Source organism: Bradyrhizobium sp. USDA 4454, from assembly GCF_054822705.1.
This window is the reverse complement of the sequence record NZ_JBTRCN010000001.1, coordinates 1,874,920-2,102,057: the sequence shown is the minus strand read 5'-3', so window position 1 is coordinate 2,102,057 and position 227,138 is coordinate 1,874,920. Positions and strand designations below refer to the sequence as shown.

Below are 227,138 nucleotides of genomic sequence, written 5' to 3'. Positions count from 1 at the left end.
CGATCGCGGCCTGCTCGATGCCGGTTGCGACCACCGAGACGCGAATGATGCCGTCGAGCGATTCGTCGAAGGTGGCGCCAACGATGATGTTGGCGTCGGCATCGACCTCCTCGCGGATGCGGGTCGCGGCCTCGTCGACCTCGAACAGGGTCAGGTCCTTGCCGCCGGTGATCGAGATCAACAGGCCGCGGGCGCCCTTCATCGAACTGTCGTCGATCAGCGGGTTGGCGATCGCAGCTTCGGCCGCGGTCAGCGCGCGCTTCTCGCCGGTGGCCTCGCCGGTGCCCATCATCGCCTTGCCCATCTCGCGCATCACGGCGCGCACGTCGGCGAAGTCGAGGTTGATCAGGCCTTCCTTGACCATCAGGTCGGTGATGCAGGCGACGCCCGAGTACAGCACCTGGTCGGCCATCGCGAACGCGTCGGCGAAGGTGGTCTTTTCGTTGGCCACCCGGAACAGGTTCTGGTTCGGGATGATCAGCAGCGTATCGACCACCTTGTGGAGCTCGGAAATGCCGTGCTCGGCGGTGCGCATGCGGCGCTGGCCTTCGAAGTGGAACGGCTTCGTCACCACGCCGACAGTGAGGATCCCCATCTCGCGGGCGGCCTTGGCGATCACGGGCGCGGCGCCGGTGCCGGTGCCGCCGCCCATGCCGGCGGTGACGAACACCATGTTGGCGCCGGTGAGATGATCGCGCAGCTCGTCCATGACTTCCTGCGCGGCTGCAGCGCCGACATCGGGCTGCGAGCCAGCGCCGAGGCCCTGGGTGACCTGGGTGCCCATCTGGATGATGCGCTGCGCCTTCGACATCGTCAGCGCCTGCGCGTCGGTGTTGGCGACGACGAAGTCGACGCCCTGCAACCCGGCGGTGATCATGTTGTTGACGGCATTACCACCCGCGCCGCCGACGCCGAAGACGGTGATCCGCGGTTTCAGCTCGCTGATGTCAGGGGGTGTCAGATTGAGTGCCATGGTTGCCTCTCTCGATTATGCGCGCGTTGGTTCGTCCCGGCCGCTGGCCGCAGGAGCTGGTGAAAATGCAATGAGCCGGGGTGCGGTCATCAGAAGCCCTCGCGAAGCCATCGTCCGACCTTTCCGAAGTAACCGTCTGTCCCTGTCCGGAGCTGCCGCGTGCGCCGCGGTTCGACATGTTCAAGATGAGCGTATTGCGGGTAGACCAAGAGGCCCGTCGGCACCGAGAACGAGGCGCCCTTCGCCTCGTTCGGCAGCCGGCCGAAGCCGAGCGGGCGGCCGATGCGGACCTGACGGTTCAGGAGGCGGGTGGCGAGTTCGACCGTGCCGGTGAGCTGCGACGCGCCGCCGCTCAGCACGACGCGCGCCCTCGGCTCTGCCGCAAAGGGAGAATCCGCGAGCCGGTCACGGATCATTTCGAAAATCTCCTCGGCGCGATGCCGGACAATGTTCGCAATCGTGGCGCGGGACACGATTTGCGGTGTCTCCCGATCGTCGCCCGCAGTGGGGACGGACATCAGCTCGCGGGAGTCCGATCCGCCAGTCAGCACTGTGCCGTATAAAGTCTTGATTCGCTCGGCATCCGCAATGCATGCACCGATGCCGCGCGCAAGATCCATCGTGATGTGTTGCCCACCGAGCGCAAATCCGGATGCATGCACGAGGCGGCCGCCGGAGTAGGTCGCGATCGTGGTCGATCCCGCGCCCATCTCGACGACGGCAGCGCCGAGATCGGCTTCGTCGTCGGTCAGCACCGAGAGGCCCGCGACATAGGGGCTCGACGCCATGGCCTCGACGTTGAGATGGCAGCGCTCGACCACCAGCATCAGGTTCTTGGCGACGGTGGCGTCCGACGTCACCACGTTCATGTCGACGCCGAACTGGCGCGCCACCATGCCCCGGGGATCGCGGATGCCCTTGACGCCGTCGAGCGCGTAGCCGACCGGCAGCGCGTGCAGCACGGTGCGGCCGGCGCCGGCGGCATGCCGCATGCCGGCCGAGGTGACGCGGCTGATATCGTCCGATGTCACCGAGCCGCCGCGGATATCGGCCGCGGCTTCAACCAATTGGCCATGCTGCCGGCCGCCGGAGACCGACAGCAGCACGGATTCGACGCGGACCTTGGCCATGCGCTCGGCCAGTGCCACGGCATGGCGCACCGCCTTCTCGCATTCGGCGAGATCGACCACGGCGCCGGCCTTGACGCCGCGCGACTGAATCTGGCTGTAGCCGATCAATTCGACCGCATGGGTGCGGCCGCGCAGCGCCTCGTTCGGCGGCGACGGCTTGAGCCGCGCGATCATGCAGGCGATCTTGCTGGACCCGATATCGAGCGAAGCCACCATCGCGGTGCGCTTCGGCATCGGGCGGGTCTTCGGGGTCAAATTGCGATCGAGGCCGGTCATGCGCTGTCACCGGCCTTCTTCTTGGACTTCTTGTCCTTGAACAGTTCGTCGCGCGCCTTGCCGGCTTCCTCGGACAATTGCACGATGAGCCGATCGGGCAGCCGCATGTCGACGGCGACAATATCGCGCGAGAACAGCTTCTCGTCCTTGTCGAGCCTGGAGAGTGCGGCCAGCGCGTTGCCGACATCGTTCTCGGGCAGGCGGATGTCGAGGCCGTCCTTCAGACGCAGGTTCCAGCGCCGCTCACCGACGAAGATCGCGGCCTTGGTCACCGAACGCACCTGCGGGTAACGGTCGAGCAGCGCCAGGAAGTCCTGGGCGCGGGTGTCGGCGCCCTTGCCCACCACCAGCGGCAGATTGAGGAAGCGGCGCGTGACGTAGGGCTCCAGCACCGCGCCGTCGGAGGCGATCACCGACAGGCGGCCATTCTGCTGCCACAGCGCGAAGGCGGTGCGCTCGACGATGTCGATCTGCAGCCGGCCCGGATAGAGCTTGAGGATCGTGGCGTCCGCGATCCAGGGATTGGCCTTCAGCTTGGCGCGCACGGTATCGGCGTCGAGGAACAGCAGCGAGGAGCGGCCGTTGACGCCGCCAATCGCAAGCACCTCGTCCTGGCTCAGCTGCTTGCGGCCGTTGATGCCGACGGTGGTGATGCGAAAGCCGGCGGAATTGGCCAGCGCGTTGCGGGTGTCGCTGAGCGCGGTGGTGAATTCCTCGACATGGCCGCCCTTGACGATGCCGAAGCCGAGGCTGCCGAACAGGATCGCAAGCGTCGCGACCAAGCCGATGCGGCGCGGCAGATAGCGCTCGAGCATCTGGATGTAGCGGTTCGGCGGCTCGCGATCGATCAGCTGCGGCCGCTTGGCGGGACGCCGGCGGCGACGCGCCAGATGGGCGCCGACATACTCGCGCAGCAGCACCGCCGCTCCAATAGCGGCCGCTCTCAGGTCAGCTTGGGGCCCCAGCGATCGCAGCGATCGGGTGAGGCGTCCTGCACCATCCATTGCACGAACTCGTCACGTGTTGTGCCCGCAAACCCCGCGGGTCCCGGCACACATCACGTCTCGGCTAGACCGGTGGGATTAGAGTGGCCCCCTGTTCCCTGGTTGCGATCCTCGAAGCGGTAATCCGCGACAGCTCACGCCCCGGCAGCCAAGCGCTACATGCGCCGCCAGCGTTAACCTTCGGGCTTCCTGGTAAACAAACGGTAAATGAGTTCAGCCTGGAGTGTATTTTGATCAACGCTCTGAGTACTTTGCCGCGAACCCGTTAGCATTTTAGCAACAGACCCCGGGTTCCATCCGGCCGAGTCGAGCGCCTTCCCGCCCGATCGGCCTTAACCTCCGGCGCGGCGGCGGGCGAGCGCGATCTGGTCGTTGAGGAAGTCGGCAAACGCGATGCCCTGTGCTTTCAAGGCCTTAGGGTACAGTGATGCCGCGGTCAGCCCGGGCAGCGTGTTGGTCTCGAGGTAGACCGGACCATTGGCCGACACGATGAAATCGCTGCGCGAGTAGCCGGTGCAGGACAATGCACGGTGCGCCCGCAGCGCGTGGTCCATGATCGCGGTGGTCACCTCCGGCGTGAAGCGGCCGGGACAGATCTCCTGGGTCGACTTCAGAAGATATTTGGCTGTGTAGTCGAACGCGCCCTCCCCCGGCACGATCTCGATCGGCGGCAGCGCGAACACTGAGCCGTCAGATTGCTCGAGCACGCCGCAGGTCGCCTCGACGCCCGTGACGAACGGCTCGATCAGATAGTCTTCGTGCTTCGCCGCGTTGCGGACCGCAACGAGATCCTGCTTGGCGTTGACGAAGATCAGCCCGTAGCTCGAACCGTCCTTCGCCGGCTTTGCGATCAGCCTGCCGTATTTCGCGAAGGCGTCGTCGAGCTGTTCGACGGTGATGCCCTGCGGGGCATTCAAGCCTGCGATCGCGGCGAAGCGCTTCGCCGACGGCTTGTCGAACGCCAGATGCGACGACGCCGAGCCGGAGCCGGTGAACGCGACGCCGCGCATCTCGCACATCGCCTGCAATTCGCCATTCTCGGCGCGGCCGCCGTGCAGGCCGAACACCAGCACACGCTGTTCGGCGCGCGCTTTGTCGAGCGCCTGGTCGAGCGCGATGCCGCGACCGTCGGGCTTGAAGTCGACCTCGAAGGGCCGCGTGTGGCCCAGCAGCTTTTCCGACGTCACCGCATGCACGGTGTCGTCGACATCCCAGAACCACAGGTCCGCGTCGGGCAGTGCGCGGTGCAGCGCCTGCGTGCTCGCCACCGAGACCAGCCGCTCCTTGTTGGTGCCGCCGAAAAGAATGGTCACCTGCATGTTCTTTGCCTGTCGTTCGCTACGCCCGTCATTCCGGGGCGCGCGGAGCGCGAGCCCGGAAGCCATTTCACCCCTTGTCCTGCGGCGCGATGGATTCCGGGTTCTCGCTTCGCGAGCCCCGGAATGACGAGTCCGTTGAATTCCCGATCCGCTTGATTTCCCAGTGCAGCTCTATCCCGCTGGTTTGCCTGACCCGCTCGCGCACCGTCTCGCCGAGCGTCTCGATGTCGTGCCCGGTGGCGCTGCCGGTATTGATCAGGAAATTGCAGTGCATCTCCGAGACCTGCGCGCCGCCGACCTTGAGGCCGCGGCAGCCCGCTGCGTCAATCAGCTTCCAGGCGCTGTTGCCGGGCGGATTCTTGAAGGTCGAGCCGCCGGTCTTCTCGCGGATCGGCTGCGCGGTCTCGCGATGTGCCTGCACCTCGTTCATGCGGGCGCGGATCGCTTCAGGTTCGGTGATCGTGCCGCGGAAGCGCGCCGAGGTGAACACGATGGACGGATCGACACCGCTGTTGCGATAGACGAATTTCATGTCGGCATTGCCGAACACATGCTTCGTGCCATCGCGACCGACGCCGGTGGCCTCGATCAGCACGTCCCTGGTCTCGCCGCCATTGGCGCCGGCATTCATGCGCAGCGCGCCGCCGACCGTGCCGGGAATGCCGAAGAAGAATTCCATGCCGCCGATGTTTGCCGCCGCCGCGGTCTCGGCGACGCGCTTGTCGAGCGCCGCGGCGCCGGCAGTGACGACATCGCCGGATGCGCTGATTTCGCCGAATGCACGCGGCGCCAGCCGGATCACGACACCGGGCATGCCACCGTCGCGCACGATGAGATTGGAGCCGACACCGACGACATAGACCGGCAATTCCGCCGGCAGGCGCTTCAGGAAGTAGGCGAGATCGTCTTCATCAGCCGGCGTGAACAGCACCTGCGCCGGACCGCCGACGCGAAACCAAGTCAGCTCGGCCAGCGACTGGTTCGCCAGCAGCCGCCCGCGCAGCTCCGGCATCGCGGCTTTCAGGTCGGGCGTGATGTCGGGGAAGGTCATGACGCGGCAATCGATGTGCGAGCTGGATTGAGAGCGTGTCGCACTGCGTTTTGCGCCAGCGCCCGCGGCTTACCCCTCTCCCCAGCCCTCCCCCGCACGGGGGGAGGGAGCCGGACGAGCGTGCTCACCTCACCGAGCGTCACAACCGCATTCTGACTCGTGGCACGAGTCAGGGAGGCACAGGCGGAGGGGTTCCCTCCCCCCTTGCGGGGGAGGGTTAGGGAGAGGGGTGAGCCGCACCGGCGGTGCTGATCGCAAGCGAACAACATATTTCACCCCAGCGCCTTCAATTCGCCGGGCAGTGCGTAGGCCCATTGCGTGATGTTGCCGGCGCCGAGGCAGACGACGAGGTCGCCGGACTTCGCGAGACCGTGAACGATCCTGGCGAGCTCGCCTGCGTTCGGCAGCGGCACTACGTTGCGATGGCCGTGGGCGCGCAGGCCCGCGGCGAAGTGGTCGCGGTCGATGCCCGCGATCGGCGCCTCGCCGGCCGGATAGACCTCGGCGACCACGACGGCGTCGGCGTCGTTGAAGCAGGTGCAGAATTCCTCGAACAAGGATTGCAGGCGGGTGTAGCGATGCGGCTGCACCACGGCGACGATCTTGCCGTTGGTGGATTCCCGCGCCGCCTTCAAGACGGCGGCGATCTCGACCGGATGATGACCGTAATCGTCGATCACGGTGATGCCGTTGGTCTCGCCGGTCTTGGTGAAGCGCCGCTTGACGCCGCCGAAGCCGGCCATGGCCTGGCGGATGACGTCGTCGGACACGCCGAGCTGGTGCGCGACCGCGATCGCCGCCGTCGCGTTGGACGCGTTATGGCGTCCCGGCATCGGCAGCATGATGTCCTTGATCTCGTGCGTCGTGCCCGACTTGCGATCGCGGATCACGACGGTGAATTTCGAGCCGCCGCCCATCGGCGTGAGATCCAGCAGTTGCGCATCGGCCTGCGGGTTCTGGCCGTACGTGATGATGCGGCGATCCTCGATCTTGCCGACCAGGGTTTGCACCACGGGGTGATCGGTGCACATCACGGCAAAGCCGTAGAACGGAACGTTCTCGACGAAATTGCGGAACGCATCCTGGATCGCCTCGAAGGTCTTGAAGTGATCGAGATGTTCAGGGTCGATATTGGTGACGATGACGATGTCGGACGGCAGCTTCAGGAAGGTGCCGTCGCTCTCGTCGGCTTCGACCACCATCCAGTCGCCGGCCCCTAACCGCGCGTTGGAGCCGTAGGCATTGATGATGCCGCCATTGATCACGGTCGGATCGAGCCCGCCGGCGTCAAGCAAGGTCGCGACCATCGTTGTGGTGGTGGTCTTGCCGTGGGTGCCGGCGATCGCGACGCAGCTCTTCAGCCGCATCAGTTCCGCCAGCATCTCGGCGCGCCGCACCACGGGAATGCGCCGTTCGCGCGCCGCCATCAGCTCGGGATTGTCGCGCTTGATCGCGGTCGAGACCACGACGACATCGGCGCCATCGACATTCTCGGCGGCGTGGCCGACCGAAACCTTGGCGCCCTTCTTGCGCAACCGGTCGAGATTGTAATTGTCCGACGCGTCAGAGCCCTGCACGGTGTAGCCGAGATTGATCAGCACCTCGGCGATGCCGCTCATGCCGATGCCGCCGATCCCGACGAAATGAATGGGTCCGATCTCGCGCGGCAGTCTCATCTTGCTAGCACCTTCATCGTGTCCTGCCTCATCCGGCAATCCTCCGACTTATGGAAGACTGACATGGCCGTAACAAGCCCGGCAGTGGCATTCCATAGGCGAAAATTCCAGGAAAGCGGCCTAAATTCCCGCCACTTTCGCCACCAGATCGGCGAGTCGCTCGGCGGCATCGAGCCGGCCGACGCCGCGCGCGGCCTCCGCCATCGCGGTCAGCCTCAAAGGCTCCGCGGCGAAGGCCGAGATTTCAGCGGCGAGCCGCTCGGGCGTAAAGTCGCTCTGCGCGATGCGCAGCGCACCGTTCGCCTGCGACAGCACGCCGGCATTGGCGAACTGGTCCTGATCGATCGCGCCCGGCAGCGGCACCAGGATCGAGGGCCGGCCGATCGCGGCGAGCTCGGCGACGGTGCCGGCGCCGGACCGCGAGATCACCAGCTGGCTCGAGGCGAGGCGCGCCGGCAGGTCGGCGAAGAACGGCGCCAGTTCGGCATTGATCTTGAGCCGGTCGTAGACCGCACGGACCCGCGCCATGTCCTCTTCGCGGACCTGCTGGGTGACGATCAGGCGGCTCCAGAGCGCGGGCGCAAGCTTCTCGATCGCGGGCGGCACGATATCGCTCATCACCCGCGCGCCCTGGCTGCCGCCGACGACGAGCAGGCGCAACGGCCCGGCCACCTCGGGCGGCGTGTATTTCACCGCCGCTGCGGCAAGGATCGCCGGGCGCATCGGCGTGCCGACAGTAGTCGCCTTGCCGGCAAGCGCCGGATCGCGATCGAGCACGCCGGGCAGCGAGGTCGCGATCGCGTTGACGCGGCCGGAGAGGAAACGGTTGGCGCGGCCGAGCACCGCATTGGCATCGTGGATGATAACGGGGACGCCGAGCATCCGCGCCGCCACCAGCGGCGGCAAGGTCGGGTAGCCGCCGAAGCCAACCACAGCGGCGGGCTTCAGCCGGCGCACCAGACTGGCGGCGACCAGCGTGCCGTAGCCGAGCATCAGCACGGTCTGCACCAACGAGATCGGATTGCGGCTGCGCACGGTGGCGCTCGGCACCAGGTCGATGCTCTCGCGGCCGAACAGGCCGGAGTAGCGCAGCGCACGGCCGTCGGTCGCAAGCCGCACGCGCAGGCCACGCCGGATCAATTCCACGGCGAGCGCTTCGGCCGGGAACAGATGGCCGCCGGTGCCGCCGGCCGCCAGCAGAATCAGGGGCGCGTTGTCCATGGTTTCCAGATAACCGACACAGCCGTCACAGTCACCTACGCGTAGGCGCGCTGGGCGCTGGCGCCTTCCATCGATTCGATCTCGGTGCGCGGCCGCTGCCGCGTCAGCGCCAGCATCATGCCGACGCCATAGGCGAGCGACACGAACGACGAGCCGCCATAGGAGATGAACGGCAGCGTCATGCCCTTGGCCGGGATCAATTGCAGATTGACCGCCATGTTGATCGTCGCCTGCACGCCGAACAGGATCGCAAGCCCCGACGCCGCAAAGCGCGAGAACATGTCCTCGGTGGCATAGGCGCGGGTCAGCGTGCGGATCACGATGAAGCCGAACAGCGCGACCAGCATCAGGCAGAGGATGATGCCGAACTCCTCCGCCGCGACCGCGAACACGAAGTCGGTGTGGCTGTCCGGCAGGCTGCGTTTTGCAATTCCCTCGCCCGGGCCGAGCCCGAACCAGCCGCCGTTCCAGAACGCTTCCATCGCGGTGTCGACCTGGAAGGTGTCGCCGGAAGCGGGATTCATGAAGCGCTTGATGCGGCCGGCGACGTGCGGCACCAAGAGATAGGCGCCGAACAGGCCGGCGCCGGCGGCGCCGGCGAGCCCGAACACCCAGATCATCCGCATGCCCGCGATGAAGAACAGCGCGCCCCAGACCGTAAGGATCAGCATGGTCTGGCCGAAGTCGGGCTCCATCACCAGCAGCGTGACCAGCGTCATCAACAGCACCAGCGCCATCGAGGTCGCCGGCATCTCCGGCCGCCTGGTCGATTCCGCGAACAACCAGGCCGCGACGATCACGAAGGCGGGCTTGGCGGCCTCGGAGGCCTGGATGTTGACGCCGAGCAGCGTGATCCAGCGCCGCGAGCCCTTGACCTCGGGGCCGATCAAAAGCGTCAGCACGATCAGCGCGATCGAGACCGCGAACACGATCAGCGCGGTGCGCCGGATCTGCCGCGGCGTCATGAACGACACGCCGATCAGCACGATCAGCGACGGCACCAGGAACATGACGTGGCGATTGAAGAAGTGGAACGGATCGAGCCCGATCCGGGTCGCCACCGGCGGGCTCGCCGCCAGCGACAGGATGACCCCGGCCAGCATCAACGCGGCGATCGCGACAAGCAGCAGCTTGTCGACGGTCCACCACCAGTCCGAGAACGGGGTGCGTTGGTCACGGGCGAGCATGGGCGTCCCCAGATGGCAGAGAGAACGTCCATTCGTGGCGCAGGATGGTTTCCAAGGGGTTAACGGGTTGGGTAACTTTTGAGGGAGGTGGGATGGGTGCCCACGACGTCTTCAGCGTCATTACCCCGCGTGTGCGGGTGATCGCACGGCTCTCTCCACACGTCGTCCCGGCGAAAGCCGGGACCCATAGCCACAGGGTTGTGTTGTTGAAGTATGCTGTGGCCCCAGCGTCGCACAACAATGCGCATTTGGGGTAATGGGTCCCGGCCTTCGCCGGGACGACGGTGAGTTTGTGGCGCGGCCATTGAGTCATAAGTTAGCATTCTCGCGACATGATTGTCCGAGTCTTGCTCTTTCGTTCCGCCCTCTCCGTTGGTGAGGGCGCAGGGAAAGCCGGGTGCCGATCGCACCCATGGGCCCCGTGCAAATGGGTAGAAAGCACGGGGGTAGGACCACAGGTGTAACCGGAGCAATCCGGCTTTCCCTGCGCGATGGGTTACGGCTTATACGTGCTCTCCCCGGCGAGACTGGGCTTTGTTGTCACCGTCTTCGCGACGCGCATTGCGCAATCCGAAAAGACACCTACCGCTAGGGCGTCAGGCCTGCACGACTTCGCCGTCCGCCTTGCGTGCTCTCGTCAGGCCACGCGCAGCGTCCACCGCATCTCGACCCGCGTTCGTGACGACCGCGAAGCGCCCCTCGATCGGGTGAGACGGATGCGCTTATACACTGAGTTGCTCTTCGGATAAAGCGAAATATTTTCACCGAGGGGGCTTGCGCCGTCGGGCAACTCAGTGGCACGCGCGCGTGAGGCGGGCACCGGTGGCAGGGTTCCCTCTCCCCTTGCGGGAGAGGGCTAGGGAGAGGGGTGCCACACGACGTGCTGTCTCAATATGCGCTTGAATGCCACGCGATCGAAATTGCGAGAGCGACGTTTGCGGGCGTCATCTCGCCCGGGGCCACCCCTCTCCCCAACCCTCCCCCGCAAGGGGGGAGGGAGCCTGAGCGGCGTGCTCACCTGACAGTGAACGCAGCGTGGGTAGAGCGAAACGAAACCAACCATCTCAATCCACCGCACGAAGGTGATGGGTTTCGCTGCGCTACCTACGATAACGTGTCACACCACCGGCTTCACGCCCGGTAGTGCCCGGACGATGTCGCGGAAGGCGGTGCCGCGGATTTCGAAATTGCGGTACTGGTCGAACGAGGCGCAGGCCGGCGACAGCAGCACGACGGCCTCCGCGAGGCCCGACGCCTCGGCATCGCGCGCGGCGCTGGCGATCGCAACGTCGAGCGTGCCGGACATGTCGTGCGGGACGCGGTCGCCGAGCGTGCCGGAGAACTCGGCCGCCGCTTCGCCGATCAGATAGGCCTTGCGGATGCGCGGGAAATATTCGGTCAGGCCGGTAATGCCGCCGGCCTTCGGCTTGCCGCCGGCGATCCAGTAGATGTCGGCGAACGACGACAGCGCATGCGCGGCCGCGTCCGCATTGGTGCCCTTGGAGTCGTTGACGAACAGCACATTGCCGCGGCGGCCGACCTGCTCCATGCGGTGCGCCAAGCCCGGGAAGCTGCGCAGCCCGTTCTGCAGCACGTCGGTGGCGATGCCCATTGCCAGCGCGCAGGCCGAGGCGCAGGCCGCGTTCTGCGCATTGTGCAGGCCGCGCAGCGAGCCGATGCCGCCAAGCCGCGCGATCTCGCTGCGGGCAGCGCCCTGTGCGCGCACGATGGTCTCGTGCTCGACATAGAGGCCGTCGGGCAGCGGGTTCTTCACGGAGATGCGCACCACGCGCTTGCCGGCGCGATCGAGCCGGTCGGCGATGTTGCGGCACCAGATGTCGTCGACACCGGTGATCGCGGTGCCGCCCTGCTGCACGCCGGCAACCAGCCGCTCCTTCACCGCCGCATAGTGCTCCAGCGTGCCGTGGCGATCGATGTGGTCCTCGCTGATGTTGATCAGGATGCCGACCGAGGGATCGAGCGACGGCGCGAGGTCGATCTGGTAGGACGACATCTCGATGACATGGACGCGGCCCATCCGCGGCGGCTCCAGCGACAGGATCGCGGTGCCGATATTGCCGCCCATCTGGGTGTCGTAGCCGGCGACATCAATCAGATGCGCGATCAGCGCCGTGGTGGTCGACTTGCCGTTGGTGCCGGTGATCGCGACGAACGGCGCGTTCGGCGCATGACGGCGCCGCTCGCGGCAGAATAGTTCGACGTCGCCGATCACCTCGCAGCCCGCCTCGCGCGCCTTCAGCACGCTCCAGTGCGGCGCCGGATGGGTCAGCGGCGCGCCGGGGGTCAGGATCAGCGCGGCGAAATTCGCCCACGACACGGTGCGCAGATCGGCGGTGGTGAAGCCGGCCTGCGCCGCCTTGGCGACATTGTCGGCATTGTCGTCGGCCGCGATGACCTCCGCGCCGCCGGCTTTCAGCGCGTGGCAGCTCGCAAGCCCGGAGCCGCCGAGCCCGAACACTGCGACCGTCTTGCCGGAGAAGGAGGTAACGGGGATCATCATGACCTCTCTGTCATTCCGGGGCGTGCGGAGCACGAACCCGGAATCTCGAGATTCCGGGTCTGGTGCTGACGCACCATCCCGGAATGACGGTGGTTGGGATGCATCATCATCATCGCAACTTCAGCGTCGAGAGGCCGGCGAGCGCGAGCATCACCGAGATGATCCAGAACCGGATCACGATCTGCGGCTCGGTCCAGCCCTTCTGCTCGAAATGATGGTGCAGCGGCGCCATCCGGAACACCCGCTTGCCGGTCAGCTTGAACGAGGTGACCTGCACGATGACCGAGACCGCCTCCAGCACGAACAGGCCACCGATCACGGCGAGCACGATCTCGTGCTTCACCGCGACCGCGGTGGCGCCGAGCATGCCGCCGAGCGCGAGCGAGCCGGTGTCGCCCATGAAGATCGAAGCCGGCGGTGCGTTGAACCAGAGGAAGCCGAGACCGGCGCCCAACACCGCGCCGCACAACACCGCCAGTTCGCCGGTGCCGGCGACGTAGTTGATCTGCAGGTAGTCCGAGAACACCGCGTTGCCGGTCAGATACGAGATCATGCCGAAGCTCGCGGCGGCGATCATGACCGGCACGATGGCGAGGCCGTCGAGGCCGTCGGTGAGGTTCACCGCATTGCCGGCACCGACCATCACGAAGGCGCCGAAGATCACGAAGAACCAGCCAAAATTGATCACGAGGTCCTTGAAGAACGGAATCACGAGCGAGGTCGACGAGACGTCGCGGCCGAGCCGGACCAGCGCGTAGCAGGCGGCCAGCCCGATCGCCGCCTCGATCAGCAGCCGCAGCTTGCCGGCGAAGCCGGAGTGTGACTGCTTTGTCACCTTCAAATAATCGTCATAGAAGCCGACGAAGCCGAAGCCGAGCGTCACCGCCAGCACGATCCAGACATAGGGATTGAGCGGATTGGCCCAGAGCAGCGTCGACACCACGAGCCCGGACAGGATCATCAGCCCACCCATGGTGGGCGTGCCCTTCTTGGAGATCAGATGCGACTGCGGACCGTCGCTGCGGATCGGCTGGCCCTTGCCCTGCCGCAACCGCAAATGATCGATGATCCAGGGCCCGAACAGGAACACGAACAGTGCGCCGGTCACCATCGCGCCGCCGGTGCGGAAGGTGATGTAGCGGAACACGTTCAGTGCACTGCGGAATGCCCCAAACCCCGGAACGGTGTTGGACAGTTCGATCAACCAGTAGAACATTCAAGGAGTCCTATACCGCTTCTTCGTGCGCGGCCTTATCGGGGAAGCGTTTCTCCAGCGCGGTGACAATGAGCTTCATCTTCGATCCGAGCGAGCCCTTCACCATGATCACGTCACCGGCACGGACCGCGGCGACCGCCTGCGCTTCGAGCGCCGCCGAACTCTCGGCATAGCCTCCCCGCTTGCCGGTGGAAAGAGCATCCCACAGATTCCGCATCAGCGGACCACAACAATATACGAGGTCGATGCCATTGGCGCTCACGGCCTCGTTCAGGCCGCGGTGCAATTCGGGCCCGGTCGGCCCGAGCTCGAGCATGTCGCCGAGCACCGCGATGCGGCGTCCATGCGGCCCGACCTTGGCCTGGCCGAGCACGTTGAGGGCGGCGCCCATCGAGGCCGGGTTAGCGTTGTAGCTCTCGTCGATCAGCGTCGCCTCGCCATGGCCGACCTCGAGCGTGCGGCGGAGGCCGCGGCCGGTCGGCGCCTCGAGCTGCGACAGCGACAGCGCCGCGCGCGCGCGATATCGGCGCCGAGCAGCGCGGCGCCGGCGAGCACCGCGAGCGAATTCATCGCCATGTGGCGGCCGGGCATCCCGATCTTGTAGGTGATGTCGTGGTCGAGAATATCGGCATGCACCGCCGAGCAGGTCGCGTGCAGCGAGAGGTCGAGCAGCCGCGCCTCGGCGCGTTTGTCGGTACCGAACGAGACGATCCGCGCGATGCCGGCCTTCTCGGCCTGCTGCTGCAGCCGCGCGAACTGGCCGTTGTCGCGGTTGAGCACCACGGCGCCATTGGGCTCGACGCCGGAGAAGATCTCCGCCTTGGCGTCGGCGATCGCCTCGATGCCGGCGAAGAATTCCAGATGCACCGGCTCGACCGTGGTGATCACGGCGACATGCGGCCGCACCATCTTGACCAGCGGCGTGATCTCGCCGGCATGGTTCATGCCGATCTCGAACACCGCAAAGCGCGCACTCGCCGGGCAGCGCGCCAGCGACAGCGGCACGCCCCAATGATTGTTGAACGAGGCGACCGAGGCATGGGTCTCGCCCTGCGCCGACAGCACGCGGCGCAGCGCCTCCTTGGTCGAGGTCTTGCCGACCGAACCGGTCACCGCGATGATCTGCGCCTTGAGCCGCGCGCGCGAGGCGTGGGCGAGCTCGACGAGCCCTGCGAGCACGTCGTCGACCACCATGAGCGGCGCATCAGCGGGAAATTTTGCGCGCTGCGCGGCCTCGACCACGGCGAGCCCGGCGCCGGCTTTCAGCGCCGCCTCGACGAAGGCATGGCCGTCATGGACGTCGCCCTTGATCGCGAAATACGCATCGCCCTTTGCAATGGTGCGGCTGTCGATCGAGAGGCCGGTGACGCCCTCCGGCAGTGCGCCCTGCGTCGCCGCACGCATCGCTGCCGCCATCGCATCCGAGGTCCACAACATCGTGCTCATGTTCTCTCCGCTGCTAGCGCGGCAGCAACCGCCTCGTGATCGCTGAACGGCAGCGTCGTGCCGCCGACGATCTGCCCGACCTCGTGGCCCTTGCCGGCCACAACAAGCGCATCGCCCGGCTCGAGGCCGGCAATGCCGGCGCGGATCGCAGCAGCGCGGTCGCCGATCTCGCGCGCGCCCTTTGCGGTCGCCATGATCGCGGCGCGGATCGCCTCGGGCTTCTCGCTGCGCGGGTTGTCGTCGGTGACGATGATCTGATCGGCGTTCTCGGCGGCGATCGCGCCCATGATCGGACGCTTGCCGGCGTCGCGGTCGCCGCCGGCGCCGAAGATCACGACCAGCCTGCGCTTGGCATAGGGCCGCAGCGCCTGCAGCGCCTTGGCGAGCGCATCGGGCTTGTGCGCGTAGTCGACGAAGATCGGCGCGCCATTGTGCTCGCCGACGAATTCCAGCCGGCCCTTTGCACCCTCGAGGTGTTCGAGGCAGCCGAACACATCTTCCGCCGCGCTGCCGGTACCGATCGCAAGGCCGGCGGCGACCAGCGCGTTCTCGATCTGGAATTCGCCGACCAGCGGCAGCCGGATCGCGTAGTCGCGGCCGCGATGCGCGATGATGAGCTTCTGGGCAAAGCCATCGATCGCGGCGTCGGTGAGCTTGATGCCCTCGCTTGCTTCGGCGTTGCGGCCAACCGTGATGATGCGCAAGGCCCGCGCGCGCGCCGCATCGATCACCTCGGGCGAGCAATCATGATCGGCCGAGACCACGGCAGTGCCGCCATCGGCGACGAGGTCGCGGAACAGCCGGAGTTTGGCATTCAGGTAATGCGCGACATCGGGATGATAATCCATATGGTCGCGCGACAGATTGGTGAAGCCGCCGGCGGCGATGCGCACGCCGTCGAGGCGATACTGGTCGAGGCCGTGCGAGGAGGCCTCGAAGGCGAGGTGCGTGACGCCGTCGCTCGCGATCTCGTCGAGCTGGCGATGCAGCGCGATCGGATCGGGCGTGGTCAGCGAGCCGTAGACGGAGCGCTTGTCCGAGACGAGGCCGATGGTGCCGATGCTCGCGGAGGAATGACCGAGCCGCTGCCAGATCTGGCGCGCGAACGCCGCGACCGAGGTCTTGCCGCTGGTGCCGGTCACCGCCGCGATCGTCGCGGGCTGCCGCGGATAGAATCTGGCGGCGGCGAGCGCCAGCGCGCGGCGCGGATTGGGCGTCGTCACAAACGGCACGCGCAGCGCCGCCGGTGGCGGATGGTCGCCCGCGACCGCGACCGCGCCGGCGGCGATCGCCGCATCGACGAACCGCGCGCCGTCGGTCTTGCTGCCGGCCAGCGCGAAGAACAGGTCGCCCGGCTTCACCGCACGGCTGTCGACCGCAAGCCCTCCGACAATGAGCGAGGAGGCACTCGGATCGATCGTGGCGTCATCGCTGAAGAGGTCGCGAAGTCTCATGATCTTCCAGTCTGGCCGGCGCCGTTCTGGCGCCGCGTGATGTTACGCCTTACTGGGTTGTTCTGGATGCCGCAAGAATAAGGCGGTCGGACGGCGGCAGGTCGAATCGCGGTTCGATGCCCAAAAGCGGCGCAATTCGGGCGATCACGTTGCCGCCGGTCGGCACCGCGTTCCAGCCCGAGGTGATGAACCCATAGGTCTCCTTCAGGGGCTGCGGCTCGTCGAGCATGATCAGAAGCTGGTATTTCGGATTGTCGGCGGGCAGGATCGCGGTGAAGGCGTTCAGCACGCGCTTCTTGGCGTAGTGGCCGTTGATGACCTTTTCCGCGGTGCCGGTCTTGCCGCCGATATAGTAGCCCTTGACGTCGGCCTTCTTGGCGGTGCCGATCTCGGCGTTGAGCCGCATCAGATAGCGCATCTTGTCCGAGGTCTCGGGCTTGATGACGCGCTTGGCCAGCGCCATCGCCTCCTGCTCGGTGCGCTTCAGGAAGGTCGGCGGGATCAGGTAGCCGCCATTGACCAGCGCGTCGATGCCCATCACCGCCTGCAACGGCGCCACCGCGATGCCGTGGCCGAACGAGATCGTGACGGTGTTCAACTCGCCCCACTTCTTCGGCACGATCGGCGAGGCGCTCTCCGGCAATTCGGTGCGCAGCCGCTCGAGCTGCCCCATCTTGCGCAGGAACGCCTTGTGCGCGTCGACGCCCATCGCCAGCGCAATGCGCCCGGCACCGATATTGGAGGAATAGTAGAACACCTCCTTCATGTTGATCATGCGGCCCATGTTGTGATCGTCATGGATCGCGAACTTGCCGTAGTGCAGCGGACCGCGCGCATCCCACATCGAGTTGAGGTCGAACCGGCCCGAGTCCAGCGCCATCGCCAGCGTGAACGCCTTGAAGGTCGAGCCCATCTCGTAGACGCCGGTGGTCAGGCGGTTGATGCGGTCGGGATCGTGCGCCTCCTTCGGATTGTTCGGATCGAAATCCGGCACCGACACCATCGCCACGATCTCGCCGGTGCGCACGTTGGAGACGAGGCCGGAGGCGGCCTTGGCCTTGAACTTCTCCTTCGCCTTGAGCAATTCGTCGCGCAGCGCGTGCTCGACGCGCAAATCGACCGACAGCTCCACCGGCTTCTGCAGCCGGTCGGTGGCGAAGCCCGCGCGATGCAGATCGGCGAGACCGTTATTGTCCAGCCACTTCTCCATGCCGGCGATGCCCTGGTTGTCGATGTTGACCAGGCCGATCAGGTGGGCGACTTCGTTGCCGGTCGGATAGACGCGCTTGTTCTCGCGCAGGAAGCCGACGCCGGGAAGACCGAGGCGATGGATGTCGAGCTGCTGCTTCGGCGTGATCTCGCGCTTCAGCCAGACGAAGCCCTTGCGCGACGACAGGCGGTCGCGCACTTCGCCGGTGTCGAGATCGGGCAGCGCCCCGGTCAAAAGCTCGATCGCCTCGTCCTTGTCGATCAGGCGGCGCGGCTCGGCGAACAGGCTCGGCGCCTTGACGTCGGTCGCGAGAATGGCGCCGTTGCGGTCGGTGATGTCGGGCCGCGCCGTTGCGATCGCATCCTGCGAGGCGGCGCGCCGCGCGCCATGGCTGTCGGCGCCGACGGCAAACAGCACGAGACGTCCGGCCAGTACGCAATAGACCGCCGCAAAGGCGATGATCGCAAGGCCGACGCGCGCGCGCGCCTTGGCGGCGCGGTCGACATTGCTGCCGTACAGCAGCGTGCGGATCAGCCGCTGGCTCCAGGGCTCGGCGGATTTCACGGGTTTGCTGGCGGGTGCCGGATCGGTCATGGCTGGTCCCGTCATTGCTGGTCTCCCCCGCCCTGCTCGGTGTCCTCGGTGGACGCGGGCTGGTCGGCGGCCGGCTGGTCGGTCGCCGGCTTGTCGATCGATCCGGTCGTGCTGTCGGGCGCGGCGGCGGCCTCGATGGTGTCGATCATCGCGCCGATCGGATCGCGCGAACCGGGCCGCGCGAAGCTCGGCGGCCGCTCCGGCAGGTTTTTCAGGGAATCGTACTGGTTGGCGTTGATCGGCTTCAGCGGCAGATGGCGCTCGGCAAGCCCCTGCAGCCGGAGCGGCGCATCGAGCTTGGCCCATTCGGCGCGCAAGGTGGCGATCGCGTTGCGCTGCTCGCGGATCTCGGCGTTGAGCTGCAGCACGCGTTCGACGCGCGCGGTCGATTCCATCTTGATGCGGTAAACATAGGACGCCGCGAAGATCAGCATGCCGATGACGAGGAGATGGAGAAGGCGCATCGTCAGCCTCCCCGCTTCAGGTCGGCGAGACGCGGCCAGGACGGCAGCTCGTCGTCGGCGTGCACCGGCGCCGCGGTGCGCTCGGCCGCGCGCAGTTTTGCGGAACGCGCGCGCGGATTCGCCGCGGTCTCCGCGTCGGATGGCACGACCGGGCGCTTGGTCAGGATCTGAAAGCTCGGCGCGGCCTGGGCAATCTCGGGCAGATGCCGCGAGCCGGCCGCGGCCTTGCCGCGCTCGGCGAGGAAGTTCTTGACGATGCGGTCTTCCAGCGAATGGAACGAGACGACCGCGAGCCGGCCGCCCGGTTTCAGCACGCGCTCGGCGGCGGCGAGCGCCAGATAGAGCTCGTCGAGCTCCTCATTGACGAAGATGCGCAGCGCCTGGAAGGTCCGCGTCGCTGGATGGATCTCGTTCGGCTTGGCGCGCACGACCTTCGCGACGATGGCGGCGAGCGCCTCGGTCGTCGTGATCGGCGCCTCCTTGCGCGCGGCGACGATGGCGCGGGCAACGCTGCGCGAATGGCGCTCCTCGCCGAAGATATAGATGATGTTGGCGAGCTGCTTCTCGGAGGCGGCGGCGACCACATCGGCCGCGGTCAGCCCGCTCTGGGCCATCCGCATGTCGAGCGGGCCGCCGAGGCGAAACGAAAAGCCGCGTTCGGCCTGGTCGAGCTGCATCGAGGAGACGCCGACATCCATCACGACGCCGTCGACCTTGTCGACGCCCTGCGATGCGCAGACCTCAGCAAGATTGGAGAAGCGGTCCTCGACCAGCGTCAGGCGGCCGCCGGCGCCGTCGACCAGATCGAAGCCGCCGGTGATCGCGGTGCGGTCGCGGTCGATGCCGATGACGCGCGTGTCGGCGACGTCGAGGATCATGCGGCTGTAGCCGCCGGCGCCGAAGGTCGCGTCGACATAGATGCCGCCGGCGCGCGGCGCGAGATAGGCGACCGCCTCGCGGCCCAGCACCGAAATGTGACGCAGCGCACGCTCGCTCATGCGCGGTCCCCGGGCAGGGCCGCGTAACTGGCATGCAAGCTGGCTGCGCGCCGACTCATTGTGTCTCGAATCCTCGCGCCAGGAGCCGCCAACTCCCGTCCTCGGCCGCAAATCCTGATATCCGACCGGAATTGGGTGGGTTTCCATGGGATTTCGCGCAACAGCGAGGCTCAGCGTCCGTGGGCCGTCCCCAGAAACCGGTTCGGCACTTCACCTCTCAGTAACGGCACTTAACGTTAAGAAAACGTTGATGAAGGGTTAGCGGAATCGCGCGACTTTGGCCCGCATTCGAGTGATAGCCTCGGCATTCACTGCGGGCTCTTGCAGCCCGTGGAACCGGCGGGGCCGATTGCACGGTCCGCAGGGTAAAGGAATAGTAAACGCCTATTTTGTTTATCCATATGTCAAAATGCGTTCTCCTGGTTCGGTTTGAGTGATTCGTTATGGCTTCTGGTTCGTCTTCATCCGGCAACCCTGATCCGAAGCGTCAGCGCGTCCTTCCTATTCCGAAGGACGTGGCCGACGCGAAGACGTTCACGCCCGATTCCTCGGTTGCCTCCGATGTAATCCCGTCGGCGAATTTCGGCGATCGCGCCAACGGCCGGCAGCCCGACATGATCGTGCTGCACTACACCGGCATGCCTGACGTCGAGGGTGCGATCGCGCAGCTCTGCACCGCCGGCACCGATGTATCGGCGCACTACATCGTGCTCGAGGACGGCCGCATCGTGCAATGCGTGCCGGAGAGCAAGCGCGCCTGGCACGCCGGCGTCTCGGCCTGGGCGGGCGAAGACGACATCAACTCCTGCTCGATCGGCGTCGAGATCGTCAATCGCGGTCACGATTGGGGCTATCCGGATTTTCCGCTGCGCCAGATCGCGGCCGTGATCGCGCTGTGCCGCGGCATCATGCTTCGCCGCAAGGTCGTCGCGCATCGCGTGCTCGGCCATTCCGACGTCGCACCGGGCCGCAAGAAGGATCCCGGCGAGAAATTTCCCTGGCACTCGCTGGCCAATTCCGGCGTCGGGCACTGGGTACAGCCGGCACCGATCGTGCGCGGCGACGCGCTGCAGCTCGGTGCGATCAGCGATGCCGTCTCCAACATGCAGGCCGCGTTCCGCCGTTACGGCTACAACATCCCGACCAACGGCAAGTTCGACGGCCCGACCATGGAGGTCGTCACCGCCTTCCAGCGTCACTTCCGCCCCGAGCGCGTCGACGGGATCGCCGACCGCTCGACCATGGCGACATTATACGCGCTGCTCGAAAGCCTGCCGCCGGATGCGGCGAAGCCGCCCGCGGTCGCATCGAGATAGCACCGCTTTTTCCTGAATCGCGTGCGCAACAGGAACTTTTCACCACCTGCCGCCTTCTTGGTCGGGGCGGTCCGAGTGGAGAATCGACCATGTTCAAAGCACTCATCGCGGGAGCTGCCGCCGTCGGCCTTGTTGTCGCCCCGGCAGCCGCCATGTCGACCCAGGGCAAGACCACGTCGACCATGCACAAGACCCACAAAGTCCATCATGCGCAGAAGAAGATGGCACCCGGCACAACGACCGGCATGTCGAGTGGAACGACGACTGGACAAGCGACCGGCGGCGCCAAGGCAAAGACCGGGTACTGAGCACGTTCAAGGCCGCGGGGCACGCTGACGATCGTTGATCCCGGCTGCGTGCCCTCACCACCTCGCACGAGCTGAGGTGATCTCACCCCAGCTCCGCGATCCTTCGCGCATAGAGCCGCCGCAACGGCTCGAGCTGGGTCGCGGCGGTGGCAGCGAGATACGCCTGCCGCGCTTCGTCCTTGCGGCCGAGGCGGCGCAGCAGATCGGCGCGCGCCGCGGGCAGCTGGTCGTACCCCTTCAAGGTGCCGCGCGCATCCAACGCGTCGATCAGATCGAGCGCACGCGCCGGGCCGTCGACCATCGATACCGCGGCGGCGTGGTTGAGCTCGATCACCGGCGACGGGCTGATGCGCAGCAGCACCTCGTAGAGACCGGCGATCTGCGGCCAGTCCGTATCCTCATAGCTCGGCGCCCGCGCATGCAGCGCGGCGATCGCGGCCTGCACCGCATAGGATTGCGGCCGGCCCGGCATGCACAGCGCCTCCTCGACCAACTGCACGCCTTCGGCGATCTGCCTGACATCCCACAGCGAACGGTCCTGCTCCTCGAGCAGCACGATGTCGCCATCGGCGGTCTGGCGGCCGGCGAGGCGCGCATCATGCAGCAGCATTAGCGCCAGCAAGCCCTTGATCTCGCCGCGCGCCGGGATCAGCGCATCGAGCAGCCGCGCCAGCCGGATCGCCTCGCGCGCGAGATCCGGCCGCATCAGATCGTCGCCCGCGGTCGCGGCATAGCCTTCGGTGAAGACGAGGTAGATCACCGCGAGCACGCCTGACAGCCGCGGCTCCAGCGCCTCGCGCTCCGGCACCTGATAGGGAATGCCGGCGAGCCTGATCTTCTGCTTGGCGCGCAACAGGCGCTGCGCCATGGCGTCCTCGCTGACCAGGAACGCGCGCGCGACCTCGACGGTCGTCAGCCCGCACACCGTGCGCAAGGTCAGCGCGACCTGCACCTCGGGCGCAAAGGACGGATGACAGCAGGTGAAGATCAGCCTCAGCATGTCGTCGTCGAGCGTCGCATCCGCCGGCTCGGGCGAGGCCTCCGCATCGAGCAGCAACTGATGCGTCAGCTCCTGCTGCTTGCCGCGAAAGCTGACGGCGCGACGGACCCGGTCGATCGCCTTGTTGCGGCCGACATTGACCAGCCAGGCCCGCGGATTGGACGGGAATTCGCCGATCGGCCAGCGCTGCAGGGCCACCGCGAAAGCATCCTGCAGCGCATCCTCGGCCAGATCGAAATCGCCGACGAGACGGATCAGCGTCGCGAGCGCCCGGCCCGCCTCGTCGCGAAACACCTTTTCGATCTGGCTCGGGGTCATGGTTTCACCGTCATTCCGGGGCGATGCGAAAGCATCGAACCCTCAGGTGCGCAATTGCGCACCTGCGGGTTCGCTTCGCGCCCCGGAATGACCACCGGTCATCGCGGGTTATCGTAGATCATCACCGGCCGGACCTCGATCGAGCCGGTCTTGGCGCCGGGAATCCGTGCCGCGAGGCCGAGCGCGGTGTCGAGATCCTTGGCCTCGACCAGATAGTAGCCGCCGAGCTGCTCGCGGGTTTCGGCGAACGGACCATCCGTCGTCAGCGTCTTGCCGTCGCGGACCCGCACGGTGGTCGCGGTCGACACCGGCTGCAGCCCGTCGCCAGCCTTGAAGTGGCCGCTCTGGATGATCGACTGGGTGTAGGCCCCGTACTCCGCCGTCACCGCCTTGCGCTCGTCGGCGCTCATACGGCCATATTCCGCGTCGCTCCGGTAGATCAGCAGCAAATATTGCATCTCATCTCTCCTCTTGATCGGCTGGATCGCCGGCACCCAGTCGAACGGGCGACAGGCCAAACGACATCTTCAGGATAATTTATTTTGGCCGGCTTGGCCGGTGTTATCCGCTTGACGGATCGGGCGGAAACGCCCATGCCGTTGATGTCAGTCGGCCGGACGGCCGCTCCCGCAAGCGCCGAAAGGCCGCGGGGGAGGAAAGTCCGGGCTCCATCGACATGCGGTGCCGGATAACATCCGGCGGGGGTGACCCCAGGGAAAGTGCCACAGAGAACGAACCGCTCCCTCTCCGGAGGAAGTAAGGGTGAAAAGGTGCGGTAAGAGCGCACCGCGTTTCCGGCAACGGAGACGGCATGGCAAACCACACCGGGAGCAAGACCGAATAGGGACGGCAACGCGGTTAGTTCGCGCACGCGCGATAACACCGCAGGGCGATGTCAGGCCCGCCGTCCGGGTAGGTTGCCCGAGGCAAGGTGCAAGCCTTGTCCCAGAGGAATGGCCGTCGCGTACCATTCGCGAGAATGGTGCCCTACAGAACCCGGCTTACAGGCCGGCTGATATCTTGGAGTATGAGGGGCGCGGCGCGACACGCCGGGCCCCTCGCCATTTGGCGGTACCACTTCGCACGCGCTGTGACGGAGCCGGCCTGTTTGGTAAGGTGCCTCCACGGCACTGCACCTTTCGGCGACACCAATCCAGCCAAAGCGATCCGCGACACCGGGCAGACGCAGGAGGCAAAAGGCATGACCTATTTTGATCTCGGGCCGTACAGCCGCAAAATCACCACATCATCGCCCGACGCCCAGCTCTGGTTCGACCGTGGGCTCAATTGGGTGTTCGGGTTCAACCATACCGAGGCGATCAAGTGCTTCCGCAAGGCGCTCGCGCACGACGGCGAATGCGCGATGGCGCATTGGGGCATCAGCTACGCCTCGGGGCCGAACTACAATCTGCCCTGGGTTCGCTACGATCCAGAGGGGCGGCAGATGGCGCTGCAGGCCTCCTACGATGCCATGCAGGATGCGCTCGCGCATGCAAACAAGGCAAGCGCGGTCGAGCAGGCGATGATCAAGGCCCTGCCCGCGCGCTATCCGCAGCGCGAGGCAATCGAGGACATGACGCCGTGGGACAAGGCCTACACGCAGGAGATGCGCAAGATCTTCGCGGCCTTTCCCGACGATCTCGAGGTTCGCGCGGTGCTGGCCGAATCGATCATGAACGAGACGCCGTGGAAGATGTGGGACCTGCCGTCCGGAAAACCGGCCGAAGGCGCGGGCACCGAGGAATGCAGGGCGATCCTCGAACAGGCTTTCGAACGCGTGGCGGCGGCGTGGGATCATCCAGGCCTGCTGCATCTCTATGTCCACCTGATGGAGATGTCGCCGTTCCCGCAGCGGGCGCTGCGGGCTGGCGACCGGCTGCGCGAGGTCATGCCCGACAGCGGCCACCTGATCCACATGCCGACGCATCTCGACGTACTGTGCGGGCATTACAACGACGTGCTGCGCTACAATCAGAAGGCACTGGCGACCGACCGCACTTTCCTTCGCTATTCGGACGATCCCGGCGTCTACCTGGTCTACGTCATCCATAATTTCCACTTCGCGATCTACGGCGCGATGTTCCTCGGCCAGTACGCGCCCGCGATCGCAGCCGCCGAGGAGCTGATCGCCACCGTGCCGGAGCCGGTGCTGCGCATTCCGTCCCCGCCGATGGCGGATTTCCTCGAAGGCTATCTGACGATGAAGCAGCACGTGCTGGTGCGCTTCGGCAAATGGCACGAGATCATCGAACAGAAATTGCCCGAGGATCGCGACCTCTACTGCTCGGTGACCGCGATGATCCACTACGCCAAGGCGGTCGCGCATTCAGCGCTCGGCAATGTCGCCGCGGCGGAGGCCGAGAGGGCCTCGTTCGCGGCGGCGAAAGCCCGCGTGCCGGAGAGCCGGCTGGTCCACAACAACAAGGTGGTCAACCTGCTCAACGTCGCCGAGGCGATGCTCGACGGCGAGCTGGAATACCGCAAGGGCAACTACGACATTGCCTTCGCGCATCTGCGCCGATCGGTCGAGCTCTCCGACGCGCTGCCCTATGACGAGCCGTGGGGATGGATGCAGCCGCCGCGCCACGCGCTCGGCGCGCTGCTGCTCGAGCAGGGACGCATCGAGGAAGCCGAGGCGGTATATCGCTCCGATCTCGGCCTCGACGGCAAACTGAGCCGGGCCTGCCAGCATCCCGACAATCTGTGGTCGCTGCACGGCTTGCACGAATGCCTGGTTCGCCGCGGCGAGAAAGCCGAGAGCGCGCTGATCAAGCAACGGCTCGATCTGGCGCAAGCGCGGGCGGAGATCCCGATCAAGGCATCCTGCTTCTGCCGGCGAACGGCGATGGCAGCCTAGGCTGATGTCATCACCTCGGGGGCAGAATCGCGCGGAACGCGCCATTCCTGGCCGCGTGACCGCCGCATCCCTATCTAGCGGAAGCCCGTTCCAGGAGATCGCAGATGGACCTTCAGAAGATCATGGCGAAGGCGCGGGAGATCGCCAAGAGCAGCGGCGCGATCACGACCGAACAACTCAACGGCTTGTGTCCGAAGAGTATGGAGTCCGATGATGTCGCGGCGCTCTTTACAGCTCTGCGCGCCGAGGGGATTCGGCTCAAGGACGACGAGTCGGGATCCTAGAAGAGTTGCATGGGTGCCGAATTGGCACAGCGCCTTTGCCCCAGGCCGGACATTGGACTTGCAGCGCGGCTTCGTGACGCGGAGACGCCCCCCATTGCATTGATGCAAGTCAAGGCCAGTGGAACTTGTCTCGTTATCGCTTCGGATCAGGTCAGGAGGGCTTTCCATGTCTATCACGCGTCGTCAGGCACTTGCGGTGTTGTGCGCTGGGGTTTCACCGCTCGCGATTTCCCGCTCCGCACGGGCCGATTTTGATGGCCCGGTTGTCCGGGCGCTGGAAGGCGGCGAAGAATTCTGGCTCGCCCAGGATGCCTATGTCTACGGATATCCGCTGGTGACGATGGAGATGACCCGCCGGGTCATGACAAATGCTGCGGCGGTGGAAGGCACCCGCGGGCCGATGGGGCAGTTCGTCAAGCTCCGAAAGTACCCCGATGCCAGCTTCAAGGACGTGACGGCGCCCAATGCCGACACTCTCTACACGACGGCCTGGATCGACGTCGGAGACGAGCCCTGGGTCCTGAGCATGCCGGACATGAAGGACCGCTACTTCCTGTTTCCGATGCTGGATGGCTGGACCAATGTCTTCCAGGTGCCAGGCAAGCGCACCACGGGCACCAAGGCGCAGACCTACGCGATTACCGGACCGGGCTGGAAGGGAACGCTTCCCGCGGGAGTCAAGGAGTACAAGTCTCCCACGAGCATCGTCTGGATCCTGGGCCGCATCTACTGCACCGGCACGCCGGAAGACTATGCAGCGGTGCACGCCGCGCAGGACGAGTTCAAGATCGTGCCGCTCAGTGCCTACGGCAAGTCGTATGCGCCTCCGCCCGGCAAGGTCGATGCGTCAATCGACATGAAGACGCCGGTGCGCGACCAAGTCAACCGGATGGATGCAGCCGCCTATTTTACCCTTCTCGCGCAACTGATGAAGCGCAATCCGCCGGCGCCCGCCGACGCGGCCGAAGTCGCCAAGTTCGCGAAGATCGGCCTCGTCCCCGGCAAGGATTTCGATGCGAGCAAGTTCGACGCCGCGTTCGCCAAGCGGGTCCCGCAGGTGGCATTCGACCGGATCATGCTGCAGTTCAAGGTCAACAAGGCGATCCGCAACGAGAACGGCTGGGCGTTCGACAGCGAGGCCGGCATCTACGGCACCAACTATTTCAACCGTGCCCTTGTCACGGCAATCGGTCTTGGCGCCAACCGCATTCAGGACGCGTGCTATCCGACATCGCAGAAGGATGCCGACGGCAGGGACTACCTCGGCAGCAACAAATACGTCATGCGCTTTCCAAAGGGGCAGCTTCCTCCGGTCGGAGGCTTCTGGTCGATCACGATGTATGACGAAAACTTCTTCTTCGTCGCCAATCCGATCAACCGCCAGTCGATCAGCGCTCGCCAGAACCTCAAATCCAATCCGGATGGTTCGGTCGATCTTTACATCCAGAAGGACAATCCGGGTCCCGACAAGGAGAGCAACTGGCTGCCCGCGCCTGCCGGCAAGTTCGTCCTGATGCTGCGCATGTACTGGCCGAACGAGAAGTCGCCGTCGATCATCAACGGGACCTGGAAGCCGCCACCCGTTCGCAACGTGACAAGCAGCTGAAGCATGATCCGGAAAGGTGCGAAGCGGTTTTCCCTCGCGACAAACATCAAAGGCGTTTGCGCGGAGATCATGCTCAAACAAGGAGCTGAAGCGCGATGATGATTCAACCCAATCTCATCGCGCTTTAAGGGTATTTCGAGTTAACCCGGCGTCCGTGGACAGAGGCAGGTCTGATGCAGGTTCCCGACACTCCGTCCGTCGAACAGCTATCGCAGGTGATCGTTCAGGTCACCGCGCCGTCGTTCCTCCTCGGGGCGGTCGCCGGGTTCGTGTCTCTGCTGATCTCTCGCATGAATCGCGTGACCGACCGGCTACAGGCCGCTGAGGCTGTCCCGGACGGCGATCACGCCAGAGCAAGGCTCAAGAGAGACATGCCGCAACTGAGACGCCGTGCCGAATTGCTGAATCGTGCGATCATGTTGTCCACGACAAGCGCAATCCTGACGTGCCTGCTCGTGATCGTCGCGTTCGTCAGCGCGTATTATCAGTTGCGGCACGAATACGGCGTCGCCGTGCTGTTTGTCGTTGCCCTCGGGTTTTTCACCGCGGGGCTCGTGAATCTCGTCCGGGAAACCTGGATTTCCGTGCACGAGTACGAATCCGGATCGTCTGGGCCGTAGACGTTAACCAGAGGGTTTTGAGATTTCGAACCGACGGCTCGTTACGAGACGATCTCCCGCAACAACGCCATCAACGCCTCCGGCGCAGTAACGTTCGGGGAGTGGCTGGCGTCGATCTCCAGATAGCGCCAGCCGGCTTCGTTCCTGGTGCGCTTGGCGAACTGCCCGAACGTATCCGCCGGCGTGATGCGGGTGGCGTAGATGTAGCTGCGCGGCAGGGTGGTCTCGCCGTGCTTCAATCGCAACTTCTGCTCGAAGCATTTGATCGGCATGTCGACGCGGCGCGCGGTCAGCCATTCGACGTCGGCGGGAGACGTATCCGGCGGCGTCGGCATCGGCGGGATGCGCCAGCCGTCGTTGTTGCGCGCAGCCTCGCGCATGTTCGGGATAGCCACCTCGTTGAGATCGAACAGCGCCTGGCCGTCGCGCGGCACGAAGGCGTCGATATAGATCAGCTGCGCGATGCGATCGCGCACCCGATCGGCGACGCCGGTCGCGACCATGCCGCCATAGGAATGGCCGACCAGCACGATGTCGCGCAGATCTTCATACGAAATGACGTTGAGCATGTCCTGGATATGCGCCTCGAGGTCGAGCCCTTGATGGGCGAGATGCGCGCGCTCGCCGAGCCCGGTGTAGCTCGGCGTGATCAGCCGGTGCCCGGCGGCCTGCATCAAGGGGTGCATCTTCTTCCACGCCCACCCCGCCGACCAGGCGCCGTGACAGACCAGAAAGGTTTTGGGCGAATGCGCAGTCATGCTGATGCTTCCATTTCGATTATCGTTGAAGAGCCACGATTTTGAAGTGTACCCACGATGCACGTTGTGTAAACGTGCAGGCACTCCCTCCCTTTGTCATTCCGGGATGGTCCGAAGGACCAGACCGCAGGTGCGCAAAGGCGCATCGGGGAATCTCGAGATTCCGGGTTCGATGCTTCGCATCGCCCCGGAATGACGACTGAAAGGCCACGATGCCCCCGGCAAGCTACGCGGTCCTGTTGTTCGGCGCGCTTGCCGGCGGATTCGTCTCCGGCCTTGCCGGCTTCGGCACCGCGCTGATGGCGCTCGGCATCTGGCTCTATGTGCTGCCGCCGACGCTGGCGGTGCCGCTGGTGCTGGTATGCTCGGTCATCGCGCAGGTCTCGACGCTGCCGTCGATCTGGAAGAGCATCGATTTCCGCCTGGTCCGACCGTTCGTGATCTGCGGCCTCGCCGGCGTGCCGATCGGCATTTTCCTGATCGCCCGCGCCGACCCGGCGGTCTTCAAGCTGACGATCGGCGTCTTCCTCTTGGTGTTTCCGACCCTGCTGTTCCTGCAACGCAAGCCGATGTCGATTTCGCTCGGCGGCAAATGGGCCGACGGCGCGATCGGCTTTGCCGGTGGCATCCTCGGCGGCCTCGCCGGACTGTCCGGCCCGCTGCCGATCCTGTGGGCGAGCGTGCGCGGCTGGGGCAAGCCGCAGCGCCGCGGCGTGTTCCAGATCTTCAACTTCACCATCCTGGCGGCTGCGCTGCTGGTCCAGATCGCAACCGGCCTGGTGACAACGGAGCTGATCTGGCTGACGGCTTGCGCGTTTCCGGGAACGCTGCTCGGCGCCTGGCTCGGCTCACGGCTCTATCACGCGCTGAGCGACCGCAATTTCTCCGATGTCGTGCTGGTGCTGCTGTTCCTGTCCGGCGTCGCGCTGGTGTGGAACGGGCTGGCGCCGAAATGACGCGTCGGCGCGTGGCTGAAGGAATCTCGGTCCATCGGCCACGCGCCATTAAAGCGCGATGAGGTCAGGTTGAATCGTTATCGCGCTTTAATTCTTCTTTAAGCATGATCTTTTCGGAAAACCGCTTCGCACTTTTCCGGATCATGCTCTGCTTACTCCGCCGCCGCCTGACCGAACTCGGTCGCCTGACGCTCGAACAGGCCGCGGTAGATGCCGCCCGGCCGCGCAGCCAGCGCCTCATGCGTGCCCTGCTCGACGATCTCGCCGCGATCGAACACCAGGATGCGATCCATGCTGCGCACGGTCGACAGCCGGTGCGCGATCACGATCGAGGTGCGGCCCTTCATCAGCCGCTCCATCGCCTGCTGGATCAGCGCCTCGGATTCCGAATCCAGGCTCGAGGTCGCCTCGTCGAGGATCAGGATCGGTGCATCGGCCAGGAAGGCGCGCGCCAGCGCCACGCGCTGCCGCTCGCCGCCCGACAGCTTGACGCCGCGCTCGCCCACCAGCGTGCCGTATCCCTTCGGCAGCCGCATGATGAAGTCATGCGCATTGGCAAGCCGCGCCGCCTGCTCGATAGCATCCGCGCTGGCGCCGGGCCGGCCGTAGGCGATGTTCTCCGCCAGCGTGCGGTGAAACAGGATCGGCTCCTGCTGCACGATCGCGATCTGGCTGCGCAGCGATTGCTGCGTCGCCTGGGCGATGTCCTGACCGTCGATCAGGATCCGGCCGCCCGAGACGTCGTAGAGCCGCTGCACCAGCTTGACGAACGTCGTCTTGCCGGAGCCCGAGCGCCCGACCAGACCGACGCGCTCGCCGGCATCGATGTCGACCGACAGCCCGTCATAGAGCGGCCGGCGATGGCCGCCATAGTGGAACGTGACGTCGTCGAACACGATGCGGCCACCCTGGATGTCGATCGTCCCAGCATCGGCAGCATCAACGATGCCGAGCGGTTCGCCGTGGATCTGCACCAGCTCCTCCATGTCGTTCACCGAACGCTGCAGATTGTTGATGTGCATGCCGACATCCCGCAAGTACGCGTGGATGATGTAGTAGCTGGTCAGCACATAGGTGACGTCGCCCGGCGTGGCGCGGCCGGCCGCCCACAGCAGGATGGCGCCGCCGATCACCGAGGCGCGGAAGCACAGCAGCACCACGAGCTGCGCCGTCGAGGTGTGGTTGTAGCGCAGCCAGGTCCGCCGCACCCGCCGGCGCCAGCGGCTGATGACGCCGTCGAGCCTGACATCCTCGCGCGTCTCGGCGCCGAACGACTTCACCACCGCGTTGCAGGTCAAGGCGTCGGCCAGCGTGCCGCCGACCTTGGTGTCCCACGCATTGGAGACCCGCGCGGCCGGCGCGACGTAGCGCACCTGGAACACCATGGTCATCGCGACATAGACCACCGAGCCGACCGCGATCACCGCGCCGAGCTGCGGCCAGTGCACGCCGAGCAGGATCATCGAGCCGAGCAGCACCACGACCGACGGCAACAGCGCCATCAGGATGGTGTCGTTCAGCAAATCCAGCGCCCACATGCCGCGCGTGATCTTGCGCACGGTGGAGCCGGCGAACGAATTGGCGTGCCAGTCGGTCGAGAAGCGCTGCACGCGCATGAAGGCCTGCTGCCCGACATCGGACATCGTCTTCAGCGTGAACGGCACGATGGTCTGGATGCCGACCAGCCGCAGCAGCAGCGACAACGCACCGAGACCGACGATGGCGCCGAACGCCAACATCGCGGCATGGCGCGCGGCGGCGTCGCTCGACCCCGCGGTCAGGGCGTCGACCAGATGGCCGGAGAACACCGGCATGAACAAATCGGCCGCGGTCGCACCGAGGAAGCCGGCGGTGACGGCGGCGGCGCGCAGCGGCTGCTCCAGCCAATGGCGGAATACGAATGGCAGCACGATCCGGATCGCGGCCGGCCGCTTGGTGGTTTGCATGGTCATGGCACATTCCGGCCACGCGAGTGTCGCGCCGGCCGGCTCCGTCTGGGGCGACATGCGGGCGGAATCCGTCCGCTGATGTCGCTGGAAATTGTCGATAAGGTGTTGGGAAGTTTGGGCGATCGGGGATCAGGCCCGATCAGCGCGAGGACCTAGTGCGCGAGCGCGTCCAGCAGCATCGAACGCGGGCGCACGGTCTGCGAAACAAACGCCGTCATGTGCATCTCCCCGGTTCGTGAAACGATGCGCTGCTTATAAATGCATCACGCGCGTATGGCAAGCTGACATCCGCGAGAGTGCGTCAATGTGTCGACCATGCAATGCTGTTCACGCCACCGGGCGCACAGCGCGCAAGGCGAAGCCCTCAATGCGCGTCGCCGCCGCCGGCCGCGGTCATCGACGGCGGCTTGTTGACCAGCAGCACCAGCAGACTGAGCGCCACATAGAACAGCGACAGCATGAAGAAGGCGTCGCCATAGCTCATCACCGCGGCCTGGCGGTGCACGAGCTGCGAGAGCTGCTTCATCGCCATCAGGGTGGAGTCGCCCATGCCCTGCAGGCGCTGGGTGAAGTTGTTGAGGGTCTCGACCGCCGTCGTGTTGCCCCAGGTCACGCGGTCCTGCAGCCGCGAGATGTGCAGATCGGTGCGATCGTTGAGCACCTCGTTGATGACGGCGAGCCCGACCGCGCCGCCGAGATTGCGCATCAGGTTGAACAGGCCGGAAGCGTTCTTGACGCGATCCTGCGCCAGCGTGGCGAGCGCGATATTGTTGGTCGGCACCATCGCGCACATCATGCCGATGCCGCGCAGCACCTGCGGCAGCAGCAGTTCGTAGAAATCGTACTCGCGGGTGATCCAGGTCATCTGCCAGGAGCCGAGCGCGAAGGTGACGAGGCCGAAGGCGATGATGTAGCGCAGATCGACCTTCTGCATCAGCCGGCCCACCACCGGCGCCATCAAGAACATCGTGATGCCGGAGATGAACATGGTCTCGCCGATCATCAGCGCGCTGTAGCCGCGGATCTCGGCGAGGTAGCGCGGATAGACGTAGGTCAGGCCGTAGAGACCGATGCCGATGCAGAACTGCAGCACGCAACCGACCGCGAAGTTGCGGTTGGAAAAGGCGTAGAGATCGACGATCGGCTCCTCGGCGGTCAAGACCCGCCAGAAGAAGGCGATCGCCGAGACCAAGCAGATCGCGGCGCAGACGGCGACCGAGGTGTCCTGCAGCCACTCATATTGCGGGCCTTCCTCCAGCACATATTCGAGCGAGCCGAGGAAGCCGCCCATGAAGATCAGGCCCCACCAGTCGAAGCGCTCGAGCAGCGCGAAGTTCGGCTGGTCGAAATCGACCAGTATCAGCACGCCGGTCGTGATGATGACGCCAGGCACGATGTTGATGAAGAACAGCCAGTGCCACGACATCAGATCGGTGATGTAGCCGCCGACGGTGGGCCCGACGGTCGGCGCCAGCGTCGCGACCAGGCCGATAATCGGCGCCACGATGTGGAACTTGGAGCGCGGGAAGATGGTGTAGGCCGAGGCGAACACGGTCGGGATCATGCCGGCGCCGAGGAAGCCCTGCAGCGCGCGCCACAGGATCATCTGCTCGATCGAGGAGGCGAAGCCGCACAGCAGGCTGGACGCCGTGAAGCCGAACGCCGAGATCGCAAACAGCAGCCTGGTGCCGAGCGCGCGCGACAGGAATCCGGAAAGCGGAATCGCGATCACCTCGGCAATCAGATAGGCGGTCTGCACCCACGACACTTCGGTCGACGATGCCGACAGGCCGGCCTGAATCTCGGTCAGCGAGGCCGAGACGATCTGGATGTCCAGGATCGACATGAACATGCCGAACACCATGATGATGAAGGCAACCACCCGCCTGGGCTGGAGCCGCTCGGACTCGGAGGCGCCGGTCATCATCGAGGGCGAAGCAGTGGTCGTATCAGCCATGGGCTGGCTCGCTGCTTCCTAACACCTCTCCCCGTTGGGGAGAGGTCGCACCGAAGGCGCGGGTGAGGGGCCGCAGATCCCACGAGAGGCCAGAACCCCTCACCCGGATTGCATCTGGCGATGCAACATAGCCGAAGCTTCGCTTCGGCGTTCTTGGGGACGGCCGCCAAAGGCGGCCTATGCCTCTCCCACAAGGGGAGAGGTAGACCGTTGATGCGGCAATTCTCCAATCAGACGTCATACGCCGCCTGCTCTCAAGGCATCACTGCGGATGGATCATCATCGGCGAGTCGAGATCGGTGTCGGCGTCGGCATCGGCCGCCCCCTCGCGGGTATCGACCGTGGTGTAGACCGACATGCCGGCGCGCAGCAGGCCTTGCCTGGCGACGCTGGCGGGCACGCGGATGCGGACCGGCAGGCGCTGCACGATCTTGGTGAAGTTGCCGGTGGCATTGTCGGGCGGCAGCAGCGTGAACACCGAGCCCGCCGCCGGCGAGATGCTGTCGACGATGCCAGTGAACTTGCGGAAGCCGTAGGCGTCGACCTTGATCGTCACCGGCTGGCCGGTTCGGATGCGCTTGAGCTGCGTCTCCTTGTAGTTGGCGTCGATGAAGACCCCGTCGAGCGGCACCACATTGCCGAGCCGCTGGCCGACATTGATGTAGTCGCCGGTATTGACCAGGCGGTTGGAGAAGGTGCCGTCGACCGGTGCGCGCACCTTGGTGAAATCGAGATCGCGCTCGGCCTTGGCGAGCTGGGTCTGCAATTCGGCGAGCTGGGCGCGGGCCTCGGCCTGCTGCGCCTTGGTCACCTCGACATTGTCCTTGGCGGCGTCATAGGCCGCCTGCGCGGACCGCACGCTGGCGGCGCCCTGGTCGCGGCCGGCTTCCGACACTTCGAAGGTGGCACGCGACGCAAAACCCTTGGTGCTCAGCGCCTGCTGGCGCTCGTAATCGAGATCGGCGCGCTTCAGGCCGGCCTGGGCGGAGACCAGCTGGGCGTGCGCCTGCTCGACGGCGCTGACGGCGGCGCCGACCTGGCGGCCGATGCGCTCGATGGTCGCCTGCTGGGTCGCGATCCGGGTCCGCGCGGCGTCGACCGCAATCCGATAGTCGCCGTCATCGATCCGGAAGATCACGTCGCCGGCCCGCACCAGCGCGTTGTCGCCGGGCAGGATCGCAGCGATGTGGCCCGCGACGCGCGCGCCGAGCATGGTGTTGTTGGCGCGGACATAGGCGTCGTCGGTGGAAACGTAGAAGCGGCCGACCATCAGGTAGTAGGCGGCATAGCTTGCGGCGGCGAGCGCAACCAGGCCGACCACGCCCATCATGACGAATCTGCGCTTGCCGGATTTCGGTGCCGCGGCGGCGGACGGAGCTGTCGGCTGTGCCGGCGCAGCTGGTGGCGGCGCCTCGGCGGGACGCTTGACCTCGTCACCGCGGCCCTGCTCGCCGAGATCGGCGGATGCGTCGCGCGCCTTCGCGTCCTCGGCCGTCTCAGGCTCGGAACGAACAATGCGTGCAGCCTGATCCCGTGCTGCGGCCATAACCGAGGCTCCCCACCAAAAACGCCACGCCCGCAATGGCGGAATAAGGGCCGTGCGGCGCATCGTCACCCCTACAGATACCATTGACCGAACGGTTCGGTCAATCTACATTCCGGCCGGATAGATTATAAGGCTTCGATTCTTCCCTTTCCCGGTCTGGGTTGAGTTCTTTGCCGAGAAGCTAAATCAATGGTTGCAGCGCCCCGCCCCTCCCTCCAGCCCATCGGCGAGGAGGAATCCTCGAAACGCCGCCAGATCCTGGACGGCGCCCGCAAGGTATTCCTGGAACTGGGGTTTGACGGCGCCAGCATGGGCGAGATCGCCCGCGCCGCCGCCGTCTCCAAGGGCACGCTCTACGTGTATTTCCCCGACAAGGCCGGGCTGTTCGCGGCGATCGTCGAGGAAGAGAAGCTCGAACAGGGCAAGGTCGCCTTCAACTTCGATCCTGCGCGCGACGTCGACACCACCCTCCCCGAATTCGGCCGCGCCTATGTCGCGCTGCTGTGCCGGCCCGGCGGCGGCTCGGCGATCCGCACCGTGATGGCGATCGCCGAGCGGATGCCCGAGCTCGGCAGCCGGTTCTACACCCATGTGATCGCCCACACCGTCGACCGTTTCGCGGCCTATCTCGAAGCGCGCGCCGCGCTCGGTGAACTCGTGATGGACGACACGCAGCTCGCAGCCTGGCAATTCATGCAGATGTGCCAGGCCACGCTATTCCAGGCTTTCATCTTCCAGGCCAATCCGTCGCCCTCGCCGGAGCGGATCGCAGCCGTGGTCGACAGCGCGACGCGGGTGTTCTTCGCGGCGTATCGGCCCAAGGCTAGCTGATAAGGCTAGCTGATAGGGCTGATTGACAATGCTGGGTGAGAACTCAGCGCAACGGCAAGCCCCTAGCGCACGACGATCGTGACGCGCCCGATTTCACTCAAGACGGCCGGCCGTTGACCGCCATAGGCGCCACCCCTGAGCACCGCCGTATACGATCCGGCCGCACGATAGACGTGTGTGCGGGTAAAGCCGCGGATCGGCGAGATCGTGTCGTCGGTCCGGCCGTCGCCGAAGTCGAGCACAACCACGCCTTCCGACATCCCGGGTCCGGTACCGGTGAAGGTCACCTCGAGCGGCGCCGCGCCTGATATCGGGGAGGCGGCGAGAGCACTGGTCGCATTGACCTGTGTGGTCGCGGTCATGTCCATCACACCAAGCAAGATTGCCGCAACGGCAAACTCCGGAAAACGCCACATCCTTCGAGTGTCCCGATCATCCGCTCGCCGCGACCAAATTGCGGCGAGCGGTCTTGTGAATCAAGCGACAACTTCGTCCCGCTCAGACGAGATGGAAATCATCGATGTGCGCCTGCAGCTGCGCCGCGTGGATTCCGGTGAAGGTGATCGTATCGCCGAACGCGTCGGTGATGACGGCGCCGGCGGCGGTATCCACCGTGTGATTGGCGAGCATGTCGTTCGCGGTGCCGAAGATCGACTTGTCGAGCTGCACCACGTCATTATGCACATCGAAATCGGTAATGACGTTGGTGCCGAAATGCGGGCGGAACAGGAAGGTGTCCGGTCCGTTGCCGCCCGTCATCGTATCGCCGTCACCGCCGATCAGGACATCGGGGCCATTGCCGCCAAACATGATGTCGTGGCCCGCCGAACCGTCGACCACGTCCGGGCCATTGCCGCCATTCAGCGTCGTGTGGCTTCCCGCCTGGTAGTCGACCCCCGGATTGAACACGACGATGCTCAGCGTCGACGACGCCGTTGCACCATGCGGGTCGACGATCGTGTAGTCGAACGTGTCCTGCGCGACGATCTGCGACGGCAGGCCGCCCTTGTTGGCGACATAGACATAGCTGCCGTCGGCATTCAGCGTCAGCGAGCCGTAGGTGCCCGCGATGCTGTGCCCGACATTGCCGGCCGCTCCGTCGACGGCGCTGACTGTCAGGTGGCCCTGATCGTGGATGTCGGGATCGGTATCGTTGGACAGCAATCCGTGCGACGCATCGACCGACAGTGTGGACTTCTTGGCCGTGCCGTTGCTGTCGGCGACCGCGATCGGCGCGTCATTGGCGCCGTTGATGGTCAGGACTACATCCTGGGTGACTGCCCCGCCATGCGCATCGTCGATGATGACGGGCACCGTGACGGTGAGGCTCTCGCCGACCGACAGGAAATCCAGATCCTTGTCGACGATGCTGTAGCTCCAGTCGATCTTGCCCGCATTGGTGTTGCCAGCCTCGGGCGCGATCGTAAACGCCGCCTCGAGTGCGGCGATCTGCGCCGGCGTCAGCTCGGACGTAAAGTCGTGCGTCGCGTCCTGCCACGTCACCGTCTCGCCGGCGGTGTCGATCGTCGCGGTCGGGCGGTCGTTGAGATCGGGATCGCTGAACGCAATCGCGCCGGAGGTCTGGTCCGGCGTCGAACTGCCGGTGACGCCGGGCAATTCGCTGATCGTGCCGTCCAGGGTGGACAGCGCCGGGACCACCGACACGGGATCATTGGTGCCGGTGAAGACGACCGTGACCTGCTGGGTCGAGCTGTCGCTGACGCTGGAGCCGGTGTGATGGTCAGAGACCGTGACGTCGTAGACCACGGTCAGTGTCTCGCCCACCGCCAGGAAGTCCAGGTTCCTGTCCGCCAGGTCGAACTGCCAGTTGAGGGTCCCGCTGGTGCCGTCGGTGCCGATCGAGTCGGTCAACGCGGTAGCGAGGGCCGCCTCAGTCGCGAGCGGAATCGTGGCGCCGCCGGACCAGGTTGCGGAATCGAGCGCGGCACTTGCGGTGTGGGTGTCGCCGGCATTGGCGTCGGTGAACGTCAACGTGCCGAGCAGCTCCTGCAGCACAGCGGAGTTGGTGGTGTCGGCCAACTCAGTCAGCGGATGCGGCGATCCCGGATCGGGCGACAGCACCGGCGGGCGGTTCAAAAGCTCGGTCTCGTTGAACGTGCCGTCGGCGAACTGGAATTTCTGGATGTTGGTGACGGTGTCGGTGCCGTCGGGTGAGCCGCCGCGCTGGTCGGCGATCTGGATCGCGCCGCTGCCGAGCAGAGTCGCGATATATTGCAGGCGGCTTCCGCTATAGACCACCGTGTTGGTCCCGCCTCCGCCATCGATCGTGTCGTTGCCGCCATTGCCGCGCAGCACATTGTCGATGGCGTTGCCGGTAATCGAGTCGTTGCCCGACCCGCCATCGGCGTTCTCGATCAGCGATGCGGTCTCGGTCGGATTGTTCGGATCGATCAGCGCATTGGCGATGTTGCCGCGGGCGAAGTATTCGGCTCCGCCAGCCCCGTCATTGCCGAGATCGGCGCGCTGCGCATGCGCCGCGCTGGTGTCGAGGATGGTCCAGGCGCCGGGATTGAGATCGACCGAGAGGTTGGTGGTGTAGTTGGAGAAGTCGTAGGTATCGGTGCCGCCGCCATCCCACAGCGTCATCAGCACGTAATTGCTTTGCGGCGCGCCCTGCCCGACGCCATCGATGGATTCTTCGCCGGTGCTCGGATTCCAGGTGTAGGTGGTGTTGCCGTTATGTGCCGTGGCCCCATAATTCGCGCCGTACATGTACTGCAACGCGGCGATGTCATCCTGCATGTAGGTAGTCGGATGATCAGGCGCGTTGTCGCCATTGGTCGCGTTGTCGCCAGGAAACTGGCTGTAGGTCATCACCGAATATTCGTAGGAATTGTGATCGGCCGGCAGCGCGGGGAAGGTCACGCCGTGCCCGTCCTGCGTGACGTGGCCGTGCTTCAGTCCGAGGTTATGGCCGGTTTCGTGCATGATGCCGGCGGCGTCCTGGAAGCTGCCGAGCACCGGATTGGTGTAGCCACCGGTGACGAACCATCCGTCGCCTTGTGCGAACGGCGCGGAGAATGGCGGGGTTCCGAGTTCGGGCGGATTGGCCTCTGCGGTGCCGGGCGCATTGCCGGGAACGTGCAACCCGGTGTGTGAGGCAACCGAGCTGTCGTCGGTGTAATCGATCTTGTCGGCGTTGGCGTAGCGCAGTATCGCGCCGGCGGCGGTCGTCTCCGTGAAGGTGAGGTTTGTGAAGCTTGCGATGTTGGCAAGCGCGGTGCGCACCGCCGTCTGCTGTGTGGCGTTGAACGCGCTGAAATTGTCGATTTCCTGATAGCCGTATTCGGCGCTGCTGGTGGGGAACGAAAACGTCAGGTCCTGCGCGCCGCCCGAACCCCACTCCCATCCCCAGAGAATGCCATCGATATCGGGATTGCCGGACAAACTAACTTCTTGAGTCATGGGAAAACTCCGTCTTGGGTGAAATAAAAAACGTCCCCAATTCCGTTCAGTCGTCTTGCCGACGTACGCTGCAATCCTTTCTGCTGAGGGTGATTTCCAACTTCGACATTTGCGACGCGAGGATCACCGGATCCGTCATTCACGTGCGCCGCGAATGACGTCCACGGCCGCGCCGCCGGATTGTTAGGCTTGCGGCAACCACAAGTCAAACGTGTTTCTAATTATGTAAAAACCTTAAATTGTTAGACGAATTCGCCGAAAATTTTCCGTGCGTGAGGTCACACACTCTGTGGGCAGTGGACGTCTCCGAGAGTACGGTCGTCGTCTCAGGCGGGGAGGAACGATCCGTGACTCCATCACACGAGAGCGGCGTCGATGAGCGACCTAAGCATCCGGCATATGCAACCCGACGAGATCGCGCTCGCGATCGACTGGGCCGCGGCGGAGGGATGGAATCCCGGTCTTGCCGATGCGGCCTGCTTTGCCGCCGAAGACCCGCAGGGCTTCTTCATCGGCGAGCTCGACGGTAAGCCGGCCGCGGTGATCTCCTGCGTCAATTACGGCGCGCAGTTTTCCTTCCTCGGCTGCTACATCGTGCGACCGGATCTGCGTGGCCGCGGCCATGGCCTGAAGATCTGGAACGCGGCCATCGCGCATGCGCGTCCGCGCGTGATCGGGCTCGACGGCGTGGTGGCGCAGCAGGCGAACTACCGGAAGTCAGGCTTCACGCTCGCCTACGCCAATGTGCGCTACGGCGGCAGCATCGCCGCACCGTCCGCGCCGAGCGGCAACATCGTCGCGCTGACCGACCTGCCTATGGCGCTAGTCGAGGCCGACGAAGCCACGGTGTTTCCGGCACCGCGCCCGGCCTTCCTGCGCGCCTGGATCAACACCCCGGGACATGTCGGACGCGCGCTGATGCGCGACGGCGCTCTGGCCGGTTGGGGCGTGATCCGCCCGTGCCGGAGCGGCCGCAAGATCGGTCCGCTGGTTGCCGATGATCGCGCCGCCGCCGAGGCCATTCTCTCCGCGTTGCTTGCGAGCGCAGGCGGCGGCGAGGTCTTCCTCGATGTCCCCGCGGTCAACCGCGACGCCGTCGCGCTGGCGCAACACCTCGGGCTGTCACCGGTGTTCGAGACGGCGCGGATGTACACCGGCGCGATCCCGCCCTTGCGGATCGATCGCGTGTTCGGCGTCACGACGTTCGAGCTCGGCTAGCGCCGCGGTTCCGATCGAACCGTAGCGCCGCCAACCCGCCATCTCTAGTTCGCCGCGGCGTTGACCTGCGGCGCCGCGAAATTGTCCTGCTCCAGCTCCTCGGGCAATCCGGCGAAGCGGCGCAGCGCCTTCGCCATCTTCACCCGGCCGGCAACGCCGGTGATGATGACGTCGACCATCACGAACGACGAGTGGAAGTGGCCATTGCCCTTGAGCTGCTCGACCTCGACGCCGGCTTTGGCGAGCGCGTCGCCATAGGCAATGCCCTCGTCGCGTAGCGGATCGAACTCCGCGGTCGCGATGAATGCCGGCGGCAAGCCTTCGAGCTTGCCGCGCAGCGGCGCGACGCGCGGATCGGCGCGGTCGGCCGGCGAGCAGTACAGGTCCCAGAACCAGTACATCAGGCCACGGGTCAGGAAGTAGCCGGCCGCGTTGTCGACATAGGATTGCCGGTCGAAGGAGGAATCGGTGACCGGGCAGACCAGCAGCTGGCCTGCGATCTCCGGCCCGCCGCGATCGCGCGCCAGCTGGCAGGTGACGGCCGCGATGTTGCCGCCGGCGCTCCAGCCCGCCACCAGCACCGGCCCTGCCCTGCCGCCGAGCTCGGCGGTATGGGCTGCGATCCAGCGGGTTGCCGCGTAACCGTCCTCGGCCGCGGCCGGGAAGCGATGTTCGGGCGCGTGGCGATAGCCGACGCTGACGACGATCATGCCGGCGCGCCGGCACAGATCGCGGCAGAACGGATCATCCGACAGCTCGTCGCCGAGCACCCAGCCGCCGCCGTGGAAATACACCACGATCGGATGCGGCCCCGGCGTCGCCGGCCGGTACAGCTTGTAGGGCAGCGGACCGTCCGCGCCCTGCAGCATGCCGCTGCCGACCTCGCCGACCGGCCGACCGAATGGACGGCCCTTGTTGAACTCGGCGAGGAAGTCACGCGCGCCCTGCGCGCCCATCGTCTCGATCGGCGGCAAGTTCATCTCCGCCAGCATGCCGAGTACCAGCCGCACATCCGGCTGCAACCGCACCACCTCGCCGTCATTGCATTGCTCGGCAACGCCGGGACCCGTGAGCCTGAAGCCGAGCATGCCGCGGCCGACCACCTCGTTGCAGATGCTGCGATACGGACCGACGCCTCCGGTATAGGGCATCACGCCCTGCGGCTTGCCGGGCACGTTGGCGCCCGTGTACCAGGTGTTGGCAAGCCGGTGCAGCGTCAGCATCGCGCAATCGGCCATGTGGCGTTGCCAGCCGGCCTGCGCGGTCTCGGTCGCCTCCATCGTGGTGAAGCCGGCGTCGCGCAGCGCCGCGATCCGGTCGACCACCCAGTCGACATGCTGCTCGATCGAGACCGCCATGTTCGACAGCACCGACGGGCTGCCGGGACCGGTGATCATGAACAGGTTGGGGAAACCCGCGACGGTGATGCCGAGATAGGTCTGCGGTCCATGCGCCCAGACATCCGACAGCGACTTGCCGCCGCGGCCGGAGATCGGATGCACTGCCATGATCGCGCCGGTCATCGCGTCGAAGCCGGTGGCGAACACGATGACATCGACATCGAATTTGCGTCCGTTGGTAAAGATGCCCGCGGTGGTGATCCCCTTGATCGGCTCCTGCCGCAGGTTGACCAGCGTGACGTTGGGGCGGTTGTAGGTCGCGTAATAGTTGGTATCCAGGCAGGGACGCTTGGCACCGAACGGATGATCGTGCGGCGCCAGCGCGGCGGCGATCTCCGGATCCTTGACCACGGCGCCGATCTTCTCGCGGATCAGATCGGCCACCAGTCTGTTGCCGTCGACATCGACGGCCTGGTCGGCCCAGAGCTGGGTCAGGATGTGCACAAGATCGCCCGCCGCCCACGCCTTCTCGAACCGCTCGCGGCGCTCGGCATCGCTCAATTGCCAGCTCACCACGGTCTGCTGCGGATACGGCACGCCGGCCATCGACCAGCGCGCCTGCTCGCGATAGGCCGCGCGGTCTGTTTCGAAATAGGTCTTGCGATCCTGCGGCACCGGGCCGTTGCCGGCAGGCAAGGCGAAGTTCGGCGTGCGCTGGAACACGGTGAGTTGCGCGGCCTGCTCGGCGATCAACGGGATCGACTGGATGCCCGACGATCCGGTGCCGATCACGGCGACGCGCTTGCCCTTGAGATCGACGCCCTGATGCGGCCAGCGGCCGGTGAAATAGATCTCGCCCATGAAGTCCTTGACGCCGTCGATCTCCGGCGGCTTCGGCGATGACAGGCAGCCGGTCGCCATGATGTAGTGGCGGCACGAGACGTTGGCGCCGTTATTGGTCAAGATCAGCCAGCGCGACGTCGCATCGTCCCAGGTCGCCTGCGTGACCCTGGTGCCGAAGCGGATATCGCGGCGCAGATCGTAGCGATCGGCGACGAAGCCGAGATAGCGCAGGATTTCCGGCTGGGTCGCGTATTTTTCCGACCAGGTCCAGGCCCGATCGAGCTCGGGATCGAAGGTGTAGCTGTAGTCGATGGTCTGGATGTCGCAGCGCGCGCCCGGATACCGGTTCCAGTACCAGGTGCCGCCGACATCACCGCCCTCTTCAAGGGCCACCGCCGAGAAACCCGCCTTGCGCAACCGATGCAGCAGATAGAGACCGGCGAAACCGGCACCGACCACCGCGACGTCGACCTGCTGCGTGGTTCCGCTCTGCGTCGAATCCGACGCGCGTGCTGCAACTGCTGCGTCTGGCATGCAATCCTCCCGGCTGTTTTGATTTGACGGAAGGCTAGCCCTGCCCTTTCAGTTTGTCATCCCGACAAACGCAATCTGAGGTCGCCGCAATTGTGACGTGCGCGCCCTGGAGCAGGATGCGCAGCGTGTGGACGCAACTGGCGATGCAAGTTGCGGCTGCCGAGATGACAGAAGCCAAGCGCAAAAAGAAAACGCAGACCCGTCATCCTGAGGAGCCTGCGCAGCAGGCGTCTCGAAGGATCGACGGCCACCAGCCGGGCCGTGCATCCTTCGAGACGCGCGCGAGAGCGCGCTCCTCAGGATGACGGGTGACGGGTCTTGCACCCGCCTCAAACCGACCGCATCAGACCGCCATCGACGCGGATGTTCTGGCCGGTGATGTAGCTGCGCCGTTGGACACGACGCGCGATGTCGCACCACCGCGTGCGACAGGCCGAGCGGCGCGGACGTCAGGCCGGCGCGCCGTTCTTGAGCAGCTTCGCCACCGCCGCGACCAGCTCGTCGGGCGAGAACGGCTTGTTCAGGAGCACGCTGTCGGGCACGCCCCTCGTCGGCCACTCGTCGCCGCCACCGCCGGTGATGTAGAGCACCGGGAACGACGGATCGATCTCGCGGGCACCGCGCGCGACGCGCCAGCCGTCGAGCCGGCCGAGCAGGCGGATGTCGGTGACCAGTGCGGAGTATTTGGTGCGGAACGCCTTGAGCAGCGTCAACGCTTCTTCGCCCGAGCCTGCGATCGCCGGCTCATAGCCGCCGTCCTTCAGGGCGTCCTCTACCATCATCTGAAGATCACGATCGTCTTCGATGACGAGAATGATCGGCGCGTCTTGCAAAGCTATCCCCCGGAAATCAGCCGGGAGCGCCCCCGGCTTCGAAGCATATGCAACATAAAAGTGGCCACCGTTTGCACGGTGTCACCCAGTAATAATACGGGTATCAGACGCGTCCCTATTCGTCGGCGAATTCGTCTTCTTCGTTGACCCCCGCTTTACCCCGCGGGGCCGGCTTTCTGCCGCCAAGCGATCCTGTGACATAAGGTTCGCGCGTTGCATAGGGGTTACGGCCGCCGGCGCGGGCCGCGACTTCTTCGCCTGAGACGGCGGCAGGCTGGCAGATCAGGCGCCGGCTGGCCCGGCGCATCAGATCCACATGGATGTGGTCGTAGTGATAGACGTTGGAGCCCGGCGCCAGCACCGTGGTGAATTGCTGGCAGGCGGCGGCCTGGACATCGCGCAGGAAGCCCTGCTCTTCCGGCAACCCCTTCCAGCCATCCTTCACCGTGATGCGGCGGCCATCGGCGAGCGTGAAGGCTGCGATATCGAGTGCATTGCCGAAGGCGTGCTCGGAAATATGCGCGTGCGAATTGCCGTTCATGCCGCGGCAGGAATACGCCGAGATCTGCTTGATCTCGACCACGCGCGCGCCGAACCAGCGCTGCGCCGCCGGCTGCACGGAATCGGCGAGCCAGCGCTCGAGCACCGAGACGATCGGGCACGCCAGCGTGGCCGCCGGCTTCACGGCGACCGGGCCGACCGTCCCGACCGGATTGCCGCCCGGCGGACCGAGTCGCAGCGGCGATGCGTCCTGAGGCTGCTGGGAATAAGGCGCAGGTGAATAAGGCGCGGCCGCGCCGTCGCGCTGGGGATTGCGCGGCAGGCCCGGATAATAAGGTCGCTCGCCGCTCGCTTCGGGTGAGCCATCCGGCGGCAGGTCGATCTCGTCCTGCTGCGGCGGAACGCCGGGCGCGGACAGCGAGACCGGACCGCTGGGCTGGCTGCGATAGTTCGGCTGGCCGACCGCCTGATCGGAATACGGCGCTTGCGCGGGCGGGGGCTGACGATTGATCGGCCAGCGCGGCTGGTTGCCGACCGACGCCGGCGGACGCAGGCTGTCGTCGGCAAATCCGTAAGCCGAACTGGCCTCGCCAAGGGCTGCGACCTTGAGCGGAAACTCGGCACCGCAGACGCCGGGGCCGGTGATCGGATCGATGCGGACGAGATCCGGTCCTTCCTTGACCGCGCCGGATTTCAGGCATGCGGCCTCGGCCTCGGCCCGCCACGGTTCGCGCTCGGCAGTCTGGAACAGACCGCGGCCGCAACCAGCAAGCGACACAAGGACAAGGGAGCCGACGAGATACAAACGAACTCCACGCGTCATGGCGCGGAGGTTCTGCGAATTTGATTAAAGACTCTTCAACGCATTTCGACTGATCGATTTGAGGCGTTCTTAACCATGCGCAGGAACTCGGGCAGGGCAGCGCGCGCTTCCGAGTTGCGTTTGACGTGTCATCGACACGAGCGAGTGCTCCACCGCTCGCAACGGAGCGAGTTGATCCATCATCGCATCGCGCTCATCGTGCTTGTCATCGTGATTGAGAAATGCCCGGCGTTACGACATCTGGCATCCGACCTATCGAATCAACTCCAGATCGTATTGATGAACCGCGCAATCGTATTTGTGGCTGATCGGATCGAGTGCGGGAGCAGCGACGCATCCCCACTCGCGCGCGCCTGCGAATAAATTTTCGCGCCCGTCAACGTCTTGATTCGGCGCCTGTTTCAGCCGCGCATCATCGCTGGGAACCCGGACCCGGACAGCGGCGCTGACTTTTTCCCTCGGGAACCCCTTGCTAGCTTTGGCGTTAATGCGGGCAGCGTTGTGAACCAAGGGAGTTTCGCAATGGATTTCGCGAGTCCTCTGCTGAGCAAGCTGAGCATTGTGGCCGCGTACATCGCATTCGCCTTCGTCGGCGCCATCATTCTCGGCGTGTTCTAGACCAAACGACCAGACCCCGAGTTCAGCGCCCGGCCGTCCCCGCCGGGCGCTTTGTTTTTCTCGACACTGTTGCTCCGTCATCCCCGCTTCGCCTTTGCGCGGGGATGACGGGTTGTGCCGAGCTCAAAACTTCGAGGAGCTCGATCCGACGATCACGCGCGCCCGCGAATGCGATACGCGCAGCCAGTCGGCACCGGTGCCGCTTCATCGAAGCCTCCAGAAAGTCCGGTGAGGCTTAAGGCCGCGATGCTCACGGCGCAGTGATCTCGCTCACCATGGCGGGCCAGCCGCCTCCTGCGCCGTCAACGTGATGCGGGTCACTGAACAGGCTCCCGACGCCGCGTAGCGTCCGGATCCATCGTTGCACCCCGCCCAACGCCAGGGAGACCTCACATGAAGAAGCTCGTTGCGATCGCCGCGCTGCTGATGGCCACCACATCGGCGCATGCCGGCGGCACCGGCATCACCTTCCAGATCGGCGGCCAACGCATCCATGTCGAGGCGCCGCGCAATTGCAGCGCGCTGTCCTGCATCCGCATCTCGGCGCCGGGCTACAGCGGCACGATCGGCGGCATCAGCAAGAACCTCGGCTCGAAGTCCGACGACGATGACGATGTCGCTTCAACGACCGCACCGCCACCGCCGCCACGGCCCGCGCCGGTTCAGGCCGCCGCGCCGCAGCCGGCCGCGCCGGTCGCCGCCACCGTCCCGCCGCTTCCGCCGCCCCCTGCGCCACCGACGAGTGTTGCGACCGCGACCCCCGGACCGCTTGACGCCGCGCCGGTTGCGTCGGCACCGGCTCCGGTCGCCGCACAGGCTGCACTGCCTCCTCAAGCAGCTCCAGTTGCCGCAGCACCGGCAGCGGCGCCGACCGGACCGATCGGCGTCTGGGCCACCGAGGAGAACAAGGGCAATGTCCGCGTCGAAGCCTGTGGCGCCAATCTCTGCGGCTATTCGGAGAAGAGCAACGAGCGCATCCTGATCAACATGAAGCCCGACGGCAGCAAGTGGAGCGGCCGCATTCACGACCCCGATTCCGGCCGCAACTACGACTCGACGATCGCGATGAAGGGCCCGAATGCGATGCGGGTGCAGGGCTGCGCCTTCGGCGGCATGTTCTGCGGCGGCCAGACCTGGAAGCGGGTGAGCTAGGCCTGACATTTCCCAACGGCTCCGACGTCCGCTGCCGCGCAACGGCCGGCGGACATCGGATTTTTGCCCTCCGGCGGTCGCTTCATGCGGATCGCCGGACACGCTATAAGAGTCGCAGGGTTGATTTGAACCTGCAGGCGGCTTTGCGATGGCGATGACGGCTCTTGAACTCGGTCTCCGCGGCGCGGTGGTCGCGCTGTTCCTGGTGGTCTGCGCGGTGCTGCTGCTGCGCTATGCGGCGGTGCATCGCGCCGCGCATCTCGGTGCCGCCATGGGCGTGGCCGGTGCGGCCTACGCGATCTCGACCGCGCCGTTCTTTCCGGCATCATCATTCGGCTGGAGCTCCCCGGTCGTAGTCTTCGCCGTGAGCTCTCCGGTGATCTTCTGGCTGTGGGCGCGCGCGATATTCGACGAACGGTTTGCGCTGCGGCCATGGCATGCGGCGGTCTGGACGCTGCTCGCCGGCCTCGGCCTCGTGAGCTACAATTGCTGGATGATCTGGCCTGATGCGGCACGGACGTGCGGCCGCGTGCTCGCACTGGCGACGATCGTGCTCTCCGTGCTCGGGATCGCGCAAATTGCGAAGGGATGGCGCACCGCCATGACGACGGCACGCGGCCGACTCTTGATCGCCCTGGTGATCGGCATCGGCCTGCAGATGTTGCTTGCCGCCGTGGCTGGGCTTGCCGCAATTCCACCGAGGTCGATCGGCCTCAGCGGCGCACTCGGTCTTGGTGCATTCGGAGTGCTGTCAATCTGGATGATGCTGTTCGATCCACCGGAGAATGAGCCGGCCGTTGCCGAACCAGGCGCCGGCAGCAAGGCCAGCCGGGCGGCCGCGTCCTTGGCCGCCGAGCTGTCGGCGCCGGATCGTGCGTCGCTGCATCGCCTCAGGCATCTGATGGCGACCGAGCGGGCCTATCGCGAGGAAGGGCTGACCATCGGCCTGCTGGCCGTCAGGCTTGGCATGCCGGAATACCGGCTGCGGACGCTGATCAATGACGGGCTCGGCCACCGCAACTTCAACGCCTTCCTCAACCGTTACCGGCTCGACGAGGCCAAGGCGGCGCTCGCCGATCCCGCTCAGGCCGAGGTGCCGGTGCTGACGATCGCGCTCGATGCCGGATTCCAGTCGCTCGCGCCGTTCAACCGCGCCTTCAAGGCCGACACCGGGCTGACCCCGAGCGAGTATCGGCGGCAGGCGATCGCCGGGCAAAACGCGGCCGATCAACCGGAAATCACCCGGCCAGACTGATCATTCGCTCCTCGATTTCAGAAATCGATAGGCCGACGGCAGCTGTATCGCGCTAGCTGAGCGACGACGCTTGGCTTTTCCGGGCATCCCAGATGAACGAGATCATGTCCGACCGCCCACCCATGCCGATCGAATCCACCACCTTCCAAGTCGGTGCGGCCATACCCGGTTGGCGCGAGGGAATTCTTGTTCTCGCAATGGCCCTGGCGCCGGTCGGATTGGCGATCACCCTGACCACTACAGCCGGATTCGCGCTCGCAGGCTGGCAGATCGTCCGTGGCCTGCCTGTTGACATGCCGACACGAGTCGAGTTTCAGCTCCTTGGCATGGCGTTCTACGTCGCCAGCAGTTGGTTTAGCGTGGCAGCCGTGTGGTTCTGGTCGTCGCGCCGGGGATTGCGCCGCAACGTATTCATCTTTCGCGCGCTGACTTGGCCTGCCCTGGCCGCGAGCCTGGCGGGGTTCGTGATCGCGATGTACGGCGCGCCCATTGCGACACACTGGTTGTCGCGTATCACCGGTGGCGATGGTCCGGGGAACGCGCTGCTCGACTTCCATGGTGTGCATGCAACCGCAATTTACATCCTGCTGTTTGTGATGACTGCTCCACTATGCGAGGAGATCCTCTATCGAGGGCTGCTGGTCGCCTGGCTTCGTCGCGCAGGCTTCGGCGATCCGACGATCTGGCTGACAGGCAGCCTGCTGTTCGGAGCCAATCACATCCTCCCGCTCGGTCTCGTCTGGGGCATTGTCATGGTCGCGTTCGGCACGATCCTGTTCGCGATCCGCCTGCGATACCGCTCCCTCACTCCGGCCTGGGTCACCCATTTCCTGTTCAACGCACAGCCAGTCCTGATGCCGCTGATCAAAGAGATCGCACCTGCACTACATCCCGGCATTTTTTCTTGATCCTCATGTGGCAGCGAACGTAAACGGAGCTCAACCAAAGATGAAGCACTTCCTCACCGCGGCCAGGCTGTTGGTCCTCGACCTGGCATCGACGCTTGTGTTTCTTGCTCTGTTCCTGCTGACGCACAACACCGCGCTCGCCGTCGGGCTCGGCATCGCGTTCGGCGTCGTGCAGATCGGCATCCAGATCGTGCGCGGCAAGCGGATCGACACCATGGAATGGCTCAGCCTGTTCCTGGTGGTCGCCGCCGGCACCGCCACCCTGCTCACGCATGACCCGCGCTTCGTGCTGTTCAAGCCGAGCATCATCTACGCGATCGTCGGCGTCGTGATGCTGAAGCCGGGCTGGCTGAACCGCTACCTGCCCGAGATCGCGCGGACGGTGGTGCCCGACGTCGCCATCAAGGTCGGCTATGCCTGGGCGGCTTTGATGTTCATCTCCGCCGCCGTCAACGCCTTCGTCGCGCTGACCTGCGAGATCACGACATGGGCCGTCGTGATGCCGATCTGTGGCATCGTCAGCAAGCTCGTAGTGTTCGTCGGCGGCTTTGCCGCGATGCGCCTCACCGCGAGACGCCGCATCCGCGCCATGCCCGAGACCGAGCGCGCGGCCGTGCTGGCGATGGAGGGCGGTCCGGCGCCATTGGCCGCAGCGCAGGAGTTACCGTCCGCGCGTGGTTCATGAAACAAACCGGCGCGCGACGAAACCATTTTGCCGTTCCGACGAAGAATTGGCGAAACCAGGCCTCCCTAGTGATGATTTCGACACCGCGCTGCTTCGGCGCAATCATCGCAAGGGGGACATCATGGCTTTCACCGCTTCCGCATGTCGTCACGGCAAACTGCTGGCGGCCACCGCGTTCACGCTCGGTCTGTTGACGACAGGCTCCTACGCCTACACCGACGAGCAGCAGCAGATGTGCACCGGCGATGCGATGCGGCTGTGCGGCTCGGAAATCCCCGACGTCGATCGCGTCACCGCCTGCATGGTCCGGCAGCGCGCGCTGCTCAGCGACGGCTGCAAGGCGGTGTTCCATTACGTGCCGCCGGCAACGGCTCCGCAGCCTGCGAGCTATGCGCCCGCGGCCAAGCCGGCGAAACCGCTCAACATCACCCCTCACAAGCGCGGCTGACAAAACCCCGACGGCGACCAAGCACCGCGCTTCCGGCAACGGGGGCGCGGTGCTTGCTTGTGTCAGCCGGCCATGACAACAAGGCAGGACCATTCATTCGGCATTCAGCCTGACGCGGCTCAATTGCCGCTCCCCAATGCCCCCGGGAATCCATGGTAATGCGCCGCAGCTTCCTCTTTGCGCTCCTGCTTGCTGCCGGCGTCACGATGGGGTGGCAGGCAACGGCCAATGCCGCGCCGGATCTGACGCAGCTCGCCCAAGCGCAGACGACGCCCTCACCGGCCCCGGAGCCGAGCGCAACACCGGCCGCGCCTGCAACGTCAGCGCCCGCAACGCCGGCCCCGGCCGCCGCGCCCGAGCCGATCGGCAACGTCGCGACGCTGACCGGAACCGCGACCGTCACGCGCAACAACACCACGACGCCGTTGCAGATCCGCGACGACATCTTCGCCAATGACGACGTCGCGACAGCGGCGACCTCCTCGCTCGGCATCACCTTCAACGACGGCACCACCTTCAACCTGCGCGCCAATGCCAGGATCACGATCGACAATTATGTCTACGAGGATGGCGGCCAGCAGAACAGCGCGCTATTCAACGTCGCCAAGGGAACGGCGGCGTTCGTCGCCGCCGCGGTCGCCAAGACCGGCGACATGAAGATCTCGACGCCGACCGCGACGCTTGGCATTCGCGGCACCACCGGCCTTGTCGAAGTGCCGGAAGGCGCGACCGCGACCAGCAACAATGTCGGCATCAAGCTCTATCCCGACGCCGACGGACATGTCGGCCGCATCGAGGTCAATGATCGCAGCGGCGCCTCGCTCGGCGTGCTGACGCGCGGCGCGAGCGGTTTTGCGATTCGCCCAGGCAGCGGCGGCGCGCGCTTTGCGGCAGTGCCGCTCACGATCTCGCCGCAACAGGTGGCGCGCGACCAGGGTTTTGTGCGCGCGGTGCATTCGGCGCAGACGCTGGGCCGTCAGGTCGTGACCGAGCAGCGCGACTTCCGCCGCGCCAATCCGGATTTCCGCAGGGCCAATCCGACGGCGCCCTATCCAAACCGCGGCCAGCCGGTGCAGCCGAACCCGCAACGCCAGAACGGCCTGCCGGGCCAGAACCGTAACACGCCGCAACAGCCGCGCCAGCAGCAGAACCGCCCGGGCCAGCCGCAGCCCGGTCAGCAAAACCGTCCCGGCCAGCCGCAGCAACCGGGCACGCCCGGCCGGCAGGGCTCGCAACAGCCGGGAACGCAGCAGCAAGGCGCACAGCACGCGCTGCCCGGTCAGCCCGGCGGCACGACCTTGCCGCACGCACCCGGCGTGCAGACGCCGGCCGGACAACAGCCCACGGGACAGCAACAGCCCGCACGACAGGACGGCGCGACGCAGCCCGGCGGACAGCAGCCGGCTGCGCGTCAAGGCGGTCTGCAGCCCGGACGCACGGCGGCGCCAGGCGGCGTGCGCCAGCCAGGACAACCAACGGCTCAACCCGGCGTGCCGCGACAGGGCGCGGCGCAGCCGGCGCCGCAGGCAACCCGTGAGGCGCGGCCCCGCATCCAGCAGGCCGCGCCGGGCGCGCCTCCGGGCATGCAGCGGCCCGCCGTGCCGGCACGCCCCGGCTTCACGCAACGACGCGCACCGCCGCCGCGCGCAGCGAAGCCGCCGCCCAGGGATAAGCGATATTAAGGACAAGCGACATTACTGAGCGATCGCATCAGCAAACGAATGTGGCGCTGGCGAGAACGCCGGCGCCACGCAGGGATCGACGAACAGCGGCAGGTCAGCCTCGCCTGGTGATCACCGCCTCCAGATATTCGCTCGGGATGACCAGCGTGCCATCCTTGGCGACATTGAACTGATCCATCAGGGCGAACATGTCGGTGGCGAGCAATTGCTGCTTGACCGCATCGATCGCGCCGAAGGCCTTCAGCACCGGGCCGTAATAGGTGCGGAAGATTTCGAGGAAATGCTCCCGCGACCTGTAACGGAAGTTGAAGTGCCTGCGCTTGGCATCAACCGCCGCCTGCGGGCCGAACAGCATGCCGAGATGCGCCTCGGTGCCCCACAGCGCGGGAGACTTCACGCCCGGCGCCGGCGGCACGTATTTTCCGATGGTCTTGAACACCTGGCCGATGAAGCCCTCCGGCGTCCAGCTCGCAAGACCGATCTTGCCATTGACGCGGCAGACCCGGCGCAGTTCATTCGCGGCCTGTTGCTGATCGGCGGTGAACATGACGCCGAAGGTCGACAGCACGACGTCGAAGCTTGCATCGGCAAACGGCAGCTTCTCCGCATCGGCTTCCTGGAACGTGACGGGCAGACGCTCCGCGGCTGCCCGCTCGCGGCCGCGCTCGAGCAGCGCGCCGACATAGTCGGTCGAGACCACATCGGCAAAGCGCCGCGCCGCGGCCAGCGTCGCATTGCCGTTGCCGGCGGCGACGTCGAGCACCATTTGATTGCTGCGCAGGTCGACCGCCTCGCAGAGCGTCTCGCCGACGATCTGAAGCGTGGTTCCGACGATCGCGTAATCCCCTGAACTCCAGGTGGCGTGCTGGCGCGCCTTGACCGCAGCGAGATCGACGATGGGCATTTCGGTTTGAACGTTCATCTGCATCTCCTTTGAAAATGTCGTGCGGCTCGCAGCGAGGCCATTGGCTTTGCCGAAAGTCCGCGACTTGCGTTGAAAAGCGTCGTGTCAGTGCAATGACTTCAAGGTGCTGCGAGCTAGGTGCGATAGCCGAGAAGGACCGGGATACTGGATCCGGCGACAATGCTCCAATCCGAGCGGTGCCTGCAGCCATGCTTGCTCCGCTCAGACCAAACGGCCTGCTGTGCCAGGGTCGGACTGTTCTTTCGGACGACAGGTTGCTCCGCTCGTGTGAACACGGGCGAGGACAAACCCGCGATCATCAGCCCGAGCACTGCGCTTCGAATGATCGGCTGGGCGCAGCTTTTGCCTGCGGCCTTCGACCGCCGGCCGCCGGGCTCGCGCGGCATCAAGCGGTCGGCTTGCCGCTCGCGTTGTTCGAGCATGCCTGCGACCGATTGATTGACGAGCCGGCGGATGCGCAAGAGCAGGAAGGAAAAATGCCTTCGCACCGGACTTGAAACGAACTCCATGAATGAAATCGACATCATCGTTTCCTTGATCAAAGTATGATGGCGCTCCGGATCGTGCTTCGGCCGGGATGCACCATGCGACGCCCCCCGCGGGCGTCATTCGGCTGCAATGGGCGGTTGGACCGGATCACCACGCACCACGATGGTTGCCGCGACCTTGTAGAATTCCTCGCCGGGCATGCCGACGCAGCGCGCATGCTCGCGGATCGAGTCGCCGTCGCGCGCCTCGTATATGCAGAATGTGCCAATGCGACCATCTGCCTCATGCACCACATAGCTGCGGATCCAGCGGACGCGGTCCGGCATCTGCTCGTCGCCGACCCTGGCGGACGTTGCGCCGGCGCGCTCGAGCTCGCTCATGTTTGCCCAGGCGCTCGGACGGCGAATGACATAGAGTTCCATCAAAATCTCCTTCGTTGGGACGGTTGAACAGCAGCGGTGATCGCGGCCATGCTCAGCTATAGGCGCCGTCCACGCCAACTGTCCTTACCGCGGGCTGATCATTGTCTGATCTTTGCCTGAACCTTTTCCGGAAACCCCGGACCTATACACATGGCATTCTCATTTGGACTGTTCGAGCTTGATGAAGCTGGACGCGTGCTGCTGTGCGCGCGCCAAGAAGTCGCTTTGCAGCCTCGTGTGTTCGACCTGCTGGTCTATCTCGTTCGACACCGCGACCGCGTCATCTCCAAAGACGAACTCCTCGAAGCCGTGTGGCCGGACGTGACGGTCACCGACAACTCGCTGCAGCGTGCGGTGAGTTCGTTGCGCGCCGCGCTGCGCAGGGGTGGCATGGATGGCGCGATCCGGAACCTGCCAGGCAAGGGCTATCGGTTCTTCCCCGAGTCCGGGATCAGGCCACCGGAACGCCTCGACCACACGCACGCCGATGCCGTCGGTACAATCGGTGCAATCGGCCTTGCCCGCCGCGCAGCCGCCGGACAATTGTGGCTGCAGGCAGCAACCCTGTTCGCGAACGCGGATGAAAACGGCGAGCTGAATGCCGAAGATTTGCACAATTGGGCACTTGCCCTGCAATGCCTCGGCAAGACGACGGCAGCCATTCCGATTCTGGTTCGCGCGGTCGCAGCGCGCAGCGAGGCCGGCGACGCTGCCGGCGCCGCGGTCGACGCGATCGCGCTTTCGGGCCTGCATTTCGAGAGCGGTCAGGCCGCGATCGGAAAAGGCTGGCTTGCGCGCGCCGAAGATTGGGCCTCGCGGATCGACGATCCTGCAACGACGGCTCTGCTGTTATGGATGAAGTCGAAACTGGCTGCGTTCGACGGCGAGCCGGAACAGGCGCTCGCTTTGGCCGACGCGGCCTACACGTGCGTCAAATACAAGGATGCGCTCAACATCGAAGCGCTGAGCTTGGCCTATCGCGGCTTCTATCGGCTGTGCCTCGGCGACACGCATGGCGGATTGGCCGATCAGGATCATGCCGCGGCCGTTGCGCTGTCCAGCACCAATCTGGACCCGATCATGGGCGGCAGCCTGTACTGCAATATTCTCTGGGCAGCCCGGATGTTCGGAGATTGGGCCAGGGCCGACCAATGGACGCGGAGCTACCAGAACTTCTGTTCGGGCAGCGGCATGGAATTGACGGGTTCATGCCAGCTGCATCGTTCCGAGGTGCTCGGCATCCGGGGCTCGCTCGACGAGGCGCTGGCGCGCATCCGGGACGCGCTCGCGCGCCTGACCAGCGATGCGCCATGGTCGATCGGCGACGCCAATCGGGTGCTGGGCGATATCCTGGCTGCGATCGGTGACGATGACGCCGCGCTTGAAGCCTATGACCGGGCCTACACGCTGGGCTGGTGTCCGGAGCCGGGCCGCGCCATGCTGTTGCTCGCAAGAGGCGAAGCGGAAGCCGCCTATGCAAGCCTTGAACGGAGTCTGATCGGCAAGACCTGGTGGACATTGCAACGGCGGGGCATCCTGCTCGCGCATCTGGCGCTGGTTGCCGCACACACCCATCGGAGCGGTCGGGCAAAGGCGTTGATCTGCGAGCTCTCGGGAAACCCCGATCGCTGGCCGATGCCCTCGATCCGCGCGCTCACCAACGAAGCCCAGGCGATCCTTGCCCTTTCCCGGCAGGATCATGAAGCGGCGATGCGGCATCTGCATCTCGCCCGCCAATTGTGGTCCAGCATCGAGGGGCGGGTTCAGATCGTACGGCTGAGGCTGCAGATTTCCAGGCTCCAGCTCGAGCATGGCGACACGCGTGGCGCCATGGCCGAGGTTCACGCGGCACGGCTCCTGGCCGGTGAATTGGGCTCGCCCAAGCGCGTTGCCGACTGCGTGGCCTTGCAGCGTGACATTGACGCCTGGCGGCCAACCGCACGACGTCAGATGTGCGGCTGATCACGCCGCGCGGCGCAGCCAGTCGCGCACGCGCGCGATCAGGTTCTTGCGCGGGATCGGTTTGACGGCGGTGACAGCCGGCGCGATCGCGCGCGCGGATGGTGGCAGCGCTTCGGGTGTCGCCGGCTCCACGACAGGCTCGGCCTCGACTGCCCTGCCGGCCTCGGCAGTGGTGTGCTCGGGCGCCATGTCAGGCTGATCCGGTGCGGCATCTGCCGCCGGCATCTCCACGAGATCGGACGTATCCGCCACGACCGGCAGCTCCGCAGGCGCTGGCGCTTCGGCGTCTACAAGGCGCGCACGCCGTCGCTCCGCGGCCACAAGCCGCAAGCGCGCGCGCCGTTCGCGCTCGGCGTCCGCCGCGGCCTGCAAGGCGATCGGACCGACATTTTCCAGGAACACGCGCTCATAGCCGCGCGACAGGCGATCGAGCGCCGCGTCGAGCGGCAGCCAGTCCACCTCCCTGACGTCGCTCATCAACGCGCGCACCGGCTTGCCGCCGGCAACCATGCGCCAGTAATGCACCACCTTGGAGCGCCCGCCTGAATCATAGACCAGCGTGCCGAGGAATTCATGCACGTCGACGGCGTGACCGGTCTCCTCCAGCACCTCGCGCTCGGCCGCGACGCGCGCGGTTTCTCCATCGTCGAGCTTGCCCTTGGGCAACACCCATTCATTGCGCTTGCGCAGGCGCACGACGGCGAAGCGCGGCGGTGCCTCCCGCCGCAGCACAATGCCTCCCGCCGCCAGAACAGGCGTCCGCGCCATCTCGTGTCCATCAGGTTTGCGATTTAGGATCGTCGCACGACGATCCCGGACATTCTAAAGCATGATCTCGAAAAGTGGAAACCGGTTTTCATGCTCAAACATTGAGCCGATGCTAGTGTGCTGAATGCGAAGTTCGTGCGATCTCGCGGCAGCCACTTTCACGAACTTCGCATTCATAAAGCACACTAGAATCATAAGTTTGCTAGTGTCCTTATCGAATCTGAAGTTCGCTCCGAAGGTGCGGGCAAATGATGCGAACTTCAGATTCGGGACACTAGTGCGCGATCAGATTGCGGGCTTGCGCAACAAAGGTTCGCCGCATTTGATCCGCGTTCCCTCCACGACATTGTCGCAGAACTCGAAATGACCGGGCGCCAGCACGATGATGGTCGAGCCGTGCTCGAACCAGCCGAGCTCATCGCCCTTCTTCACATGCACGTCACAGGGGAAATGCACCGGGCCGCGCGACTGCGCGTTCAGCGTGACGTCGAGGAAATGCAGGCGCAGGCTCGCGACCAGGATCGCGGCGACCGGAACCAGCGTCAGCGCCTCGCCGGTCGGCAGTTTCGCGCGCAGCACCGCGCGCTCGTTCTTGCAGAACAGCCGCTCGATCCGCTTCAGCGCGATCGGATTGACGTTCCAGACGTCGCCATGAATGAACGTGACCTTGTCGATCGCAAGATCGTACGGCGCGTGGAAGCGGTGATACATGCTCGAGGTCAGCCTCAGCGTGACGAAGCGGCCGTTTTTGTGCTGCTCCACCAATGCGGGATCGCCGAGCAGGTCGAGCAGCGAATAAGGCGCGCCCTTGACCTGGAACAACTGCCCGTCCTCGATCCGGCCATGCGCGCCGATGATCGCATCCGACGGGCTCGCGATGATGGCGGGATCGGCCGCCGCCGGGCGCAGGCCGGGCTTCAGCTCGCGGGTGAAGCAGTCGTGCAGGCTCCTGAACTCGGTCTTCTTCGCTTCCGACAGATCGAGCTCGGAGAACAGCTTCCAGCAGGCGATCGAGGCGTCGCGCACCAGGGGGTTCTCGACCTTGGAGAACCAGCCCATGAAACGGGTCAGCGCCGCCCGCGGAATCCGGTTGGTGAGCAGGAAATTGAGGTCCTCCTGCTGGGTGAATGCCGAGATCAGGCCTTTGACTGTCATGAATCTGTTAGGTGCCGAGGCTAGCGCTTCTGTCATGGAAACATCCCTTCCGATTCTCTCGCTGTCCGCCGCCGCGCTTGCCGGCGCCGCCGCAGCTTTCCCCAAAATCCAGGCCCGCCTCGCGCTGTCGCGGGCCAAGCACCGCTCGCTGACCGGACATTCCAAAATGTCCAAGATGGTCGCGCGCATGGTGCCGCACTACGAATTCGACATCGACGCGTTCTTCTGCTCCGACGGAGCGCCGAAGGACATCGCGATGCAGCGGCAGGACGGCTTCTTCCGCCTCGCCGGCCTCTACCAGGACCGCTACCCGAAGGGCCGCGCGCTCACCGCCGAGGTGACCGAGCGGATCTCCGACCTGCAATTCACCGAATCCTACCGGGTGCCGTTCCAGTACAGCCGCCTGGTGCGCGAGCATCTCGGCACCTCGGCCTTCGTCGAGGCCTCCGGCGGCGTCACCGTCACCGATGTCGACGGCAATGTGTCCTACGACCTGACCGGCTCCTATGGCGTCAACATCTTCGGCAACGACTTCTACAAGGAGTGCATCGCCGAGGGTGAGAAGCGGGCGCAGGCGCTCGGCCCGGTGCTCGGCCCCTACCACCCGATCATTGCCGACAATGTGAAGCGGCTGTGCGAGCTCTCCGGCCTCGACGAGGTCTCGTTCCACATGTCCGGCACCGAGGCCGTGATGCAGGCGGTGCGGCTCACGCGCTACCACACCAAGCGGACGCATCTGGTGCGCTTCGCCGGCAGCTATCACGGCTGGTGGGGCGAGGTGCAGCCCGGCGTCGGCAACCCGGTGTCGCCGCACGAGACCTACACCCTCGCCGACATGTCGGAGAAGACGCTGCACGTGCTGCGCACCCGCAAGGACATCGCCTGCGTCCTGGTCAATCCGTTGCAGGCGCTGCATCCGAACTCCAACGCGCCCGGCGATTCCGCGCTGGTCGATTCGTCGCGCTCCTCCAAATACGACCGCGCCGCCTACACCGAATGGCTGAAGCAGCTGCGCGAGGTCTGCACCGAGCGCGGCATCGTGCTGATCTTCGACGAGGTGTTCGTCGGCTTCCGCCTCGCCGCCGGCGGCGCCCAGGAATATTTCGGCGTCAAGGCCGACATGGTGACCTACGGCAAGAGCCTGGCCGGCGGACTGCCGATCGGCGTGGTGTGCGGCCGCAAGGACCTGATGCGGCGATTCCGCGACGACCGGCCGGCCGACATCTGCTTCGCCCGCGGCACCTTCAATTCGCATCCCTATGTGATGACGGCGATGGACGAGTTTTTGAGCCGGCTCGCCAGCCCGAACTTCCGTTCGATCTACAACGGGCTCGACGAGACCTGGAACGGTCGCGCCAAGGCGCTCAATGACCGTCTCACCGCCGCAGGCCTGCCGCTTCGCGTCGGCAACATCTCGTCGATCTGGACCGTCTATTACACCGAGCCGTCCCGCTACAACTGGATGCTGCAATACTATCTGCGCGCCGAGGGGCTGGCGCTGAGCTGGGTCGGCACCGGCCGCCTGATCTTCACCCTGAACTACACCGACGCCGATTTCGCCGAGGTTGCCGACCGTTTCGTCGCCGCGTCCGAGAAGATGAAGCGCGACGGCTGGTGGTGGCACAAGGACGGCCTCACCAACAAGACCATCAAGCGCCAGATCCTGAAGGAGATGGTCGCCGTGAAGCTCGGGCGCTGAGCACTCGGCACGGCGCGCGGTTCCGCGCAGTGGCATCGTCATTCCGGGGCGATGCGAAGCATCGAACCCGGAATCTCGAGATTCCGGGTTCGCTCGCTGACGCGAGCGCCCCGGAATGACGGCGTTAACGTTGTGGCCGTGAGGCTCAGGCGCTGAAGTAGTCCGCGGTCCCTCCGCTCCCTCGCCCCGCCCTTCCCCTTCCTCCGCCTCCCCCGCTTGCGGGAGAGCCTCGCAACCCGGATGGAGCGAAGCGAAATCCGGGATCAGTCGCGGCGACGGTGAGAGCTGCGCCGGATTGCGCTGCGCTCCATCCGAGCTACAAGCTGAGGCCACCCAGTCCGCTTTCGTTGACATTGTTAGCACCGTCATTCCGGGATGGTCCGAAGGACCAGACCCGGAATCTCGAGATTCCGGGTTCGATGCTGCGCATCGCCCCGGAATGACGATGCTCTTAAGACGGTGATGCCCGGGACAAGCCCGGGCATGACGCAAGTTTGGAAGACGCTGGGAGCAACGATCAGGCGTGCTTGACGTGCTTTTCGAGACCCGGATCGATCAGCTCGCCCTTCATCAGGAATAGCGGCGCCTTGTGGTAGAGCTTGAGGTCGTTGAAGGGGTCGGTGACGATCTTGGTCATCCAGACCAGGCCGGTCTCGATGTCGCGGATGAAGAACAAATGGATGGTGCGGAACAAGAGGCCGCCGATGCCGACCGCGAGCCAGATCTTGGCGACCTGACGGGTGAAGTCGCCCATCGTGACCCAGGGCTTGAACAGGCCGAACAGCGTCGGATCGAAGTACAGCACCATCGGCGACAGCGCCCAGATCGCCATCAGCACGACCTTGCGCTGCAGATTGTAGCCGACCTTGATGTCTTCCTTGTGCTCGTGGGTCGCCTGGTTGACGTGGTCATAGCCCTTCGGCTCGAAGAAGAAGTGACCGGCCTGGCGCGAGGTCATCGAGACCAGCCAGCCGACCAGCGCCGACACGACCGGATCGAAGAACAGCATCACATAGGCGAACAGGAAGCTCAGCGCGCTGACGAAGTGCAGGCTCTGGTTGATCCGGCTGTGATGGTAGAAGCGATGGTCATCCCAACGCTGGGTACGCAGCTCTTGCAGGAAGTTCTTGATCATTGGTTCCCCCAACATCTTTCGGGACAGGATTTACAGGGATTCGATGTATCGCGTGTGACATCATCATAATGACATATGACAATGCGGAGCGACGCCTTGACGCAACCGGAGCAGGGTTTTGCCTCATCCCGGCGAAATCTGCGGGGATAAGGCCGAGAGGATCGTAGCCTCCCGGTTTTGCGGTGCGCTGTGCGGACCTCACCCGGGAGGATCGGCGGGGCTGGGTCCGCCTGCCTTGGCTTCCCTTGGCCGCCGCTCAGGCCGCCTTGGCGACATCCGCCTTGCGGAAGCGGACCAGCGAGAAATGGCCGAGCGGGGGGATCAGGCGGCGTTCGGCGAGCTCCATGCCGCGGGCGCCGGCCAGCCATTTGGTGTAGCGCGACCAGGCGAATTCGGCGGTCCGGAACCCGAGCGGGCGCACCACCGGCTGCAGCTTCTGCTCGATGAAGCGGCGGACGCCGGCATCGGCGCTGACGCGGGTCAGGATGATCAGTTCGCCGCCCGGACGGACCACGCGGGCGAATTCGTCGAGGGCCGCTTCCGGGTTCGGCACCGCCGACAGCACGTACTGCGCCATCACCACGTCGAACGAATTGTCGGGGAATTCGAGCTTCTCGGCGTCCATCACCGCGAGGCCCTCGACATTCTTCAGACCCTGCTCGGCAACCCGCTTCTTGGCCTTCTCGAGCATCGCTTCCGAGATGTCGGTGCCGAAAATGCGCACATTCGGGCTATAGAGCGGCAGCGAGATGCCGGTGCCGACGCCGACCTCGAGCACGCGGCCGCCGATCTTGTTGGTGGCCTGGATCGCAGCCTGCCGGCCCTTGCTGAACACGCCGCCGAACACGAGGTCGTAGATCGGCGCCCAGCGGTCGTAGGCCTGCTCGACCGTCTCGCGGTCGAAGTCCATGGAACGGTCGGCGCCCAGCTTGATGATTTCAGCCATAGATAGTCTCTCGTCTTTGGTTCGATTGAGCTGTTAATTCGGAACCGCACTGCGGCCGGCGACGCGGCGCGCGGGCCGCGGCGCGCGGCTCGGCTGCAACGTGGCCAGATTGCCGATGAACTGACGCGCACTGTTTTCCCAGGAACGCTCCAACGCGAAATTGCGGCAGTCGGCGCGCGACATGTTCAGCGCGCGCAGGCAGGCGGCGCGCAGATCATCGTCGATCGCGCCGATCGGATGGTCGGCGATGACGTCTTTCGGGCCGGTGACCGGGAACGCCGCCACCGGCGTGCCGCAGGCCAGCGCCTCGAGCTGCACGACGCCGAAGGTGTCGGTCAGGCTCGGAAATACGAAGACGTCGGCGGCGGCGAGGTGCGAGGTCAGATCCTGGCCCTTCTTCTCGCCCAGGAAAATCGCGTCGGGATACTTCTGTTGCAAGGCCGCCCGTTGCGGCCCGTCGCCGACCACGACCTTGGAGCCCGGCAGGTCCAGCGACAGGAAGGCGTCGAGATTCTTCTCCACCGCGACCCGGCCCATCGTCATGAAGATCGGCCGCGGCAGGTCGAGCACCGCCGGTTGGTCCGGATTGAAGATCCTGGTGTCGACGCCGCGAGTCCAGAAGCCGAGCCGGCGGAAGCCGCGCTCGGCAAGCTCCGACCGCAGCGAGTCGGTCGCGACCATCGTCATCGAGCCGGCGGCATGGAAGTGCCGCAGCACCGCGTAGCCGACGCTGTCCGGAATGCCGGTGCGCACGGAAACATACTCCGGAAAGCGCGTTGTATAGGATGTGGTGAAGGCGAGCTTGTTGCGCCGGCAATAGCTGCGCACCGACCAGCCGATCGGCCCTTCGGTGGCGATATGGATCGCCTCGGGCGCGGCCTCCTCGATGCGGCGCGCGATCTCGCGGCGGTTCGGCAGCGCCATCCGCAGGCCAGGATAGGTCGGCACGCCCACCGAGCGGAAGCCATCGGGCGTCAGGAATTCGATCTCGGCGCCGAGCGTCTCGACGCTGCGCGCAAGCGAGGTCAGCGTCCGGACCACGCCGTTGACTTGCGGATGCCAGGCATCGGTCGCAACGAGTATGCGCATTGCAGGAGATCCAAATCGTTAATCTTGATTCTGCTCGCACGACGTTCTGACATGGATGTTTCAAACGTATGACGTCATCGAAATGTTAGGTTGTTTTTCACGGCGGGCGGCCGGTTTTTCGTGTAAGATGACAATCAGATGTCAGAGCAGAGTGAAAATCCCGGCACGGTGCGCCGCAGGCTCAGACGGCGAAACTCGTCGCTGCTGATCCTCGCGACCGGCATGCTCGTGTTCGCGGTCGCCGCCGGCACGCTGTACTACGCGCTGCGTCCGGTGACGCTGTCGATCGCGGTCGGCCCGACCGGCAGCGAGGACGTCAGGCTGATCCAGGGCTTCGCCCAGTCATTTGCGCATGGCGGCAACTCGGTGCGGCTGAAGCCGGTGACCACGCAGGGCGCGGCCGAAAGCATCGCGCTGTTCACCGCGAACAAGGTCGACCTCGCGGTGGTGCGCGGCGATCTCGATCTGCCGGCGAGCGCCGAGTCGGTTGCGATCCTGCGCAAGAATGTCGTCGTGCTGTGGGCGCCCTCGGGGGCAAAGGGCAAGCGGCGGTCCGCCAAGATCAAGAGCATCGACGATCTCGCCGGCCACAAGGTCGGCGTGGTCGGCAGCACCCAGGCCAACGTCACGCTGCTGCGCGTGATCCTGAGCGAGTCCGGCGTCAATCCCGACAAGGTCGCGATCAGCCAGTTCGCCGTCAATAAGGTCGCCGACCTCGCGCGCGATCCGTCGCTCGATGCCTACATGACGGTCGGCCCGCTCGACAGCAAGGTGACGGCGGAAGCGATCACGGCGACGGCGGCCGCGCGCGGCGAACCGGTGTTCCTCCCGATCGACGTCTCGGAAGCGATCGCGCAGAAGCATCCGCGCTACGAGTCCGAGGAGATCGCCGGCAGCATCTTCTCGTCGTCGCCGGCTCGGCCCGAGGACAAGGTCGAGACCGTCGGCGTCAATCACCTCATCATCGCGCAGCACGCGCTGGAGGAATCGACCGTCGGCGCGCTCGACCGGCAATTGTTCACGCAGCGGCTCCAGGTCGCGCGCGACCTGCCGGCGGCGGGCAAGATCGAGAAGCCGGACACCGACAAGGACGCAGCACTTCCGGCGCATCAGGGCGCCGCGGCCTATATCGACGGCACCGAGCGCACCTTCCTGGAAAAATACTCTGATTACATCTGGGGCGGCATCCTGCTGATCTCCGGCCTCGGTTCGGCGGGCGCGTGGCTGCGCCACTACATGAAGCGCAACGAGCGCGAGCACTACATCGTCCATCGCGACAATCTGCTGAAGCTGATCTCGCGGGCGCGCGGCGCCGAAACGGCGGAGGAGCTCGCGGCGATGCAGGGTGATGCGGACGCGCTGCTGCGCGAGGCGCTCGATTGCTACGACGATGGCGCGATCGAGGAAGGCGACCTCTCGGTGATCGGGCTGACGCTCGAGCAATTCCACCACGCCGTCTCCGACCGCCGCGCGGTGCTCAACGGCGAGAAGCCGGGCCTGCCGCGGATGCGCGCAGGCTAAAGCGCGATGAGATTGGGTTGAATCGGCTTGGCGCGGTCTCGGTTCACCTCTCCCCGGCGGGGAGAGGTCGGATTGCGTCTGGCGATGCGAAGCATCGTCCAGAGCAATCCGGGTGAGGGCTCTTGCTCTCTCGATAGACCGTAACCCCTCACCCGATTTGCTGCGCAAATCGACTTCTCCCAAGGGAGAGGTGAAGTTTCGACGCCGTTGCAGCTCAACCTAATCTCATCATGCTCTGGCTAGCACACGCCGATTGCTCCGAGAGCAAAGTGCACCGAGAGCAATGTTTGGATTGCGCGTGGATGCGCGGGTGGCCATGTATGAGTGCGACCACAACGCTCCGCACGACACCATGATCACGTCCATCACCGCCGACCTGCCCGCGCCCTTCGTGCTCGCGATCGCGTTGGCCGGCGTCTTCCTGATCGCGTTCATGAAGGGCGCATTCGGCGGCGGCTTTGCCATCGTCGGCATCCCGCTGCTGTCGCTGGCGATGGATCCGATCGCGGCGGGCGCGCTGCTGGCGCCGCTGTTCGTCGTGATGGATATCACGGCGCTGCGGTTCTGGCGGCCCAACACCTGGTCGCGCGCGGACCTCGTGATGCTGCTGCCGGCGCTCGTGATCGGCATCGGCCTCGGCTATTTCGTGCTGCGCGATCTCGACCGGCATGCGGTGGAGATCGTAATGGGCGTGGTGACGCTGGCGTTCGCCGCGCTGTGGTTCATCGGCGGTGGCGAGATCAAGCCGCGCCCGCGCTCGACGATCAAGGCGACCTTCGCCGGCCTTTCCTCCGGCGTCACCACGATGGTGGCGCATTCGGGCGGCCCACCGCTTGCCATCTATCTGCTGCCGCTCGGCATGTCGAAGGCGCTCTATGCCGGCACCACCAGCCTGTTCTTCACGGTCGGCAATTTGCTGAAGGCCGGCCCCTGGCTCGTGCTCGCCACACCGTCACGCAGCCTGTGGATATTGATGGCGCTGTGCGTGCCCGCCGTGCCGGTCGGCGTCTGGGCCGGATGGCGACTGCACGAGCGGCTCGACCAGCGCGCGCTGTACCGCGCCTGCTACGCCATTTTGGTCATCACCGCGGCCAAGCTGCTGTGGGACGGATTCGCCGGATATATCCGCTTCTGAGTCCGGTTGTTGCCTCTGGTCAGGAGGAGCGCCGGCTCCTGGTGCCGCTCACGGTCACGGCAAGCGGCCCGGTCCCTTCGAGCGTCTCGGCCATTTCCTCGGGTTCGAGGCGCTTGCGCGCCACGAACGAGAAGCGGCTGCGCAGCTTCAGGACCGGCTTCTCGATCCAGTGCCAGGAGAACGCCGCGAACAACGTGATCAGCAGCAGCGCGACCGCGAACTGAACGATCACCGGCGCATGCGGCAGCCACACCCGCACCACCTGCTGCACCGGAAATCCGTAGAGATAGATGCCGTAGGAATAGTCGCCGCGCGAGAACAGCGGCAGCCGCGGCAGCTTCGAGACGCCGAGATAGGCGGTGATATAGACCAGCGCCGGCGCAATGATGGCGTTGAGCACCGGCTGGCTCATCCAGTCCGCCGGCCCGAGCAGCGCCGCGCCCGCGCAAAGCGCACAGCAGGCGGCCAGGATCCGCCCGTCATAGGGAATGCGGTCGCGATGGAGATAGATCGCGATGCCGAGCATGAAGGCGACCGGCAGCTTCGCACCGCGTCCGAGGAACGGTGCCGTGCTGAAGATCCGCTCGTGCAGCGAGCCGGCGACGCCGGCGGGCAGTTGCGACGGTTGCGCGGCGTGCCCGGTGAATGCGAGCGCAAGGCCAATACCGACCAGCACGACCGCACCGAGCACGATGATCTTCGGCTTGCGCAGCAGCCCGAACAGGATGAACACCGTCATCAGCGCGTAGCAGCCATATTCGAACGGCACCGTCCACAGCGAGCTGTTGACCTCGGGCGCTGGATTGCCGCTGAACACGCCCGGCAGCACGTAGTTCACGAGGCCCACGATGTTGGTGAAGTACTTGTAGGTGCCGAGATTGGCGAAGTAATCCCACAGCGGCAGCGCGGTGAAGATCGGCCCGAGAATCAGCGCCGAGAGCACGATTTCGACGGCAAGCGCCGGAATGATCCGCATGCCGCGATTGGTGAGAAACTCTTTCAGGCCGAGCCGCAGGCCGCTCGCCGCGATCAGAAATCCGCTCAGCGCGAAGAACATCACGAGGATGGCGTAGTGCGGAAACCAGGCGATCCACGCCTGCTCGCCGCCGCTGCTGCCATGAGCGACATAGGGTGCATGGGCCGCGACGACGGAAACCGCCAGTGCAATGCGCAGGAAATCGAACCCGGGACCAAAACCCTTTTGCCGGTCCAGCATGCTGCCGATCGTACGCCCCTGCATTCATTCCAACTCCATTTCGAAACAATGGGTTGGGACAGCAAGCGCCGTGCCACGAAGGATGTCTTGGGGCGGGACACCCCTCCCCGGCAAGAAGCCCTTAACCGTGCGACGAAACACGGACGAAACAAAACCCTAACGGCACGAAACCATTTTGGCGATTTCGTGCAAACGTCCTGAAACGCCTCACCTGTACTGCTTTGACCCAACGACGCGCCGGAACTGGCGCGCAGGGCGCAAACAACAGGGGTCGACAATGTTCAATTCCATCAAGCTGAACGCACGTCTCGCTGCCGCCGCCTTCGGTGCGCTGGCGATTGGATCAGTCGCTTTCTCGAATTCCGCCGCGGCCGCGCCGCTCCCATTCTTCCCCTTCCTCCTGACGCCGCCGACCACGGCCGTGCAGCCGCCGGTGCAGTCGATGCCGCAGGTGCAGGAGGAAGACCGCTCCGTCGAACTGCCTGCCCGCCTGCGCCGTCAGGTCGTCAGCTATCCGACCCGCGAGGCCCCCGGCACCATCATCATCGATACGCCGAACACCTATCTCTACCTGGTGCTCGGCAATGGCCAGGCGATGCGCTACGGCATCGGCATCGGCCGTGACGGCTTCACCTGGTCGGGCACCCAGACCATCACCAAGAAGGCGGAATGGCCGGATTGGACCCCGCCGCCGGAAATGATTGCCCGCCAGCCCTATCTGCCGCGCCACATGGCCGGCGGCCCCGGCAACCCGCTCGGCGCCCGCGCGATGTATCTCGGCGGCACCATCTACCGCATTCACGGGACCAACGCGCCGGAAACGATCGGCACCCGCGTCTCCTCCGGCTGCCTGCGGCTCACCAATGAGGACGTCAGCGACCTCTATTCGCGGGTCAGTGTCGGCACCAAGGTAATCGTGCTGCCGATGAGCGACCGCCGCGCCGACCTCGGTTCGGCCGTCCGCTAACAAGATCGACTTCCCCAAGCCTACCCCCAAAGTCTCCTCCAAGGCTCAGACAACGGCTCCGGCTCCCCACCGGGGCCGTTGTCGCGTTCACAATCGTTAACGTCCAGGTGACCCGGACATTGGGCCTGCTTCCGCCCCTGAAGCAGCTTGATCCCGCCACACTGGCGCCCTCGTCGGGGGGCCTGTACAACCCGTCAAAGTTGATTTTCATGCGGGGGAATGATGCGTCTACCGATGCATCCAAGAACGATCGCACTCGGCATCACGGTCGTGCTGATCTCGTTCGCAATCAGCCTCAAGGCTATGGACTGGCTTTCGCCAGGTGCCACCCTGCAGAAGCCGCAGCTCGCCGAGCTGCCGCCGCTGCCGCAGGCGCCGCGGTCCTCGACGGTCGTGGCGCAGGTCTCGGTCGCGCTGTCGGCGATTCGCGACGCCGCCGAACGCGGCGCGCCGAAAACCTTCGGCGGCAAGGCCGACAATCCGGTGCAGCAGATCCTGCAAAATGCCGACATCGGCTGGACCGCATCGCGCGGGCCGATCGCGGCCACCGGCGCGCAGGACGTACTGACGCTGACGACCCCGATCAGTGGCACGCTCAAGGTCACCGGATCGCTGTCGGCACAGGCGACCGGCGCGGTCAGCAATGCACTTGGCAGCCTGCTCGGCGGCAACGTCGCCAAGCAGATCGGCGCCGTCAACATCAAGAATATCAACGCCAATGCCGACATCAAGGGCGGCGTCACCCTGACCGCGCGGCCGAAGCTCGGCGCGTCCTGGCGGATCGAGCCGAACCTGCAGGCGCAGGTCAATCTCGGCGACACCAGCTTGTCGGCCGCCGGCGTCCGCATCAGCGTGCCGGCCCAGGTCAAGCCGGTGATCGATAAGGCGGTGGCCGACCAGATCTCCGCGGTCGAGACGCGATTGCGCAACGACCCGGTGTTCCAGGACAACGCCCGCGCGCAGTGGACCAAGGCTTGCCGCTCGCTCCCGCTGCAAGGCACCGGCGGCACCGCGTCGATGCCGCCGTTGTGGCTCGAGCTGCGGCCGACCCGCGCGATCGCGGCGCAACCCAAGGTCGATGCGTCCTCGGTGATCCTGACCATGGGGATCGAGGCCGAGACGCGGATCACCGAAACGCAGACCACGCCGAACTGCCCCTTCCCCGACAAGCTCTCGATCGTGCCGCCGATGTCGAGCCAGATCGCGATCGGCCTGCCGGTCGACATGTCCTTCACCACGCTGACGCAGCTGGTCGAGGCGCAGCTGAAGGGCAAGACCTTCCCCGAGGACGGTTCCGGCCCCGTCGGCGTCACCGTCAAGAGCGCGAGCATCGCGGCCTCCGGCGATCGGCTTTTGATCTCGCTTCTGGTGCACGCCAAGGAGAAGAAGAGCTTCTTCGGCCTCGGCGCCGAGGCGACGGTGCACATCTGGGGCCGGCCGCGGCTCGACCAGGCGGCGCAGACGCTGCGGCTTGCCGACGTCGAGCTGGCGGTGGAATCCGAGGCGGCGTTCGGCCTGCTCGGCGCGGCCGCGCGCGCGGCGATCCCGCACATGCAGCAGGCGCTGGCCGACCGGCTGGTCGTCGACCTCAAGCCGTTCGCGGCCAATGCGCAGCGCAAGATCGCCGCCGCTATCGCCGACCTGCAAAAGAACGAGGAAGGCATTCGGGTCGACGCCGACGTCAACAGCATCCGCCTGGCCGACATCGCGTTCGATTCGAAGACGCTGCGGGTGATCGTGGAGACCGACGGCACCATCAAGGCCGCCGTCACCGCATTGCCGTCGCTATAGCCTTCGCCCTCTCCCCGCTCTTTGCGGGCCGACCATGATCCAGGTCGGCCTGTATTCGGCGACCATGCATTACCTGAAGGCGATCGAGGCCGTTGGCACCGACGAGGCGCCGCAGGTGATGGCGCAGATGCGCGCCACGCCGGTCAACGACTTCTTCGCCAAGAACGGCCATATCCGGATCGATGGCCGCATGGTGCACGACATGTATCTGTTCGAGACCAGACTGATCGCCGCCGTGCCCGGCGACGAAGCCTTCCGCCCGCTCGACAAGGGCGGCTGCCCGCTGGTGAAGTCGAACTGACCCGTGCGCCGCTGCGGGCTATCGGGTTTGCCCGAAGCCGATGAAAAAGAAAACGCGCCCGGCCAGACCGGGCGCGTTTTTCCTTGCGCGACTGGCTCCGGCTATCGCCTCGTCAGCCGCGATCGCGCCTAATCAACGTTCGCGCCCGGGATCATCCAGGTCGCATAGGTCTGCCAGACGCCATCGCCCAGATTGCGCTGATAGGCGATGAAATCGGCATGGTCGCCGTGCACGAGCTCATAGCGATAGTACCTTGAGAGGTCGTCGATCTGCCTGGTCATGAAACGTCTCCGTCATAAGGGAAAGTCCTGTCTTTCGACGTAGTCGGCGCGCGCCCAACGTCAATAGAATGACGTTTATCATTCAATCACAGGTACGCGATCCGATTGGAGCGCCGCTTCAGCGCCGGGTACGATGCGAGATGTGGCGCGGCGCCTGAACGACGCCGATGCCGCTCTCCTCCGCCTGAAGCCGCTGCAACACCGCGGGCGGCTCGAGCACCAGTTTGGCCGCAGGCGTCGGCGCACCATTGTTGAGCACGTCGCGATAGGGATAGATCGACTGGTAGGCGGCAGGCTCGGGGATCGCAGCCTGCGCCGAGGCCGCCGCCGCGGCACCGGCCGACAGCGCCGCAACAAGCGCGACGGTTTTCAACGTCCTTGCGAGGTGGGAAATCCTGGTCGTCATGGAAACGCTCCCGCGATTTACATCGCATACGATTAACTCGTTCCCGCCCAATAAAGGCATGGAACAGTCGGTCTTCAAGTATCCCGATTTAATCGGATGCGATTTATTCGGGCGCGGCGCTTCAAATATCCGTGTGATCACAGACCCGGGAGGTCTCCGGCATGACCGTCCGGTCCGACGCTGGGCGCAAAGCGTGACGGCGAACCGCGGTGACGATCTCGCCGCCGGCGGACATCACAAGAAGCCTTGTCTGTCGGGCTGCATTTGTCGGCCCGACCCGTCAGTCATCCGCTTGTCAGGAGATTGAGACAAGAACACAACAGCGTCGGCCTTGTCGGGCCTTATGGCGTTCGGCCTGGCGCGCTACACAAAAGATGGAGACATAGCCGTGAAGCAGATGGGTTCGCGACGGAAGATACATGTTGCAGCGATGCTGCTCGGCGCGACGGCCCTGGCGATCCTGCTGCCGTCGATCGCGCCGGCGCAAACCGGCCCGGCACCTTCAGGCGCAAAACCGTTCCTGACCGTCGACGGCAAGCTGCCGCTGGTGATCGGGCATCGCGGCGTGCCGGGCCTGGTGCCCGAGGAGACTGAAGCCTCGTACGAGCTCGCCGCCGACCTCGGCACCGACTCGCTCGAAGAGGACCTGCATCTGACCAAGGATTGCGTCCTGGTGGCACGCCACAATCCATGGCTCGGCGACAACACCAACGTCGCCGAAGTGGCGAAGACCAATGCGGAGGTCGCCAACCGCAAGCGCACGACGGCGGGCGTCCGCGTCAAGGTGAAATGGGCGCAAACCCCGACCAGCGGGCCGGCCGAATATCTGACCGACCTCGTCGACCCCGCCGATCCCAAATCGGTGCTGAAGGCGCTGATCGTCGACGGCGACGATCACACCAATGACTGGTCGATCACCGATTTCACAATGGCCGAGCTCAGGACCTGGATCGCCGGCACCACCTATGATGCGGCCAACGAACGGCCAAAGCTGTTCAACGGCAAGTTTCCGATCATCAGCTTCCAGGACATCATCGACATCGCCAAGGCGAAGAGCAAGGCGACGCGGACGTTCGATCTCGGTCTATCCGGAAACCAAGAACCCGACCTGGAACAACGCCCAGGCGATCGCCAATGGCTGCGGCGCGCCCGGCAGCCATCCGCTCGAGGACGCCCTGATCAAGATCATCAAGGAGAACGGACTCAATTCAAAGGACGCGCCGATCATCGTGCAGAGCTTCGAGCCCGGCAGCCTGAAATACATGCGCAGCCACGGACTGGAAACGCGGCAGGTCCAGCTGATCGACGGCAACGGCGTCGACTTCAAGACCGGCAAGGTGCTGCTCAACAACATCGCCAATTCCCGCCCCTACGATTGGACGGTTGCGGGCGACGGCCGCACCTTCGATGCGATGCTGACGCCGGAAGGCCTCACCGAGATCAAGACCTATGCCGACGGCATCGGCCCGTGGAAGGCCTATATCGTGCCGTACAAGATCTTGCCCTGGAAGGACGAGAGCATCGACGGCAAGCCCACCAAGGGATCGACGGCCGACGCCGCGACGCAGGACGCTACCAGCGTGATCGCCGACGCGCACAAGCTCGGCCTGTTCGTGCATGTCTTCACGTTCCGCAACGAGAAGAAATATCTGGCCGCCGACTATCGCGGCGATCCGGCCCTCGAATACCTGAAGTTCTTCCGCCTCGGCGTTGACGGGGTATTCACGGATTTCACCCACACCGGCGTCGCCGCCCGCGCGGCCTACTTGCGCGAACTCGGCTGGTGACATCCGCAACGCGAAGAGCTCGGGTACACAGCCCCCTCACTGCTGCTTGAGCACCAGCGCGCTGGTCAAGTCGCCGAGCGGCTTCTGACCATGAGCGGCGATCGCAGCATCTCGCACGGTGATACCGTGCAGCGTCGGCAGTGCGAATCGGCGCGTGATGAAGCGCAGGATCGAGGTCGTATCCATCGGTGTATGATCGACATAGCCGCGGCGCGCATAGGGAGAAACGATGATGGCCGGGATGCGTGAGCCAGGGCCCCAACGGTCGCCCTTCGGAGGCGCCACGTGATCCCACAGGCCGCCATTCTCGTCATGGGTGATGACGACCAGCATATGCGGCCATTGCGGGCTCTTCTCGAGATGCGCGACCACTTCGGCGATATGGCTATCGCCGGCCTGGATATCGGCATAGCCCGAATGTTCGTTGAGGTCGCCCTGCGGCTTGTAGAATGAAACCTGCGGCAGCTTGCCGTCGTCGATCACTTTGATGAACTCCTTGCCGGCCAGGCCGCCGTCACGCAGATGCTCGGCGCGGGCCGCGGTGCCCGGCGCGAAGCTGGCATAGTAGTTGAGAGGCTGGTGGTGATATTGGAAGTTTGGCACCGGCGACTTGTTGCCGTGGTCGAGCACATCCTGCCACGCCCCGCTATACCAGGCCCATGTCACGTGCTTGAGGCTGAGCATATCTCCGATGGTGGGCTCGATCTGCGGCGTCAGCGTCGTTGCATTCCCCGGATCGGCATAGGCCTTGTCGCCATCCTTCGCAGGGTCGTTGCCGCTCGGCTGATAAGGCGGCTGCATGGTGTTCACGGCGTAGAAATCCGGCGTGAGATTGCCGTCGCCGACATATTTCGGAATGCCGTCCATCGCCGATTTCGGTGAATTGGCAGCCTCCTTCAATGTCACGCCGTCGCGCTCGACAACGGAGATCGACGGCTTGGCGGGGTTGGTGTCGGCATCGGGATAGTAAGGCACGCAGGCGCAGACCAGCCATTGATGGTTGAGGAAGGAGCCGCCGAAAGCTCCCATGAAGAAATTGTCGGCCAGCACATATTTCTGGGCCACCTTCCACATCGCCAATTTCGATCCGTCCCAGAGGCTTATCGCGAGGGCGCCCGAGTCGGCATGGGCGACGAATTTGTCGTTGCGCCCGCCGTTGATCTGCATCTGGTTCTGGTAGAAGCGATGCCAGAGGTCGCGCGTGATGGTGCCGTAGCTGAGCCTGAAGCCCTTCGGGTCGTCAGCGTAGAAAGGGCGATTGGGCAGATGCTCGGTCTCGGCCTGAGTGATCGGCGGCGTGACGCCCTTGGCGGTCAGGCCTTCCCAGATCGGCGGCAACTCACGGAACGGCTTGCCGTCGCGATCGCGCTGGAGCCGCGCCGCGGCGGGTGCCTTCGCCACGCCATTGGCGCGCGGAAAGCTGCCATAGAGATTGTCGAAGCTGCGGTTCTCAGCATAGATCACCACGACCGTTTCGATCAGCGCCAGATCGTCGGCGGCATCCTTCCTGGGGCCTGGACTGTCCCCGGCTGCGAGCGCGGCACCGCCCACACAGATGAAGAAACCCGATGCAAAAAGGACAACCGCCGATCTCGTTCGCATTCGAGCCCCCTGCACTCACCGGACTGTTGCTGCCGTTCCGTTCAGTCTCCGTCATAACCCAGACGTTCAGCCAAGGCACCTCCGGATTGCCATGACGACCTCCCGCCATAGCCCCGGCCTGCAACATGCGGATTAAGCGTTCGGTTTTTGCGTCCACGATCGTCCTGCTGGCTTTGACCTTAGGTTCCAGCCAGGCGAGGCAGGACATGTCACGTGCCGAGGCGCGCCGGCTGGCCGAACGGCTCAGCGCACTCGGCCAGGCCCTTTTTTTCGATCCGTCCCTCTCGCCGTCCGGCAAGCTTGCCTGTTCATCCTGCCACGATCCCGCGCACGGTTTCGGCCCGAACAATGCCCTTGCGGTGCAACTCGGAGGTGGCGACCTGCGCCAGCCGGGGGTGCGTGCCGTACCCTCCCTGAAATATCTGCAGGTGGCGCCGGCCTTCACGGAGCATTTCCACGACTCCGAGGACGATGCAGATGAAAGCGTCGACAACGGCCCGACTGGCGGCCTCACCTGGGACGGTCGAGTCGACCGTGGCGCCGACCAGGCCAGGATTCCGCTGCTGTCTGATTTCGAGATGGGCAATCGGGACGAGGCCAGCGTGGCCCGCCGGGTGCTTGACGCAGGCCACGGCAAGAAGATTGCTGCCATCACCGGGGTCAAGAAAGCCACTGATCCCGCCACCGTTTACAAGACCGCCCTCAAGGCGCTCGAAGTGTACCAACAGGACTATCGGACCTTTTATCCCTACTCGAGCAAGTATGACGCCGTGCTGGCCGGCAAGGCCGAACTCACGCCCGCGGAAGCGCGGGGGCTCGACCTGTTCAATGCACCGAACAGGGGCAATTGCGCCTCCTGCCATATCAGCCGCCGGGGCAACGATGGCACCCCGCCCCAATTCACCGATTACGGACTGATTGCACTCGGAGTCCCGCGCAATGCTGACATTCGCGCCAACAAGGACCCAGCCTATTTCGACCTCGGCCTCTGCGGACCCCTGCGCACGGATTTCCTGCAGCGCGCGGACTATTGCGGCCTCTTCCGTACCCCGACACTGCGCAATATCGCGCTACGCCAGACCTTTTTTCACAACGGCGTGGTGCATTCCCTGCGCGACGCAGTGCGGTTCTATGTCGAGCGGGAAACCCGGCCCGAGCTTTGGTACCCGCGACGGGCCGACGGTAGCATCGACAAATATAATGATCTGCCCGACAGAGCCCGAGCCAACGTCTGCATGGATCCACCGTTCGATCGCAAGGCTGGTGACGCGCCAGCGCTGACGGCGGCCGAGATCGACGATGTCGTCGCCTTTCTCCGGACACTGACCGATGGATATCAGCCGACGAGGTGACGGCTCACGTCGAACTCGGTGTCTGCGCCGGGTCGTAGGCCTCACTTCAGGAAGATTTGTTGGGCAACCCGAGAAGGCCTGTGATCGCCTCAGCCCCCTTGCCCGAGGCGGAGACTTCCCCATTGTCCCTGATCTCCAGCACGGCGCCATTGGAGAAACTGAGGGACCAGCCATCATCCGCGCCGTTCCGGCGCCGATCGGTTAGCTCAATACCGGCTGCGGAAATCACCGCGGTGGCCTTGTCGACATCCATGGTCGTCCCTCTTGCAGGCGTCGGAAAATTGTTCCTCGACCGTTGGTCGTCAAGTCGAGGTCTCAGCGGGTAAGGAATTGGTGGCAGTATGAACCAGGCCGAGGTTTGTGCAATGTTCCGTATGAACCGTGACGTCATCTCGCAGGCAGCCAAACGGGGGATCCTGCAAGGCGTAGCAAAGCGCGCCCGGCATCGCCGGGCGCGCTCGTCTTTCACAATGCGATACGCGTTAGTCGGTCGAATACTTGAACTCGGGCATAGCCTTCAGCTCGTCCTTGGTCGCGCTGAACACCGCGTGATCCGGATACCAGGGATTCGGCTTCGACGATGTCGTGGCCGGCGCGGCACCCGTGGTGGTCGTCTTGCTGGTGCTGCTGCCGCCGGCGCCGGTATTCGACGCGCCGGTATAGGCGATCGGCTCGTTGACGAACTTCACCTTGTCGATCGGCACGGCGACCAGATGCTCGCCGACGCCAAGGAAACCGCCGACGCCGATCACCACCGCCTTGATGGCGCCGCCCTTGTCCATCAACAGATCATTGATCGAGCCGACGCTCTCGTTGCTGTCGTTGTAGACGCTGAGACCGACCACCTTCGACGCGCGCCAGTTGCCCTTGAACTCGGTCGGCGATGTGGCTGACGTCGACGCCGCAGGAGACATCTTGTCGGCCTTGTCGGTGGGCGTCTGCGCGATCGCGACGGTCGCAAGCAGAGCCGAGCCGGCAACGCCGGCGATGATTGATTTGATCAACATGGTTGCGCTCTCCTCAGTTCGCAAAATCGATGCCAAGAGAACCCCCGATGTCCGTGACTGTTCCTATTGAGCCTGCGCTCAAAAGCCGCTCAGGCATGACGGAACGCCACGTGGTGCAACAAGCATGCATCGGCAATTGTCCGATAGCGGGACGTTGCAGTGCTTGACGAAAGCGATCGCCCCCTCTCAACTAGGGCTGCGGTTGAGCCTCACGACTGCGCCGGACGCGCAGTCCCAGATGTGACGATGTTTGGCTCACTAAGTCGTCCCGGCGAACCGCGCTGCACACGCGACCGCCTCGTCGATCGACCTAATCGACCGACATCTGTCGATCACGCGCGCAGATCGCTGCGCGATCAGAAACCACCCCAATAGGGCGGCACGCCGTAGAAGCGATGCAGCTCGACTTCCTGTGAGCGATCGCCCCAGTCGAAATCCTTGTCGGCGCGGAATGACGGCGCGCGCTTCAACTCGTCATCCTCGATGTCGAGTTCGTAGGCCTCGAACTTCGGGTTGTAGTGCAACCGACCCCAGGGCAGCGGAATCAGATTGGTTCCGATACCCAGGAACCCACCGAAGCTCAGCACCGCGTATGACACCTTGCCGGAGATCTTGTCGATCATCAGCCGCTCGATGTGGCCGATCATGTCGCCATTGGCGCGGCGCACCGCCGTCCCCTCGACCCGGTCGCTTGCAATCAGCTGATGCGGCCTTGTCCTGACCTCGACAGCCATTTCAACCTCCTCAACCTGAACCCTTGTCCGAGCCCTCGCCTCGTTTGGGCCCTTGACTGAACCCTGGCCTGAAAGGGAAACAACGCGTCGCCGGGCAAACGGGTTCCGCCCCGGATACGACAGCAAGCCTTGCCTTTTCCGCTGCGCCCGGCCGCCATGCCTTCCGGTCCCGGCCGGTTGGAGTTCGGGCCGAATTTCAACGTATTAGCTTGATGACAGAACGCTAACTTTTCGTCCCGCCGGGGACCTGTTTAACTCGACAGGCTGGGCAAGACCTAGAAATACACTGAAACAAAATTCCTGAGCCGCTTTCCCCGAATCACGGACAAAAGATCGGTATGACCCAGGCTGCGCCCAATATCCTAGTCGTCGAGGACGATCGCGAGACGCGGTCCCTCATCGCAAAATATCTCCGCACCAATTCCTGCCACGTCACGACCGCCTCCGACGGCCGCGAGATGGCCAAGGCGATGACCGACCACCGCGTCGATCTGCTGGTGCTCGATGTCATGCTGCCCGGCGAGGACGGCCTCAGCCTGTGCCGCAAGGTGCGCGCGGAGTCGCAGACGCCGATCATCATGCTGACCGCACGCGGCGAGGACGTCGACCGCATCCTCGGCCTCGAGATGGGCGCCGACGATTATTTGGCAAAGCCGTTCAACCCGCGCGAGCTGCTGGCGCGGATCAACGCGGTGCTGCGCCGACAGGCCGCCGCGCGCAACGCCAGCGCGATCGAGGGCGCGACCACGCTGACCTTCCTCGGCTGGCGTATCGACATCCGCCTGCGCGAGCTGCGCAACCCCGATGGCGCCCGCGTCGCCATGACAAGCGCCGAGTTCGACCTGCTGCGGACCTTCTGCGAACGACCCGGCCGCGTGCTGTCGCGCGACAGCCTGCTCGACCTGACGCAGGGCCGCAGCGCCGGCTCGTTCGAGCGTTCGATCGACGTGCTGGTCAGCCGGATCAGGCGCAAGATCGAGCCCGATCCGCAGGAAGCCACCATGATCAAGACGGTGCGTTCCGGCGGCTATGTGTTCACTCCGAGGGTGGAGGCGGTTGCCGCCACGAGCAACTGACCATGAAGCTGCTGCGCGTGCCGAGTCTGCGGGGAATCGGCGCCCAGATGGCGGCGCTGGTCGTCGTCTCGATCGTCGCGCTGCACCTGATCATCACCGCCACCTTCCTGATCCACCGCCCGGATCGGCCGGAGCCATCGGATCGCTGGCACACCCAGCTCGCCGCCGCCGCGCAACTGCTGGGGCATGCCCCGGCGTCGGAGCGGCCGCGGCTCCAGGCCGACATCACCCGCGCGTTCCCGCAGCTTGCGGTCGGCGACCTGCCGGCCGACGCCGGCGCGCTCGCCGAGACCGACGCGCCGAGCCTGCACGCGCTGCGCCGGCTCGGCGCCGGCTATCACGTCTACTCGCTGCCGCACGAAGCGGCCGGCACGCCGCATGACGGCGAAATCCGCCGCGTCGCGATCCGCCTGCCCGACGGCGCGATGTTCGCCGCCAATTTGATGCCGGATCAGCACATGCGGCCGTTCTGGGGCGGGCCGTGGATGATGACGGTGCTGTTCGCCGTCATCAGCGTCACCCTGCTCGGCCTGTGGGCGGCGTGGGCGCTGACCGCGCCGCTGTCGTCCTTCGTCAAGGCCGCCGAGACCTTCAGCCTGAACGGCGCCGCGGCTCCGCTGCCCGAGCGCGGCCCGGAGGAGATCCGCTCGCTGGCCAAGGCGCTGAACCGGATGCGCGAGCGGATCACCGCATTGATCGACGACCGCACCAAGATGCTGGCCGCAATCAGCCACGATCTGCGCACGCCGATCACGCGGATGCGGCTGCGCGCCGAATTCATCGAGGACGAGACCAATCGCCACCGCATGCTGCGCGACCTCGACCAGATGCGCTCGATGCTGGAATCGGTGCTGTCGTTCCTGCGCAACGACCGCAAGCTCGAGGAGATGACGCTGGTCGACATCGCAAGCACGCTGCACCTCGTCACCGACCAGTTCGTCGACATGGGACACAAGGTCAATTACGTGGGTCCGCAGCACGCGATGGCGACCGCGCGCCCCGCCGACCTGCATCGCTGCATCACCAATCTGGTCGACAATGCCGCGCGCTTCGGCGGCGAGGTGACCGTTCGCCTCGACATCAGGCCCGACCGCCTCGTCGTCGACATCGAGGACGACGGCCCCGGCATCTCGGACGCGCACAAGTCGAGCGTGCTGGAGCCGTTCGTGCGCGGCGACCAGGCGCGCAACATGGACGAAGCCGAAGGCTTCGGCCTCGGCCTGTCGATCGCCAACGCCATCGTGCTCGCGCATGCCGGCACGCTGTCGCTGCACGATCGCACGCCGCACGGGCTGGTGGTCCGGATCGAATTGCCGGCGCGTCAGCAACCGTTGCAGCCGCAGCAGCGAACCGCAGCCTGATCAAACGAGGCGCGAAGCATTCAGGCGGCGAGCGGCGCGATTTGCGTGTGATCGTAGATCGCGACCGCCTCGAAGCGGTAATTGCAGGCGCGGCAATTCCACAGATAGGACGTGCGGCCTTCGCTGTGCTCGACCCAGTCGGGCCGGGCGATCGGCTTGCCGCATTGCGCGCAGGGATTTTCGCGAGGCATATAGCCAATGTCCTGACGGACTGAATCTTGACGATTCATGGCGCATCTCCCGAATGCTGTTTCTTGCGTGCTTTTTTCTTGCGTGCTTTGGAACGGACAGACGTGCTGACTCAACACGCGCGCGCTGCCTTGCGACGAAGTGTAGACCTTCATCGAGTCGTTTGCACGACAAACTGTTGTGGATAGCGTGCGGCAAAACGCGACCGAGGAAATTGGAAGAAAAACAATTGTTGCAAAAACAATTCTTGGCTGAGTCGATGGAAGCAAACAATTTGAAGCATCCGTCGCGCCCGCGCGGCGTTCGCCTCGCCAGCATCCGGACAATCAGAACGTTCGCTGATGCGAAGGCTTTGCCACATTCCTGCCCGCTCGCCGTACCAATGAGACCGCAGAACCGACGCGCGTTGATCACCCCGAGCGTATCAGAGATGAAGACCGTTCAAACCCTTAGCCGCCTTGCCGTCAGCAGCCTTGCCGCCATTGGATGGCTTGCGTCCTGCGCCGGCGCGAGTGCGCAATCGCGCGCGCAATATGAGGCGATGGTGGCGGCCGAGGCGCAGGCCAATCTGGTGCCGGAAGAGCTGGTGCATCGCGTCATCGTCCGCGAGAGCAAGTACCAGCCGCATTTGATCGGGCGCGGCGGCGCCATCGGAATGATGCAGATCAAGCTCGCGACCGCCCGCGGGGTCGGCTACACAGGTACCGCTGAAGGCCTGCGCGACGCCGCGACCAACCTCCGATACGGCGTCAAATACCTCGCGGGCGCCTATCGTGCCGCCAACGGCGATTTCGATCGAGCCGTGCGTTATTTCGCGGGCGGGTATTACTATGTCGCAAAGCGGCAGCGCGGCGGTCACCTCAAGGAGGCGATGCATGGCGCCGCCGGTGCACCGCCGAAGGAGCTCGCGAAGCAGGATCAGGTGGCGGCCGATCCCGCCGAGCCGAAGCTGGAACAGGCCGCAAAATAAAACCGGTCGCGTCCACGCCTGGCGTAGATGCTTGGCATACAAGTTGACACAGAGGCCCATCCGCCTACATTAGAGCCGTTCCGAGGGGTGCTCCGAAGGAGGAGCTGAGATACCGCAAGCTTGGACGTCGCCATCATGGCGATCAGTCCGGGACCGCGGTGACCCTTTGAACCTGATCCGGGTCATGCCGGCGAAGGGACAGGGATGTATCAGACGTCAAGACCGCGGGGGGATTCCCCCGTCTCCATCATCGGCGCAGGCATCGCCGGCGCCTGGCATGCGCTGTTGCTCGCAGAGGCCGGACGTGCCGTCACCCTGCATGAGCGCAGTGACGCCGCGATGACGGAATCCACAAGCCATTGGGCCGGCGGCATGCTGGCGCCGTGGTGCGAAGCGGAGGCCTCCGAGCCGGTGATCTCACGGCTCGGCATCCGCTCGCTCGATTTGTGGCGCGATCATTTTCCGCAAACCGCGTTCAACGGCTCGCTGGTGGTGGCGCATCCGCGCGACCGCAGCGATTTCGAGCGCTTCGCCCGCCTGACCACCGGCTACCGCAGGCTGGATGCGCAGGCCGTGAGCGCGCTCGAGCCGTCGCTCGAGGGCCGCTTCCGCGAGGGACTGTTCTATCCCGACGAGGGCCATGTCGAGCCGCGCCGGATGCTGCCGCAGCTCCATGCGGCGATCGCCAAGGCCGGCGGCACCATCAGATTTGGCAGCGACGTGGAGGCCGATCACCTCGACGGCCTCGTGATCGACTGCCGCGGGCTTGCGGCGCGCGACCGCGAGCCGAGCCTGCGCGGCGTCAAGGGCGAGATGATCATCATCGAGACTACGGAGGTCGAGCTGTTGCGCCCGGTGCGGCTGATCCATCCGCGCTGGCCGCTCTACGTGATCCCGCGCGGCGACGGCCGCTTCATGCTGGGCGCGACCTCGATCGAGGCCGAGGACAACGGCGTCAGCGTGCGCTCGGCGCTGGAGCTGCTCGGCGCGGCCTATGTGGTGCACCCAGCCTTCGGCGAGGCCCGCATCGTCGAATTCGGCGCCGGCTTGCGTCCGGCCTTCCCCGACAACCTGCCGAAGATCAGGATCGAGCAGGAACGCATCACGGTGAACGGACTCTACCGTCATGGCTTCCTGCTGGCGCCGGCGCTGGCCGAGCTGACGCTCGCCTACATCGCGCGCGGCGAAATCGACAATGAGGTGATGCAATGCGTGTGATCGTCAACGGCGAGCAGCGGGAGATCAACGCCGCCAGCGTCGACGCGCTGTTGGCCGAGCTCGACTACGAAGGCAGCCATTTCGCGATCGCGCTGAATTACGACGTGGTGCCGAAGAGCCGCTGGGCCGAGACGGCGTTGAAGGCCGGCGACGAGATCGAGATCATCACGCCGCGACAGGGAGGGTGATGTGACGCGTGCCCAAACTCTCCCCACGTCGTCCCGGCGAAGGCCGGGACCCATAACCACGACCGGCAATTGGCGGAATGAACGACGCCCCGCGTGCCCCATCGTGAGGCCGCGGCGTATGGGTCCCGGCCTGCGCCGGGACGACAGATTGATTTGAGGAGACACATGGTCACCTTCTACGGCAAATCCTTCCCCTCCCGCCTGTTGATCGGCACGGCGCTGTATCCCTCGCCCGCGATCATGCAGAACGCGATCCGCGCGTCCGGCGCCAGCATCGTCACCGTATCGCTCCGTCGTGAAGCCGCGGGCGGCAAGACCGGCGATGCGTTCTGGGCGCTGATCCGCGAGCTCGGCGTCACCGTGCTGCCGAACACCGCGGGCTGCCGCAGCGTACGCGAAGCGGTGACCACGGCAAAGCTGGCGCGCGAATTGTTCGGCACGCCCTGGATCAAGCTCGAGGTGATCGCCGACAACGACACGCTGCAGCCCGACGTGGTCGGCCTGGTCGAGGCCGCCGGCATCCTGATCAAGGACGGCTTCGAGGTCTTCCCCTATTGCACCGAGGATTTCTCCGTCGCCTCGCGGCTGGTCGAGGCCGGCTGCAAGGTGGTGATGCCGTGGGCCGCTCCAATCGGCAGTGCCAAGGGCATCACCAACCGCGATGCGCTCAAGCTGCTGCGCGACCGCCTGCCCGACATCACCCTGGTGGTCGACGCCGGCCTTGGCGCGCCGTCGCACGCGGCCGAAGCGCTCGAACTCGGCTACGACGCCGTGCTGCTCAACACCGCCGTGGCAAAAGCCGACGATCCCGTTGCGATGGCCAAAGCCTTCCGCCTCGGGGTCGAGGCCGGCCGAACCGCTTACGAAGCCGGGCTGATGCAAGCCCGCGACTTCGCCTCCCCCTCCACCCCTGTCGTTGGGACCCCGTTCTGGCATGCCGTATCCTGATCCATTCTACCCCGTCGTCGACAGCATCCAGTGGGTCGAGCGACTGACAAAACTCGGCGTCGGCACCATCCAGCTGCGCGCGAAGGAGCTCGACGATGCCGGGGCGTTGCAGATCGTCACCGACGCGCTCGCGGTCACCAAGGGCACCGGCACAAAACTCGTCGTCAACGACTACTGGCGCGCGGCCATCGTCGCCGGCGCCGAGCATCTGCATCTCGGCCAGGAAGACCTCGCGGGAGCCGACCTCGCCGAGATCCGCAAAGCCAAACTGACGCTCGGTATCTCCACCCATGACGATGCCGAGCTCGCCACCGCGCTCGCCGCCAAGCCCGACTATGTCGCACTCGGCCCGATCTTCTTCACCACGCTGAAGTCGATGCGGTTCGCGCCGCAGGGCATTCCGAAGATCACCGAGTGGAAGAAGCGGATCGGCAATATCCCGCTTGTCGCGATCGGCGGCATCAAGTTCGAGCACGCCGCCGAGATCTTCGCAGCCGGTGCCTCGTCGATCGCCGTCGTCAGCGACGTCACCCAGAACGCCGACCCCGACGCGCGGGTGCGGCAATGGCTCGGCCTCAGCGCGGAGGCCGCGTGATGCACACAATACCCTGCCCATTCCGTCACCCCCGCGCGAGCGCAAAGCGCTCGTCGCTGGAGGAGCGCGGCACGCGCGTCTCGAAGGGTCGACGGCCGGGCTCGTTCATCCTTCGAGACGCGCTTCGCGCTCCTCAGGATGACGAGGTCAACATATCGCACACGAATTAAAACGGAGGAATCCTCATGAACATCCGCTCCAACCCCGACGCCACCCGTCCCGCCGTCACGACAGGCTCGCTGCCCGCCTCGCGCAAGATCTTCGCGACGCCTGCCGCCGCACCCGACATCCGCGTGCCGCTGCGCGAAATCATCCTGTCGGAAGGCGCCGGCGAGCCCAACCTGCCGGTCTATGACACCTCGGGCCCCTACACCGATCCCAGCGTCACGATCGACGTCAATGCCGGCCTGCCGCGCAATCGGCTCGCCTGGGTCAAAGAGCGCGGCGGCGTCGAGGAGTATGAGGGCCGCACCATCAAGCCCGAGGACAACGGCAATGTCGGCGCAGCCCACGCCGCCAAGGCGTTCACCGCGCACCACAGGCCGCTGCGCGGCCTCGACGGCCACAAGATCACCCAGCTAGAATTCGCCCGCGCCGGCATCATCACCAAGGAGATGGTCTACGTCGCCGAGCGCGAGAATCTCGGCCGCAAGCTTCAGCTCGAGCGCGCGGAAGCCGCGCTTGCCGACGGCGAGAGCTTCGGCGCCTCGGTCCCCGCCTTCATCACGCCGGAATTCGTCCGCGACGAGATCGCGCGCGGCCGCGCCATCATCCCCTCCAACATCAACCACGCTGAGTTGGAGCCGATGATCATCGGCCGCAACTTCCTGACCAAGATCAACGCCAATATCGGCAACTCGGCGGTGACCTCGTCGGTCGAGGAGGAGGTCGACAAGATGGTGTGGGCGATCCGCTGGGGCGCCGACACCGTGATGGACCTCTCCACGGGGCGCAACATCCACACCACCCGCGAATGGATTTTGCGCAACTCGCCGGTGCCGATCGGCACCGTGCCGATCTACCAGGCGCTGGAGAAGTGCGACGGCGATCCCGTCAAGCTGACCTGGGAGCTCTACAAGGACACCCTGATCGAGCAGTGCGAACAGGGCGTCGACTATTTCACGATCCATGCCGGCGTGCGCCTCGCCTACATCCACCTCACCGCCAACCGCGTCACCGGCATCGTCTCGCGCGGCGGCTCGATCATGGCGAAGTGGTGCCTGGCGCATCACAAGGAGAGCTTCCTCTACACCCATTTCGACGAGATCTGCGACCTGATGCGCAAGTATGACGTCTCGTTCTCGCTCGGCGACGGCCTGCGCCCGGGTTCGATCGCCGACGCCAACGACCGCGCGCAGTTCGCCGAACTGGAGACGCTCGGCGAGCTCACGAAGATCGCGTGGGACAAGGGCTGCCAGGTCATGATCGAGGGCCCCGGCCACGTGCCGATGCACAAGATCAAGATCAACATGGACAAGCAGCTCAAGGAGTGCGGCGAGGCGCCCTTCTATACGTTGGGCCCGCTGACGACTGACATCGCACCGGGCTATGATCACATCACCTCGGGTATCGGGGCTGCGATGATCGGCTGGTTCGGCTGCGCGATGCTCTGCTACGTCACGCCGAAGGAGCATCTGGGTCTCCCCGACCGCAATGACGTCAAGACCGGCGTCATCACCTACAAGATCGCCGCCCACGCCGCCGACCTCGCCAAGGGCCACCCCGCCGCGCAGCTCCGCGACGATGCGCTCAGCCGTGCCCGCTTCGACTTCCGCTGGCAGGACCAGTTCAACCTCGGCCTCGATCCCGAGACCGCGAAGAACTTCCACGACGAGACCCTGCCGAAGGAAGCCCACAAGGTCGCGCATTTCTGCTCGATGTGCGGCCCGAAATTCTGCTCGATGAAGATCACCCAGGACGTCCGCGACTACGCCGCGACCCTCAACGACCCGACCGGCGTCGGGATGTCGGCGGCAGGCACCATCGAGGACGGTTTACCCGCCGAAGCCTTGGCGAAGGCGGGGATGGCGACAATGAGCGCCAAGTTCAAGGAGATGGGCGAGAACCTCTATCTCGACGCGGACAAGGTGAAGGAGAGCAACCGGGTGCTGTGAGGGCGCGCCCCCTCACCGCGCGTCATGCCCGGGCTTGACCCGGACATCCATCAGACAACGAAGGCCGGGCGAAAGCCCGGCCTCTTTTGCTTCGAAGGCAGGCACTCCCGCGGAGTGGTCCAATATTTGATCTGGATCAACGAAAGGTCCGCGATCTCATCGCTTTCTATATGCTCAAAGTCGAGGGCGATGTCGGAGGTGTCATCCCCGTTGCCTTGCAGACGACGACAATTCCCACGTCCGGTTCATAGAGAATACTCTATCCCATTGCCTCTTTAACTGGAGAGTTTCATGAAATCTTTCAATGCGGCGCTATTCGTCCTTCTCATTGCGCAATCGGCACCGACCCAGGCCGGGAGTTTGGACGGAGCCTGGGCAATGGACGCATCGGCCTGCAACGACATCTTCACCAAGGTGAACAACAAGCTCGCGTTCAAGCAGAATGCCGATCTCCATGCAGGCGGCTTGATCGTGCAGGGCAAGCAAATCTCCGGCACGTTTCAAAAATGCACGATCAAATCGATGCACGATGATGGACAGAATGTACGATTGGTCGCGGCCTGCTCGGACGGCATCGCGATTTCGGACGTCACATTCGACGTGAAACTCTCCGGAGAGAACACGATCACGCTCAGCTCCAAGGAACCGGTGTCAATGGAGACACCGTATGTTCGCTGCTCGATGTGATCGGGGGTGGCGACGGCTTGAGCAAGTAGCCGGGTGAGCGAAGCGATATCAGGGGCCCTTTGCCGCCGCATATCGCTACGCTCATCCGGGCTACCAGTCCGTAGGGTGGGTTAGCCGAAGGCGTAACCCACCGATTGGTCGACGGGAAGACGGTGGGTTACGCTGCGCTAACCCACCCTACGATGCGAGGCAGGTGTCGCTGCCCCCGCCCCAAACTCAATCTCCTGATACCCCTTTTCCGCCACACCGTTGATGATCGCCAAAAACTTCGGCGTCCCTCCGTTGTAGACGAAGTACCGCACCGTCCCCTCCTCATGCCCGGGGACGTTGGAGTTGTAGCCGGTGAACCAGCCCTTGGCTTTGCGCATCAGCATGATCTCGTACATTTTTGCGACATGTGCGGTCCAGCGCTCTTGCGCCTCCAGCGTGGCGTCGGCGCGGGTCAGGCCGCGGTCCCACATGTATTGCAGCAGATTGGTGCACCAGTTGACGCCGTTCTCGATGCCGCGCGGGAAGTTCGTCGAGGCGGAGGCGCTTTGCGGGCCGGTCGGCATCAACAGGTTCGGGAAGCCGTGCACGAGCATGCCGAGGAAGGTGGACGGCGCGTGCTTCCATTTGTCGGCGAGGCGCGCGCCGCCGATGCCCCTGATATCGATCAGATCGTAGGCGCCGGTGATGGCGTCGAAGCCGGTGGCGTAGACGATGATGTCGAAGGCGTAGTCGCGCTCGGTGGTACGCAGGCCCGTTTCGGTGACGCGGACCAGCGGCGTCTCGCTGAGGTCGACGAGATGGACGTTGTCGCGGTTATAGGCCTCGAAATAGTTTGTCTCCAGCGGCAGGCGCTGCACGCCGAAGCCGTGATCTCTGGGGATCAGCTTCTCCGCAACCTTCGGATCGTTGACGCGCTGGCGGATGCGGCCTGCGATATATTCCGACAGCTCCGCATTGGCGGCTTCATCCATAAAAATCTCGCGGAAGTTCGCGAGCCAGATGCCGAAACCGGGCTCGTCGTAGAGCTTGTCCCACAGTGCCAGCCGCTCCTCGCGGCTCACCTCGTAGAAGCCGCGCTTGTCGGGGCCATGGACGAAACTGCCCGGGGTCAGCGCGCAGGCGGCGAAGATCTCGTCGTAGCGCGCGCGGATGTCGGCCATCTCTTCTTCCGAGATTGCAGAGTTGTTGAGCGGCGCGCTCCAGTTCGGCCGGCGCTGGAACACGGTCAACTCGCCGGCCTTGTCGGCGATCTCGCCGATCAGCTGGATGCCGGTGGCGCCCGTGCCGATCACCGCGACCTTCTTGCCCGCGAGATCGACCGGCTCGTGCGGCCAGTAATAGGTGTGAAATGAGAGTCCCTTGAAGTCCTCGATCCCGGGCACGCGCGGCATGGTCGGCGCGGACAAGAGCCCGATCGCGAGCACGACGAAGCGGCAGGTCAGCTCGCGGCCGTCGTTCAGCTTCAGTACCCAGAGATCGCGCGGCTCGTCGAACTGCATGGTCTCGACCTTGCAGTTGAACTGCATGTACTTGCGCAGATCGAACTTGTCGGCGACGTAGTTGAGGTAGCGCAAATTCTCGGGCTGGCCGGAGAAGCGCTCCTTCCAGTGCCATTCGTCGAGCAGCTCGCGCGAGAACGAGAAGCCGTAGGTGTAGCTCTCCGAGTCGAAACGGCAGCCGGGATAGCGGTTCCAGTACCAGGTGCCGCCGAGATCGGGCGCGGCTTCCAGCACGATGGCATCGATGCCGAGATCGGCCAGCCGCTTGATCTGGTAGATGCCCGCGACGCCGGCGCCGACCACGATCACCTCGTAATAGGTTTTCGCCTCTCCCATGATTCCCGCTCCAAAATTCTTCTTGATCTGTTGGTCTGGATTACAGACCGTTTTGCCGGATCAGGCAACCGCGCCGCGGCGCACGCGACTTGCGTTGAGGCGCTGCAAGCTCCACATCGATCGGTGCGTTTCAAGGCGCGGAAATCCGGACAAGCGACATGACCGACAATCTCACCGGCGTCTGGGACGGCAGCTATGTGCAGCCCAGCGGCATGGTCACCTTCCTGGCAACGCTGATCGACGCCGGCGGCGCGCTCGGCGGCAGCGTGACCGAGCCATGCGTCGCACCGGGCTGCCCGATTAGCACCCACAATGCGTCGCTTGCGGGTCATCGCTCCGGCAGCGCGGTGACGTTCGTCAAGCGCTACGAGCCGGCTGGCTACGGCTATGACACCGTGCATTATGAAGGCGCGGTCAATGCCGATGCGACCGAGATCGACGGCCGCTGGAGCATTCGCGGCACGGCGTTCTCGGGACGGTTCCTGATGGTGCGATCGACCGGTCCGGCGCAGGCGGTGGCGACTGAGGACGAGATCAAGGAGCCGGCGCGCTAAAGCGCGATGAGATTTGGTTGAATCGTCGTCGCGCTTTAGCTTCTTTGTCTGAGCATGATCATTTCGGAAAACCGCTTCGCACTTTTCCGGATCATGCTTTGGCATCGCGGCAAGCTTGCAGGATCGATCATGCCCCAGCGCAGCGCCGGTCTCCTGATGTTTCGCCGCAGTCACGGCCTCGAGGTGCTGCTGGTGCATCCCGGCGGCCCATTTTGGGCGAAGAAGGATGACGGCGCATGGTCGATCCCCAAGGGCCTCCATGAGGAAGGCGAAGATCCGCTGATTGCCGCGCAACGCGAATTCGAGGAGGAAACGGGACAGCGGCCGGCTGGCAGCTTCATCGCGCTTGGCAGCTTCAGGCAGCCCAGTGGCAAGCTGGTCAGCGCCTGGGCCTTCGAAGGCGACTTCGACCTTGCGGCGTTCAGGAGCAACACGTTCAAAATGGAGTGGCCGCCACGGTCGGGCCGGCTCGCGGAGTTTCCCGAGGCGGATCGCGCCGGCTGGTTTGCGTTGAACGAGGCGTTCAGAAAAATTACCAGAGGGCAGCTTGCGCTGTTGCACAGCCTGGTCGAGAAGCTGGGTTTGCCGAAGGGCGAGTTCGACTAGGCAAGGCCACCGGTACCGCGTTGCGATGTCCGACAGCAATCTTCACCGCCTCCCCGACCAGCTCCGCGCCGACCTGCGCTTGGTGTTCGTCGGCACCGCGGCCAGCACACGCTCGGCCGCGGTCGGGCATTACTACGCGCATCCCGGCAACCGGTTCTGTCGCGCGCTGCATGAGGCCGGCATCACGCCGCGACGTTATCGGCCCGACGAGTTCGCGGCATTGCTCGCACTCGGCATCGGCTTCACCGATCTTTCCAAGACCGGCGCCGGGATGGATCATGAGATCGCGCGCCGCTCGTTCGATGTGATCGGCTTCAGGATGAAGATCGAGACATATCGGCCGAAGACCATCGCCTTCACCAGCAAGAAGGCGGCGAGCCTGTTTTACGGCAAAGCGACCAGCGTGCTTGCGCACGGGCCGCAGCCGTCGATCGATGGATTTCCCAATGTGTTCGTGCTCCCGTCGCCGTCGGGTGCCGCGTCAGGGCATTGGAGCTTGCAGCCGTGGCGCGAGCTCGCCGAATGGATCAGGGAAACGTAGGGTGGGTTAGCCGAAGGCGTAACCCACCGTCGCGGATAAAAGTCGGTGGATTACGCTTCGCTAATCCACCCTACGCAACGCTTATTCCTTCAACGTGATCGCCAGCCCGCTGAGATCGACATTGGCCATCAGGCCGACCTGCTTGCCGCTCAGTTCGAGCACCGCGCCGTTCTGGTTGGTCAGCAGGATGCCGCGCACGCCGGCGCCGAGCGCAACGCCCATGCCGGCCGCGGCGTAGACGCCGGCGATATCCTGGGCGCGGCGGATGTTGCGCACCCGGCCCTGCAATGTGGTCTGCGAGCCGCCGAACACGAGGCCGTAATCCAGCCCGCCGGCCGTCAGACCATAGGTCTGGCCATGGAAGGTCAGGACGCCCTTGCCGGCGGAGCCGCCGAACACCCAGCCGCCCTTGAAGATCACGAGCGTCACCGCGCCCTCGTCGGCCAGCGCGGCGGACGATCCGGTGAGCAGCGCCAGCGCGAACAGCACGGCGCGGGCAGCGGATGACAATCTCATGGGGAGTTCTCCAGATCGAATCCCGGCAATCCGACCGGGCGGCGGCACCTCGAAATGCCGGCAAAACACGCGGGATTGCGCTTGTTCATGTTCGCGCGGAGTCTATCATTGCCGCTATATTCGCGCGACCATTGGCGCATGTGCGGCCACCGCTTTGCGCCATCGCTGAGGAGTTTGCGCAACAGGGACCGGCATCGATGCACAATTTCACCCCATTGTCCGGCCTTGCCGGCGGCGCGCTGATCGGGCTCGCCGCAGCGCTGCTGATGCTGCTGACCGGACGAATCGCAGGGGTTACCGGCATCGCCGGCGGCCTGCTCCAGCCCGATACCAGCGATCGCGGCTGGCGTATCGCGTTCATCGCAGGGCTGATCGCGGCACCGCTGACCGCGGCCCTGTTCGGCGCGCCGCTGCCGCGGCCGGCGATGAACGGAAGCCTCGCGGTGATCGCGATCGCGGGCCTCCTGGTCGGGCTCGGCACCCGCATGGGCAATGGCTGCACCTCGGGCCATGGCGTCTGCGGCTTCGCGCGGCTGTCCGGCCGCTCGATCACGGCCACGTTCATCTTCATGACGGCGGCGATCGCGACGGTTGCGATCGTCCGGCACAGTATCGGAGGCTAGCGATGCAAATCCTCGCAAGCTTCATCTGCGGCCTGATCTTCGGCGCGGGCCTACTGATCTCGGGCATGACCGATCCGCAGAAGGTGCTCGGCTTCCTCGACCTGTTCGGCGCCTGGGACGCGACGCTCGCCTTCGTGATGGCGGGCGCGGTTGCGGTAGCCGCCATAGGCTTTGCGATCGCGCGGCAGCGCGCCGCGCCCGCCTTGTCGGCGCGCTTCGTATGGCCCGATCGCAACGACATCGATGCGCCGCTGGTTGGCGGCGCCGTGCTGTTCGGCATCGGCTGGGGCCTCGCCGGCATCTGCCCCGGGCCGGCGCTGGTCAACCTCGCCGGGCTCTCGCTGCCGATCGTGGTGTTCGTCGTCGCGATGCTGGCGGGCATGTTCGGCAACGAGGTCTGGCGCCGGCGGGCGGCCGCGCCAAACATCATCGAAACCTCTCCCCTTCCATCTCGCGCAGACGGGTGACCTCATGACAGAGATCAAGCACTTCCCTCCTCCGCCCGGCGTCCAGGCGCCGCCGCTCTCGTTCGGCGCCCGCGTCGGCGATTTGCTGTTCATATCCGGCATTCCCGGCTTCGACGCCAACCGCGAATTGCCCGACAGCTTCGAGGCGCAGTTCGCCAACGTCGTCACCAACTTCAAGCGCGTGCTGACCGAGGCGGGCGCGACGATGCGCGACCTCGTCAAGGTCAACGTGCTGCTGACCCGCGCCAGCGACGTTGCCGCGATGAACGCGCTCTATGCCGGCGCATTCGGCCCCGCGCCCTACCCCGCCCGCACCACCTGCGTGGTGGTGGCGCTGCCCAATCCGAAGATGCTGATCGAGATCGAGGGCGTGGCGTCAGTGAAGGGGTAACCACCCCATCGTCGTCCTGGCGAAAGCCAGGACCCACTACCCCGAGTGCCGGCTGTTGCGCGGCGCTGGGGCCGCGATCCCGCTTGCAATCAAATGCGGTGGTTATGGGTTGGCTTTCGCCAGGACGACGATGTGGAGAAACGTGGGCGAAACTCGACACCGCGCAGCGCGGCTTCGGCCAGCCGCTAGAACAGCGACCCTTGCCCATCGTCTTCCCGCGCCGTCGTCTTGCGCGGCGCGGCCTTCTTCGGCGCCGGCGCTTCCTCCGCCGCGATATCTTCCGCGGTCATCGGCAGCAGCAATTGCGCGTCGTCGTTGGCGACCGCGTTGACCCGCATCGTCACCTGGTGCCAGGCGAACTCGCCGACGTCGGGCCCCTTCAGCAGCGGCATCACGTCGTCGACGTCGTTGGGCAGGCAGTCGAGCCAGCGCGCGAATTGCTCGGGGCGGATCGTGACGGGGACGCGGTGATGCAGCTGCGCGAGGTCCGCGCTCGCCGGCGCGGTGACGATCGCGACCGTGTCCTGCTCCTCGCCGTTCGGGCCCATCCAGGTCTCGGCAAGCGCTGCGAAGGCGAGCGGATGGCCGTCGCGGCGATGGATGAAGAACGGCCGCTTGCGGCCGCCGGCGTCCTGCCATTCGTAATAGCCGTCGGCCGGAATCAGCGCGCGGCGCCGCTTGATCGCGTTCTTGAAGGCGGGCTTCTCCCGCACGGTCTCAGAGCGCGCGTTGATCAACAGCGAGAAAGTGCGGGGGTCCTTGACCCAGGACGGGATCAGGCCCCAGCGCATCAATTGAAAATGCCGGCCGCCATTCTGCAGCAGCACCACCGGGATCGGCTGGGTCGGCGCAACATTGTACCGCGGCGGAAAATTCGGCTGCTCGATATAGCCGAACATCTCCCGCAAGGCCGCCGGCGGCGAGGTTATGACAAAGCGTCCGCACATATTCCGTCCAGAGTGGTATCCGTTTATTCTGCCTTAACTTGGAGCGTTAAAGACTGCCATCAATGACCTCAACGGCCGCCATAGCGGGCTCTTCCCCGCGACCGACGTACCCCGACGAGGCGCGGGCGGCGCAGTTGCGCGCTGCCAACATCAATCCCCGCACCGGGCTTGCAACCGACTACCTCAATCACTTCAACGAAGCCATCATGCTGCTGGAGATGGTACCGGACCTGCCGGAATGCGCCGACGATTTCCTGGAATGGCAGCCGCTGTCCTATGCCGAGCATTTCACCGCGTCCAATTTCAAGGCGCGTGACCTCGCGATCGAGGCCTATGAGATGGCGAACGCCAGTATCCGGGCCGAATTCGACCAGCTGACCGACAGCATGACCAGGATCCTGACGGAGGTCGGCGTCGCGATGCGGCAGTTGCAGCAGGACAAAAGCCGGGTCGCGCTCGCCGAGCAGGCCATCGTCTGGGTCAAGCCGCTGGTGATGCAGACCGCGGGTGTCATCAACGGCGCCGCAGAGGCCGATGTCGATCGGATCATGGCGGGCGCCTGACTTATCGGGCTATATGCCTCCACGTTTCCGGATCATGCTCAAAAGCCGGTTGTTGCCTTGACCTCTCCCGAACCTCCGATCCGCCCGCAGCTCGCCGTATCAGGCGTGATCTTCCGTGACGGCAAGGTGCTGCTGGTGCGCCGCGCCCGCTCGCCCGGCAAGGGCTTCTATTCGCTGCCCGGCGGGCGGGTCGAGTTCGGCGAGACGCTGCACACCGCGCTGCACCGGGAGATCGACGAGGAGACTGGCCTTCGGGTCGAGATCCTCGGGCTCGCCGGCTGGCGCGAGGTGCTGCCGACCGGCCCCGGCACCGGGCATTATTTGATCATGACCTTCGCGGCGCGCTGGGCCTCCCGCGAGCCCGTGCTAAACGACGAGCACGACGATTTCAAATGGCTGGCCCCGGAGCAGATCGGCGACCTCAAGGTGACCGGCGGCCTCCACGAGGTCATTGCGGCGGCCCGGCGGCTGGTTTGAGGGGCCGTTTCGGGCGCTTTGCAGCGTCCTGCCGCCTTGCCTCGGGCGCATTGAGGGGGCATACCACGGCCATTCCGGAACCCCTGATGATCAGAGCCTTTCTCGCCGTTGTGATCCTGATGTCGGCATGCCTCACGACGCCCGCCCGGGCGCAGGACGCGGCTGCGCCGTTCGACGGCGACCTGCAGCGGCTGGCCGAAATCCTCGGCGCCCTGCACTATCTGCGCGGCATCTGCAACGCCAACGAGGGCGCCAAATGGCGCAACGAGATGCAGGCGCTGATCGACGCCGAGACCCCTTCCGGCGACCGCCGCGCCCGCATGATCGCCGGCTTCAACCGCGGCTATAACGGCTTCCAGCAGACCTACCGAACCTGCACGCCCGCCGCCACGGTGGCGATCCGCCGCTACATCGAGGAAGGCTCGAAGATCTCGCGCGACCTAACGGCCCGCTATGCCAACTGACCGCGCGATCTTCTTCGACCTCGACGGCACCCTGACCGACCCGAAGCCCGGCATCACCGGATCGATCCAGTATGCGCTGGAAAAGCTCGGCCGCCCGGTTCCCTCGCAGGACGAGCTGACCTGGTGCATCGGGCCGCCGCTCCGGGCGAGCTTTGCGATGCTGCTCGGCGGCGAGGAGCTCGCCGACCGCGCGGTCGAGCTCTACCGCGAGCGATTCGGCGATGTCGGGCTGTTCGAGAACGCGGTCTATCCCGATATCGCCGAGGTGCTGGCGGAGCTGCGGGAGCGACCCGGCCGCATGTTCGTGGCGACCTCGAAGCCCCACGTGTTCGCGACCCGGATCGTCGCCCATTTCGGGCTTAACGGCTATTTCGACCACGTATTCGGCTCGGAGTTCGACGGAACCCGGGTCAACAAGGTCGACCTGCTCGCCTACGCGCTGGTCGAGACCGGGGCCGATCCGGCCAAGGCCCTGATGATCGGCGACCGCAGCCACGACGTGATCGGGGCGAATCGCAACGGCATCCGCGCCGTTGGCGTTACCTATGGCTACGGCACGGCCGAGGAGCTGACCGCGGCCGGCGCCAGCCATCTCTGCGCCTCGCCGCGCGCGGTGCTGGACCATATCCACAGCTCATTTGGCTGACGTCAGGTGGGATAGCCGGAATTCCCCTTTAAATGTCGGAACGGCCGTTAACCTTTTCGAAAGAAGTGGGCTTGGCGGTACCCCCATGCGTGATACATCTCACGGGTCGCAGTGGTTCGCTCCTCGGACCGCGCGCATTCATTTTGCAGAGTTTCATGCGCCATCCAGCGTCCTTCCCCCATCACCAAGACGATCCGCGTCCCGACCACGAGCAGAAGCAGGCAGCACTGGGCTATTTGAACGAGGCCTGGGCGGAAGCGCGTCACGATGGCGTCGATGGCGACTGCCTCGCGCAGGCGAGCCTGTTTGCGGCGCTGGCCGAGCTCGTCACGACCTATGGCGAGGACGCGGTGGCGAAATTCGCCGAGGGCATCCCCGCACGGGTGCGCAACGGCGAATTCTCGCTGGCATTGGCCCGGCAGTAAAACCCGCTACGGTTTGAGCGTCTCGAGGAACCGGACCGGCTCGCCGGTGGACGGCGTCGTCACCTCGCCCTGCCACATCACCCGCTTGCCGCGCACGAAGGTGCCGACCGGCCAGCCCTGCACCCGCACGCCGTCATAGGGCGTCCAGCCCGCGCGCGAGGCGATCCACTTGTTGGTGATGGTCTCGCTGCGCTTGAGATCGACGATCGTGAAGTCGGCATCGTAGCCCGCAGCGATGCGGCCCTTGCAGGCGATGTTGTACAGCCGCGCCGGCCCCGCGCTGGTGAGGTCGACGAACCGGGCCAGCGACAGCCGTCCTGCATTGACGTGATCGAGCATCAGCGGCACCAGCGTCTGCACCCCGGTCATGCCCGACGGCGAGGCCGGATAGGTCTTGTCCTTCTCCTCCAGCGTGTGCGGCGCGTGATCCGAGCCGAGCACGTCGATGATGCCCTGCTCGATGCCGTACCAGATGCCGGCGCGGTGATCGGCCGATCGCACCGGCGGATTCATCTGCGCCAGCGTGCCGAGCCGCTCGTAGCATTCGGGCGCAGCCATGGTGAGGTGATGCGGCGTCGCCTCGCAGGAGGCGACATCCTTGTGGTCGCGCAGATACAGGATCTCTTCCTTGGTCGAGATATGCAGCACATGGATGCGCTTGCCGGTCTCGCGCGCGAGATTGACCAGCCGCTCGGTCGCCATCAGCGCCGCGGTCTCGTCGCGCCACACCGGATGCGAGCGCGGATCGCCCTCGATCCGCAGCGGCTTGCGCTCGTTGAGGCGGTATTCGTCCTCGGCGTGGAACGCGGCACGGCGCTTGATCACCTGGAATATCCGCCGCAGGCTCTCGTCGTCCTCGACCAGCAGCGCGCCGGTGGAGGAGCCGATGAACACCTTGACGCCGGCGCAGCCCGGCGCGCGCTCAAGCGCCGGCAGGTCCGGCACGTTCTCGCGGGTGCCGCCGATGAAGAACGCGAAATCGCAATGCATGCGGTGATGCGCGCGCTTGATCTTGTCGGTGAACGCCGCCTCGGTGACCGTCAGCGGATTGGTGTTCGGCATCTCGAACACGGCGGTGACCCCGCCCATCACGGCGCTGCGCGAACCGGTCTCGAGATCTTCCTTCTGCGTCAGCCCGGGCTCGCGGAAATGCACCTGGGTGTCCATCACGCCGGGCAGGATGTGCAGGCCCTTGCAGTCGATCACCTCGCCGGCCGAGGCTTGGCCGAGGGAGCCGATCGCGGCGATACGGCCATTCGTGACGCCGATATCGCGGACGCCCTCGCCGTCCTGATTGACCACGGTGCCGGATTTTAGAATGGTGTCAAAATGCTGATTCATCGGTCCTCGGCGCCCGCTTTCGGATGTCGCGCGGGCCTTGTTCGGCGCACTCTAGCGCCTTAGCTTGGCAGGGGATATCTGCGGCCTGCGCGTTTCCCAAGGAACTTGGAAAAAGAGCCAATTTTGCGAATGAAAGCAGCGTTTCTTCCAGATCGGGGCGTGATCAAGGTCTCTGGCGAGGACGCCCGTAACTTCCTCAACGGCCTCATCACGACCGACATCGAACTCTTGCAGCCGGGACAGGCCCGGTTCGGCGCACTGCTGACGCCGCAGGGCAAGATCATCGTCGACTTCCTGATCACCGAGGTGCCGGCCGGCCATGGCGGCGGCTTCCTGATCGACGCACCGCGCGCGCTCGCCAAGGGCCTCGCCGACAAGCTCGGCTTCTACAAGCTGCGCGCCAAGGTCGTGGTCGAGAACCTCTCCGACAGCCTTGGAGTGCTCGCAGCCTGGGATGGCGAGCCGGCGGCGACGCCCGATCTTGCCTTCGCCGATCCGCGCAACCCGGCGCTCGGCTGGCGCATCCTGATCCCGGAAGATCTGAAGCAGAAGCTCACTGATCTGATCGGCGCCGAGCTCGTCGATTCCAGCGCCTATGAGGCGCATCGAATCGCGACCGGCGTGCCGCGCGGCGGGCTCGACTTCATGTATGGCGACGCCTTCCCGCACGAGACCAACATGGACCGCCTCAACGGCGTCGATTTCGACAAGGGCTGCTATGTCGGCCAGGAAGTAGTGTCGCGCATGCAGCACCGCGGCACGGCGCGCACCCGCACGGTAAAGATCATTCTCGATGGTCCCTCGCCCGAGGCCGGCGCAACGATCGTGGCCGGCGACAAGCAGGTCGGCACCATCGGCTCGACCGCTGGCGATAAAGGCCTGGCGCTGGTGCGCATCGATCGCGTTGCCGATGCGCTCGACGCCGGGCTGGCGCTGACCGCGGGCGGCCTGTCGCTTCACCTCGCCGACCCCAGCGTTGTCCGCACCACACCCAAGCAGACCGTCGCATGAGCCGCACCGCGAAGCTGCATCCCGACGGCAAGACGCGCTGCCCGTGGCCGGGCGAGGACGCGTTCTACGTCGCCTATCACGACAATGAATGGGGCGTGCCGGAATATGACGACCGCGCGCTCTTTGAAAAGCTGATCCTCGACGGTTTCCAGGCCGGCCTGTCCTGGATCACGATCCTGCGCAAGCGCGAGAATTTCCGCAAAGCCTTCGACGATTTCCAGCCCGAGAAGATCGCGCGCTACACCGACAAGAAGGTGCATGCGCTGATGAACGACGCCGGCATCGTCCGCAACCGCGCCAAGATCGAAGGCACGGTGGCGAGCGCGAAGAGCTATCTGGAGATCATGGAGAAAGGCCCCGGCTTCTCGAAATTTCTGTGGGACTTCGTCGACGGCAAGCCGAAGGTCAATCAGTTCAAGACCACCGCGAGCGTGCCGGCCTCGACGCCGATCTCTGTCAAGGTCTCCAAGGAGCTCGGCGCGCGCGGCTTTAAATTCGTCGGCCCCACCATCGTCTATGCCTTCATGCAGGCGACCGGCATGGTCAACGATCACCTCGTCACCTGCTTCTGCCACGAGGCTTGCAGCGGCAAGCTCCGCAGCCCGCGGCTCAAGAAGAAATGACGGCACGCAAGTCGACGGAGACAAACCGCGCCTGGCAGCGGATGTTGTCGGGGCGCAGGCTGGACCTGCTCGACCCCTCGCCGCTCGACATCGAGATCGTCGACATTGCGCATGGGCTGGCGCGGGTCGCGCGCTGGAACGGTCAGACCTCGGGCGCGCACATCTTCTCGGTGGCGCAGCACACGCTGCTGGTCGAGGCCGTGATGCGCCAGCAGATGCCGCGCGTCGACATCAGCCATCGTCTCGCCGCGCTGCTGCATGACGCACCGGAATATGTCATCGGCGACATGATCTCGCCGTTCAAGGCGGTGCTCGCGGGCGAATACAAGGCGGTGGAAAAGCGGCTGCTGTCGGCGATCCATATCCGCTTCGGCCTGCCTGCGGTGCTGGCGGACGAGATCACCCAGCAGATCAAGGCCGCCGACCGCGGCGCCGCCTATCTCGAGGCGACGCATCTGGCGGGATTTTCGCAGGCCGAAGCCAAGCGGCTGTTCGGCCGCGATCCGCAATTGCCTGAAGCGACCGAGCGCGACTATCTGACGCCATGGACCGCAGCGCGGGCCGAAAAGCAGTTCCTCGAACGCTTCAAGGCATTACACGCGTCTTAGCCAGCAGAGCGAGACGTGCCGCGGTTGCGCCGCAAAACGAACAACCCGGCATCGCGCCGTCCGCCTTTGCCCGTCCGCAAGCAGCCGCTATAATCACGGCACCCGACGCCTAAGGACCGACATGCTTCACGTCTGCTCGCTTGCCGCGCTCTCCGACACGGTTCGTGCCACCGGCGCCAGCCACGTGCTGACCGTGATGGCCAATGTCGACCAGGTGCAGCGGCCGCCCTCCGTGCTTCCGGCCAACCATCTGAAAGTGTCGATGGACGACATCGTCGAACAGATGGACGGCTTCGTGGCGCCGAACGAGACGCATATCGAGCGGGTGCTGAGCTTCGTGCGCGGCTGGGATCGCCGCGCACCGATGGTGGTGCATTGCTACGCCGGCATCAGCCGCTCGACCGCCAGCGCATTCGCCACCGTCTGCGCGCTCAATCCGCACCGCGACGAGATGTCCATCGCCCGGCTGATCCGCGCGGCCTCGCCGATCGCGGCGCCCAATCGGCTGATCGTCAGCCTCGCCGACAAGGCGCTGGGCCGCGACGGCCGGATGCTGCGCGCGCTCGATGCGATGGGCCCCGGCAGCATGAGCGTCGAAGGCCGGCCCTTCCGCATCGATCTGGATTAGCACGGCCCGCACGCCCGATCGCTTGAACTTCCGGTCCTGCCAAGCGCACTACTAGGTTGCGACGGGCCGCTGGCTGGCCAAAAGTCCGGCGCATCCTGCCGGAGGCCCGATGTTCGATTCGCCGTTCGATTTCCTCACGCTCGTCATTGCCATCGTGGCGATCATCTTCGCCCGCAAGGCGCTGGGCCAGATCACGGTCATGCAGCGCCGGCTGGATGCGCTCGAGGCCGCGGGCGGTGCTGCCGCGCGGACCGCGATGCCGCCGCCGCTGGCGCCACTCGAGGCGTTCGAGCAGACGCTTCCGACGGCGCCGCCGATCACGCCACCGCCGCTTCCCGAGGCGACTCCGAAAGAACCGGATGCACAGGCAGAACCGACCGTGGATGCGCCCAGCGCAGCTCCACCGCCGCTGCCAGAATCGCCGCCCCCGCCTGCACCCGGCTTCGAGGAGACGCTCGGCACCCGCTGGGTAGTATGGATTGGCGGCCTGACACTCGCGCTCGGCGGTTTCTTCATGGTGCGCTACTCGATCGAGGCCGGGCTGCTCGGCCCCGGCGTGCGCACGCTGCTCGGCGGATTGTTCGCGCTGGCGCTGCTCGGCGCCGGCGAATGGACCCGGCGCCGGGAAAGCATCTCCAGCATCGCAACGCTGCCGATCGCCAACATTCCGGCGATCCTCACCGCGGCCGGCACCGCCGTGGCCTTCGCCACGGTCTACGCCGCCTATGCGCTGTACGACTTCCTCGCGCCGGCAACCGCCTTCATCCTGCTCGGGATGGTCGCGCTCGGCACGCTGGCGGCCGCGCTGCTGCACGGGCCTGCGCTGGCCGGACTCGGCATCGTCGGCGCCTTCGTCACCCCGATCCTGGTCTCATCGGACAAGCCGGACTTCTGGTCGCTCTATATCTACCTCGCCATCGTCACCGCGGCATCGCTCGGCCTCGCCCGCATCAGGTTGTGGCGCTGGCTTGCGGTGACGACGATCGCCTTCGCGCTGCTGTGGACCTTGCCGTGCCTGCAATGCGGTCCGGAGATGATCGCGCCGCACGTCTTCCACCTCATCGCGGGCTTCGTGCTGGCGGCGCTGCTCGTGGTCTGCGGCTTCATGTTCGGCCCCGACGGCGACGGCGAGGAAATCGAGCCGATCTCGTCGGGCTCGCTCGCGGCCTATCTGTTCGGTGCGACGCTGATCGTACTCAACAGCGCGCACGCCGACACCGCGATGATCGGCTTTGCGCTGCTGACGGCGGGCAGCCTGTTCGTCGCCTGGCGCGCGCCCGCGGCTGCCGGTGCGATCGCTGCCGCGTCAGCGTTCGTCTTCATCGTGTTTGGTGAATGGGCGGTCCGCCGCAACGTCGACATGCTGGTGCTGCCGGGCGGCGCGATCCCGGGCATCGGTCCGTCCGCAACCGACGGCTCGGTCTCACTGCATCTCGTCACTGCGGCGCTGTTCGCGGCCGCTTTCGGCATCGCCGGTTTCCTCGCACAATTCCGTTTTGCCAGCACGAAGATCACGGTGACCTGGGCCGCGGCGGCAGTGTTCACGCCGGTCGCGCTCTTGGTCGCGCTCTATGCGCGGATCGCGCATCTCGATCGTTCGATCCCGTTCGCGGTCCTCGCCGTGCTGCTCGCCGCGGCTTACGCCGCCGCGACCGAGGCGCTGACCCGGCGCGGCGAGCGGCCGGAGCTGTCGCCCTCGATCGCATTGTCGGCGACCGGCGCCCTTGCCGCGCTGGCGCTGGCGCTGGCCTTCGCGCTCGACAAGGGCTGGCTCACCATCGCGCTGGCGCTGGTCTCGATGGGCACGGCCTGGCTGTCGGTGCAACGCCCGATCCCGTTCCTGCGCTGGCTCGCCGCAATCCTCGCCGGCATCGTCGTGCTGCGCATCGGCTATGAGCCGCGCATCGCGGGCGATGCCGTCGGCACCACGCCGATCTTCAACTGGCTATTGTGGGGCTACGGTATTCCAGCACTGTCGTTCTGGGCCGGCAGTCATTTCCTGCGCCGCAACGGCGACGACGTCCCGCTGCGCATGATCGAGTCCGCCGCGATCCTGTTCACGGTGCTGCTCGCCTTCATGGAGATCCGCCACGCGGTCAATGGCGGCAACGTCTATTACGACAGCGCCGGCCTGACCGAGGTCGCGCTGCAAGTCGGCGTGACGCTCGCGATGGCGATCGGGTTGGAGCGGCTGCGGCTGCGCAGCGGCAGCATCGTGCACAATGTCGCCGCGGTCCTGCTCACCGTCTTCGCTGGGCTCGCCAGCCTGTTCGGATTGCTCGGGCTGGAGAATCCGATGCTGTGGTGGCAGGACGTCGGCGGCAGCTTCATCAATCTGCTGCTGCTCGGCTATGCGCGCCGGCCGTGCTTGCGTTGCTATTTTCCTACGCAGTAGCTGGGCATCGTCCCGCGGCCTACGGCAACACGATCGCTGCCGCCGCGCTGGTGCTTGCGCTCGCGTACGTCACGTTCGAAATCCGAAGGCTCTATCATGGACCGGTGCTGACGCGCGGCGAGACCACGGGCGCGGAGCAATACACCTATTCGATCGCCTGGCTGATGTTCGGCGTTGCGCTGCTCGGCATCGGCATCGTCGTCAACTCGGAGCGCGCGCGACTCGCATCCGCTGCGGTGATCGGGCTGACGATCCTGAAAGCCTTCCTGGTCGACATGTCGACACTCACCGGCGTCTATCGGGCGCTGTCGTTCATGTGCCTTGGCATCGTGCTGGTGGCGATCGGCTGGCTGTATCAGCGGATCCTGTTCCGCAGGCGCGCAGTGCCGCCTGCGCCGCAGGCCGGAGGGGCGGGCTCGCTATCCTGAACGGCAAGCACCTCAGTCGACGGACTCGGCGACCAGGCGAATCCTGAATACCGGTTTGCGGCTCTCGTCGAGCAGCTCCATGTGCCATTCGCTGTCTTGCTTCATGTTGCGCGAAATGCTGCCAAGGAAATTACCGCAGACCTTGGTCATCTCGGCCCAGGCCACGTCACGGCTTTCGAACTCCGTGGCGTGGTCGGACGCACCGGCGTAATCGCCGTCACTGATACGGAAAAAATATTGCGCCATATGACTGCTCAAATCGGTGTCCCCACCATCCCGCGTCTCGACGGACACTAGGTATTGAGTAGCGATCAACGCGTGGAGGCCGCCATCCGTATGACTACGGCTCGGCGGCTATTCCCGCTGGCGCGCAGATGCGAAATTAGTCAGTGGAGCGGCGCAACTCCGGCGCGCCCTCGGCCTTGGCAGGCTCCGCCTTGACCGGCTCGAGCTTCGCGCTGCCGACCTGCGGCGTCTCAACGCGCGACACTTCGGTCTGCGAGGCATCCGCGGATCGGGTGCGCGGGTGCAGCGAGCGCGGACGCGCCGCCGCGCGCGCCATCAGCATCTGCTGGCCGCCCTGATGGTGGAAATCGCAATAGGCGAAGCCCATGCCGGAGACCGAGCCGCGGAACGTGCGGTCATCCTGCTTGTCGAGATTGAAGCAGGGTTCGAACGGAATGCCCTTCAGCGACGCGCAAACGCTCTGACCGCGGATTTGCAGCGTATTGCCGGGCAGGCGCACGTGGCGGATCGGACCGGAGCCGGAGAACTGGATCGAGCCGGCCGCGCCGAGATCGTCGAGGATACGGCCGGCGCCGCGGGTGCCGTCGAAACAGGTGAAGGCGAACACCTTGCCTGCGACGAACTTGCGGGCCTCATCTGCGTTCATCATGCCTGCGAATGCCGGCACGACCATCGCTCCGGCCGTGACGGCCCCCAACACCAAACGCGCAAGCATGAGCTACTCCACTAACGAGCGCGGGTACCCGCTCCTTGTGAGCATGATCCCCGCTACCGACGCTTCCCGACGTCTGCGCGAGGAATCCCGGCCCCCCGGGATCATGCTGCAAGCCTCTTTACCCGCTGCTTACCATACCAACCGTGGCAACATTGGAGCAGCTTGGTTGGTAAAGTCTGAACGTCCTCAGACTATTTTTACGACGATGCGGCCGCGGACCTCGCCGCCGAGGATTTTCGCGCCATAGGGCATGACTTCGTCCAGCGTGATTTCGTGAGTGATATCAGCCAGTTTTGCCTTATCCAGATCGCTGGCGAGGCGGCGCCAGGCGGTCCGGCGGAGCTCGATCGGGCACATCACGGAATCGATGCCGAGAAGGCACACGCCGCGCAAAATGAAGGGCGCGACCGACGACGGCAGGTCCATACCGGCCGCCAGGCCGCAGGCCGCGATCGCCCCGCCATACTTGGTCATCGACAGCAAATTGGCGAGCGTGGTCGAGCCAACGCTGTCGACGCCGCCGGCCCAGCGCTCCTTCGCAAGCGCCTTCGGCGCACCCGACAGCTCGGCGCGGTCGATCACCTCGCTGGCGCCGAGCCCCTTGAGGTAGTCGGCCTCCGACATCCGCCCGGTCGACGCAATGACGTGATAGCCGAGCTTCGACAGCACGGCGATTGCGACCGAGCCGACGCCGCCGGCCGCGCCCGTGACCACCACCGGGCCGCTCCTCGGGGTCAGGCCGTGCTTCTCCAGCGCCAGCACCGAGAGCATCGCGGTATAGCCGGCGGTGCCGACCGCCATCGCGTCGCGCGCCGCGATGCCGTCAGGGAGCCGCACCAGCCAGTCGCCCTTGACGCGGGCCTTCTCGGCATAGGCGCCGAGATGGGTCTCGCCCATGCCCCAGCCGTTGCAGACGACCTTGTCGCCCGCCTTCCAGTCGGGATGGCTGGACTGCTCGACGGTGCCGGCGAAATCGATGCCCGCGATCATCGGAAAACGGCGCACCACCGGCGCCTTGCCGGTCAGCGCCAGGCCGTCCTTGTAGTTCAGCGTCGACCATTCGACGCGGACGGTGACGTCGCCGTCCATCAATTCCGCGTCGTCGAATTGGGTGAGCGTGGCGGTGGTACCCTTGTCCGCCTTGTCGATCCTGATTGCCTTGAACGTTGCCACGATGCGCACTCCCCGTAATCTTGGTTTCGTAGGAGTGTTTAACCCATCAGGCAGGCTGCGCAACCGGGCGGGCGACCGGAGCCTCGACGATCGGCAGGTTGATCAGCGCCGAGAGCACGCCGAACAGCACCGACAGCCACCAGATCGGCGTGTAGGAACCGAACTGCTCGAACACCACGCCGCCGAGCCAGACCCCGAGGAAACCGCCGACCTGATGGCTGACGAAGGCGAAGCCATAGAGGGTGGAGAACCAGCGGGTGCCGAACATCAGCGCCACCAGCGCCGAGGTCGGCGGCACGCTCGACAGCCACAGCAGCCCCGACACCGCGCCGAAGGCAATCGCCGAGAACGGCGTGACCGGGAACGTGATGAAGGCAGCCGTCGCCAGCGCGCGCGTGAAGTAGATCACCGACAGCAGATAGCGCTTCGGAAAATAGTTCTGCAGCCAGCCGACGCTGAGCGAGCCGATGATGTTGAACAGGCCGATCGCCGCGACCACCCAACCGCCCGTCGTCGCCGGAATGCCGCGGTCGGCCAGATAGGCCGGCAGATGGATGGTGATGAAGGCGAGCTGGAAGCCGCAGGTGAAGAAGCCGAGCACCAGGAGCACGTAGGAGCGATGGCCGAAGGCCTCCGCCAGCGCGGTCTTGATCGATTGCTGGTCGGCCGGCGCGGCATCGTTGGTCTCCGCCGGCGGCGTCGCGAGCGCGAGCGAGAGCGGTAGGATCAACAGCATCAGCGCACTGAACACGACGAGCGCGGCCTGCCAGCCGAAATTGTCGATCAGGGCAACGCCGAACGGCGCAAACAGGAACTGGCCGAACGAGCCCGCCGCGGTGCCGGCACCGAGCGCGATGCCGCGCCTCTCCGCCGGCAACAGCTTGCTGAAGGCCGCCAGCACGAGATTGAACGACGAACCGGACAGGCCGAAACCGATCAGCACGCCGGCGCTGACGTCGAGCGACAAAGAGGTCGTGGAGTAACGCATCAGCAGGAGGCCGGCGGCGTACAGCAAGGCGCCGACGATCATCACGCGCAGCAGGCCGAAGCGGTCGGCAATGGCGCCCGCGATCGGCTGGCCGAGCCCCCACAGCAGGTTCTGCAGCGCGATGGCGAGGCCGAACACGTCGCGGCCCCAGGCGAATTCGCGGCCCATCGGTTGCACGAAGAAGCCGAGACTCGAGCGCGGGCCGAAACTCAGCAGCGCGATCGCGCAGCCGCAGACGATGATCACGAGCGGCGTGCGCCAGCTGCCGGACGTCGCTCGGATATCCCCGGTGGTAACGGCCATGTTGTCTTCCCCCGCGGCTGGCGGGGGAACCGCCCCGCGAAACATTACGGGGAGTTAATGCATCTGCATGAAAACCCCAAGAGGCGGCGGAGAAAAATATTCGCCCGCAGGGCTGCTCTGCAGATTTTGCGACTGTCATTCCGGGGCGCGCGAAGCGCGAACCGGAATCTCGAGGTTGGCGGATTGTCCCTTACGTCGAGATTCCGGGTCTGGCCCTGCGGGCCATCCCGGAATGACGGTTCGGGTTGGCGAGCCTATCGCTTGGCGCTGGCCTGCTCGGCCGAGCTCTGGGCGGCCTCGGCAAGCTGCGCCGAGATCTTGGCGGTCTCGGCCGCACTGCCCCAGCTCGGGGCGTCGCTGCCATCGCCCCAGGCGCGCGGGCGATAAAAGGTGTGGACGCCGAACTTGTACGTCTTCTTCATCTCGCTGACCCAGGACGGCCGCACCCAATAGGCGTGGTAGTGGGTCGAGCGATCGACTTCCGGCAGCCACAATTGGCCGTCGAGCATCGCCTTGGCGATCTTCTTGGCGCGATCCCACATGTCGGGCTCGCGGACGACGTCAGCGACGTTGTCGCAGGCGAAGGTGAACTGGCAGGCGTAGTGACGGTTCTTGTTCTGGTAGACTACGCCGCACACCGTCTCCGGATATTTGCCGGAGAAGGCGCGGTTCAGCACCACCTGGGCGACCGCGATCTGGCCGCGCACCGCTTCGCCGCGCGCTTCGAAATACACCGCCTCGGCGAGGCACTTCTCCGACTTGGCGCGTGCCTTGTCGTCGAACAGGCCGAGCCGTTCCGCCGGCGTCTTGCTGTGCTGGTCGTCGGCGTTGACCTCGCCCTTCGGCGCGATGCTCTCGCCCATCTCGCCGGCCTTCACCGGACCGTCGGCATCGACCGGCAGCGAGGCCATCACCTTCATGTCGGGATCGGGCTGTACTTGCGGCACCACGACGACCGGCGCCTCGCCGGGCTGCCAGCGCTCGAGATTCTCGGGCGTGCCGAGCGACGAGCCGAAGAACAGGCTGGCGGTCTTGAATGCAAACGGGTCGCGCTCGTGTGCTGCGTCGGCTTGTGCCGGCGCGAGCGTTGCCGGTGCGGGCTTCAGATCGTCGAGCGGGTTGGCCTCGAGCGACATCGACACGTCGTAGTGCTGCGGCGACGGCTTGGCATATTGCGGCAGCGGCGGCGCACGCAGCGCCTCCTGCAATTCCGGATCGAGCGGTGCGTTGTCGGCAAGTCCGCTGCCACCCATTGCGGTCGCGGTCTTCATGCCCTTGACCGACGCATTCGATGTCGCGGGATCCTCGTTCGCCGGCGCGGTGTGCGCGGGCACTGCGGGATCAACCTCGTCAGGACGCCTGACGACGAGACGGTCGCCCTTCAGGGTGCGGTCGACCTTGGGAAAATCGGAAGCCGCATAGCGCGGCGGCGGCGATGCAATCGGATTGCGCGTCACCGCGCCGGTGATGTCGACGCTCGAACTGTCGAGCCTTGCGAGCAGGATTTGCGGATCCTGCGGCGCCGAGGTTCCGATCGGACGGCCGAAGCTGTAGGTCGCGACCTGGATCGAGCCGACGGCGGAGGCGAAGACGCGCTTCTGCCAGCGCTCGGCGACGCCGGGCTGCCGGGCCAGGAGCGAGGCAATATCCTGATATCCGATCTCGGTCGGCATCAAGGCGAAGATGCCAAGACCAAGACCGAAGAGCGCGAGACGTGCGCCCTTCGGCCGGTTACGCGACACAAACATCGTACGCTCACGCAACGCTTACTGAGTGCAATCGAACGCGGTCCATCCGCGCAATTCGACCTTTCTCGTTGCTAACTTGTTTAGGTTGCCGCGGAGTTAATCGGCGTTGCCCGCGCGCTACACTCAAGCGATCGCAGCGTCTTCGCGCGGCGCATCGTGTGCCGTGGTAAATGCGCGGCGCATGAAACTCGTAAATAACAGGTCAACGGGGATGGTGAACAAAGTGTTGCGAACGAGGTGAGCGCTAGTATCGAGAGGAGCAATCGCGGCGAAGCAGTCCATTCGGTCTGCATATGCTGCTCACTGGATCACCCGCGAAAGCGGGTGATCCAGTATTCCAGAGGCAGCAGTGCTTGAGCCGAGAGGCCGCGGCGTACTGGATCGCCCGGTCAAGTGACCGGGCGATGACAGCGGAGAGTGGTGAGTGGACGGTTCTTCCTGGTGAGATGGATTGCTTCGCTTCGCTCGCAATGACGGCGTATCGGCGATTCTTTCAAACAAAATGGCCGGGACTTGGTCCCGGCCATTGTACTCTCTGAACGACGTGATCGCTTACGCCTGGCTCGAGATCTCCTTGCCGAGCGCGGCCTGCGCTGCCGCGAGACGTGCGATCGGCACGCGATAGGGCGAGCATGAGACGTAGTCGAGCCCGACCTCGTGGCAGAACGCGACCGAGGCGGGATCGCCACCATGCTCGCCGCAGATGCCGACCTTGAGGCTCGGCCGCGTCTTGCGGCCGCGCGTCACGCCGATCTTGACGAGTTCGCCGACGCCGTCGCGATCGACCGAGATGAACGGATCGATCTCGAGGATGCCCTTGGCGACATAGGTGCCGAGGAAGCTCGCGGCGTCGTCGCGGCTGATGCCGTAGGTGGTCTGCGTCAGGTCGTTGGTGCCGAACGAGAAGAACTCGGCGGTCTCGGCCACCTCGCCGGCCATCAGGCAGGCGCGCGGCAGCTCGATCATGGTACCGACTTGGTAGGTCAGCTTGACGCCGGTTTCCTTCATCACCGCGTTGGCGGTCGCATCGATCCGCGCCTTGACCAGATCGAACTCGGCCTTGGTCGCGATCAGCGGCACCATCACCTCGAGACCAACCGGCTTGCCGGTGCGCTTGCCGGCTTCGACGGCGGCCTCGAAGATAGCGCGCGCCTGCATCTCGGCGATCTCCGGATAGGCGATCGCGAGACGGCAGCCGCGGAAGCCGAGCATCGGGTTGAACTCGGACAGTTCGCGGGCGCGATCGGCGAGCCGGCGCGGATCGGTGTTCATGGCGCGCGCCACTTCCTCGATCTCGGCCTGGGTGTGCGGCAGAAACTCATGGAGGGGAGGATCCAGAAGCCGGATCGTGACGGGCAGGCCCTTCATGATCTCGAACAGCTCGACGAAGTCGGCGCGCTGCATCGGCAGCAGCTTCGACAGCGCGGCACGGCGCGACTGCTCGTCCTCGGAGAGGATCATCTCGCGCACGGTACGGATGCGGGTCTCCTCGAAGAACATGTGCTCGGTGCGGCAGAGGCCGATGCCCTCGGCGCCGAACTTCACCGCGGTGCGCGCGTCATCGGGCGTGTCGCCATTGACGCGGACGCCGAGCTTGCGGACCTCGTCGGCCCAGCCCATCAGCGTGCCGAACTCGCCGGACAGCTCCGGCTCGATCATCGGCATGCGGCCGGCCAGCACCTGGCCGACCGAGCCGTCGATGGTGATGACGTCGCCGGTCTTGAAGGTGCGCGAACCGACGCTCATGGTGCCGCGGCCGTAATCGACGCGGATGGTGCCGCAGCCGGAGACGCACGGCTTGCCCATGCCGCGCGCGACCACCGCGGCGTGCGAGGTCATGCCGCCGCGGGTGGTGAGAATGCCTTCCGCGGCGTGCATGCCGTGGATGTCTTCCGGGCTGGTCTCGATGCGGACCAGGATCACCTTGCGTCCGTCGGCCTGCAGCTTGGCTGCCTCATCCGACGAGAACACGATCTCGCCCGAGGCCGCGCCGGGCGAGGCCGGCAGGCCGGTCGCGATCACGTCGCGCTTGGCGGCTGGATCGATGGTCGGGTGCAGCAGCTGGTCGAGCGAGGCCGGATCGATCCGCGTCACCGCGTCCTTGCGCGAGATCAGGCCCTCATTGGCGAGCTCGACGGCGATGCGCAGCGCCGCCTTGGCGGTGCGCTTGCCGCCGCGGGTCTGCAGCATCCACAGCTTGCCCTGCTCGACCGTGAACTCCATGTCCTGCATGTCGCGATAGTGCTTCTCAAGCAGCGTGTAGATCCGCGTCAGCTCCTTGAACGCGGCCGGCATCGCGGCTTCCATCGACGGCTTGTCGGAGCCGCTCTCCTGGCGCGCCTCCTCGGTGATGTCCTGCGGCGTGCGGATGCCGGCGACGACGTCCTCGCCCTGCGCGTTGATCAGGAACTCGCCGTACAGCTTGCTCTCGCCGGTCGAGGGGTTGCGGGTGAACGCAACGCCGGTCGCCGAGGTCTCGCCCATGTTGCCGAACACCATCGCCTGCACGTTGACGGCGGTGCCCCAGGACTCCGGGATGTCGTGCAGCTTGCGATAGGTCACCGCGCGCGCGTTCATCCAGGATGAGAACACCGCGCCGATCGCGCCCCACAGCTGGTCGTGCGGATCCTGCGGGAACTCGCGCCCGGTCTCCTTGGCGACGGCCTCCTTGTACTTGCCGACCAGTTCGACCCAGTCGTCGCCGGTCAGATCGGTGTCGAGCGAATAGCCCTGGCTGTCCTTGAAGGTGTCGAGGATGTCCTCGAAATGATGATGCTCGAAGCCGAGCACCACGTCCGAATACATCGTGATGAAGCGGCGATAGCTGTCATAGGCGAAGCGGCGGTCGCCGGAGAGCTCGGCGAGCGCTTCGACCGTGCGGTCGTTGAGGCCGAGATTGAGCACGGTGTCCATCATGCCCGGCATCGAGGCGCGGGCGCCCGAGCGCACCGACACCAGCAGCGGGTTCTTGGCGTCGCCGAAGGTCTTGCCGGTCAGCTTGCCGACATAGTCGAGCGCCTTCTCAACCTGTGATTTCAATTCCTTCGGATAGGTCTTGTCGTGCTCGTAGAAATAGGTGCAGACCGAGGTCGGGATCGTGAAGCCGGGAGGCACCGGAAGGCCGAGATTGGCCATTTCCGCGAGATTGGCGCCCTTGCCGCCGAGCAGGTCGCGCAGCGTCGCCTGGCCCTCGGCCTTGCCGTCGCCGAACGTATAGACCCACTTGCCCGCCTTGATCGCAACCGGGGCGGCCTTCTTCGGAGCGGCCACCGCCTTCGCCGGCGCCTTGCTGACGGGCTTTGCAGCCGGTTTGGCGGCGGCTTTCGGCGCGCCCTTCGGGGCGCTCTTCTTCAGCGCCTTGCGCGCCGGAGCCGCCTTGCGGGCGGCGGCGGAGGGCTTTGATTTCGCTGCAGTTTTCTCGGCAGTTTTCACGACAATTTTCTTGGACTTCGCGACGGCTTTGGCCATGTCAGACAACAATCCGAAAAGAGGGGTCGAAGATGCGCGCCTTACACCATTTTGGGGGGTTCCGCGCAAGCCGCGAAACCCGGCTTTCCCGCTACAGGTGGAGCCAGCGCAGCAGGCCCATTCCGACGAGGCCGACGAAGATCAGGTAGATCGCAACGATGTAGTTGAGAAGCCGCGGCATGATCAGGATCAGGACGCCTGCAACCAGAGCCACGATAGCAGGCAGATGCCCAGCGGTGATGGTCATTGAAGTTTTCTCCGGCGGTTTTTTGGAGGAGCGAATCGAGCGGCAGTTTATCCGCTGAGGCAGGTTCCCACATCAAGACGTCTGGACGGCAACGGGTTCCCGCAGCTCACGAAAATTGCTCCAAATTGCCGCGTATATGACGGTCGTTTTTCGGAACATCACCGCCGCCGATGCATTGGCTCGCCGTGCGCATCGGCGAAAGCCGGCGCGCCATAAAGAATGGAGCGAGCCATGCGAAACAGAATACTTGCCGTTGCAGCGGTTGCTGCCGCGATCACGGTGCCGGCTGTTGCCGCACAGGCCCAGACCGTTGGCGTCGTCCGCGGTGGCCCGCCGGTTGCGGTCGAGGATGACGAGGGCATTGCGATCGAGCAGCGCCCCGCGTTCCGCGAATACATCGTGCGCGAGCGCGTGCCGAATTACACGGTTCCGGATCGCGTCGTGGTCGGCACCGTCCTGCCGGACGCCGGCGTGACCACGTACGACGTGCCGCAGCGGTTCGGCGCGACGCCGTATCGCTACACCGTCGTGAATGGCGAGACCGTCCTGGTCGAGCCGCGATCGCGACGGATCGTTCAGGTGGTCGACTAGAGCAAATTCGGCACGATCGCGTGAACGAGCAGTCCGGGCGCCGCGCGAGCGGATGTGCGCGAAGGTCGACCGGACCAGAAAGCCCCGCCTGGCCTCCCCTCCAGGCGGGGCTCTTCTGTTTTGTCGGGACGAATTTTGCTGGCCTATGACTTCAGGATCGAGAGCAGCGCCGAGGTCGACTTGTAGCTCTTGATCGCGGCGTCCTGGAAATCCTGGGTCCAGTTGGTGGCCTGGCGCTCCTCTGCACTCATCGAGGAATATTGCTTGAGGATGCCGAGGGAGAACTGACGAGGATCGCCGGCGGTCTGGCTCTGCTTCAGCGCATCGAGCACCGCAAGGCGGGTCCGCGTGTTGAGCTCCTGCTTGGCCGCGAAGATCTCCTCGCCTGAGAACTTCTTGTCCTGGTTCAGCGAGATCGCCGACAGCGAACGGTTGTCGAGCGTGGTGAGATCGGCGAGATTGGCGCGAGGGCGATTTCTTAAGAAATCGTTGATCCGGCGGGACCTTCGCAGGGCATGGTTAACAAATTGCAAATCATGTCCAAATATTTCCAACGTCGCGCAGCGCTGCGGCGGTGGCCTATCTGTCAACGACCCAGGCGTGGCGGCGCTGCGTGAAGACCGATTGCGACGGCGCGGGAAAATCCGGGTCCGCGAAGGCGCCGACCGCAACGCCGATCAGGTCCGGCGCGCGCCCGGGCTCCCAATAGACCGACGATCCGCAATTCGGGCAGAAATGAAACACCACTGGAGACCCGCTGCCGCCGATGCGGCTGTATTCGCGCGCCTCGCCCTGCGGCGCGACGTCGGCGCGAGGAAAGAACGCGGCGACACCATAGGTGCTGCCGGTTCGCTTCTGACACTCCAGGCAATGACACAGCGATACCCTGGTCGGCTCGCCATGACAGGTGACGCGAAGCTGTCCGCAGGCGCATGTCGCAAGCCTTGCCATTATCGCCTCCCCTTGCTGGCGACCAGCCGGTGAATGACCTTGCCGGACGAAGCGCTGACGACCTCCGCGTCGAGCAGCAATTCGGCGCTCGTCAGCTCCGTCCGCACCAGCGCCGCGTCAAAGGCCGCATAGAGCCGGCCGTGCGCATCGCGCGCATCGTCGCCTCTGGTGACGCGCCAGCTCAGATAGAACACGCCGCCGGGCTTCACGAGCTCGAACATGCGCCGGACCGACGGCGCGATCAGCGCGTGATCGAGATGCATGATCACGGTCTCGCACAGCACGTTGTCAAAGCTGCCAGGGGCGATGCCGGATAACGCGGGCAGTTCGGCTTGTGCAAAGCGCAACCCCGGATAGCGGGCGCGGGCCTCGTTGAGCAGGCCCTCGGAGGCGTCATAGCCTTCGGCAGGAAAGCCATTGGCGTTGAGCCAGGCCACCTCGCGGCCGCTGCCGCAGCCGATATCGGCGGCCGCACCACCCTTGATGAAGAAGCGCCCGACGATCTCCTGCAGATCGCGAGGGGCCGGCTGATCGTGCCAGTCCTGCGCAAACGCCGCCGCTTCCTTGTCGTAAGCGGCGAGCGTCGCGCGGTCCATCGGTCAGCCTTCGATCCTGGAGAAATCCGCCACCGCACGCGTTGCGGCGCGGATCTCGTTGAGCAGTTTTAAGCGGTTCTCGCGCACCTTCGGATCGTCGTCGTTGACCTTGACCTTGTCGAAGAACGCATCGACCGCGGGACGCAACTTCGCCATCGCACTCATCGCGGCGGCAAAGTCTTCCTTGGCGACGGCGGCGGAGGCCTCGGCCTTCACCTGTTCGATTGCCTTCGCCAGCGTCTTCTCTTCGTCGAGCTTGTAGAGCGCGGCATCGGGCGCGCCGTCGAAGGTCCGCTTGTCCTTCTTCTCCTCGATGGCGAGGATGTTGCTGGCGCGCTTAGTGCCGGCAAGCAGGTTCTTGCCGTCGTCGCTGTCGAGGAATTTGCCGAGCGCTTCGACGCGGCGAACGACGAGCAGGAGATCGTCCTGGCCGCCGAGCGAGAACACGGCGTCGACGAGATCGTGGCGTGCGCCCTGATCGCGCAGCTGAACCTTCAGGCGATCGGCGAAGAACGCGAGCAGATCGTTCGGCAGCGTTTCGGCGTCGGCCTTGACCGATAGTCCGAGCAACGCGGATTTGGCTGCCTTCAGGATCGGCAAACGCAACGTGTTCTCGACGATCAGCCTGATCGCGCCCAATGCCGCGCGACGCAGCGCGTATGGGTCCTTGCTACCCGTCGGCTTCTCGTCAATGGCCCAGAATCCAGCAAGGGTATCCAGCTTGTCCGCCAGCGCCACCGCGACGCTCACCGGATCGGTCGGCACGCGATCGGTCGGGCCCTGCGGCTTCCAGTGCTCCTCGCTGGCGGCGGCGACGGAGGCATCCTCGCCCTGCGCGAGCGCGTAGTATTTGCCCATCAGGCCCTGCAACTCGGGGAATTCGCCGACGACTTCGGTCAGCAAATCCGCTTTCGCCAGGCGCGCGGCACGTTTGGTCTTCTCGACATCGGCGCCGACCAGCGGCGCAATCTCGGCGGCCAAGCGCTCGATCCTCTTGATCCGCTCCGCCTGCGTGCCGAGCTTCTCGTGGAACACGATCTGCTCGAACTTCGGCAGCCGGTCTTCCAGCTTGGTCTTCAGGTCGGTCTCGTAGAAGAACTTCGCGTCACTCAGCCGCGGGCGGATCACACGTTCGTTGCCGGCGACGATGGTCTTGCCGCCGTCGGGCGCCTCGATGTTGGCGGTCAGCACGAACTTGTTGGTCAGCTTGCCCGTCTTGGGATCCCTGACCACGAAGCACTTCTGGTTGTTGCGGATGGTGGCGCGGATCACCTCGTCCGGGATCGACAGAAATTCCTTCTCGAACGATCCCATCATCACGACAGGCCATTCGACCAGACCGGAGACCTCATCGACCAGCACCTGGTCCTCGACCAGTTCGAGGCCCTGCGCGAATGCCAGCTCCTTGGCGTCCGCGACGATGATGTCCTTGCGCGCCTGTGGATCGAGGATCACTTTGGCCGCTTTCAGCTTGGCCTCGTAATCCTCGAATCGGCGCACGGAAATCGCGCCCGGCGCCATGAAGCGGTGCCCATAGGTGGTCTGGCCGGCCTCGATGCCGTCGACCGAAAATTTCACGACATCGGGCTCCTCGGTTTCCAGACCGAAGGTCGCGATGATCGAGTGCAGCGGCCGCACCCAGGATAGCGAGCCTGATTTCGCAGAGCGTTCGCCCCAACGCATCGACTTCGGCCACGGGAAGGTTCGGATGACGACCGGCAGGATTTCGGCGATGACGTCGATTGCGGCGCGGCCGGGCTTTTCGATCAGCGCGATGTAGAAATCGCCCTTGGCATCCCTCTGGATCTTCGCTTCATCCAGCGACGTGAGACCGGTCGCTTTCAGAAAGCCCTGCACGGCCGCATCGGGGGCGCCGATCTTCGGGCCGCGACGTTCGGTCTTCAGGTCCGGCTGGCGCGCGGGAATGCCGTGCACGGTGAGCGCCAGGCGGCGTGGGGTCGCGAACGCTTTTGCACCCTCATAGACGAGGCCCTCGGCGACGAGCTTGTCGGTCACCATGCGGCGCAGATCGTCCGCCGCCTTGGCCTGCATGCGGGCAGGGATTTCTTCGGAGAACAGTTCGAGGAGAAGATCGGGCATCAGACCGCCCTGCCCGTTTCCGTGTGAATCCACGCCTCGCCGCAGGCCTTCGCGAGGTCGCGCACGCGGCCGATGTAGCTCTGCCGCTCCGTCACCGAGATGACGCCGCGAGCGTCGAGCAGATTGAACACGTGGCTCGCCTTGATGCACTGGTCGTAGGCCGGCAAGGCCATCAGATGTTCCTTTTGATTGCCTCCCTCGCGCCAGCCGGCGGCGAGATATTTGCGGCAGGCCTCTTCCGCCATCCTGAACTGCTCGAACAGCATCGCGGTGTCGGCGACTTCGAAATTGTGCCGCGAATATTCCTGCTCGGCCTGCAGGAAGACGTCGCCATAGGTGACCTTCTCGGCGCCCTCGCGGCCGTTGAAGTTGAGGTCATAGACCCGGTCGACGCCCTGCACATACATCGCGAGCCGCTCGAGGCCGTAGGTAAGCTCGCCGGACACCGGCGCGCATTCGACGCCGGCGACCTGCTGGAAGTAGGTGAACTGGCTGACTTCCATGCCGTCGCACCAGCATTCCCAGCCGAGACCCCAGGCGCCGAGCGTCGGGCTCTCCCAGTCGTCCTCGACGAAGCGGATGTCGTGGATGGCCGAATCGATCCCGATCGCGGCCAGCGACTTCAGGTACAGGTCCTGAAGGTTGGGCGGCGACGGCTTCATGATCACCTGGAACTGGTAGTAGTGCTGGAGCCGGTTGGGGTTTTCGCCGTAGCGGCCGTCCTTGGGCCGCCGCGACGGCTGCACATAGGCCGCGTTCCAGGGTTTTGGGCCCAGCGCGCGCAAGGTGGTCGCGGGATGGAAGGTGCCGGCGCCCATTTCCATGTCGTAGGGTTGCAGGATGACGCAACCCTGCTCGGCCCAGAACCGCTGGAGAGCCAGGACGAAGCCCTGGAACGAACGTTCCGGGCGCATGTGGTCAGGCAGGGCATCCATCGTTGGAATCGATCTCGCGAGGGGGTGTGAAAACGCGCGGGACCGTATCGGCGGCAGCCAATGGAATCAAGGCGATGGGGGTGACGTTCGTCATTCCGGGGCGCCTCGAAGAGGCGAACCCGGAATCTCGAGATTCCCCGATGCGCAATTGCGCATCTGAGGTTCTATGCTTCGCATAGCCCCGGAATGACGGCTGATATCTAGCCCGGGCGATAGGCCCCGGTCACGGGATCACGGCGCAGGGTCTTGATTTCGCTGGCACGCGAGGCCTCGGCCACGCGGGACAATCGCGCCTCTTCCAGTTCCTGGTTGATCCGGACGGCCGTCTTGTATGCCCAGCGGACCACGGCCAGGCCACCCAGGACGCCTGCGAATGCAATCAGCGGCGGCATCGGTCGATCCTTGTCGTTCACGTCTGTCAGGCCCCCAATGATGGGCATTCTCGCCCAACCAAGGCTGCGCCGCAATCGCGGTTTTGGGGCGAAATGGCGCGCTCACATCCGCGTGTTCAGAGCCCGAATCTCGCCCAAATCGCCCGTGCTTCCAGCGCCGAGATCAGATCATCCGGCAATCCGGCCAGGCCATCCAGCGCGGCCAGCGATCCCGCCCCCGGCGCCCTGCGGCCGAGCAAGCCGGACAGCATGCCGCTGGCGGGCGGGATCACCGGCGTCAGCACCTTCTCGCCATAGCGGGCTCGCAAGACCGAGCGGAGATCGCCGATGCTATCGGCGAGCCCGAGACCGATCGCGGTCTCGCCGGCCCAATACTCTCCGGTGAACAGCACGTCGTCGGCCGCCTTCAGGCGGCTGCCGCGGCTCTGCTTCACCAGGTTGATGAAGGTCGTGTGAATTTCGCGCTGGATCGTCTTCAGCCGGGCGACGTCGTCGGGGTTTTCGGGCAGGAACGGATCGAGCATCGCCTTGTGGCTGCCGGCCGTGTAGAGCCGCCGCTCGACGCCGATCTTCTTGATCGCCTCCTGGAAACCGAAGCTGCCGCCGACCACGCCGATCGAACCCAGGATCGATGACGGATCGCAATAGATCTCGTCACCCGCGCAGGCGATCATGTAGCCGCCGGAGGCCGCGACATCTTCCGCGAACACCAGCACCGGCAGCTTCTTCTCGGCCGCCAGTTGCCGGATGCGCAAATAGATCTGGCGCGACTGCACGGGCGAGCCGCCCGGCGAATTGATCACCAGCGCCACCGCCTTGGCATTACGCGTGCCAAAGGCGCGCTCCAGCATCTTGGCAACGCCGGAGAGCGTCATGCCGGGCCGCAGCGGCGTCACCGCGCCGATCACACCCGACAGCCGCACCACAGGCACGACCGCCGTGCCGCGCCGGAAACGTGCCGGCAACATTTCCTGTACGCGTTCGAGCAGTCCCGAACGTCCGCCGGAATGTCCGCGGCGATCACTTATTTGTTCGCTCATGCCACTACCTCGAATTAACCACTTTTTATCACGCCACTGTCATTGGATGCCGTGGAACGCGTTTTGCATTTTGTCATTGGGGAAGCAACGCGCGGGCGGAGAGGAAATCATGAAGATCTATCTGCTGATTATGCTGATCGGTACGTTGCTGATGGCGATTCGCTTCACCTCGACGCCGGAACGTCAGTCGGAAACGGCTTCGCAGTGATTTAGTGCCAGTCACGCGGGCAGCTCGCCTGTCCGTTAGCGCCGCGCCAGCGGCAATTCTCCCTTTCCAGCCAAGATCTCCTGCACCCATTTATTGGGCACGCCTGACTCTTCATTGAGCAGCAGCGCGGCATACAGTCGCGCCGGCGCCCGGCCGCCTTTGGTCGCCCGCACCAGGATTCGGATTGCCGGCGAGGCTGCCTCGCCGTGGAGGGGCAGGATCTCGAGACTGCCGAAGCCGCGCTCCAGCGCGCTCAGCACCTCGGCGATCCCGTCGGCCCGCCAGATCATCGCAAGCTGCCCGCTCGACTTGAGGATCCGCCGCGCCGCGTGGACCCAGCTGGCCAGCGTGGTCGCGGTCGCGACATGGGCGCGCTGGCGTACACCGTCCGGCGAGGCGCGGTGCCTGCCGGGATCATTGAACGGCGGGTTCATCAGCACGACGTCGGCGCTGTCGGGCCCGAGGCCCGCCGCATCGAAGGCTGCGGCACCGGCCTCGACATCGAGCACGATCACGTCGGCCTTGATCGCGTTGGCGGCGGCGTTATTCCGGGCCAGCTCGGCCAATCCAGCGTCGATCTCGACCAGGACGAGATCGGTCCCCCTCACCCGCCGCGCCACCGCGAGCCCGGCCGCACCGACGCCGGCGCCGAGATCGACGACGCGGTCGCCCGACCGCGCCGGCGTCGCCGCGGCGAGCAGGATCGCGTCATGGCCGGCCCGGTGCCCGCTGCGAGGCTGCCGCAGCCGCAATTGCCCGCCGAGGAATCCGTCCTCGGTGACATCTGCGGTCGGAGACTCCTTTTTTGACGCGCTTTCTTCACGCGAACCGGGGCCCACTTCGCTTGAAAACGCTCTAATCATCGGCCCGCAATTCATGGCCAAGGCCGGCGTCGGTCAGAAGCTGGCGGGCCTCGTGGTTGTCATCCTCATGCACCAGGATCCGCCGCGGCAGCACGCGCCGAGCGAGCCCTCGATGATGCTCATGTTCTGGTCCAACACCAGATGATGGATGTTAGCGCTGTCGAGCAGCGCGCCGATGGCGGAGACCAGCACCATGTCATTGGTCCGTACCAATTCCCGCAAAATACGCTCTCCTGTCGCCCCGGCTGTGCTGCGAATGCCTCACATGTCAATAACTTCGAGGCCTTGCCGCAAACCTTCGCAGTTTCTATTGTTATAGCTGAGCATAATGCGTATTCGGCAAAATTGGAGACCAGCGTGGCGGTTATTGTACCCTTCGAAAGCCCGTCCAATGCTTCGATCGACGGGCTGGTGGGACTTGTCGCCGCCGACATGGAGCGCGTCAACGCGACGATCATTTCGCGGACCGGCTCCGAGGTCACCATGATCCCAGAGGTCGCCAACCACCTGATCTCCTCCGGGGGAAAACGACTGCGCCCGATGCTGACGCTGGCGATGGCCCAGCTCTCCGACTACAGCGGCGACGGCCATATCAAGCTCGCCGCCGCGGTCGAGTTCATGCACACCGCGACCCTGCTGCATGACGACGTGGTCGACGAGAGCGAGCTGCGCCGCGGCAAATTGTCCGCGCGGATGCTGTGGGGCAACGAGGCCAGCGTGCTGGTCGGCGACTTCCTGCTCGGTCAGGCCTTCCGGATGATGGTCGAGGTCGGCTCGCTGCGCGCGCTCGACATTCTCTCCGCGGCCGCCGCCACCATCGCCGAGGGCGAGGTGATGCAGCTTGCCGCCGCCAAGAACACCGCGACCACCGAGGACGAATATCTCGCCGTGATCCGCGGCAAGACCGCCGAGCTGTTCGCCGCCGCCTGCGAGGTCGGCCCCGTGATCGCCAACCGGCCCAAGGCCGAGCAGACCGCGTGCCGCTCGGTCGGCATGAATCTCGGCATCGCCTTCCAGCTCGTCGACGACGTGCTCGACTATGGCGGCAAATCCGCAAAGCTCGGCAAGAATGTCGGCGACGATTTCCGCGAGGGCAAGATCACGCTGCCGGTGGTGCTTGCCTTCCGCCGGGGCAACGACACCGAGCGCCAGTTCTGGATCCGCGCATTGGAGCGCGGCGAGATCGGATCGGCCGATCTCGACCACGCGATCGGGCTGATGACCAAGCACCGCGCGCTGGAAGACACCATCAGCCGCGCCCAGCACTACGGCGCGATGGCGGTCGACGCGCTGGCGCTGTTCCCGTCATCGCCGATGAAGATGGCGCTGGAACAGGTCGTCGCGTTCTGCCTGGCGCGCTCGCACTAAGCTCGCCACACCGACTGTGTCGTCCCTGCGAAAGCAGGACCCATACTCCACAGCGGGTGTGGTGAACGCGACTCGTCGTTCCAGCATCGCACGACAATCACGCTTGGTGGTTATGGGTCCCTGCTTTTGCAGGGACTACACTAAGTATGTCGCACGGGATCGGGCAACTCTGAGCTGACGTCCCTCGCCCCCGCTCAAGCCGCGTCGTCCTGCGCCCGCGAGGTGGGGCGCGGGTCAGCGCGCCACGCTCGCCAGCACGAGATCGACCATTTCGGGTGCGAGACCGAGATAGTTCCGCGGCGAGGTCAGACGCTCGATCGTCGCGCGGTCGATGCGCGAGGAAATTCGCGGATCGGCCGCGAGCGCATCCGCAAGCGAGACGTGCTGCTCATTGGCGCGGCGGCAGGCGTCGTAGACGACGTCATGCGCGTCCTGGCGGCCAAGTTGCGGCGCGAGACCCATCATCACGGCTTCCGCCACGATCAGGCCGCGGCTGATGTCGAGATTGGTCGCCATCCGCGCCTCGTCCACGATCAGACCGCCGAGCGCGAACTTGGCCTGATGCATGGCGCCGGCGGTCAGGACGAAGCTCTCGGGTATCGCCATCCATTCGGCGTGCCAGGGTCCGGTCGCGCGCTCGAAATCCTGGATCGTAGCGTCGAGCATCAGGCCGGCATGCTGGCGCACGCCCTTGGCGGCCGCCAGCATCAGCTCCGACGAGATCGGATTGCGTTTCTGCGGCATGGTGGAGGACGCGCCGCGGCCCTTCACGAACGGCTCATAGAGCTCGGCGAATTCGGTCGAGGCCATGATCATGATGTCGAGCGCGATCTTGCCGAGCGAGCCGGTCACCAGCGCAAAGAAGTTCACGACTTCGGCGAGCCCGTCGCGCGCCACGTGCCAGGTGGAAACGGGCACACCAAGGCCGAGCTCTTCGCAGAGCGCCTGCTGGACCTCGAGACCTTTGCTGCCCAGCGACGCCAGCGTGCCGGCGGCGCCGGCGAACTGGCCGACCAGCACTCGTGGCTTCAGCTGCGCGAGCCGCTCCGCATGGCGATCGAACATCGCAAGCCAGATCGCGCATTTGTAGCCGAAGGTGACCGGCAGCGCCTGTTGCAGATGGGTGCGGCCGGCCATCGGCGTATCGCGATGCCGCTTCGACAAATCTGCGAGGATTTTGCGCAGCTCCGAGATATCCTGCTCGATGATCTCAAGGCCGTCGCGCACCTGCAGGATCACGGCGCTGTCCATGATGTCCTGCGTGGTCGCGCCCCAGTGCACATAGCGGCCGGCTTCGCCGCATTGCTTGGCCATCTGATGCACCAGCGGCAGGATCGGATAGCCGACGATGTCGGTCTCCTGGCGCAGCAGATCGAAATCCAGCGCCGCGACGTCGGTCCGCTCTGCGATCGCCTTGGCCGCATCGGACGGAATGACGCCGCAGCGCGCCTCCGCCTTGGCGAGCGCGATCTCGACCTCGGCGTAGCGGGAGATCAGCGAATAGTCCGAGAAGATCTCGCGCATGGCCGGCGTGCCGAAGGCGTCACGAAACAGGATCGAGTCGAGGACTGTCGTGGCGGTCGGAACGGTGGCGCGCATGGAAACCTCCTAGGGTTTACGGCCGGTATTTTTATGTCCGGACATAATCCTTGTATGATCGGCGACCTGATCGAGCAACGCTACGGCCGGCGCATCGCCGAAATCCGCCAGGACGTCCAGGCGGTGCCGCTGACTTGCACCATAGGCGATGTCGTCCTGGCGAAAGCCAGGACCCATAACCACCGCAATTGATCGTGAACAGGATCGTGGCCCCAGCGTCGTGCAACAATGCACTTTTGGGGTAATGGGTCCCGGGCCTTCGCCGGGACGACACCGAATTTGTGGTGCGAGTAAGAACCCTACTCCTCCACCGGCACCCAGATCTCCAGCCCGCCATTGCCGGTGTTCTTGTCGAAGGTCTCGTCGTAGCGCTCGAAGTTCGGCGCGTCCGCGACCTTCATGCCGGATTGCGGCAGCCACCTGTTCCAGATCGTGTTGACGGTGCGGCGGATGGTCGAGATGTGGTCCTTGTGGGTGAACACCAGGTATTTGTGCGCCGGGATCCGGACGCGCGCGAACTCCCGCGGCAGGTCGGAGAAATCGGCGACCTCGACACCGGCGATGTAGTCGAAATTGCCGGCGTCATCGCCGTTGCAGCAGACGCCGTAGGCGACGTTGCCGATTTGGCGCGGAATATACGCGCATTGCTGGTGGAAGCCATGCCACTGGTTCGGAATGCCGGCCGTGCTGTCATTAGCGTGGTTGTAGCGCTCACCGACACCGGCGACGAGAAACGCCTTGCCGGTCACGATGCGCGGCGGATCGATGTGGTCGAGAGCGGTCGAGATCATGGTGATCGGCTCCTGCAGCTTGAGCTTGGTCAGGCACGTCGTCGCGCGCACGGCTTCGGGCGTGACGCCGAAATGATCGCGGAACGCGCGGGTGAACGCTTCGTGGGAGCCGTAATCCGCATCCAGCGCCAGCGTGAGGATGTCGGGCGCACCGGCCGCGAGCTCGCGTGCGGCCTCGCTGAGACGGCGCGCCCGCACGTAGCGCATCACCGAGAACCCGGTCGCCTCCGCGAACGCCCGCACCAGATGGAAGCGCGAGACGCCGGCAACGGCCGCGATGTCGTCGAGCGTCAGCGACCTGCGGAGATGGCTTTCGATGTACCAGAGCGCCTTCTGGGCTGGATTCATGGACGACGGCTCTCCTGCAAAGCTCGGGCATCATGCATGGTTGCGACCTGCGGCGCTTGACAGTCCTTGCTGCGCAGCCGCGAAACCCTGGTTCCGCTCAGCGAAATTTTAGCCCAAAGCCGTCGCTGGCAACAATGTTGCAATCGTGCATACTCGCAGTTGCATCGATCCGACGGCTCATCAAGCTGCCGAAAATCAAGACTGCACGAGCCGCGGTCAGCATGTCAGGGAGGACAATGATGCACCACCAACGCTTGAGCTATGCCAATCGCGTCAAGTCGGCGGCGCTTGCGGGGCTGTTGACGATCGCCGTCGCAACCGCCGCCAGCGCACAGAAGAAATACGATCCGGGCGCGACCGACACCGAGATCAAGGTCGGCAACATCATGCCCTACTCCGGCCCGGCATCCGCCTACGCCACGATCGGCAAGACGGAAGCGGCCTATTTCAACAAGCTCAACAGCGAAGGCGGCATCAACGGCCGCAAGGTCAACTTCATCTCCTATGATGACGCCTACTCGCCGCCGAAGATGGTCGAGCAGGCGCGCAAGCTGGTCGAGAGCGACGAGGTGCTGTTGATCTTCAATCCGCTGGGCACGCCGGGCAACACGGCGATCCAGAAATACATGAATGCCAAGAAGGTGCCGCAGCTGTTCGTCTCAACCGGCGCTGCCAAATGGAACGATGCGAAGAATTTTCCGTGGACGATGGGCTGGCAGCCGAGCTACCAGGTCGAGGCGCGCATCTATGCCAAATACATCCTCGACAAATATCCCGGCAAGACCATCGGCGTGCTCTACCAGAACGACGATTTCGGCAAGGACTATCTGATCGGCCTGCATGAGGGGCTGGGCGATGCCGCCAAGAAACTGATCGTCGTCGAATCCTCCTACGAGACCTCGTCGCCCACGGTGGATTCGCAGATCGTGCAGATCAAGGGCGCCAACCCCGACATCTTCGTCAACATCGCAACGCCGAAATTCGCGGCGCAGGCGATCAAGAAGGCCGCCGAGCTGGATTGGCATCCGGTGCAGTTCCTGACCAACGTCTCGGTCTCGATCGGCGGCGTGATGAAGCCGGCCGGCTACGAGGCGAGCCAGGGCATCCTGTCGACGCAGTATCTCAAGGATCCCAAGGACCCCGAGTGGAAGAACGATCCCGCCATGGTCGAGTGGCGCGCCTTCATGACCAAATGGTATCCCGAAGGCGATCTCGACGATGCGGCGACCGTGTTCGGCTACGGCGTCGCCAAGGGGCTCGAGCAGGTGCTGCGGCAATGCGGCGACAACCTCACCCGCGAGAACCTGATGAAGCAGGCAGCCAGCCTCAATTTCGAGATCGGCATCTATCTGCCCGGCACCAGGATCAAGACCGGGCCGGACGACTATGCGCCGATCGAGCAATTGCAGATGATGCGCTTCAAGGGCGAGAGCTGGGAGCGGTTCGGTCCCGTCATGAGCGGCGAGAAGAGTTCTTAAGGGTCTTCCGCCACAACTTTGGGCTTCATGATGCCCGGCACCGCGCCGGGCATCCACGTCTTCGACACGATTCACGCGCAGGTTTTTCGCAAGCAAGATTTGCGATGGCCGGAACCGGGCGATCAGCCCGGCGCCATACTAGGACAGGCTGTCCGGCCACCGCGACTCAAAGGCACATCCTGCGATCGGAAGGACAACAACAATGAAAATCACCGACGTCCGCGCCCACCATATCCGCATTCCCTATGACGCAGGCCCCGCGAGCTTCCGCCAGGGTGCGTCCGCGATCTCCGCGCTCGACATGGTGCTGGTCGAGGTGTCGACCGATGCCGGCCTGACCGGGTGGGGCGATGCCTTCGCCTATGTCTGCCCGAGGACGAGCTGCACCGCGGTCGCCGAGATGATCGCGCCGCAGGCACGCGGCCTCGAGGTACCGGATGCGGCCAGGATCCCTGCCGCGATGGAGCAGATCCAGCGCAATCTGCATCTGTTCGGCCGCTACGGCATCACGATGTTTGCGATCTCGGCGCTCGACATCGCACTGTGGGATCTCGCCGGCAAGGTGAAGGGCGTGCCGCTGCATCAATTGATCGGCGGCGCCAAGCGCAGCGCGATCCCGGCCTATGCAAGCCTGATGCGGATCGGCAATCCCGCGCATATCGCTGCCGAATGCAAGAAGGCGATCAAGCTCGGCTACTCCGCGATCAAACTGCACGAGACCACCGTGCCCGCGGTATCAGCCGCGCGCGAGGCGATCGGCCCCGGCGTGCCGCTGATGGTCGACATGAATTGCCCGCTGGATGGGCCGGCGGCAATTCAATTTGCGCGCGACTGCAAGCAGGCCGCGCCGCTGTTTCTCGAGGAGCCGGTCTGGCCGCCGGAAGATTTCGCCACGCTCGCCGAAGTACGCAGAGAGGGCCGGCTCGATATCGCGGCCGGCGAGAACGCCTGCACCGTGCATCAATTCCGCCAGATGATGACCGCGGGCGCGGTCAGTCACGCGCAGCCGTCGGTGATCAAGGTCGGCGGCGTCACCGAATTCCTGCGCGTTGCCGTGCTCGCCGACGAGTTCGGCGTGCAGGTGATTCCGCACTCGCCCTATTTCGGGCCGGGCTTCCTCGCCACGCTGCATCTGATGGCGATCCGCGATGCCGGCCTGATCGAAATGTTCTTCATGAAGCGCCCCGCCTGCCTGTGGGGCGACCGCATCGCCGTCGACGCCAATGGCCATGTCGCCGTGCCCCAGGGCCCCGGGCTCGGCTACGAGCCGGATCGCGACGTGATGGAGACGTATCGGGTGGCGTGACCGAGCGTCACTCCAACCCCGTCATTGCGAGGAGCGAAGCGACGAAGCAATCCGTGGTTCTGCATGCACGGTGGGATGGATTGCTTCGCGGAGCCTGTCATCTGGCGGCGCTTCGCGCCGACCAGGTGGCTCGCAATGACGGTGGACTACTTCGTCCCGTCCTTCGCCGCAGGCGCCGCATCCTTTGCCGGCGGCGCGTCGGCCTTCTTCTTCAGATCCTCGGCCAGCTTGGCCTGCGCCGCCTGCAGATCGGTGGCGAGCTTTTGCAAATTTGCCACCATGCTCTGCAAGCTCGCGATCTGCCGGTTGGCGGCGTCGAGCTTCTGCTGATGATCCGACGTGAGCTTGCCGATCGTCTTCTGCAGAAAATCCACGTTGCTCTGCAGGCAGCTGGTGCGCCGCTCCATGGTTTTCTCGACGGTGCAGATCTCGATGCCGGGAACGTCCTGTGCATGCGCGGTTGTGACAACGCAGAATGCAATCGACGTGAGCAGGACAAGAGTGGAACGAGTGGCCATCGACATCCTCAATCACATGCGCCATTCACAGTTTTGTGCTCGCGGCGCTGAAAGCAAGGCAGACATACCACACTGAAACCGCATTCGAGCGGTGTGCTTCACCCATTACGGGGACTACTCGTGGGGACGGGGGGCCTTCGGAACTTGTTTGGTTCGAACCCTTGGTGGAGACAGATCACATGGCGACGCGCGAAAAACGTCTGGCGCAATTCGATGGCAATGGCGAACCTTCGCCGGAGCAACGCGTGGAAGTGCTTTGTGAGGATCACAGCGGGACGTATCAGCTGCCGTTCGCCTGCCGCTTCGTCGACGGCCAGTGGCGCAATGACACGACAGGTGGCGCGCTGGAGGCCAACGTCATCGCCTGGCGGAAGCCGCGCGAGAAGCAACCGTTGGCCTGAGCCCGTGAGGCGCCGCTCTTGCGCATGGTCCTTCGGGACCATGCAAGCTGTTTCAAAACGCGACGCGCACGCGCTGCGCTTTAAGATTCGGAACGCGGATGGAACGAACCGCGTCCGAATCACTGATTGAGCGACGTACTCCGTTGTTCACGGCTAGATGTGGTCATCAGCCCAAGACGGCGCACCACATACAGAAGCATGACGATCGGCCGCAGCCAGCGGCCGACAACAAAGGTTAATTCCTCCGCGGACGACATTTGCGGCCCCTCCTCTCAATCATCGCTCGCGATCATTTCCACGGCGTGATCGGCGGCACGGTCTCGGTCGCCGGCGGCACATCCACGGTCTTGAAGTCGGCGGGACTGACGATCTCGAGGTATTCCATGTCCTTCGAGTAATCGAACAGGTAGTGGGTGATGCCGGGGCGCTGATGGATGACATCGCCGGCCTCGACCAGCGTCTCCTTGTCCTCGTACATGAAGCGGGCCCAGCCCTTGGTCATGATGACGATCTGAAAATCGCACAGATGCTTGTGCCAGCCGGTGCCCTCTTCCGGCGGCATGTCGGGATTGGCCTTGACCAGGTGGCAGATCACCTGCCCGCCGGTGGCATCGGCGATGCCAAGGTCGCGATACAGGAAGAAGTCGCGCAGACCTCCGCCCTTGAACTCGGTGTCACCGGGTTTGACGTGGGAGAATTTGCTGACGACGGCGTGCTGGTTCATTTCAAGCCTCCACGGTTCTCGTTTTCGCGAGATCGCGGCGCGGCTCAGCGTCCAAATTTTCGGCAGCGTCGCATCGTCGCGGTCACAGCTCGATTGTTGCTATGCGAAATCCTTGCCAGCCCGGTTGAGCGGCGGCGATCGGTCTCGTCACGCGCGGTCGCCACATCGGAAGCTTTTGGCGTGAGGCACATATTTGCGCTCGGACGCCCTCGGGCGCGCCCGATCTGCGCCGGCAATGCCCGACGCCGGCGGCACGTCCGTTGAGCAAAGCTTGCCTCGAGCTTGAGCCGCCGACGCGGGCAGGCCGAAGGCAGGCTGCCTAATATTCGACCTCGAGCTCCTCGACGTCGGCCGGCTCCGCCTTCGCCGCCTCGACCCATTCCTGCATCTCGGGCATCGCCATGATGGTCTTGGCATAGGCCGCGAGGACGGGATCGAGCTTGACGTCATAGGTGATGAAGCGGGTCACGACCGGCGCGTACATCGCGTCCGCCATGGTGCGGCGTTCGCCGAACAGGAACGGCCCGCCTGACTTCGCCAGGCAATCGCTCCAGATTGCGCAGACGCGCTCGATGTCGGCCTGCGCCCGCGACCAGATCTTGAAGCCGGGGAAGTGGCCCTTGAGATTGACCGGCAGCGAGGACCGCAGCGTGGTGAAGCCGGAATGGATTTCGCCCGAGATCGAGCGGCAATGCGCGCGCTGGATACGGTCCTCCGGCAGCAGCCCGGCATGCGGCATGATCTCGTTGAGGTACTCGCCGATCGCCAGCGTATCCCAGACCGTCGCGCCCTCGTGGCGCAGGCAGGGCACCAGGATCGAGGACGACAGCAGCAGCAGCTCGGCCCGCGCCGAGGGGTCATCGGGCGCGGTCACCACCTCCTCGAACTCCAGCCCGGCGAATTTGGCCAGCAACCAGCCGCGCAGCGACCAGGACGAGTAATTCTTGCTGCTGATGGTGAGCGTCGCCTTCGCCATTTCAATGTCCTCACGCCTGAACGCATGCCTGGCTCCCAGACCCTGCCGGCGGTCCAACCGCCGCGCCCCCCGGGAGCCGTTCGTTTTTGCAGCAAGCGACGTGCCAATTTGCCGGGCAGCCGGCCCACCTCTGGCCTCGATATTGCTTGGCAGACCGGGCCACCGGGTGGATGCGTATGATGTCAATGCTGTACCAAGCCTACCAGAACCATATGGACCTCACCGCGCCGTGGCGGACCGGCGCCGCGGCGGCATTGCGCTACCTCAATCTGGTGCCGCGGGGCACCTCGCAGCGGACGTTCGGCCGGCTCGCCGCCGCGCTCGAGCTGATCTCCCGCTCCACCCTGACCTATGCCCGCCCCGACTACGCCATCGGCAGCGTGACCTCCGGCAACAGGGAGTACCAGGTGACCGAGGAGGTCGCCTATGCGACGCCGTTCGGCTCGCTGCTGCACTTCAAGAAGGTGGACGGACCGGAGCAGCCGCGGCTGCTGCTGGTGGCGCCGATGTCCGGCCATTTTGCCACCCTGCTGCGCGGCACCGTGAAGACGCTGCTGCAGGACCACGACGTCTACATCACCGACTGGCACAATCCGCGCGACATTCCGCGCAGCGAGGGCCGCTTCGGGCTCGAGGACTATACCGACCATCTGATCGACTTCCTCGCCCAGCTCGGCCCGCGCGCGCATATGGTGGCGATCTGCCAGCCGTCCGTATCGGCGCTGGCGGCGGCCGCGATCATGTCGGAGGACAACCATCCGGCGCGGCCGGCATCGCTGACCCTGATGGCCGGGCCGATCGACACACGGATCCAGCCGACCAAGGTCAACGAGTTCGCCAAGAGCAAGCCGATCAAGTGGTTCGAGGACAATCTGATCAATTACGTCCCCGTACAGTGCAAGGGCGCGTTGCGTCAGGTCTATCCAGGTTTCGTGCAGCTCACGGCGTTCGTGTCGATGAATCTGGAGCGCCACATCAAGCAGCACATCGACCTCGCCGACCATCTCGCCAAGGGCGAGACCGACAAGGCCGAGGTGATCAAGACATTCTATGACGAGTATTTCGCCGTGATGGACCTGCCGGCGGAGTTCTACATCGAGACGGTACGCGACGTGTTTCAGGAGCACCTGCTGCCGCAGGGCATGCTGATGCATCGCGGCCGCCCGGTGAACCCGGCGGCGATCCGGCGCATGGGCCTGATGACCGTGGAAGGCGAGAAGGACGACATCTGCTCGATCGGGCAGACGCTCGCCGCGCAAGACCTCTGCACCGGCGTGCGTACCTATCGCAAGGTGCACCACATGCAGGCCGGCGTCGGCCATTACGGCGTGTTCTCCGGCAGGCGCTGGAACAACGAGATCTACCCGCTGCTGCGCGATTTCGTGCATGTGAATTCGTGAGGCGATCCCGTAGCCCGGATGCAGCGCAGCGCAATCCGGGAAGGCACTTCCGCGGAGCAGCCGGTTCCGGATTACGCTGCGCTCCATCCGGGCTACGACGTCTCACCTAGCCACACCTCTTCCCACGCATTAGTCTCCCCCGCCACGACGACCCCCGCGCCCTAAGAATCGTCCCGGGAGAAACTCCATGCGCGCCTCGACCGCCATCCGTGCCCTCACGCTCGCTTTTGTCGGCGCCCTCGCCTTCACGTCGGCATGCGCCGCCGAAGTCCATGTCATGATCTCGGGCGGATTGACGGCGGCCTACAAGGCGCTGGTGCCGGAGTTCGAGCGCAAGACCGGGCACAAGGTGGTGACCGCCTTCGGGCCGTCGATGGGCACCACGGCCAACGCCATTCCGGTGCGGCTTGAGCGCGGCGAGCCGGCCGACGTGCTGATCATGGTCGGCTATGCGCTCGGTGATCTCATCAAGCAGGGCAAGGTGGTGGCCGACAGCCGCGTCGACCTCGTGAAGTCGCCGATCGGCATCGCGGTCAAGTCAGGCGCGGCAAAGCCGGACATCGGCTCGGCCGACAGCGTCAAGCAGGCGCTGCTGGCGGCGAAATCGGTCGCCTATTCCGACAGCGCCAGCGGCGTCTATGTTTCGACCGAGATGTTCGCAAAGCTCGGCATCGCCGACCAGATGAAGGACAAGGCGCGGATGATCCCGGCGACCCCGGTCGGCGAGATCGTCGCCAAGGGCGAGGCCGAGATCGGCTTGCAGCAGATCTCCGAGCTGAAGCCGGTCGCCGGCATCGACATCGTGGGTGCCTTGCCGGAGCCGTTGCAGAAGATCACGATATTCTCCGCCGGCATCGCCACCGCTTCGAAGGAGCCTGAGGCCGGCAAGGCGCTGATCAGCTTCCTCGCCTCGTCAGACGCGCGCGACGCGCTGGTCAAGAGCGGGCTCGATCCGATTGCGGGCGGTGCGACGCATTAGCGCACTTTGGGACACTCACTGCTTCACCGTCATCCCCCGCGCAAAGGCTTCGCCTTTGTCGCTGGAGGAGCCCGCGCAGCGGCCGTCTCGAAGGATGCACGGCCACTAGCCGGGCCGTCGACCCTTCGAGACGCGCGCAAGCGCGCTGCTCAGGGGTGACGGAATTGGCTTACTCAGCTTGCTCTTGTCATCACTCGCGCATGCGGGTGATCCAGTATTCCAGAGACGGCACATGCTTGAGCCGATAGGCCGCGGCGTACTGGGTCGCCGGTCGAGCCGGGCGACGACAACAGTGGATGAGGACAAAGCTTCACATCCTCTCAGGTTGACGGTGAGAGAGGTCAGATAGGTCGAGACACGCACCACTACTTTACCTCGGTGCGCACCGGCGTGTCCTTCAGCCCGTTAGCGTCATAGGCCTTGCGCAGCGTGCCGTTGGCGATCGCTTCCGTCATGAACTTCGCGACGAACGCCGCGGCGAGCGGATGGTCGAGCGGGACGGCGACCGCGGTGACGGTCTGCTTGAAGGTCTCGTCGAGAACGCAAGAGCCGGGAATCTTCTTGGCCATCGCCACCAACTGGTCACGCGACAGCGCGAAGGCGTCCACCTCGCCGTTCTCCAGCAGATGGAAGATCTCGTCATAGGTCTGATAGCCGGTGACCTTGGCGTGCTTGAGATGGGCGATCGCGCCGCGCATCGTCGTGGTGTTGTTGACGGCCGCGACCTTGACGCCGTCCTGGTCGAGGCTCGCAAAATTGGTGATCTTCGCGCCCGGCCTGACGATGTAGGTGGCGTCGGCGACTTCGTAGATCGGCCCGAACGTCATCCTGGTTTCGCGCTCGGGATCCTTGGGCAGGAAGGTGACATCCCAGGTGTTCTTCGCCGCCGCTTCGGTGATCTGGCCGGAGTTCTGATGCACGACATATTCGACGGGAACGCCGAGCTGCGCCGCCATCTCGCGGCCGAGATCGACGGGAACGCCGGCATAGCCGTTGTCGGTTTTGGTCGACCAGAACGCACCGCCCGCCGGGCTGATCGCGATCGCGACCCGGAGCTTGCCGGTCGGCGCGATCTGGTCCTTCAAGGCGTCGGCATTGGCGGATGCGGCCATCACAATCACTCCCAACACGAGGCCGGCCAGACGCAGCAATCGAGACAACATCGGACCTCCTCCACGCCGGTCTTGCTGTCCGGCCGGCGCGCACCAGACCGCACGACGCCGCCTTGCGCAAGCGCCGGTCTCGCAACGGAGCTATCCGTATCGGCCTATTTGACCCGGATGGTGATCTTTTCGGAGACGACCGGCGGGTTGAAGGGATAATGCTTGGCATCACCCAGCACCAGCTGGAGCGTGTGCTTGCCGGGCGCGAGATCGAGCTGCGTCTCGGTCTGGCCCGCGCCGAAGTGCTGATGCGACTTGTCCGACGGGATCGGCTCGTTCGGATTCAGCGGCTCGGCCACGTCGATCAGAAGATGGTGATGGCCGCTGTTCGGGTAGTCGTCGCCGGCATGGGTGACGCCCATGTTGCGCAGCCCGAAGCGGCACACGAACGGACTTTTAAGTCTGACGCCGTCGCGCGGCCAGATGAAATACAGCTTGGTGTCTTTGCCGGCCGGCTTGTTTTGCGCGTCGGCAGCACCGGCAAGCAATGTCAGTGCCGCAGTGAGCATGATCAGACCTGCACTTTTCATAGCCCCTCCATGGAAGGCGATTGCGGACGATCGCTCAGGGCGACAGTGCGATCCGGAAACCGTGGGTCGGATAGCGAACATTGGTGTCGTAGTTGTCGCGATTGGCCGGACGCACATAGCGCGCATCGTTCTTCCAGGAACCGGAGCGGATGACATGGGAGGCGCAATCGCCGCCTGACCACACCGCACCGTCGGCCGGAGCCCCCTGGTAATTCCTGTGCCAGCAATCCTCGACCCATTGATCGACCCCGCCGCCCATGTCGTAGAGGCCGAACGGATTGGGCCTGAAGCTGCCGACCTTGACCGGCTGTTCGGCGGCAGCGTCGCCGCCGCAATCCTTGCAGCCGGCGTAGCCCGATTGCACCTGGTCGCCCCACCAGTATTTCGACTGGGTGCCGCCGCGCGCCGCATATTCCCATTCGGCTTCGCTCGGAAGCCGGTAAGCCTTCTTCGTCGCCTCGGCGAGCCAGGCCACATATTGCTTGGCATCGCTCCAGCTCACATTGGTGACCGGAGCGTCGTCCTTGCCGCTCGCTTTGAAGCCGCAGGCCTTGGCCTCGGCGCAGGCATTCCATTCGCGCACGGTGACCGGATATTTGCTCATGGCGAACGGCTTGACTGTCACCCGGCGGATCGGCCGCTCCGAAGGATCGTCATTGCTGCCCATCGCGAAGCTGCCGCCTTGCAGCGAGACCATCTCCGGCTCCGGCGTCGAGACGGCAGGGCTCGCCGAAGGGGCCGGTGACGCCTGTTGCACCGGCGCTGCACTGGGGACCGGACTTGCAGCCTGGCCCGGCGCCGGAGCCGGGCTTGGTGCCGGCGGCTGGACGGCGGGCGATGCGGCCGGCGCCGGAGGTGCCTGCGCCAATTCGGCCTGCTTGCCGCGTGGTTGCGCCAGCATGTACCAAAGCAGCCCACCTGCGATGATCGCGATAGCCAATCCGAGCAGCGTGAGCAGGATCGACTCGCGGCGCCTGCGTGTCCGTTGGTACGCGGCAGCGTCCGGCAGCACGCGATACACCCGGACCGGATCGGTGATGTTCTTGACCTTCCTGTCGCCGAGCGATTCGTAGCCGCAGACCATCTTGTGCTTGATCTGCTCGTAGATGCCGCCCGAGATGAAGACTTCACCGGGAGCGGCAATCCCCTCCAGGCGCGAGGCCACGTTGACGCCGTCCCCATAGATATCGTCGGGCTCGATGATGACGTCGCCGAGATTGACGCCGATCCGGTACTCGATCCAGTGATCCCGCGCGATCGCCGCGTTGCGGCCGATCATGTTCTGCTGGATCACGATGCTGCACCGGACCGCCTCGACCGGGCTGTCGAACATCGCGATGAAGCCGTCCCCGGTGGTCTTGACCAGCTTGCCGTGATGCTCGGCAATGGTGGGCTCGACGAGATCGCGCAAGGTCCGCTTGACGCGCGTATGCGTGCCTTCTTCATCGAGCTGCATCAGCCGGCTGTAGCCGGCGATATCGCCAGCAACGATCGCAGCGAGGCGCCGCGGCATCGAACTGCCGGGAGTCTCGCCGGGGGGCTGCGTATTGTCGGGCTGTGACCGGCCTGACTTGAAGTCGCGAATTTCTCCCATGGCGCTCCGGCTGCTCCAGACGTGTGTGCAAAGAGGCGCAACCGACGCCTTCGTCCCCGAGGCCCGGTTAAATCTACCACACCTTCAGGTCCGAACAAGTTTGCGAAGCGTGACCAGGCTCACGGTTTTTCCGCCCAAAGACGGGCAGCGCACCCGCCGGTCGGCCGGCACGCACGGTCTCAACGGCAAGCAGCGAGGCAAAACGCCGTGCGTCAGCCCGCCTGGGTGGCCGGGGAGCGGATCTCACGCGGCAGGATGATCGCGGCGGCGATCGCCAGCAGGCACAGCGCCGCGAAGGCGCGCAGCATCATCGAGAAGCCGCCCTGGTCATAGAGCCAGGCCACCAGGCCGACGGACGCGCCCGCCGCAGTGAAGCCGACGAAATAGCGCACCGCATAGGCGCGCGAACGCCATTCTTCGGTGGTGTATTTGCCGACCATCGCGTCATTCACCGTGACCTGGCCGAACGCGCCCATCACGATGCCGATCGAGACCACGATCAGCGGCAGGTTGGACAGGCTCGCGGCGAGATAGAGGAACGGTGCCAGCATGAAGGACAGCGGCAGGGCCACCGCCTTCAGCGAATGCCGGTCGAGCAGCTTGCCGATGGTGTACTGCGTCATCGCGCCGAACACATAGACCCCGGCCGCGATCACCCCGAGCAGCGCCGGGCTCTTGGTCAGGTCGGCGAGCCGTTCGGCGAACAGCTTTGGCAGCGCCACCGTCACCGCGTTGAACGTGGTCGAGATCGCGATCACCACGATCAAAAGCGACAGCACCACCCGCCACATGTCCTCCTTGGCGACGCGCACTTGCGCTGCCGCCTGCCTGGAGCCCTTGCGATCCTCATGCACCACCGTCATCGCAAAGGCGATGCCGATCAGCACGGTGACCGTGCCGGGCACGATGAAGGCCCACCGCCAGCCGAGATACTGGCCGATCACGCCGGTGACCAGCGCCGACGAGGCAACCCCGAGATTGCCCCAGACGCCGTTGATCCCCATCTCGGCGCCGAGCTTCTCGGCATAGGACACGATCATCGCGGTGCCGACCGGATGGTAGATCGACGCGAAGATGCCGATCGAAAGCAGCGCCGCGCCGAGCTGCAGCGGGCTCGAGACGAAGCCGACCGAGATCATCGACAGGCCGATGCCGACGAAGAAGATCACCATCATGTGGCGGCGGCTCCAGCGATCGCCGAGCCAGCCCGTGATCAGCGAGCCGGCGCCGAAGGCGATGAAGCCCGGCGTCGCGTAGGGCAGCAGTTCCGAATAGGCCATGCCGAGCGCCGGCCCCATGATGATGACGGCGGCGGCGAAAATCAGCATCGCGTAGTGGTCGATGAAATGGCCGGCGTTGACGAAGCTGATCACCCGGCTCGGACTGTTGCTCTGGCTATTCCCTGGACCATTCATGGACACGTCTCTCACGCGATTCTTCAATTGCTCGGAAATAGGTTATAGGTGCTTGTCCTGACGGGATGTCGCCAATGACTATCGCTGAACCGCCAATAAGAGCCCTCCACAACGACCGGCGCGTCACCGGCGACGGCGTCCACATGGTCGCGCGCAACTACCGGAAGGGCGTCCGGCTCGATCCGCACATGCACCGCGAGGCGCAGCTGGTCTATGCCGCCTCGGGCACCATGCAGGTGACGACGCCGAAGGGCCGCTGGCTGGTGCCGCCGGACCGCGCGGTATGGGTCCCTGCCCTGCTGCCGCACGCAATCGACGTGCTCGCCGACATCGAGATGCGGACGCTGTATTTCGACCAGGCCTGGCTGGCGCGCGAGCGGCACAGCGACGGTCTCGGCCATGAATTCGTGGTGCGGGTGTCGCCGCTGCTGCACCAGGCGATCCTGGCGCTGTTCGATACTTCCTGCGGACGCGAGCGCACCGAGCTATTGATCAGGCTCGCGATGCTCGAGCTGCACCAGGCCGAGGATTCCGCGACCTTCATCCCGCTGCCGCAGGAACCGCGCTGCCGCCGCGCCGCCGACATCGTGCTGGCCGATCCGACGAGGGAGCACGAGATCGATGCGCTGGCGCGCACCGTCGGCACCTCGGCGCGGACGCTGTCGCGGCTGTTCGCGGCGGAGACCCAGCTCTCGTTCAAGAGCTGGTGCCAGCGCGCCCGCATCGCGGCGGCGATCGAGCGGCTGTCGACCAACGCCAATGTCTCGGTCAAGCAGGTCGCCTCCGACCTCGGTTATGCCAGCGTGCCGGCATTTTCCCATGCGTTCCGCCAGGTCACCGGCAAAACGCCGACCGCATTCGCGGGGAATCGTGAGTGACGGTTGTCACCAGGCGCTGCGACGACGAATCATACCGCTGTCGCGCTGCGACATATTTCCGTACGATCCATGCGCTTGATTGCCGTCCTCCCGACCTTAAATCCCGTGTAAGGTCCGGCTTCTGGATACGACCTGCTGGATGCGACCCGCAAATGGCCAACGCCTTCTTCTCCGACCTGCTCTCGACGATTTCCGAACGCGGCCGCGTCCTGCTCGGCCGCGCCAGCCCGGCCAATGACAAGCAGGATGCGTCCGAGCTGCTCGAACTGTGCGAGGCCCTGCTGTCCGGCCGCGGCGAAGCTTCCGGCACCGCGATGGCACGCGAAGTGCTCGACCGCTACCACCATCTCGATGCCGCCGGCCGGCTGTCATTCTTCCAGACGCTGGCGCGCGATTTCGGACCCGATCACGCCCGGCTGGCACAGGCGATCGACGCCTGGCGCGCCAATGCCAATGGCGACGACGCCAGCGACCTGCATTTCGCCTCCGAGCCGCGCCGTCAGGAATTGATCCGCCGGCTCAACCGCGCACCGGGCGGCACCGGCGATCTGGTGTCGATCCGCTCGGATTTGCTTTCACTGATGAAGGGCAACAAGGACCTCGCCGCGCTCGATCGCGACGTGGTGCATCTGCTCTCGTCCTGGTTCAACAGGGGATTTCTCGTGCTGCGCAGGATAGACTGGTCGTCGCCGGCCAATATTCTGGAGAAGATCATCCGCTATGAGGCCGTGCACGAGATCCGCGATTGGGACGATCTGCGCCGCCGCATCGATCCGGTGGACCGCCGCTGCTACGCGTTCTTCCATCCGGCGCTGGCCGACGAGCCGCTGATCTTCGTCGAGGTCGCGTTGACCGAAGCCATTCCGGGCGCGATCGCCCCGCTGCTTGCCGAAGAGCGCGAGCCGGTGCCGGTCGAGAAGGCCCGCACCGCGGTGTTCTACTCGATCTCCAACACCCAGCGCGGCCTCGGCGGCATCTCGTTCGGCAGCTTCCTGATCAAGCAGGTGGTCGAGGAGCTGCGCCGCGAATTGCCCAAGCTCGACAACTTCGTGACGCTGTCGCCGGTGCCGGGCTTCATGCAGTGGGTGAAGCAGGCCGATGACGTGCCGCTCACCGACGAGGACCGCCAATTGCTGGAAAGCCTCGGCAAACCGGACTGGTTCGAGAACGCCGAGCTCACCGCGCAGCTGCGCGCGGTGCTCGAGCCGCTCGCCGCCTACTACTTCCTGAAGGCACGCACGCCGAAGGGCCGGCAGATCGATTCGGTCGCCCGCTTCCATCTCGGCAACGGCGCGCGGTTGGAGCGGATCAACTGGCTCGGCGATCTCTCGCCCAAGGGCCTGCGCGAATCCGCCGGTGTGATGGTCAACTACCTCTACCGCCTCGACGACATCGAGAAGAACCACGAGGCCTACGCCAACAACGGCGAGGTGATCGCCTCCAGCGCGGTGAAGAAGCTGTTGAAGGGCGACGGCCGGCGGCTGCTGGACAGGCGGCTGGGGTAAGACGCTCCCTTCCCGCACCGACGACCGGGAGCGTTCCAACACCGTCATCCTGAGGAGCGCGTCTTCGCGCGTCTCGAAGGATGTACGGCCCGGCCGGTGGCCGTCGATCCTTCGAGACGCCGCCTTCGCGGCTCCTCAGGATGACGGGGCGGTGTTCGGCGCCTCGGCTTCGGATTGATGTTCTACTTCATGCCGAGCTCGTTATTATCGAGCTTTGTAGGAATTCCAGATTGTATCAGTCCTAATGAGCAGCCGGCATCACGCAGTCGCGGACCGCGGCCGCAGCCCGGCCGGCAGATGCGCGTCGATCCAGGCCGTGATTGCGCGCTCGTTGCGATGGTAGAGCAGGCCCGCGCCGATCACGGCAATTCCGATCAGCGACAGCGAGAACGGGAACCACAGCGAGTCCTTGAACACGACGTCGGCGAGATGGCCGAGATAGAGGCAGATGCCGAATGCGCCGAACACCGCATAGGCACGCCGCATCAGGATCACCGCGATCACAACGAGACCGACATTGAGCAGGCAATAGACCGCCTTGCTGAGCTCGGTCGAGCCTTCGGAGGCGCTGATGCCGCCCCAGAACGCCATCAGGCCGAACAGGTGCAGCCAGAACGCAAAGTCGCCGTTGCGGCTGCGATAGTCGACGATCCACGCCACCGCGAGCACGGCAAGACCGAACCAGACCGACACCCGGCGCCGCATCTCGAAATCGGCATAGGCGGTGCCGCTGAACCACGGCGCCAGATCCATCGACATGAACCACAGCGCAACCGAGATGATCGCGACGATGAAGGCGAAGCGGTAATAGCGCAGCGCAACGATGCCGGCGGCGACGGTCGCGATCTCCATGAAGATCCAGCTGCCCTTCACCCAGACGTAGAAATCCTGCACGGTTCCGGGCTTGCCGAACTTGCCCCACCAGCCGAGCTCGTCCTGGATGCCATAGACCGCAAGCGGCGCCATCGAGACCGCGATCGCGATCAGCAGCCCGCCGGGAACGCGCAAATTCTTGTCGTGCCAGAGGTGGTGCCCTGCCACGGTGAAGCCGACCGCATAGGCGATCGCGCAGGCCGTGAGCGCCCGGCCGCCCATCTGGGTGAACGCCAGGGTCGAGAACAGGCCCATGGCGCCGATCACGATCAGCGCACCGGCGTACCAGAGCACGTGGGCGGCATCGAACTTGGCGGCCGGGCTTGCGTCGTGATCCGCGCTTTGCCCCTCCTGGCTTGCCAGGAAGGCGAGCAACCGGTCCAGATCAGCGGCGCTGATCACCCCGGCATCGGCGGCTTTCCGGAGACTCTTCGCTGAATAAGGCATGCGGCGATCCTCATGGCCGTTCCGGCGCCTGCCCCGGTGACCGGCAGCAGCGCCTCTGCTGCATGAGTATACCCAATCGTGAGCAATGTTCAATATTTTATTGAGCATCGCTCAAATATTTCTACGAGCGCCCGCTTGTGGGCACGGATGGCACCGGCTAAGCGGCGCACCGGCTAAGCGGCCAATGCCTTCATCTCCCTGTAGAGATCCGACTTGCCCTCGAAGCCGATGCCGGGCAGGTCGGGCATCACGATGTGGCCACCCTCGACACGCACGCCGTCCGGGAAGCCGCCATAGGGCTGGAACAGGTCGGGGTAGCTTTCATTGCCGCCGAGGCCGAGGCCGGCCGCGATGTTGAGCGACATCTGGTGGCCGCCATGCGGGATGCAGCGGCTCGGCGACCAGCCGTGGGTCTTCAGCACCGCGAGCGTGCGCAGATACTCGCACAGCCCATAGGACAGCGCGCAGTCGAATTGCAGCCAGTCGCGATCCGGCCGCATGCCGCCGTAGCGGATCAGATTGCGCGCGTCCTGATGGCTGAACAGGTTCTCGCCGGTCGCCATCGGGCCGGGATAGAACTCGGCGAGCGCGGCCTGCAACGCAAAGTCCAGCGGATCGCCGGCCTCCTCGTACCAGAACAGCGGGTACTCCCGCAGCATCTTGGCGTAGGCGATCGCGGTCTCCAGATCGAAGCGGCCATTGGCGTCGACGGCAAGCTGCGCGGCGCTGCCGATCTCCTTCAGCACCGCCTCGATGCGCGCGCGGTCCTCGGCGAGCGGCGCGCCGCCGATCTTCATCTTCACGACATTGTAGCCGCGATCGAGATAGCCGCGCATCTCCTTGCGCAAGCTCTCGAGGTCCTTGCCCGGATAGTAATAGCCGCCGGCCGCATAGACGAACACGCGCGGATTGGCGTTCACGCCATGGCGCTCGGCGAGCAATCGGAACAGCGGCTTGCCCGCGATCTTCGCCACCGCGTCCCAAACCGCCATGTCGATGGTGCCGACCGCGACCGAGCGCTCGCCGTGGCCGCCCGGCTTCTCGTTCGCCATCAACGTCGACCAGACCTTGTCCGGATCGAGATTGTCGCCGGAGCTATCGAGCAGCGATGCCGGATCGGCTTCCAGAAGGCGCGGCGCAAAGCGCTCGCGGATCAGACCGCCCTGCCCGTAACGGCCGTTGGAATTGAAGCCATAGCCGACCACGCGCCTGCCGTCGCGCACCACGTCGGTGACCACGGCAACCAGGCTCGAGGTCATCCTGGTGAAGTCGATATAGGCGTTGCGGATAGGCGAGGAGATCGGCTTTGTCACCTCGCGGACGTCGACGATGCGGACGGACATTGGAGCTTTCTCTTGGAGTCATTCCGGGGCGATGCGAAGCATCGAACCCTCAGGTGCGCAGTTGCGCACCAAGAATCTCGAGATTCCGGGTCTGGTCCTTCGGACCATCCCGGAATGACGGTCGTTACTTCTTGTCTCTAAAATACGGCTCGACCGGCCCGTGCACCTTGATGGTCAGCGGATTGCCGTAGCGGTCCTTGGCATTGCCGGCGGTGACCCGCACCCAGCCTTCGCTGATGCAGTATTCCTCGACATTGGTCTTCTCGGCCCCCTTGAAGCGGATGCCGACATCGCGCGCGAGGATCTCCGCGTTGTAGTACGGGCTGTTCGGATCGACCGAGAGGCGATCGGGGAATTGGTCGTGGGTGTTGTCGTCGCTCATAGCAGCGCCTCGATATCCTTCTTCAATCCTTCGGGCCGGGCGGTCGGCGCATGCCGCGCGACGACCTTGCCGGCGCGATCGACCAGGAACTTGGTGAAGTTCCATTTGATCGCCGGCCCGAGCAGGCCCGACTTCTCACGTTTCAGGTGTTCGTACAATGGATGCGCGCCCGGGCCATTGACGTCGATCTTGGCGAACATCGGAAACGTCACCGCGTAATTGGTCTCGCAGAAGGTGGCGATCTGCTTCGCATCGCCCGGCTCCTGCGCGCCGAACTGGTTGCAGGGAAAGCCGAGCACGGCAAAGCCGCGCGCCGACAATCCGGCGTGCAGCTCCTGGAGGCCCTTGTATTGCGGCGTGAATCCGCAGGCGCTCGCCGTGTTCACGATCAGCAGCACCTGCCCCTCGAATCGCCGCAGCGGCATGTCCTCTCCGGCGAGCGATTTTGCGGTGAAATCGTAGACCGTCGTCACGTTAGGTCACCGGATCAATGGCGGCGGACGGCGTGCCGCCGGCCTCGACCGCCTCGCCCGCGGCAAGGCAGAGATCCTCGCGATAGCGGGCGGCGACCAGCTGCACGCCGACCGGAATCCGTCCGACGAGGCCGGTGGAGACGACGAGCCCCGGGAGCCCCATGAACGGGATCGCGATCTGCGGCAGCTGCGCGTGCCACACCCGCGCGAACGAGGCCTCGTCCTTGCGGTCGAGATGATCGGGGAACGGCAGCTCGCCGGAGACCGGCATCAACAGCACCGGATATTTGTCGAGGAAGGCGAACCATTCGCGGGTCAGCGTGGCGCGGCGGGTCAACGCCTGCGACAGGTCGAACGGATGCACCCGGGCGCGGACGCCACGCAGGCAGGCCAGCGCGCCGGGATCGCCCTCGCGCTCGGCGAAGGCGAGCTGGGCCTCAAAGCCGTCGCCGAGCCAGAGCCTGGTCTGGATCTCGGCCGCCTCGCGCAGCGATGGCGTGTCGGCGATCTCCTCGACGATCCAGCCGGCCTCGCGCAGGCGCTTGCCGGCATCGGCCACGGCGGCGACGACTTGCGGCACCGGGTTGAGCCCGTCCGGATTGAGGCACATCGCAATCCGCTTCTCGCGCGGCGGGCCCTCGAGCGGCACCGGCGCGTACCAGGGATCGCGATAATCCGGCGCCGACATCGCAGCCAGCGAGATGCGCAGGTCGTTGACGGTGCGCGCCAGCGGGCCCGACACCGCGCTGATCTGCGGGCCGATCGGACGCTCCGGCAACGCGGAATTGAAGGCCGGGATACGGCCAAGGCTCGGCCGCAGGCCGTGCACGCCGCAGGCATAGGCCGGATAGCGGATCGAGCCGGCGATATCGGTGCCATGCGCGATATGGCCGATACCGGCCGCGACCGCGGAGCCCGCACCGCCCGACGAGCCGCCCGGGGTGATGCCGGGATCGCGCGGGTTCTTGGTGTCGCCGTGAATGAGGTTGGTGGTGAACCAGCGATAGGACACCGCCGGACAATTGGTGCGGCCGAGCAGCACCGCGCCGGCCTTGCGCAGATTGGCGACCACGGGGTTGTCGACCTTGGCGATGAGGTCACGCTGCGCCTTCAGCCCGTTGGTGGTGGCATAGCCCTCCTGGTCGACATTGACCTTGATGGTGATCGGCACGCCGGCGAGCGGCCCCAACGCCTCGCCGCGCGCAATTGCCGCATCGACCTTGGCCGCCTGCGCCAGCACGTCGTCCGGCCGGTGATCGACCACCGCGTTGAGCTTCGGATTGACCGCGTCGAGCCGCGCCAGCCCGGCCTCGGCGGCTTCCTTCGCCGAGACCTTCTTCGATTTGATGAGGGAGGCGAGATCAGCCGCCGACAGACGCCAAATATCCTGCATGAGACACTCCGTATGACGGAGGCGTTTTAGCCCCACACGATGAGCAAGGCCAGCGGCCCGCCGCCTGATGTTTCAGCGGACGTGCGCGATGTAATAGGCAAGGTCGCCGATCTGCTCCTTGCTGACCGTCTGCATCACATCGGCCATGGTGGCGTCGTAGCCGTGGCGGCTGTTGTCCTTGTATTCGGCCAGCGTCTTGGCGAGGTAGTCCTCGCGCTGGTTGGCGATACGGGGGACGTTGTCCTTGCCAGAGAAATCGGTGTTGTGGCAGCTGTTGCAGCGGTTCTGCTGCGCCAGCGCCTGGCCGCGCGCCATCCGCGCCGGATCGCCGGCATCGGCGGGCGGCACAGGCTTCGGCAGGGTGGCGATGAAGTCGGAGAAGGCGCGCAGATCGTCGTCGGTCATCGGCTTCGCCATCTCGTTCATCGGGTCGAACACCCTGAGCTTCTCGCGGAACATGAAGAGCTGGATCAGCGCATAGGGCGCCTGCTGGCCGCCGAGCGAGGGCGTGTTCTCGGTTTCCGACGTGCCGTGCTCGCCATGGCAGGCAAAGCACGCCGCAGCGCGCTCCTGGATGGTCTCGGCATTGGCGGAGAAGGCGGCGAATACAAACAGGAGCGTGGAAACAGTGATCTTGCGCATTTGCGGCTCCTGGCACTTCAGTCATTCCGGGCTGGTGCGCAGCACCAGACCCGGAATCTCGAGATTCTCGGTGCGCAACTGCGCACCTGAGGGTTCGATGCTACGCATCGCCCCGGAATGACGTGAGTAGTTGTTGTTACTGATTTGCGACCTTCGGCTTGCCGTAGCTGACGCGATAGACCGCGCCGTTCCAGTCGTCTGAGACCAAGAGCGAGCCGTCCTTCAGCAGCATCACGTCGACCGGGCGGCCGACATATTTGTTGTCCTCGAGGAAGCCGGTCAGGAACGGCTCGACCGACTTCACGGTGCCGTCCTTGTTCAGCCTGACGACGACAACGTCGCCGCCCTGCTTCTGCGACTTGTTCCAGGAGCCGTGGCGCGCGACGAAGATCACGTTCTTATAGGCCTTCGGGAACATGCTCCCGGTGTAGAAGCGCATGCCGAGCGAAGCGGTATGCGGGCCCATCAGGCCGACCGGCGGCGTGTAGTCCTTGCAGGACTTACCCCAGCCGAGCTCCTGGTCGATGATGTTGCCCTGCCAGCAATACGGCGCGCCGAAATCCTCGCCCGCCTTGGTGACGCGGTTGAGCTCGTCTTCCGGCACGGTCTCCGACAGCCAGTCGCGGCCGTTGTCGGTGAAGTACATCTGCTTGGTCTCGGGATTCCAGTCGAAGCCGACCGTGTTGCGGACACCGAGCGCGTAGACCTCGGCGCCGGAGCCGTCGAGATTCATGCGGCGGATCTGGCCATGATCGGCATCGTGCAGCACGTTGTTGCCGGGCTGGCCGACCGGGACATAGAGCTTGTTGTCGGGGCCGATGGCGATGAACTTCCAGCCATGCGCCTCATCCTTCGGCAGCTTGTCGTAGATGACGGTCGGCTTCGGCGGGTTGTCCAGATTGTCCTCGATCTTGTCGATCTTGGAGACCTTCGACAGCTCGGCGATGTAGAGCGTGCCGTCCTTGAACGCGACGCCGTTCGGGCGGTAGAGGCCGGAGGCGATCACCTTGACCGAACGCTTGCCGTCCTTGTTGACGATCGCATAGACCTTGTCGACGAGCCGGCTGCCGACGAACACGGTGCCCTTGTCGCCGAGCGCCAGCGAACGCGCATTGGCCATCCCGGCGGCGTAGACCTCGACACTGAAACCGGCCGGCACCTTGAGCTTGGCGAGCGGCAGCTTGTCGGGCGCGGCCGGCAGCGGCGGCGGCGCCACTGGCGCGAGCTTGGCGGCGGCCTCATTGTCCGGACGGCCGATCATGGGCGAGCCCGGCGGCAGCGGCTGGGCGGCCGGTGCGGCACCGGCGGCGGGCGCGGCCGCGGGCTGTTGCGCCGCAGCAGAGAGCGTAAACGCCCCCAGCATGGCGCCCGCCAGCAGCAGGCTGCGCGGTGCGAACGAGTGTTTTTTCATGATGATCTCCCCTGGGTGGAAGCCGTTGTTGGTTGCGCCATTGATGTCGACCGGCGCGGTTCGGCTTTCCGTTCATAGTCTTGCGAATTTGTCCGGACAATTGCAATCGGAAACATCGCTGACATCGGCCAACGCATGGTTGTAGCCGGCGACCGAGTCAGCGTGCGTCAGTGCCTCGTCATCGAACGGTCCGGGCGATCCAGCATCGCCTCGGTGAAGGGAAACTCCAGCACGATCTCGCCCTCGTCGTCGGTCACCTCGATGACCGCGCTGAGCAGCGCACCGTCGGCGCCCTCGGTCTTGAGCAGTTCGCGAATCATCGCGCGCGCCATCTCCCACGCACGATCCGGGTCGCGGAGGATCTCGCCGTCGGGGTCGGAGATCAGCTCGTCGCCGATACGGGTATTGAAGAAATAGCGTGGCATCGGCTGAACTCGGTTCGGTTAGTCGCTCCCCGTCGCAGGGAAGCGGAGATTAGTCACCAGGACCTTGGGAGGACCGCTGGCCGCTGTGTTCTTAATCCAACATCATCATTCACCGTGTGGCGGACAACAGGAAAAAGGTCTGACGGCACCGGGTTTTGACAGGAACGGCGCGCACAAATTTGTGAGTGGACCGGAAGTGCCTTCCGCAGTGCAGCATGCCGCTTGGCAGGGCTCCTTGCGAAAAATTTAAGTGGCGAACTTTTTGAACCGCAGTAGTTTACTCCTCAGGGCGGAACGTTCGTCCGGTTGCAACAAAGGAGAGCCAAATGGCCTGGAAAGCACCGAAGATCGTCGAAGTGTCGGTCGGCATGGAAATCAACATGTATATGTGCGCCACCCGCAAGTAAGCGGCAGCGCCCCATACACGTTTAGCGTTTTAGCGCAGGTGGACATCCGGGCGTAACGCGCTCCCGAACAAGGGAGCGTGTTCAAAACCGGGGTCCACCTCGTAACGTTTCTGGGTTCGAGAAAACTCTCCAGGGGACGGATCATGCTTCGTGTCGTCATCCTGGGTGCCGCGGCGGGTGGCGGCGTTCCGCAGTGGAACTGCGGCTGTGCCGTGTGCAGGACGGCGCGAGCCGATCATCCGGAATTGCAGAGCACGCAAGCCTCGATCGCCGTCAGCGGCGACGGCGCGCACTGGTTCCTGGTCAACGCCTCCCCCGATCTGCGCCAGCAATTGATTGCGACGCCGCAGCTGCATCCGAAGCCCGGTGCCCTACGCCACAGCCCGATCGCCGGCGTCATCCTCACCAATGGCGAGATCGATGCGGTCGCCGGGCTGTTGTCGATGCGCGAGGGCTCGCCGTTTGCGATCTACGCCCATGAGCGGGTGCTGGCGATCCTGCGCTCCAACAGCATCTTCAACGTGCTGAGCGACAAGAACGTCGCCCGCTTGCCGATCGCGGTCGACCAGGCCTTCGAGCCGGTCCTGCCCGACGGATCGCGGTCCGGGCTCGAGGTGCTGCCGTTCGAGGTTCCCGGCAAGGGCGCCTGGTATCTCGAGGGCAAGGCGCATCCCGCGGGCACCGACGGCGTCGGCGATACGCTCGGCCTGCGTATTGCGGACAAGCGCAGCGGCAAATATTTCTACTTCCTGGCCGCCTGCGCCCGGGTGACCGACGATTTGAAATCACGGCTCAAGGGCGCGCCGCTGGTGTTCTTCGACGGTACGGTGTGGCGCGACGACGAATTGATCGCGGCGGGCCTTGGCAACAAGACCGGCCAGGGCATGGGACATATCGCGATGTCGGGCGATCAGGGTGCGATCGCGAGCCTCGCCGGGCTCGACATCGGACGAAAAGTGTTTTTGCATATCAACAACTCCAACCCGGCGCTGCTTGGGAGCTCGGCCGAACGCAAGGCGGCCGAACAGGCGGGCTGGCAGATTCCCTCCGACGGAACGGAGATCGTGCTGTGAATGTCGTGCCCACCAACGGAATGACCGCGCTCTCGATCGGCAAGGGCATCACGCTCAATAGTGCCGAGGAGATGGAATCCGTGCTGCGCACGATCGGTGCGACGCGCTATCACAGCCTGCATCCGTTCCACCGCCTGCTGCACGGCGGCAAGCTCAACAAGGGTCAGGTCCAGGCCTGGGCGCTGAACCGCTATTACTACCAGAGCACGATCCCGCTGAAGGACGCGATGGTGATCTCGCGCTTTCGCGACCGCAACACGCGGATCGAATGGCGCCACCGCATCGAGGATCATGACGGCGACCTCGGCAATGAAGGCGGCATCGAGCGCTGGCTGAAGCTGACCGAAGGCCTCGGCCTCGACACCGCCTATGTGGAATCTACCGAAGGCATCCTGCCGGCGACGCGCTTCGCGGTGGAGGCCTATGTGCATTTCTGCCGCGATCGCACGCCGCTGGAGGCGATCGCCTCCTCGCTCACCGAATTGTTCGCGCCGAACCTGCACGAGGAGCGCATCTCGGGGATGCTGAAGCACTACGACTTCGTCAACCCCGACATCATGAGCTATTTCAGCCGCCGCCTGACCCAGGCGCCGCGCGACGCCGGCTTTGCGCTGGACTACGTCAAGCAGCATGCCAGGACGCCGGCGGAACGCGAGGCGGTGTGCAACGCGCTGATCTTCAAGACCAACGTGCTGTGGGTGCAGCTCGACGCGCTCTATCACGCCTATGTCGACGGCCAGATTCCGCCCGGCGCCTTCGTGCCGAAGGCGAGTTAGGAAACAAAGATCATGGCCAGCCGCAACATCAGCGTCAGCGAGACCAGTCGGCCGAAACTGCCGCGCCACGCCAGGCTGAAATTCGACGAGACGCGGCAGGTCTGGGTGATCCTGGCGCCGGAGCGCGTGCTGGCGCCGGATGAAATCGCAGTCGAGGTGCTGCAGCTCTGCGACGGCGTGCGCAGCGTCGCCCAGATGGTGGACCAGCTTGCGGAAAAATATGCGGCGCCACGCGAGGCGATCGCGACCGACGTGATCGCCATGTTGCAGGACCTGGCCGACAAGGGCTTTCTCACCGAAGCGCGCGAGAGCACAGCATGAGTGACACGCTCGCCGACAACAACACAACACCGCAAGGCCCGCATGACGGGCTTGCGGTGCTGGAAGGCGCCCGCTCGGCGGCCGAGACCTACGGCATCCCGCTCGCGGTGCTGCTCGAGGTCACCCACCGCTGCCCGCTGCAATGTCCGTATTGCTCCAACCCGGTCGAGCTCGACCGCGGCTCGACCGAGCTCACGACCGAGGAATGGAAGAAGGTGCTGAGCGAGCTCGCCGAGCTCGGCGTGCTCCAGGTCCATTTCTCCGGCGGCGAGCCGACCGCGCGCAAGGACATCGTCGAGCTGGTGCAGCACGCATCCGATGTCGGGCTCTATTCCAACCTGATCACCTCGGCGGTGCTGCTGACCAGGGACAAGCTGTCGGCGCTGGCCGATGCCGGCCTGAGCCACGTGCAGATCAGTTTTCAGGGCAACGAGCCCAACGTCGCCGATCGCGTCGCAGGGTTGAAGGACGCACACAGGAAGAAGCTCGAGGTCGCGAAATGGACCCGCGAGCTGGAACTGCCGCTCACGGTGAACGCGGTGATGCACCGGCAGAACCTGCATCAGCTGCCCGACATCATCCAGATGGCGGTCGATCTCGACGCCGACCGACTCGAGGTCGCCAACGTGCAGTATTACGGCTGGGCGCTGGAGAATCGCGCCGCACTGATGCCGACGGTCGAGCAGATCGAGGAGACCAGCCGGATCGTCGAGGAAGCGCAGGCGCGCCTGAAGGGCACGCTCGCGATCGACTACGTCGTGCCGGACTACTACGCGCTGCGGCCGAAGAAATGCATGGGCGGCTGGGGCCGCCAGTTCTTCAACATTTCGCCGGCCGGCAAGGTGCTGCCGTGCCACGCCGCCGAGAGCATCACCGGGCTCGATTTCGAGTCGGTGCGCTCGAACCATTCGATCGCCTGGATCTGGCAGAACTCGGAGGCCTTCAACCGCTATCGCGGCACCGGCTGGATGCCGGAGCCGTGCAAATCCTGCGAATTCCGCGAGGTCGATTACGGCGGCTGCCGCTGCCAAGCCTTTGCGCTGACCGGCGATGCCGGCAACACCGACCCGGCCTGCGCGCTATCGCCGCGGCACGAGGAGATCTTCAAGCAGGCCGAGCGGGAATCCGCCGGCATGCAGAACCGTTTCCTCTATCGCAACTTCGCCGGCGGCACGCTGGAGGCGGACGAACACCAGGACAAATCTCAGGACAACCCCCATGGCGCCTGACGCCGACGCCGGCAAGGCTGCGAGGCGCGCCGATCCGTTTGCGCCGCTGACGTCGGAATGGCTTGATGTCGGCTGTGGCCACAGCCTGCATGTCGAGAGCGTCGGGCGCGAAGGCGGCATCCCCGCGGTCTATCTGCATGGCGGCCCGGGCAGCGGCTGCCAGCCGGACCATCGCCGGCTGTTCGATCCGGAACGCTTTCACGCCGTGCTGTTCGACCAGCGCGGCTGTGGCCGCAGCCGGCCGAAGGGCAGCCGCGACCACAACACGACACCGCATCTGATCGCGGACATGGAGAAGATCCGTGAACGCTTCGGCTTCGCGCGCTGGATGGTGGTCGGCGGCTCCTGGGGCGCGACGCTGGCGCTGGCCTATGCAGAGGCTCATCCGGAGCGGGTCAGCGGCCTGGTGCTGCGCGCGACGTTCCTCGGCACGGCCGAGGAGCTGGAGGACGTCTTCCTGCGCGCCCTGCCGCGCTTCTATCCCGCGCTCTCCGAAGACTTCCTCAACGTCCTGCCCGCCGACGAACGCACAGCGCCGCTTGCCGCCTATTATCGCCGCATTCTCGATGCCGATCCGGCCGTGCACGCGCCGGCCGCGCGCGCCTGGCACGACACCGAGCGCGTGCTGTCGGAGCACACGCCGAAACAGACGCGGCTCGACCTCAAGGCATCGGGTGCCCTGCCCGCGACGCCGTTCATGGAGGCGCACTACTTCGCTAATAATTGCTTCATGCGGCCGAACCAGCTGATGGAGGAAGCCGGCAAGCTCGCCGGCATTCCCGGCATCCTGGTGCAAGGCCGCTATGATCTGCTGTGCCCGCCCGCGACCTCGCACGCGCTCGCCGCGCGCTGGCCCGGCAGCGAAGTCCGCATCATCGATGGCGCGGGCCACATCCTCTACGATCCCGGCATCCGCAACGCCGTGATGAAGGCGATCGCGGACCTGGCGGCAAGACAATGACTACGCGCGCACTCATACACTGAATCGCCCGCACAGCCCATTGCTTGGACTTTGATGGCGACCTGAGCTCGTCCGGGTCCGTTGGGTTTGTAGTGCAAGGTCGTTTGCGGCCTTCTCTGTCCAATCAGGATTGTGACAAGCCAGGCGGCGCAATCGACAAGATCGGGCCGTGCGATTTCATGTGCTGCCCCACATTCCGGTTGCCCCTCTCCCACCTGCCGAATGGGTGGCCCCACGAAAATGTTCCGCTGTTGTCCGACCGAATGGCCGAAATAGAGTTCCTTGTCTGAGGGAGCCAATCGCCGTCGCGCGCGTTCTGTTCCAGGAACAATGAAGGACAGGAGCATGGGTTTTGAACAGCATCGTCTTCTCTGACCTACCCTTCAGAGGCGGCGGTTGTGTTCACTAGTGAACATTTCGATCGGCGGCGGGCGGCGTACCTGGCAACAGCCTTTTGCCTCTGCCGTCTCGTGCAGAACGACAAATACTGAGCCATTTACCAAACGCGCCATGGATCACACACGCAATCGCATTTCGACCGGCAACGCCGGTTTGGACTATGTCCTTCGTGGCGGCTTGCCACGCAACCGCTTGTACCTTGTCGAGGGAACGCCCGGTTCGGGCAAAACAACGCTCGCCCTCGAATTTCTCCAGGACGGTCAATCCAAGAACGAGCGGGTGCTCTACATCACGTTGTCGGAAACCAAGGAAGAGCTCGAAATCGTCGCGGCCTCCCATGGTTGGAATCTCGGCGGAATCGATATTTTTGAACTGAGCGCTGCGGACGAAGTCCTCGGCCCGGGCAGAGATCAGTCGATACTCCATAGCTGGGAGATCGAGCTTGGAGAAACGATCAAGCTCATCAAGGCACAGGTCGAGAAGATCAAGCCGTCCAGGGTCGTGTTCGACAGTCTCTCCGAAATGCGGCTGCTCGCCCAGGATCCACTCCGGTATCGGCGGCAGCTTCTCGTTCTGAAGCAATTTTTCTCCGGTCTCAGTACGACCGTCCTGCTGGTGGACGACTTCACCGGATCAGGCGGCAATTCGGACAATCACTTACACAGCCTTTGCCATGGCGTCATTACCCTGTCACGGCTGACCTTGGACTTTGGCGCGGCACGGCGGCGGCTTCAGGTTCAAAAGCTTCGAGGCGTGGATTTCATCGCCGGATTTCATGACTTTGTCATTCGGCGTGGCGGCCTGGATATTTTTCCTCGACTGGTCGCGGCCGAGCATGAAATCGAATACTCGAACGAACGTGTTCGTAGCGGCATAGCGGAACTTGACGCCTTGCTGAATGGCGGCCCTGCGCGCGGCACAGGAATTCTGATCACCGGACCCTCCGGCGCGGGAAAGACCACTCTCGGGCTGCAATACCTCGCTGCCGCTTGCGCGAGAGGAGAGAACGTGACGGTCTATCAATTCGACGAGCGCATCGACACCCTTCTGGCGCGCGCGGAAGCCATGGGCCTCAATCTTCGAGCGTGCATCGATAAGGAGCAGCTTGTCGTTCGGCAGATCGACCCTGCCGAGATTTCGCCGGGCGAGTTTGCCGCCAACGTCATCAAGGAAGTTCAACAACGCTCCATCAAGATCCTCATGATCGACAGCCTCAGCGGCTACGTCGCCGCCATGCCGCAGGAGCAGCAACTCATTCTGCAGCTTCACGAACTGCTGTCCTACCTCAGCCAGTCCGGCGTCCTGACGCTGATGATCAACCCCCAAAGCGGCTTCTTCGGAAACCTGCAGACGAATGGTTTGGATGTTTCGTATCTGGCCGACACGGTCATCCTTCTGCGGTTTTTCGAGGCTGCAGGACGTATCCGGAAGGCCATCTCCGTGGTCAAAAACAGGTCCGGAAGGCACGAAGATACGATTCGCGAGATGCGCATCGACGACGAGGGCGTGAGGGTCGGCGAGCCTCTGTCGGAGTTCAGGGGCATCTTGACCGGAAAACCGGAATACATCGGCACAACCAATCCTCTCATGGAAGATCGCGGTTCAGGTGCATAGGACAGCAGCTGAGGGCCATCGCGTCCTGATCATCGCCCCTTTCGGCCGCGATGCGGAGAGCGTATCGGGACTCCTGGTGTCCCAGGGGTACGATACGAAGATCTGCGAGAGCTTCGTCGAGCTCGCGCCACTCGTCGATGCGCACGCGGGCGTCATTCTGATGACCGAGGAAGCGCTTGGCTCAGACACGTCGGCGCTGCAATCCGCCTTGACGGCACAACCGGCATGGTCGGACATTCCGTTCATTCTACTGTTCGGCCGACGAGCGGGACGCGAGCGTCCGAATGAAGCCGTCCGCCGCAAACTGCCGCCAAGCGCGACGAATGTGGTCTTGGTCGAGAGGCCACTCAGCAGCGAATCCCTGCTGAGCACGATCAGGTCGGCGATGCGGGCGCGGCAGCGACAATTTCTGATGCGCGACCAGCTCGCGGAGCTGGACACGCAGCGGGCGAGATTGACAACGCTGCTCGACAATCTTCCGGTCGGGGTCGTGTTTCTTGACAAGACCGGGACTGGTCTGCTCTCCAATCCGGCATTCAGACGTTTTTCCAAGTCTGGCGAAAGCCCCGCTTTCGACCCCGGGGCGGAACATGAATGGCTTGCGCAGGACATCGACGGCTCTCCGCTCTCGCGAAACCGTTTCCCGAGCGCGCGTGCGCTGCAGGGCGAACATGTGACCGGGGTCGAATTTCTCTACACGGGCTTGGCAGAGGGACCGGTCTGGACTCGGATCAGCAGCATGCCAATCCTGAGAGACGGCGCGATCATGGGGGCGATAAGCGTCGTGGTCGACATCAACGAGCAAAAGCTCGCGCAGCAAAGATTGGCGAAGGCGGCCGAGACGCTCGAACTGCAGGTAGCCGAACGTACCGCGGAGCTCGAGAAGGCCTTGACCGATCTCCGCAAGGAAACGGCAGAGCGGTCGCGGGCAGAATCCGCGCTGATCCAAGCTCAGAAGATGGAAGCTGTCGGCCAGCTCACCGGAGGCATTGCGCACGACTTCAACAACATGCTGACGGGCGTCATCGGCGCCATCGATTTGATGAAACGGCGCATCGCATCCAATCGGTTCGACGACTTGAATCGCTTCATGGACGCGGCGAGTACGTCGGCGCACCGGGCTGCCAACCTGACATCACGGCTTCTCGCCTTCTCGCGGCGGCAATCCCTCGACAGCAAACCGACCGATATCAATGCTCTGGTCCGGTCGCTCTCGGACCTGCTACATCACACGGTGGACGAGAACATCTCGATCGCCATCGAAACCAACGAGGACGTGCCCGCCGCCATCGTGGATGCCAATCAACTCGAGAACGCCATCCTTAACCTCGCCATCAACGCGCGAGACGCGATGCCTCACGGAGGCAAGCTTACCGTCGAGACGTCCGTAGTTGACCTCGACGCGACATATACAAGGTCTCGACCAGGCATTTCGCCCGGCCGCTACGTGGTCGTGGCAGTTTCGGACACCGGTGTCGGAATGACGCCGGACCTGATTGAAAAGGTCTTTGATCCTTTCTTCACGACAAAGCCTGTGGGGCAAGGCACCGGTCTCGGCCTATCGATGGTCTACGGGTTTGCACGGCAGTCAAACGGCCAGGTCCGGATCCATTCGACGCCGGGACAGGGCACCTCGGCGAAGATCTACCTGCCGGCTGCGGATCAAAGCGCGGTCGAGACCACCGTTCATCATGAAGCGTCTCCGCAGGGAGCCGGTCAGCCCGTTCTGCTTGTCGAAGACGACCCTTCGGTTCGTCTTCTCATCGGCGAACTGCTCTCGGAGCTGGGTTACGGAACGATCGAAGCCCCTGATTCTGACACCGCAATCAAGCTGCTGGAAAGCGGCCGCCCGATAGACATGATGATTTCCGATGTTGGACTGCCCGGCATGAACGGCCGGCAACTCGCTGAAGTCGCTCGCAAGCATCACCCGAAGGTGCCGATCCTGTTCGTCACCGGCTATGCCGCAAACGCCGCCATTCGAGCCGGTTTCCTCGGAACGAACATGGCGATGATAAGCAAGCCCTTTCAGATCGAAGAACTGGCGGCAAAGATAGGTGAGATGCTGTCCTAGAGACCGCGCGAGCTTTGGCATGTCGACGCGGTCGCGCATGTGCCGGCAATCAGCCTGATTTCGGAATAATGGAAAAATAACGCTGAGTTGCTCGACGTGTCAAGTCGGCATGTCAATACCGGCGACATCTCAGTACCGTCGGCATGGCAATACCGGCGGCTCCTTTGCATGGGGTTGTTTTCGCTGTTTTGGCAGCGCCCGTCAAACCAGGTTCAGATCCTTCGGCTTGGTGCCGGTGAAGATGCGCTCGAGGCTCGCCTGCTGCAGGCCGTAGACGTGCTGGATCAGGCCGGCGAAAAACGCCCTGTAGTCGGTCAGCACCGGATAGTCGCGGTTCTGGAACAGCGTGGCCTGCGCGACCTGGACCTGCTCGCCGGCCATCCGTCCGCCGTTGATGCCGCCGCCCATCACCCAATAGGTCGCAAGCTGCTTTGCGATATGCATGGCGGTCGCGGGATGACGGCAGAGGATGTCGAGGGCCTCGTCGACCTCGGCGAGGCCGCGGCCCTTGATCTGATGGCCGAGGAAGGTCTTGTCGCCGAAATCGTGGCGCGCCGGGTTGAACTCGAACGCACCCTCGCGGACCAGCAGGGCTTGCTGCTCCGGCTTCAGCTTGGGATCTTCCGACTTGAAGTCGATGCCGACGCCGGTGAGGATCCGCGCCAGCGCCTCGAAGTCGGCCTGGGTGTCGCCGGAGCCGACGCCCATGGTGTGCAGCTCCATGATCTCGCGGGCGTAGTTCTCGTTGAGGTGGCCGGCCGCGTTATCGGCATTGTCGAGATAACGCAGCATCGCCGGATGATGCAGCGTCGCCGACAGCAGGGTGTGGAATTTGCCGAGCGCGTTGGCGCGGATCGCGCGGTCCTCGTAGTCGCCGACCAGCACGCGGATGTTGGACTTGTACTGGTGGACGTTGAAGTGGTTGAACCAGAACCAGGTCAGGCGTTCGCGCAACTGATCCGGCGCATACAGCGCGCGCAGGATGGTGCGCGGCGCGGCCTGCCGGGCGCGGTCGTTCATGGCCTGCTGATAGACCTGTTGCGCCGCCTTGCGCTGCTCCGGATCGGCGACCTGGTTGGCGGATTTTCCCTGCTGGTCGAACGTAACAGCGATGTCGAACGGGAAGCGATGCACATCCGGCATCGCCTCGATCTGCGCATGCACGGCAGCCGGCAATGCGGCGTTGGCCGGATGCAACTGCTCCTGCAGCCAGCGTTCGGTGCCGATCTCGCGCAGATGCGCCGCGCTCGAGGCGTTGACGCCCCAGGTCAGACGATCGAGCAGCGCGATGTCCTGCGCCGTGAGTTCGGCCGACCGCGCCGGCTGGTAGAAAACCACCAGCCCCGCGATCGTACCGATCACCAGTTTCGCGACTGTCCGCAATCCGAGTATGGCCGTGATGCTCATGAAGGCTGACCTGCTCGGCTCATGCTGTCATGCCCTCAATGTTTGCATTTGCCGGGAGGACATGCCGGCGCGGCGGGTGGTGCCGCGGGTCTTGGCGGCGGTGCTGCGCGCTGCGCCTGCATCGCCGGCCGTGGCGGCGGTGGTGGCGCGGCGCGCGGCGCCGGTGCGGGTGCCGGATGCGGCGCAACGGCTGCGGCGCGGGGCGGCGGCGGTGCCGGCCGCGGCGGTGGTGCAGCCCGCTGCGGCGCGGGCCGGGAGACCGGCGGGGGCGACACCGCGGCATGCGCGGGCGCCGGACGCGCCGCCGGCGTCGGCCGTGTCGATGGCGCGTGGTTCGCCGGCGACGGCACCGTCGCCGGCTTCACGTTTGTGGTCGGCGCCGTCGCAGCATGCGGGAGCGGTTGCTGCCTGCCGGGCTTGCCGGCGGTCGCGGGCGAAGCCGGCGCGTTGGTTGCCGGGGCCGTGCCGGGCTTGGCCGGGGGAGCCGGTTGCGCATTGGCAGGCGCCATCGCTGTCGCCGGCTTGCCCGGTGGTGTCACGGCGTTCGGCTTTGCGGCAGGTTGCGTCGTACCGGGTTGCGCTGCGCCCGGCTGCACGGCGCCATGCTGCTGCGCGGGATTGGCCGGCGCGGTCGCCGACTGCGGCAGCGGCGGTCCATTCTTCGCGCCCGGCAGCGTATGCGCAGTTGGTGCGCCCATCGCGTTCGGCGCGGCCGCTGCGTTCGGCGCGGCGGGTGCGTTCGGTGCAGCGCTAGGCGCTCCCATCGCCGCGCCCTGCGCCGGCGTCACGCCTTGCCGACCGGCCGGCGGTGCCAGGTTGGCGCGCTGCGCCGCTGCCGCCGGCAGTTGCGGTGCCGCGGTGACCGGTGCACCGCCCATCGCCGCCGAGACTCCGGCGGCACGGAGCTGCGCCGGCGTGGGGTTCGGGTTGTTGATCACAGTGTTGATCACCGTCGTGTTGTGGATGTTGTTGAACACGATGTTGTTCTGCGGCGGCGCCACATAGGCCGGTGCGGCGACATAGGCCGGCATCGCCACGAAGAACGGCGTCGGCAGCACGAACAGGCCGATCGGCGGCGGCGGCGGCGGCAGCACCACGAAGTCCGGCGGCGGCGGTGGCAGGAAGAACGCCGGCGGCGGTGGCGGCGGCGCGAAGGCGAACACCGGATCGCTGTAGTAGAGCACCGGACGATCGACATAGACGATCTCGTCGGGCGGCGGCGGCGGCACGTCGTAGTCGAGCACCGTGAACTGCGGCGGCGGCTCCAGTGCCGCCGACAGATAGGAGAGCCGGCGCCTTGCGTCATAGGCATGCGGCCCGCGCGGATAGCGCCGCAGATACGACCAGTACGCATCGGGCGTATCGGCGGTGTAGGTGCGCCGCCACGTAATGGCCTCGCGCCGCGCCGCGACGATCGCGCGCACCCGCTTGGCCAGGGGATCGGTCGGATAGGCCTGCAGATACTCCTCGTAGCCTTGCAGCGTGTCGCGCTCGAGCGCCGCCGCATAGGCGTCCTGCGCCGGGAAATCCCGGATCGGCTTGCTGCGCAGTCCGGCATCGACCTGCTGCGGTGGGGCATCCGGCTTGCGCTCGAAGAACATGAAGGGGGCGTCGACCTTCTGGGCGTTCCACGGGATCTCGGCGCCCTTGGTCATCTCGTTGACGCGCAGGCGAACGCGATCGAACACCTCGGGCAAAGTGAGGCCGCCGGCGCGGATCATTTCCGCCAGCGCCTGCGCGTAGGGCCCGTAAGGCGGTGCACCGTCAGGCGCGACGGTGCCGGGCGCCGAATTGAAGGCGATCAGCAGCTTCGGATCGGGATCGACCAGCGCAAGGCCGCCGGCCAGCGGCTGGCCGTCCTTGGCAAAGGGATTGCTGCGCGCCGCATCGAGCACGATCACGCCGGCCTTGATCGGCAGCGCCGAGAGCTGATGGCTGTAATCGGAGATGCGAATCGCCTCGACCGGCACGTCGGTGTCGCGGGCAATCCTGGCGTCGACAGGCACGAAATAGTTCTCGCCGGTGAGCTGCACGCCGTAACCGGAGAGGTAGACAAAGGCCACCGCATTGGGTCCGGCGTCCTGCACCTTCTGGATGAAATCGCGCAACGATTTGCGCAGCGTCTCGGCATCGAGATCGCGCGCCCCGACGACGTCGAAGCCGGCGGCCTGCAAGGTCTGCGCGATCAGCCCGGCATCATTCGCGGCGGTTTGCAGCGCGCCGGCCTGATAGGCGCCGTTGCCGACCACGAGCGCGAGGCGCTTCTCCTGATCCTCCGCATGGGCGGGAAGTGACGCGAGCGACAGCAGACCGACGATCAGTGCCCACAGAATGCGCGCCATAGCGGTCGTCCCTTTTCTTCTCAAGAGTTGGCGAAACGAATGGAAATGCTACCTCTGTGAACCGGCGCTGAACAGGATTGCAGCAATTGTGGTAACCCTTCGTCTGCACGGTCTCGGGCAAACGGGAACCGGCTTCCCTGGCCCGCGCCATCAGGCGATATTGTGCAGATAAAACAGGCAACAAGGAGCACTCGATGCCAATCGCCGGACAAGGCATGCTGCTGACCTCGATGGATATCGACAGCTTACACGAAGCTGAATTCAACCGCTGGTACGACCGCGAGCATCTCGAAGAACGGGTGGCGATCGACGGATTCCTGGAAGCCCGTCGCTATGTCGCCCATGACGGCAAGCCGAAATATCTGAGCCTCTATTCGACCGCGACGTTCGACGTGCTCGAGAGCCCGGCCTACCGCACGGCGCTCGCCAACCAGACCGACTGGTCGAAGGCCAACATCGCACGCTTCCAGAACATGATCCGCGGCGTGGCGCGCATCACGATCAGCCGCGGCGTCGGCCGCGGCGCGGCGCTTGGCATCATCCGCCTGCGCCCGCCGGCCGATGGCGCCGATAAACTCCGCTCGGCGTTGCGGGAGCACCTCGATCCCGCCGCGCGCGACGGCATCATCTCAATGCACCTTCTGGAAAACGATCCCGTGCTGTCGAAGCCGCTGACACCGGATGCCGACAAGGCCGATCCCGGCGCCGGCGACTGGTTCGTGCTGATCGATGCCACTGACGTCAGCGCGGTGCCTGCTGCCTCGGCCGCCATCACCGGTAATGCGGCCCTGAAGCCGCTCGTGGTCACCAGCGGCGTCTACAGGCTGTTGTGGGATATCGCGAAGAGTGATCTGCCGCGGAGCTGACAGCGCAGCTTGATCCGCGCTTTGGCGGTGCCGAACATGCTGCACCGCCACATAACGCAATCGAGATTAACGCTGAGCGCACATCAGCCGCGCGAAAGCGGATGATCAGACAATTTAGCCTTTGCCTTCTCTGGAACGGCTCTAATAAGATAACCCTATGATCCAATTCAAAAACCAGAACAACGCCACGTGAGTGTTCGTCGTCAACAATAAGGCCGCGCGGTCAGGCATTTTCGCGCGGGTCAAAGGTAGGAATGAAACCGACTGATATCTCGGCGCCGGATTACTTTCATAAAGTAGTCGATTGCCAATGGGCCTGTCCCGCACACACCCCCGTTCCCGAGTACATCCGGTTGATTGCTGAGGGGCGTTACAGCGACGCCTACATGATCAATTGGAAGTCCAACGTGTTCCCGGGAATTCTCGGGCGCACCTGCGACCGTCCGTGCGAACCGGCGTGCCGCCGCGGCCGTGTCGAGGACAATCCGGTCGCGATCTGCCGCCTGAAGCGCGTCGCCGCCGACTTCAAGGATGACATCAAGCATCGCCTGCCGAAGCCTGCGCCAAAGAACGGCAAGCGCGTCGCGCTGATCGGCGGCGGCCCCGCCTCGCTCGCCGTCGCGCGCGACCTCGCCCCGCTCGGCTATCACTGCACCGTGTTCGACGGCGATCCCAAGGCCGGCGGCATGATGCGCAGCCAGATTCCAAAATTCCGCCTGCCCGACAGCGTGATCGACGAGGAGACGGACTACATCCTCGACCTCGGCGTCGAGTTCAAGGGCGGCCAGCGCGTCGACAGCCTGAAGCAGCTGCTCGCCGAGAACTACGACGCGATCTTCGTCGGCAGCGGCGCGCCGCGCGGCCGCGAGCTCGACATTCCCGGCCGCAAGGAGGCCGCCGCCAACATCCATATCGGCATCGAGTGGCTGGCCAACGTGTCGTTCGGCCATGTCGACAAGATCGGCCGTCGCGTCATCGTGCTCGGCGGCGGCAACACCGCGATGGATTGCTGCCGCACCGCGCGCCGCCTCGGCGGCGAGGCCGTCAAGGTGGTGGTCCGCTCCGGCTTCGAGGAGATGAAGGCCTCTCCGTGGGAGAAGGAAGACGCCATCCATGAGGACATCCCGATCCTCAACTACATGGTGCCGGTGGCGTTCAAGCATGTCGCCGGCAAGCTGATCGGCGTCACCTTCCAGAAGGTCCGTGCCGAGTACGACGCCAAGGGCCGGCGCAATCTGGTGCCCTCGGGCGAGCCGGACGAGACCATCCCCTGCGACGATGTGCTCGTTGCGGTCGGTCAGGAGAATGCGTTCCCCTGGATCGAAGCCGATTGCGGCATCGAATTCGACAAGTGGCACATGCCGAAGGTCGATCCCAAGACGTTCGTCTCGACCAATCCGAAGGTGTTCTTCGGCGGCGACGCGGCGTTCGGCCCGAAGAACATCATCTGGGCGGTGGCGCACGGCCATGACGCCGCGCTGTCCATTCACAAGATGCTGTCCGGCGAGGACATCAACGAGCGCCCGCTACCCGAGGTGCACGTCTCCTCGCAGAAGATGGGCATCCACGAGTGGAGCTACGACAACGACATCTCCGCCGACAAGCGTTTCAAGGTGCCGCATCGCGACAAGGTGGTCGCGCTAAAGGACATCCGCGCCGAGGTCGAGCTCGGTTACGACCTCAAGCTGGCGCTCGGCGAGGCGCAGCGCTGCCTGAATTGCGACGTGCAGACGGTATTCTCCGCGCCGCTCTGCATCGAATGCGACGCCTGCGTCGACATCTGTCCGATGGACTGCATCAGCTTCACCCAGAACGGTGAAGAGGATGATTTGCGGCAGCGCCTGAAAGCGCCCTCGCCGCATCACGACCAGGCGCTGTACGTCTCCGGCGACCTGAAGACCGGCCGCGTCATGGTGAAGGACGAAGACGTCTGCCTGCATTGCGGACTGTGTGCCGAGCGCTGCCCGACCGGCGCCTGGGACATGCAGAAGTACCTCATCGATATGGTTCAAGCGGGATCAACATGCCAGTCCAAAGCCCGATCAGCAGCGTAAACGACTTCGTCGTCCGCTTCGCCAACGTCAACGGTTCGGGCTCGGCCTCCGCCAACGAGCTGTTCGCGCGCTCGATCCTGCGCCACGGCGTGCCGGTCAGCCCGCGCAACATCTTCCCGTCCAACATCCAGGGCCTGCCGACCTGGTATGAGGTGCGCGTCACCGAGGACGGTCATCTCGGCGCCCGCGGCGGCGTCGACATGATGGTCGCGATGAACCCGCAGACCTGGGACAAGGACGTCGCCTCGATCGAGCCCGGCGGCTACCTGTTCTACGATTCGACCAAGCCGATGCCGTCGTCGAAATTCCGGGAGGACATCACCGTCATCGGCGTGCCGCTGACCGCGATCACCAACTCGACCTACACCGATCCCAGGCAGCGCCAGCTGTTCAAGAACATCATCTATCTCGGCGCGCTGTGCGCACTGCTCGACCTCGATCCCAAGCTGGTCGAACAGCTGATCGGGGAGCAGTATAAGGGCAAGGAGAAGCTGCTGTCCTCCAACGTCCACGCGCTGCATCTCGGCCGCGACTGGGCGCTGCAGAACCTGAAATGCCCGCTCGGACTGCGGGTGAAGAAGTCCGACAAGGTCGGCGACCGCATCTTCATCGAAGGCAACAGCGCCGCCGCGCTCGGCGCGGTCTATGGCGGCGCCACCGTGTGCGCCTGGTATCCGATCACGCCGTCGTCGTCGGTCGCGGAGGCCTTCACCAGCCACTGCAAGAAGTACCGCCACGATCCCGAAACCGGCAAGGCGAAATACGCCATCGTGCAGGGCGAGGACGAGCTCGCCTCGATCGGCATCGTGATCGGCGCCTCCTGGAACGGCGCGCGCGCCTTCACCGCGACCTCGGGTCCGGGCATCTCGCTGATGACCGAGTTCATCGGCCTGTCCTATTTCGCCGAGATCCCGGCCGTGATCATGAACATCCAGCGCGCCGGCCCGTCGACCGGCATGCCGACGCGCACCCAGCAATGCGACGTGATCGCCTGCGCCTATGCGTCGCACGGCGACACCAAGCACGTGCTGCTGTTCCCGGAAGATCCCGCCGAGGCGTTCGAGTTCGCCGCCGCAGCGTTCGATCTCGCCGAGCGGCTGCAGACCACGATCTTCCTGATGCTCGATCTCGACATCGGCATGAACCACCGGCTGTGCCGCCCGTTGAAGTGGGACGACGCCAAGCAATACGACCGCGGCAAGGTGATGACCGCGGAGATGCTCGAGGAAGGCCGCGACTTCGGCCGCTATCTCGACGTCGATGGCGACGGCATCCCCTATCGCACCTATCCCGGCACGCATCCGACCAAGGGCTCCTACTTCACCCGCGGCACCTCGCGCGACCGCTACGCACGCTATTCCGAGGAAGGCGCCGTCTACGCCGACAACATGCAGCGCCTGGTGCGCAAGTTCGAGACCGCGCAGGACATGGTGCCGCGGCCGCTGCAGGCCAATGCGGCGAGACCGACCAAGTATGGCGTGCTGTATTTCGGCTCGACCTCGCCTGCGATGGACGAGGCGATCGGGATTTTGGAGGCGCGCGGCCATCAGCTCGACCGCATGCGGATCCGCGCCTTCCCGTTCCACTCCAGCGTCGCGAGCTTCATCGCCGACCACGACTTCGTCTACGTGGTCGAGCAGAACCGCGACGGCCAACTCCGCCAGTTGATCGTCAACGAGAACGGCATCGACCCCGTCAGGCTGGTGCCGATCCTGCACTATGACGGCACGCCGATCACCGCGCGCTTCATCGCGGGCGCGATCGGCGACCATCAGGACCACCTCAAGGTGACCCCTCTTCGCAAGGCCGTGACATGACCTACATTGCAAAGCCGAAGTTTCATCATCCTGGCCTGAAGAAGAACGAGCTGGGCTATACCCATCGCGACTACGAGGGGAAGATTTCGACCCTGTGCGCCGGCTGCGGCCACGATTCGATCACTGCCTCGATCATCGAGGCCTGCTATGAACTCTCGATCGAGCCGCACCGGGTGGCGAAGATTTCCGGCATCGGCTGCTCGTCGAAGACCCCGGACTATTTCCTCGGCAATTCGCACGGCTTCAACTCGGTGCATGGCCGGATGCCGTCGGTCTTGACCGGCGCCAACCTCGCCAACCGCGACCTGATCTATCTCGGCGTTTCCGGCGACGGCGACTCAGCCTCGATCGGCTTCGGCCAGTTCGCGCATTCGATCCGGCGCGCCGTCAACATGACCTACATCGTCGAGAACAATGGCGTATACGGCCTGACCAAGGGCCAGTTCTCGGCGACCGCCGACCGCGGCTCGAAGTCCAAGAAGGGCGTCACCAACACCGACAATGCGATCGACCTGGTCGCGATCGCGCTGCAGTTGGGGGCCACCTTCGTGGCGCGCAGCTTCTCCGGCGACAAGACGCAACTGGTCCCGTTGATTGCCGCTGCGATCCGCCACAAGGGCGCGTCCTTCATCGACGTGATCAGCCCCTGCATCGCCTTCAACAACCACGCCGGCTCGACCAAGAGTTTTGACTATGTCCGCGAGCACAATGACGCGGTGAACCGGCTCGACGTGCTGGTCGGCCGCGATCCGATCAGCGTCGACTATGCGCCCGGCACCGTGCAGGTGGTCGAGCAGCACGACGGCACGCGGCTTGCGCTGCGCAAGCTCGACGCCGACTACGACCCGCACGATCGGCTCGGCGCGATGACCTTCCTGCAGAAGCACGCGGCCAAGGGCCAGATCGTCACCGGTTTGCTTTACGTCGATCTGGACGCCGAAGACCTGCACACCCATCTCGACACCGTCGAGACGCCGCTCAACACGCTGGACGAACAGGCACTCTGCCCCGGCTCGGCCGTGCTGGACAAGATCAACGCCAGCCTACGGTAAGCGCGCAGCAAACTCCGTGTCGTCCAGCCGTAGGGTAGGCAAAGGAGCGCAGCGACGTGCCCACCTTTACGCACCTTGCTCGCGATGGTGCGCACGCTGACGCTTTGCCCACCCTACGAACCTTACATTCAGACCGCTACTTGTCGCTCAGCACGTCGCCGAACAGCGCCCAGGACTTGCCGTCGAACCGCGCCATCTGGATCTGGCGGATCGGCGTCACATTGTCGGGCTCGGTCTGCACCTTGATGCCCGGCAACAGCATCGGCAGTTCGAGCGCTTTCAGGTTGGTCGCCTGCTTGATGATGTTGTCGCGGCTGTAGTCGCCGTTGCAGTTCTTCAGCACCGCCGCCATGACCTGCGCGACCGTGTAGCCCTGCACGTTGAAGAGATCGCCCGCGCTCGCATTCGGCTGATACTTCTGCATCCAGGCGGAAAACTCCTTCTGCGCGGGATCGTTGGCCCAGCGTGGATCGGTCGGGTCTTTCAGATAGAGCCCGGTCACGACACCGATGACGTTCTCGAGCCCTGCAGGTTCAAGCACGGCGGAGACCGAGTTGGAGACGGTCGGCAGGATGGTCAGCGGCTTCCAGCCCATGCTCGCCGCCTTGCGCAGCGCTTGCGCTGCGAATTTCGGCGTCGCCTCGGCGAAGAACACGTCCGCGCCGGACTCGCGCATCGTCACCATCTGGGAATCGATGGTCGGGTCGGTCGTGAGATAGGTGGTCTCCGCGACGATCTGGCCGACATGCTCGCCGAGGCCGTCCTTGAAGCCCCTGAGATAATCCTTGCCGGCGTCCTCGTTCGGCGTGATGACGGCGATCTTGGCATCCGGCTTAGTCTTCAGGATGTACTTTGCGTAGAGCCGGCCTTCGAGCTCGTAGGTCGGATTGAAGCCGACCGTCCACGGGAACTGTTTCGGATCGTTCCAGCGCGTCGCGCCTGACGACACGAACAGCTGCGGCACATGCTTGATGTTGAGATATTTCTGCACCGAGATATTGGGCGCGGTGCCGACCGCGCTGAAGACCGCGAGCACCTCGTCCTGCTCGACCAGCTTGCGGGTCTGCTCGACCGTTTTCGACGGCGAATAGGCATCATCGAGACTCTCGAACTCGATCTTGCGGCCGTTGATGCCGCCCTGATCGTTGAGCATCTGGAAATACGCGGCTTCGGCGCGCGCGATGGTGCCGTAGGCCGACGCCGGTCCGCTGTAAGGCGCGGTGTTTCCGATTTTGATTGCGCTTTCGGCTGCGATGGATGACGGGATCGGCGAGGCCATGAGCGCGGTGACGGCGAGCAGGCCCGCCAGGCGGAAGCGAATTGACAAGAGCGTATCCTTTTCTTGGTTTTCTTGACGCGGCGCACATTATCCATCGCGCCCGCGCAGGCAATCACCAAGAAAGCTTCCGCGCCATGTCCGCATGCCTGCAATCGCGTTCCCGCGGACCGTGATGCAGCTTCAAAATTCGCAGATGTGTCGAGAGGTTCGCGGAGCGAGACGCGCATTCCGCGCGGCGGTCTGCGCCGCGCTCAGCTCAGCGAACGCGACAGCCTCAAGCCGCGACCGCCGCCGCGCGCGGGCTGACGACGTATTCCTTCAGCACCTTGTCGGTGCCGTCGACTTCGGTCAGCGCAACGTCGTAGGTCCAGAGATCGGCGAGATGCTGCAGCACGCGGCGCGCGTCGGTCTCGTTGAGCTGCGCGCCCTTCACGGTGGTGTGACGCAGCAACAGGCGGCGATCGCCGTCGAGATCGACATCCACGACCTCGATATTGGCGTCGACGAAGCCGACGTCATATTGCCGCGCCAGCTCGCGGCGCACCCGGCGGTAACCGCGTTCGTCATGGATCGCGTCGACCTTGATCCCCTGGCTTTCGGCGGGGTCGTCGTGCAGATGGAACATGCGGAAGCGCCGGATCAGCGCCGGGCTCAAGAACTGGCTGATGAAGCTCTCGTCGCGGTAGTTGCTCCAGATCTCGCGCAAGACGCCCTCGACGTCACCCTTGCCGGCAATATCGGGGAACCAGTCGCGGTCCTCATCTTCCGGAGTCTTCACGATCCGCTCGATGTCCTGCATCATGGCAAAGCCGAGCGCGTAGGGGTTGAAGCCGGAATAGCGGCGATCGTCGAACTCCGGCTGGAACACCACATTGGTGTGCGACTGCAGGAATTCAAGGAAATTGCCGTCGGTGATCTGGCCCTGTTGATGCAGCCGGCTCATGATGCGGTAGTGGACGTAGGTCGCGGTGCCCTCGTTCATCACCTTGGTCTGGCCCTGCGGATAGAAATACTGCGCGATGTGGCGCACGATGCGGATGAGCTCGCGCTGCCAGCCCTGCAGGCGCGGCGCGGTCTTCTCGAGGAAGTAGAGGATGTTCTCCTGCGGCAGACCGAGCAGCGCGCGGCGCCGCTCGGCGGTGAGGATAGCCTTGCTCTTGGCCTTGGTGTTCGGCACCGTGCGCCACAGATCGTTGAACACGGCTTCCTCGTGCTGCCGCCGCTCGCCGGCGCGTTTCTCCTCGGCACGCAGGTCGAGCATCTTCTTGCCGGGATAGCGGTCGACACCATGCGACATCAGCGCATGCGCGGCATCGAGCGTCCGCTCCACCGTCTCGCGGCCATGGCGATCCTCGCAGGCCGCAATGTAGCCCTTGGCGAACTCGAGATAGTCGAGGATGCCGTCGGCATCGGTCCACTGCTTGAACAGGTAGTTGTTCTTGAAGAAGTGATTGTGCCCGAACGCCGCATGCGCGATCACCAGCGCCTGCATCGTCGCGGTGTTCTCCTCCATCAGGTAGGAGATGCAGGGCGAGGAATTGATCACGATCTCATAGGCGAGGCCCATCAGGCCCTTGCGGTAGGACGCTTCCTGGAAGGCGAACTGCTTGCCGAACGACCAGTGCTTGTAGAACAGCGGCATGCCGACCGAGGAGTAGGCGTCGAGCATCTGCTCGGCCGTGATCACCTCGATCTGGTTCGGATAGACGTCGAGCCCCAGCTCGGTGCGCGCGATCTTCTCGCAGGCATCGTGAATCCGCTGCAGCGTCTGGAAATCCCAGTCGGCGCCCTCGAACAACCGTTCGCCGGAAGACCCCATCAACTAAACCCTTTCCTGACTGGTGGTGCGGCGCTTGAACAAATCCTGGAACACCGGGAAGATCTCGCCGCGCTCGCTCACCTTGCGCATCGACAGCGGCGCGCCTTCGTTGCGCAGACGCTCATAGAGCGTCCAGAGCGAGGAATCCGGCATGTCGAAGGTGTAGTTGGCGGCCTCGCCGACCTCGAGATAGGCGAAGAACTGGCAGACCGGCAGGATCTTGTCGGTCAGGAGATGCCCCGTCATTCCGCTGTCGGAGGTCATGTTGTCGCCGTCCGACGCCTGCGCCGCGTAAATGTTCCAGTCGGCGGGGCGGAAGCGGGTGCGGACGATGTCGTTCATCGCGACCAGCGCGCTCGACACCAGCGTGCCGCCGGAGGCCGGCCCGTGGAAGAACGTATCCTCGTCGACCTCTTCGGCGCGGTCGGTGTGCCGGATGAACACGATCTCGACATGCTTGTAGCGCCGCTTCAGGAACACGTAGAGCAGCATGTAGAACCGCTTCGCCAGATCCTTCATGTGCTCGGACATCGAGCCGGAGACGTCCATCAGGCAGAACATCACGGCCTGCGCCACCGGCTTCGGCACCGTCTCGAAGCGGCGGTAGCGGATGTCGATCGGATCGATGAACGGGATCCGCTTGGCCTTGGCCTTCAACGCTTCGAGCAGCGCCAGAAGTTCGCGGCGGCGCGCCTCGTCGTCGCACTCGGCAAGCTCCGCCTCGAGCGCCTCGATCTCGTCCTTGCGCGGTCGGCGCAGCGCCACGCGTCGTGCCAGCGCGCGGCTCACCGTGCGGCTGATCGAGATGTTGGCGGGCGAGCCCGAGGTCGCGTAACCGGCGCGCTGGATGCCCTCGCTCTCGGTTTCCGCGAGCTTGCGCTTGGCGAGGTCGGGCAGTTCGAGGTCGTCGAGGAAAAGGTCGACGAATTCCTCCCGGCTGAGCACGAAGCGGAAGGCGTCCTCGCTGTCGCCCTCGCCCGCGCCAGAGCCCTTGGCGCCGCTCTGGTTCGGGCGCTGCAACCAGTCGCCCTCGACGAACTTCTTGTTGCCGGGCAGCACCATGTCACGGGTGCCGCCTTCGCGCCGGAACCGCGGCTCATCCATCCCGTCCAGCGGAATAGTCACCTCGCCGCCCTCCAGGACATCCTTGATGTCCCGATCCTGAGACGACTTCTTGACGGCCCCCTGCACCAGCGCCTTGGCGCGCCGCAGGAAGCGCTGCCGGTTCTCCAGGCTCTTGCTACCCGGATTCAACCGCCGATCGACGATGTGCATGACCACTTTGCATCTGCCTCGCGCCGGATGCGATCAGAGTCGCATCGCATTCTTGCTTGGAAGGAACGGAAAGCCGGTTGATACCGGCTGTCCGGATCGTGCATCAGCCGGCCTGCTTCACCCGCATGTACCACTCGACGAGCCGGCGGACCTGGCGCTCGGTATAGCCGCGCTCCACCATCCGCTCGACGAACTCGCCATGCTTCTTCTCGGTCTCGCCGTCCTTCTTGGAACCGAACGAGATCACCGGGAGCAGATCCTCAACCTGCGAGAATATCCGCTTCTCGATCACGTCGCGAACCTTTTCGTAGGAGGTCCAGCTCGGGTTCTTGCCGCCATTATGCGCCCGCGAACGCAGCGAGAACTTGACGACCTCGTTGCGGAAGTCCTTCGGGTTGGCGATGCCGGCCGGCTTCTCGATCTTGGTCAGCTCCTGGTTCAGGAGTTCCCGGTTCATCAGCTGGCCGGTGTCGGGATCCTTGAAGTCCTGATCCTCGATCCAGGCGTCGGCGTAGTCGACATAGCGGTCGAACAGGTTCTGGCCGTAGTCGGCATAGGATTCCAGATAGGCCTTCTGGATCTCGTTGCCGATGAACTCGGCATAGCGCGGCGCAAGGTCGGCCTTGATGAATTCGAGATAGCGCTTCTCGGTCTCGTCAGGCAGCTGCTCGCGGCGGATCGCCATCTCCAGCACATACATCAGGTGCACCGCGTCGGCGCCGACCTCGGTGGTGTCGTGGTTGAAGGTCGAGGCCAGCACCTTGAAGGCAAAACGGGTGGAGACGCCGTCCATGCCCTCGTCGACGCCGGCAGCGTCCTTGTACTCCTGCACGCTGCGCGCCTTCGGATCGGATTCCTTCAGGCTCTCGCCGTCATAGACCCGCATCTTGGCGAACAGCGTCGAGTTCTCGTGCTTGCGCAGGCGCGACATCACCGAGAAGCGGGCCAGCGTCTCGAGCGTGGCCGGCGCGCAGGGTGCTGCGGCGAGCTCGGAGCCCTGGATCAGCTTCTCGTAGATCTTCTGCTCCTCGGTCACCCGCAGGCAGTACGGGACCTTGATGACACAGATACGGTCGATGAAGGCCTCGTTGTTCTTGTTGGTCTTGAAGCTCTGCCACTCAGCTTCGTTGGAGTGCGCGAGGATGATGCCGGTGAACGGGATCGCGCCGATGTTCTCGGTGCCGATGTAGTTGCCCTCCTGCGTCGCGGTCAGCAGCGGGTGCAGCATCTTGATCGGCGCCTTGAACATCTCGACGAACTCGAGCACGCCCTGGTTGGCGCGGTTGAGGCCGCCGGAATAGCTGTAGGCGTCGGGATCGTTCTGGGCATAGGTCTCGAGCTTGCGGATGTCGACCTTGCCGACGAGCGAGGAGATGTCCTGGTTGTTCTCGTCACCGGGCTCGGTCTTGGCGACCGCGATCTGGCGCAGACGGGACGGCTGGATGCGCGCGACGCGGAATTGCGAGATGTCGCCGCCGAAGGCCTCGAGCCGCTTGTAGGCCCAGGGCGACATCAGCCCGCTCAGCCGGCGGCGCGGAATGCCGTACTTCTCCTCGATCATCGGCCCGAGCTGCTCGGGATCGAACAGCCCGAGCGGGCTCTCGAACACCGGCGACAGCTCGTCACCCGCCTTCAGCACGTAGATCGGGTGGACTTCCATCAACGCCTTGATGCGCTCGGCGAGCGACGACTTGCCGCCGCCGACCGGTCCGAGCAGATAGAGGATCTGCTTGCGCTCTTCGAGGCCCTGCGCGGCGTGGCGGAAGAAGCCGACCAGGCGCTCGATCGTGTCCTCCATGCCGTAGAAGCCGGAGAAGGCCGGATACGACCTGATCGTACGGTTCAAAAAGATACGGCCAAGGCGTGGGTCCTTGGCCGTGTCGATCATCTGGGGCTCACCGATAGCCGCTAGTAACCGCTCGGCCGCATTGGCGTATCGCATCGGATCACTTCGACACGACTCCAAATACTCGGCCATCGACATGTCGGTCTGGCTTCGCGCTTCGAACGACCTTGCGAAGGCGTTGAACAAAGAATCGTTGTACATGATCCCTCTCTCCACGATATGTATCGCCGCACGACTGACACGAGTCGTAACAAGAGCGTCCTAGGATCGAATCAGCGTCGGCACGCTGGGTCTATTGGACACTCGACGGACTCAGTTCGGCAATGCACGGCGCGTGCAGCCTCTGCCTTATCAACAGGCAGGAAGCTTAATGGTTCATCAATATCCCCCATTGGTACCCTGTTTTTGACGTTTGTAACCCCTCCGCCACATCCGTGGTTTAACGGGGCCCAAGCCTCCGAACAGGCTTCCGAAGCGGACATCCGACCGAGGCGACTTCCCCGTCCGAAATGAACGTTGGGCTTCCCTGAAAACGTGTGACCGTCCAGCCTTGGCGTCAAGATGCGCGCGTCACAGATTCGGATGAACAAACATTCAGAAGCCATTGAACGCGCCTTCTTCTCGCCTCGACTAAGGCAACGAGCCCGCGCAGTTCCGCGCGGCACCATTGCCGCGCTGTAGAGATGACACCTTGGAGGCGCGGCATATTCCCAAGGCCGATCATGCAGCGAACGTTCCTAGTTGTCGCACTCGCAGCCGCCGCCTGTGCCGGCGTGTCGTCAGCCGTCCAGGCGCAGGAGGAGGTCGACAAGGCGGTCGACAAGGGCTTGGCAGCCGCCTTCGACAACAGGATGTTCGCCGGCCCGCCGGGCGGGAAAGCCTATGCCTGCTTCGTGCGGCGATACGATGCAAATCATCTCGCGCAGCATCCGAAGCAGAAGGTCAGCGCGATGAAGCTTCTGGTCGAGGCCGAAGACGCACCGGAGGACAAGACCACCAACTATTCGTTCCGCCTTGGTGTCAGCTACCGCCACCGCTCCGGCAATTTCGACTCCAGCGGCTACTGTAACCACGCGCTCGCGACCGAATCCGGACAGGACATCCACTTCGAATGCGGCGTGGATTGCGAGGGCGGCGGCATCAGCGTGGCGTTGTCGAAGGACGACAAATCCGCGATCGCACGCCTCGCCAGCATCCGGATGTGGAATCGCAACAAGCCCGACGATGACGCGAGCGAGGAGCTGCTCGCCGGCGCCGACGACAAGGTCTTTTGCCTCGATCGCGCGGACTCGCGCGAATGCGCCGAACTTGTGACTGACCGCAAGGAACTCGCAGCACTCCGCCACAAGTGATAGGCTCGCCCGTCAACAACAATTGCACGAGGGACCGCCATGCACCGACGCAGCATCCTGTGGGGCACGCTCTCGGCGCTCGGTGCCGCCTTCGCGGCGTCACGGGTGCAGGCCGCCACCGAGGCAGCACCGCAGAAGCTGAAGGTGGTCTACCACCTCAACGACCTCGACAAGGTCAGTTTCGTGATCGGCAACATCCAGAACCATCTCGACGGCGCCGGCGGCCCCGGCAATGTGACGATCGCGCTGGTGGTGCACGGCCAGGCGCTGAAGGCGTTTCATGCGTCCGGAGCCAGCCCCGACCTTTCGAAGCGCATCGGGCGGTTCAGGAAGGACGGGATCGAGCTCGCCGCCTGCGGCAACACCATGAAATCGCAGAACATCGGCCTTGGCGACCTGCTCCCCGGCTTCGTTGCCGCCGAGCGCGACGGCGTGGTCCGCCGCCTCGCCGAGCTGCAATCCCAAGGCTACCTCTACCTGCGGCCATGACGTTCGCTCGCACACCGCGACGCGTCATAAAAATGTGCTGAGTTCAGGGTCTGCTCGGACCGCGTCCGAGGGGATCGAACTGTTGTGAATGGTGTTATCCCTTGGGAATGCTGATAGTCCGCCCGGGCCCCCAGCCATGTTGACAATCCCCCTCCGCCCCCGAAAGCTGCCCGGGAACCCAAAAATCGACCCTCGATCGAACGAGAACAGGCACCCATGAACCCCGTCAAAGCACTCGAAAATCACGGCCAGGCCGTCTGGCTGGACTTCCTCGCCCGCGGCTTCGTGGCCAAGGGCGACCTGAAGCGGCTGATCGAGACCGACGGCGTCAAAGGCGTGACGTCCAACCCCTCGATCTTTGAGAAGGCGATCGGCACCTCGGACGAGTATGACGGGGCGATCGGCCAGGCGCTGAAGAAGGGCGACCGCGCGGTTGCCGACCTGTTCGAGCATCTCGCCGTCGAGGACATCCAACACGCCGCCGACGTGCTGCGCCCGGTCTATGACCAGAGCCATGGCGGCGACGGCTTCGTCAGCCTCGAAGTGTCGCCCTATCTGGCGATGGACACCAAGGGCACGATCGCCGAGGCCGAGCGGCTCTGGAAGGACGTCCACCGCAAGAACCTGATGGTCAAGGTGCCGGCGACGGCGGAAGGATTGCCGGCGATCGAATATCTGATCGGCGAAGGCATCAGCATCAACATCACGCTCTTGTTCTCGCAGGAGGTCTATCGCCAGGTCGCGGAGGCCTATCTGAAGGGCCTGGAGAAATACGTCGCCAAGGGCGGCGATCCCTCCCATGTCGCAAGCGTCGCGAGCTTCTTCGTCAGCCGCATCGACTCCGCCGTCGACAAGCAGCTCGACGAGAAGATCGCCAAGGCCAACGATCCCTCCGAGAAGGAGCGCCTCGCCGCGCTCAAGGGCAAGGTGGCGATCGCAAATGCAAAACTCGCCTATCAGGACTACAAGCGCCTGTTCTCGGGCCCGCGCTGGGACAAGCTCACCGCCAAGGGCGCCAAGCCGCAGCGGCTGCTGTGGGCGTCGACCGGCACCAAGAACAAGGATTACAGCGACGTGCTCTATGTCGAGGAGCTGATCGGCCCCGACACCGTCAACACCGTGCCGCCGGCCACCCTCGATGCCTTCCGCGATCACGGCAAGGTCCGCGACAGCCTCGAGGAGAACGTCGCGGACGCCCGCCACGTGCTGGAGGAGCTGGAGAAGTCCGGCATCTCGCTCGACGCGATCACCGAGGAGCTGGTCAAGGACGGCGTCAAGCTGTTCGCCGACGCTGCGGACAAGCTGTACGGCGCAGTGGCCTACAAGCGCGCCACCTCGCTCGGCGGCGGCATCGACCAGCAGAAGCTGGCGCTCGGCGCCACCATCGCGAAGGCGGTCGAGAACAGCACCGAGGAATGGCGTACCTCGGCCAAGATCCGCCGGCTCTGGCACAAGGACAAGTCGGTCTGGACCGGCGACGACGAGGACAAATGGCTGGGCTGGCTGACCAGCGCCGCCTCCGCCGACGTCGCCGACTACGAGGATTTCGCCAGGCGCGTGAAGGGCCAGAACTTCACCGACGCCGTGGTGCTCGGCATGGGCGGCTCGAGCCTCGGGCCGGAGGTCTTGGCGCAGACCTTCCCGCACAGATCCGGCTTCCCGCGGCTGCACGTGCTCGACTCCACCGATCCGGCGCAGGTACGCGCGATGGAGGAATATGTCGACATCGCCAAGACGCTGTTCATCGTCTCCTCCAAGTCCGGCGGCACCACCGAGCCGAACGTGATGAAGGACTATTTCTTCGACCGGGTGGCCAAAGCGATCGGCAAGGACAAGGCCGGCCATCGCTTCATCGCGGTGACCGATCCGGGCTCGTCGCTGCAGAAGGTCGCGATCAAGCAGGGCTTTGCCCGCATCTTCTACGGCGACCCTGCGATCGGTGGCCGCTATTCCGTGCTGTCGCCGTTCGGCCTGGTGCCGGCGGCCGCCGCGGGCATCGACGTCCGCAGCCTGCTCGGCCATACCCTTGCGATGGTGCGCTCCTGCGGCGCCGACGTACCGCCGCAGGAAAACCCGGGCGTCCAGCTCGGGCTGGCGATGGGCATCGCAGGGCTGGAAGGCCGCGACAAGGTGACGATCTTCGCCTCGCCCGACGTCGCCGATTTCGGCGCCTGGGCCGAGCAGCTGATCGCGGAATCGACCGGCAAGGACGGCAAGGGCCTGATCCCGATCGAGGGCGAGACGCTCGGCGATCCCGGTGTCTATGGCAACGACCGCTTCTTCATCGACCTTCGCACCGAAGGCGAGACCGACGCCGCGCATGAGGCCAGGCTCGCCGCACTCGAGGCCGCCGGCCATCCGGTGGTCCGGATCGTGATGAAGTCGATCGACCATATCGGCCAGGAGTTCTTCCGCTTCGAGATCGCGACCGCGGTGGCGGGCTCGATCCTCGGCATCAACCCATTCAACCAGCCCGACGTCGAGGCCGCCAAGATCAAGACCCGCGAGCTGACGGCGGCGTTCGAGAAGGCCGGGTCGTTGCCGGCCGAAGAACCGGTGGTGTCGGCCGACGGGGTCGAGCTCTACACCGATGCGCAGAACGCCGAGGAGCTGCGTAAGGCCGGCGCCAATGGCGATCTCAATTCCTGGGTCAAAGCCCACCTCTCGCGCTCCGGCCGCGGCGACTACGTCGCGCTGCTCGCCTATATCGAGCGCGATGGTGACACCATCGACGCCATGCAGGCGATGCGGCTGAAGGTCCGCGATGCAAAACATCTTGCGACCTGCGCCGAATTCGGCCCGCGCTTCCTGCACTCGACCGGACAGGCCTACAAGGGAGGCCCCGACAGCGGCGTGTTCCTCCAGGTCACGACCGACGACACAAAGGACCTGGCGGTGCCCGGCCAGAAGGCGAGCTTCGGCGTGATCAAGGCGGCGCAGGCGCGCGGCGATTTCGACGTGCTCACCGAGCGCGGCCGCCGGGCGCTGCGCGTGCACCTCAAGGGTGACCTCACCTCCGGGCTCGCGGCGCTCGATGCCGCGATCTCGGCTGCACTGAACTGACGGAGGCCACGATGCAACTCGGCATGATCGGCCTCGGGCGGATGGGCGGCAACATCGTCCGCCGCCTGATAAGCAACGGCCACACCGCCGTGGTCTACGACAAGGACCCCAAGGCGGTCGCCGCTCTGGTCGCCGACAATGCCACTGGCGCCTCGTCGCTGGAGGATTTCGTGCTCAAGCTGGAGGCGCCGCGCACCGCCTGGGTGATGCTGCCGGCCGGGCAAGATCACCGAATCCACCATCGAGGCGCTCGCGAAGCTGATGCAGCCCGGCGACGTCATCATCGACGGCGGCAACACCTTCTGGCAGGACGACGTCCGCCGCGGCAAGGCGCTCAGGGAGCGCGGGCTGCATTACGTCGATGTCGGCACCAGCGGCGGCATCTGGGGCATCGAGCGCGGCTATTGCATGATGATCGGCGGCGAGAAGGGCGTCGTCGACCGGCTCGACCCGATCTTCAAGACGCTGGCGCCCGGCATCGGCGACATCCCGCGCACCCAGGGCCGCGACGGCCGCGATCCGCGCATCGAACACGGCTACATCCACGCCGGTCCAGTTGGCGCCGGGCATTTCGTCAAGATGATCCACAACGGCATCGAATACGGCCTGATGCAGGCCTATGCCGAAGGCTTCGACATCCTGAAGAATGCCAATATCGACGCACTGCCGCCGGACCACCGCTTCGATCTCGACATCGCCGACATCGCCGAAGTCTGGCGGCGCGGCAGCGTGATCCCGTCCTGGCTGCTCGACCTCACGGCGTCGGCGCTGGCGCAGAACCTCACCCTCGACAATTACTCCGGCTTTGTCGAGGATTCCGGCGAAGGCCGCTGGACCGTCAATGCCGCGGTCGACGAGGCGGTCCCGGCCGAGGTGCTGACGGCCGCGCTCTACACCCGCTTCCGCTCGCGCAAGGATCATACCTTTGCCGAGAAGATCCTCTCGGCGATGCGCGCAGGTTTCGGCGGCCACAAGGAGCCGCCGAAGAAAGCTTGAAGAGGTCACGTGCAGAAGAAACCCGATCCTTGTTCCTTCATCATCTTCGGCGCCACCGGTGACCTGACACACCGGCTGGTCATCCCGGCACTCTACAATCTCGCCGCCGGCAACCTGCTGCCCGACAAATTCTGCGTCGTCGGTATCGCCCGCAAGGGCATGTCGAGCGACCAGATGAAGGACAGCCTGCTGCAGGGACTACGCAAGTTCGCGACCCGTCCGGTGGACGAGGCGGTCGTCACGCGCCTGTTCGAATGCGTCACGGCGATCGAGGCCGATCCGAGCGATCCCCCCTCCTTCGATACCATGAACGAAAGGCTCGACAAGCTCGAGCAAGCGCGCGGCACCGGCGGCAATCGGCTGTTCTATCTCGCGACCCCGCCGAGCGCCTTCCTGCCGATCAGTGAGCAGCTCGGGCGCACCGGCATGCTGGAAGAGAACGGCGCCTGGCGGCGGCTGATCATCGAAAAGCCGTTCGGCACCGATTTGCCTTCGGCCAGGGCGCTCAATGCCGCGCTGCTGAAGCTGATGGACGAGCACCAGATCTACCGGATCGACCATTACCTCGGCAAGGAAACCGTGCAGAACATTTTGGTGCTGCGCTTCGCCAACGGCATGTTCGAGCCGATCTGGAATCGCAATCATATCGACCACGTCCAGATCACCGTCGACGAGAAGCTCGGCGTCGGTCATCGCGGCAGCTTCTATGACGCCACCGGCGCGCTGCGCGACATGGTGCCGAACCATTTGTTCCAGTTGCTGTCGCTGGTGACGATGGAGCCGCCGGCACGGTTCGACGCCCATGCGGTGCGCTCGGAAAAGGCCGAGGTGCTGAGCGCGATCCAGCTCCAGAGCGAGCAGGAGGCGTTGTCCAACTCGGTGCGCGGCCAGTATCGCGCCGGCCGAATCGGCGACATCGAGATCGAGGACTATCTGAAGACACCGGATGTCAGGCCCGACAGCTCGACCGAGACCTATGCCGCGCTGAAGCTGACCATCGACAATTGGCGCTGGGCCGGCGTGCCGTTCTATCTGCGCACCGGCAAGGCGCTGGCCACCAAGCGCACCGAGATCGCCATCAAGTTCAAGCAGGCGCCCTTCGCGATGTTCCGCGATACGGCTGTCGACCGCCTGTCGCAGAACTACATGGTCATCTCAACCGAGCCGACCGAAGGCATCGAGCTGCAGTTCAACACCAAGGTGCCGGGCCCGACCATCAACATCGACGGCGTCGAGATGAAGTTCCGCTACAAGGACTACTTCAAGGCCGAGCCGTCGACCGGTTACGAGACGCTGATCTATGACTGCATGATCGGCGACAATCTGCTGTTCCAGCGCGCCGACAGCGTGGAGGCCGGATGGCAGGCGGTGCAGCCCTTCCTCGACGCCTGGAAAAGCGCCGGCGGGCGCGGCCTGCAGCCCTACAAGGCCGGCACCGAAGGCCCGGAGGCGGCCAACGCGCTGCTGACCCGCGACGGCCGCAGCTGGCGGAAGCTGGGCTGAGATGACCGCGAGCGGCGAGCGCAGGATCATCACGGTCGCCGATCCGGCGGCCCTGGCGAAGGCGGCCGCCGAGCGGGTGATCGCGCGGATCGACGAGAACCCAGGCCGGATCGCGATCTGCCTCACCGGCGGCTCCAGCCCCAAGGCGCTCTACCAGCTGCTGGCGACGCCGGACTATCGCGCGCGGATTCCGTGGGACCGCATCGACTGGTTCATCGGCGACGAGCGCCTCGTCCCGCGCAAGGACAAGCTGCACAATATGAGCATGGCGCGGCAGGCATTCCTCGACCGCTGCGCGCTGGCGGCGAATGTGCATCCGATCGCAACCGATACCGCCGATCTCAGGGATCCCGACGTCAGCGCGGCGCTGTACGAGAACGAGCTGATGGCGTTCTACGGCGCCGAGCAGCTCGATCCGACGCGGCCGCTGTTCGACCTGGTGCTGATGGGTATCGGGCCCGACGGCCACACCGCCTCGCTGTTTCCGGGTTATCCAGCCGTCGAGGAAACCCTTCGCTGGGTGGTCGGGGTGCCCAAGGCCAATGTCGAGCCGTTCGTGCCGCGCATCTCCTTGACCCTGCCCGCCCTTGCCTCCTGCCGCGAGATGCTGTTCGAGGTATCTGGCGAAAGCAAGCGCGCGATCTTGACGCGCCTGTTCGCAGGCGAGAACCTGCCGGCAAACCGCGCGCGATCGCTGGGCGAGACCGTCTGGCTGATCGATCAGGCTGCGCTGCCGGAGGATTTTCGTGGATGATTTTGCTGGGTGATTGTCTTGGGTGACAGGCAAAACCCCTGCGCCCTGGTCGTGATGGGCGTATCCGGCTCGGGCAAGAGCACCATCGCCGACCGGCTCGCGATCCGGATCGGCTGGCGCTTCGAGGACGGCGACAGCTTCCATCCGCCGAGCAATGTCGCGAAGATGCATTCCGGACAGCCGCTCACCGACGAGGACCGCTGGCCCTGGCTGCGCGCGATTGCCGCCGAGATCGACCGTACCTGCGGCGTCCGCGAGCGCGCCGTGATCGCCTGCTCGGCGCTGAAGCGCAGCTATCGCGACATCCTGGTGCATGGCCGCGACGATATCCGCATCGTCTTCCTCGACGGCACGCAGGAGCTGATCGCGACGAGGCTGGCCGCGCGCAAGGACCATTTCATGCCGCCGGGCCTGCTCGCCAGCCAGTTCAAGACGCTGGAGCCGCCGACGGCGGACGAACGTCCGATCACGGTCGCGATCGACCGTTCGGTCGACACCATTGTCGAAGACATCGTCAATCAACTGAAGCTGGACCGCCCATGACCCGTATCGCGACCCGCATCGCCCTTGTCGTATCCGATGTCGACGGCACGCTGCTCACCAAGGACAAGACCCTGACCGACGGTGCCAGGATGGCGGTGCGCAGGCTGCATGAGGCCGGCATCGGCTTCACCATCGTCTCCAGCCGGCCGACCATCGGGATGGGCTTCCTGGTCGCGCCGCTCGCGATCACCCAGCCGATCGGCGCATTCAACGGCTCGTCGATCGTCGATCCGCAATTGAAGCCGCTCGAGCAGCATGTGATCCCTCCGGCCGTGGCCAAGCGCTGCATCGATATGCTCCGCGAGCGCGGCGTCGACATCTGGCTGTTCACCAACGACCGCTGGCTGACGCGCAATCCCGATGGCGAGTACACCGCCCACGAGCAGCGCACCATCAAGCATGATCCGACCATCGTCGACGATTTCACGCCCTATCTCGACCAGGCCTGCAAGATCGTCGGCGCGAGCTCGGACGCGGCGCTGCTGCAGCGCTGCGAGGCTGACATGCAGCAGATGGTCGGCCGTGATGCGACAGCGGTGCGCTCTCAGACCTACTATCTCGACGTCACCCCGCCCGGCCACGACAAGGGCACCTTCGTCGAAGGCATCGCGAAACGCCTCGGCGTTCCGCTCGAGAACGTCGCCACGATCGGCGACATGCAAAACGACCTGCCGATGTTCGCGCGCAGCGGCGTCTCGTTTGCGATGGGCAATGCCAGCGATGACGTGAAGGCGCGCGCCACGCATGTCACCGAGACCAACGAGCACGACGGTTTTGCGCGCGCGATGGACGTCGTGCTGACGACAGGTCGCTAAAGCGCGATGGGATTGGGTTGAGCGTTCACCTCTCCCAGTTGGGGAGAGGTGTCGACGCCGCTCCAGCTCAGTGTAATCTCTTGAGGTTTCACACCACCATCAGCTCGAGCGCTGCACCGCGGGCTTCTCGGCAGTGGCCCTGGCGGCGCTGAGATTGTGCGCGGTGTTGATCAGCGCGATATGGGTCAGCGCCTGCGGGAAGTTGCCGGTCTGGCGGCCGGCACCGGAGTCGAACTCCTCCGCCAGCAGCCCGAGATCGTTGGCGACCGCCACCACGCGGTCGAACATGGTCTGCGCCCTATCGAGATCTCCCGCCAGCACATGGGCGTCGGCGAGCCACAGGCTGCAGGCCAGGAACGCGCCCTCGATCGGCTGTTTTTCATCCGACACCTCGCGCGGATCGTGCCGCAGCACGAAGCCGTCGCGCATCATGTGGCGCTCGACCGCCGCGATCGTGGCGCGGATGCGCGGATCGTCGGGCGGCAGGAAGCCGACCGACGCCAACAGCAGCAGGCTGGCATCGAGCAGCTTCGAGCCATAGCTCTCGACGAAGCTGTTGAGGTCAGGATCGAAGCCGCGTCGGCAGACGTCGCGATGGATGGCCTCGCGCAGCACCCGCCACTTCACCAGCGGCGCCTTGAAGCCGAACCGCTCCGCGCTCTTGATCGCGCGGTCGAAGGCAACCCAGCACATCACCTTGGAGAACACGTAGTGCCTGGGAACGCCGCGCCGCTCCCAGATGCCGTGATCCGGCTTGTCCCAGACATCGGCGAGATGATTGACGACGGTGCATTCCAGCGACCAGTTCTCCTCGTCGAGCTTGAGCTTGGCCATGCGGGACTGGTGAAAGGCGTCGATCAGCTCGCCATAGACGTCGAGCTGAAGCTGCGCATGCGCGGCATTGCCGACGCGGACCGGCGTCGCGCCCTCGTAGCCGGGCAGCCATCCCGCCTCCCATTCCAGCAAGCGGCGCTGCCCCAGGATGCCGTACATGATCTGCATGTTGGCCGGCGCGCCGGCCGCAGCCCGCAGCAGCCAGTTGTGCCAGGCCGCCGCTTCCTCGGTGTAGCCCGAATTCATCAGCGCCAGCAGCGTGAAGGTGGCGTCGCGCAGCCAGCAGAACCGGTAGTCCCAGTTGCGCGCGCCGCCGAGCTTTTCCGGCAGTGACGTGGTCGGTGCCGCGACGATGCCGCCGGTCGGCCTGAAGGTCAGCGCCTTCAGCGTGATCAGCGAACGCATCACGAGGTCGCGCTGATAGCTGCCGTCGTAAGTCGAACGGCTGCACCATTCCTTCCAGTAATCCTCGGTGTCCTTCAGCGCCGCTTCGGGATCGATCGGCTCCGGCAGCGGCTGGTAGGACGCGCCGTAGGTCAGGACGAACGGCACGGTGTCGCCCTCGCCGACCTCGAAATCGGCGATCGTGGTCAGGTCCTTGCCTGTGGTTTCGACCGGCGTGCGCAGCACGGTCATGTCCTGCCCGCTGATCGCCAACAGCCCCTCGCCGTCCGGATTCTTCTTCACCCAGGGGACATCGACGCCGAAGCCGAAGCGGATCACCAGTTCCATGTGCATCCTGACGCGGCCGCTGATCCCGCGCACCAGGCGCACCACGTCGGAGGCGCTGGCGCGCGGCGGCATGAAGTCGATCAGCACGACCACGCCGCTTGCGGTCTCGAACCGCGTCTCCAGGATCAGCGTGTCATCTCGATAGCGGCGCGAGGTCTGCTTGATCGCGTCGGCCGGCGCCAGCAGCCAGCGGCCATTCCGCGACGTGCCGAGCAGCGCCGCGAAGCAGGCATCGGAATCGAACGCCGGCCAGCACAGCCAGTCGATCGAGCCGTCGCGGCCGACCAGCGCGGCGGTCTCGCAATCGCCGATCAGTCCATAGTCTTCGATCCGGGAAGCCACGCGCCGTGCTCCGCGTTATCCTGCGTGTGACCGCTCGCGGGTTGCGCACTTCAGCGCGTCGATGTCGATGGCCGACGCGAGCTGCTCGAGCGGGACCGGGAGCCGGCGTTTCCAGTTCGGATGCTCGTAGACGGTGCCGGGGATGTTGGGCTGCTCGACAATGCCGAGCAGATCCTCCATCGACACCGCCAGCATCCGAGATCGCGTCCGCGCCATGAAACTCACCACCGAATAGAAATCGTTATGGTGGATGTCGTGTCGGTGCAGCACGTCGTCGAGCTGGCCGAGCGCGTTCCAGCGCCCCTGGTCAGTCTCGCCGGGATCAATCCCGAGCCCGCGCTTGGTCTTGAGGTCGCTGAACGAGCGCCAGCCGGCATAGGTCGAGAGGTCGTGGGTGTTGAAGGTGACCAGCGCGTTCGGCAGATAATAGTCGGCGTTGCGGAAGGCGCCCTGGTCGTCGGTCTCGAACATCATCACCAGATAGGACCAGATCCCCCAGCCGTTCATCTGCTCGCGGAATCCCGGCGGCACGGTGCCGAGATCCTCGCCGATCACGACGCAGCGGCTGGCTGTACTCTCCTGCGCGGTCGCTGCCAGCAGCGCCTCGAACGGCATCAGCACATAGGCGCCATTGGCCGGCCCGAAGCCGCGCGGCACCAGATAGAGCCGCTTCAGCCCGAAAGCGTGGTCGAGCCTGATCGCGCCAGCATGGTGCATCGAGGCGCGCAGCATCTGCCGGAACGGCTCGAACGAGCGCTGTTCGAGGCCCGCGGCGTTGAAGCCGGCCAGCCCCCAATCCTGGCCCGCGGTGTTGAGCGGATCCGGCGGCGCGCCGACGCCGAGATGGCGCGAGATCGCAGTCTGCTCATTCCAGGCGTCGAAACCATCTGACTGCACGCCGACGGCGACGTCGAGATAGAGCCCGACCCGCATGCCGAGCTTGTGTGCCAGCGCCTGGCAGGCGCCGAGCTGGCGGTCCGCGGTCCATTGCACGAATTCGACGAACTCGACCTCGGCTGCTGAATCGCGCGCCCCCCGCAATTCGGCGCAAGCCACGTCGCTGGGGTGCCGCCATTCATCCGGCCACTCCCACCACGGCCTGTTGAACTTGTGCCGCATCGTCTCGAAGCAGGCGAAGCGCGACAGCAGTGCGCCCTGCTCGTTGCGAAAAGCCTCGAAATCCTGCCGGCGGCCGGGACCGGGATTGGCCTTGAAGGCAGCGAAGGCCGCGCGCAGCGCGGGCCATTTCAGCGCCGCAACCCCGACATAGTCGACCAGGTCGTGACCACGGAGCTGCGCCAGCGCGGCCTGCATCGCGGCATCGATCCGAAATTCGGGAATCTGCGCGACGTCGATATAAAGCGGGTTGAGGAACAGTCGGCTGTTTGGCGAATACGGGCTGCAATCACCAGGCCGATCGTCGAACAGCGCATGCAGCGGATTGAGCCCGATGCCGTCGGCGCCGAGCTGCCGGGCGAATGTGAGCAGCGACTGCAGATCGGTGAAGTCGCCGATGCCCCAGTTGCGCGCGGAGCGCACGCCGTAGAGCTGCACCGCGATCACCCAGCAGCGATCGAATGTGCCGCCGAACGCGCCCTCCGGCGCCACCAGGAACGGCAGCTGCTCGCTGCCCGATGCGTCCGACAGCAGCAAGCGGTGCACGCCCTCGGGCAGGCCGGACGGCCACGCCACGTTCCGCTCATGCGCCTCGCCTTGCGCGAGCACCGCATCGCCGCTCGTGACTTTCCATTGCACCGGAAGCCGCGCCGCATCGGCGAGCTGCGTTTGCGCAGCCTGGCCCCCTCTGACGACCACGGGATCGGTGACGATCCGCCGCGGCGTCTGGGGCGGCAGCGCCGCCAGGATCGAGGCCAGCGCCTCCGGGGTTGTCACACGACGGTGACCGCTACCATCGATATACTCGGTCTGGATTCCCAGGGTCTGGGCTTTGGCGTAAAGGTCCATTCGGCACGCTGCCTGCTCGCAACGGTATTGGGATCGTTGCTAAATTGTATAGATGCGGGAAAGGGATAGTTGATGTTCAACGCTCTACCCTATCAAGCGTTCCCACCGGGAACCAATGCCCGGCGAGCGGCTTTCTATATGGGTCTGGCGCGCCTCCTTCCCGGCGTCGGGACGTCATTTGCTTATTCAATGGCGGCATCACCGTGAACAAAACTCTCCGGCCTGTCGAGAGTGCCCATGGCACTTTTCATATCACCGATGTCTACCCGTCGGTCGATGGCGGCCGCTTTCCGGTCAAGCGCATCATAGGCGAACCTGTCGAGGTGTGGGCCGACATCTACCGTGACGGACATGACGTGATTTCAGCGGCATTGGTGTGGCGGCACGACGGCGACAACGCGTGGCAGGTCGCGCCGATGTCGCAGCATAGCGACGACCGCTGGGGCGGTGTCTTCGTGCCCGACCGACCCGGCCGCTACAGTTTCGCGATCGAGACCTGGACCGACGACTTCGCCAGCTGGCGGCATCGCTTCGAGCAGAAGCAGCGCGACGGCGGCGACCACACGCTGGACGCGGTCGAAGGCGCCGGGATGCTGACCCAGGCGCAGGCCGCTGGACCTGCCGCAGCCGCCGTGATCATCAGGCAGTGCGAAATCTATCTGCAGACCGGCGAGCCGGGCGCGCTGCTGGCGCCGGAATTGCGCGACGCGATGGCCGGCAGCCAGTTCCGCCGCGATTTGATGCGCTCGCCGCTCTATCCCCTCACCGCCGACCGGCCGCGGGCGCGCAGCGGCGCCTGGTACCAGATGTTTCCGCGCAGCCAGAGCAGGACGCCGGGCCTGCATGCGACGTTCCACGATTGCATCGCGCGGCTGCCCGACATCGCCGCGATGGGTTTTGATGTCGTGCTACTGGCGCCGATCCACCCGATCGGGCGGACCCACCGCAAGGGCCGCAATAATGCCGCGATCGCGCAAGCGAACGATCCCGGCAGCCCCTACGCGATCGGCGCGGCGGAGGGCGGCCATAACGCCGTGCATCCGGAACTCGGCACCCTCGACGACTTCCGCGCTTTCGTTGCGGCCTGCCAGTCGCATGGCCTCGAGGTCGCGCTCGATTTCGCCGTGCAATGCTCGCCCGATCATCCCTGGCTGACCGAGCATCCACAGTGGTTTAAGCGGCGACCGGACGGATCGATGCGCACGGCCGAACATCCGCCGCAGCGCTGGGACGATATCGTCAATCCCGACTTCAGCTGCGACGATGCCGCCGCGCTGTGGCGCGCGCTGCGCGACGTGGTGCTGTTCTGGGTCGAGCAGGGCGTCAAGATTTTCCGGGTCGACAATCCGCACACCAAGCCGCTGGCATTCTGGGAGTGGCTGATCCGCGAGGTGCAGGACCGCGACGCGGATGTGCTGTTCCTTGCGGAAACCTTCGCGCGGCCGAAATTGATGAAGGGCCTGGCCAAGCTCGGCTTCACGCAATCCTATAGCTATTTCATCTGGCGCACCCAGCGCGTCGAGCTCGAACAGTATCTCGGCGAGTTGATCTCCTATCCCGAGCGTGACTTCTTTCGGCCGAATTTCTTCGTCAACACACCGGACATCCTGCCCTTCCATTTGCAAAGCGGCGAATCCTGGATGTTCAAGTCGCGTGTCGCGCTGGCCGCGACGCTGTCAAGCAGCTACGGCATTTACAGCGGCTTCGAGCTGCGCGAGCACACGCCGGTCCCCGGCCGCGAGGAATATCTCAACTCGGAGAAGTACGAGATCAGGGTCCGCGACTGGGACGAGCCGGGGAACATCAAGCCCTATATCGCAGCCCTCAACCGGATCAGGCGCAGCAGTCCGGCCCTGCAACAATTCGCCAATCTGCGCTTTATCAACGTCGATGACGGCGGCGTGATCGGCTTCGTCAAGGAGGCGGCCGATCAGGGCAATGTGATCGCGGCCGCGATTGCCTTGTCGGCCGAGCCGCGTGAGGTCTGGCTTCCGCTCGGTGACGTCATGGTCGGCCTTGGCGATGCCCGTCGGCCCGTCACGGAACTGGAAGACCTTGTCACCGGCGAGCGTCATGCGCTCGAATGGGGAGGCATCCGCCTGCGTCTCGATCCTGCGCGCGATCCCGCGTTGCTGCTGCGCTGCGTCGCCTGAAGGAGCCGTCATGAACGTTTTCTCCTCCGTCAATACCGAGGTGAAGATCGCGACCGAGACCGCGGACCAGCTCTGGTACAAGGACGCGATCATCTACCAGCTGCACGTCAAGGCGTTCGCCGACAGCAACAATGACGGCATCGGCGACTTCGCGGGGCTGACGGAGAAGCTCGGCTATTTGCAGGAGCTCGGCGTCACCGCGCTGTGGCTGTTGCCGTTCTACCCCTCGCCCGGCCGCGACGACGGCTACGACATCGCCGACTATGGCGACATCAATCCCGATTTCGGGACGATGAAGGACTTCAAGCGCTTCATCCAGGAAGCCAAGAAGCGCGGCCTGCGCGTCATCACCGAGCTCGTGGTCAACCATACCTCGGACCAGCACGCCTGGTTCAAGCGCGCGCGCCGCAGCCCGCCGAATTCCAGCGCGCGCAGCTGGTATGTCTGGAGCGACACCGACCAGAAATACCTCGATACGCGGATCATCTTCACCGATACGGAAAAGTCGAACTGGACCTGGGATCCGGAAGCCGGCCAGTTCTACTGGCACCGCTTCTTCTCGCACCAGCCGGACCTCAACTTCGACAATCCGCGCGTGGTACGCGCCATCGTGCAGGTGATGAAGCGCTGGCTCGACACCGGCGTCGACGGCTTCCGGCTCGACGCCATCCCCTATCTGTGCGAGCGCGACGGCACCAACAACGAGAACCTGCCGGAGACCCATGCCATCATCAAGCGGCTGCGCCAGGAACTCGACGCCTATGCCAAGGGCAAGATCCTGCTGGCCGAGGCCAATCAATGGCCCGAGGACGTGCAGGAATATTTCGGCCATGGCGACGAATGCCACATGGCCTATCATTTTCCGCTGATGCCGCGCATCTACATGGCGATCGCGCAGGAAGACCGCTTTCCGATCACCGACATCCTCAGGCAGACGCCGGACATCCCGTCGGCGTGCCAGTGGGCGCTGTTCCTGCGCAATCACGATGAGCTGACGCTGGAAATGGTCACCGACGTCGAGCGCGACTATCTGTGGTCGACCTACGCCAACGACCCGCGCGCCCGCATCAATGTCGGCATCCGCCGCCGTCTTGCACCGCTGATGGACAACGACCGGCGCAAGATCGAGCTGATGAATTCGCTGCTGCTGTCGTTCCCCGGCACGCCGATCATCTATTACGGCGACGAAATCGGGATGGGCGACAACATCTATCTCGGCGACCGCAACGGCGTGCGAACGCCGATGCAATGGTCGCCGGACCGCAACGGCGGCTTCTCGCGCGCCGACCCGGCGCGGCTCTACGCGCCGATGATCATGGACCCGGTCTACGGCTACGAGTCGGTCAACGTCGAGGCGCAGTCGCGCAGCCTGTCGTCGCTGCTATCGGCGACCAAGCGGCTGATCGCGGTGCGCAAGTCGACGCTCGCCTTCGGGCGCGGCACCATGACCTTCATCCGCCCGGAGAACCGCTCGGTTCTGGCCTATGTCAGGCAGTACCAGGGCGAAGTGATCCTGTGTGTCGCCAATCTGTCGCGCTCGGCGCAGGCAACCGAGCTCGACCTCTCCGCCTTCAAGGACCGCATCCCGCTCGAGATGCTCGGGCGCACGCGCTTCCCGGCGATCGGCGAGCTGCCCTACATGATCACGCTCGCGCCTTACGGCTTCTACTGGTTCGAGTTGCAGGAGCGCGACAAATCCGAGCCGGTGACGCCGCGCGCGGTGCCGGAATTCGAGACGCTGGTGGTGCCGCTCAATTCGACCTGGACCTCGCTGGCGCGGGAGCGCGGCGTGTTCGAGCACGACGTGCTGCCCGGCCATCTCGCCCGCACCCGCTGGTATCCGGAGCATTCCGCCAAGGCGATCCAGCCGACGCTGGTGTCGGCGATCCCGTTCTGCGACGTCGGCGACAACCGGCCCTGGCTGATCTTCTTCGAGACCACCCAGCGCGGCACCACCAGCCGCTACGTGCTGCCGATGCAGATCGAGTGGGTGCGCTTCGACCGTGAGCGCTACAATCCGCGTGCCTTCGCCGCCGTGCGCCAGGGCGCGCGCGAAGGCACGCTGCTCGACGTCGCCACCGACCAGATCTTCACCGGCCTGTTCCTGCGAAACTTGCGGGAAAGCCTCACGGTCGACGAAGGCGAGCAGGGTCTGAAGCTCGAATTCCGGCCGACCAGCCGGTTCTCCGACCGGCCGGTGCGGCAGCCGGAGCGGATTCGCGTGTTCGAGAACGATCAGCCGCATTCGACCGCGCTGGTCGACAATGAATACGTCACCAAGATCTACCGCAAGCTCGAGGTCGGCATCAATCCGGAGATCGAGATGGGCCGCTTCCTCACCGAAGTGGTCGCATTTCCGAATACGCCGGCTTTGCTCGGCACCTCCGAATTGGTCGAAGGCGACAAGCGCAGCGCCGTCGCCGTGCTGCATGCGATGGTGGTCAACCAGGGCGATCTCTGGACCGTCGCGGCCTCGCATCTCGACCGCCTCATCGAGCGGCAGCGCCTGCTGGCGGCGAGCGAGCATCCGGAGGAAAACGGCGATCAGGCCACCTGGCTGCGCCACATGGCGCATGCGGGAAAGCGCCTCGCCGAGCTGCACATCGCACTCGCCAGCAATCGCGACCTGCCCGACTTTGCGCCCGAGCCGACCAAGCCGGAGGATCTGCAGCGCTGGACCGACGAGATCATGGCCCGCGCCGAGCGCGTGTTCGACACGCTGAAGCAGCGCCGCAGCTCGCTGAAGGAGGCCGACCGGCTGCTGGCCGATCAATTGCAGGCCCAGCACGACACCCTGCCGGAGCGGCTCAAGGCGCTGCTGCCGCGCGAGACCGAAGGGCTCAACATCCGTCACCACGGCGACCTGCATCTCGGCCAGCTGCTGGTGGTCAAGGACGACGTCTTCATCATCGACTTCGACGGCGGGCCGGGCCGTACCATCGCCGAGCGACGGCGCAAGGCGCCGGCGGCGCGCGACCTCGCCGGCCTGATCCGCTCGATCGACTATGCGGCAACCGCCGCGCTGGAACGGGCGCTCAAGGTTTTCCCCGACGAGAGCGGCAGGTTGAGCCTCGCTCTGGCCGAATGGCGCGACCAGGCCGCGGACGCCCTGCTGGCGGCCTATCGCGAGACCATGGCCGGGCAGCGGCTGTGGCCCGCCGGAGCCAAGGAGGCCGACCGCCTGCTCAACTTTTTCCTGCTTGAGAAAGCCTTCTACGAGATCGAGTATGAGTTGGCCAACCGGCCGGATTGGCTGCGGGTGCCGCTAACCGGCCTGCTGAGGATTCTGGCGCAACAGCCGCATGAGGTTGCATGAGCAAACTGCCCGCCGAGGCCTATGCCATCATCGAGGGCCGTCACTCCGATCCCTTCCACTATCTCGGCCTCCATGCCGAGGGGGATCGCAATGTCGTGCGCGCCTTCCTCCCTGACGCCACCAATGTCGAGGCGATCGGCGAGCATGGCGAGACGGCACCGCTGGCCCAGATCCATGATGCCGGCCTGTTCGCGGGCCCCCTGCCGAACGGCTCGACCCGCTACCAGCTTCGCGCTCACTTCGGCGACAAGGTCGTCGAGCTGGAGGACGCCTACCGCTTTCCGCCGATCCTGAGCGATTTCGATCTCTATCTGCTCGGCGAAGGCACCCATCAGCGCGTCTATGACACGCTCGGCGCGCATCCGATGACGCTCGACGGCGTCGACGGCATCGGCTTCGTGGTGCTGGCGCCGAATGCGCGGCGGGTCAGCGTGGTCGGCGATTTCAATTTCTGGGATGGCCGCCGCCATCCGATGCGCGTGCGGGGTCCCGGCTATTGGGAGCTGTTCATTCCGCGCGCCCGCGTCGGCGATCACTACAAGTTCGAGATCATCGGACGCAACGGCCAGCATCTGCCGCTGAAGTCCGATCCGTTGGCGTTCGCCGCCGAGGTACGCCCGAAGACCGCCTCGATCGTGATCGACGAACGCAAGATTCCGCATCCGCGCCCGGCGCCCGATCGCGTCAACGCGCTGAGCTCGCCGATGTCGATCTACGAGGTCCATCTCGGCTCGTGGCGGCGCAAGGGCCGCAATGAATGGCTGACCTATCGCGAGATGGCCGAGCAGCTCCCGGCCTATGCCAGCGACATGGGCTTCACCCATATCGAATTCCTGCCGATCACCGAACACCCGTTCGACGGCTCCTGGGGCTACCAGCCGACCGGCCTGTTCGCGCCGACCAGCCGCTTCGGCTCGCCCGATGATTTCGCCGCCTTGATCGACGCTTGCCACGGCGCCGGCCTTGCCGTGCTGCTCGACTGGGTGCCCGGACATTTCCCCGACGATCCGCATGGTCTCGGCAATTTCGACGGCACCGCGCTCTATGAGCACGCCAATCCGCTGCAGGGCCGTCACCTCGACTGGGGCACCTTGATCTACAACTACGGGCGCACCGAGGTCACCAACTTCCTGGTGTCGAACGCGCTGTTCTGGCTCGATCGCTACGGCATCGATGGCTTGCGCGTCGACGCCGTCGCGTCGATGCTCTATCTCGACTACAGCCGCCCGGCCGGCGGCTGGATCCCCAACAAATATGGCGGCCGGGAGAACATCGAGGCGATCGATTTCCTGCGCCGCTTCAACACCGAGCTGTTCGCGCACTTCCCGCAGGCGACGACGGCGGCGGAAGAATCCACCGCGTGGCCGCAGGTGTCGCGTCCGGTCGAATACGGCGGGCTCGGCTTCGGCTACAAGTGGAACATGGGCTGGATGCACGACACGCTGAAATACATCGGCAAGGATCCGATTCACCGCAAATACCATCACGGCGACATCCTGTTCGGGCTGCACTACGCCTTCTCGGAGAACTTCATCCTGCCGCTGTCTCACGACGAGGTCGTGCACGGCAAGCGCTCGATTCTCGGCCGCATGCCCGGCGACGACTGGCAGCGCTTTGCCAACTTACGCGTCTATTACAGCTTCATGTTCGGCCATCCCGGCAAGAAGCTGATGTTCATGGGCTGCGAGTTCGGCCAGGAGCGCGAGTGGAATCACGACTACTCGATCGATTGGCATCTGCTGCAACAGCCGCGGCACAGCGGCATCCAGAACCTGGTCCGCGACCTCAACCGGCTCTACCGCGCGCTGCCGGCGCTGCACGAGCTCGACTGCGACCCGGCCGGCTTCGAATGGGTCATCACCGACGACGCCAACAACAATGTGTTCGCCTGGATCCGCAAGGGCAATGATGCGCGCGCCCGCTGCCTGGTGGTCGTGAACTTCTCACCCAACGTCTATCGCAACTATCGCGTCCGGGTGCCGTTCGCCGGCAAATGGCACGAGGTGTTCAACTCGGATTCCTCCCACTACGGCGGCAGCAATGTCGGCAATATCGGCGAGATGCGGGCTTCGGAAGGCGCCACGCCCGAGCTGAATCTCACCATTCCGCCGCTGGCCGCGATCTTCCTCGTACCGGAAAGCTGATTGATGCGACTGACCGGAGGCACGTCCGCGCGGCTCGGTGCAAGCTGGGACGGCAGAGGCACCAATTTCGCGCTGTTCTCGGCCAATGCGGAGAAGGTGGAGCTATGCCTGTTCGACGGCCAGGGTCGCCGCGAGCTCGAACGGATCGTAATGCCGGAGCGCACCGAGGACGTCTGGCATTGCTATCTCAACGACGTCTCGCCGGGCCAGCTCTACGGCTATCGCGTCTACGGACCTTACGCGCCGGAGCGCGGCCACCGCTTCAACGCCAACAAGCTGCTGCTCGATCCCTACGCCAAGCGGCTCGCGGGCCGGCTGGTGTGGAGCGACGCGCATTTCGCCTACCGTACCGGCAGCGCGCGCGAGGATCTCTCGTTCGACCGACGCGACAATGCGCGCGGCATGCCGAAGGCGGTCGTGGTCGACGAGACCTTCAACTGGGGCCGCCGCGAGATCCGGCCGCAGATTCCCTGGCAGGACACCATCATCTATGAGGCGCACGTCAAGGGCCTGACCCAGAAGCGCGAGGATGTGCCGCCGAACCTGCGCGGCACCTATGGCGGCCTGTCGTCGCCGGCGATGATCGACCACCTCAAGCGGCTCGGCGTCACCACCATCGAGTTGTTGCCGATCCACGGCCTGATCGACGACCGCACCCTGGTCGAGAAGAAGCTTTCGAACTACTGGGGCTACAACACCATCGCCTTCTTCGCGCCCGAGGCGCGCTACGCCCAGGACAATGCGCTGGATTCGTTCCGTACAACAGTGGCGCGGCTGCACGATGCCGGCATCGAGGTGCTGCTCGACGTCGTCTACAACCACACCGCCGAAGGCAACCATATGGGCCCTACGCTGTGCTTTCGCGGCATCGACAACGCCTCCTATTACTGGCTGAACCGCGAGAACCCGCGTTTCTACGACGACTTCACCGGCTGCGGCAGCTCGGTCAACCTCACCCATCCACGCGTGCTGCAGATGGTGATGGATTCGCTGCGCTACTGGGTCGAGGTCTGCCATGTCGACGGCTTCCGCTTCGATCTCGCCACCACCCTGGCGCGCGGCCCGAACGGGTTCGATCGCAACCATCCCTTCCTCGCCGCGATCCGCCAGGACCCGGTATTGGCAACGGTGAAGATGGTCGCGGAGCCCTGGGACCTCGGCCTCGGCGGCTACCAGGTCGGCGCCTTTCCGTCGCAATGGTCGGAGTGGAACGACCGCTATCGCAGCGCGATGCGGCGCTACTGGAGCGGCGAAGGCAGCCTGATCGGCGACATCTCCGGCCGCATGACGGCGTCGTCGGATCTGTTCCACCACGACAACCGCGCGACCCGCGCCAGCATCAACCACATCACGGTGCATGACGGCTTCACGCTCGCCGACCTGTTCAGCTACAACGAGAAGCACAACGAGGCCAATGGCGAGGACAATCGCGACGGCTCCAACGACAATCACAGCAACAATTGCGGCCATGAAGGCCCGACCGACGATCCCGCGATCACCGCGCTGCGCCGCCAGCTCAGGAAGAACGCGCTGGCCTGCCTCTTGCTCGCCCAGGGCACGCCGCTGATCCTTGCCGGCGACGAGGTCGCCAATACGCAAGACGGCAACAACAACGCCTATTGCCAGGACAATGAGACCGGCTGGATCGGCTGGGACAATCTCTGCACCGACGACGATGCGATCGATTTCATCGGCCACCTCACTGCGCTGCGTCAGCGCTTCGGCCAGATCCGCTGCCAGAGCTGGCTCGACGGCCGCCGCACCGACGGCAGCTATGGCGTGCTGTGGCTGACGCCTGCGGCGGAGGAGATGAAGGAGTCCGACTGGAAATTCCCGGAGAGCCGGTTCCTCGCCTATGTGCTGGGCCCAATGGAACAAGGACAGGCGCCGATCTTTATCGTGCTCAATGCCGCGCCGCAGGAGATCGTGTTCAGGATGCCGAGGATGGCCGAATACAACAGCTGGCAGCAGGTTCTGAACACGACCAAGACCGAGCAGACCGGTGAGCAGTTTGCATCCGGCGCCGATACCATCGCACCGCCGCGCTCGGTGCTGGCATTTGCGGGCTCCCCATGAGCACTCAGCATTTCGGCCCCGAGCTGACACCCGATGGCACGCGCTTCCGGCTGTGGGCACCCGCTGCCAAGCGCGTCGACCTGCTGCTCGACAAACCTCACGCACTGACGCGCGATGCCGCCGGCTGGTACGTCGCCGAGATCCCGGGCGCCCGCGCCGGCACGCGCTACAAATTCCGCATCGACGACGAGGTCGATGTGCCCGACCCCGCCTCCGCCTTCCAGCCGGACGACGTGTTCGGCCCGGGCGAAGTGATCGATCACACCGCCTTCAAATGGCGCGCAACCGACTGGCGCGGACGCCCCTGGCACGAGGCCGTCGTGCTCGAGGCGCATGTCGGCACCTTCACGCCGGAGGGTACCTACCGCGCCATGATCGACAAGCTCGATCATCTCGTCGCAACCGGCATCACCGCGCTCGAACTGCTGCCACTGGCGGATTTCGCAGGCCGCCGCAACTGGGGCTATGACGGCGTGCTGTGGTACGCGCCCGACAGCGCCTATGGTCGACCCGAAGACCTCAAGACCCTGATCGACGAGGCGCATCTGCGCGGGCTGATGGTGATGCTCGACGTGGTCTACAACCATTTCGGGCCCGAGGGGAATTACCTCGGCCGCTATGCGCCCTCCTTCTTCAGCGACGCGCATACGCCCTGGGGCAGCGCAATCGATTATCGCGTACCTGAGGTGCGCGCCTTTGCGATCGGCAGCGTCGTGAGCTGGCTGCGCGACTATCGCTTCGACGGGCTCCGCTTCGATGCCGTCAACACCATCGTCGAGGCTGGCGAAATCTCCATCCTTCATGATTTCAGCAAAGCCGCAGGCCAGCTCGCCACCGAGACTGGCCGGCAGATCAACCTCGTGCTGGAGAACGGCGACAATATTGCGAGCCTGCTCGACGCCGCCGAAGACCCGCCGGACGGCAGATTCCGTGGCCAGTGGAACGACGATTATCATCACGCCTGGCACGTGCTGCTGACCGGCGAAAAGCAAGGCTACTATGGTGACTACCGGTCACCGAAGGAGGACCTCGCACGCGCGCTGTCGTCCGGCTACATCTATCAGGGCGAAATCTCCGAGTTCTGGGGCGGCAAGGCGCGCGGTGAGCCAAGCGGCGCGCTGTCGCCGACCTGCTTCATCAACTTCCTGCAGAACCACGACCAGATCGGCAACCGGCCGCTCGGCGATCGGCTCGAGAGCCTCGCGAAGCCGCAGGCGATCGAGGCCGCGCTGGCGATCACGCTGATCGCGCCCAACACGCCGATGCTGTTTATGGGCGAGGAATGGGGCGCGACGACGCCCTTCCCGTTCTTCTGCGATTTCAAGGGCGATCTCGCCAACGCCGTCCGTGCCGGCCGGCGCAAGGAATTCGCCTGGGCCTATGCCAAATATGGCGACGATATTCCCGATCCGCTTGCCGAGCAGACGGTGCGGTCGGCGGTGCTTGACTGGACCGCGCGCGAGCGCGATCCCGGCCGCGCGCGGCTTGCGCTGGTGCGTGACCTGCTCGCCGTGCGGCGGCAAGAGATCACGCCGCGGCTGCAAGGGGCGCGCTTCGCCGATGCCATCATGGCGGGTGACCTTCTGACGGGGCATTGGCAGATGGGCGACGGCAGCACGCTGCGGCTGACCGCCAATCTATCGGATCGCGCCATCGTCGAAGCGCCGGAGCCGAAGGGAACTGCGATCTGGGGCGGCGCGTTGTCGGGCGACCTCCCCGCCTGGGCGGTGCGCTGGCACATCGGATAGCACAATGCCTCCGGCGATCCCGATCGCGACCTACCGACTGCAACTTACCGCCGATTTCGACTTCGATGCCGCAGCCCACGTGGCGCCGTATCTGAAGGCGCTCGGCATCAGCCATGTCTATGCCTCGCCCTTCATGAAGGCGCGCAAAGGGTCGACCCATGGCTACGACGTCGTCGACCACACCAAGTTCAATCCGGAGCTCGGCGGCGAGGACGGCTTTGCGCGGCTCAGCGACGCGCTGAAAAAGAACGACCTCGGCCTGATCCTGGATTTCGTGCCGAACCATGTCGGCGTGCATTTCGCCGACAATCCGTGGTGGCTCGACGTGCTCGAATGGGGACCGGTGTCGCCGCACGCGGTCTCCTTCGACATCGACTGGGACCAGTTGCCCTATCGCGCGCGCGGCGGCGTGCTGCTGCCGATCCTCGGCTCGTCCTACGGCCAGGCGCTGGAGCGCGGCGAGATCGAGTTACGCTACGATGCCGACGAAGGCAGTTTTTCAGCCTGGTATTTCGAGCACCGCCTGCCGATCGCGCCGGAGCGCTATGGCGAGGTACTGCGGACCATCGTCCGCGAGGCTGGCGCCGAAGACAGTGCGGCCGGGCGCGCGCTGCTCGAGCTCGCCGCCAGGTATCGCGGGCTGCGTCACCCGAACCGCAAGGAAGCGCCAGCGCTGAAGGCCGCGATCCGGGCGATCGAGGGCGCCGCCGAGACCATCACGCGCGGGCTCGAAGCCTATCGCGCCGGCGAAGACCGCCCCACCCAGACGCTGGCGCTGCATCATCTCCTGGAGCGTCAGCACTACAAGCTCGGTCACTGGCGGCTTGCCTCCAGCGACATCAACTATCGCCGCTTCTTCGACGTCAACACGCTGGCCGGCCTCCGCGTCGAGGACGCCGCCACCTTCGAGGCGAGTCACAGCCTGGTGAAGCGGCTGATCGCGGAGGATCGGCTGCAAGGCCTGCGGCTTGACCATATCGACGGCCTGCGCGATCCCGCGCAGTATTTCCAGCGGCTGCGCCGTCTGATCCGCTCCGCACAGGGCGCCAAGGCCAGGCCGTTCTACATGGTGATCGAGAAGATCCTCGGCGAGGACGAGAAGCTGCCGAAGTTTGCCGGCGTCCATGGCACGACCGGATATGAATGGATGAACACGATCAGCCGGGTGCTGGTCGACGGCGCCGGCCTCGATCCGCTCAACGAGATCTGGCGTCAGATCAGCAACCAGTCGCCGAGCCTGACGCCAGTGCTGCGCGCGGCCAAGCGCCGCGTGCTGGAGACCTTGCTGACCAGCGAGTTCACCGTGCTGGCGCGGCTCGTCGCGCGCATCGCCAGCGGGCACTATTCGACCCGTGACTTCTCCGCCGACAGTTTGCGGCAGGCGCTCGAGCTCTACGTGCTGCACTTCCCGGTCTATCGCACCTATCTGACCGGCTCCGGGCCGACCGCGCACGACCGGGCGCTGATCAGCGAGACCATCGAGCGCGCCCGCGCCGACTGGTTTGCCGCCGATGAAGGCATCTTCGACTTCCTGCGCGATGCCCTGACCATGGATCTACTGAAGCCCGGGCGTCCCCCGCACAGCGCTCCGCGGGTCCGGCGCTTCGCGCTGAAAGTGCAGCAATTCACCGGGCCGATGATGGCGAAGTCGCTGGAGGACACGACCTTCTATCGCTATCACCGCCTGCTCGCGCTCAACGAGGTCGGCGGCGATCCCGCGGCGAGTGCGATCGCGCCCGAGACCTTTCACGCCATGATGCAGGCCCGCGCCCGCGACTGGCCGCACGGTATGACGTCGACCGCCACCCACGACACCAAGCGCGGCGAGGACGCCCGCGCCCGGATCATGGCACTTGCCGAAATTCCCGGCGAATGGACCAGCGCGGTGGCGCGCTGGAAGGTGCTGAACGCGCCGCATCTGGTGCTGGACGGCGAGATGCGCGCCCCGTCGGCGACGTTCGAATACATGCTGTACCAGACCCTGCTCGGCGCCTGGGATCCAGACGACCCATCGCTGATCGCGCGCATCCAGGCCTATGCGCTGAAGGCGGCGCGCGAGGGCAAGCAGGAAACCAGCTGGCTCAATCCGCACGAGCCTTACGAGGCCGGCGTGAAGTCCTTCATCGCGCGGATACTCGATCGCAACATCTCGGCCGAGTTTCTCGATGCCCTGGACACGCTGGCCGGGCGCACCGCTCTGATCGGCGCGCTGAACTCGCTCAGCCAGATCACGCTGAAGGCGACCATGCCGGGCGTGCCGGATTTCTACCAGGGCACCGAAAGCTGGGATCTTTCGCTGGTCGATCCGGACAACCGCCGTCCGGTCGACTTTGCCACGCGCGCGGACATGCTTGCAGCGCTCGAGGCACCGGATTGGGATGCGCTGACCCGGAGCTGGCGCGACGGCCGTCTGAAGTTCGCATGGACGCGGCATCTCTTGCGACTGCGCAACGAGCTGGCCGAAATCTTCACCAGCGGCGGCTACGAGCCGTTGACGGTCAACGGCCCGCATCGCGATCATGTCATCGCCTTCGTACGGCGCCATGGCCGCGAGGCTGCTATCGTCGCGGTGACGAAATCATTTGCGCCGTTCACGCAGGGTGGACGCAGCTGGCCGCGTCCTGAGGCGTTTGAAGGCGAGATCGACGTGACCGGATACGCGCTGCCGGGCGAGGACGGCAAGCTCCAGCTTTCGACGCTGTTCGCCAAACTGCCGGTCGCGGTGTTGAAGGCCAAGGCTGCGGCAGGAACGAAGCACGCCGCAAGGCGTGCACGCGCGCACAGCTAGCACCGCGCGTCAGCGCTTGGTCAGCAGCAACTGCCCGCTCTTCTGGATGGCAGCCTGTGCCACCTCGGCAAAGCGTTGCAGCAGCCATGGCAGCGTCACCTCCAGGCGCACATGAGTATCCTCGACATCGACGTGTCCGGCCGCGACCTGCCCCAATGCGCGGACACGAAAGCTCATGCGGTTGTTGTCCCAGCGCTCCTCATCGACGCTCATGACAGGCACGTTCGCAGCCGCGCGCGACAGGCCCGTCTTCAAGCGGCGCATCGCCTCGTCGCGGCCGAGGCTGTGAGGGATCGAGACGATCAGCGGAGCCGACATCGCAGTGCACTCCTCAGTAGATTCCGTTGATGTAGTTCTGTTCCAACGCGAAGGGAAGACCGCACAGGTTTATCGTACCGCCATAAGGGGAACCTTCGTAGTTGCGAATTGTTTCCCTCCCCGAAGGGCAGAGATCAATAAGCCCACGGGGCTGAGGAGAGACTCAATGTCAATTGGAACGATCATTCTTATCATTCTGGTCATCGCACTGCTCGGTGGCTTTAGCGGCATCGGCGGCGGACCGTTTTACGGCACCGGCTATTATGGCGGCGGTGGTCTCGGCCTCGTGATCGTCATTCTGCTGATCCTGCTGCTGATGGGACGGCTGTAGCATCCCGCGACGGAGCGACTCACATAGAGATGTCATCACCCGGAGATGTCATCACCCGCGAAAGCTTTCGCGGGTGTTCCGGTATTTCAGAGGCATTGACGATTGAACCGACAAGCCGCGGCGTACTGGATACCCCGCTTTCGCGGGGTATGACGAGGCGAGTTAACGACATGAGCCAGCCCAATAACGGCTACCGCCCCGCAAGCTTCTTCATCGCCGCCTTGATCGACGAGGCCGCATCCTCATAGCCGTCCCAGGCCTTGGTCTTGGCGAGTAGCGCCGGCACGGTCCGTACCGTAAATTTCTTTGGATCGAGATTATCGCGCAGCTGGCTCCAGGCCAGCGGCATCGACACCGTGGCGCCCGGCCGCGCCCGCGGCGACAGCACTGCGACCGCGGTCGACATTCGGTCATTGCGCAGATAGTCGAGGAAGATCTTGCCCTTCCGCTTGGCCTTGGACATGTTGATCAGATAGCGCTCGGGCTCGTCCTGCTCCATCCACTGGCAGATGGCCTGCGCGAATGCCTTGGCCTCCTTCCAGCTCACTTTGTCCCTGGCGCCGTCGGTCAGCGGCGTGACGACATGGAGACCTTTGCCGCCGGTGGTCTTGCAGAAGCTTTCGAGACCGACCGCGGTGAGTCGCTTGCGCATGTCCTTGGCCGCGTCGATCACCTCGGTGAACGCCACGTCGGGCGCAGGATCCAAATCAAACACCAGGCGGCCCGGCGTGTCATAGGCATCGGGTGCACAGTTCCAGGGATGCAGCTCGAGGCCGCCGAGCTGCGCGACCGCTGCCAGCCCCTCGATCTGGTCGATCTGCAAATACGGTTTGCGGTCGCCGGACACCTTGGCGAGCTTGAGCAGTTTCGACGTGCCGGCCATCGCGTGACGCTGGAAGAAGGTCTCGCCCTTGATGCCATCAGGGGCGCGCACGATCGAGCATGGCCGGCCCTTGAGGTAAGAGATCATCCATTCGCCGACCGCCTCGAAATAGTTTGCGAGGTCGAGCTTCGTCACCGGCTCGCCGTCGCCGGCGTCGGGCCAGAGCGCCTTGTCGGGATGGGAGATGGTGACACCCATCACCTCGGCAGTCCCCTTCTTCGCCACGCCTTTGGCCATCGGCTTCACCACTCCGGTTACGACCGGCCGTTCGGCCTCGACCTCATGCGCCGGCTTGTCCTGGCGCAAGCCCTTGAACGCGGCCTGGCGGATATTGCCGGCGTCGGTCCATCCGGCAAACTCGATCTCGGCGACCAGCTCAGGCTTCAGCCAGTGCACGTCGCGGGTCTTCTTCGGCGCATCCTTGCCGCCGAACGGGCTTTTGTCCGATGCCGCGGCCTTCAGCGCCGGCATGATGCGGCGGACGGTGTCCTGGCCAAAGCCGGTGCCAACGATGCCGACAAAGGCCAGATGATCGTCGCGATAGACGCCGGCCATCAGCGAGCGGAATTTACCGTTGGTGGTCTTCCAGCCGCCGATCACCACCTCATGGCCGGCGCGGATCTTGGCCTTGGTCCAGTCATCGGAGCGGCCGGAGCGATAGGTCCCGTTGAGCTTCTTGGAAACGATGCCTTCCAGCCTGAGCTCACGCGCGGACTCCAGCACGGCGTCGCCGCGCTGCTCGAAGTGCTCGACATAGCGGATCAGCAGGTTCTTGCCCTTGCGTGATGCCAGCAATTCCTTAAGTCGTGCCTTGCGCTCGGCGAGCGGCAGCGGGCGCAAATCCTCGTGACCGGCGAACAGCAGATCGAACGCGTAGAAGATCAGCCGGTCGGTCTTGCCGTCGGAGAGCGCCGCCTGCAGCGTCGAGAAGTGCGGAATGCCGTCCTTGTCGAGCGCGACGATCTCGCCGTCGATCAGGACGTCCGGCAGCTTGCCGGCCTCCTTCACGATCGCACCGAACTTGTCGGACCAGTCGAGCCCCTTGCGGGTCTTCAGCACGGCCTCGCCGTCCTCGACGCGGAGCTGGACGCGGTAGCCATCGAACTTGATCTCGTGGCACCAGCCCGCGCCATTCGGCGGGCTCTCGACCGCGGCGCAGAGCTGCGGCGAAACGAAATCGGGCATCTCCGCCACCTGTTTCGATTTCGCCTTCGCTCGCTCCTTCAGCTTTGCTTTCGGCGCTGGCGCCTTGGTTTTGGCGCGCGCGTCAGCGGCCATGCCGTGATTGGATTGCCAGACCGCATCCGCCTTGGCCCTGCCGTTGCCCTTCGCCAGCATGAACGGTTTCGGCGCCCGGCCCTTGCCGGCTGCGATCTGCTCCATCGAACGCCCCGAGGCAACCGAGCGGTCCTCGTCGAGGATCGCCTCGCCGTTGCCATCAACGGCATACTCATCGCGGTGCTTGATCAAGAGCCAGTTGGTGCGCTTGCCGCCGGTGCGGTCGTTCCTCATCCGCACCAGCACCCAGCTGCCGTGCAGCTTGTCGCCATGCAGCGTGAACTTGAGGTCGCCCTTCTTGAAACCGCGCTCGGGATCGTCGGATTCCCAAGTGCCACGATCCCAAAGCTGCACGGTGCCGCCGCCATACTGGCCCTCGGGAATCGTGCCTTCGAAATCGCCGTAGTCGAGCGGGTGATCTTCGACCTCGACGGCGAGCCGCTTGTCATGGGGATCGAGCGAGGGCCCGCGCGTCACCGCCCAGGACTTGAAGACGCCGTCGAACTCCAGCCTCAGATCATAATGCAGCCGCGTCGCGTCATGCTTCTGGATCACAAAACGCCGTTGCTTCGCCGGCGCGACCTTGACCTCGCCCGACGGCTCGCTGGTCTTCTCGAAGTCGCGCTTCTTGCGATAGGTGGTGAGGTTTCTCAGCGACACGTATAGGCCTCGGCACAAACGGCGGCCGCCGCCTCGGCGCGGCCATCAGGAACCAAAACCTACGGTATCCGTTCAAGTTCCAAACTCAAGTTGTTTGGAGACGATCATGGCCGCTCCTCGCGCCTATTGGAAGGGCACGCTCAAACTCTCGCTGGTGTCGTGCCCGGTGGCGCTCTACCCGGCCTCGACCACGGTCGAGAAGACCCGCTTTCACATGATCAACCGGGACACAGGCAACCGGCTGAAGCAGCAAATGGTCGATAGCGAGACCGGCGATATCGTCGAGGGCGACCAGAAGGGCCGCGGCTATGAGGTAAGCAAGGGCAAATATGTCGAGATCGAGAAGGACGAGCTCGAGGCGGTCGAGATCGAGAGCAATCACACCATCGATATCGACAGTTTCGTGCCCGAGGCGGAGATCGACAAGCGCTATCTCGACCACCCCTATTACATCAGGCCCGACGGCAAGGTCGGCGTCGACGCCTTCGCGGTGATCCGCGACGCCATGAAGGACCAGGACCGGGTCGCGCTGGCGCGCATCGTGCTGACCAACCGCGAGCACGTGATCGCGATCGAGCCGCTCGATAAGGGCATGCTCGGCACCACCCTGCGCTACCCCTACGAGGTGCGCGACGCCGACGATTATTTCGACGACATCAAGAGCCCGAAGGTGACCAAGGACATGATCGAGCTTGCGAGCCACATCCTCGACAGCAAGGCCGCGCATTTCGACCCGTCGAAATTCAAGGACGAATACGAGACCGCGCTGAAGGCGCTGGTCCGCCGCAAGGCCGCCGGCAAGCCGATCAAGGCCGCGGAACGCGAGGAGAAGCCGAGCAACGTGGTCAACCTGATGGACGCGTTGCAGCAGAGCTTGAAGAGCGGAAAGAGCGGCGCACGGCGATCCGGCTCCTCCGCGCGGCGCCCGACCTCGCACCGCCGCACCGCCAAGAAGGCGCACCGGTCGAGTGCGCGGTCGCGTAAGGCGGGGTGAGCGCAGTCGTCATTGCGATCGCAGCGAAGCAATCCATCTCCCCACATACGCGGAGGGATGGATTGCTTCGTCGCTACGCTCCTCGCAATGACGGATGGATGCAACTCATCCGCTACTTCTTCTTCGAGCTCTTTCGCTTCTTCGACGCCTTGCGCTTCGAACTCTTCTTGGACGCCTTCTTCGGTACCTTCTTGCCCTTGGCGCGCGCCTCGGACAAACCGATCGCGATCGCCTGCTTGCGGCTCTTCACCTTCTTCTTGGAGCGGCCGCTGCGCAGCGTGCCGGCCTTGCGCTTCTTCATCGCACCCTCGACATCGCGCGATGCCTTTCGCGAATACTTTCTTGCCATGGCTTCTCTCCCGATAACGGAAAACAAGCCTCGGTGGAGACGAAAGTTCCGAAGCTAATCTGCCGCGCGCAGCCGATAGCCGATGCCGGTCTCGGTCAGCACGAATTGCGGGCGCTCGGGGTCAGTCTCGATCTTCTGGCGGAGCTGGCGGACATAGACGCGCAGATATTGCGCGTCGGTCAGTTCGTCCCACAATTCCTTCAGCAGGAAGCGATGCGTCAGCACCTTGCCGGCATGCTGCACCAGCACCCGGAGCAGGTCGTATTCCTTCGGCGACAGCTTGATCTCGCGGTCAGCGACCTTGACGATCCGCCGCACCAGATCGACCGAAAGGTCGCCGGAGCGGAACACTGGCCGTTCGCCCTGCACCTGCAACTGGTGGCGCAGCGCGGCGCGCAGCCGCGCCAGCAATTCGTCCATGCCGAACGGTTTTGTCAAATAGTCGTCGGCGCCGAGATCGAGCGCCTGCACCTTGCCGGCCTCGTCGCCGCGGCTCGACAGCACCACGATCGGGACGCTGTCGTTGCGGCCGCGGATCATGCGCAACAGGTCGTGCCCCTGGATATCCGGCAGTCCGAGATCGAGGATGATCAGCGCCGGCCCCTCGGCCAGCAACTCCAGCGCGATCTTGCCGTTGGAGGCTTCCAGGATATCGTAGCCCTGCGTGCTCAGCCCCATCCGCAAGAGCTTGCGGATCGGTGGCTCGTCGTCGATGACTAGGACCTTGATCGGCGTCGCATTCATGCAGCAGTATCCAGCGCGTTGGTGTCGGCGGGGATCGGCAGGCGGATGGTGATGACGGCGCCGCTGCGGTCGGAGCGGTTGGCCGCCGCGATCGTGCCGCGCATCGCCTCGACGAAGCCACGCGAGATCGCAAGGCCAAGGCCGGTGCCGGGGCGGACATGGTCGCCCTTCTCGGCGCGATAGAACTTGTCGAACACGCTTTCGAGCTCGGCGGCAGGAATGCCGTCGCCCTCGTCGAGGATCTGCAGCGTCACGGCACCATGGTCGCGCGCGCCGCGGATCGAGATCGTGGTGTCCGACGGGGCGTATTTGGCGGCGTTGTCGAGCAGATTGAACAGCACCTGCTCGAACAGCACCGCATCTAGCGCCAGCATCGGCAGGTCGGCGGCGAGCTCCAACGACACACGGTGATGCACCAGGATCTTGGCAGCACGGCGCAGCGCGCTGCCGACGATCTCGCCGACATCATGCCGCGCGGTGTTGGGCACGATCGCGCCGGATTCCAGCTTGGTCATATCAAGGAGATTGGCGATGAAGCGGTTGAGCCGCTCCGACTCGTCGATCACGGTGGCGAGCAGATCGTGCTTCTGCGCATCACTGAGATTCGCACCGAGATCGCGCAGCGCCGAGGCCGAGCCGAGCACCGAGGCCAGCGGCGTCTTGAGGTCGTGGGAGATCGAGGTCAGGAGCGCGCCGCGCAAACGGTCGGATTCCACCGTGCGCTTGACGCGGTCCATGTCCTCGACCAGCAGCACGCGCTCGATCGCGAGCGCGCCCTGGTCGACCAGCGCGTTGAGCAGCCGGCGCTGGTCCGGCGTCAACAGCGGGCCGGTGCGGTCGTCGTCGATGCCGATCACGCCGATCGGGCCGCGGCCGGTGCGCATCGGCAGGAACAGCCGTTTTCCCCCTGGCAGCGTGTCCGAGCCGCGGCCGGCCGGGCGATCATTGCCCCAGGCCCAGTTGGCGGCGGCGAGATCGGCCTGATCGAGCTGGTCCTCCGGCGGATAGCCGCTCTTGACGGTCAGCGTGCCGCCTTCCGGCAGCAGCAGCACGACGCGCACCTTCAGCATCAGCGCGATCTGGTAGGCGGTCGCCCACAGCACGTCGTCCAAGGTCGCGGTGCCGGCGAGCTTGCGGCTGAAGGCGTAGAGCAATTCGGTGGTGCGGACGCGGCCGATCGCGGTGTCGGCCTGGGTGCGCACCCGCGCCGCGACATTCGAGACCAATAGCGCGATCAGCATGAAGAAGAAGAACGCCGCGACATTTGTCGGGTCGGTGATCGTGAAGGTGTAGACCGGCGGCAGGAAGAAGAAATTGTAGCACAGGGACGCGGCGACACTCGCCAAGAGCGACGGCCACAGCCCGTAGCGTACCGCGGCGCCCACTACAGCGGTGATGAAGACGAGGTCGACATTCTCGATGCCGAAGAACGGCTGGATCAGCTTGGCTGCGCCGAGCCCGATCGCCGTCAGCAGCAGCGACATCAGATAGGGCCGCGGATTGAACGGATCCTGCCGCTGCGCGGTCTGCACCGCCGCCTTGCCGACCGGCAGCTCGTCGCCGGCGATCACGTTGACGCTGATATTGCCGGCGCGGCGCACCAGATCGTGCACGACCGAGCCGTGCGTCAGCTCGAACCAGCGCGAACGCGTCGACTTTCCGATGATGATCTGGGTGACGTTATTGGCCTGCGCAAAGTTGATGACGTCGTCGGCGATGCGGCGGCCGACGCCGGGCAGTGTCAGCGCCTCGCCGCCGAGCGATTCCGCCAGCCGCATGGTGTCGGCCAGCCGGTCGCGCTGCTCGTCGCTTAGTTGCAGGCTGCGCCGGGTCTCGATGCTGACCGCGGTCCATTGCGCATGCAGCCGGTCGGCGAGCCGTTTGGTGTAGCGCACCAGGCCGGCGGCGCGCGGGTCCTCGCTCAGGCAGACCAGGATGCGCTCGCCAGCGGCCCAGGGACCCTGGATCGCGTTGGCCTGCATGTGGTTGAGCAGTTGCTCGTCGACCCGCTCAGCGGTGCGGCGCAGCGCCAGCTCGCGCAGGGCGGTGAGGTTGCCGGGCGAGAAATAGTGCTCCAGCGCCCGCTCGGCCTGCTTGGGCACATAGACCTTGCCCTCCTTCAGCCGCTGGATCAGGTCGTCGGGCGTGAGGTCGATCAGCTCGATCGCATCGGCGCGATCGATCACCGAGTCCGGCACGGTCTCGCGCACCCGCACATGCGTGATCTGCGCGACGACATCGTTGAGGCTCTCGATGTGCTGGATGTTGATCGCGGTGTAGACGTCGATGCCGTGCGACAGCAGTTCCTCGACGTCGAGATAGCGCTTGGGGTGCCGGCTGCCCGGCGCATTGGTATGGGCGAGCTCGTCGACCAGCGCGAGCTGCGGCCGCCGTGCGATCACGGCGTCGAGGTCCATCTCCTCCAGGCTCTGGTCGCGATAGGCCAACCGCTTGCGCGGGATCACTTCGAGACCCCTGAGCAGCGACTCGGTCTCGGCCCGCCCGTGCGTTTCGACCACGCCGACCACGACGTCGACGCCCGCCTTGAGGCGGGCGTGGGCGCTCGAGAGCATCTCGTAGGTCTTGCCGACGCCGGGGGCGGCGCCGATGAAGATCTTCAGCCGCCCCGAGCGATCGGTCTCGCGGCGCGCCGCCTCCAGCAGCGCATCCGGCGACGGTCGTTTATGGGGGTCGCGCTGATTGGCCATACCGCAATATAGTCATCCTGCGAGAGCGGGCCTACTCCCCTATTTCGCCTTTGCCGCATCGAGCGCCAGGTTGAGCGCAAGAACGTTAACGTGGGGCTCACCGATCACGCCGGCAAGGCGGCCTTGCGTGTTCTGCGTCACTAGCTCGCGCACCGCATCCTCCGACATGCTGCGCGCCTTGGCGACCCGCGGCACCTGGAACAGCGCAGCTTCCGGCGAGATGTCGGGATCAAGCCCGCTGGCCGAGGTGGTGACGAGGTCGACCGGCACCGATGCAGTCGGGTTCTCCGCCTTCAGCTTCTCGACATCCTCCTTGATCCGGTCGTTCAGCGCCTTGCTGGTCGGGCCGAGATTGGAGCCGCCGGAATTCGCCGCGTTGTAGGGCGCCGGCACGGTCTTCGACGAGTCGTTCGGATCGGGGGCGACCGTCGCCGACGGCCGGCCGTGGAAGTATCTATCCTCCTTGAACTCCTGCCCGATCAGGGCAGAGCCGATCACCGTGCCGTTTCGTTCGATCAGGCTGCCCTGCGCCTGCTTCGGAAAGATGACGCCGGCGACCGCCGTCATGGCGAGCGGATAGGCAAGGCCGGTGATCGCGGTCAGCAGCACCAGCACGAGGATGGCGGGGCGGATTTCTGTGAGCATGATAGGTCTCCGATATGTAGTTACCGTCATTCCGGGGCGGTGCGAAGCATCCAACCCGGAATCTCGAGATTCCCCGATGCGCAATTGCGCATCTGTGGTCTGGTCCTTCGGACCATCCCGGAATGACGAACCTTGTTAAGCCAGGCCCAAGGCGGCGACGATGAGGTCGATCGCCTTGATGCCGATGAACGGGATGATGATGCCCCCTAGGCCATAGATCATCAGGTTGCGGCTGAGCAGCGCACCGGCACCGACGGCGCGATACTTGACGCCCTTCAGCGCCAGCGGGATCAGCGCGATAATGATCAGCGCGTTGAAGATGATCGCCGACAGGATCGCGCTCTGTGGGCTCGCCAGGTGCATCACGTTCAGCACCTGGAGCTGCGGATAGAACGCCAGGAACATCGCCGGGATGATCGCGAAATATTTCGCGACGTCGTTGGCGATCGAGAAAGTGGTCAGCGCGCCGCGGGTCATCAGCAGCTGCTTGCCGATCTCGACCACCTCGATCAGCTTGGTCGGGTTGGAATCGAGGTCGACCATGTTGCCGGCCTCGCGGGCGGCCTGCGTGCCGGTGTTCATGGCGACGCCGACATCGGCCTGCGCCAGCGCCGGGGCGTCGTTAGTGCCGTCGCCGCACATCGCGACCAGCTTGCCCTTGGACTGCTCATCGCGGATCAGCTTGAGCTTGTCCTCAGGCGTTGCCTGCGCCAGGAAGTCGTCGACGCCGGCCTCGGCCGCGATCGCGGCCGCGGTCATCGGGTTGTCGCCGGTGATCATCACGGTGCGGATGCCCATCCGGCGCAATTCGGCGAAGCGCTCGCGGATGCCGCCCTTGACGATGTCCTTCAGGTGCACGACGCCCAGCAGCTTGCCGTCCTTGGCGACCGCCAGCGGCGTGCCGCCGGCCTTGGCGATCTCGTCGGCGATCGCCTGGATCTCGCGCGCCTCGGGGCTCATGTTCGCCGCGACCGCCCGGACGGTGTTGCCGGAGGCCACCGTGCGGGGCGCGCCGCCGTCGACATAGGCGAGGATGGCATCCACCGCGCCCTTGCGGACCGACATTGCGCCGGCATCGATGCCGCTCATGCGGGTCTGCGCGGTGAACGGAACGAAGGTCGCATGAAGCTCGTGCATCTCGCGGCCGCGGATGCCGTATTTCTCCTTGGCAAGCACCACGATCGAGCGACCCTCCGGCGTCTCGTCAGCGAGCGAAGCAAGTTGCGCCGCGTCGGCGAGGTCCTGCTCGGAGATGCCGCGGATCGGACGAAACGCTGTCGCCTGGCGGTTGCCGAGCGTGATGGTTCCGGTCTTATCCAGCAGCAGCGTGTCGACGTCGCCGGCGGCCTCCACCGCGCGGCCGGACATCGCCAGCACGTTGAAGCGCACCAGGCGGTCCATGCCGGCGATGCCGATCGCCGACAACAGCGCGCCGATCGTCGTCGGGATCAGCGTGACGAACAGCGCCACCAGCACCACGACCGAGATCGAGCCGCCGGCATAAGCCGCATAGCTCGGGATCGTCACGGTCGCGAACACGAAGATGATGGTGAGGCCGGCGAGCAGGATGTTGAGCGCGATCTCGTTCGGCGTCTTCTGCCGCTCTGCGCCCTCGACGAGCTTGATCATGCGGTCGATGAAGGTCGAGCCTTGGGCTGCGGTGATGCGGACGCGGATCCAGTCCGACAGCACCTGGGTGCCGCCGGTCACCGCCGAACGATCGCCGCCGGACTCGCGGATCACAGGCGCGGATTCACCTGTTATCGCCGCCTCGTTGACCGAGGCAACGCCTTCGATCACCTCGCCGTCGGACGGAATGTTGTCGCCGGCCTCGACCAGCACGATGTCGCCGACCTTCAGCGAGGTGCCGGGCACCATGCGATAGGTCCGGTCGGTGCCGGTCAAAAGCTTGGCCTGGCTCTCGGTGCGGGTCTTCTTCAGTGACTCCGCCTGCGCCTTGCCGCGGCCTTCGGCGATGGCCTCGGCGAAGTTGGCGAACAGCACCGTGAACCAGAGCCAGAGGATGATCTGGAAGGTGAAGCCGAGGTTGGCGCTGCCGGTGACGAGGTCGCGCACGAAGATGACCGTGGTCAGCGCGGCCACGACCTCGACGACGAACATCACCGGGTTCTTCGCCATCAGCCGCGGGTCGAGCTTGACGAAGGCCGATGTGATCGCCGGCACCAGGATCTTCGGGTCGAGGATGGTCGACGCCGTGACCTGCTTCTGCAGTCTTGTGGTTTCCATGGATGTCACTCCGGACAAATCGGATCAGAACAGGGTGTTGGCGTTGTCAGCGAGGTGCTCGACGATCGGCCCGAGCGCCAGCGCCGGGAAGAAGGTGAGACCGCCGATGATCAGGATCACGCCGATGACGAGGCCGACGAACAGGCCGCCGGTGGTCGGGAAGGTGCCGGCCGAGGCCGGGATCGACTTCTTCTCGACCAGCGAACCCGCGATCGCCATCGCCGGCACGATCATGAAGAAGCGGCCGACGAACATCGCCGACGCCAGCGTCAGATTGTAGAACAGCGTATTGCCGGTGAGGCCGGAGAAGGCCGAGCCGTTATTGCCGGTCGCCGAGGTGAAGGCATAGAGCACCTCGGAGAAGCCGTGCGGGCCGGCATTGGCCATTGAGGCCACTGCCGACGGCAGCACCACGCCGACCGCGGTCCAGCCGAGATACATCAACGGCAGCACCAGGATCGCCAGCATCGCCATCTTGACCTCGCGCGCCTCGATCTTCTTGCCGACATATTCCGGGGTGCGGCCGACCATCAGGCCGGCGACGAAGATCGCGAGCACGACGAACAGCAGCATGCCGTAGAACCCAGCGCCGACACCGCCGATGATGACCTCACCGAGCTGCATGTTGATCAGCGGGATCATGCCGCCGAGCGCAGTGAAGCTGTCATGCATGGCGTTGACCGCGCCGCAGGACGCCGCTGTGGTGACGACGGCGAACAGCGAGGACGCGACGATGCCGAAGCGGACCTCCTTGCCCTCCATGTTGCCGCCGGTGAGATCCAGCGCCTGCAGCGCCGAGGTGCCGTTGGCTTCCGCCCAATAGGTGATGGTGACGCCGGCGATGAACAGCACGCCCATCACGGCAAGGATCGCCCAGCCCTGGCGCTCGTTGCCGACCATGCGGCCGAACACGTTGGTCATCGCAGCACCGAGCGCGAAGATCGAGACCATCTGCACGAGGTTCGACAGCGCGGTCGGATTCTCGAACGGATGCGCGGCGTTGGCGTTGAAGAAGCCGCCGCCATTGGTGCCGAGCATCTTGATCGCGACCTGCGAGGCCACCGGCCCGAGCGCGATGGTCTGCTTGCCACCCTCCAAGGTGGTGGCATCGACATAGGCGCCGAGCGTCTGCGGCATGCCCTGCCAGACCAGGAACAGTGTGTAGACGATGCAGACCGGCAGCAGCACATAGAGCGTGCAGCGCGTCACATCGACCCAGAAATTGCCCACCGTGCGCATCGACGAACGGGTGAAGCCGCGGATCAGCGCCATCGCCAGCGCGATGCCGGTCGCCGCCGACAGGAAGTTCTGGTGGGTCAGGCCCAGCATCTGGACCAGATAGGACAGCGTGCTCTCGCCGCCGTAGTTCTGCCAGTTGGTGTTGGTGATAAAGGAGATCGCCGTGTTGAAGGAGAGATCTTCGGCCACCGCGGTCTGTCCGGCCGGGTTGAACGGCAGCACCGCCTGCAGCCGCATCAGCCCGTAGATCAGGGCGAAGCCGCCGACATGGAACAGCAGCATGGCAACCGTGTAGGTCAGCCAGTGCTGCTCGCGCCGCTCATCGACGCCGCCGACCCAGTAGATGCCGCGCTCGACGGGGCGCAGCACGGGCGAGAGGAAGGTACGCTCGCCGTTGAATACACGGGTCATGTACCAGCCGAGCGGCTTGACCAGCGCGATCACGATCACGCAGAACAGAATAATTTGAATCCAGCCGATGACGGTCATCGCGTCAAACCTTTCGAATGGGTGCGAAGCGCAGCAGCGACGCGAATATGCCGAGCAAGAGCCCGGTCAGTACCGCGTCGGCCAACAGAATTGTGCAAAGCGCTGACATCGCTGGGCCTAGAAGCGTTCCGGCCGCAGCAGCGCGTAGGTGAGGTAGAACAGCAGGCCGAGCGAGACGAGGCCGGCGAGCGAGTAATCGAAGACCATCGCCGCCTCCCCTACAGCCGTTCGCAGGCGTAGGCATAGCCGATGCCGGCCGCGAAGAAGCCGATCGCGAGCGCAGCCATGAGAATGTCCATCATGTGAGACTCCTATGCATCCGAGAGGCGCGGGACGACCGTATAAGGGCTCCGCGCCGGATGGCCGTGAGGTGCCATCCGGGGCATAGGTTTTCGAGAGGTGGCGAATAAGGACGTTATAGGAATTGCATAAGTGCCTCCGTAATCGTCGTCCCGGCGAAGGCCGGGACGACGCTGGGGTCTTTATGGAATCCCTATATCTCCGCGCCTCGCCTCGTCTCGCTTTCAAATGGCGCCCCGGCCATTTTGGGCCTGCGGCCAATGCTTTGGGCCGCGCCCGAAACGAGATGACGTCATGTCAGCACTATCCCACTCCACCTCGACCGAGCTCGGCGAACGGCTGCGCGACGCTTACGCTGTCACCGCCGAGTTCATGACCGACATCATCAGCCAGACCTGCCGGCGCTTTCCTTCGGCCGGGCAAAGCGCCAAGACCTCGCGCGTCGAGCGCCTGATCCAGTCCGGCGCCTGGACCGATGCCGCGATCGCGCTGCTCGATCTCGAACTTCCGCAATGGCAGGTCCGCCGCCTGGTTTATGACGAAGGCGAGTGGCACTGCGCGTTGTCGCGCGAGCGCGAGCTGCCCGATTGGCTCGACCAGTCGATCGAGACCCGCCATGCCGATCTCGCGCTCGCGATCCTCTGCGCGTTCGTCGAAGCGCAGCGGATCTCGGCGCCGGAGAATCGCACCAGCGTGCCGACCGTCCGCTGCGAGACCCGCGCGCTGCACGAGCCGCTGTTCGTCGACAATATCGGCTGATGGCGGCGCAATCGTGAACGCGAAACAACTGCCGCGGCAGCTGCTGTCGGTCCAGGTCATGCGCGCTCGGCAGCGGCCTCATCCAGGGTCTCTGAACCATCCCCGAAAATCCTATGCCGCTCCTATGACGTCGCTGCCCGCTCGTGCTCGATTTCATATCCGGCAACACCGACATTGATCGCGTGACTTAAACTTCAAGGACCACGTCAGTGAAACTCGTCGAACCTCCCTCGTGTAGCGCAGCATCCAGCATCGTCTTCATCGGCCGCAACCATCGCGGCCAATGGGTTGCCCAGCAGCAGAACGGCCTCTATGGCGGCCTGTTCGTCAACCGCGCCCAGGCCGTCAAATACGCGCTGTTCGAGAACGGCCAGCACCGCGAAATGATCGTCGAGCTGTCGCGTGAGATCGAGCTCGATATGAGCGGCGAGACCGCAAGGCTTCCCGCAAGCCGCATGGCCTGAGCCACTCCCATGACTGCGCAAGCTGGCACGGCCGATTGGCTGTCGGGCTTCATCCCGGATCTTCCGACGCCCTTCACTCACCGGGACGAGATCGACACCGCGGCGTTCGGCCGGCTGTGCGAGCGCCAGATCGCAGCCGGCGCCTCGGCGCTGCTGGTCGGTGAGACCGCGGGCGAAAGCTCGACGCTGGAGCCAGCAGAGCGCGCGCAGCTGGTTCGCATCGCCGCCAACGTCGCGCGCAAGCGTGTCCGCATCATTGCCGGTGCCGGGTCGAACGCGACCGATCGGGCCGTCACGTTCACCCGCGCGGCGGAGGAGGCCGGAGCCGACGCCATCATGTCGGTGGTGCCCTATTACAACAAGCCGATGCCGCAGGGCATGGCGGCGCATTTCCGCGTCGTCGCTGCGGCCACCACGCTGCCGGTGATCCTGCACGACATTCCACAGCGGACGGTCAAGGGGCTTCCGGATGAAATCCTGCTCGAGCTCGCCGCAGTGCCGGGGTTCATCGGACTGCGCGACGGTAGCGGTGACGTCGCCCGCATGCTGCGCCTGCGCTCGCGTCTGCCGGCGACCTTCCGCATGTTGACCGGCGACGACGCATCATCGCTCGCCTGGCTCGCGGCCGGCGGTGATGGCTGTATCTCGGCCGTGGCAAACGTCGCGCCCGATCTGTCCGTGGCCATCCACCGACATTTCCGCGCGGGGCGGTTGTATCAGGCGCGGGAGTTGCACCAGCGGCTGGTGCCGCTCGCAACGCTGCTGGAGCGCGACCACCCTGCCGCGTTGAAGTTCGCACTGGCTCTGCTGGGGTTCATCCAGCCGGCGACTCGGCTGCCGATCGTTCAACTCGGCGGACCGGCAAGGGACGCGGTCGCGCAGGCGATGGCCGAGCTTGCCGACGCGTATCTCGGAGCAGCGCGCTGAGATTTGCGAAAGCCATCGCAATGCACAATGGGATCAGCGCACGGCCCCGTGAAACCGCGCCATATTGAGGTTCCCGAGCGGCGCCCCATATCCACGGCAAGGGAGTGCTTGCCGTGCAGACCCTCAAGGCGGCTCTCGTTATGGCGACCGTCCTGGTCGCCCTGGTTTTCTCCATCCGTCCCGGCACGGCCGCGGACAGTAACCGCCTTGCCCTAACCATTTCGATCGACGGCGCGATCGGCCCGGCATCGGCCAGCTACGTGAAGGATGCGCTGGCCAAAGCGGCCGAGCGGCACGCCGAGATCGTCATCCTGCGCCTGAACACGCCGGGCGGTCTCAGCACCAGCATGCGCGAGGTCATCGCCGACGTGCTGGCCTCGTCCGTTCCCGTCGTCGGCTACGTTGCGCCCTCCGGCGCCCATGCCGCGAGCGCCGGGACCTATATCCTCTATGCGGCCCATCTCGCGGCCATGGCGCCGGGCACCAATATCGGCGCCGCGACGCCGGTGCAGATCGGGGGCCCGCTGCCGGGCCTGCCGGGCAGCACCCCGGACAAGGGCACCAAGGAGAAGGACGGCGGCAGCGCGTCGGAGACCAAGGACGCCATGACGGCGAAGGTGACGAACGATGCCGTTGCCTTCATCCGCAGCCTCGCCGAACTGCGCGGCCGCAATGCCGACTGGGCCGAGAAGGCGGTCCGCGACGCCGCCACCCTCTCCGCCAACGCCGCGTTGCAGGCCCATGTCATCGAATTCACCGCGCATGATACGGCCGGCCTGCTCAGGCAGGTCGATGGCCGCACGGTGGAGCTTGCCGGCGGCAAGACACAAGCTCTGGCGACCAGGGATGCCGTGATCGAAGCGATCGATCCGACCTGGCTCGCGCGCGTGCTTGCCGTCATCACCGACCCCAACATCGCATTCGTCCTGCTGATGGTCGGCATCTACGGCCTGATCTTCGAATTCATGTCGCCCGGTGCCGTGGCGCCCGGCGTGGTCGGCACGATTTGCCTGCTGCTCGGCCTTTACGCACTGAACATGCTGCCGATCAACTATGCCGGTTTCGCTTTGATGCTGGTCGGCATCGCGCTGCTCGCGATCGAGGCCTTCAATCCAACGGTTGTGATCGGCCTCGGCGGAATCGTCGCCTTCGTGCTGGGCGCCGCCATGCTGTTCCGAGTCGAGGCGCCCGGATACCGGTTGTCATGGTCGGTGATCGGCATCGTCGCGGCGATGTTCACAGGCCTCATCCTCGTCGTGCTCGGCGCGCTGCGCCGCGCGCGTAACGGCCCAATCCGGCTTGGCGCGCAGGCCATGCGCGGACTAGCGGCCGAGGTGCTCGACTGGTCCGAGACCACGGGCCACGTCTTCGCCAATGGTGAGCGCTGGCAGGCGCGGGGCACCGAGGCATTCAAGGCCGGCGAGACGGTCGAGGTCGCCAACATCGTCGATTTGACGCTGGTGGTGCGGCGTGCGCCGGCATCCGCCGGCGAAGGAGGTAAAGCATGATGCTTGATTATTTCACCTACGCGGCGATTGCGTTGCTGATCATCATCTTCCTGACCCAGGCGGTGCGCGTGCTGCGCGAATACGAGCGCGGCGTCATCTTCACGCTCGGCCGTTTCACCGGGGTGAAGGGTCCGGGGCTGATCATCCTGATTCCGGTGGTGCAGCAGCTGGTGAAGGTCGACCTCAGGGTGGTGGTGCAGGTGGTGCCGCCGCAGGACGTGATTTCGCGCGACAACGTCTCGGTCAAGGTCAACGCCGTGCTCTACTTCCGCATCGTCGATCCCGAGCGCGCCATCATCAAGGTCAGCGACTACATGGCCGCAACCAGCCAGCTGGCCCAGACCACGCTGCGCTCGGTGCTCGGGAAGCACGAGCTCGACGAGATGCTCGCGGAACGCGACCGGCTCAACGCGGATATCCAGGAGACCCTCGACAAGCAGACCGACGTCTGGGGCATCAAGGTCACCGCGGTCGAGATCAAGGATATCGATCTCAATGAAACCATGGTGCGGGCGATCGCCAAGCAGGCCGAAGCCGAACGGCTGCGGCGAGCCAAGGTGATCAACGCGATGGGCGAGCAGCAGGCCGCCGAGAAGCTGGTCGAGGCCGGCCGGATCCTGGCCCAGGAGCCGCAGGCGATGCAGCTGCGCTATTTCGCGGCACTGCATGACATCGCCGGCGAGCGCTCCTCGACCGTGGTGTTCCCGCTGCCGATGAACCTGCTCGATCATTTGACGCGACGAGGCGAGCCGGCGAGGTGATCGGAGTTGCTAATGTCCGTGATGCTTGGCTCGCCACGCTGGTCCCGCGCCGCGCATGTCGTGCGCCTCGGGCCGATAGGTGCCGATCGGCTCCTCGCCGATCCAGGCGAGGAATTTGAGCAGCCCGTCCGCGACACGGCACAGCAGGGCAGCGATGAATGTCACCGCGCCCATCTCAGTAATCCCATCTCTCGCCGAGCACGACCGGCGGGCGCGGATATCTTTCGGCATCGCCACCGGGCATGCCGACATCAAGGTGGGTCCGCGCCCACACCTCATGTCCGCGATGCAGCAGCAGCTCGTTGCGCAGCCGATGGATCTTGGCCGCGGCGATGGCGCGGTGAAGCGTCCTGAAGGCGAGACCAATCCGCCGGATGCTCCGCCGCAGCATCGCGGGCATCGCACCGGCCGAACCATGCCGCCGGACATCCTGTACATGGAGCAGGGTCATGTCCCACCTTCCTGGTGGCGACGCGCGAGCGCCGCGCCACACCAAAGATGCTGGGAAGGCCGTAGGAATTCGAGAGGGCACGCCGCGGTGCGGCATAGGAGCCGCATAAAGAAGGTCACCCCGCGTCGTGCCGGCCGGCACGGGCCGGAGCGCCACGCCCCTGCCCGTGTTGACCAGCGCGCATTCAGTGCTAGCCTTTTGGCAACCAATCGCATCAAGCGGGTTCGATGACCGAGGGTAGCGACCATGGACCTCGTATCGCCAACTACCGCAACCGCCGGGCCGGTCCCCCCTGATGGCGTGATCGCGGCAGGCGTCTATGTCGAGGGACGCCGCATCGCCAATATCCCAATCGATGAGGCCGCGAGCTGGCGCACCAAGCCGGATCACGTGGTGTGGATCGGCCTGCACGAGCCCGACATGACGCTGCTAAGCAGCCTGCAGCGCCAATTTCAGCTGCACGACCTCGCGATCGAGGACGCCGATCACGCGCATCAGCGGCCGAAGATCGAGCAATATGGCGATGCGCTGTTCATCGTGGCGCGCACCGCTCAACTCGACGGAGAGAGCATCGCATTCGGCGAGACGCATCTGTTCGTCGGCGAGGGCTACATCGTCTCGGTCCGGCACGGCGCCTCGACGTCCTACACGCCGGTCCGCGAGCGCTGCGAGAGCTGTCCGCGCGCGCTTGCCCGAGGCGAGGACTACATTCTCTATGCCATCCTCGATTTCATCGTCGACAATTACTCCCCGGTGCTCGAGACCATCCAGGAAGAGGTCGAGGCGATGGAGGCGGAGGTGCTGGCGAGCGCGATGACGCGGGCGCAGATCGAGCGGCTCTATCTGTTGCGGCGGGACCTGCTGCGCCTGCGCAACGCGGTCGGGCCACTGGTGGAGGTCTGCCGCAGGCTGGAGCGCGACGATCTACCAATGGTGCGCGCCACCATGCGCCCGCTGTTCCGCGACGTCACCGACCACGTCCGCACCATCCAGGAACGAATCGACTCGCTGCGCGAGGTGCTCGCCTTTGCGTTCGAAGCAAGTCTGCTGGTCGGTCAGGCGCAGGAAACGGCGATCTCCAAGAAGCTCGCCTCGTGGCTTGCGATCGTTGCCGTGCCGACCGCGGTTGCCGGCATCTACGGCATGAATTTCAAGTACATCCCGGAGCTGCAATGGGAATACAGCTATTTTGTCGTGATGGGCCTGATGCTGCTCGCATGCGGCGGGCTGTTCTGGCGGTTCAGGCGTTCCGGCTGGCTGTAGGCCGCGATCAGAACATCGCACCCATCTGATCCGGCGCAGAATGTGACGGCGCATCGCAGCCATGCCGCAAATCGCGACATTACGGACAATTTTACCCCTCGATCGGAAACGCGAGGGGCCGGTTTACGGTCGGCGGCAAGACCGGTAACCTCGCCTCCCAATGCGACGTGGAGACGCCCCATGCGGCCCAAAGATCAGACCAACTGGATGCTGACAGACGCGATCGAGGCGCTTGCCCGGGCGGAACGGTTGCACCAGAGTTTCCTGAACATCCACCCGCGCGCAGGCAGCAGCGAACCGAGCTGGGAACCGCCGATGGACGTGATCGAGACCGAGCAGGAGATCCTGATCCTGGTCGCGCTGCCGGGGGTCGATCCCGACGAGGTCGAGGCCGCGCTCGACGGCGGCACGCTGGTGATCTCCGGCCGCCGCACCTTGCCCGCTGAGCTCCGCAACGCCCGCATCCTGCGCCTTGAATTGCCGCAGGGCCGCTTCGAGCGCCGCATCGCGCTGCCGACCGGCCGCTACACCATCAGCCGCTTTGCCGCGCATGGCTGCGTCGGCCTGCGGCTCGGAAAATCGAGCTGAGGGATTTCGCCATGGCTGCATCAGATATATCAAGCCCGGCATCGACCTCGGCGGCGATCCCGAGCGATGCGATGATCATCGTCCCCGTCCGCAACACCGTGCTGTTTCCGGATGTCATCATCCCGATCACGATCGCGCGTGCGACCTCGATTGCCGCCGCCCAACAGGCGGTGCGCGAGCAGCGGCCGATCGGCATCCTGCTGCAGCGCGATCCCGAGACCAACGATCCCGGTCCAGACGGGCTCTACCGCGTCGGCACCGTCGCCAACATCGTGCGCTACATCACCGGCGCCGACGACAGCCATCATCTGGTCTGCCAGGGCGTGCAGCGCATGCGCGTGCTCGATTATCTGCCCGGCACGCCGTTCCTCGCGGCGCGCGTGCTGCAGATCCCGGAGCCGACCACCACCTCGCCCGAGATCGAGGCGCGCTTTCTCAATCTGCAGCGCCAGGCGCTGGAGGCCGCGCAATTGCTGCCGCAGACGCCGCCCGAATTGATCGCCGCGCTGCAAGGCACGACGTCGCCGGCAACGCTGGCCGACCTTGCGACCTCTTACATGGACATCAAGCCGGCGGAGAAGCAGGACATCCTCGAGACCATCGATCTCGTGGCGCGGATGGACAAGGTCTCGCGGCATCTCGCCGAGCGCATCGAGGTGCTGCGGCTGAGCCAGGAGATCGGGCAGAAGACCAAGGCGGTGTTCGACGAGCGGCAGCGCGAGGCCATCTTGCGCGAGCAGATGGCGACCATCCAGCGCCAGCTCGGCGAGGGCGACGGCAAGGCCGCGGAGGTCGCCGAGCTGACCAAGGCGATCGCGGATGCCAAGATGCCGCCGGAGGCCGAGGGCCAGGCGCAGAAGGAACTGCGCCGCTACGAGCGGATGCCGGAAGCGGCGGCCGAAGCCGGCATGGTCCGCAGCTATCTCGACTGGCTGATCGATCTGCCCTGGAGCCTGCCGGAGGAGAAGCCGATCGACATCTCCGAAGCGCGCAAGATCCTCGACCATGACCATTATGGCCTCGAGAAGATCAAGAGCCGCATCATCGAATATCTCGCGGTGCGCAAGCTCGCGCCCGGCGGCAAGGCGCCGATCCTGTGCTTCTTGGGTCCCCCCGGCGTCGGCAAGACCTCGCTCGGCCAATCGATCGCGCGCGCGATGGCGCGGCCATTCGTCCGCGTCTCGCTCGGCGGCGTGCATGACGAGGCCGAGATCCGCGGCCACCGCCGCACCTATATCGGCGCGCTGCCCGGCAACATCATCCAGGCGATCAAGAAGGCCGGCGCGCGCAATTGCGTGATGATGCTGGACGAGATCGACAAGATGGGCCGCGGCGTCCAGGGCGATCCGTCGGCGGCGATGCTCGAGGTGCTCGACCCCGAGCAGAACTCGACCTTCCGCGACAATTACCTCGGCGTGCCGTTCGACCTGTCGCGCGTCGTGTTCATCGCCACCGCCAACATGCTCGACGGCGTGCCGGGCCCGCTGCTCGACCGCATGGAGCTGATCAGCCTTCCCGGCTACACCGAGGATGAGAAGCTCGAGATCGCCAAGCGCTATCTGGTACGCCGCCAGCTCGAGGCCAACGGCATCAAGGCCGATCAGGTCGAGATCGATCCGGATGCGCTGCGGCTGATCATCAAGAGCTACACCCGCGAGGCCGGCGTCCGCAATCTGGAACGCGAGATCGGCAAGGTGCTGCGCAATGTCGCAGTGCAGATCGCCGAGGGCAGCACCAGCCACGTCACCATCGCGCCAAAGGATATCGTGGCGCTGCTCGGCCAGCCACGCTTCGAGAACGAGATCGCGCAGCGCACCAGCATCCCGGGCGTCGCGACAGGCCTGGCCTGGACCCCGGTCGGCGGCGACATCCTGTTCATCGAGGCCTCGCGGACGCCGGGCAAGGGCGGGCTGATGATCACCGGACAACTCGGCGACGTCATGCGCGAGAGCGTGCAGGCCGCGCTGACCCTGGTGAAAAGCCGCGCCTCCCAGCTCGGCATCGATCCTGTCGTGTTCGAGAAGAGCGACATCCACGTCCACGTTCCCGCTGGCGCGACGCCCAAGGACGGCCCGAGCGCAGGCGTTGCGATGTTCACCGCCCTCACCTCGCTGTTGACCGACCGCACCGTGCGCAGCGACACCGCGATGACCGGCGAAATCTCGCTGCGCGGCCTGGTGCTTCCGGTCGGCGGCATCAAGGAGAAGGTGGTCGCCGCCGCGGCCGCCGGCCTGACCCGGGTGATGCTGCCGGCGCGCAACAAGCGCGACTACGACGAGATCCCGGCCGGCGCCCGCGCCAAGCTCGAGTTCATCTGGCTCGAACGGGTCGACGAGGCGATCGCCGCCGCGCTGGAGCCCGCCAAGGCCACGTCTGCGGCGGCGGAGTGAGTGGCGGCGGCGGATGATGCTCCGCGTTGATCTCTCGCCCGGGGCTCACCCCTCTCCCCACCCTCCCCCGCAAGGGGGGAGGGAGCCCAACCGATGTGCTCACCTCACGTTACGCTGCGCAGAAGGCACAGACGGTGTTCGGATAGCTGCAAGGTCATGCACCGAGCACTGCGAGCACCAGCTAACTAGGTCTCGGACGGTCTGAGCACCGAATGTGTAAGGGAGGCACTGGCGGACGGGTTCCCTCCCCCCTTGCGGGGGAGGGTTAGGGAGAGGGGCGCCGCACGGCGTGCTCTCTCCAGCGAATGCAAGAGCGATGTCGCTCAGCTCTTGCCCATGCAATCTTCGATGTAGAACCAGCGATCGTCGCCGGTCAGGCCCTTCTGCTTCACCTCTTTGCGGCAGGCCTTCAGCTTGGGCCTGTTGGCGCTCCACTTCGCCTTCATGTCCTTCAGCTTCTGCATGGTGATCTTGACCTTCGACGGCTTGGCCTCGGTCGTGCTCTGGGCCGCTGCGGTGTGCAGCGAGCCGGCGAGAAGCAAGGCGGCCACAACGCAGCTTGCGGTACGATACATGGCTGAAAATTCCCTTTGATTATCCGTTGAATTGAACATGCCAGCGCAGTCGCACACGGGACGCAAGATGTCCCGCGCGCGACCGGTCTGCGATCAGAGGATTTTGACCGCGTTGAGCAGCGTCATGTAGACGCCCCAGGCCAGCGGAATGCCGACGAACAGCCAGAACAGCGCCGCCTTGACGTCGAGCCCGCCAAACCCGATGCCGTAGGAGCCGTGCGGGCCGGCCGCCGCGGCGCTGGCGCTCGCGTCTTGCAGCTTGGCGACCTCGGCGTCGCTCATGTGCCACTTCGAATCGACCGGCTTGATCAGGTAATTGCAGATCAGGCCCGCGACCAGCATGGCGCACAGGATGTACATCGTGGTGTTGTAGAGCTGGTCGCGCGGCACGCCGGCGGCCAGTTGGAATTCACGGATGTAGTTCACCACCACAGGACCGATGATGCCGGCGGTCGACCATGCCGTCAGCAGACGGCCATGGATCGCGCCGACGAACTGGGTACCGAACATGTCGGCGAGATAAGCCGGCACGGTGGCGAAGCCGCCGCCATACATCGACAGGATGACGCCGAAGCCGAGCACGAACAAGAGCTTCGATCCCATCGCGGCAAAGGTCGGCGCCAAGGCGTAGAGCACGATGCCGAGAATGAAGAACGTGTAGTAGGTGTTCTTGCGGCCGATCTTGTCCGACAGCGACGCCCAGAAGAACCGGCCGCCGATGTTGAACAGCGACAGCAATCCGGCAAAGCCGGCCGCGATCGCGGCGATCTGCGCCTTCTGTCCGGCATCGAGCTGGTTGAAGCCGACATTGGGCAGCCCGATCAGCTTGCCCGCAAAGATCTCCTGCAACATCGGCGAGGCCATGCCGATCACGCCGATGCCCGCCGACACGTTGAGGCACAGCACCCACCAAATCAGCCAGAACTGCGGCGTCTTGTGCGCATTGTCGAGATGGACGTTCTTGCTCGAGATCATCGCGTTGGCTTTCGCCGGCGGTGTCCAGCCCTCCGGCTGCCAGCCGGCCGGCGGAATGCGATAACGGAACGCTCCGATCATCATGAACACGAAGTAGATCGCGCCCATCGCGAGGAAGGTTTCCCAGACGCCGACCGAGGTCGGGGTCTTGAAATAGTTCATCAGCTTGTCGGCGAGCGGGGCGCCGATCATCGCGCCGCCGCCGAATCCCATGATCGCCATGCCGGTTGCCATGCCGCGGCGATCCGGGAACCATTTCACCAGCGTCGACACAGGCGAGATGTAGCCGAGACCGAGGCCGACACCGCCGATCACGCCGGAGCCGAGCCACATCAGCCAGAGCTGATGCGTGTAGACGCCCAGTGCGCCGATCACGAGACCGCCGGCCCAGCACAGGGCCGCGACGAAGCCGGCCTTGCGCGGACCGACCTTCTCGAGCCAGCCGCCCCAGATCGCGGCGGAGACGCCGAGCAGCACGAAGAACAGCGTATACATCCACCCCAGGCTCGCGACCTTCCAGTCGCAGGTCGTGGTGAACAGTTCCTGGATCAGCGAAATATCGGGGCACGCCTTCGGCGCGGTCAGCCCGATCGCGCGCGACAATGGCAGCCAGAATACCGAGAAGCCGTAGGCCATGCCGATGCACAGATGGATGCACAGCGCGGCCGGCGGCACCAGCCAGCGGTTGAAGCCGGCAGTCGCGATCGTGTGTTCCTTGTCGAGAAATCCTGCGCCTGCCGCGGATACGCGTCCGGCGCTGCTCATCGTCGTCATTGCAACCTCCCCTGCAGCCGCCGCTACGTCGGGCGCATCTGCGTCTTCGATCCCGTCTCAGCCCTTGCGGCAACCGTAGGCTCGGCTGCTCCGCACATTCCCTCGATGCGCCGGGACCAACCACGCGCTTTTTCGGAAATGCTAACCCCCGATACGACCGGATATGCCTGGCCGTGCTGCCCGATCAGGACGCAGGCCGATTCTTGTCCGTCCAAATGCCTACGTCAGGGCGCAGCTTCACCTGCACGACCCGGCGGAGATTATCAATTCGCGCAGAAGGGGAAATAGGTGTCGATAGGCAAAAGGTAGATATTCAGCTGCATCTAGCCTGTACGCGGCGATGCAGCATTTGATTTATCTATCGTTCCATTGATCTTCTCGATCAGGAAAACGATCCGGACATCGCTGCGTTCGGTGATCTCGACCTTGTCGCCGGTCTCCTGGATCAGGGCCGGGATATCGATCACCGAAAGCGGATCGGTACAGTGTACTTCGAGGAAATCTCCGGCCGCCACACCCTTGAGCGCCTTGCGTGTCTTCAGCGCGGGCAGCGGGCATTTCAGGCCGGTGAGATCGAGCTTGGTCGTTGTCATGGTCCGACCATGGCGAAGCCGTCATGTATCGTCAACGCACCACCTGCTCAGCTTTCGGCGGGCGCCGACGCGCGCACGTCGTCGATCGGGATCGCGGCGCGCAGCATCAATTCGGCAACGTCCTCAATGTCGTCGAGATGCACGACCGGCAGCGTGGTCTTGACGGCAACGTCGCTGGCGATCCCGACCACGCGCGGGTCATCGGGAAACAGCAGCGGCTTGCCATTGGCGGCGCGATACACCTCGACCTTGTTGACCGGCTCGCGCTTGAATCCCTCAACCACGACCAGATCGACGGGCGCCATCTTGGCGAGCAATGCGGGCAGCCGCGGCTCGGCGGCGCCGCGCAGCTCGTGCATCAGCGCCCAGCGCCGCGTCGAGGACACCAGCACCTCGGTCGCGCCGGATTGCCGGTGCACCCAGGAATCCTTGCCGGGCACGTCGACATCGAATTCGTGATGGGCGTGCTTGATCACGGAAACCCGCAAGCCCTGCCCGAGCAGATGGGGGATCACCCGCGACAGCAGGGTGGTCTTGCCGGCACCGCTCCATCCCGCGAGGCCAATCACTTTCATACGCGTCTCCGAAGGCACTTAGCGTCCAATGCTGCTTATATCAGCGTTGAGGCCATGTCATGCCAGCTGCGCCGGCGGGTGACGAGCGACTGGTCCCCTAGTGGAGCGCCAGCGGAAACTCCTGGAGCAGTTGCGACCACAAACACAGCGAACGCGACCAGGCGCCAAGGCGTGCAACTCGGCAACCTGCCGATGGGACGAGCAGCCAGGGCGGCAGGAAGAACAGTCCGAACACCATGCCGAGCGGATACACCGCGAGCCATCGGAAGCCGCTGCCATCGCCACCCGGTGGGCGATGGCGTTGGGGGGCGTAAAGCCAGCACAAAACGCCGACTGCCGCGATTGGGCTCATCCCGCGGCTCGTTATCCTGCAGGAATCAACCGGCCCGCTGACCGACCGGCCGTCCCGGCCTGGCAGGTCTTGCTGATTGGCCCTCTCTAGGGGGCTTGCCGCGCACCCGCTTCCGCGGGCGTTGCGCATCAGCCGCCAGCACTTCTTCCAGTGTCGTGTTCCTAAAGCGAAGCCTTCTAGACATCGCATCGCTCCCTGAACGGGTGGCAGCCCCATCAGTCGTTCAGCCACCGGCCCCGCGACCGGGTTCATGTCGGTGACCCAAGGATAATCAGCGACGGAGCGCTTTGCTCCAAGAAAACGGTCGCCCTCCGCCCACGTCACCGGCCAACCTGCTATCCAGCGGATATACCTCGAAGTTTCCAATGCGTGGGACGGCCGGAACACGATAATATGAAGCGCTGGAGGATCATCCATGCCTCGCTCGCCTTCGATCGTGCCGCATCAAGTCGACCACGACACCTATCTGGTGCTGAACGATTTCGGCCGGCTTGGCCGTGCCTGGTGCGAAACCGAAGAGGAAGGCTCCGACCGGAAAACGCTGATCCGCCGCCTGCTGGATGACCAGTACAGCCATCCGGTCCGCATCGTGGCCTTCAATACCAGCGAGGGATGGTCGCGCGACGTCACGACCGACATCGCCGACGAGCTGCGGCGCCGTTTCGTCGAATACGATGAAGTTCCGAGCTCGGTGCGGCAATTCGTGGAAATGGCGATGCGGCACTGAGCCGGATCGCCATCGGCCCATGATCCCGTGCCCGCGGGGCCCGAACCCCAAGCAAACCCAGATATCCCAACGAGATAAATGGGTTATTCGGCTCCCACCGCCGCCCCATAAGGCAATATTAACAGCATCTGCCTTACCTGTTCTCCCGGTGAACGGGAGATCCGACCAGTGCTCAATCGTGATGCTGTACGAGATGCCATAGGCGCCAGGAACCGAGTCCTGATCACCGCGATCTTTTTGGCATCGGGCGCGGCATCCCTGATCCTTCAGGTGCTCTGGTTCAAGCAGCTGCAATTCGTGCTGGGCAGCGCGACCGTCTCGGTCAGCGTCACGGTGGCAAGCTTCTTCTTCGGTCTTTCCCTGGGCAGCGCCCTCGGCGGCCGGGTCGCCGACACGGTCAGCCGCCCCCTGACGATCTACGGCTTTCTCGAACTCGCCCTCGCGATCGTTTCCCTGGCAGTGACGGCATTGCTGTCGCATTGGTCGACATGGGTGGGCTGGCTGTCGCCGATGCTGGATCTGGAGTCGCCATTGCGGTTGCCTCTGATGGTCGCGCTGTCGCTCGCCATCCTGTCGCTGCCGACCATGTTGATGGGCGCGACCCTGCCCTTCCTGGTGAAATTCCTGACCCGGACGCAAACCGATTTGGCCAACCGCATCGGCCTGCTCTACGGCTTCAACACCCTGGGCGCCGCCATTGGCACCCTGACCGTCGGCTTTGTCCTGATGGGCCTGTGCGGCATCACGGGATCAAGCCTGGTTGCGGCGGCGCTGTATCTCTGCGTCGGCGGCGTGGCCCTGCTGGTCGCGCGCAGCGCAAGCCCGATCGTTGCGGTCACGGCAACCGTGCCGGTGCCAACCGCCGCGCCGGCGCACGACAGGACGTCGATCCTGATCGCGATTTTCGCATGCTCCGGTTTTGTCTCGATCGCCTATGAAGTGGTCTGGTTCCGCTTCCTGACCAATGTCAGCACGTCGAGTGTCTACGCATTCTCAGGCATGCTCGGCGTCTATCTGCTGGGGCTCGTGATCGGCGCCCTGATCTGCGCCAGGCTGCTCGCCCCGCGCAAGGATCAGTTGCTGCGATACTTGGCCGTCACGCAGCTCTTGATCGCAGTTGCGGCCACGCTGACCGTCGCAATCCTCGGCAAGGCGCGCACCGTGGGCGTAACGCTGTCTCCGATCGTCTCGGGCTTCATGCCAGTCCAGGTGCAGGAGCTGCTGGGCGGTGACGTTCCATTCTTCCTCATTTGTGCCATCGCCCTGCTGCTGCCGACCACGCTGATCGGCATCAGTTTTCCGCTGGCCAGCGAACTGACCGTGATGCAGATGAACGCGCTCGGCCGCAGGATCGGCACGCTCTACGCCTTGAACACGATTGGCGGCGTGCTGGGCTCGCTGGCGGCGGGGTTTCTCCTGATCCCCTATCTCGGCAGCCAGGGCGCGCTCACCGCACTGATTGTCCTCAACGTCCTGCTGTTTGTCGCGACGACCCTGTCGCAACCGGATATTCTGAGACAACGCACCCTGTGGCGGCAGGGCGCGATCGCCGCCAGCATCATCGCCGCATCGCTGCTGCTGCTCACCCCGCATTATCTGCAGCGGGTGCTGACCGCGATCGAGGGCGGCGATGTGCTCGAATTGCGCGAAACCAAGCAGGCGACATTCGCGGTGGTCGAGTATCGCGAGAAGGCGGCGGGCACCTATCAGCAGCTGGTGGTGAATTCGAAGAGCTATGCCAACAACCGCCCGGAGGGCCGGCGCTACATGGCCGCGATGGGCCACTATCCCGTCCTGCTGCACCAGGGCCCGGTTAAAACCGCGGTCGTGATTTGCATCGGGACCGGAACCACGGTGGGTGCTGTCAGCACCCACCAGGAATTGCAATCCATCGACGCGGTCGATCTGGCCTCGACGGTGTTCGAGGTCGCGCCGCATTTCGTGCCGATCAACCAGCAGTTCTATCAAAACCCCAAGGTCCATCAGATCGTCGCGGATGGGCGCCACTTCCTGCTCGGGACCAAGGAGAGCTTCGACGTCATCACCCTCGAGCCGCCGCCGCCGCACGACGCCGGCGTCATCAACCTCTACACCGAGGAATTCTATGCGCTGGCGAAGCAGCGAATGCGTCCCGGCGCCGTGCTCGCGCAATGGGTTCCGCTGGATTTCAACCGCGGCATCCTGCCGAAGATGATCCTCAAGGCCATGATGGGCCAGTTCAAGCATGTCTCGCTCTGGCTGCCGTCCAGAATGGAAGGCGTGGCCATCGCCTCCGACGAACCCTTGACGATCGATCCGCGCACGCTTGCGATGCGGATGTCGAAGCCCGGTGTGGCCGACGACCTGACGGCAAACGGCCTGGGCGAGCCCGAGGATTTTCTGGCGACATTCATCGCCGCCGATGCAAAGCTCGCAGCCTTTGTCGGGGATGTGCCGACCCTGACCGATGACCGGCCGCGCCTCGAATATTACAACTGGTATCCGCTGAGCCCGATCAGCGTCGATGAATTGAAGCGCCTGCGCGAGCCGGTGGAAGCCTATCTCGCCGGCACGCGCATCGACGAGGCCCGCCTCGACACCGCGCGCACCGTCGCCAATGCGATCCTGGATGAGCACAAGGCGACCGCTGACGGCGACGCCTCCGCCGCCCGCGCCGCACTTCGCCTCGCCGTCAAGCTCGACCCCGACAATTC

General features: G+C 65.0%; 194 protein-coding genes, 1 other RNA gene, 8 pseudogenes and 1 riboswitch (2 of these 204 only partly in view). Of the genes and pseudogenes, 99 read left to right on the top strand and 104 right to left on the bottom strand.

The window, feature by feature from the left end; translation table 11 throughout:
- The 16 genes and pseudogenes from ftsZ to rsmH form a co-directional block, all read right to left on the bottom strand.
- On the bottom strand, positions 1-973 hold the 5' portion of the coding sequence (ftsZ, locus tag ACVIW0_RS09475) for a cell division protein FtsZ (RefSeq protein ID WP_461352071.1). The gene continues 809 nt to the left of window position 1, outside the view; only the first 973 of its 1,782 coding nucleotides appear in the window; its start codon is at positions 971-973; its stop codon lies off the left edge, out of view.
- A gap of 89 nt (positions 974-1,062) precedes the next feature.
- A complete protein-coding gene (gene ftsA / locus ACVIW0_RS09470; RefSeq protein ID WP_461352070.1) occupies positions 1,063-2,379 on the bottom strand; it encodes a cell division protein FtsA in 1,317 nt (438 codons plus the stop codon).
- Complete coding sequence (locus tag ACVIW0_RS09465) at positions 2,376-3,383, bottom strand: cell division protein FtsQ/DivIB (RefSeq protein ID WP_461352069.1); 1,008 nt, start codon at positions 3,381-3,383, stop codon at positions 2,376-2,378. Before ACVIW0_RS09465 ends, ftsA begins: the two co-directional genes overlap by 4 nt.
- Positions 3,323-3,590: pseudogene (locus tag ACVIW0_RS09460) on the bottom strand (hypothetical protein); the annotation flags it as partial. The gene ACVIW0_RS09465 and the pseudogene ACVIW0_RS09460, both read right to left, overlap by 61 nt.
- Positions 3,591-3,715: 125 nt before the next feature.
- A complete protein-coding gene (locus ACVIW0_RS09455; RefSeq protein WP_461352068.1) occupies positions 3,716-4,702 on the bottom strand; it encodes a D-alanine--D-alanine ligase family protein in 987 nt (328 codons plus the stop codon).
- Between the two features lie 67 nt (positions 4,703-4,769).
- A complete protein-coding gene (murB, locus tag ACVIW0_RS09450; RefSeq protein ID WP_461352067.1) occupies positions 4,770-5,753 on the bottom strand; it encodes a UDP-N-acetylmuramate dehydrogenase in 984 nt (327 codons plus the stop codon).
- A gap of 272 nt (positions 5,754-6,025) precedes the next feature.
- Entirely contained in the window at positions 6,026-7,429 is a 1,404-nt protein-coding gene (murC, locus tag ACVIW0_RS09445; RefSeq protein WP_461352066.1) for a UDP-N-acetylmuramate--L-alanine ligase, read from the bottom strand.
- Positions 7,430-7,549: 120 nt separating this feature from the next.
- Positions 7,550-8,650 (bottom strand): undecaprenyldiphospho-muramoylpentapeptide beta-N-acetylglucosaminyltransferase, encoded by a 1,101-nt coding sequence (gene murG / locus ACVIW0_RS09440; protein ID WP_461352065.1) that lies wholly within the window; start codon positions 8,648-8,650, stop codon positions 7,550-7,552.
- A gap of 35 nt (positions 8,651-8,685) precedes the next feature.
- Entirely contained in the window at positions 8,686-9,837 is a 1,152-nt protein-coding gene (gene ftsW, locus ACVIW0_RS09435) for a putative lipid II flippase FtsW (protein WP_461352064.1), read from the bottom strand.
- 1,117 nt (positions 9,838-10,954) lie between these two features.
- A complete protein-coding gene (gene murD, locus ACVIW0_RS09430; RefSeq protein ID WP_461357287.1) occupies positions 10,955-12,355 on the bottom strand; it encodes a UDP-N-acetylmuramoyl-L-alanine--D-glutamate ligase in 1,401 nt (466 codons plus the stop codon).
- Between the two features lie 112 nt (positions 12,356-12,467).
- Positions 12,468-13,574 carry a phospho-N-acetylmuramoyl-pentapeptide-transferase gene (gene mraY, locus ACVIW0_RS09425; protein ID WP_461352063.1) on the bottom strand — a complete coding sequence of 369 codons (1,107 nt, stop codon included), beginning with the start codon at positions 13,572-13,574 and terminating at the stop codon, positions 12,468-12,470.
- A 10-nt stretch (positions 13,575-13,584) separates the two neighbouring features.
- Positions 13,585-15,020: pseudogene (locus ACVIW0_RS09420) on the bottom strand (UDP-N-acetylmuramoylalanyl-D-glutamyl-2,6-diaminopimelate--D-alanyl-D-alanine ligase).
- Complete coding sequence (locus ACVIW0_RS09415; RefSeq protein WP_461352062.1) at positions 15,017-16,474, bottom strand: UDP-N-acetylmuramoyl-L-alanyl-D-glutamate--2,6-diaminopimelate ligase; 1,458 nt, start codon at positions 16,472-16,474, stop codon at positions 15,017-15,019. Before ACVIW0_RS09415 ends, ACVIW0_RS09420 begins: the two are co-directional and overlap by 4 nt.
- Before the next feature lie 49 nt (positions 16,475-16,523).
- On the bottom strand, positions 16,524-18,278 hold the full coding sequence (locus tag ACVIW0_RS09410) for a peptidoglycan D,D-transpeptidase FtsI family protein (RefSeq protein ID WP_461357286.1): 1,755 nt from the start codon (positions 18,276-18,278) through the stop codon (positions 16,524-16,526).
- 11 nt (positions 18,279-18,289) lie between these two features.
- A complete protein-coding gene (gene ftsL, locus ACVIW0_RS09405) occupies positions 18,290-18,742 on the bottom strand; it encodes a cell division protein FtsL (protein WP_461352061.1) in 453 nt (150 codons plus the stop codon).
- 2 nt (positions 18,743-18,744) lie between these two features.
- Entirely contained in the window at positions 18,745-19,740 is a 996-nt protein-coding gene (gene rsmH / locus ACVIW0_RS09400; protein ID WP_461352060.1) for a 16S rRNA (cytosine(1402)-N(4))-methyltransferase RsmH, read from the bottom strand.
- Between the two features lie 443 nt (positions 19,741-20,183).
- On the opposite strand from rsmH, the gene ACVIW0_RS09395 reads away from it, so the two are divergent.
- The gene (locus ACVIW0_RS09395) at positions 20,184-21,056 is read left to right on the top strand and encodes an N-acetylmuramoyl-L-alanine amidase (protein ID WP_461352059.1); all 873 of its coding nucleotides are present in this window, start codon (positions 20,184-20,186) and stop codon (positions 21,054-21,056) included.
- 89 nt (positions 21,057-21,145) lie between these two features.
- Positions 21,146-21,364 (top strand): hypothetical protein, encoded by a 219-nt coding sequence (locus ACVIW0_RS09390; protein ID WP_461352058.1) that lies wholly within the window; start codon positions 21,146-21,148, stop codon positions 21,362-21,364.
- A gap of 82 nt (positions 21,365-21,446) precedes the next feature.
- On the opposite strand, the gene ACVIW0_RS09385 is transcribed toward ACVIW0_RS09390, so the two are convergent.
- Entirely contained in the window at positions 21,447-22,682 is a 1,236-nt protein-coding gene (locus ACVIW0_RS09385) for an RNA polymerase sigma factor (protein ID WP_461352057.1), read from the bottom strand.
- A 98-nt stretch (positions 22,683-22,780) separates the two neighbouring features.
- Positions 22,781-23,140, bottom strand: a complete 360-nt coding sequence (locus tag ACVIW0_RS09380; protein WP_461352056.1) for a YciI family protein — start codon at positions 23,138-23,140, stop codon at positions 22,781-22,783.
- A gap of 147 nt (positions 23,141-23,287) precedes the next feature.
- Here ACVIW0_RS09380 and rnpB point away from each other — a divergent pair.
- The 5 genes from rnpB (at position 23,288) to ACVIW0_RS09355 (ending at position 28,049) form a co-directional block, all read left to right on the top strand.
- Positions 23,288-23,702: RNase P RNA component class A (gene rnpB / locus ACVIW0_RS09375), an RNA gene on the top strand.
- A gap of 181 nt (positions 23,703-23,883) precedes the next feature.
- Positions 23,884-25,539: a hypothetical protein gene (locus ACVIW0_RS09370; protein WP_461352055.1), complete on the top strand. Its 1,656-nt coding sequence runs from the start codon at positions 23,884-23,886 to the stop codon at positions 25,537-25,539.
- 104 nt (positions 25,540-25,643) lie between these two features.
- Positions 25,644-25,823, top strand: a complete 180-nt coding sequence (locus ACVIW0_RS09365; RefSeq protein ID WP_461352054.1) for a hypothetical protein — start codon at positions 25,644-25,646, stop codon at positions 25,821-25,823.
- A 166-nt stretch (positions 25,824-25,989) separates the two neighbouring features.
- Positions 25,990-27,429, top strand: coding sequence for a DUF1254 domain-containing protein (locus ACVIW0_RS09360; protein WP_461352053.1), 1,440 nt, complete (start codon positions 25,990-25,992; stop codon positions 27,427-27,429).
- A gap of 173 nt (positions 27,430-27,602) precedes the next feature.
- Positions 27,603-28,049, top strand: coding sequence for a DUF2721 domain-containing protein (locus ACVIW0_RS09355; protein ID WP_461352052.1), 447 nt, complete (start codon positions 27,603-27,605; stop codon positions 28,047-28,049).
- Between the two features lie 41 nt (positions 28,050-28,090).
- Here the strand turns inward: ACVIW0_RS09355 and ACVIW0_RS09350 are convergent, their stop codons facing one another.
- Positions 28,091-28,807 (bottom strand): alpha/beta fold hydrolase, encoded by a 717-nt coding sequence (locus ACVIW0_RS09350; RefSeq protein WP_461352051.1) that lies wholly within the window; start codon positions 28,805-28,807, stop codon positions 28,091-28,093.
- A gap of 212 nt (positions 28,808-29,019) precedes the next feature.
- Between ACVIW0_RS09350 and ACVIW0_RS09345 the strand changes: the two genes are divergently transcribed.
- Positions 29,020-29,763 carry a sulfite exporter TauE/SafE family protein gene (locus ACVIW0_RS09345; RefSeq protein ID WP_461352050.1) on the top strand — a complete coding sequence of 248 codons (744 nt, stop codon included), beginning with the start codon at positions 29,020-29,022 and terminating at the stop codon, positions 29,761-29,763.
- Between the two features lie 152 nt (positions 29,764-29,915).
- On the opposite strand, the gene ACVIW0_RS09340 is transcribed toward ACVIW0_RS09345, so the two are convergent.
- The 3 genes from ACVIW0_RS09340 to ACVIW0_RS09330 all read right to left on the bottom strand — a co-directional run bounded on the left by ACVIW0_RS09340 (position 29,916) and on the right by ACVIW0_RS09330 (position 35,215).
- Positions 29,916-31,715, bottom strand: coding sequence for an ABC transporter ATP-binding protein (locus tag ACVIW0_RS09340; RefSeq protein ID WP_461352049.1), 1,800 nt, complete (start codon positions 31,713-31,715; stop codon positions 29,916-29,918).
- A gap of 361 nt (positions 31,716-32,076) precedes the next feature.
- Complete coding sequence (locus ACVIW0_RS09335; RefSeq protein WP_461352048.1) at positions 32,077-33,669, bottom strand: DHA2 family efflux MFS transporter permease subunit; 1,593 nt, start codon at positions 33,667-33,669, stop codon at positions 32,077-32,079.
- Between the two features lie 262 nt (positions 33,670-33,931).
- On the bottom strand, positions 33,932-35,215 hold the full coding sequence (locus ACVIW0_RS09330) for an HlyD family secretion protein (RefSeq protein ID WP_461352047.1): 1,284 nt from the start codon (positions 35,213-35,215) through the stop codon (positions 33,932-33,934).
- 189 nt (positions 35,216-35,404) lie between these two features.
- Here ACVIW0_RS09330 and ACVIW0_RS09325 point away from each other — a divergent pair, with 189 nt between their 5' ends.
- Entirely contained in the window at positions 35,405-36,046 is a 642-nt protein-coding gene (locus ACVIW0_RS09325; protein ID WP_461352046.1) for a TetR/AcrR family transcriptional regulator, read from the top strand.
- 62 nt (positions 36,047-36,108) lie between these two features.
- On the opposite strand, the gene ACVIW0_RS09320 is transcribed toward ACVIW0_RS09325, so the two are convergent.
- Positions 36,109-36,408, bottom strand: coding sequence for a PKD domain-containing protein (locus tag ACVIW0_RS09320; RefSeq protein WP_461352045.1), 300 nt, complete (start codon positions 36,406-36,408; stop codon positions 36,109-36,111).
- A gap of 136 nt (positions 36,409-36,544) precedes the next feature.
- Complete coding sequence (locus ACVIW0_RS09315; protein ID WP_461352044.1) at positions 36,545-39,472, bottom strand: Ig-like domain-containing protein; 2,928 nt, start codon at positions 39,470-39,472, stop codon at positions 36,545-36,547.
- A 375-nt stretch (positions 39,473-39,847) separates the two neighbouring features.
- On the opposite strand from ACVIW0_RS09315, the gene ACVIW0_RS09310 reads away from it, so the two are divergent.
- A complete protein-coding gene (locus ACVIW0_RS09310) occupies positions 39,848-40,690 on the top strand; it encodes a GNAT family N-acetyltransferase (RefSeq protein ID WP_461352043.1) in 843 nt (280 codons plus the stop codon).
- Positions 40,691-40,734: 44 nt separating this feature from the next.
- Here ACVIW0_RS09310 and ACVIW0_RS09305 read toward each other — a convergent pair whose 3' ends face one another.
- The 4 genes from ACVIW0_RS09305 to ACVIW0_RS09290 all read right to left on the bottom strand — a co-directional run bounded on the left by ACVIW0_RS09305 (position 40,735) and on the right by ACVIW0_RS09290 (position 46,263).
- Positions 40,735-43,407, bottom strand: coding sequence for a flavin-containing monooxygenase (locus ACVIW0_RS09305; protein WP_461352042.1), 2,673 nt, complete (start codon positions 43,405-43,407; stop codon positions 40,735-40,737).
- 449 nt (positions 43,408-43,856) lie between these two features.
- Positions 43,857-44,240 (bottom strand): response regulator, encoded by a 384-nt coding sequence (locus ACVIW0_RS09300; protein ID WP_456753335.1) that lies wholly within the window; start codon positions 44,238-44,240, stop codon positions 43,857-43,859.
- 115 nt (positions 44,241-44,355) lie between these two features.
- Positions 44,356-45,564, bottom strand: a complete 1,209-nt coding sequence (locus ACVIW0_RS09295; protein WP_461352041.1) for an extensin-like domain-containing protein — start codon at positions 45,562-45,564, stop codon at positions 44,356-44,358.
- A gap of 252 nt (positions 45,565-45,816) precedes the next feature.
- Entirely contained in the window at positions 45,817-46,263 is a 447-nt protein-coding gene (locus ACVIW0_RS09290; protein ID WP_461352040.1) for a hypothetical protein, read from the bottom strand.
- Positions 46,264-46,575: 312 nt separating this feature from the next.
- Between ACVIW0_RS09290 and ACVIW0_RS09285 the strand changes: the two genes are divergently transcribed.
- The 6 genes from ACVIW0_RS09285 to ACVIW0_RS09260 all read left to right on the top strand — a co-directional run bounded on the left by ACVIW0_RS09285 (position 46,576) and on the right by ACVIW0_RS09260 (position 52,312).
- Positions 46,576-47,334, top strand: coding sequence for a DUF2147 domain-containing protein (locus tag ACVIW0_RS09285; protein WP_461352039.1), 759 nt, complete (start codon positions 46,576-46,578; stop codon positions 47,332-47,334).
- 148 nt (positions 47,335-47,482) lie between these two features.
- Positions 47,483-48,589 (top strand): AraC family transcriptional regulator, encoded by a 1,107-nt coding sequence (locus ACVIW0_RS09280; RefSeq protein WP_461352038.1) that lies wholly within the window; start codon positions 47,483-47,485, stop codon positions 48,587-48,589.
- A gap of 92 nt (positions 48,590-48,681) precedes the next feature.
- The gene (locus ACVIW0_RS09275) at positions 48,682-49,497 is read left to right on the top strand and encodes a CPBP family intramembrane glutamic endopeptidase (protein WP_461352037.1); all 816 of its coding nucleotides are present in this window, start codon (positions 48,682-48,684) and stop codon (positions 49,495-49,497) included.
- A gap of 40 nt (positions 49,498-49,537) precedes the next feature.
- Positions 49,538-50,182: an inner membrane-spanning protein YciB gene (locus ACVIW0_RS09270; RefSeq protein ID WP_461352036.1), complete on the top strand. Its 645-nt coding sequence runs from the start codon at positions 49,538-49,540 to the stop codon at positions 50,180-50,182.
- Between the two features lie 121 nt (positions 50,183-50,303).
- Positions 50,304-50,630: a hypothetical protein gene (locus ACVIW0_RS09265; RefSeq protein ID WP_461352035.1), complete on the top strand. Its 327-nt coding sequence runs from the start codon at positions 50,304-50,306 to the stop codon at positions 50,628-50,630.
- A 158-nt stretch (positions 50,631-50,788) separates the two neighbouring features.
- A complete protein-coding gene (locus tag ACVIW0_RS09260; protein WP_461352034.1) occupies positions 50,789-52,312 on the top strand; it encodes a FecR family protein in 1,524 nt (507 codons plus the stop codon).
- A gap of 94 nt (positions 52,313-52,406) precedes the next feature.
- Here ACVIW0_RS09260 and ACVIW0_RS09255 read toward each other — a convergent pair whose 3' ends face one another.
- The 3 genes from ACVIW0_RS09255 to ACVIW0_RS09245 all read right to left on the bottom strand — a co-directional run bounded on the left by ACVIW0_RS09255 (position 52,407) and on the right by ACVIW0_RS09245 (position 54,148).
- Positions 52,407-53,234: a class I SAM-dependent methyltransferase gene (locus ACVIW0_RS09255; RefSeq protein WP_461352033.1), complete on the bottom strand. Its 828-nt coding sequence runs from the start codon at positions 53,232-53,234 to the stop codon at positions 52,407-52,409.
- A 116-nt stretch (positions 53,235-53,350) separates the two neighbouring features.
- Entirely contained in the window at positions 53,351-53,779 is a 429-nt protein-coding gene (locus ACVIW0_RS09250) for a hypothetical protein (RefSeq protein WP_461352032.1), read from the bottom strand.
- Between the two features lie 63 nt (positions 53,780-53,842).
- Positions 53,843-54,148 (bottom strand): nickel-binding protein, encoded by a 306-nt coding sequence (locus ACVIW0_RS09245; RefSeq protein ID WP_461352031.1) that lies wholly within the window; start codon positions 54,146-54,148, stop codon positions 53,843-53,845.
- A 150-nt stretch (positions 54,149-54,298) separates the two neighbouring features.
- Here ACVIW0_RS09245 and ACVIW0_RS09240 point away from each other — a divergent pair, with 150 nt between their 5' ends.
- Entirely contained in the window at positions 54,299-56,110 is a 1,812-nt protein-coding gene (locus tag ACVIW0_RS09240; protein WP_461352030.1) for a winged helix-turn-helix domain-containing protein, read from the top strand.
- Here the strand turns inward: ACVIW0_RS09240 and ACVIW0_RS09235 are convergent, their stop codons facing one another.
- Complete coding sequence (locus ACVIW0_RS09235; protein WP_461352029.1) at positions 56,111-56,878, bottom strand: NUDIX hydrolase; 768 nt, start codon at positions 56,876-56,878, stop codon at positions 56,111-56,113.
- Positions 56,879-57,163: 285 nt separating this feature from the next.
- Complete coding sequence (asd, locus tag ACVIW0_RS09230) at positions 57,164-58,033, bottom strand: archaetidylserine decarboxylase (protein WP_461352028.1); 870 nt, start codon at positions 58,031-58,033, stop codon at positions 57,164-57,166.
- 34 nt (positions 58,034-58,067) lie between these two features.
- On the opposite strand from asd, the gene ACVIW0_RS09225 reads away from it, so the two are divergent.
- Positions 58,068-59,732: an aminotransferase class III-fold pyridoxal phosphate-dependent enzyme gene (locus ACVIW0_RS09225; RefSeq protein ID WP_461352027.1), complete on the top strand. Its 1,665-nt coding sequence runs from the start codon at positions 58,068-58,070 to the stop codon at positions 59,730-59,732.
- Between the two features lie 517 nt (positions 59,733-60,249).
- On the opposite strand, the gene ACVIW0_RS09220 is transcribed toward ACVIW0_RS09225, so the two are convergent.
- From ACVIW0_RS09220 to ACVIW0_RS09210, 3 genes are all read right to left on the bottom strand, one after another.
- Entirely contained in the window at positions 60,250-60,867 is a 618-nt protein-coding gene (locus ACVIW0_RS09220) for a hypothetical protein (protein ID WP_461352026.1), read from the bottom strand.
- Positions 60,868-61,123: 256 nt separating this feature from the next.
- Complete coding sequence (locus tag ACVIW0_RS09215) at positions 61,124-61,813, bottom strand: class I SAM-dependent methyltransferase (protein ID WP_028342227.1); 690 nt, start codon at positions 61,811-61,813, stop codon at positions 61,124-61,126.
- A gap of 33 nt (positions 61,814-61,846) precedes the next feature.
- Positions 61,847-62,902, bottom strand: coding sequence for a glycosyltransferase family 4 protein (locus ACVIW0_RS09210; RefSeq protein ID WP_461352025.1), 1,056 nt, complete (start codon positions 62,900-62,902; stop codon positions 61,847-61,849).
- A gap of 138 nt (positions 62,903-63,040) precedes the next feature.
- Between ACVIW0_RS09210 and ACVIW0_RS09205 the strand changes: the two genes are divergently transcribed.
- Positions 63,041-64,423, top strand: a complete 1,383-nt coding sequence (locus tag ACVIW0_RS09205) for a TAXI family TRAP transporter solute-binding subunit (protein WP_461352024.1) — start codon at positions 63,041-63,043, stop codon at positions 64,421-64,423.
- 352 nt (positions 64,424-64,775) lie between these two features.
- Complete coding sequence (locus ACVIW0_RS09200; RefSeq protein WP_461357285.1) at positions 64,776-65,558, top strand: sulfite exporter TauE/SafE family protein; 783 nt, start codon at positions 64,776-64,778, stop codon at positions 65,556-65,558.
- Between the two features lie 19 nt (positions 65,559-65,577).
- On the opposite strand, the gene ACVIW0_RS09195 is transcribed toward ACVIW0_RS09200, so the two are convergent.
- Positions 65,578-66,798: an acyltransferase family protein gene (locus ACVIW0_RS09195; RefSeq protein WP_461352023.1), complete on the bottom strand. Its 1,221-nt coding sequence runs from the start codon at positions 66,796-66,798 to the stop codon at positions 65,578-65,580.
- A gap of 253 nt (positions 66,799-67,051) precedes the next feature.
- Here ACVIW0_RS09195 and ACVIW0_RS09190 point away from each other — a divergent pair, with 253 nt between their 5' ends.
- The 3 genes and pseudogenes from ACVIW0_RS09190 to ACVIW0_RS09180 all read left to right on the top strand — a co-directional run.
- The gene (locus tag ACVIW0_RS09190) at positions 67,052-67,741 is read left to right on the top strand and encodes a L,D-transpeptidase (protein ID WP_461352022.1); all 690 of its coding nucleotides are present in this window, start codon (positions 67,052-67,054) and stop codon (positions 67,739-67,741) included.
- A 222-nt stretch (positions 67,742-67,963) separates the two neighbouring features.
- Positions 67,964-69,532 carry a DUF4403 family protein gene (locus ACVIW0_RS09185; RefSeq protein WP_461357284.1) on the top strand — a complete coding sequence of 523 codons (1,569 nt, stop codon included), beginning with the start codon at positions 67,964-67,966 and terminating at the stop codon, positions 69,530-69,532.
- Between the two features lie 28 nt (positions 69,533-69,560).
- A pseudogene (locus ACVIW0_RS09180) lies at positions 69,561-69,833 on the top strand (ABC transporter substrate-binding protein); the annotation flags it as partial.
- A 128-nt stretch (positions 69,834-69,961) separates the two neighbouring features.
- Here the strand turns inward: ACVIW0_RS09180 and ACVIW0_RS09175 are convergent.
- The gene (locus tag ACVIW0_RS09175) at positions 69,962-70,114 is read right to left on the bottom strand and encodes a hypothetical protein (protein WP_461352021.1); all 153 of its coding nucleotides are present in this window, start codon (positions 70,112-70,114) and stop codon (positions 69,962-69,964) included.
- 118 nt (positions 70,115-70,232) lie between these two features.
- A complete protein-coding gene (locus ACVIW0_RS09170) occupies positions 70,233-70,520 on the bottom strand; it encodes a hypothetical protein (RefSeq protein WP_461352020.1) in 288 nt (95 codons plus the stop codon).
- Between the two features lie 343 nt (positions 70,521-70,863).
- Between ACVIW0_RS09170 and ACVIW0_RS09165 the strand changes: the two are divergent.
- A pseudogene (locus ACVIW0_RS09165) lies at positions 70,864-71,505 on the top strand (glycerophosphodiester phosphodiesterase family protein); the annotation flags it as partial.
- Positions 71,423-72,307, top strand: a complete 885-nt coding sequence (locus tag ACVIW0_RS09160) for a glycerophosphodiester phosphodiesterase family protein (protein WP_461352019.1) — start codon at positions 71,423-71,425, stop codon at positions 72,305-72,307. The pseudogene ACVIW0_RS09165 and the gene ACVIW0_RS09160, both read left to right, overlap by 83 nt.
- A 36-nt stretch (positions 72,308-72,343) precedes the next feature.
- On the opposite strand, the gene ACVIW0_RS09155 is transcribed toward ACVIW0_RS09160, so the two are convergent.
- A complete protein-coding gene (locus tag ACVIW0_RS09155; RefSeq protein ID WP_461352018.1) occupies positions 72,344-73,909 on the bottom strand; it encodes an acid phosphatase in 1,566 nt (521 codons plus the stop codon).
- Between the two features lie 206 nt (positions 73,910-74,115).
- Here ACVIW0_RS09155 and ACVIW0_RS09150 point away from each other — a divergent pair, with 206 nt between their 5' ends.
- Positions 74,116-75,261 carry a cytochrome-c peroxidase gene (locus ACVIW0_RS09150; RefSeq protein ID WP_461352017.1) on the top strand — a complete coding sequence of 382 codons (1,146 nt, stop codon included), beginning with the start codon at positions 74,116-74,118 and terminating at the stop codon, positions 75,259-75,261.
- A 46-nt stretch (positions 75,262-75,307) separates the two neighbouring features.
- Here ACVIW0_RS09150 and ACVIW0_RS09145 read toward each other — a convergent pair whose 3' ends face one another.
- The 3 genes from ACVIW0_RS09145 to ACVIW0_RS09135 all read right to left on the bottom strand — a co-directional run bounded on the left by ACVIW0_RS09145 (position 75,308) and on the right by ACVIW0_RS09135 (position 77,002).
- Positions 75,308-75,514 carry a hypothetical protein gene (locus tag ACVIW0_RS09145; protein WP_461352016.1) on the bottom strand — a complete coding sequence of 69 codons (207 nt, stop codon included), beginning with the start codon at positions 75,512-75,514 and terminating at the stop codon, positions 75,308-75,310.
- Positions 75,515-75,743: 229 nt separating this feature from the next.
- Entirely contained in the window at positions 75,744-76,268 is a 525-nt protein-coding gene (locus ACVIW0_RS09140) for a PRC-barrel domain-containing protein (RefSeq protein WP_461352015.1), read from the bottom strand.
- A 356-nt stretch (positions 76,269-76,624) separates the two neighbouring features.
- Positions 76,625-77,002 carry a PRC-barrel domain-containing protein gene (locus ACVIW0_RS09135; protein WP_021079972.1) on the bottom strand — a complete coding sequence of 126 codons (378 nt, stop codon included), beginning with the start codon at positions 77,000-77,002 and terminating at the stop codon, positions 76,625-76,627.
- Between the two features lie 338 nt (positions 77,003-77,340).
- Here ACVIW0_RS09135 and ACVIW0_RS09130 point away from each other — a divergent pair, with 338 nt between their 5' ends.
- On the top strand, positions 77,341-78,078 hold the full coding sequence (locus tag ACVIW0_RS09130) for a response regulator (RefSeq protein ID WP_409902747.1): 738 nt from the start codon (positions 77,341-77,343) through the stop codon (positions 78,076-78,078).
- 2 nt (positions 78,079-78,080) lie between these two features.
- Positions 78,081-79,439 carry an ATP-binding protein gene (locus ACVIW0_RS09125; RefSeq protein ID WP_461352014.1) on the top strand — a complete coding sequence of 453 codons (1,359 nt, stop codon included), beginning with the start codon at positions 78,081-78,083 and terminating at the stop codon, positions 79,437-79,439.
- A gap of 20 nt (positions 79,440-79,459) precedes the next feature.
- Here the strand turns inward: ACVIW0_RS09125 and ACVIW0_RS09120 are convergent, their stop codons facing one another.
- Entirely contained in the window at positions 79,460-79,669 is a 210-nt protein-coding gene (locus ACVIW0_RS09120) for a hypothetical protein (RefSeq protein ID WP_461352013.1), read from the bottom strand.
- Positions 79,670-80,058: 389 nt separating this feature from the next.
- Between ACVIW0_RS09120 and ACVIW0_RS09115 the strand changes: the two genes are divergently transcribed.
- The 7 genes from ACVIW0_RS09115 to ACVIW0_RS09085 all read left to right on the top strand — a co-directional run bounded on the left by ACVIW0_RS09115 (position 80,059) and on the right by ACVIW0_RS09085 (position 86,348).
- Complete coding sequence (locus ACVIW0_RS09115; protein ID WP_461357283.1) at positions 80,059-80,598, top strand: transglycosylase SLT domain-containing protein; 540 nt, start codon at positions 80,059-80,061, stop codon at positions 80,596-80,598.
- A gap of 73 nt (positions 80,599-80,671) precedes the next feature.
- Positions 80,672-80,815: riboswitch (TPP riboswitch) on the top strand.
- Entirely contained in the window at positions 80,803-81,816 is a 1,014-nt protein-coding gene (locus ACVIW0_RS09110) for an FAD-dependent oxidoreductase (protein WP_461352012.1), read from the top strand. (Overlaps the previous riboswitch by 13 nt.)
- Positions 81,807-82,004, top strand: a complete 198-nt coding sequence (gene thiS, locus ACVIW0_RS09105; protein WP_021079978.1) for a sulfur carrier protein ThiS — start codon at positions 81,807-81,809, stop codon at positions 82,002-82,004. Before ACVIW0_RS09110 ends, thiS begins: the two co-directional genes overlap by 10 nt.
- Positions 82,005-82,169: 165 nt before the next feature.
- A complete protein-coding gene (locus ACVIW0_RS09100) occupies positions 82,170-82,952 on the top strand; it encodes a thiazole synthase (protein ID WP_461352011.1) in 783 nt (260 codons plus the stop codon).
- A complete protein-coding gene (locus ACVIW0_RS09095; RefSeq protein ID WP_461352010.1) occupies positions 82,939-83,547 on the top strand; it encodes a thiamine phosphate synthase in 609 nt (202 codons plus the stop codon). The genes ACVIW0_RS09100 and ACVIW0_RS09095 overlap by 14 nt, the downstream gene beginning before the upstream one ends.
- A gap of 185 nt (positions 83,548-83,732) precedes the next feature.
- The gene (gene thiC / locus ACVIW0_RS09090; RefSeq protein WP_461352009.1) at positions 83,733-85,661 is read left to right on the top strand and encodes a phosphomethylpyrimidine synthase ThiC; all 1,929 of its coding nucleotides are present in this window, start codon (positions 83,733-83,735) and stop codon (positions 85,659-85,661) included.
- A 291-nt stretch (positions 85,662-85,952) separates the two neighbouring features.
- Entirely contained in the window at positions 85,953-86,348 is a 396-nt protein-coding gene (locus ACVIW0_RS09085; RefSeq protein WP_461352008.1) for a hypothetical protein, read from the top strand.
- Positions 86,349-86,515: 167 nt separating this feature from the next.
- Here ACVIW0_RS09085 and ACVIW0_RS09080 read toward each other — a convergent pair whose 3' ends face one another.
- Entirely contained in the window at positions 86,516-88,174 is a 1,659-nt protein-coding gene (locus tag ACVIW0_RS09080; RefSeq protein ID WP_461352007.1) for a flavin-containing monooxygenase, read from the bottom strand.
- A gap of 158 nt (positions 88,175-88,332) precedes the next feature.
- Here ACVIW0_RS09080 and ACVIW0_RS09075 point away from each other — a divergent pair, with 158 nt between their 5' ends.
- From ACVIW0_RS09075 to ACVIW0_RS09065, 3 genes are all read left to right on the top strand, one after another.
- Positions 88,333-88,728, top strand: coding sequence for a hypothetical protein (locus tag ACVIW0_RS09075; RefSeq protein WP_461352006.1), 396 nt, complete (start codon positions 88,333-88,335; stop codon positions 88,726-88,728).
- Positions 88,729-88,857: 129 nt separating this feature from the next.
- The gene (locus tag ACVIW0_RS09070; RefSeq protein ID WP_461352005.1) at positions 88,858-89,334 is read left to right on the top strand and encodes an NUDIX domain-containing protein; all 477 of its coding nucleotides are present in this window, start codon (positions 88,858-88,860) and stop codon (positions 89,332-89,334) included.
- A gap of 25 nt (positions 89,335-89,359) precedes the next feature.
- Positions 89,360-89,875 (top strand): mismatch-specific DNA-glycosylase, encoded by a 516-nt coding sequence (locus ACVIW0_RS09065; protein ID WP_461352004.1) that lies wholly within the window; start codon positions 89,360-89,362, stop codon positions 89,873-89,875.
- A gap of 81 nt (positions 89,876-89,956) precedes the next feature.
- Here the strand turns inward: ACVIW0_RS09065 and ACVIW0_RS09060 are convergent, their stop codons facing one another.
- On the bottom strand, positions 89,957-90,391 hold the full coding sequence (locus ACVIW0_RS09060) for a hypothetical protein (RefSeq protein ID WP_461352003.1): 435 nt from the start codon (positions 90,389-90,391) through the stop codon (positions 89,957-89,959).
- On the opposite strand from ACVIW0_RS09060, the gene ACVIW0_RS09055 reads away from it, so the two are divergent.
- The 3 genes from ACVIW0_RS09055 to ACVIW0_RS09045 are packed head-to-tail and all read left to right on the top strand — an operon-like array spanning position 90,379 to position 91,872.
- The gene (locus tag ACVIW0_RS09055; RefSeq protein ID WP_461352002.1) at positions 90,379-91,014 is read left to right on the top strand and encodes a YeeE/YedE family protein; all 636 of its coding nucleotides are present in this window, start codon (positions 90,379-90,381) and stop codon (positions 91,012-91,014) included. The two genes, ACVIW0_RS09060 and ACVIW0_RS09055, sit on opposite strands and share 13 nt — an antisense overlap.
- Positions 91,015-91,016: 2 nt before the next feature.
- Positions 91,017-91,481, top strand: a complete 465-nt coding sequence (locus ACVIW0_RS09050) for a DUF6691 family protein (protein ID WP_461352001.1) — start codon at positions 91,017-91,019, stop codon at positions 91,479-91,481.
- A gap of 4 nt (positions 91,482-91,485) precedes the next feature.
- Positions 91,486-91,872 (top strand): RidA family protein, encoded by a 387-nt coding sequence (locus ACVIW0_RS09045; RefSeq protein ID WP_461352000.1) that lies wholly within the window; start codon positions 91,486-91,488, stop codon positions 91,870-91,872.
- Positions 91,873-92,057: 185 nt separating this feature from the next.
- Here the strand turns inward: ACVIW0_RS09045 and ACVIW0_RS09040 are convergent, their stop codons facing one another.
- Positions 92,058-92,819 (bottom strand): SOS response-associated peptidase, encoded by a 762-nt coding sequence (locus ACVIW0_RS09040; protein WP_461351999.1) that lies wholly within the window; start codon positions 92,817-92,819, stop codon positions 92,058-92,060.
- Positions 92,820-92,881: 62 nt separating this feature from the next.
- On the opposite strand from ACVIW0_RS09040, the gene ACVIW0_RS09035 reads away from it, so the two are divergent.
- The 5 genes from ACVIW0_RS09035 to ACVIW0_RS09015 all read left to right on the top strand — a co-directional run bounded on the left by ACVIW0_RS09035 (position 92,882) and on the right by ACVIW0_RS09015 (position 95,394).
- Entirely contained in the window at positions 92,882-93,382 is a 501-nt protein-coding gene (locus ACVIW0_RS09035; protein ID WP_461351998.1) for a hypothetical protein, read from the top strand.
- Positions 93,383-93,439: 57 nt separating this feature from the next.
- Positions 93,440-93,859: an NUDIX hydrolase gene (locus tag ACVIW0_RS09030; RefSeq protein ID WP_461351997.1), complete on the top strand. Its 420-nt coding sequence runs from the start codon at positions 93,440-93,442 to the stop codon at positions 93,857-93,859.
- Between the two features lie 86 nt (positions 93,860-93,945).
- Entirely contained in the window at positions 93,946-94,323 is a 378-nt protein-coding gene (locus ACVIW0_RS09025; RefSeq protein ID WP_461351996.1) for a TIGR02301 family protein, read from the top strand.
- Positions 94,313-94,969, top strand: coding sequence for an HAD family hydrolase (locus tag ACVIW0_RS09020; protein WP_461351995.1), 657 nt, complete (start codon positions 94,313-94,315; stop codon positions 94,967-94,969). Before ACVIW0_RS09025 ends, ACVIW0_RS09020 begins: the two co-directional genes overlap by 11 nt.
- 155 nt (positions 94,970-95,124) lie before the next feature.
- The gene (locus tag ACVIW0_RS09015) at positions 95,125-95,394 is read left to right on the top strand and encodes a hypothetical protein (protein WP_461351994.1); all 270 of its coding nucleotides are present in this window, start codon (positions 95,125-95,127) and stop codon (positions 95,392-95,394) included.
- Positions 95,395-95,400: 6 nt separating this feature from the next.
- Here ACVIW0_RS09015 and ACVIW0_RS09010 read toward each other — a convergent pair whose 3' ends face one another.
- The gene (locus ACVIW0_RS09010) at positions 95,401-96,735 is read right to left on the bottom strand and encodes a dihydroorotase (protein WP_461351993.1); all 1,335 of its coding nucleotides are present in this window, start codon (positions 96,733-96,735) and stop codon (positions 95,401-95,403) included.
- Positions 96,736-96,813: 78 nt separating this feature from the next.
- Here ACVIW0_RS09010 and ygfZ point away from each other — a divergent pair, with 78 nt between their 5' ends.
- From ygfZ to ACVIW0_RS08985, 5 genes and pseudogenes are all read left to right on the top strand, one after another.
- Positions 96,814-97,746, top strand: coding sequence for a CAF17-like 4Fe-4S cluster assembly/insertion protein YgfZ (gene ygfZ, locus ACVIW0_RS09005; protein WP_461357282.1), 933 nt, complete (start codon positions 96,814-96,816; stop codon positions 97,744-97,746).
- On the top strand, positions 97,743-98,369 hold the full coding sequence (locus ACVIW0_RS09000; RefSeq protein ID WP_461351992.1) for a DNA-3-methyladenine glycosylase I: 627 nt from the start codon (positions 97,743-97,745) through the stop codon (positions 98,367-98,369). Before ygfZ ends, ACVIW0_RS09000 begins: the two co-directional genes overlap by 4 nt.
- On the top strand, positions 98,366-98,977 hold the full coding sequence (locus ACVIW0_RS08995) for a YfbR-like 5'-deoxynucleotidase (protein ID WP_461351991.1): 612 nt from the start codon (positions 98,366-98,368) through the stop codon (positions 98,975-98,977). Before ACVIW0_RS09000 ends, ACVIW0_RS08995 begins: the two co-directional genes overlap by 4 nt.
- A gap of 121 nt (positions 98,978-99,098) precedes the next feature.
- The gene (locus ACVIW0_RS08990) at positions 99,099-99,605 is read left to right on the top strand and encodes a tyrosine phosphatase family protein (protein ID WP_461351990.1); all 507 of its coding nucleotides are present in this window, start codon (positions 99,099-99,101) and stop codon (positions 99,603-99,605) included.
- Between the two features lie 109 nt (positions 99,606-99,714).
- Positions 99,715-102,428, top strand: a pseudogene (locus tag ACVIW0_RS08985) (DUF2339 domain-containing protein).
- A gap of 12 nt (positions 102,429-102,440) precedes the next feature.
- Here the strand turns inward: ACVIW0_RS08985 and ACVIW0_RS08980 are convergent.
- From ACVIW0_RS08980 to ACVIW0_RS08950, 7 genes are all read right to left on the bottom strand, one after another.
- Entirely contained in the window at positions 102,441-102,674 is a 234-nt protein-coding gene (locus ACVIW0_RS08980) for a DUF6894 family protein (RefSeq protein ID WP_050403167.1), read from the bottom strand.
- A gap of 136 nt (positions 102,675-102,810) precedes the next feature.
- Positions 102,811-103,389, bottom strand: coding sequence for a hypothetical protein (locus ACVIW0_RS08975; protein ID WP_461351989.1), 579 nt, complete (start codon positions 103,387-103,389; stop codon positions 102,811-102,813).
- A 186-nt stretch (positions 103,390-103,575) separates the two neighbouring features.
- Positions 103,576-104,562 carry an acrylyl-CoA reductase (NADPH) gene (acuI, locus tag ACVIW0_RS08970; RefSeq protein ID WP_461351988.1) on the bottom strand — a complete coding sequence of 329 codons (987 nt, stop codon included), beginning with the start codon at positions 104,560-104,562 and terminating at the stop codon, positions 103,576-103,578.
- A 46-nt stretch (positions 104,563-104,608) separates the two neighbouring features.
- Positions 104,609-105,853: an MFS transporter gene (locus ACVIW0_RS08965; protein WP_461351987.1), complete on the bottom strand. Its 1,245-nt coding sequence runs from the start codon at positions 105,851-105,853 to the stop codon at positions 104,609-104,611.
- 254 nt (positions 105,854-106,107) lie between these two features.
- A complete protein-coding gene (locus ACVIW0_RS08960; RefSeq protein ID WP_461351986.1) occupies positions 106,108-107,601 on the bottom strand; it encodes a cell wall hydrolase in 1,494 nt (497 codons plus the stop codon).
- A gap of 552 nt (positions 107,602-108,153) precedes the next feature.
- Positions 108,154-111,069, bottom strand: coding sequence for a pyruvate, phosphate dikinase (gene ppdK / locus ACVIW0_RS08955; protein WP_461351985.1), 2,916 nt, complete (start codon positions 111,067-111,069; stop codon positions 108,154-108,156).
- Positions 111,070-111,160: 91 nt separating this feature from the next.
- Complete coding sequence (locus ACVIW0_RS08950; RefSeq protein ID WP_076865695.1) at positions 111,161-111,316, bottom strand: DUF3096 domain-containing protein; 156 nt, start codon at positions 111,314-111,316, stop codon at positions 111,161-111,163.
- A gap of 231 nt (positions 111,317-111,547) precedes the next feature.
- Here ACVIW0_RS08950 and ACVIW0_RS08945 point away from each other — a divergent pair, with 231 nt between their 5' ends.
- The gene (locus ACVIW0_RS08945; RefSeq protein ID WP_461351984.1) at positions 111,548-111,907 is read left to right on the top strand and encodes a DUF1236 domain-containing protein; all 360 of its coding nucleotides are present in this window, start codon (positions 111,548-111,550) and stop codon (positions 111,905-111,907) included.
- Positions 111,908-112,050: 143 nt separating this feature from the next.
- Here the strand turns inward: ACVIW0_RS08945 and ACVIW0_RS08940 are convergent.
- The 9 genes and pseudogenes from ACVIW0_RS08940 to ACVIW0_RS08900 form a co-directional block, all read right to left on the bottom strand.
- A pseudogene (locus ACVIW0_RS08940) lies at positions 112,051-112,365 on the bottom strand (hypothetical protein); the annotation flags it as partial.
- A gap of 121 nt (positions 112,366-112,486) precedes the next feature.
- Positions 112,487-112,858, bottom strand: coding sequence for a GFA family protein (locus tag ACVIW0_RS08935; RefSeq protein ID WP_461351983.1), 372 nt, complete (start codon positions 112,856-112,858; stop codon positions 112,487-112,489).
- Positions 112,858-113,454 (bottom strand): class I SAM-dependent methyltransferase, encoded by a 597-nt coding sequence (locus ACVIW0_RS08930; RefSeq protein ID WP_461351982.1) that lies wholly within the window; start codon positions 113,452-113,454, stop codon positions 112,858-112,860. The genes ACVIW0_RS08935 and ACVIW0_RS08930 overlap by 1 nt, the downstream gene beginning before the upstream one ends.
- A gap of 3 nt (positions 113,455-113,457) precedes the next feature.
- Positions 113,458-115,554, bottom strand: coding sequence for a glycine--tRNA ligase subunit beta (glyS, locus tag ACVIW0_RS08925; RefSeq protein ID WP_461351981.1), 2,097 nt, complete (start codon positions 115,552-115,554; stop codon positions 113,458-113,460).
- Positions 115,554-116,489 (bottom strand): glycine--tRNA ligase subunit alpha, encoded by a 936-nt coding sequence (locus ACVIW0_RS08920; protein WP_461351980.1) that lies wholly within the window; start codon positions 116,487-116,489, stop codon positions 115,554-115,556. Before ACVIW0_RS08920 ends, glyS begins: the two co-directional genes overlap by 1 nt.
- 200 nt (positions 116,490-116,689) lie before the next feature.
- Entirely contained in the window at positions 116,690-116,881 is a 192-nt protein-coding gene (locus ACVIW0_RS08915; RefSeq protein ID WP_021080015.1) for a hypothetical protein, read from the bottom strand.
- 116 nt (positions 116,882-116,997) lie between these two features.
- Positions 116,998-117,921: a S49 family peptidase gene (locus tag ACVIW0_RS08910; protein WP_461351979.1), complete on the bottom strand. Its 924-nt coding sequence runs from the start codon at positions 117,919-117,921 to the stop codon at positions 116,998-117,000.
- 243 nt (positions 117,922-118,164) lie between these two features.
- Entirely contained in the window at positions 118,165-118,968 is an 804-nt protein-coding gene (locus ACVIW0_RS08905) for a tRNA1(Val) (adenine(37)-N6)-methyltransferase (RefSeq protein WP_461357281.1), read from the bottom strand.
- Between the two features lie 16 nt (positions 118,969-118,984).
- Positions 118,985-119,214: pseudogene (locus ACVIW0_RS08900) on the bottom strand (putative signal transducing protein).
- 135 nt (positions 119,215-119,349) lie between these two features.
- Between ACVIW0_RS08900 and ACVIW0_RS08895 the strand changes: the two are divergent.
- Positions 119,350-120,360 (top strand): polyprenyl synthetase family protein, encoded by a 1,011-nt coding sequence (locus tag ACVIW0_RS08895; protein ID WP_461351978.1) that lies wholly within the window; start codon positions 119,350-119,352, stop codon positions 120,358-120,360.
- A gap of 234 nt (positions 120,361-120,594) precedes the next feature.
- On the opposite strand, the gene ACVIW0_RS08890 is transcribed toward ACVIW0_RS08895, so the two are convergent.
- Positions 120,595-121,959, bottom strand: coding sequence for a class-II fumarase/aspartase family protein (locus ACVIW0_RS08890; protein WP_461351977.1), 1,365 nt, complete (start codon positions 121,957-121,959; stop codon positions 120,595-120,597).
- 54 nt (positions 121,960-122,013) lie between these two features.
- Between ACVIW0_RS08890 and ACVIW0_RS08885 the strand changes: the two genes are divergently transcribed.
- Positions 122,014-122,151, top strand: a complete 138-nt coding sequence (locus ACVIW0_RS08885) for a hypothetical protein (protein WP_461351976.1) — start codon at positions 122,014-122,016, stop codon at positions 122,149-122,151.
- Positions 122,152-122,258: 107 nt separating this feature from the next.
- Here the strand turns inward: ACVIW0_RS08885 and ACVIW0_RS08880 are convergent, their stop codons facing one another.
- Positions 122,259-123,098 carry an AraC family transcriptional regulator gene (locus ACVIW0_RS08880; protein WP_461351975.1) on the bottom strand — a complete coding sequence of 280 codons (840 nt, stop codon included), beginning with the start codon at positions 123,096-123,098 and terminating at the stop codon, positions 122,259-122,261.
- 236 nt (positions 123,099-123,334) lie between these two features.
- Here ACVIW0_RS08880 and ACVIW0_RS08875 point away from each other — a divergent pair, with 236 nt between their 5' ends.
- Together ACVIW0_RS08875 and ACVIW0_RS08870 are read left to right on the top strand one after the other, a co-directional pair.
- Positions 123,335-124,576, top strand: coding sequence for an ABC transporter substrate-binding protein (locus tag ACVIW0_RS08875; RefSeq protein WP_461351974.1), 1,242 nt, complete (start codon positions 123,335-123,337; stop codon positions 124,574-124,576).
- 202 nt (positions 124,577-124,778) lie between these two features.
- Positions 124,779-125,882, top strand: a complete 1,104-nt coding sequence (locus ACVIW0_RS08870) for a mandelate racemase/muconate lactonizing enzyme family protein (RefSeq protein ID WP_461351973.1) — start codon at positions 124,779-124,781, stop codon at positions 125,880-125,882.
- A gap of 146 nt (positions 125,883-126,028) precedes the next feature.
- Here ACVIW0_RS08870 and ACVIW0_RS08865 read toward each other — a convergent pair whose 3' ends face one another.
- Positions 126,029-126,400, bottom strand: a complete 372-nt coding sequence (locus ACVIW0_RS08865; protein ID WP_461351972.1) for a hypothetical protein — start codon at positions 126,398-126,400, stop codon at positions 126,029-126,031.
- Between the two features lie 179 nt (positions 126,401-126,579).
- On the opposite strand from ACVIW0_RS08865, the gene ACVIW0_RS08860 reads away from it, so the two are divergent.
- Positions 126,580-126,801, top strand: coding sequence for a hypothetical protein (locus tag ACVIW0_RS08860; protein ID WP_456753266.1), 222 nt, complete (start codon positions 126,580-126,582; stop codon positions 126,799-126,801).
- A 289-nt stretch (positions 126,802-127,090) separates the two neighbouring features.
- On the opposite strand, the gene ACVIW0_RS08855 is transcribed toward ACVIW0_RS08860, so the two are convergent.
- Both ACVIW0_RS08855 and ACVIW0_RS08850 read right to left on the bottom strand, forming a co-directional pair.
- The gene (locus ACVIW0_RS08855) at positions 127,091-127,525 is read right to left on the bottom strand and encodes a cupin domain-containing protein (RefSeq protein ID WP_461351971.1); all 435 of its coding nucleotides are present in this window, start codon (positions 127,523-127,525) and stop codon (positions 127,091-127,093) included.
- Between the two features lie 319 nt (positions 127,526-127,844).
- Positions 127,845-128,501 carry a glutathione S-transferase gene (locus tag ACVIW0_RS08850; protein ID WP_461351970.1) on the bottom strand — a complete coding sequence of 219 codons (657 nt, stop codon included), beginning with the start codon at positions 128,499-128,501 and terminating at the stop codon, positions 127,845-127,847.
- A 176-nt stretch (positions 128,502-128,677) separates the two neighbouring features.
- Between ACVIW0_RS08850 and ACVIW0_RS08845 the strand changes: the two genes are divergently transcribed.
- Positions 128,678-129,901: a polyhydroxyalkanoate depolymerase gene (locus ACVIW0_RS08845; RefSeq protein WP_461351969.1), complete on the top strand. Its 1,224-nt coding sequence runs from the start codon at positions 128,678-128,680 to the stop codon at positions 129,899-129,901.
- Positions 129,902-130,088: 187 nt separating this feature from the next.
- The gene (locus ACVIW0_RS08840) at positions 130,089-130,880 is read left to right on the top strand and encodes a substrate-binding domain-containing protein (protein ID WP_461351968.1); all 792 of its coding nucleotides are present in this window, start codon (positions 130,089-130,091) and stop codon (positions 130,878-130,880) included.
- A gap of 365 nt (positions 130,881-131,245) precedes the next feature.
- Here the strand turns inward: ACVIW0_RS08840 and ACVIW0_RS08835 are convergent, their stop codons facing one another.
- The 4 genes from ACVIW0_RS08835 to ACVIW0_RS08820 form a co-directional block, all read right to left on the bottom strand.
- Positions 131,246-132,043 (bottom strand): transporter substrate-binding domain-containing protein, encoded by a 798-nt coding sequence (locus tag ACVIW0_RS08835; RefSeq protein WP_461351967.1) that lies wholly within the window; start codon positions 132,041-132,043, stop codon positions 131,246-131,248.
- Between the two features lie 104 nt (positions 132,044-132,147).
- Positions 132,148-132,573 (bottom strand): DUF4399 domain-containing protein, encoded by a 426-nt coding sequence (locus ACVIW0_RS08830; RefSeq protein ID WP_461351966.1) that lies wholly within the window; start codon positions 132,571-132,573, stop codon positions 132,148-132,150.
- Between the two features lie 34 nt (positions 132,574-132,607).
- Positions 132,608-134,167 carry an SUMF1/EgtB/PvdO family nonheme iron enzyme gene (locus tag ACVIW0_RS08825; protein ID WP_461351965.1) on the bottom strand — a complete coding sequence of 520 codons (1,560 nt, stop codon included), beginning with the start codon at positions 134,165-134,167 and terminating at the stop codon, positions 132,608-132,610.
- A gap of 212 nt (positions 134,168-134,379) precedes the next feature.
- Positions 134,380-135,582 (bottom strand): MFS transporter, encoded by a 1,203-nt coding sequence (locus ACVIW0_RS08820; protein ID WP_461351964.1) that lies wholly within the window; start codon positions 135,580-135,582, stop codon positions 134,380-134,382.
- Between the two features lie 74 nt (positions 135,583-135,656).
- Here ACVIW0_RS08820 and ACVIW0_RS08815 point away from each other — a divergent pair, with 74 nt between their 5' ends.
- Together ACVIW0_RS08815 and ACVIW0_RS08810 are read left to right on the top strand one after the other, a co-directional pair.
- Positions 135,657-136,460 (top strand): AraC family transcriptional regulator, encoded by an 804-nt coding sequence (locus ACVIW0_RS08815; protein WP_461351963.1) that lies wholly within the window; start codon positions 135,657-135,659, stop codon positions 136,458-136,460.
- 152 nt (positions 136,461-136,612) lie between these two features.
- Positions 136,613-137,965 carry a malonyl-CoA decarboxylase gene (locus ACVIW0_RS08810; RefSeq protein ID WP_461351962.1) on the top strand — a complete coding sequence of 451 codons (1,353 nt, stop codon included), beginning with the start codon at positions 136,613-136,615 and terminating at the stop codon, positions 137,963-137,965.
- A gap of 258 nt (positions 137,966-138,223) precedes the next feature.
- Here the strand turns inward: ACVIW0_RS08810 and ACVIW0_RS08805 are convergent, their stop codons facing one another.
- From ACVIW0_RS08805 to ACVIW0_RS08770, 8 genes are all read right to left on the bottom strand, one after another.
- A complete protein-coding gene (locus ACVIW0_RS08805; protein WP_461351961.1) occupies positions 138,224-139,285 on the bottom strand; it encodes a hypothetical protein in 1,062 nt (353 codons plus the stop codon).
- 173 nt (positions 139,286-139,458) lie between these two features.
- Positions 139,459-140,628, bottom strand: a complete 1,170-nt coding sequence (locus ACVIW0_RS08800) for a mandelate racemase/muconate lactonizing enzyme family protein (RefSeq protein WP_461351960.1) — start codon at positions 140,626-140,628, stop codon at positions 139,459-139,461.
- Between the two features lie 124 nt (positions 140,629-140,752).
- The gene (locus tag ACVIW0_RS08795; protein WP_461351959.1) at positions 140,753-141,010 is read right to left on the bottom strand and encodes a DUF3297 family protein; all 258 of its coding nucleotides are present in this window, start codon (positions 141,008-141,010) and stop codon (positions 140,753-140,755) included.
- Entirely contained in the window at positions 141,007-141,483 is a 477-nt protein-coding gene (locus ACVIW0_RS08790; protein WP_461351958.1) for a glutathione peroxidase, read from the bottom strand. Before ACVIW0_RS08790 ends, ACVIW0_RS08795 begins: the two co-directional genes overlap by 4 nt.
- 1 nt (position 141,484) lies before the next feature.
- Complete coding sequence (locus ACVIW0_RS08785; RefSeq protein ID WP_461351957.1) at positions 141,485-142,876, bottom strand: amidase family protein; 1,392 nt, start codon at positions 142,874-142,876, stop codon at positions 141,485-141,487.
- 72 nt (positions 142,877-142,948) lie between these two features.
- Complete coding sequence (locus tag ACVIW0_RS08780) at positions 142,949-143,518, bottom strand: c-type cytochrome (RefSeq protein WP_461351956.1); 570 nt, start codon at positions 143,516-143,518, stop codon at positions 142,949-142,951.
- Positions 143,519-143,654: 136 nt separating this feature from the next.
- Positions 143,655-144,929 (bottom strand): PQQ-dependent sugar dehydrogenase, encoded by a 1,275-nt coding sequence (locus tag ACVIW0_RS08775; protein ID WP_461351955.1) that lies wholly within the window; start codon positions 144,927-144,929, stop codon positions 143,655-143,657.
- A 167-nt stretch (positions 144,930-145,096) separates the two neighbouring features.
- Positions 145,097-145,354, bottom strand: a complete 258-nt coding sequence (locus ACVIW0_RS08770; protein ID WP_212021861.1) for a DUF6894 family protein — start codon at positions 145,352-145,354, stop codon at positions 145,097-145,099.
- Positions 145,355-145,680: 326 nt separating this feature from the next.
- Here ACVIW0_RS08770 and pqqA point away from each other — a divergent pair, with 326 nt between their 5' ends.
- The 8 genes from pqqA to ACVIW0_RS08730 all read left to right on the top strand — a co-directional run bounded on the left by pqqA (position 145,681) and on the right by ACVIW0_RS08730 (position 154,208).
- Positions 145,681-145,761, top strand: coding sequence for a pyrroloquinoline quinone precursor peptide PqqA (gene pqqA / locus ACVIW0_RS08765; protein ID WP_035635412.1), 81 nt, complete (start codon positions 145,681-145,683; stop codon positions 145,759-145,761).
- A 143-nt stretch (positions 145,762-145,904) separates the two neighbouring features.
- A complete protein-coding gene (gene pqqB, locus ACVIW0_RS08760) occupies positions 145,905-146,834 on the top strand; it encodes a pyrroloquinoline quinone biosynthesis protein PqqB (protein WP_461351954.1) in 930 nt (309 codons plus the stop codon).
- Between the two features lie 20 nt (positions 146,835-146,854).
- Complete coding sequence (pqqC, locus tag ACVIW0_RS08755) at positions 146,855-147,610, top strand: pyrroloquinoline-quinone synthase PqqC (RefSeq protein WP_461357280.1); 756 nt, start codon at positions 146,855-146,857, stop codon at positions 147,608-147,610.
- 12 nt (positions 147,611-147,622) lie between these two features.
- Positions 147,623-147,931 carry a pyrroloquinoline quinone biosynthesis peptide chaperone PqqD gene (gene pqqD, locus ACVIW0_RS08750; protein ID WP_461351953.1) on the top strand — a complete coding sequence of 103 codons (309 nt, stop codon included), beginning with the start codon at positions 147,623-147,625 and terminating at the stop codon, positions 147,929-147,931.
- Positions 147,928-149,160 carry a pyrroloquinoline quinone biosynthesis protein PqqE gene (gene pqqE, locus ACVIW0_RS08745; protein ID WP_461351952.1) on the top strand — a complete coding sequence of 411 codons (1,233 nt, stop codon included), beginning with the start codon at positions 147,928-147,930 and terminating at the stop codon, positions 149,158-149,160. Before pqqD ends, pqqE begins: the two co-directional genes overlap by 4 nt.
- Entirely contained in the window at positions 149,150-150,121 is a 972-nt protein-coding gene (pip, locus tag ACVIW0_RS08740) for a prolyl aminopeptidase (protein ID WP_461351951.1), read from the top strand. Before pqqE ends, pip begins: the two co-directional genes overlap by 11 nt.
- Positions 150,122-150,631: 510 nt before the next feature.
- Positions 150,632-152,134, top strand: a complete 1,503-nt coding sequence (locus ACVIW0_RS08735) for an ATPase domain-containing protein (protein ID WP_461357279.1) — start codon at positions 150,632-150,634, stop codon at positions 152,132-152,134.
- A gap of 76 nt (positions 152,135-152,210) precedes the next feature.
- On the top strand, positions 152,211-154,208 hold the full coding sequence (locus ACVIW0_RS08730) for a hybrid sensor histidine kinase/response regulator (protein WP_461351950.1): 1,998 nt from the start codon (positions 152,211-152,213) through the stop codon (positions 154,206-154,208).
- Between the two features lie 201 nt (positions 154,209-154,409).
- Here ACVIW0_RS08730 and ACVIW0_RS08725 read toward each other — a convergent pair whose 3' ends face one another.
- Both ACVIW0_RS08725 and ACVIW0_RS08720 read right to left on the bottom strand, forming a co-directional pair.
- Positions 154,410-155,615, bottom strand: coding sequence for a DUF1800 domain-containing protein (locus tag ACVIW0_RS08725; RefSeq protein ID WP_461351949.1), 1,206 nt, complete (start codon positions 155,613-155,615; stop codon positions 154,410-154,412).
- 35 nt (positions 155,616-155,650) lie between these two features.
- Positions 155,651-157,957, bottom strand: a complete 2,307-nt coding sequence (locus ACVIW0_RS08720; protein ID WP_461351948.1) for a caspase family protein — start codon at positions 157,955-157,957, stop codon at positions 155,651-155,653.
- A gap of 194 nt (positions 157,958-158,151) precedes the next feature.
- Between ACVIW0_RS08720 and ACVIW0_RS08715 the strand changes: the two genes are divergently transcribed.
- From ACVIW0_RS08715 to ACVIW0_RS08700, 4 genes are all read left to right on the top strand, one after another.
- Positions 158,152-158,823: a hypothetical protein gene (locus ACVIW0_RS08715; RefSeq protein WP_461351947.1), complete on the top strand. Its 672-nt coding sequence runs from the start codon at positions 158,152-158,154 to the stop codon at positions 158,821-158,823.
- Between the two features lie 254 nt (positions 158,824-159,077).
- Positions 159,078-160,877, top strand: a complete 1,800-nt coding sequence (locus ACVIW0_RS08710) for an FAD-dependent oxidoreductase (RefSeq protein ID WP_461351946.1) — start codon at positions 159,078-159,080, stop codon at positions 160,875-160,877.
- Positions 160,847-162,694 (top strand): 2-oxoacid:acceptor oxidoreductase subunit alpha, encoded by a 1,848-nt coding sequence (locus ACVIW0_RS08705; protein WP_461351945.1) that lies wholly within the window; start codon positions 160,847-160,849, stop codon positions 162,692-162,694. Before ACVIW0_RS08710 ends, ACVIW0_RS08705 begins: the two co-directional genes overlap by 31 nt.
- Positions 162,691-163,746 (top strand): 2-oxoacid:ferredoxin oxidoreductase subunit beta, encoded by a 1,056-nt coding sequence (locus ACVIW0_RS08700; protein ID WP_461351944.1) that lies wholly within the window; start codon positions 162,691-162,693, stop codon positions 163,744-163,746. Before ACVIW0_RS08705 ends, ACVIW0_RS08700 begins: the two co-directional genes overlap by 4 nt.
- A 136-nt stretch (positions 163,747-163,882) precedes the next feature.
- Here the strand turns inward: ACVIW0_RS08700 and ACVIW0_RS08695 are convergent, their stop codons facing one another.
- The 4 genes from ACVIW0_RS08695 to ACVIW0_RS08680 form a co-directional block, all read right to left on the bottom strand.
- Positions 163,883-165,073, bottom strand: a complete 1,191-nt coding sequence (locus tag ACVIW0_RS08695; RefSeq protein ID WP_461351943.1) for an ABC transporter substrate-binding protein — start codon at positions 165,071-165,073, stop codon at positions 163,883-163,885.
- A 226-nt stretch (positions 165,074-165,299) separates the two neighbouring features.
- Positions 165,300-166,844, bottom strand: coding sequence for a SpoVR family protein (locus ACVIW0_RS08690; protein ID WP_461357278.1), 1,545 nt, complete (start codon positions 166,842-166,844; stop codon positions 165,300-165,302).
- A 3-nt stretch (positions 166,845-166,847) separates the two neighbouring features.
- Positions 166,848-168,119, bottom strand: coding sequence for a YeaH/YhbH family protein (locus tag ACVIW0_RS08685; RefSeq protein WP_461351942.1), 1,272 nt, complete (start codon positions 168,117-168,119; stop codon positions 166,848-166,850).
- 103 nt (positions 168,120-168,222) lie between these two features.
- The gene (locus ACVIW0_RS08680; RefSeq protein WP_461351941.1) at positions 168,223-170,166 is read right to left on the bottom strand and encodes a PrkA family serine protein kinase; all 1,944 of its coding nucleotides are present in this window, start codon (positions 170,164-170,166) and stop codon (positions 168,223-168,225) included.
- A gap of 521 nt (positions 170,167-170,687) precedes the next feature.
- On the opposite strand from ACVIW0_RS08680, the gene ACVIW0_RS08675 reads away from it, so the two are divergent.
- From ACVIW0_RS08675 to ACVIW0_RS08640, 8 genes and pseudogenes are all read left to right on the top strand, one after another.
- Complete coding sequence (locus tag ACVIW0_RS08675) at positions 170,688-171,317, top strand: hypothetical protein (protein WP_461351940.1); 630 nt, start codon at positions 170,688-170,690, stop codon at positions 171,315-171,317.
- Between the two features lie 39 nt (positions 171,318-171,356).
- Positions 171,357-171,806, top strand: coding sequence for a DsrE family protein (locus ACVIW0_RS08670; protein WP_461351939.1), 450 nt, complete (start codon positions 171,357-171,359; stop codon positions 171,804-171,806).
- A gap of 216 nt (positions 171,807-172,022) precedes the next feature.
- Positions 172,023-174,869 (top strand): bifunctional transaldolase/phosoglucose isomerase, encoded by a 2,847-nt coding sequence (locus tag ACVIW0_RS08665; RefSeq protein ID WP_461351938.1) that lies wholly within the window; start codon positions 172,023-172,025, stop codon positions 174,867-174,869.
- An 11-nt stretch (positions 174,870-174,880) separates the two neighbouring features.
- A pseudogene (gnd, locus tag ACVIW0_RS08660) lies at positions 174,881-175,865 on the top strand (phosphogluconate dehydrogenase (NAD(+)-dependent, decarboxylating)).
- Between the two features lie 9 nt (positions 175,866-175,874).
- Positions 175,875-177,368: a glucose-6-phosphate dehydrogenase gene (zwf, locus tag ACVIW0_RS08655; RefSeq protein WP_461351937.1), complete on the top strand. Its 1,494-nt coding sequence runs from the start codon at positions 175,875-175,877 to the stop codon at positions 177,366-177,368.
- Position 177,369: 1 nt separating this feature from the next.
- The gene (gene pgl, locus ACVIW0_RS08650) at positions 177,370-178,122 is read left to right on the top strand and encodes a 6-phosphogluconolactonase (protein WP_461351936.1); all 753 of its coding nucleotides are present in this window, start codon (positions 177,370-177,372) and stop codon (positions 178,120-178,122) included.
- A gap of 54 nt (positions 178,123-178,176) precedes the next feature.
- Positions 178,177-178,665, top strand: coding sequence for a gluconokinase (locus tag ACVIW0_RS08645; protein WP_461357277.1), 489 nt, complete (start codon positions 178,177-178,179; stop codon positions 178,663-178,665).
- The gene (locus ACVIW0_RS08640) at positions 178,662-179,480 is read left to right on the top strand and encodes a Cof-type HAD-IIB family hydrolase (RefSeq protein ID WP_461351935.1); all 819 of its coding nucleotides are present in this window, start codon (positions 178,662-178,664) and stop codon (positions 179,478-179,480) included. The genes ACVIW0_RS08645 and ACVIW0_RS08640 overlap by 4 nt, the downstream gene beginning before the upstream one ends.
- Positions 179,481-179,579: 99 nt before the next feature.
- On the opposite strand, the gene ACVIW0_RS08635 is transcribed toward ACVIW0_RS08640, so the two are convergent.
- Entirely contained in the window at positions 179,580-181,388 is a 1,809-nt protein-coding gene (locus ACVIW0_RS08635) for a glycoside hydrolase family 15 protein (RefSeq protein WP_461351934.1), read from the bottom strand.
- Between the two features lie 15 nt (positions 181,389-181,403).
- Entirely contained in the window at positions 181,404-183,353 is a 1,950-nt protein-coding gene (malQ, locus tag ACVIW0_RS08630) for a 4-alpha-glucanotransferase (protein WP_461351933.1), read from the bottom strand.
- A gap of 203 nt (positions 183,354-183,556) precedes the next feature.
- Here malQ and ACVIW0_RS08625 point away from each other — a divergent pair, with 203 nt between their 5' ends.
- The 6 genes from ACVIW0_RS08625 to treY are packed head-to-tail and all read left to right on the top strand — an operon-like array spanning position 183,557 to position 197,578.
- Entirely contained in the window at positions 183,557-185,506 is a 1,950-nt protein-coding gene (locus tag ACVIW0_RS08625; RefSeq protein WP_461351932.1) for an alpha-1,4-glucan--maltose-1-phosphate maltosyltransferase, read from the top strand.
- A gap of 10 nt (positions 185,507-185,516) precedes the next feature.
- On the top strand, positions 185,517-188,822 hold the full coding sequence (gene treS, locus ACVIW0_RS08620; protein ID WP_461351931.1) for a maltose alpha-D-glucosyltransferase: 3,306 nt from the start codon (positions 185,517-185,519) through the stop codon (positions 188,820-188,822).
- Complete coding sequence (glgB, locus tag ACVIW0_RS08615) at positions 188,819-190,966, top strand: 1,4-alpha-glucan branching protein GlgB (RefSeq protein WP_461351930.1); 2,148 nt, start codon at positions 188,819-188,821, stop codon at positions 190,964-190,966. The genes treS and glgB overlap by 4 nt, the downstream gene beginning before the upstream one ends.
- Positions 190,967-190,969: 3 nt before the next feature.
- The gene (gene glgX, locus ACVIW0_RS08610; RefSeq protein WP_461351929.1) at positions 190,970-193,042 is read left to right on the top strand and encodes a glycogen debranching protein GlgX; all 2,073 of its coding nucleotides are present in this window, start codon (positions 190,970-190,972) and stop codon (positions 193,040-193,042) included.
- Positions 193,039-194,790, top strand: a complete 1,752-nt coding sequence (treZ, locus tag ACVIW0_RS08605; RefSeq protein ID WP_461351928.1) for a malto-oligosyltrehalose trehalohydrolase — start codon at positions 193,039-193,041, stop codon at positions 194,788-194,790. The genes glgX and treZ overlap by 4 nt, the downstream gene beginning before the upstream one ends.
- A gap of 4 nt (positions 194,791-194,794) precedes the next feature.
- Entirely contained in the window at positions 194,795-197,578 is a 2,784-nt protein-coding gene (treY, locus tag ACVIW0_RS08600; protein WP_461351927.1) for a malto-oligosyltrehalose synthase, read from the top strand.
- Positions 197,579-197,587: 9 nt separating this feature from the next.
- On the opposite strand, the gene ACVIW0_RS08595 is transcribed toward treY, so the two are convergent.
- On the bottom strand, positions 197,588-197,896 hold the full coding sequence (locus ACVIW0_RS08595) for a polyhydroxyalkanoic acid system family protein (RefSeq protein WP_461351926.1): 309 nt from the start codon (positions 197,894-197,896) through the stop codon (positions 197,588-197,590).
- Positions 197,897-198,062: 166 nt separating this feature from the next.
- Between ACVIW0_RS08595 and ACVIW0_RS08590 the strand changes: the two genes are divergently transcribed.
- The gene (locus ACVIW0_RS08590) at positions 198,063-198,227 is read left to right on the top strand and encodes a DUF3309 family protein (RefSeq protein WP_082190472.1); all 165 of its coding nucleotides are present in this window, start codon (positions 198,063-198,065) and stop codon (positions 198,225-198,227) included.
- A gap of 190 nt (positions 198,228-198,417) precedes the next feature.
- Here ACVIW0_RS08590 and ligD read toward each other — a convergent pair whose 3' ends face one another.
- A complete protein-coding gene (gene ligD / locus ACVIW0_RS08585; protein WP_461351925.1) occupies positions 198,418-201,048 on the bottom strand; it encodes a DNA ligase D in 2,631 nt (876 codons plus the stop codon).
- A 106-nt stretch (positions 201,049-201,154) separates the two neighbouring features.
- Here ligD and ku point away from each other — a divergent pair, with 106 nt between their 5' ends.
- Complete coding sequence (gene ku, locus ACVIW0_RS08580) at positions 201,155-202,042, top strand: non-homologous end joining protein Ku (protein WP_461351924.1); 888 nt, start codon at positions 201,155-201,157, stop codon at positions 202,040-202,042.
- A gap of 112 nt (positions 202,043-202,154) precedes the next feature.
- On the opposite strand, the gene ACVIW0_RS08575 is transcribed toward ku, so the two are convergent.
- From ACVIW0_RS08575 to ACVIW0_RS08545, 7 genes are all read right to left on the bottom strand, one after another.
- Positions 202,155-202,391, bottom strand: coding sequence for a DUF6496 domain-containing protein (locus tag ACVIW0_RS08575; protein WP_461351923.1), 237 nt, complete (start codon positions 202,389-202,391; stop codon positions 202,155-202,157).
- A 54-nt stretch (positions 202,392-202,445) separates the two neighbouring features.
- Positions 202,446-203,135 carry a response regulator gene (locus ACVIW0_RS08570; RefSeq protein ID WP_461351922.1) on the bottom strand — a complete coding sequence of 230 codons (690 nt, stop codon included), beginning with the start codon at positions 203,133-203,135 and terminating at the stop codon, positions 202,446-202,448.
- On the bottom strand, positions 203,132-205,843 hold the full coding sequence (locus ACVIW0_RS08565; RefSeq protein WP_461351921.1) for a DUF4118 domain-containing protein: 2,712 nt from the start codon (positions 205,841-205,843) through the stop codon (positions 203,132-203,134). The genes ACVIW0_RS08570 and ACVIW0_RS08565 overlap by 4 nt, the downstream gene beginning before the upstream one ends.
- A 39-nt stretch (positions 205,844-205,882) precedes the next feature.
- On the bottom strand, positions 205,883-206,488 hold the full coding sequence (locus ACVIW0_RS08560; RefSeq protein WP_461351920.1) for a K(+)-transporting ATPase subunit C: 606 nt from the start codon (positions 206,486-206,488) through the stop codon (positions 205,883-205,885).
- Positions 206,489-206,623: 135 nt separating this feature from the next.
- Entirely contained in the window at positions 206,624-208,735 is a 2,112-nt protein-coding gene (kdpB, locus tag ACVIW0_RS08555; protein ID WP_461351919.1) for a potassium-transporting ATPase subunit KdpB, read from the bottom strand.
- 24 nt (positions 208,736-208,759) lie between these two features.
- Complete coding sequence (kdpA, locus tag ACVIW0_RS08550; protein WP_461351918.1) at positions 208,760-210,463, bottom strand: potassium-transporting ATPase subunit KdpA; 1,704 nt, start codon at positions 210,461-210,463, stop codon at positions 208,760-208,762.
- 117 nt (positions 210,464-210,580) lie between these two features.
- Positions 210,581-210,670 (bottom strand): K(+)-transporting ATPase subunit F, encoded by a 90-nt coding sequence (locus ACVIW0_RS08545; protein ID WP_461351917.1) that lies wholly within the window; start codon positions 210,668-210,670, stop codon positions 210,581-210,583.
- Between the two features lie 387 nt (positions 210,671-211,057).
- Here ACVIW0_RS08545 and ACVIW0_RS08540 point away from each other — a divergent pair, with 387 nt between their 5' ends.
- The 5 genes from ACVIW0_RS08540 (at position 211,058) to ACVIW0_RS08520 (ending at position 215,182) form a co-directional block, all read left to right on the top strand.
- A complete protein-coding gene (locus ACVIW0_RS08540; protein WP_461351916.1) occupies positions 211,058-211,522 on the top strand; it encodes a hypothetical protein in 465 nt (154 codons plus the stop codon).
- A gap of 209 nt (positions 211,523-211,731) precedes the next feature.
- Entirely contained in the window at positions 211,732-211,986 is a 255-nt protein-coding gene (locus tag ACVIW0_RS08535; RefSeq protein WP_461351915.1) for a hypothetical protein, read from the top strand.
- Positions 211,987-211,995: 9 nt separating this feature from the next.
- Positions 211,996-212,913 (top strand): 4-hydroxy-tetrahydrodipicolinate synthase, encoded by a 918-nt coding sequence (dapA, locus tag ACVIW0_RS08530; protein WP_461351914.1) that lies wholly within the window; start codon positions 211,996-211,998, stop codon positions 212,911-212,913.
- A 113-nt stretch (positions 212,914-213,026) separates the two neighbouring features.
- Positions 213,027-214,421 (top strand): NfeD family protein, encoded by a 1,395-nt coding sequence (locus ACVIW0_RS08525; RefSeq protein ID WP_461351913.1) that lies wholly within the window; start codon positions 213,027-213,029, stop codon positions 214,419-214,421.
- Positions 214,418-215,182 (top strand): slipin family protein, encoded by a 765-nt coding sequence (locus ACVIW0_RS08520; RefSeq protein ID WP_461351912.1) that lies wholly within the window; start codon positions 214,418-214,420, stop codon positions 215,180-215,182. The genes ACVIW0_RS08525 and ACVIW0_RS08520 overlap by 4 nt, the downstream gene beginning before the upstream one ends.
- Before the next feature lie 9 nt (positions 215,183-215,191).
- Here ACVIW0_RS08520 and ACVIW0_RS08515 read toward each other — a convergent pair whose 3' ends face one another.
- Positions 215,192-215,356, bottom strand: coding sequence for a hypothetical protein (locus ACVIW0_RS08515; RefSeq protein WP_461351911.1), 165 nt, complete (start codon positions 215,354-215,356; stop codon positions 215,192-215,194).
- A 1-nt stretch (position 215,357) separates the two neighbouring features.
- The gene (locus ACVIW0_RS08510; RefSeq protein WP_461351910.1) at positions 215,358-215,633 is read right to left on the bottom strand and encodes a hypothetical protein; all 276 of its coding nucleotides are present in this window, start codon (positions 215,631-215,633) and stop codon (positions 215,358-215,360) included.
- A 246-nt stretch (positions 215,634-215,879) separates the two neighbouring features.
- Here ACVIW0_RS08510 and corA point away from each other — a divergent pair, with 246 nt between their 5' ends.
- From corA to lon, 3 genes are all read left to right on the top strand, one after another.
- Positions 215,880-216,896, top strand: a complete 1,017-nt coding sequence (gene corA, locus ACVIW0_RS08505; protein ID WP_461351909.1) for a magnesium/cobalt transporter CorA — start codon at positions 215,880-215,882, stop codon at positions 216,894-216,896.
- A 180-nt stretch (positions 216,897-217,076) separates the two neighbouring features.
- Complete coding sequence (locus ACVIW0_RS08500) at positions 217,077-217,484, top strand: Hsp20/alpha crystallin family protein (RefSeq protein WP_461351908.1); 408 nt, start codon at positions 217,077-217,079, stop codon at positions 217,482-217,484.
- An 11-nt stretch (positions 217,485-217,495) separates the two neighbouring features.
- On the top strand, positions 217,496-219,874 hold the full coding sequence (gene lon / locus ACVIW0_RS08495) for an endopeptidase La (protein WP_461351907.1): 2,379 nt from the start codon (positions 217,496-217,498) through the stop codon (positions 219,872-219,874).
- A 323-nt stretch (positions 219,875-220,197) separates the two neighbouring features.
- On the opposite strand, the gene ACVIW0_RS08490 is transcribed toward lon, so the two are convergent.
- The 4 genes from ACVIW0_RS08490 to mobB form a co-directional block, all read right to left on the bottom strand.
- Positions 220,198-220,449, bottom strand: a complete 252-nt coding sequence (locus tag ACVIW0_RS08490; RefSeq protein WP_461351906.1) for a hypothetical protein — start codon at positions 220,447-220,449, stop codon at positions 220,198-220,200.
- A gap of 93 nt (positions 220,450-220,542) precedes the next feature.
- Positions 220,543-222,198 carry an OFA family MFS transporter gene (locus ACVIW0_RS08485; RefSeq protein WP_461351905.1) on the bottom strand — a complete coding sequence of 552 codons (1,656 nt, stop codon included), beginning with the start codon at positions 222,196-222,198 and terminating at the stop codon, positions 220,543-220,545.
- Between the two features lie 323 nt (positions 222,199-222,521).
- A complete protein-coding gene (locus tag ACVIW0_RS08480; protein WP_461351904.1) occupies positions 222,522-222,791 on the bottom strand; it encodes a sulfurtransferase TusA family protein in 270 nt (89 codons plus the stop codon).
- Between the two features lie 47 nt (positions 222,792-222,838).
- A complete protein-coding gene (gene mobB, locus ACVIW0_RS08475; protein WP_461351903.1) occupies positions 222,839-223,366 on the bottom strand; it encodes a molybdopterin-guanine dinucleotide biosynthesis protein B in 528 nt (175 codons plus the stop codon).
- A 767-nt stretch (positions 223,367-224,133) separates the two neighbouring features.
- On the opposite strand from mobB, the gene ACVIW0_RS08470 reads away from it, so the two are divergent.
- Both ACVIW0_RS08470 and ACVIW0_RS08465 read left to right on the top strand, forming a co-directional pair.
- The gene (locus ACVIW0_RS08470) at positions 224,134-224,445 is read left to right on the top strand and encodes a hypothetical protein (RefSeq protein WP_461351902.1); all 312 of its coding nucleotides are present in this window, start codon (positions 224,134-224,136) and stop codon (positions 224,443-224,445) included.
- 270 nt (positions 224,446-224,715) lie between these two features.
- A protein-coding gene (locus tag ACVIW0_RS08465; protein ID WP_461351901.1) for a fused MFS/spermidine synthase crosses the window boundary here: on the top strand, positions 224,716-227,138 show its 5' portion. The gene runs 37 nt beyond the window's last position; the window shows 2,423 of its 2,460 coding nt (coding positions 1-2,423); the start codon lies at positions 224,716-224,718; its stop codon lies off the right edge, out of view.

What these genes read in the sequence shown, in the direction of transcription:
- ACVIW0_RS09345 (WP_461352050.1), top strand. Translation starts at nt 29,020, where the DNA reads ATGCCCCCGGCAAGCTACGCGGTCCTGTTGTTCGGCGCGCTTGCCGGC.
- ku (WP_461351924.1), top strand. Translation starts at nt 201,155, where the DNA reads ATGGCCGCTCCTCGCGCCTATTGGAAGGGCACGCTCAAACTCTCGCTG.
- ACVIW0_RS08850 (WP_461351970.1), bottom strand. Translation starts at nt 128,501, where the DNA reads ATGGCGAAGGCGACGCTCACCATCAGCAGCAAGAATTACTCGTCCTGG.
- ACVIW0_RS08805 (WP_461351961.1), bottom strand. Translation starts at nt 139,285, where the DNA reads ATGCCTTATTCAGCGAAGAGTCTCCGGAAAGCCGCCGATGCCGGGGTG.
- ACVIW0_RS08920 (WP_461351980.1), bottom strand. Translation starts at nt 116,489, where the DNA reads ATGGATGCCCTGCCTGACCACATGCGCCCGGAACGTTCGTTCCAGGGC.
- ACVIW0_RS09335 (WP_461352048.1), bottom strand. Translation starts at nt 33,669, where the DNA reads ATGGCTGATACGACCACTGCTTCGCCCTCGATGATGACCGGCGCCTCC.
- ACVIW0_RS09280 (WP_461352038.1), top strand. Translation starts at nt 47,483, where the DNA reads ATGGCGATGACGGCTCTTGAACTCGGTCTCCGCGGCGCGGTGGTCGCG.
- ACVIW0_RS09295 (WP_461352041.1), bottom strand. Translation starts at nt 45,564, where the DNA reads ATGACGCGTGGAGTTCGTTTGTATCTCGTCGGCTCCCTTGTCCTTGTG.
- ACVIW0_RS09100 (WP_461352011.1), top strand. Translation starts at nt 82,170, where the DNA reads ATGGTCACCTTCTACGGCAAATCCTTCCCCTCCCGCCTGTTGATCGGC.
- ACVIW0_RS09290 (WP_461352040.1), bottom strand. Translation starts at nt 46,263, where the DNA reads ATGACGGAGCAACAGTGTCGAGAAAAACAAAGCGCCCGGCGGGGACGG.
- ACVIW0_RS08510 (WP_461351910.1), bottom strand. Translation starts at nt 215,633, where the DNA reads ATGACCCTGCTCCATGTACAGGATGTCCGGCGGCATGGTTCGGCCGGT.
- murG (WP_461352065.1), bottom strand. Translation starts at nt 8,650, where the DNA reads ATGGACAACGCGCCCCTGATTCTGCTGGCGGCCGGCGGCACCGGCGGC.
- ACVIW0_RS08885 (WP_461351976.1), top strand. Translation starts at nt 122,014, where the DNA reads ATGATCGGCGACCTGATCGAGCAACGCTACGGCCGGCGCATCGCCGAA.
- ACVIW0_RS08640 (WP_461351935.1), top strand. Translation starts at nt 178,662, where the DNA reads ATGACCCGTATCGCGACCCGCATCGCCCTTGTCGTATCCGATGTCGAC.
- mraY (WP_461352063.1), bottom strand. Translation starts at nt 13,574, where the DNA reads ATGTTCTACTGGTTGATCGAACTGTCCAACACCGTTCCGGGGTTTGGG.
- ACVIW0_RS09265 (WP_461352035.1), top strand. Translation starts at nt 50,304, where the DNA reads ATGGCTTTCACCGCTTCCGCATGTCGTCACGGCAAACTGCTGGCGGCC.
- ACVIW0_RS08780 (WP_461351956.1), bottom strand. Translation starts at nt 143,518, where the DNA reads ATGCGCAAGATCACTGTTTCCACGCTCCTGTTTGTATTCGCCGCCTTC.
- ACVIW0_RS08810 (WP_461351962.1), top strand. Translation starts at nt 136,613, where the DNA reads ATGGCCAACGCCTTCTTCTCCGACCTGCTCTCGACGATTTCCGAACGC.
- ACVIW0_RS08770 (WP_212021861.1), bottom strand. Translation starts at nt 145,354, where the DNA reads ATGCCACGCTATTTCTTCAATACCCGTATCGGCGACGAGCTGATCTCC.
- ACVIW0_RS09225 (WP_461352027.1), top strand. Translation starts at nt 58,068, where the DNA reads ATGGAAACATCCCTTCCGATTCTCTCGCTGTCCGCCGCCGCGCTTGCC.
- ACVIW0_RS09205 (WP_461352024.1), top strand. Translation starts at nt 63,041, where the DNA reads ATGTCAGAGCAGAGTGAAAATCCCGGCACGGTGCGCCGCAGGCTCAGA.
- ACVIW0_RS08480 (WP_461351904.1), bottom strand. Translation starts at nt 222,791, where the DNA reads ATGACAACGACCAAGCTCGATCTCACCGGCCTGAAATGCCCGCTGCCC.
- malQ (WP_461351933.1), bottom strand. Translation starts at nt 183,353, where the DNA reads ATGGACCTTTACGCCAAAGCCCAGACCCTGGGAATCCAGACCGAGTAT.
- ACVIW0_RS09240 (WP_461352030.1), top strand. Translation starts at nt 54,299, where the DNA reads ATGGCATTCTCATTTGGACTGTTCGAGCTTGATGAAGCTGGACGCGTG.
- glyS (WP_461351981.1), bottom strand. Translation starts at nt 115,554, where the DNA reads ATGCCCGATCTTCTCCTCGAACTGTTCTCCGAAGAAATCCCTGCCCGC.
- ACVIW0_RS09340 (WP_461352049.1), bottom strand. Translation starts at nt 31,715, where the DNA reads ATGACCATGCAAACCACCAAGCGGCCGGCCGCGATCCGGATCGTGCTG.
- ACVIW0_RS09025 (WP_461351996.1), top strand. Translation starts at nt 93,946, where the DNA reads ATGATCAGAGCCTTTCTCGCCGTTGTGATCCTGATGTCGGCATGCCTC.
- glgB (WP_461351930.1), top strand. Translation starts at nt 188,819, where the DNA reads ATGAGCAAACTGCCCGCCGAGGCCTATGCCATCATCGAGGGCCGTCAC.
- ACVIW0_RS09085 (WP_461352008.1), top strand. Translation starts at nt 85,953, where the DNA reads ATGAAATCTTTCAATGCGGCGCTATTCGTCCTTCTCATTGCGCAATCG.
- ACVIW0_RS09155 (WP_461352018.1), bottom strand. Translation starts at nt 73,909, where the DNA reads ATGCGAACGAGATCGGCGGTTGTCCTTTTTGCATCGGGTTTCTTCATC.
- ACVIW0_RS09210 (WP_461352025.1), bottom strand. Translation starts at nt 62,902, where the DNA reads ATGCGCATACTCGTTGCGACCGATGCCTGGCATCCGCAAGTCAACGGC.
- ACVIW0_RS08880 (WP_461351975.1), bottom strand. Translation starts at nt 123,098, where the DNA reads ATGAATCCAGCCCAGAAGGCGCTCTGGTACATCGAAAGCCATCTCCGC.
- ACVIW0_RS09360 (WP_461352053.1), top strand. Translation starts at nt 25,990, where the DNA reads ATGTCTATCACGCGTCGTCAGGCACTTGCGGTGTTGTGCGCTGGGGTT.
- ACVIW0_RS08715 (WP_461351947.1), top strand. Translation starts at nt 158,152, where the DNA reads ATGCCAATCGCCGGACAAGGCATGCTGCTGACCTCGATGGATATCGAC.
- ACVIW0_RS08485 (WP_461351905.1), bottom strand. Translation starts at nt 222,198, where the DNA reads ATGACGACGATGAGCAGCGCCGGACGCGTATCCGCGGCAGGCGCAGGA.
- treY (WP_461351927.1), top strand. Translation starts at nt 194,795, where the DNA reads ATGCCTCCGGCGATCCCGATCGCGACCTACCGACTGCAACTTACCGCC.
- murD (WP_461357287.1), bottom strand. Translation starts at nt 12,355, where the DNA reads ATGATCCCCGTTACCTCCTTCTCCGGCAAGACGGTCGCAGTGTTCGGG.
- ACVIW0_RS08685 (WP_461351942.1), bottom strand. Translation starts at nt 168,119, where the DNA reads ATGCACATCGTCGATCGGCGGTTGAATCCGGGTAGCAAGAGCCTGGAG.
- ACVIW0_RS09315 (WP_461352044.1), bottom strand. Translation starts at nt 39,472, where the DNA reads ATGACTCAAGAAGTTAGTTTGTCCGGCAATCCCGATATCGATGGCATT.
- ACVIW0_RS08515 (WP_461351911.1), bottom strand. Translation starts at nt 215,356, where the DNA reads ATGGGCGCGGTGACATTCATCGCTGCCCTGCTGTGCCGTGTCGCGGAC.
- ACVIW0_RS09325 (WP_461352046.1), top strand. Translation starts at nt 35,405, where the DNA reads ATGGTTGCAGCGCCCCGCCCCTCCCTCCAGCCCATCGGCGAGGAGGAA.
- ftsA (WP_461352070.1), bottom strand. Translation starts at nt 2,379, where the DNA reads ATGACCGGCCTCGATCGCAATTTGACCCCGAAGACCCGCCCGATGCCG.
- ACVIW0_RS08680 (WP_461351941.1), bottom strand. Translation starts at nt 170,166, where the DNA reads ATGTACAACGATTCTTTGTTCAACGCCTTCGCAAGGTCGTTCGAAGCG.
- ppdK (WP_461351985.1), bottom strand. Translation starts at nt 111,069, where the DNA reads ATGGCCAAAGCCGTCGCGAAGTCCAAGAAAATTGTCGTGAAAACTGCC.
- ACVIW0_RS09190 (WP_461352022.1), top strand. Translation starts at nt 67,052, where the DNA reads ATGTTCAATTCCATCAAGCTGAACGCACGTCTCGCTGCCGCCGCCTTC.
- pqqB (WP_461351954.1), top strand. Translation starts at nt 145,905, where the DNA reads ATGCTTCGTGTCGTCATCCTGGGTGCCGCGGCGGGTGGCGGCGTTCCG.
- pqqD (WP_461351953.1), top strand. Translation starts at nt 147,623, where the DNA reads ATGGCCAGCCGCAACATCAGCGTCAGCGAGACCAGTCGGCCGAAACTG.
- pgl (WP_461351936.1), top strand. Translation starts at nt 177,370, where the DNA reads ATGACCGCGAGCGGCGAGCGCAGGATCATCACGGTCGCCGATCCGGCG.
- ACVIW0_RS08965 (WP_461351987.1), bottom strand. Translation starts at nt 105,853, where the DNA reads ATGGCCGTTACCACCGGGGATATCCGAGCGACGTCCGGCAGCTGGCGC.
- treZ (WP_461351928.1), top strand. Translation starts at nt 193,039, where the DNA reads ATGAGCACTCAGCATTTCGGCCCCGAGCTGACACCCGATGGCACGCGC.
- ACVIW0_RS09390 (WP_461352058.1), top strand. Translation starts at nt 21,146, where the DNA reads ATGTTCAAAGCACTCATCGCGGGAGCTGCCGCCGTCGGCCTTGTTGTC.
- ACVIW0_RS09355 (WP_461352052.1), top strand. Translation starts at nt 27,603, where the DNA reads ATGCAGGTTCCCGACACTCCGTCCGTCGAACAGCTATCGCAGGTGATC.
- ACVIW0_RS09365 (WP_461352054.1), top strand. Translation starts at nt 25,644, where the DNA reads ATGGACCTTCAGAAGATCATGGCGAAGGCGCGGGAGATCGCCAAGAGC.
- ACVIW0_RS08785 (WP_461351957.1), bottom strand. Translation starts at nt 142,876, where the DNA reads ATGCAGGATATTTGGCGTCTGTCGGCGGCTGATCTCGCCTCCCTCATC.
- ACVIW0_RS09145 (WP_461352016.1), bottom strand. Translation starts at nt 75,514, where the DNA reads ATGGATGTCGACAAGGCCACCGCGGTGATTTCCGCAGCCGGTATTGAG.
- ACVIW0_RS09035 (WP_461351998.1), top strand. Translation starts at nt 92,882, where the DNA reads ATGACCTCAACGGCCGCCATAGCGGGCTCTTCCCCGCGACCGACGTAC.
- ACVIW0_RS09260 (WP_461352034.1), top strand. Translation starts at nt 50,789, where the DNA reads ATGCGCCGCAGCTTCCTCTTTGCGCTCCTGCTTGCTGCCGGCGTCACG.
- murB (WP_461352067.1), bottom strand. Translation starts at nt 5,753, where the DNA reads ATGACCTTCCCCGACATCACGCCCGACCTGAAAGCCGCGATGCCGGAG.
- ACVIW0_RS09055 (WP_461352002.1), top strand. Translation starts at nt 90,379, where the DNA reads ATGACAATCTCATGGGGAGTTCTCCAGATCGAATCCCGGCAATCCGAC.
- ACVIW0_RS09310 (WP_461352043.1), top strand. Translation starts at nt 39,848, where the DNA reads ATGAGCGACCTAAGCATCCGGCATATGCAACCCGACGAGATCGCGCTC.
- ACVIW0_RS08830 (WP_461351966.1), bottom strand. Translation starts at nt 132,573, where the DNA reads ATGAAAAGTGCAGGTCTGATCATGCTCACTGCGGCACTGACATTGCTT.
- ACVIW0_RS09065 (WP_461352004.1), top strand. Translation starts at nt 89,360, where the DNA reads ATGTCCGACAGCAATCTTCACCGCCTCCCCGACCAGCTCCGCGCCGAC.
- ACVIW0_RS09045 (WP_461352000.1), top strand. Translation starts at nt 91,486, where the DNA reads ATGACAGAGATCAAGCACTTCCCTCCTCCGCCCGGCGTCCAGGCGCCG.
- corA (WP_461351909.1), top strand. Translation starts at nt 215,880, where the DNA reads ATGGACCTCGTATCGCCAACTACCGCAACCGCCGGGCCGGTCCCCCCT.
- pqqC (WP_461357280.1), top strand. Translation starts at nt 146,855, where the DNA reads ATGACCGCGCTCTCGATCGGCAAGGGCATCACGCTCAATAGTGCCGAG.
- ACVIW0_RS09195 (WP_461352023.1), bottom strand. Translation starts at nt 66,798, where the DNA reads ATGCAGGGGCGTACGATCGGCAGCATGCTGGACCGGCAAAAGGGTTTT.
- ACVIW0_RS09465 (WP_461352069.1), bottom strand. Translation starts at nt 3,383, where the DNA reads ATGGATGGTGCAGGACGCCTCACCCGATCGCTGCGATCGCTGGGGCCC.
- ACVIW0_RS08670 (WP_461351939.1), top strand. Translation starts at nt 171,357, where the DNA reads ATGCACCGACGCAGCATCCTGTGGGGCACGCTCTCGGCGCTCGGTGCC.
- ACVIW0_RS08990 (WP_461351990.1), top strand. Translation starts at nt 99,099, where the DNA reads ATGCTTCACGTCTGCTCGCTTGCCGCGCTCTCCGACACGGTTCGTGCC.
- ACVIW0_RS09040 (WP_461351999.1), bottom strand. Translation starts at nt 92,819, where the DNA reads ATGTGCGGACGCTTTGTCATAACCTCGCCGCCGGCGGCCTTGCGGGAG.
- ACVIW0_RS08840 (WP_461351968.1), top strand. Translation starts at nt 130,089, where the DNA reads ATGCGCGCCTCGACCGCCATCCGTGCCCTCACGCTCGCTTTTGTCGGC.
- ACVIW0_RS08820 (WP_461351964.1), bottom strand. Translation starts at nt 135,582, where the DNA reads ATGAATGGTCCAGGGAATAGCCAGAGCAACAGTCCGAGCCGGGTGATC.
- ACVIW0_RS09385 (WP_461352057.1), bottom strand. Translation starts at nt 22,682, where the DNA reads ATGACCCCGAGCCAGATCGAAAAGGTGTTTCGCGACGAGGCGGGCCGG.
- ACVIW0_RS09320 (WP_461352045.1), bottom strand. Translation starts at nt 36,408, where the DNA reads ATGACCGCGACCACACAGGTCAATGCGACCAGTGCTCTCGCCGCCTCC.
- ACVIW0_RS09245 (WP_461352031.1), bottom strand. Translation starts at nt 54,148, where the DNA reads ATGGAACTCTATGTCATTCGCCGTCCGAGCGCCTGGGCAAACATGAGC.
- ACVIW0_RS09380 (WP_461352056.1), bottom strand. Translation starts at nt 23,140, where the DNA reads ATGCAATATTTGCTGCTGATCTACCGGAGCGACGCGGAATATGGCCGT.
- thiC (WP_461352009.1), top strand. Translation starts at nt 83,733, where the DNA reads ATGAACATCCGCTCCAACCCCGACGCCACCCGTCCCGCCGTCACGACA.
- ACVIW0_RS08860 (WP_456753266.1), top strand. Translation starts at nt 126,580, where the DNA reads ATGGCGACGCGCGAAAAACGTCTGGCGCAATTCGATGGCAATGGCGAA.
- ACVIW0_RS08865 (WP_461351972.1), bottom strand. Translation starts at nt 126,400, where the DNA reads ATGGCCACTCGTTCCACTCTTGTCCTGCTCACGTCGATTGCATTCTGC.
- ACVIW0_RS08875 (WP_461351974.1), top strand. Translation starts at nt 123,335, where the DNA reads ATGATGCACCACCAACGCTTGAGCTATGCCAATCGCGTCAAGTCGGCG.
- ACVIW0_RS09120 (WP_461352013.1), bottom strand. Translation starts at nt 79,669, where the DNA reads ATGAATCGTCAAGATTCAGTCCGTCAGGACATTGGCTATATGCCTCGC.
- ACVIW0_RS08665 (WP_461351938.1), top strand. Translation starts at nt 172,023, where the DNA reads ATGAACCCCGTCAAAGCACTCGAAAATCACGGCCAGGCCGTCTGGCTG.
- murC (WP_461352066.1), bottom strand. Translation starts at nt 7,429, where the DNA reads ATGAGACTGCCGCGCGAGATCGGACCCATTCATTTCGTCGGGATCGGC.
- ACVIW0_RS09410 (WP_461357286.1), bottom strand. Translation starts at nt 18,278, where the DNA reads ATGACCGATCCGGCACCCGCCAGCAAACCCGTGAAATCCGCCGAGCCC.
- ACVIW0_RS09275 (WP_461352037.1), top strand. Translation starts at nt 48,682, where the DNA reads ATGAACGAGATCATGTCCGACCGCCCACCCATGCCGATCGAATCCACC.
- ACVIW0_RS08705 (WP_461351945.1), top strand. Translation starts at nt 160,847, where the DNA reads ATGCCAGTCCAAAGCCCGATCAGCAGCGTAAACGACTTCGTCGTCCGC.
- ACVIW0_RS09175 (WP_461352021.1), bottom strand. Translation starts at nt 70,114, where the DNA reads ATGACCAGGCAGATCGACGACCTCTCAAGGTACTATCGCTATGAGCTC.
- thiS (WP_021079978.1), top strand. Translation starts at nt 81,807, where the DNA reads ATGCGTGTGATCGTCAACGGCGAGCAGCGGGAGATCAACGCCGCCAGC.
- ACVIW0_RS09220 (WP_461352026.1), bottom strand. Translation starts at nt 60,867, where the DNA reads ATGATCAAGAACTTCCTGCAAGAGCTGCGTACCCAGCGTTGGGATGAC.
- ACVIW0_RS08595 (WP_461351926.1), bottom strand. Translation starts at nt 197,896, where the DNA reads ATGTCGGCTCCGCTGATCGTCTCGATCCCTCACAGCCTCGGCCGCGAC.
- ACVIW0_RS09215 (WP_028342227.1), bottom strand. Translation starts at nt 61,813, where the DNA reads ATGGCTGAAATCATCAAGCTGGGCGCCGACCGTTCCATGGACTTCGAC.
- ACVIW0_RS09170 (WP_461352020.1), bottom strand. Translation starts at nt 70,520, where the DNA reads ATGACGACCAGGATTTCCCACCTCGCAAGGACGTTGAAAACCGTCGCG.
- ACVIW0_RS08825 (WP_461351965.1), bottom strand. Translation starts at nt 134,167, where the DNA reads ATGGGAGAAATTCGCGACTTCAAGTCAGGCCGGTCACAGCCCGACAAT.
- ACVIW0_RS08565 (WP_461351921.1), bottom strand. Translation starts at nt 205,843, where the DNA reads ATGGCCAATCAGCGCGACCCCCATAAACGACCGTCGCCGGATGCGCTG.
- ACVIW0_RS08540 (WP_461351916.1), top strand. Translation starts at nt 211,058, where the DNA reads ATGTCAGCACTATCCCACTCCACCTCGACCGAGCTCGGCGAACGGCTG.
- pqqE (WP_461351952.1), top strand. Translation starts at nt 147,928, where the DNA reads ATGAGTGACACGCTCGCCGACAACAACACAACACCGCAAGGCCCGCAT.
- ACVIW0_RS08800 (WP_461351960.1), bottom strand. Translation starts at nt 140,628, where the DNA reads ATGTCCGTCCGCATCGTCGACGTCCGCGAGGTGACAAAGCCGATCTCC.
- kdpA (WP_461351918.1), bottom strand. Translation starts at nt 210,463, where the DNA reads ATGACCGTCATCGGCTGGATTCAAATTATTCTGTTCTGCGTGATCGTG.
- ACVIW0_RS08570 (WP_461351922.1), bottom strand. Translation starts at nt 203,135, where the DNA reads ATGAATGCGACGCCGATCAAGGTCCTAGTCATCGACGACGAGCCACCG.
- ACVIW0_RS09255 (WP_461352033.1), bottom strand. Translation starts at nt 53,234, where the DNA reads ATGAACGTTCAAACCGAAATGCCCATCGTCGATCTCGCTGCGGTCAAG.
- ACVIW0_RS09015 (WP_461351994.1), top strand. Translation starts at nt 95,125, where the DNA reads ATGCGCCATCCAGCGTCCTTCCCCCATCACCAAGACGATCCGCGTCCC.
- ACVIW0_RS08690 (WP_461357278.1), bottom strand. Translation starts at nt 166,844, where the DNA reads ATGGGGTCTTCCGGCGAACGGTTGTTCGAGGGCGCCGACTGGGATTTC.
- ACVIW0_RS08960 (WP_461351986.1), bottom strand. Translation starts at nt 107,601, where the DNA reads ATGTTTGTGTCGCGTAACCGGCCGAAGGGCGCACGTCTCGCGCTCTTC.
- dapA (WP_461351914.1), top strand. Translation starts at nt 211,996, where the DNA reads ATGACTGCGCAAGCTGGCACGGCCGATTGGCTGTCGGGCTTCATCCCG.
- ACVIW0_RS08845 (WP_461351969.1), top strand. Translation starts at nt 128,678, where the DNA reads ATGATGTCAATGCTGTACCAAGCCTACCAGAACCATATGGACCTCACC.
- pip (WP_461351951.1), top strand. Translation starts at nt 149,150, where the DNA reads ATGGCGCCTGACGCCGACGCCGGCAAGGCTGCGAGGCGCGCCGATCCG.
- pqqA (WP_035635412.1), top strand. Translation starts at nt 145,681, where the DNA reads ATGGCCTGGAAAGCACCGAAGATCGTCGAAGTGTCGGTCGGCATGGAA.
- ACVIW0_RS09130 (WP_409902747.1), top strand. Translation starts at nt 77,341, where the DNA reads ATGACCCAGGCTGCGCCCAATATCCTAGTCGTCGAGGACGATCGCGAG.
- ACVIW0_RS08560 (WP_461351920.1), bottom strand. Translation starts at nt 206,488, where the DNA reads ATGCTCACAGAAATCCGCCCCGCCATCCTCGTGCTGGTGCTGCTGACC.
- ACVIW0_RS08910 (WP_461351979.1), bottom strand. Translation starts at nt 117,921, where the DNA reads ATGAGCGAACAAATAAGTGATCGCCGCGGACATTCCGGCGGACGTTCG.
- ACVIW0_RS09285 (WP_461352039.1), top strand. Translation starts at nt 46,576, where the DNA reads ATGAAGAAGCTCGTTGCGATCGCCGCGCTGCTGATGGCCACCACATCG.
- ACVIW0_RS08890 (WP_461351977.1), bottom strand. Translation starts at nt 121,959, where the DNA reads ATGCGCGCCACCGTTCCGACCGCCACGACAGTCCTCGACTCGATCCTG.
- ACVIW0_RS09350 (WP_461352051.1), bottom strand. Translation starts at nt 28,807, where the DNA reads ATGACTGCGCATTCGCCCAAAACCTTTCTGGTCTGTCACGGCGCCTGG.
- mobB (WP_461351903.1), bottom strand. Translation starts at nt 223,366, where the DNA reads ATGAAAGTGATTGGCCTCGCGGGATGGAGCGGTGCCGGCAAGACCACC.
- ACVIW0_RS09415 (WP_461352062.1), bottom strand. Translation starts at nt 16,474, where the DNA reads ATGAGACTTCGCGACCTCTTCAGCGATGACGCCACGATCGATCCGAGT.
- ACVIW0_RS09125 (WP_461352014.1), top strand. Translation starts at nt 78,081, where the DNA reads ATGAAGCTGCTGCGCGTGCCGAGTCTGCGGGGAATCGGCGCCCAGATG.
- ACVIW0_RS09135 (WP_021079972.1), bottom strand. Translation starts at nt 77,002, where the DNA reads ATGGCTGTCGAGGTCAGGACAAGGCCGCATCAGCTGATTGCAAGCGAC.
- ACVIW0_RS08700 (WP_461351944.1), top strand. Translation starts at nt 162,691, where the DNA reads ATGACCTACATTGCAAAGCCGAAGTTTCATCATCCTGGCCTGAAGAAG.
- ACVIW0_RS08725 (WP_461351949.1), bottom strand. Translation starts at nt 155,615, where the DNA reads ATGAGCATCACGGCCATACTCGGATTGCGGACAGTCGCGAAACTGGTG.
- ACVIW0_RS09235 (WP_461352029.1), bottom strand. Translation starts at nt 56,878, where the DNA reads ATGGCGCGGACGCCTGTTCTGGCGGCGGGAGGCATTGTGCTGCGGCGG.
- ACVIW0_RS09010 (WP_461351993.1), bottom strand. Translation starts at nt 96,735, where the DNA reads ATGAATCAGCATTTTGACACCATTCTAAAATCCGGCACCGTGGTCAAT.
- ACVIW0_RS08735 (WP_461357279.1), top strand. Translation starts at nt 150,632, where the DNA reads ATGGATCACACACGCAATCGCATTTCGACCGGCAACGCCGGTTTGGAC.
- ACVIW0_RS09455 (WP_461352068.1), bottom strand. Translation starts at nt 4,702, where the DNA reads ATGCAGGTGACCATTCTTTTCGGCGGCACCAACAAGGAGCGGCTGGTC.
- ACVIW0_RS09060 (WP_461352003.1), bottom strand. Translation starts at nt 90,391, where the DNA reads ATGAGATTGTCATCCGCTGCCCGCGCCGTGCTGTTCGCGCTGGCGCTG.
- ACVIW0_RS08710 (WP_461351946.1), top strand. Translation starts at nt 159,078, where the DNA reads ATGAAACCGACTGATATCTCGGCGCCGGATTACTTTCATAAAGTAGTC.
- ACVIW0_RS08775 (WP_461351955.1), bottom strand. Translation starts at nt 144,929, where the DNA reads ATGAAAAAACACTCGTTCGCACCGCGCAGCCTGCTGCTGGCGGGCGCC.
- ACVIW0_RS08915 (WP_021080015.1), bottom strand. Translation starts at nt 116,881, where the DNA reads ATGCCGCCGCTGATTGCATTCGCAGGCGTCCTGGGTGGCCTGGCCGTG.
- ACVIW0_RS09075 (WP_461352006.1), top strand. Translation starts at nt 88,333, where the DNA reads ATGACCGACAATCTCACCGGCGTCTGGGACGGCAGCTATGTGCAGCCC.
- ACVIW0_RS09160 (WP_461352019.1), top strand. Translation starts at nt 71,423, where the DNA reads ATGACTGGTCGATCACCGATTTCACAATGGCCGAGCTCAGGACCTGGA.
- ACVIW0_RS09050 (WP_461352001.1), top strand. Translation starts at nt 91,017, where the DNA reads ATGCAAATCCTCGCAAGCTTCATCTGCGGCCTGATCTTCGGCGCGGGC.
- lon (WP_461351907.1), top strand. Translation starts at nt 217,496, where the DNA reads ATGGCTGCATCAGATATATCAAGCCCGGCATCGACCTCGGCGGCGATC.
- ACVIW0_RS09140 (WP_461352015.1), bottom strand. Translation starts at nt 76,268, where the DNA reads ATGTTGATCAAATCAATCATCGCCGGCGTTGCCGGCTCGGCTCTGCTT.
- ACVIW0_RS09095 (WP_461352010.1), top strand. Translation starts at nt 82,939, where the DNA reads ATGCCGTATCCTGATCCATTCTACCCCGTCGTCGACAGCATCCAGTGG.
- ACVIW0_RS08855 (WP_461351971.1), bottom strand. Translation starts at nt 127,525, where the DNA reads ATGAACCAGCACGCCGTCGTCAGCAAATTCTCCCACGTCAAACCCGGT.
- ACVIW0_RS09330 (WP_461352047.1), bottom strand. Translation starts at nt 35,215, where the DNA reads ATGGCCGCAGCACGGGATCAGGCTGCACGCATTGTTCGTTCCGAGCCT.
- ACVIW0_RS08870 (WP_461351973.1), top strand. Translation starts at nt 124,779, where the DNA reads ATGAAAATCACCGACGTCCGCGCCCACCATATCCGCATTCCCTATGAC.
- rsmH (WP_461352060.1), bottom strand. Translation starts at nt 19,740, where the DNA reads ATGAGCGAGCGTGCGCTGCGTCACATTTCGGTGCTGGGCCGCGAGGCG.
- kdpB (WP_461351919.1), bottom strand. Translation starts at nt 208,735, where the DNA reads ATGGAAACCACAAGACTGCAGAAGCAGGTCACGGCGTCGACCATCCTC.
- ACVIW0_RS08950 (WP_076865695.1), bottom strand. Translation starts at nt 111,316, where the DNA reads ATGACCATCACCGCTGGGCATCTGCCTGCTATCGTGGCTCTGGTTGCA.
- ACVIW0_RS08645 (WP_461357277.1), top strand. Translation starts at nt 178,177, where the DNA reads ATGGGCGTATCCGGCTCGGGCAAGAGCACCATCGCCGACCGGCTCGCG.
- treS (WP_461351931.1), top strand. Translation starts at nt 185,517, where the DNA reads ATGAACGTTTTCTCCTCCGTCAATACCGAGGTGAAGATCGCGACCGAG.
- ACVIW0_RS09270 (WP_461352036.1), top strand. Translation starts at nt 49,538, where the DNA reads ATGAAGCACTTCCTCACCGCGGCCAGGCTGTTGGTCCTCGACCTGGCA.
- ACVIW0_RS09000 (WP_461351992.1), top strand. Translation starts at nt 97,743, where the DNA reads ATGAGCCGCACCGCGAAGCTGCATCCCGACGGCAAGACGCGCTGCCCG.
- ACVIW0_RS09200 (WP_461357285.1), top strand. Translation starts at nt 64,776, where the DNA reads ATGATCACGTCCATCACCGCCGACCTGCCCGCGCCCTTCGTGCTCGCG.
- ACVIW0_RS08835 (WP_461351967.1), bottom strand. Translation starts at nt 132,043, where the DNA reads ATGTTGTCTCGATTGCTGCGTCTGGCCGGCCTCGTGTTGGGAGTGATT.
- ACVIW0_RS08980 (WP_050403167.1), bottom strand. Translation starts at nt 102,674, where the DNA reads ATGGCGCAATATTTTTTCCGTATCAGTGACGGCGATTACGCCGGTGCG.
- ftsW (WP_461352064.1), bottom strand. Translation starts at nt 9,837, where the DNA reads ATGCTCGCCCGTGACCAACGCACCCCGTTCTCGGACTGGTGGTGGACC.
- ACVIW0_RS09150 (WP_461352017.1), top strand. Translation starts at nt 74,116, where the DNA reads ATGTCACGTGCCGAGGCGCGCCGGCTGGCCGAACGGCTCAGCGCACTC.
- ACVIW0_RS08930 (WP_461351982.1), bottom strand. Translation starts at nt 113,454, where the DNA reads ATGGACCGCGCGACGCTCGCCGCTTACGACAAGGAAGCGGCGGCGTTT.
- ACVIW0_RS08500 (WP_461351908.1), top strand. Translation starts at nt 217,077, where the DNA reads ATGCGGCCCAAAGATCAGACCAACTGGATGCTGACAGACGCGATCGAG.
- glgX (WP_461351929.1), top strand. Translation starts at nt 190,970, where the DNA reads ATGCGACTGACCGGAGGCACGTCCGCGCGGCTCGGTGCAAGCTGGGAC.
- ACVIW0_RS09395 (WP_461352059.1), top strand. Translation starts at nt 20,184, where the DNA reads ATGGCTTCTGGTTCGTCTTCATCCGGCAACCCTGATCCGAAGCGTCAG.
- ACVIW0_RS08720 (WP_461351948.1), bottom strand. Translation starts at nt 157,957, where the DNA reads ATGGCGCGCATTCTGTGGGCACTGATCGTCGGTCTGCTGTCGCTCGCG.
- ACVIW0_RS08470 (WP_461351902.1), top strand. Translation starts at nt 224,134, where the DNA reads ATGCCTCGCTCGCCTTCGATCGTGCCGCATCAAGTCGACCACGACACC.
- ACVIW0_RS08945 (WP_461351984.1), top strand. Translation starts at nt 111,548, where the DNA reads ATGCGAAACAGAATACTTGCCGTTGCAGCGGTTGCTGCCGCGATCACG.
- ACVIW0_RS08975 (WP_461351989.1), bottom strand. Translation starts at nt 103,389, where the DNA reads ATGCTTGCGCGTTTGGTGTTGGGGGCCGTCACGGCCGGAGCGATGGTC.
- ACVIW0_RS08675 (WP_461351940.1), top strand. Translation starts at nt 170,688, where the DNA reads ATGCAGCGAACGTTCCTAGTTGTCGCACTCGCAGCCGCCGCCTGTGCC.
- ACVIW0_RS09020 (WP_461351995.1), top strand. Translation starts at nt 94,313, where the DNA reads ATGCCAACTGACCGCGCGATCTTCTTCGACCTCGACGGCACCCTGACC.
- ACVIW0_RS08545 (WP_461351917.1), bottom strand. Translation starts at nt 210,670, where the DNA reads ATGGTCTTCGATTACTCGCTCGCCGGCCTCGTCTCGCTCGGCCTGCTG.
- ACVIW0_RS08815 (WP_461351963.1), top strand. Translation starts at nt 135,657, where the DNA reads ATGACTATCGCTGAACCGCCAATAAGAGCCCTCCACAACGACCGGCGC.
- ACVIW0_RS09305 (WP_461352042.1), bottom strand. Translation starts at nt 43,407, where the DNA reads ATGCCAGACGCAGCAGTTGCAGCACGCGCGTCGGATTCGACGCAGAGC.
- ACVIW0_RS09070 (WP_461352005.1), top strand. Translation starts at nt 88,858, where the DNA reads ATGCCCCAGCGCAGCGCCGGTCTCCTGATGTTTCGCCGCAGTCACGGC.
- ACVIW0_RS09370 (WP_461352055.1), top strand. Translation starts at nt 23,884, where the DNA reads ATGACCTATTTTGATCTCGGGCCGTACAGCCGCAAAATCACCACATCA.
- ACVIW0_RS09115 (WP_461357283.1), top strand. Translation starts at nt 80,059, where the DNA reads ATGAAGACCGTTCAAACCCTTAGCCGCCTTGCCGTCAGCAGCCTTGCC.
- ACVIW0_RS09185 (WP_461357284.1), top strand. Translation starts at nt 67,964, where the DNA reads ATGCGTCTACCGATGCATCCAAGAACGATCGCACTCGGCATCACGGTC.
- ACVIW0_RS09080 (WP_461352007.1), bottom strand. Translation starts at nt 88,174, where the DNA reads ATGGGAGAGGCGAAAACCTATTACGAGGTGATCGTGGTCGGCGCCGGC.
- ACVIW0_RS08590 (WP_082190472.1), top strand. Translation starts at nt 198,063, where the DNA reads ATGTCAATTGGAACGATCATTCTTATCATTCTGGTCATCGCACTGCTC.
- ftsL (WP_461352061.1), bottom strand. Translation starts at nt 18,742, where the DNA reads ATGCGCCTTCTCCATCTCCTCGTCATCGGCATGCTGATCTTCGCGGCG.
- asd (WP_461352028.1), bottom strand. Translation starts at nt 58,033, where the DNA reads ATGACAGTCAAAGGCCTGATCTCGGCATTCACCCAGCAGGAGGACCTC.
- ACVIW0_RS08795 (WP_461351959.1), bottom strand. Translation starts at nt 141,010, where the DNA reads ATGAGCGACGACAACACCCACGACCAATTCCCCGATCGCCTCTCGGTC.
- ACVIW0_RS08935 (WP_461351983.1), bottom strand. Translation starts at nt 112,858, where the DNA reads ATGGCAAGGCTTGCGACATGCGCCTGCGGACAGCTTCGCGTCACCTGT.
- ACVIW0_RS08575 (WP_461351923.1), bottom strand. Translation starts at nt 202,391, where the DNA reads ATGGCAAGAAAGTATTCGCGAAAGGCATCGCGCGATGTCGAGGGTGCG.
- ACVIW0_RS09110 (WP_461352012.1), top strand. Translation starts at nt 80,803, where the DNA reads ATGTATCAGACGTCAAGACCGCGGGGGGATTCCCCCGTCTCCATCATC.
- ACVIW0_RS08995 (WP_461351991.1), top strand. Translation starts at nt 98,366, where the DNA reads ATGACGGCACGCAAGTCGACGGAGACAAACCGCGCCTGGCAGCGGATG.
- ACVIW0_RS08520 (WP_461351912.1), top strand. Translation starts at nt 214,418, where the DNA reads ATGATGCTTGATTATTTCACCTACGCGGCGATTGCGTTGCTGATCATC.
- ACVIW0_RS08490 (WP_461351906.1), bottom strand. Translation starts at nt 220,449, where the DNA reads ATGTATCGTACCGCAAGCTGCGTTGTGGCCGCCTTGCTTCTCGCCGGC.